The organism is Ruegeria sp. SATB027 (assembly GCF_059613825.1).
The window spans coordinates 172,427-383,188 of the sequence record NZ_JBXWTH010000028.1; the positions used below are offsets into that span (position 1 = coordinate 172,427).

Consider the following 210,762-nt stretch of genomic DNA (forward strand, 5'->3'; position numbering starts at 1 on the left):
TGATACTTGCCAAGGGGATCATCCTATTTCTGGTGGGCAAGGCCTTCAAACTGCGGGGGCGCGATCACTGGTTGTTCACCCTAGGGTTGGCGCAGGCTGGTGAGTTCGGATTTGTCCTGCTGGCATTTTCGACGAAACAGAATGTCATCCCGCCCGACCTGTCGCAAAAGCTGCTGATGATCGTTGCTCTGACGATGTTGATCACACCTCTTCTTTTCATCGTCTACGATGCGTTGTCGCGGAAGATTGGCGATTCCGCGGCCAGCCCCGAACCGGACGTGATCGACGAAAAGGGCCCCGTTATCATCGCCGGCATTGGTCGATTTGGTCAGATCGTCAACCGGCTGGTACGGGCCAGCGGTTTCAAGACAGTCGTTCTGGACCACAATATTGAAACGATTCAGCTGATGCGCCGATTTGGTGTCAAAGGCTTTCTGGGCGATCCCACTCGACCGGAACTGTTGCGCGCGGCGGGATTGGACAAAGCATCCGTTCTTGTCGCCGTTATGGATGATCACAAGCAAGTCACGCGGCTTGTCAGCTATGCCAGACGGCAGCGTCCTGACCTGCACATCATCGCCCGCGCCCGCGACCGGACCCATGTGTACGAGTTGTATCAGGCGGGTGCCAATGACATCGTCCGGGAAATGTTCGACAGTTCGCTGCGCGCAGGTCGCTATGTTCTGGAGAATATCGGACTGAGTGAATACGAAGCAGCCCAGGCCGAGCAGACGTTTTACCACCATGACAGGAAGGCGGTGCGCGATCTGGCCGAGCTTTGGGTCCCAGGATTGCCAATCGCCGAAAACAGGAAATATATCGAACGTTCTCAGGCACTGGAAAAGGATCTGGAAACCGCGCTGCTGGAACTGGCTGAAGAGCACGCCAAGAAATCGGCCTGACCCAAGCCTTTGCCCGGGTCAGGTGCGAGTTCAGCCGTCAGAAACCCCAGCTTCGGCAAAGGTTGCCATACCGGAATGACAGGCGACCGCGCTTTTCAGAATGTTGATCGCCAACGCCCCGCCAGACCCTTCGCCCAACCGCAGGCCAAGGCTCAGCAACGGCTCTTTACCCAATTTTGCCAGCACGGCACCATGGGCTGCTTCGGCGCTTTGGTGGCCTGCCACAGCATGATCCAGCGCACCATCCGACAGCTTCCACAAGCAGGCTGCGGCAGCCGAACAGATGAACCCGTCCAGGATCACCGGGATGCGCAACACCCGCGCGGCAGCAATCGCGCCCGCCATTGCAGCAATCTCGCGCCCGCCAAGACAGCGCAGGATGTCCAGACCATCATCTGACGCGTGTTTGGCGACTCCCTCGGCCACGACACGGGTTTTGTTGGCCAGACCGGCGTCATCCACACCGGTTCCGCGCCCTGTCCAATCGGACGCGTCGCCACCAAACAGCGCGCAGGCAATAGCCGCAGCCGGGGTGGTGTTGCCAATCCCCATTTCGCCGACCACCAAAAGATCGGATTGCGGATCAACGGCCTGCCAGCCAGTGCGCAACGCGGCCAGCAATTCATCCTCTGTCATGGCGGGGGTTTGGGTGAAATCCGCGGTCGGCTTGTCCAGATCCAGCGCGTGAACATCCATCTTCGCGCCTGCCGCCCTTGCCAACTGATTTATCGCCGCCCCGCCATGTTCGAAATTCATCACCATCTGCACGGTTACTTCCGGTGGAAAGGCCGAAACACCCTGCGCGGTAACACCGTGATTTCCGGCAAACACAATGACCTGAGGCGCGCTGATCTGTGGACGGGCGTCCCCTCGCCATCCTGCATACCAGACCGCAAGATCCTCAAGCCGACCAAGCGCGCCGGGGGGTTTGGTCAATTGTCCGTTTCGCTCGGCCGCGCCCTGCACCGCAGCAGCATCCGGGCCCGGCGCCCCCGCCAGGACAGCACGGAACGTGTTCAAATCATTCAGTTCAGGCAGCATGAAAGCCTCATTGCATCAGAGTGGTCCTGCGTGTTTAACCGAAGGATCGAAACCAACAAGACCCCGAAAGGCACGGGCGTGCATAAAAACGACACCAAACCGTTTTCCCTGTGGGATGTTCCGCTGGCCCTGGTGCTGTTGACCCGCCTGCCCCTGCCCCGTTTGCCCAAAGCCGTGTTTGCCCGGCAGGCACAATCGGTATGGGCATTTCCACTGGTTGGGCTGGTCGTTGGCGGGCTGGCATGCCTGACCGGTTGGCTGTCGATGAGGCTTCAACTGCCCCCGTTTGTGGCAGCCTCGTTGCTGGTCGCGGTACTGGTCCTGTTGACGGGCGCTATGCACGAGGATGGTTTGGCCGACACGTTCGACGGGCTTTGGGGCGGTTTCACCCCTGAACGGCGGCTGGAGATCATGAAGGACAGCCAGATTGGAACGTACGGCGTGCTTGCCTTGATGATCTCGCAGATTTTACGAATCTCGGCGATTTCCACCATGCTGGCTGTTGGTCCGATCTGGATGGTTGTTGCAGCTTGCGTATTTTCCCGCGCCCTGATGCCAGCACTAATGGTTCTTCTTCCAAACGCCAGAAAGTCGGGCCTGAGCCATTCAGTTGGCACCCCCGGCGCAGGATCAGCCTTTATCGCAGTGGGCATCGCGATTCTGGTCGCTTACAGCTTGTGCGGAAGTCTGGCGCTTAACGCGATAGTCTGCGCGGCTTTGATCGTTGCTGTTTTGGGGCTCGTCGCGAAGACCAAGATCGGCGGTCAAACCGGAGATATTCTGGGCGCGTCGCAGCAATTGGCAGAGATCACGTTTCTGCTTGCCCTCAGCGCCCAGATCTAAGACGCGCCCCCAGTTTCAATTCGCAATGTATCGCCGCAATGTTTGCAATGCACGGCGTCGGGGTCGTGCCGGTACAGCCCGCAACTGGGGCATTTGTGACGGACCCTTCTGTGGCGCGAAAATTGCCTGCGCCAGCCGGACGAACAGGGCCACACCAACGACCATAATAAAGACGGAAAACATTTTGCCGCCCGGTGTGACCAAAGTGATGTCGCCAAACCCGGTCGTGGTGAGCGTCGCCATGGTAAAATACAGCGCATCTATGTAAGGCGTTTGCGCGTCTTCGGGGATAAAAAACACCAAAACGGCCGTCGAGGTGGCAAAGACAAAGACCAGCAGGTTGATCGCCGCGATAACAGCGTCCTCATGCGTGCGGAAAAAACGGCTGTCGCGCCGCAGATCCCAGAGCAGATGATAGGAATGAATCAGACGCAGGGCACGTAAAATCCGCAGGAAAGCGAGGTTGCCTGTCAAAAACGGATCAAGCACCAGCGAGAGGACGACCACGATATCCGCCACTGTGTAGATCTGGCGCAAAAATCTCCAACGGTCTTTTGAAATCCAGAGACGCGCAGAGAAATCCAGAAAAATCAGCACACCGACCAGTTGGCTTGCAACGGTCAAGCCCGGCCCGTGCGGGATGTGGGCCGTCCCGACAAAGAAAATGATTGTCGCCACGTCAAACAGGATCAGTGCATACCTAAACCAGACCGAAACAGGGTCGTGTCCGATATACAGGTATTTCACAGTCTGCTTCATGTCTGTCCGGTAATCCGCTGCATATACAGTGAAATTAGCGCCACTTAAACAAATCACCAAGCCACGAAAAAGGCCGCCCCAAATTTGGAACGGCCCGTTTTGTCAAAGTACCTTCAATCAGGCAGCGCGTGAGGTCAGAACTTCGTCCACCTGCTTGGCAGCTGACACCTCACCAGCGCCTGAAACAGCCGCGACCTCACGGGTCAGACGTTCCAAGGCGGCTTCATATAGCTGACGCTCGGAATAGCTCTGCTCGCGCTGGTCATCGGTGCGGTGCAGGTCACGGACCACTTCGGCGATCGAGATCAGGTCACCCGAGTTGATCTTCTGTTCATATTCCTGCGCACGGCGGGACCACATGGCGCGTTTCACCTTGGCCTTGCCTTTCAGCGTTTTCATCGCCTGGCTGATCACATCGGGCGAGCTAAGCGACCGCAAACCGGATTCGGTTACCTTGTTGGTCGGCACGCGCAGCGTCATCTTGTCTTTCTCAAATGAGATGACGAACAGCTCAAGCGAGAATCCCGCGACATCCTGTTCCTCGATCGAGATAATCTGGCCCACGCCATGGGCGGGGTAGACAACATAGTCGTTCGGGCGGAACTCGAGCTTTTTCGACTTTGTCATTCAGTTTCTTCCTTGCTTGCGGACGGGACACGGACAACAAAAGCACCACATGCGGGGACTGTCTCAGCCCCGTCAGGCGGCGATATTGTCACAAATTCAGAACTCCAAAGTGAGCATACTTACGGAGCGCATCCCAATCTCGGTCATCATGTAGGTATAGTATATCACAAATTTACGACGCCCGAAAGTTTACCTTACGGGAATTTATCATATTCAACCTGCATTCAACAGGTTGTGCCGCGGTCTTTATGCCAAAACAGGCCGCTTGGAACGAATCACTCAGCCGCCTTCGCCGGGCGCTTCCGAGAAATACTTCTCCATCTTGCCCTCTTCACCGTCACGCTCCTCCGCATCTGGCAGCGGGTCTTTCTTGGTGACGATCACCGGCCATTGTTCGGAATACTTGCGATTGAACTCAACCCACTCCTCCATACCCGGCTCGGTATCGGGGCGGATCGCGTCGGCGGGGCACTCGGGCTCGCACACGCCGCAGTCAATGCATTCGTCAGGATGGATGACCAGCGTATTTTCACCTTCGTAGAAACAGTCCACCGGACACACTTCGACACAGTCGGTGTATTTGCAGGCGATACAGTTTTCGGTGACTACATAGGTCATGGTCGGATTCCTGTTTGCGGTTTGAGCGACTAGCTAATTCAGTCTGGCCCGCTCTTCAAGACAGGATCAGTGATCTTCCGGGCGAGAAAGACCAATAGCGCGTCGATCTTTCTTGGTTGGTCGACCTTTTCCCTCGAAACCCGGATTTACAGGAGGCGCTTCCTGCTTTTCGGTCATATCAAAGTACAGCGTTTGCGCCTCGGGCGCCGGACCGCGGCGTTCCCCCAGTTTTTCCACACGTATAACGCGGACAATGCGGCCCTGCGAGAAGGTCAGAACGTCACCGGGGGCCACGGTCTGCGCCGGTTTCAGCACCCGGTTTCCATTCAGCCGGACATGGCCACCACTGACCTGTTTGGCGGCAAGGCTGCGGGTCTTGAAGAACCGCGCCTGCCACAACCATTTGTCAATTCGCAGTTTGGCCTCGGCCATCTTGCGTCAATTGCCGTCCTTCAGACCCATAAGCGCTGCGGCGAACGGGTTGTCGGGATCAATGGCCTTTTCCTTTTTCGGTGGCCGTGACGAGAAGGTCTTGGCCCCCTGCGGCTTGCCGCCCTTCTTGCCGTGCGGTTTGCCACGGCCGTCCTGCGGTTTGCCCCGTGGTTTCCCCTTGCCCTGCCCCGGCTCGCGGCGCGGGCCACGGTTCGGCTGGCGCTGACGACCCCAGGTGAAGGTGTAAAACACTTCAACCTCGGGTTCATCCGACGCAGGTTCCGCAACCTGACCCTCTGCGACGACCTCTGCCGCCGCCTCGGTGCTTTCGGTGGCCTCGGCTGTCGCCTCGGCGGGCGCGGCGACCTCTTCTGAGGCCGCGTCAGGTGCTGGCGTCTCATCGATAACGGCTTGTTCAGCCGCCTCGGTCACAGGCTGCTCTGCCGGTGCCGGTTTGACCTTGCCACGCTCGCCGCGCTCGGCTTTGTAGCCGAGCCCCTGCATCAGGTCTGCAAACTGTTCAAGCGTCATGCCAGTGATCGACAGCATATCCGGCTTGGCTTCGAACCCGCCGCGGCTGTCTTCCGCACGAAGCATGTCCGCCAGACGTTCCAGCATATCGATACGGATCGATCGGTCGCCCGCATCGCGGTAGCCGCACATGGTATCGTAACCTTGCGGTGCATCTTTGGCGACCGGTACTGTTACCAACCCCGGAGGGGGTGCTTCGGGGAATTCCTGCAAACCGCCATACAGCGCCCATAGCACCAGGCGCAGACGCGTCGGTGCGGGCTTCAGCAAGAGCGGCATGAAGATGGTGAACTGGCCAAACCGGATACCATGCTTGCGCAAGGCGCCGCGGGCGTCCTGATCCAGATCCTTGACCTCTTGCGCGACACCGGCGCGCGGAAGAACACCCAGCGCCTCGACCATGCGGAAAGCAAACCCTTTCGCCAGACCATTGAGTTCCTCGTCGCGCGACAGATTCAGCAACGGCTCGAACAGCGCAGCGATCTTGCGGTCGATGAAATGCTGCAACCGGCGCCGCACCTTCTGTTCAACATCCGGACCGGCGGCCTCATCCACAAAAACCTCGACCAAGGGCTTGAGAGGTTCGGCCCCGGCAACCAATTTGCCAACGGCATATTCGCCCCACATCAGGCCACCCTGATCGGTGAAATCAATTTCGGTATCGGGCGCATTGTAGAAGCGATCGGCACGCAGATGGAATTGCGGCGCGAGTGCTTGCAGGGATGCCGATTTGAGCGCTTTCGCCTCGGTTCCTTGCGCGCTTTTGTCCGGGCTGAACCGGAACCCTTCCAGACGACCGACGAATTCGCCTTCGACGGTCACTTCACCCTTGTCATTTACTTCGGCCAAAAGGGCCTCCTTCTGTTTGAGCCGCCGCAACAAAACCGATGTACGCCGGTCCACAAATCTTTGAGTCAGTCGCTCATGTAGTGCGTCAGACAGTCTGTCTTCTACAGTGCGCGTTTCGTCACGCCAATGTGATTCGTCACGCACCCAACCGTTTCGTTGCGCAACATATGTCCAGGTGCGAATATATGCCAACCTTTTGGATAACGCATCGATATCCCCATGGGTTTGGTCAATCCGCCGTATCTGCCGGGCCATGAAATCATCAGGAATACTGCCGCGTTCGTGCAGGTGGCCATAGATCACTTCCAGAAGGCTGGCGTGCTCTGCATGGCTGATGCCGCGAAAATCAGGGATTCTGCACACATCCCACAGCAATCGGATGGATGGACCGTCACTTGCGCGGGCGGCAATCTCGGCCTGTTGTGACAGCGATTTCAACACATTCAGGTCATCAGCAGGGCGGGCTTTGATCAGGTGTTCGTCACTCGGGCTGACCTCAAGCGAGCTGATCAGCGCATCAATCGAACCAAACCGGAGAGCGGCATTCCGCCAGTTCAACTTTTTCATCGGCGTAAACCGGCTGTCCATGATTGCCTGGGCGACACCTTCGTCCAACGGCGGCGCCTCTCCGGTCACGCCAAAGGTGCCGTCCGACATGCCACGCCCGGCCCGGCCTGCGATCTGGGCCAGCTCATTCGGGGCCAGCGGGCGCATCCGCCGCCCGTCGAATTTGGTCAGGGATGAAAATGCAACGTGGTTTACATCCAGGTTCAGGCCCATGCCGATGGCATCTGTGGCAACCAGATAATCAACCTCGCCATTTTGATAAAGTTCCACCTGGGCATTCCGCGTCCGTGGGCTCAGGGCCCCCATGACCACCGCCGCGCCACCTTTCAGGCGGCGCAGAAGCTCCGCGATGGCATACACATTCTCAACCGAAAACCCGACAATAGCGCTGCGGGCCGGCATCCGGCTGAGTTTCTTCGAACCGGAATAGACCAGCTGCGACATCCGCTCGCGTCGGACAAACTGCGCCTCGGGCACCAGCGCTGCAATCGGGCCGCGCATCGTGTCAGAGCCAAGAAAAAGCGTCTCGTTTGTTCCGCGCGACCGAAGCAGGCGATCCGTAAAGACATGGCCGCGCTCGGGATCGGCACACAGCTGGATTTCATCAATCGCCACGAAATCCGCACCCATACCTTCGGGCATCGCCTCGACAGTGCAGACCCAATACTGGGTCCGGGGGGGTACGATCCGCTCTTCACCGGTGACAAGCGCAACAACCGACGGCCCGCGGATGGCGACGATCTTGTCATAGACCTCACGCGCAAGCAGACGCAGCGGCAGACCGATGACACCTGTGCGGTATCCCAGCATCCGTTCGATTGCGTAATGGGTTTTACCTGTGTTCGTAGGGCCCAATACGGCCACTATTCGGGATGACCCGCTCACCTTTGCCCCCTGCCCGGACCTTACAGCGCTGCGCCGTCGATCTGCGGCTTCAGTCGATTCACCGCATTGGTTACTTCTTCGTGGTGGGGATGTATAGCCAATGCCCGTGAATAGGCGTCGTAGGCTTTGTCGGGTTGTCCGATAATCTCAAAGATCAGGCCCAGACCATAGATTGCCTCGTAATTGTTGGGGTTCAGGGTCAGGGCATGTTCCAGATCGGCAGCGGCCATGCCAAACCGTTCGATCCCGAAAAAGGCCGAAGCGCGCAAATGCCAGCCTTCAGCAAAATCGGGCGCATGGTCCGTCAGGGCGGTCAGATGTTCCAGTGCCGCACCTACGTCGCCGTCATCCAACGCTTCACGGCCACGTTCCAACAACAGATCAGCCGATGCTGAACCGGACTGCGCCCACAGAGCTTGCAACTGCCGATCCAGAGCAATGGCCTGATCGGGCGTCGATTGGGCAAGTTTTTGCAGCAATTCGCCCTCGTCCCGTGAATCCGCCTGTTGCGCAAGGCAAGTGGAGGAAATCGTGACTAGGACAAAAAGTGCCGCGACGATACCTTTGAGATTGTGGATTGCAATGCTCATAACAATAGTCAGTGTAGCGTTGCGACCGGGGATGTCCATTCACGGCGCACTAACAATATGAGGAAAAACATGAGCGAGACACTTGAAAAGGCAGCCGCCGCTTTGAATGAAAAACTGGAAGGCGGCGCGTTTGATGCCTCGGCCAAGTTTGATATCGCCGACCTGGGGGCTATTGTCCTGGATTCCAACGGCGCGCGGGTCAGCGACGATGATGCTGATGTCACCCTAAGCGCGGATGCCGACACGTTCGAACAGATCCTCAGCGGTGAATTGAACCCGACAGGTGCGTTCATGTCCGGCAAGCTGAGCATTGATGGCGACATGGGTGTTGCCATGAAGCTGGCATCGGTACTGGCCTGATGGAGTTCTCGCCGGCCCCCTTGTTTGAAGACGTGGCCGGCAGCCCCGCCGGTGGAAAGGCCCACTGGTTGACGACGTCGGATCAAAAACGCATCCGCGTTGCTCACTGGCTTCCGGACGGAAAGGCACATGGCACTGTCATGATGTTTCCGGGACGCACGGAATACATTGAAAAATACGGCAATACTGCCAGCGAATTCGTAGAGCGTGGGTTCGCCATGCTGGCCGTCGACTGGCGCGGTCAGGGTCTTGCAGATCGGTTGCTGGACGATGCTCGGGTCGGACATGTCGATCAGTTCACCGATTACCAGCAGGACGTTCAGGTCACCCTGAAACTTGCAAGCGCGCTGGACCTGCCGAAACCATGGTACGTGGTCGGGCATTCGATGGGCGGTGCAATCGGGTTGCGTGCCGTCATCGAGAATGGCTGCTTTGCCGCGTGTGCCTTCACGGGCCCTATGTGGGGAATTTTCTTTACTCCGGTCATGAAACCCCTAAGCCGCGTGACAGCCTATTGGGGCACAGCACTTGGCCTGGGCGAGCGCACACCCCCCACCACGACGCTCAAAAGCTATGTTCTGTCGCAACCTTTCGAGGGAAACATGCTGACCCGCGACCCGGACATGTACCGGATGATGCAGGATCAGTTGAACGCACATCCTGAACTCGCGCTGGGTGCCCCTTCAAACCTGTGGCTGCGCGAGTCGCTGGACGAATGTGCATGGTTGATGGAACAGCCCGCCCCGAAAACTCCTTGCCTGACATTTTTGGGCAGCCATGAGCAAATTGTGGACCGCAAGGCAATTCGTGCGCGCATGGCCAATTGGCCCAACGGAGCGCTGATAGAAATTCCGGATGGTGAACACGAGGTGCTGATGGAAGCACCCGAGGTTCGAGGGCCTGTTCTGGACCAGATCGCGGCGCATTTTCTGGCCAACCAGGCCAATGGCGCTTCCAAGCTGGTTTCCTCGTAAACCTTTTCACCTTTGGGATTGGCCGCTTGTGATCCGGGCGCGCCAGCCCTAGATGTTTGCAAAAGCAGTCTACTAAAGGTGACCCATGCGCAACCTTCCCTTCCCTGTCCGTGACGCGAACGCAACCGGTGGTTCCGGCAATCTGGGCGATCTTCCGGAATGGGATCTGAGCGATCTCTATACCTCGGAAGACGCACCCGAATTAGCGCGCGATCTGGATTGGCTGGAAGGTGAATGTGCCGCGTTTGCTGCTGATTACGAAGGCAAGCTGGCCGGTCTGGAGGCCGCAGACCTGCTGACCTGTGTGCATCGCAACGAAAAGATCAACGCCATCGCCGGGCGTATCATGTCCTTTGCCGGTCTGCGCTATTATCAACTGACCACAGATGCAGAGCGCGCCAAATTCCTGTCGGATATGCAGGAAAAGATCACGATCTTCACCACTCCGCTGGTGTTCTTCACGCTCGAGATCAACCGGATCGAAGACGTTGTTCTGAAAGCGCAATTTGCGGCGAACACGGATCTCACCCGCTACGAACCTGTGTTCCGCCGCATCCGCGCAATGAAGCCCTATCAGCTGTCTGATGAACTGGAAAAGTTCCTTCATGATCTGGGGGTTGTCGGTGACGCCTGGGAGCGTCTGTTCGACGAAACGATTGCCGGACTGGCCTTTCATGTCGACGGTGAAGAACTGAACATCGAAGGCACCCTGAATCTGCTGACGGAACAGGACCGCGCGAAACGTGAGGCCGCGGCGCGTGAACTGGCTTCGGTCTTTCAGGACAATATCAAAACCTTTGCCCGCGTTCACAACACGCAGGCCAAAGAGAAAGAAATCGTCGACCGCTGGCGCAAGATGCCGACCGCTCAGACCGGGCGTCACCTGTCGAATGATGTCGAGCCCGAGGTGGTCGAGGCCCTGCGCGAGGCGGTCGTGGCCGCCTACCCCAAGCTGAGCCACCGCTACTATGAGCTGAAGCGCAAGTGGCTTGGACTGGACGTCATGCAGGTCTGGGACCGCAACGCGCCTCTGCCCATGGAAGACACGCGTATCGTGAATTGGGAAGAGGCCCAAAAGACGGTGATGAACGCGTATAATGCCTTTGACCCCCGGATGGGTGAAATCGCGGCGCCTTTCTTCTCAAAAGGATGGATCGACGCGGCGGTGAAACCGGGCAAAGCGCCGGGGGCCTTCGCACATCCGACAGTTACAGATGTCCACCCCTATGTGATGCTCAACTATCTGGGCAAACCGCGCGATGTGATGACGCTTGCCCATGAACTGGGTCACGGCGTCCATCAGGTGCTGGCCGCCGGTCAGGGCGAGATGCTGTCATCCACCCCGCTGACATTGGCGGAAACCGCCTCGGTCTTTGGTGAGATGCTGACATTCCGCAAGATGCTGGACCAGGCCGAAACCCCGGAACAGCGCAAGGTACTGCTGGCCGGCAAGGTCGAAGATATGATCAACACGGTGGTCCGCCAGATCGCCTTCTACGACTTTGAATGCAAGCTGCACGCCGCCCGACGTGAAGGCGAGCTGACCCCGGATGACATCAACGCCCTGTGGATGAGCGTTCAGGCCGAAAGCCTTGGCCCCGCATTTGAATTCATGGACGGGTACGAGACCTTCTGGGCTTACATCCCGCACTTCGTCCACTCGCCCTTCTACGTCTATGCCTACGCCTTCGGCGACGGCCTCGTGAACGCGCTTTATTCTGTTTACGAAAACGGCGCCGACGGGTTTGAGGACAATTATTTCGACATGCTGCGCGCTGGTGGATCAATGCACCACAAGGAATTGCTGGCCCCGTTCGGCCTGGACGCCAGCGATCCCAAGTTCTGGGACAAGGGCCTGTCGATGATCTCAGGCTTCATTGACGAACTGGAGGCGATGGAGGGCTGAGACGCCCTCGACAGAGGGTGGCGACATCTGCCTTGCTGAAATAACCTGCCATGCCTGGCAATGTCACGCCCAAGGGGCTCCTGAATGCCCGCTAAGCGGGACAAAGCCTCGTTTCTCTGCGATCGCACCAATGGCGGCTCAGGGTTGGCAGGGCAGAAACGTATGTTTTTTGACCAAGCTTCTCGGTGATTTAAGGCTGCTCGGCCCAAACCTTGTAGTCGAACAGGGCGCCGTCTTCTTTGGCAAACTGAACAGTTTCGCGAACATATGCGGCGGAACGTTGGGGATCGAAATGATTGAGCCAGTGTTCGGGGTCGTCGCCGATTGGGGCAGGCAAGATGCCGTAGCCGAAATTTCGCTTGACGGTCCCACCGGCTGCCTGTGCGACCTCCATTCTTGAAATGCCAAAGCCGCGCGTGGCAAGATATTCGTTGAAGTCCAGAAGCTCGGCTTCGGAAATCCATTCAGTGCCTGCCCCTGTTTGTGCCTGCTCTATCAGGTCTTCAAACCGTGTATTCATTGCTCCTCCAGAGGACGGATGATGTCGTCCGGTTGGTTCTTTTTGTGCCCAAGCGGCAGATTACGATTGCTTACAGCGAAGACGTTACCATCGGGGTCAAGAAGAACCCAATGGCCATCCTGGCCCGTCAACAGGGTCATATCCTGCCCCTTGTATCTGCCGCGCCCTTCAACGATACCACTCAGATCTGGACGAGGATTGGCGATGATCTCGTCAATTTGCTCAACATCGTGGCCTTTGAGGCCAATATATTCTCGCCTGCCCCCTTTGCCACCGTGGGGCAGAATTCTGTTGCCGCCAGGTGTCGTTGTGGCCCCAGGTCGGGCTTCGACAATATTCGGCCCCGCCTCTTCCGGGATCGGCGTTGAGACAATGTTGTCGGTCGGATCATCAGGAATTGGCGATCCGGTGTGGTTCGGCAGGCCAAGCTCTTCAATCGGATAGGTTTCAAGCCATTGCTCGACCCGTTCCGGAGTGAAGCCCGGCATTTGCCCCAAGCGGCGTTCATCCTCCGCAAGCTCAAGAAAGACTTCGACCCAGCCTTGCGCCAGTTCCCCATCCTGAAGCCGCAGTTCACCGCGCGCGAACGCTGCCCCGGCGGCTGCGATGAAATCCTGCAAAGCGCGCTGTTTCGCGGGATCACCGCCAACGCCCGTATCAAGAATGGTGCCGGGATTTGGCAACTCGTAAAGCGCTGCCGCTTCGGCCCCTATTCGTGCGAATTCGGGGGTCTTGGGCAGGACCGGATACTCGCCGGTGCTAATCCCTTCCTGCACGAGGGCATAGGCTGTCGCCGCCAGGCGACCTTCGACAGTTGTTACATCGACCCCCAGTCGCGCGCCAGCATCGTCCACGCGCCTATCACGCATGGCTTGCGTCCAGTTTTGCAGCGCATCAGACGCAAGAAGCGCCGCGCCGACGCCCGTCAGAGCGCGCAAGCCACGCATCGCCTCCGTCAGATCGAGAGTGGGGACACCATTTGCCGTGGGTGCAAAGTCAGCGAGTACCACATTGCTCTGAACGCCCGGCAACACTGGCTCGGCATAGCACCTGCAATTGTGTGCCTCGCCGGGATGCCCGCCCTCCGGTGGATTGTTCCAGCGGAAAACGCGGTCGTCATAGGCCGCATGGCTATCGCGCACCTTGGCATCATATCGCGAGCGCCAGATGTATTACTGAATCCCCAAGCTTTCCTGCCGAAGCCGATTTATTACTCCCGCAAAAGCCCGAACGAGACGTTCTTCCATGTCTGTGCGCAGTGGCCGCAACCGTTGCGGATGGTTTTGGTATTCGCCGAATATTCTCTCAAGGCGCGTGTCCCAGGCGTCGAGCGCTTCTGACTTTGCATCTGACACATCCTGCAATGCAGCTTCGGAGACAATTGGCACTGTGTCAGGCGGGGTCAGCGCGTTCAGAAGCATCCGAGTGTTTTCGGAGATCACCTGGTCGAGGCGTTCGCTGAAATCGGCCCGTAGAGCTGTGTAGTTAGGAAATGTCGACTTGAGCGATAATCCTACGCGGCGGCCAATCAGATGACCGTGTCGCTGCGCGATCTCGTACTTGCCGTCACCGCCGTGCCTTAAGAAGTGGCTGAAACTGTGTTGCATGGAATCTCTGAAAGCGTGCCGGAAATGTTCTATTCACAATTGGTAAAGAAAGCCCAAGACTACCGTTCGCAACTTTTTTGCGGAGAGCAACGCATCCTGCTTGCATTGGAGCCAGACATTCATGCACGACGCAGCATCCGACAAAATAGGCTCGAAGCAGCCGCACCTGAGATCACTTCAACTGGCTGTCTTTTGACCCACGCCGATTGACGCCGCCACGTGCCTTGAACGCACTATCGCGTTCCTGCTGGCAATCAAGGCACAGCTTCACGCCCGGCAAAGCAACGCGGCGTTTTTCAGGGATCGGCTCTTCGCATTCGGCGCAATGGGTCAGGCTTTCACCAACAGGCCGCTTTTGCGCCTGCATCCGCGCCAGTTCATCCGAAATCGACGCTTCGATCTGTTCGCTCACTGCGCCGTCGCGCGCCCAGCCTCCGGCCATGGGTCATCTCCTGCTAAACGTAAGCAAAAGGATAGCCGAGCCCGCGCGCAAAGGGCAAGTTACAGCGAAACTGCGCCCTCGAACACGCGGTCAATCACCTCTTGCGTCCCCTGAGAGAATTCCAGCGGACAGGGATATTCTGCCCCTTCCCTGACCGAGCGGCAAAAGGCCTCGACCTGAAGCTTGTAATGGTCTGCGCCGGGGAACCGGGTGACCAGCACCTCAAGCCCCGGACGATGCAACTCGACCCGGGCTTCACCAAACACTCGCGCATTAAACGGTGTAGTCAGGCGGATCAGGCCATTTTCCCCGTGAAACACCATTTCCTGATGGGGATGCATCCGAATGGACACGTAGCTTGAGTAGGTAAAACCGGGGAACTGCGCGCGAATTTCGGTGAAGATGTCGATATCATCCTGCCAACGGATGGCTGACTGTATCGCCACCGGTTCCTGCCCCGTTGCAAACCGGGCTCCGCCAATTACGTAAACACCGATGTCTCGCAATCCGCCGCCGCCCGTTTCAGCGCGGTTACGAATATTCTGGGTATCTGCCCGATTGTCGAAACTGAACGCTCCGGTTACGTGCACCAGATTGCCGATTGCACCATCCGCAATCAGTTTACGTGCCAGTTGCCACTGGGGGTGATGCACGATCATATACGCCTCGGCGGCAAGCAAGCCGCTTTCGTCGCGCTTTTGGATCAATGCGTCAAACTCGTCCGCCTTCATAGTCATCGGCTTTTCGCACAGCACATGCTTGCCGGCATCCAACGCTTTCAGGCTCCATTCCACATGAAGATGGTTGGGCAGTGGTATGTAGACCGCATCAATACCAGGGTCCGCCAACAGCGCATCATAGCTTTTGAACACGTTCAGATCGGGACAGAAAGACGAAAAAGGTTCAGCCTTTGCCGCATCTGACGTCGCCAGTGCAGCCAGTCGCGCCCCGTTGGCGGCATGTATCGCCGGTGCCATGTATTCACGCGCGAATTTCGCGGCACCTAACACGCCAAACTGAACCGGTTTTTGCATAACGCTCTCCATAGATGTTTGAACCCCAAAGGGTTCGTGACCCTGCGAGATCCGCAGGATCGACCTGTCACACCGTCATCGAAATGAAACGCGTCCTTGCAGTACCATAGCTTTGGCCCTGCGGCCATTCTTTTGGCTTCACAGTCTGGATAGCGGCCGTACGCGTTCAGCAGGAAATGATCTGTCAGGATGCGCCGGGCATGTGCGCGAAGAGGAGGTTTCTTCGCACAGATGAAAAACCAGCCCGCAGCTATTGCAGGCTGGTATTGTGGTCAGCTGACACCCAGCATCCCTTTTTCACGTGCCAGATCCCGCATTTTCTTTTGCAGCTTCTCGAACGCGCGAACTTCGATCTGACGGATCCGCTCGCGGCTGACATTGTATTGGGCGCTGAGGTCCTCCAGCGTAACCGGTTGATCCAGCAACCGGCGCTGGGTCAGGATGTCCTTTTCACGGTCGTTCAACACGTCCAGCGCCGCAGCAAGCAACTCGCGACGCGCTTCCAGTTCATCGCGCGCCTCATAATCTCCGGCCTGGTCGGCGTCTTCATCCTCAAGCCAGTCCTGCCATTGCATCGTGCCTTCGCCTTCGGACCCGACCGTGGCGTTCAGAGATGCGTCCCCGCCGGACATACGGCGGTTCATGCTGATGACTTCTTCTTCGGTCACGCCAAGATCATTGGCAATTTGCGCGACGTTTTCGGGGCGCAAGTCGCCCTCTTCCAGTGCACCGATGCGCGCCTTGGCTTTGCGCAGGTTGAAGAACAGTTTTTTCTGCGCCGAAGTTGTGCCCAGTTTCACCAGCGACCATGACCGCAGAATATATTCCTGAATCGAGGCGCGAATCCACCACATGGCATAGGTGGCCAGACGGAAACCCTTTTCAGGATCAAAACGTTTGACCGCCTGCATCAGGCCCACATTGGCTTCGGAAATCACTTCGGCTTGCGGCAGACCGTAGCCGCGATACCCCATGGCAATCTTGGCCGCCAGCCGCAGGTGCGATGTCACCATCTTATGCGCGGCTTCTGTGTCCTGCTCTTCAACCCAGCGCTTGGCCAGCATGTATTCTTCTTCCGGCTCAAGCAGGGGAAACTTGCGAATCTCCTGCATATAGCGGTTCAGGCCGCCCTCGGGCGTCGGCGCGGGGAGATTTGCGTAATTTGCCATTATGATGTCCCTCCGACAAATGTTTAAGTCTTTAACATAGGATATGGGTAAAGAACCCATCCTGTTCAAGAGGTGCTGCTAACAGTCTGAAATTAATCTTTCATGAAGGAAAGATAAGAAACTCTTACTCACAGGACTTTGCTTATTATGTCAGCGGTGCGCGAAGTGCGGCAATCAGGTTCTCCATGTCTTGCGGCAGTTCGGCTTCAAACCGCAGGTTTTCGCCGGTCACCGGGTGCTCGAACCCCAATACGGCGGCGTGAAGCGCCTGCCGGGGAAAGCCGTACACGCATTCGGCGGCGGCAGGCGTAAACGCCTTGGTCGCCAGTTTCCGCTTTCCACCATAGACCGGGTCACCGACAAGCCCATGCCCGGCATGGGCCATATGAACGCGGATCTGGTGCGTTCGCCCGGTCTCGAGCCAGCATTCGATCAAAGCCAGGCCAGCAGGCGTGCCAAATGTTTCAACAACCCGCGCGCGTGTCACCGCGTGGCGCCCGCCATGAAACAACACCGCCTGCCTTTGACGGTCGGTCTTGTGCCGCGCAAGCTGGGTGGTCACACGCATGATGTTTCCCGGTTCAAAGCTGACACCTTTGACGCCGCGCAAACGGGGATCACTTGCATCCGGAACCCCGTAACACACAGCGCGGTAATAGCGTTCGACACTATGTGCTGCGAATTGCTCGGCCAGCCCGTGATGTGCGGTGTCTGATTTGGCGACCACCAGAAGACCGCTGGTTTCCTTATCGATCCGGTGAACGATACCTGGGCGTTTCACCCCCCCAACACCTGACAAAGCGTCACCGCAATGGTGTAACAAGGCGTTGACCAGCGTACCCCCGGGCGAGCCCGGCGCGGGATGCACCACCATACCTGCTGGCTTGTTGACGACGATCACGTCTGCGTCTTCGAAAACAACCTCAAGCGGGATGTCTTCAGCACCGATATGGCTGTCTTCCGCTTCGGCTACAGTTATGGCGACCTGAGCCCCTTCGGACACCTTGGCCTTTGGGTCCTGCGTCCGGGTTCCGTCAATCCAAACCGCGCCATCCTCGATCAGGCGCGCCAGCCGCGTGCGCGACAGGTTTTCACCGTCTGGCACATCGCGGGAAAGCGCCTTATCAAGGCGAGGCGGCGGATCAGCCGCGATCTGAAACTCAATCTGGCGGGTGCCCATGACTGTCCCTTCCGAACCCCAAGAACCGCAGGAAACCCCGCAGCTGCGATTGCTGCGGCGAATGGTCATGCTGCTGACCGCGGTGATGATTGGCGGGGTTCTAGTGACATTCGCCCTGATTGTCATCCGCCTATCGGACCGCACACCTGCCTTGCCAGATCAGATCAACCTGCCCGACGGTGCCCGGGCACAGGCCCTGACCATCGGGTCCAACTGGTATGCGGTCGTGACCGACGACAACCGCGTCCTGATCTTTGACAAGACAACAGGAAAGCTGCGTCAGGAAATCGCCGTCGAGTAACCTGATCAGTTCGGGAACAGACGGGTGCCGACCCAGGCCTCACCCAACTGCACATCCAGTTCAGGCGTACGAATCTTGCGTTTTCCGCCAAACGGGCAGAGCGTAATTTCGCCAAGATATATCTTGTCGCCAATTACATAAAGGTCCACCCGCGCAAACTCGACACGTTGCCCAACCGCTTCGGCTATTGCGACCATATCGTCAAAGACCTCTGGCTTGGGCTCGGTGTCATCGCTTGTCTGGAAGTACAGCTCTTTCGGGATAAAGTTGAAATCCCGGTCGTGGATCATCTGCACATGCCCCCGAGAGCGGTCCCGGTCGACCTGAACAATCTGGACCTTTCCGGCGACAACCCAGAATTTCCAATCGATGATGTCCTGACCTTCAGCCACCAAATCTTCCTCGAGGAAATAGCGCGTGTCGATCGTGGAATACCACCATTCTGCCGTCCAAAACCCGTGGGGAATGGATCCATTGCTCCAGTTGGCAAGCTTTTCCTGGGCCAGGTTTCGGTCTTCTGCGTTCATTGGCCAGGTGATCCTGTGGTTTTGCCCCTGCCCGTTATTGCATTTGAGCCAATAGCTGCCCGGCTCGAGATCGAGGTCTTCCGGTAACTCTGGCGACGATGAATCCCAATAGCGCTTCACCGGTGTAACAAGGTTTCTGGCCGGTTCCGGGATGTAATTCTGCGCTGTGAAACTGTCTGCCATCGACACTTCAGGCATCTCGCCAAACATCTTCATGACCAGGAGTTTTTCTGTAAACGTCTTCGGCGCCGTCAAGTCTGGCAAACAGCGGTGCGTTTCAGAAAACCCAAAGATTGATAGCATCAGCGCATTCAGACGCGCCGGGTTGTTGGCAAAGTGATCCCACCCTTGCAGAAAGCCGTCGCGCGACTGACCCTGCACTCCGTAAAGACCACGATCTTGAATTCTGTCCAACTCGAGTTGCGCGAATTTGAGATACTCTTCCCGCCCGGATAACAACGCAATGGACATTAATCCGCCAGACGCCGCACTGATCTCTTCTTTCGTCGTCGGTAATTCAGGAAGCGCATCTGGGAAACTAACAGGTTTCGGCGCCCTTCTGCCGCCACGTGGCAGTGGTGCGTCGGTGGGTCGGATCCCCAAGCTGCGCAGCCTGCGGTCCAGGAATGAATAACGTTTTACACCCTTTGCAATCCACCAACGCATCCGCCGCCCCCATAGATGGACGGCCAGCGTTTCATCCTTGAGGTACTTATCGCGAAATTCCCGTGCATGAATGTCGTTTGCCTGACCCGTTTGCCGAAACGGCAAAGGGTAAAAGACCGGAGGTGGGCTGGCATGCTCTATCTCGCCATGATGCTGTAAAAACCATGTCATGACCTCGGGTCCATAAACACTGTGCGCCTGATCCGAGGCATGAGGCAACTCACCAGCCTTTTTCAGGCTTTCCAGCTTTTCGCGTTCCTCACCTTCTACCCACGGACGGATCGGGAATGGATCAAGGCTGTATTCCGTATATGCTTTCAAAGCAGGGCTATCGGATGGCAACCGCATGATCGCGTTGCAGATTGTGCTGCGATTGAAGAAACCAAACACGTGATCCGCTTTCGGGATAGGCTTCAAAGAAATCACATCCGTGTCGCACCAGAGGAAATCGGTTTTTTGCATCAGTTGCAGCCTGAAAATGTCAGATTGCGGAACCGGTGTTTTGAACTGGTTGTTCATGATGAACTGCTGCGGTTCGTGAATCTCATTCGCCGAAACCAGTTCGATACCTTCGGGTACATTTTCGACTTCGCCGTAGTGGAACAGCACGACCTTGTGCCCGTTGGACACAAAGGACAAAAGGCACATCTGTTCCAGAAAACTGAGAGGACCTTCCAACCAGAGCATTCCGATTGTGGGAAGAGTGCTTTCCGCAGCCATATGCTGTTTCTCCGAGGGCAAGTCTTTCAGGACTCGGGCAGATTTTCGCTGGAGGACGGTTGAGTGTCCGCCGAAAGGCGCGGGTGCAATCTGCGGTCTTTTGCAACAAATTCTACAGCCGGTTTATTAACAAGCGTCTGGTAAAGCGCGTTGTACTCCGGCTGTTTGAGAAGTTCTTCGATCAACGCCTTATGCCACAGGAATGCTTTTCGGTGCAGCCGCGCAAGCCGTCCGTCGGACTGAAACTCTGCTATCAGCGCGTCAACTTCGTCCTTGTACCTGAGGATCGTCTCATCCTTCGCGCCACCCCGGTTCCAGCGGTCCCAGTATTCCGTTCCCAGCGTCTGGGAAGAGTGGTTGGCCCGCCCTCGGCTGCGCTTGACCAGATAGGCCTGCGTCGACCGAACCGCGTAGTGGTTGATCTGGGCAATCTCAAATCCAAAAGGCGGTGCAACATGGTTCCCAAAGGGCGCGGGTTCTTTTGCGTGCCCGCCGGAAACGGACCGGAACACACCCGCCTGAAATTCTGACCTGGGATGCGGGTTATGCAAACCATAGCGGAGATAAATGTCATCCTGCCGGAACAGAGATTTGACAAACCGGCGCCCCGCCCCGCCCTGCTCATAATCCAACTCACCATCGAAAAACCGATGCGACACAGGCGCGTCGCGCAACACATGGCGACCGCTGTTCGAGAATATCTTCCAGGGAATCGAAATGACGTCCACGCCGGGTGTCGCCTCGATCAGGTCGTCCACCTTGTGGTTTCCGACGTGAATATTCAGAAACTCGTCTGCATCGCAGACATAGACCCATTTGGCCTCTTTCACAACGGGCAGACGGCGGGCTTGCCGCAGCGCAGATCTGTGAATACCGCCCGTGCCCACGCGGTTCCTGTGAAATTCAACATGCCCCAGGGCCTCAAGGCGGCGTAAAATTCCGTTCGTACCGTCCGTGCAATCGTTGGTGTAAACAATGATCCTGTCGAAGCCCAGCACCTTATGATGAGCGACCCATTCCAGAATATACGGGCCCTCATTTTTCATCGCAGAGATGAGGATTTTTTCAGGCTTGTTCATCGCTGCCATTCACCCCAGACGCTCAGTCGCCCTGTTTCTTGCTGTCATCTTGCGGGGTGATTTTTTCAATAGCGATCTGCGCACCAGCAATTGCCCGGATACGCAATTCACGGGGGTGTTTGCCCAGAAACTCGTTGACGGCCCGGATCACGCCATCACCCCACCAGCCGCGACGGTGGTAATCATCGAACGCCATGATCCCACCCGATTTGATCTTGGGAAACAACGCCTCCAGGTCCGCAGTAACGCCCTCGTAAGAATGATCCCCATCGACATAGGCAAATGAAATGCTTTCATCGTCAAAGAGCTTTAATGCCGGCACCGAGAAATCGCGAATGATGCCAACCTTGCCTTCCTCGATCTCTTTTTCGAAGGACGTGACGACCTTCTGGAAGATTGCTTCCATCTTTTCGTCTTCAGTCCGGCCGACAAACGCCGTTGTGTGCGATTCCTCGCCGATATGTTTCCAAGGATCGATCAGAAACAACTGACTGGGTTCAAGCAATTTCAGGATTGTCGGAGAAAACTCGCCCTGCCAGACACCGATCTCAACAGCCACCCCGCCCTTGGGAAGGCGCGTCAGGAACGTACGACGGATCGCGTCTTTTGTATTCTTGCGCTTGGTTGCCTTGTCTGCGTTCGGTTTATTCTGGCTGCCGGGAACAGCACCGATCACTCTGGGTTCGTTTGACATCTCGACCTCACTTGCAGACGGGTATTGATTTCTCGCGAAACCCGTTTTGTTAATTGGGCAATGGCTAACATGTCGTTGCTTCAAGAACCAGAAGCTATGTGTCGTTTTTGGAAAGTGGTGGCAACTTGTCGATACCAAGCCACGGAGGCTCGAGGCTTGTAATCCGATAGTCACTCGCTTTGCTCGCGAGAAAACGGTTAATCGCCGAAGACATGCCGGAATAAGACCCTTTGCCCCGCCTGTAGGATGTAAAGGCGATACTTCCGCCCGGAGCCAGAACCCTGTCGATCCGGTTCAACAGCTGCAACATGACACGCTCGGCCCGAACCCCGCGTATGATCACGACGCCAACGCTTTGATCTTCAAACAGCTTCAGCATCAAAGGCGGCAGCGCCCGGTAGACCCTCAGACGCCCCGCGATGATCGGTTCTCGGAAGTACTCCAGCAATGCATAGAAGGTGCGATCCAGGGCCTGAAGTTTAGGATCTTGCGTCGCATCCTCACAGGTAAAGCTGTCCCAGGACAGCCCCCACGGCCCTATGATCGTCAATCGCGCGACTGCATCCAATGCGAGTATTTCTTCAACGATTTCGGTTTCAACATGCCCGATCAAAACCCAGTTCTTCTTGCCACTGATCGAGCTCAGAAAACTTTGGCGCTGGACTTTTGTTCTTTCAATTTCCGGAGACACCGCGGGCAGGAAAGCAGGATCTTTGGGGTCAAACGGCAATTCAACCTGCTTTGCATTGGTGATACTCGCGTGCTGCGCTGCTGCTGTCTCGTGATCCATGGATGTTCCCAAAGAATCGAGCCGCACGAACCAAGGAAAGCTATTAGGTTTTGAGTTTGTCGCCTTGGACATTTTACCAAGGCGCGTCCATTTCGCGACCTGCGCGAACGTAACTTCGGGGTCTTCGTATGTAGATGCATCAAAAGACAGATCGGCCTCTTCCATCACGCCTAGATCCAGCGCCTTTACATACCGCCCCCCACCAAAGTTCCTATAGCGTTTTATGAACTTCTGAGCAGCCTCAGTTTCTCGGATATCCGCAATGCGTGTTTTATGATAAGTTACTGCTTTTTCGTGCAAATCTAGCAAAATAGGATCTGCACACAATCTTACATACATCTGGGAAAGGCGTTCAATCTTGGACAGAATCGAGGTTTCCTCAACCACGTTGAAGCAGTGCATGTGCCAATACGCCTGCCCCGTCCCCTCCATTTTCGGGTGAAACTTTGTCGTCCTCACATCTCCACGCAAACGCTTCATCAGATAGCTCTCGATAGACCTGACCGCGTAGTGGTTCATCCTGAAAAACTGTCGCCCAAAAGCGGCGCCGGTAGTCCAATGCGCCCATCCATGCCGTCGCACGGCTGGAGGCAAGGGATCACCATCCCCATCCAGCCAGACAAAACGATCGGCTTTACCCTTTACAGGCCAGCGCGGTCGGTGCGTGTCGATCATTCGATAGGTGCCGTTGTTTTTGTAAAGTGATTTAAACGCTCGCAAATTATGCGGGGTTACGACGCCAAGCTCGGCAGCTCGCGTGAATTGTTCGGTCACAAAGCGATCTTCGAAATCAACGATACCATTATGTCCGAACAACTGCCAAAGAGCGACAAACCCATGGGCATAAGGAAAAGCACGAAACAGATCGTCCAACGTCCCGTCCCCAACACGGATGTCTAAGAACTCATCTACATCACAAACCAGAATCCACTCGGCCTCAGCGCACCAGGGATGTTCCATAGCGTTCGCATAGGCCGACGCCTGCGGCCCATGCTTCCAGGGACCGGGGTTATCGATATGCGCCAGAAAACCCAGCTCCTCGCATCTTTTCAGGATCGCGTCGGTGCCGTCGGAACAGTCATTCGAATTGACAATGAAATGTGTGAACCCGATCGAAAGGTAATAGGCGATCCATTCAAGGATGAACGGCCCCTCGTCTTTCATCGTTGATATGACAAGTCTCATCGCACCTACCCGCAATTACGGCCCGCAAATTCAGGACGAAGGGAAAAATCGCATCATTGCAGAGGTATGGCGCGCTTCCCGACACCTGGCTTAGTTACGGGCCACAGATTTGCAATGCAAGAGAACAGACCAGAACGGCAAAGTCAGCTTCGCGAAAGCTGATCCGCGCTTCACAGGATGCGAAAAGATTTGGTGCGGTCGAGAAGACTCGAACTTCCACGGGAGTTACCCCACAGCGACCTCAACGCTGCGCGTCTACCAATTCCGCCACGACCGCACTGCCAGTGACTTGGTAGAGCGGCGTATAGACGTTGGCGCGCGCGATGTGAAGAGGCAAAAACACGCTGGTTTAAAAACCTTCGCGGCAGCCTTATCTAAGCCGGTAAACAACACAGTTTCGATCTGACAGGAGCCGCAGATGACCTCGCCCGACACCCGCCCCATCATCCAAATCGATATCGTGTCAGACGTCGTGTGCCCGTGGTGCATAGTCGGGTTTCGCCAGCTTGATGCGGCATTGAAACAGCAGGGCATCCAAGCCCAACTTCGCTGGCACCCGTTCGAATTGAACCCGAACATGCCGCCTGAAGGGCAGAACCTGCGGGAACACATCACTGAGAAATATGGCTCGACCCCTGAACAGAGCCAGCAGGCACGCGACAGGCTAACGGCGATCGGGGCGGAACTGGGGTTCACCTTCAACTTTGATGAAGACAGCCGGATCGTGAATACATTCAAGGCGCATCAGTTGCTGGATTGGGCCGAAGGTCAGGGCCTGCAACATCAATTGAAACTTGCGCTTTTCGACGCGTATTTCACCCGGCAACAGGATGTTTCCGACATTGAGGTTCTGTTGCAGGCTGTTACTTCTGCCGGGCTGAACCCTGATTCCGCACGGCAGGTGCTTGAGACCGGGGAGCATATCGCTTTGGTGCGAGAGAAACAGCAGTTCTGGACCAGCCGGGGGATCTCTGGTGTGCCGTCCATGGTATTTGGCGGAAAATACCTGCTGACGGGCGCACAAGGGGTCGATACCTATTCTCGGGTGCTGCAACAGTGTTTGGCCGAAGCGGCCTGACTCCTCTTCCCCTGCCCGCTTTGGGCGGATATGAGGCCGCCATGGAATGGAAAATCACCGATGGTCTGACCAGTTATGACGACGCCACCACCTTTATGGAGGCGCGCGTCGCCGGGATTGCGCGCGGTGACGCGGCGGAGTGCATCTGGTTGCTGGAACACCCGCCACTTTATACGGCAGGCACGTCGGCAAAGATCGAAGACCTGACCGATCCTGACCGCTTTCCGGTTTATGCAAGCAAACGCGGCGGCGAGTACACCTATCACGGGCCAGGTCAGCGTGTGGCCTATGTCATGCTGGACCTGAACAAGCGCGGGCGCGATGTGCGCCAACTTGTGAAGCAGCTGGAAAACTGGGTGATATCAGCACTGGCCGAATTCAACGTGCACGGCGAAATACGCGACGGGCGCGTTGGTGTCTGGGTGCGGCGCGACGACAAACCGCTGACGGTGACCGGCAAACCGGCAGAGGACAAGATCGCGGCAATTGGCTTGCGTTTGCGAAAATGGGTCAGTTTTCATGGCATTTCGGTCAATGTCGAACCGGACCTGGAGCATTTTTCAGGCATTGTTCCCTGCGGGATCAGCGAATACGGCGTGACCTCGTTGGTGGATCTGGGGCTTCCGGTCACAATGGATGATCTTGATGCGGCCTTGAAGAAAACCTTTGAAGAGGTTTTTGGCGCTTCGGAAACCTGATTCTGTCTGGGGTTCAGCAGTCGTCGAATCAGATTCTGTCGCTCCCTGATACAACAATATGGATGGGCGGAAGGCTCTGTTTCCGAAACACGTCGCAATTTACCAAGAACGATCCAGTTTTACGGTATTCTTTAGGCAAATTTTAATTCTCTGGGATACACCGGAGTTGTTAACGAGTAATATGAAACTGCCAATCAAGAGTGAGTGGTATGTTAAACCGGTGATCAAGGGCTCGCCCTCGAAATCCGAGAAGTGTTTGGTTACGAGTCTGCCGTTCCGACCCCAAATCGGAACGGCAATTCATTTCCCCCTTCCCGCTTAATCTTATGGCCAATTCGCGTTGCAAGGGAGCAGGCGATTTCTGCGTTATCCTGCTATTGAGTCACTTGGTCGGTCCCAAGGAGGGGTTTCGGGTTTTCTTGTCTCCGGTCACGACGATATGCGCGGGCGGGTGTGGGTAATTGTCAGGATTATCACCTCACAAACAGACCGTAAGATATTGACTACAAAGCTATTTGTATCTTCTCCGCATGTTCGGCAATCAGGTCGAAATCACCCATTTTACCAGGTGGGCGCATCGACACGCCGTCATGACGCGGCAGGATGTGAAAATGGAGGTGGAAAACCTCCTGCCCGCCTGCGGTTTCGTTGAATTGCTGAATGGTTACACCGTCCGCCTCGAAGGCTTTCATCACTGCACGAGCCATCTTTTGAACGGTGTTCATAACCGCCGCCAGTTGGTCGGGCGTGGCATCCAGCACATTGCGGCAGGGCGTTTTGGGGATCACCAGCAAATGCCCATCAGCGCGCGGCATGATGTCCATGAAGGCCAATGTTTCGGCGTCTTCGTAAACTTTTGACGAAGGTATCTCGCCGCGCAGAATTTTGGCGAAGATGTTGTCGGGATCATAATCCATGGTTGCCATCCGTTCCTTGAGGGGCTTTCGACCGAGTTGTGGTCCACCCGCCCTGCGGGGTCAAGTCGGGGGGTTGAGCCCTGAAATGTACAAATTGTACCGGGTTTTCAGAGGGGGTTGTACGTTTTGTACAAACCGCTTGGCATGAGATCACTTCGTCAGAGACAGATGGGGGACGTTCCCGACATGAGTTATCTGTCTGCGCCGCAGAGCACAGGTTTCGCATCTCTTAAATTGGCTAAAACTGGTTAAGTTTTTGAATACTTCATACAACATAAGTCAAAGGTCCGCTGCGCGGGACGAAGTCAGCTTTCGCCACATCTACTCCAATGGCTGCTTTCAGAACGGCGACGTTATGCGGATTTTCTGGCGCTAACCACGAACTGCGTTATGGAAAAGAAAAAACGTCCATCCCGGGAAAGCTCGATCTGCTCATCAAACCAAGCGTTAGCGATGTCGGGATCAACGTGATTGTTAGCAGTCGCGTACTGCCTCATGAGTTGCATCATCATGATCGCAAGACCGTCAGGTTTCAGAACATGATCGACGAGCGTGACCGGTGCAACATTTTCCACATGATGACCTTGCTCTTTCAGGATGCCCGGCAAGCGTTCAGGGACGTCGCCAGCCACGAAGTGCCTATCCCACGAAGCCTTGATTTTTGCCATTCGTTCGGGGTCCTCGCTGAACCAGATGAAACTCCCGAAGTGCAAATCACTGACAACCAGACGCCCACCGGGTTTCAGGCAACGCATCGCTTCGGAAATCGCACCCTCGATACCATCGACATATTCGAACACCTGAACCGAGACGGCTTTGTCGGCTATCGCGTCGACCAGAGGTAGCGAATTGGCGAGACCCTCCACAAACTCGACGTTAGGATAGTCTTGGCATCGCTTTTCTCCGACGGACCGCATATCTCTACTTGGGTCGATGCCGATGACACGACCTTCAGGCCCGACCGCACGGGCCAATTCTGCAGTCAGCAAGCCGTTGCCGCACCCGATGTCAACAATGGTTTCTCCGGGATTTGGTCGAAGCGCGTCGAACGAGGCTTGGCGCCGGCGCGTAATGTCTGCGCCTTGATAGGCAATATCAAGCAATCTTGTCGTCTCTGAATCGAAAGCAAGCACTTCTCTCCCCCGGGGCACTCCCTTGACAATCTCTTTATCCTATCGATTCACAGCCAATCCACCAACCGCTACAATTATAGCGGGATCGCGGACGCCGACATTCGCGCGCTTCGCAGCATCCAACGATATGGCCTCAATACCCCCTTCCCTGCCCTCGATCCTGCGGAGTGGGCCGACGGCAGGCGGCATGATGACAGGTACCAGATCCGCAGTGTCACCAGCCCCCCCGAACGCTCAGATCCCGGCTTCTCGAACACCCGTTTTCAAGGGGGGTGCGGCCATTTATCTTGATCCAGATCAAACTCGGCCATTGAAGGTCGCCCCTACGCATTCTAAAACCAGCAGGAATCCCGCGCGTTGGAGAGGTCCGGCTGCGCGGTGTAGTTGCAACAGGAGGCACCTATAATGGCAGACGCAGCCATTCATGGTCACGACCATGAAGACCAGCGCAGCTTTTTCCAGCGCTGGTTCATGTCGACCAACCACAAGGACATCGGGATTCTGTACCTGATCGTTTCGGCTCTGGCCGGTCTGATCTCGGTTCTGATGACCGTTTACATGCGGCTTGAACTGATGCACCCCGGTGTTCAGTACATGTGCCTGGAAGGCTTCATGGCCGACCCGTGTACGCCCAACGGGCATCTGTGGAACGTGATGATCACCTATCACGGTGTTCTGATGATGTTCTTTGTTGTCATCCCTGCCCTGTTCGGCGGATTTGGCAACTATTTCATGCCGTTGCAGATCGGCGCGCCGGATATGGCGTTCCCGCGGATGAACAACCTGTCCTTCTGGCTTTATGTTGCTGGTACCTCGCTGGGTGTGGCCTCGCTGCTGAGCCCGGGTGGTAACGATCAGATGGGTTCGGGCGTGGGCTGGGTTCTGTACCCGCCGCTGTCCACGACCGAGGGCGGCATGTCCATGGACCTTGCGATCTTTGCCGTGCACGTATCGGGCGCCTCCTCGATCCTCGGCGCGATCAACATGATCACCACCTTCCTGAACATGCGTGCCCCCGGCATGACCCTGTTCAAGGTGCCGCTGTTCAGCTGGTCGATCTTCGTCACCTCGTGGCTGATTCTACTGTCGCTGCCGGTTCTGGCGGGCGCGATCACCATGTTGCTGATGGACCGCAACTTTGGCTTTACCTTCTTTGATCCGGCCGGTGGCGGTGACCCGATCCTGTATCAGCACATCCTGTGGTTCTTTGGCCACCCGGAAGTGTATATCGTGATCCTGCCCGGTTTCGGCATCATCAGCCATGTCATCGCGACCTTCTCGCGCAAGCCGATCTTTGGCTACCTGCCGATGGTCTGGGCGATTATCGCAATCGGTGTGCTGGGCTTTGTCGTGTGGGCGCACCACATGTACACCGTTGGCATGTCGCTGCGTCAGCAGGCCTATTTCATGCTGGCCACGATGGTCATCGCGGTTCCGACGGGCGTTAAGGTCTTCTCTTGGATCGCGACCATGTGGGGCGGTTCCATCGAGTTCAAGACACCGATGCTGTTTGCCTTCGGCTTCCTGTTCCTGTTCACCGTTGGCGGTGTGACCGGTGTGGTGCTGTCGCAGGCTGGCGTGGACCGCGCCTATCACGACACCTACTATGTGGTTGCGCATTTCCACTATGTGATGAGCTTGGGTGCTGTCTTTGCGATCTTTGCGGGGATGTATTTCTACTTCGCAAAAATGACCGGTCGCCAGTATTCCGAGTTCTGGGGCAAGGTTCACTTCTGGATGTTCTTCATCGGCGCCAACCTGACCTTCTTCCCGCAGCACTTCCTGGGTCGTCAGGGCATGCCGCGCCGCTACATCGACTATCCCGAAGCGTTCGCGCAGTGGAACTATGTTTCGTCGATCGGTGCGTTTATCTCGTTCGCCTCGTTCCTGCTGTTCTTCGGCATCGTGATCTACGCCCTGCTGCGTGGCGCACGCGAGACACGGCCCAACTACTGGAACGAGTATGCGGATACGCTGGAATGGACCCTGCCCACCCCACCGCCCGAGCACACGTTCGAGCAGCTGCCCAAGCAGGAAGACTGGGACAAGGGCCACGCGCACTGATCCCGATCTGAACCAAGAAAACCCCGCCCAGGTGGCGGGGTTTTTCTTTGCCCTCACCCCGCGTTCGCCAACTGCCCCGAAATCGGCTATGATGTGCGGACGGAACAGTCGGAGGGTCGGCAATGCCCGAGATCGACTTTTGGTATTCCATTGGCAGCACGTACAGCTTCCTGACCGTGATGCGTCTGGACGAATGGTGTGCCCAGCATGACGCCACGGTGAACTGGCGCCCGTTCAATGTGCGCACGGTGATGTCGGCCCAGCAGAACATCCCTTTTGCCGGAAAGCCTGTGAAATCGGCTTACATGTGGCGCGACATCGAACGCCGCTGTGCCAAGTACCACATCCACGCCAACCTGCCCGCGCCTTATCCGATTTCCAATCTGGCATTGGCCAATCAGGTTGCGGTGCTTGGGATGAAGGATGGCTGGGGCGTGACGTTCACCCAAACGCTCTATCGCATCTGGTTCGAGGAAGGGGTGGAGGCCGGTCGCGAAAGTGCGCTGTCCGAGGCGCTTTTGCGGTGTCAGCAGGACCCCCGACTGACCCTGGCGCGCGCGCAAGGCGACGACATCGTCGCAGCCCTTGAGGCGGAAACCGAAACCGCCGTCAAACTGGGTGTTTTCGGCGCCCCCAGCTTTGTCGTCCGGCAGGAGGTGTTCTGGGGTGACGATCGTCTGGATGACGCCCTGTCCTGGTCTCGGGTCGGCCACGTCGTCTGATCAAAACCCGTCGACACGAGGCCGCGCTGCGCTATGTTCGCCGTATGCCCTACACGTGGAATCAGACCTCGGAAACCGAACAGGAACTGCGGCTTTGGCCGCATAACTCGCTGCCGCCGCGAGGGGCGATGATCACGATATTGTCGGTGTTCCTGTTTGGCCTGATCCCATTGCTGGCCACGCTTGGTTCCGTGATCCTGTGGGGATTGCTGCCGTTCCTGCTGATCACTGTGCTGGGGCTTTGGCTGGCCATCAAGACCAACTACCGCGCCCGCAGTGTTTTCGAGGTTCTGACCCTGTCGGGCACACATGCGCGGCTGGTGCACCACACCCCCGGCAAAGAGCAGCACGAATGGTCTTGCAACCGCTATTGGGCGCGACCGGCGATGCACGAGAAAGGCGGCCCGGTTCCGCATTATGTCACCCTTGTCGGAGACGGGCGCGAGGTCGAAATCGGGGCGTTTCTGTCCGAAGATGAGCGGATCACGCTTTATGACGAGCTGGTCCTAAGACTGCGCGAGCCGATCGCGCAGTAGCAATTCACGGGGCCCAGTGCCTCAGCAATCGCCGTTTGAGGCTGCGCACAGGTGATCCTTGACCATCGGACCGACCTTGCCGAAATCCATCCGGCCGGTATAGCGCGTCTTCAACTCGCCCATCACCTTGCCCATATCGCGGATCGAACCCGCGCCGGTTGCCGTAATGGCGGTTTGAATGGCCTTGCTGACCTCATCGTCGTCCAGCTGTTTGGGCAGAAATTCCTCGATCACCTCAACTTCGCGAATCTCGCGTTCGGCCAGATCCAGGCGACCGCCCTCTTCGTAGGCGCGGGCGCTTTCCTTGCGCTGTTTGGTCATTTTGCCAAGGATTTCAAGAACCTCTGCGTCGCTGCATCCCTTTGCTTCTTCATTGTCGGACGCACGTGCCGCGATATCGCGGTCTTTGATGGCGGCGTTGATCAACCGCAGCGTCGACAGACGCTCGGCTGCTTTGTCTTTCATTGCTTGCTTCAGGGCGGCATTCACCCGTGATCGCATGTCCATTTGGTTTGTCCATCCCCATGACAACGGAACCCCGACCATATAGAAACAAAAAGCCTGATACAACCGGGGGTCGATCCATCTAACCCATTGAAAAACAACAACAGCCTAAAAATTGAACAGACTTGACCCAGACGCCCAACCCCCTTAGGTATGCGCCGATTTACCCTACAGGAGAGTCGCGCCATGGCCCCAAATGCCCCGTCCAAGCCCACCGCATGTCTGGCTTTGGCCGATGGAACCCTGTTTTACGGCGCAGGCTTCGGCGCGACCGGGCAAACCGTGGCCGAGCTGTGCTTTAACACGGCGATGACCGGATATCAGGAGATCATGACCGACCCGTCTTATGCCGGGCAGATCGTGACCTTCACCTTCCCTCATATCGGCAATGTCGGCGTGAACCCCGAGGATGACGAAACCGGTGATCCGGTCGCCGCTGGCATGGTTGTGAAATGGGATCCGACCGAGCCATCGAACTGGCGCTCGGCCGAGGAGCTCAAGGGCTGGCTGGCGCGTCGGGGGCGCATCGCCATCGGTGGCGTTGATACCCGCCGCCTGACCCGGGCCATCCGCCAGCAAGGTGCGCCGCATGTGGCGCTGGCCCATGATCCCGAGGGAAATTTCGACATCGAGGCGCTGGTCGCCGCCGCGCGCGGTTTTGCCGGGCTGGAGGGCATGGACCTGGCCAAGGAAGTCACCTGCGCCCAAAGCTATCGCTGGGATGAGATGAGGTGGGCCTGGCCGGATGGGTACCAGCGTCAGAAGGCTCCTGCCCACAAGGTTGTTGCCGTTGACTATGGCGCCAAGCGCAACATCCTGCGCTGCCTCGCATCCGCCGGATGTGATGTTACCGTTCTGCCCGCGACTGCCACCGCAGCCGACGTGCTGGCACATCAGCCCGACGGTGTGTTCCTGTCGAACGGCCCCGGCGATCCGGCAGCAACAGGCGAATACGCCGTGCCGATGATCAAAGAGATTCTGGAGACGACAGACCTGCCTGTGTTCGGCATCTGCCTTGGACACCAGATGCTGGCGCTGGCGCTGGGTGGTCAGACGGTCAAAATGAACCACGGCCACCATGGCGCAAACCACCCGGTCAAGGATCTGGACACCGGCAAAGTCGAGATCACGTCGATGAACCACGGTTTCGCTGTCGATGCGCAATCCCTGCCCGATGGCGTCGTGGAAACCCACCGGTCGCTGTTTGACGGCTCGAACTGCGGTATCCGCATGGCGGACCGGCCGGTTTATTCGGTGCAACACCACCCCGAGGCATCGCCCGGACCGCAGGACAGTTTCTATCTGTTCGAGCGCTTTGCCGAGGCCATGGAAAAGAAGAAAGAGCAAGCATAACTGCTTGTCTGTGCAGTGTTAACCGGGCGTTAACCCTGATCGAACAACCCTGAGTGCAGGTAACTGCGCCAGGGTTTTGTTATGGCTGAGCTTAATCTTCTGGATTTCACGTCCGCCGCACCGATCCCCGCGCCCGGGTATCGGAAGCCGCTGGGTACCTGCCTGCTGGAAACCGGGGCCATCACCCGATCCCAGCTGGACCATGCGCTGAGCCAGCAAACCAGACAGAACGCTCCGCTGGGAGAGATACTGGTCGGCGAAGGCTATGCCACCCGGCAGGACGTGTTGCGCGCGCTGTCCGCACAATCCGGCTGGCAGATTGCGGATCTTGAACACATCCCGCCGATGCCGGAACTGAGCGGGTTGATGCCGGTCGACTTCTGGCTGAAACACAATGTCATCCCCTGGATGCGGATTGGCCCCCTTGTTTTGGTGGCCACGGCCCGGCCGGACCGGTTCGCAACCGTGACCGCCGAAATGCGCGAATGCGAATATGCCGTGATCCCGGTGCTGGCGGCATCCGATCAGATCGACCGCACAATTGCGCGGCAATTCTCGGGATCTTTGGCCAGATCGGCGGAAACGCGGGTTGATCCCGCGCAAAGCTGCCGCAACTGGACCCTCAGGTCGCGCGTGGGGCCTTCGGTGGCCCTGTTGTGTGTGCTGGGGCTGTTTGCCGTGTTCCCGTCCTTTGGCCTGCTGGCGATGCTGGGCATGGCTGTGGGAACTCTGGTGCTTTTTGCCGTCTTTCGGACGGCTGGCACGCTGGCTTATCTTTGGCATCGCCTGAGAACACAGCCGGATAACACCGAAGCTGCCATCACATTGCGGCGGCCCTGCGTGTCGATAATGGTGCCATTGTACAAGGAGCGCGAGATTGCAAATGCTCTGGTGCACAGGCTGCAGCGGCTGACCTATCCCAAGGCGTTGCTGGATGTCATCCTTGTGCTTGAGGAAAAGGATGACGTGACGCGCAATGCCCTTGCACAGGTGAGCCTGCCCAGATGGATGCGCATCGTCGAGGTGCCTGAGCTGAACGGACTGACCACCAAGCCGCGCGCCATGAATTACGCGCTGGATTTCTGCCGGGGCGACTTCGTTGGCGTCTGGGACGCAGAGGACGCCCCGCAACCGGATCAGATCGAGCGCGTGGTGGCGCATTTCACCCAGGCCGCGCCGGATGTTGTGTGCCTGCAGGGGGTTCTGGATTACTACAACCCGCGCACCAACTGGCGGTCACGCTGCTTTACCATTGAATACAACAGCTGGTTCCGCGTGATCCTGCCGGGGATCGCCCGCATGGGGCTGGTGGTGCCACTTGGGGGAACCACGTTCTTTTTCCGTCGCGACAAGCTGTTGGAACTTGGCGGCTGGGATGCCCATAACGTCACCGAGGATGCTGATCTGGGCGTAAGGCTGTGCCGGGCCGGCTACCGGACCGAAATGGTGGATACCACAACATATGAAGAGGCGAATTTCCGGGCCTGGCCCTGGGTCAAACAGCGCTCGCGCTGGCTCAAGGGGTTCATGGTCACGTATCTGGTGCATATGCGCAGCCCGCAAAAGCTGTGGCGTGACCTTGGAGGTGCCAGATTTCTGGGCCTTCAGGCGTTCTTTCTGGGCACGTTGGGGCAATTTCTGCTGGCACCCGTTCTCTGGGTATTCTGGCTGTCGAGTCTGGGGCTGGCCAATCCGATGGGACCTATTCTGCCGCAATCCATCTCAACCGCGCTGATCGGGCTGTTTCTGGTGGCAGAGGGGCTGAGTATCGGCGTTGGCCTGATCGCCGTATCTGCGCGTGAACGGCGGTTTCTTTTGCCTTGGGTTCCGACGATGTTTCTGTATTTCCCGCTGGGCGTGATTGCCGGTTACAAGGCGCTGTGGGAATTGGCGACCAACCCGTTTTTCTGGGACAAAACCCAGCACGGGCAGGCCAGCGAAGACCAGCCGCTGACCTGATAATCACTTGTCGCGGCGGCTTGCGTCCTGTTTCAGGCGCGTCATGAACGCGATCGAGATATGGTCCTTGAGCGCCCGCCCCGCCGCCTCTTCATCGCGCGCGGCAATGGCTTCGACAATGCCTTTATGTTCACTCTGGGCAATCTCTCCGCGCCCCTGCACGGCCAGCGACGTGGTCGCCATCAAGGCCATTGTCCGGTGCACCAGATCAAGCTGTTGGACAAGGTAGCGGTTGTGAGAGGCCAGATGGATCTGTTCGTGAAAGCGCCGGTTGGCACGTGACAGCGCCATCGGATCGCCCACCAGCTTGTCATCTTCGAGAACCATGTCCTGAAGAACCCTGATCTCTTCTTCGGTGGCGTGTTTGGCAGCCAGCCGCGCGGCGAGCCCTTCCAGTTCGCGCCGCACGATATAAAGCTCGGCCATCTGGTTGTGGTCCAGCGACGCCACGATCAGTGACCGACCGTCCCGTTCCAGCAGAGACTGGGTTTCCAGGCGTTGCAACGCTTCGCGGATCGGGGTGCGCGACACCCCGAACCGTTCTGCCAGCTCGCTTTCCACCAGACGATCGCCGGGCTTGTAGACGCCGACATCAATGGCTTCGAGTATCAGGCTATAGGCATCCTTGGTGGGGGATCGGGTCTGGCTCATGGGGTATTCTGTCTCCTCGTTCGGACATGTCTATCCGTCTCTGGGGGCAGCAATCAAGTACGGCATTGAAAACACCCCGCCCGCGCCCTAAACCCAAGCCATGGTCAAACCGTCCTTCAGTCATGTCACGCAATGGGTGTTCGATCTGGATAACACCCTCTATCCGCCGCATATGCAGCTGTTCGATCAGATCGAAGTTCTGATGACGGATTACGTGGTGCAGGCCATCGGCGTGGACCGGGCCGAGGCCGACAGGCTGCGCGGGCAGTACTGGCGCCAATACGGCACTACGCTGGCCGGGTTGATGGCCGAACATGATCTGGACCCCGAGCCCTATCTGCACGCGGTGCATCAGGTGGACATGAGCCATATGGACCCGGATGCAGAGCTGGCCGATCACATTCGCGCCCTGCCCGGACGGCGCATCGTCTACACCAATGGCAGCGCGCCCTACGCCGAGCGGGTTTTGCAGGCGCGCGGGCTTTCGGGGCTGTTTGACGCAATCTATGGCGTCGAACATGCCGGGTATCGGCCAAAGCCCGAGAAAGCCGCCTTTGAAGCCATCTTTGCACAGGATGGCATTCAGGCTGACAAGGCCGCGATGTTCGAGGATGACCCGCGTAATCTGGCCGCCCCGCATGAGATGGGCATGCGCACGGTTCATGTCGCCCCGGACCCGCATGAGGCCGATCACATCCACCATCACACGGATGATCTGACCGCATTTCTGGCCCGCCTGCGGTAGCCTGTCACACTGCGACGATCCGTACGTTCTGCACCCGCATGCGCAGCCCTATATGCGCTGGAGCGACGAACAGAACGGAGAGCCCCATGAGTGCGATCGAGATGCCCGGACGCCTGCCGGTTTGGCAGCGCCTATTCTTTGCAATTCCGGTTTTCGGGTGGCTGGCCCGCGACGCCGCCAACGCCAAGGCGGAGGACCTGTATTACACCGTCGGCGCGGTTCTCAGCATGTGGGGCTGTTCTGCCATGGTGTTTGGTCTTCCCGGCCTTTACATCCCTGCCCTGATGATGGTGCCGGTGATGTTCCTGGTCCTGATCCTGATCTCACGCGGCTGAGATACGGGACAGGATGTCACTTGGCGCAGGGGGTGGAACCGAACTAGGGTCTGCCCGAACTGATGAGAGGCGCCATGACTGACAGTTGTGACATCCTGGTTTCCGGCGGTGGAATCGCCGGTCTGACCGCAGCGGCGGCGTTTGGAACCGCCGGGTTTGACGTGGTGTGCGTAGATCCCGCGCCACCAATCACCGAACGGGATGTGGACGGGTCCGACCTGCGCACCACCGCCTTTCTGCAACCTGCGCGCGGCCTGCTGGAGCAATGCGGCCTCTGGGCACGGCTGGATACCCATGCGGCCCCCTTGCAGATCATGCGTATTGTCGATGCCGGCGGGGACGTGCCCGAACCCCGCGTCATACGCGATTTCAACGCCGCTGACATTTCCGAGCAACCGTTTGGCTGGAACCTGCCCAACTGGCTGTTGCGCCGGGAGATGGTCGCGCGGCTGGCAGAACTGCCGAATGTCGATTTCCGCCCTGGCACCGGGACCGTCAGCCTGTTCACCCGCACTGCCGAAGCCCGCGTTGGCCTGAGCGACGGCAGCCGCATCCACTGCAAGCTGGTGCTGGCCGCAGATGGGCGGAACTCTCCCATGCGCGAGGCCGCCGGTATCAATGTGCATACAACACGGTATGGGCAGAAAGCGCTGGCGTTTGCGGTGACGCATCCTGTTCCTCACGAGAATGTCTCGACCGAGATACACAGGTCTGGCGGGCCGTTCACGCTGGTTCCGCTGCCCGATTGGCAGGGGCAGCCTTCGTCCGCCATTGTCTGGATGGAACGCGGGCCGAATGCCGTTGACCTGTTGACCCTTGATGCCGAAGCGTTTGAGGCTGCGATGACGGAACGGTCCTGTGGCCTGTTGGGCCCCCTGAAGCTGGCATCGCGCCGGACCATCTGGCCGATCATCAGCCAGTCCGCGGAACGGCTGGCGGGTGAGCGCATTGCCCTGATGGCCGAGGCCGCGCATGTGGTGCCACCGATCGGCGCGCAGGGGCTGAACATGTCATTGGGCGATTTGCGCTGTCTTCTGGATCTGGCGCAGTCCCGGCCCGAAGGTCTGGGCGACGCGCAGATGCTGGACGCCTATCACAAGGCGCGCCACACCGAGATCGAGATGCGGGTCAAGGGGATTGACCTGCTGAACCGCGCCTCGATGATCGAGGCGCGCCCGCTGCGGGATGCGCGCGCAATGGGGCTGAGCGCGCTGTATTCCCTGCCGCCTGTGCGCAAGACGCTGATGCAGATGGGCCTTGGCGTTCGCTAAGGCCCGGCCCGTTTACAGAACCTGATCCAGCACGCGTTTCAGGCGCGCGATGGTGGCGTCCACATCATAAAGCTTGTCCAATCCGAACAGGCCCAGACGGAAGGTGCTGAAGCCTTCGGGTTCGTCACATTGCAGCGGCACCCCGGCCGCGATCTGCATCCCCAGAGCGGCAAATTTCTTGCCGTTCTGGATTTCGGGGTCCGATGTGTAGCTGACCACAACGCCGGGCGCGCCGAAACCGTCAGCCGCCACCGAGACAATGCCATACTCCTTCAACATCGCCCGCACGCCGTCGCCCAATGCCCATTGCGCCTTGCGCAGCTTTTCGAACCCGTATCCCCTGGTTTCTGCCATGGTATCGCGGAAAGCCAGCAGCGCATCGGTGGGCATCGTGGCGTGATAGGCGTGACCGCCATTTTCATAGGCCTGCATGATCTGGCGCCACTTCTTCAGGTCGATGGCGAAACTGTCCGAGCTTGTCTGTTCCAGACGCGCCTCGCCCCGTTCGGACAGCATGACCAGACCGGCACAAGGCGATGCGCTCCAGCCCTTTTGCGGGGCCGAGATCAGCACGTCGACGCCGGTGGCTTTCATATCCACCCAGGCACACCCGGATGCGATGCAATCCAGCACCATCAATGCACCCACCTCATGCGCCGCGCTGGCCAGGGCGGTCACATAATCATCCGGCAGGATGACACCCGCCGCCGTTTCAACATGCGGTGCGAACACAACGCCGGGTTTCTGTTCGCGAATCGTTGCGACGACCTCGTCAATCGGTGCGGGCGCAAAGGGGGACGGGCTGGCATTGCCGGTCTCGCGCGCCTTCATCACGGTGGTCGAACTGGTCAGGGCGCCGCTTTCGATGATCTGGCTCCAGCGGTACGAAAACCACCCGTTCCGGACCACAAGAACATCCGCCCCGCGCGCGAATTGCCGGGCAACCGCCTCCATCGCATAGGTACCGCCGCCCGGAATGACGGCCACCCCGTCTGCCTTGTACACCTCTTTCAGCATGGCCGAGATGTCGCGCATTACCCCCTGAAACTTTTGGGACATGTGGTTCAGCGAGCGATCGGTGAATACGACCGAGAATTCTTCGAGCCCGTTCGGGTCAACGTTCTTCAGCAAGGCAGGCATATGGCGTCCTTTCAATATCGTCAGTGCAGTCTTGGTCTCTTTACCTTGGCCAGTAAAGCCATTTCGCGACAAAAAGTGACGCGACGGAATGCGGGTAAAATCGACCCATTCGGTGCTGTATAACACTGGGAACACAAGAAAATGACGCCAACCAGTGTCACTTCCCCTTTACACTTCTGCTTGCTTCTGAACAGATGCGCACACTTTTTACTTGAAGGGATATTTTTCCTGTGACGATACAAAAGCGTATTAACTTCCAGTCCGTTCGAGATGAAGTAAAACGACGTATTGAAAGCCGCGTGTGGCCTCAGGGATCATTGCTGCCGACCGAAACGCAACTGGCCGAAGAATTCAATTGCGCCCGCGCGACGGTGAACCGTGCTCTCAGGGAGCTGGCCGATCAGGGTTTCATCGAACGCAAGCGCAAAAGCGGGACGCGGGTCAAGAAAGAGCCCAGCAAACACGCCAAGCTGGAATTCTCACTGGCGCGGCAGATGGTCGAAAGCCAGAATGCCGCCTATCGCTATGCGCTGGTGGAACGGACTGTCGAGGCCTGCCCCCGCTGGCTGTCCTCTCAGCTTGATGTCCCCGCCGAGACGCGGGTTCTGCATGTCATCTGTATGCATTACGCGGACAACCGCCCGTTCCAGCTTGAAGAGCGCTGGATCAATATCGGAACCGTCCCTGATGTGGAAACCGCCGACCTGACCCAGCAAGGACCGCATGAGTGGCTGCTGAATGCCGCGCCGTTCAACGATGCCGAGGTTGCGTTCTGCGCGATTTCCGCTGACGCAAGGCTGGCGGAATTCATGGGCACCACGGCGGGCGCGTCGATGATCCAGATGGAGCGTACCACCTGGAAAGAAGACAAACCGATCACGTTTGCCCGCCTGACCCATCATCCCGGATATTACATCCGCACCAGATACTAAGGCAGGTCATCCAATCGGTCCGGGCAGCCGTTCCTCGCTCAGCAGGACGTTCGCTTCGACATCGCCAGCGCCGGGCAGCGTCATGATCCGGCGCCGCAACACGCGTTCGAAATCGGACAGGTCCCGCGCCACAACACGCAAGCGGTAGTCGTACAATCCCAGAACATGCTCGACGGTCTGCACTTCGGGGATGGCACTTACGGCGCGTTCGAAATCCTCAAGGCTGATCTGTCCCTTGCGCGCCAGCTTGACCCCCAGAAACACGGTCACACCGAATCCCAGCGCCTCGGCATTCAGACGCAGCCGTCGGCCCTTGATGATCCCGGCGTCCTCCAACCTGCGGATACGCCGCCAGGTGGCGGGCTGAGACAGGTTGAACCTCCGACCCAGGGCACCTGCGCTTTGGGTGGCGTCCTGTTGCAACGCACGCAGCAGACGGCGGTCAATCTCGTCCAGCTCGATCATACCGGTAACACCTCGTCCCGCTTGACCCGCGCGATATGCATCAGCGCTTCGATATCGGCGATATGCGGCAGGGTCAGGATCCGGTCCCGATAAAGCTGCTGATAGTGCTTCATATCCCGCGCTATAACGGACAGCCGGACATCCACCCGTCCCAGAAATGTCTGGATTTCGATCACCTCGGCCACGTTGCGGGCCTCTTCCATAAACTCGTCAAAGGCGCGGGCCTGTGTCTTGTCCAGGGTGATCCGAAGCGAGACTTCGACAGCATAGCCCATCGCGGTCCAGTCGATCACCGCCTCCTGCCCTTCGATGATCCCGGCTGCCTGCATCTTTTCCAGCCTGCGCCAACAGACACCTGCGCTGATCCGGCACAGATCGGCAAGTTCCGCGGTGGTCAGGCTGGGGTTCGCCTGAAAGTGACGCAAAATGCGCCGGTCGATATCGTCAAGCATGATTTTTTCAGTATTTTCCATTTTCAAGAATTATTCTTCATCTTTTTTACAAATACTCAAGCCCAACCCTATCGCCAATCCGACGCACGGCAGGTAGAACCGCCCCAACCAAACCAGAAAGGACCGGCAAAATGCGCGTCTATTACGATCGCGATTGCGACATCAACCTGATCAAAGACAAGAAAGTGGCTATCCTGGGCTATGGCAGCCAGGGTCACGCCCACGCGCTGAACCTGCGCGACTCGGGTGCCAAGAACCTGGTCATCGCCCTGCGCGAAGGCTCGCCCTCGGCCAAGAAAGCCGAAGCGGAAGGTCTGGCAGTGATGGGCATCGCCGAGGCGGCTGCCTGGTGCGACGTCATCATGTTCACCATGCCCGACGAATTGCAGGCCGAGACCTACAAGAAATACGTCCATGACAACATCAAGCCCGGTGCCGCCATCGCGTTTGCCCACGGCCTGAACGTCCATTTCGGCCTGATCGAGCCAAAAGACGGCGTTGACGTCATCATGATGGCCCCCAAAGGCCCTGGCCACACCGTGCGCGGCGAATACACCAAAGGCGGCGGCGTGCCCTGCCTGGTCGCGGTTCACAACGATGCAACCGGCAAGGCGCTGGAAATCGGCCTGTCCTACTGCTCGGCCATCGGTGGCGGCCGCTCGGGCATCATCGAGACCAACTTCCGCGAAGAATGCGAAACCGACCTGTTCGGCGAACAGGCCGTTCTGTGCGGTGGTCTGGTCGAACTGATCCGCTGCGGCTTTGAAACTCTGGTCGAGGCCGGTTACGCACCCGAGATGGCCTATTTCGAGTGTCTGCACGAAGTGAAGCTGATCGTTGACCTGATCTATGAAGGCGGCATCGCCAACATGGATTACTCGATCTCGAACACGGCTGAGTATGGCCAGTATGTCACCGGTCCGCGCATCCTTAAATACGACGAGACCAAGGCCCGCATGAAAGCGGTTCTGGACGACATCCAGCAGGGCAAATTCGTCCGTGACTTCATGCTGGAAAACGCCGTTGGCCAGCCGACCATCAAAGCGTCGCGCCGCGCCAATGACGAGCATATGATCGAAGAGACCGGCGCCAAGCTGCGCGGCATGATGCCGTGGATCTCGGCCGGCAAGATGGTCGACAAAGAAAAGAACTAAACCTGACCGATGTCAAGCAAAGGGCGGCCCAGGCGGTCGCCCTTTTTCATTTTAAGACCGCTTTGGCAAAGCATTCACCCAGAACGATATCCCATCCCATATCGTAGCCGCCGCGCTTTTGGGGCGCTTCATCTGCCCAGACGTCCCAGCCGGAATGCGTCAAGGTGACTTTGGCCTGCCCCGAACCGCAATCCTCAAAACGCACATCGACGCGCGTAGGAGACCCGCTGTTGGTGCCCGGATGCCAGGTGAATGCCACGGATCGGCCGGGATCGATCGCCAGCACTTCGCCCCAGTCAGCACGGGTTCCGTCGAACATGACCTCATAGACCGCGCCACCGATCCGGGGTTCAATAACCACGTCCCTTGCCGGTTGTCCTTGCGATGCGGACACCGCGTGGCTGTCCAGCGGCCACCATGTACCGATGCGGTTGACGAAGATGTCGAAAGCACGCGCAGCTGAGGCACTTACGACAATCGTTTTGACAATCGGGTCTGTCATGGCCTCTCTCCCGCTCTGTTCACCTCATCTGCAAAGCTGTTCATCACGTCGGTCCAGTACCGGTCGAGCCATGCGCGCAGCTCTGCCAGACCTTCGGGGCGCACCGCGTAGATCCGGCGCGTCCCTTTCGCGTGGCATGTCACCAGTCTGGCATCCGACAGCACCTTGAGATGTTGAGAGACGGCCGGTCGGCTTACCGGCAGCTTTGACGCAAGTTCGCCCACTGCCTGAGGCTGGCTGGCGACGGCTTCGAACACCTGCCTGCGGGTTGCATCGCCCAAAGCTGAAAATGTCGAATCGTAAGTCATTGCTTACGGTAAGTACAAACTAACGTTAAGTCAAGATCAGCCCGTGACACCGGCGCGCACGCAGGATAAGGGGATGGAATGGTTGAACAACCCACGAAACAGGACTGGAGCGGCGTTTTCACGCTGGGGCTTATTTGGGGCGGCACATTCATGGTCGTCGCGATGGCTTTGGAAGGCTATGGCCCGATTACCGTGGCGACATCGCGCACCACATTAGGGGTGGTGACGTTGCTTGTCCTGATGCGGATCACCGGTCGCCGCATGCCGGTTCTGACACCCGCGCTGACTACATCAATCCTGCTGATTGGCGTGCTGTCGACTGCGGTGCCTTTCATGCTGCTCAGCTGGGGGCAGCAATATGTGCCCTCGGCCTTTGCAGGGCTGTCCATGGCTGCAATTCCGCTGATGGTGCTGCCGCTGGCGCATTTCTTTTCCGATGAGCCGCTGAACCTGCGTCGGTTTCTGGGCGTGTGCCTTGGGTTTTCCGGCGCATTGGTCCTGATCGGACCCGGTCTGGCAAAGCTGGGTCAAGGGACCGAGCCGCTGGCGCAGCTGGCCTGTGTCTCGGCCGCCCTCTGCTATGCCTCGACATCGATCCTGACGCGGCGCTGTCCGCCGGTTGAGCCACTGGCGCTGGCCGCGCTGACCCTGCTGGTCGGCGCTGTTCTGCTGGTGCCCATCATGCTGCTGGTCGAAGGTGTTCCCACATGGCAGGGCAACCGCCCGTCGTTGGCCCTGATCGTGCTTGGGCTGATCCCCACAGCATTCGCCAATTTGCTGCGGGTTTCGATCACCCGCAGCGCCGGGTCGGTGTTCCTGACACTGGTGAATTATCAGGTGCCGATCTGGTCGATGGTGTTCGGGGCCTGGATCCTGTCGGAGGCCCTGCCCCTGCGATTCTACATCGCCCTGGCCCTGATCCTGACGGGCATGGCCATCAGCCAGTGGTTCAGCCTGCGCAGGGTTCTGTTCGGACGCTAGCCTGCGGCGGCTTCGACCTCGGCCACGATGCTGTCGACGACCTGTACCAGCAGCGCGTCATCCTCGCATTCGGCCATAACGCGGATCAGCGGCTCGGTGCCGGATTTACGGATCAGCAACCGTCCCTGCCCGTTCAGCCGCGCCTCGGCATCGGCAATGGCAGCTTTAACGCTTTGAACTTCAAGCGGAGTTTGACCGTTGGCATAGCGGACGTTCTTCAACAGCTGCGGCACGGTTTCGAACTGCTTGGACAGATCCGAGGCTTTGCGACCGGACAGAACCATCTCGGCCAGGAAATGCAGACCGGCCATCAGGCCATCGCCGGTGGTGGCATAATCGCTCATCACGATATGACCGGATTGTTCACCGCCCAGGTTGAAGCCACCTTCGCGCATACGCTCGACCACATAGCGGTCGCCGACCGCCGTGCGTTCCAGTCGCATTCCGTGTGACGACAGGTGCCGTTCAAGCCCCAGATTGGACATCACGGTGGCCACAAGCGCATCGCCTTTCAACTGCCCGGATTTTTTCCAGGCCGTCGCCAGCAATGCCATAAGCTGATCGCCATCGGCGACCTGACCGGTTTCGTCGACGATAACGACCCGATCCGCGTCGCCGTCCAGACAGACACCGACGTCAGCGCCATGTGCCACGACGGTTTCGGCAGCCAGTTGCGGCTTGGTCGATCCGCAGTTGAGGTTGATGTTCTTTCCGTTGGGCGCAATGCCAACCGGGATCACGTCTGCGCCCAGTTCCCAAAGAACCTCGGGCGCGGTGCGGTGGGCGGCGCCATTGGCACAGTCAATCACCACCTTCAGGCCATCCAGACGCACATCGCGCGGCAGCGAGGATTTCACACGCTCGCCGTATCTGAAACGGGCGTCATCAACACGACGCGCCCGTCCGATATTCTGGGCCTGAGCAGGCCGGACACCTTCGTCGATCAGCTTTTCGATGTCTATCTCGGCCTGATCGGACAGTTTATAGCCGTCGGGGCCAAAGAACTTGATACCGTTGTCCTCTGCCGGGTTGTGGCTGGCCGAGATCATGACACCCAGATCGGCCCGCATCGAGCGCGTCATCAGACCCACCGCAGGCGTGGGGACCGGCCCCAGCAACAGCACATTCATTCCCGTTGAGGTCAAACCGGCGGTCAGCGCGTTTTCCAGCATATAGCCGGACAGGCGCGTGTCCTTGCCGATGACGACCCGGTGCACACCGGTCGCATCGCGCCGGAAATAGCGCCCCACCGCAGCCCCGATGCGCAACGCCATTTCCGCCGTCATCGGATGCGTGTTGGCCGTGCCCCGCACCCCGTCGGTTCCGAACAGCTTGCGCATTGGTGTCACTCCGTGATTTTCCGTGAGACCGGATTACCGGACAGCGGCCCATAGGCGCAAGGCCTGAGCAGTCTCGGCGACGTCGTGAACGCGAATGATCTGCACGCCCTGGGACAATCCGGCCAAAGCCACGGCAATTGAACCCGGAGCGCGGGCAGTCTTGTCCGGTTCCCGTCCAATCGTTCCGATAAAGCCCTTGCGGGACACGCCCAGCAGGATCGGGCAGCCAAGCCCGTGAAACAGGCTGAGATTGCGCAGCAAGGTCAGGTTATGGTCTTTGGTCTTGCCGAAACCGATGCCCGGATCGACGATGATCAGGTCGCGCCGAAGTCCCAGGTTCTCCAGCAGAGCGATCTGGGTTTCGAGGAAGTCGTAAACATCCAGCAACACGTTGTCGTAGCTGGGGTTTTCCTGCATCGTGGCCGGATCGCCTTGCATATGCATGACGCAGACCGGTGTGCCCTTGGCGGCGCAAAACGGTGCCAGTTCGGGATCGAACGTGAACCCCGAGACGTCGTTGACCAGCCCTGCGCCCGCCGCACACGCCGCTTTGGCGACGCTGGCCTTGCGGGTGTCGATTGAAATCAAGGCATCCGTTTGCGCGCGAATCGCCTCGATCACCGGGCGGGTGCGGGCAATTTCCTGATCTGCCGGAATGAAATCCGCACCCGGGCGCGTTGATTCCCCGCCGACATCCAGAATGGTGGCCCCATGCGCCACCATCCGGGCGGCGGCATCGCGGGCGGCCTCGACCGAGCTGTGAACGCCCCCGTCCGAGAAACTGTCAGGCGTGGTGTTGAGAATGCCCATGATATGCGGCACCTGCATATCCTGCCCGGCGATAGGTGCGCGCGGGCCGGTCAAACGCGCCAGCGCCCAACCGGGAATATCCGATGCCGCCATGATCTGCGGTGCGGTATCGCGCCCAAGCGCTTCGACATGGGTAAACCACAGGGATTGACCGGCCAGAGAATACGCACCAGCGGGCCGGGTCTGGCCGTGCTGAACCAGCGGTCTGAAATAGATGCTCACAATTGGGCCTGATCCACGGCCACAGCCCGCAGCGGGGTTTTGGGCGCTTTCGGCAATTCGCCGCCGATGACCATCATCTCACTGGCTTCAAAGGTCGCGGCAAACCACGCGGCCAAAGCCACGGCGTCGGATGGCGCGGCAGAAGGACCATCCACCGCGTCCAGAACGATCTTGGACGGGGCCCAGACACAGATCTGGCCGTTCTTCATGGCCCAGTCCAGTTCCGTCCGGGTTGAAACCACCTTGCAGCGGTGATCGCGTGCGGCCAGAACCCACGCGTTTTGCTCGATCGCAAGCAGGTCAATCCGGCGCTGTGTCATTGCGTGGCCGGTTTGCGGCGCAGCCAGGTATGACGCCCCCACACACAGGATCAGCGGGCGTTGGCGGTTCTGCAACTGATCGATCCACCCGGTCAGATTGTCCGAGGCAATAGCGTCATTCGACAGGTAGACCAGACGGGGATGCGGGCGGTCTTCCTCGGTCACATCGTGATGAACCGAGTCTTTCCCGCGTACGATCTCGACCCCCAGAGCGCCCGGACCGCGATCCAGTTTTTCGATGCGAACAAAGACCCTTACAGCCTGAGGTTCATGCAAGATACGTTCAGCCACACGCTCGGCCAGGGTTTCAAGCAGGTTCAGACGCTCGGCCGCGAGCTCATAGGCAATGGATTCCGTTACCCGGTCATAAGACAGGATGCGATCCACATCGTCGTCAATCGGGTCGGTCAGAGGCCGGACTTCAACCACGATATTGAAACAGATCCGCTGGGTTGTTCCCCGCTCGGCCTGAAACGCACCGATTTCAACCTCGACAATATGGTCGCGCAGGGAAATGCGGTCCAGCGGCCCGCGGGGCGAGGTCGCCTCGGACCGTTCGGACGGGTGCGCAAATGCCAGTCGGATTTCAGAACTCATGGGTCCGGCCTTTTCGGCTTGTTGCAGGGCTTGCCCACTATAGGCGTTGCAAGGGCCTATAACATTCAAACAAACGCCATTCCAACCGCCGAATGCGGCGTCAGGTGACGCGAAACCAGCTCATCATACCCGAAGCGGCATGTCCCAGCATATGGCAATGCAACAGCCAGTCCCCCGGATTATCCGTGACCAGCGCGATCTGGCGGGTTTGTCCGCGATCAACCAAAACAGTGTCGCGCCACGGGCCAAGCGATCCGTCCGGCTGGATCAGTCGGAAGTGGTGGCCGTGCAAATGCATGGCATGTGGAAAGACTGTTTCATTGACAAACTCAATCCTGTGAAGGCCTCCGGTCCGGGCGTCCAGAAACGGGTCGGACGGGCGTTCCGCATAACCGTTCAGGGCCCAGAACCGGCCCAACTGCGCCAGTTCCTGGCCTGACAATTCAGTGTCCCCGATCCGGGCGTTGTCCAGCCAACGCATCGCCCCGCCTTGCAGGGACATCCGGTGCAATGGTGCGGATGAGACATCCTCGATGACTGGCAAAGGGTTGGGCGGCAACGCTGCCACGCCTTGTCGTGGCGCGGGTGAGAGAGGTTCGTCGACATCGAACCGAACGATACCAAAGGCACCGTCGCGTTCAACACTTACCAGACTTGCCGTATCGCCCGCAGCCACGACATCCACAACCAGATCGATGCGTTGTGCAGGGGCGATTGGGAAAGCCCCCGACATTGGGATCGGCGTTTCCAGTGGCATTCCGTCAAGGGCGACGATCCAACCAGACAACCCGTCGAGATCCAGGTCAAAAATCCGCGCGTTGGAGGCGTTGATCAGGCGCAGCCGGAGACGGTCGTTCCGTCGCGCCTGAACACGCGGGTCAAGGGATCCGTTGACAGTGATGATATTCCCCAGCCGACCAGCGTGGCTGAGGTCATGGCCATTGTCGAAATCATCCGTGATCTGGGCGGTTTCCGGATCAAGCCGCCAGTCGTCCAGCATCAGCACCAGATCCTGATCGACATCGGGGGCCGCGGTTTCTTCGACGATCAGCGGCCCGTAAAGCCCGCGCGCAACCTGTTCCATCGACTGGTTATGCGCATGGTACCAATAGGTCCCTGCATCGGGAACGGAGAAAGAGTAATCAAAGCTTGCGCCCGGCTCGACCGCGTCCTGTGTCAGGCCGGGTACGCCATCCATGGCGTTTTCGATGCGAATGCCGTGCCAATGGACCGACGTGGCCTGCGGAAGCTGGTTCATCAGGGTGCGCTGGATGCGGTCGCCCTGCCTGACGCGCAGTTCAACGCCGGGGACAGACCCGTCATATGTCCAGACTGCCGTTTCAGGATAACTTGCCGGCGCGATCGGGTGTTTGGCTACACGCGCATTAAGCGGTGCAAAACCCGCGCTGGCCACACGCGGCATCAGCAATGCTGCTGCAGCCGTTTGCAAAAGGTGTCTGCGGTTCAAAATCATCACGGGCCTCCTGGCCCGCAATATAGGATGCAACCTGCCCCACGCCAGCAAGCTTCCAGCGCGGGTGCGTCAATCAGTTGCTCGCTGTCCGGTAGTTGTGGCGGTAAAAAACATGCACGCCGATTTTCGCCGTCTGTTTGTAGACCCGCGACCAGGATGGGCGAACCGACGTCGTGTGATAATGTGTTGCCCCTTCGGTCAACTCATCCGCCACGCCATCAATGGCAGCCCGCGCGACTTTCGCCACACGCTCATACGCCTTTTTCTCGTGGATGACTTCCTTGCGGCCATCGCAGGTGTATGTGAACTGGCACTGGTATTTCTTGCCGGTCCCCTGATGGATCACCCCGCACAGGGAATCCGGGAAACGGCTGCTTTTGACCCGGTTCAGGATCACCTCGGCAACCGCGAACTGGCCGCGCACGCTTTCGCCGCGCGCCTCGAAGTACAGGGCTTCGGACAGGCATTCCCAGTTTTCACCGCCCGTGGCCTTTGGTTGCTGGTCAAGCCAGTCTTTGGAGAAGGACACTTCGACAGGTTCAGCCGCCTTGCGGGGCTGGAACAGCTTGAAATAGTCCCGAAAACTTTGCGCTGGCAGCTCGCTGCGGGCGACAAGTTCTTGTTTTGCAGTATCAGTCGCTTCCTTCTCGGCGAAGGACGCACTCGGCAGCACGGTTGCCGCCACTGCGGCAACAGCCAATATGTAACGTAGCATCAGATAACCTCGCACAGGCACATCACGCGCCATACCCTCCCCCGGCGGGCGCGACGAGGCTGATACCCCAGACTGAGGCAAAGGTCCAGTATCTTGAAAAAAGCAAGTGGAAAATCGCCCGTAGCGAAAATATTTTTCGCCTACGAGTGACCGGATAACCCACTATTCCTAGGGGTTCCGCGCAGTGTCAACCCCCAAGTCTGGAGGAAATCGCCAGTTGAGCGGCAGCCAGCCGAGCGACCGGAACCCGGAACGGTGAGCATGACACATAGTCGAATCCAAGATCGCGACAGATTGCGATTGATTCGGGGTTTCCACCGTGTTCGCCACAGACCGAAAGGGTCACATCCGGCTTCGCGGCGCGACCGCGTTCCGCCCCGAGTTTCAGCAGCTCGCCCACCCCGTCCGGATCAAGGACGTGGAACGGATCTTCGGTAAAGACCCCCTGCCGCACGTAAGCGGACATGAAACGACCAGCATCGTCGCGGGACAGGCCGTAGGTCATCTGTGTCAGGTCGTTTGTACCAAAACTCATGAAGGCGGTCTGCGGCGCGATCTCTTCCGCGCGCAGACAGGCGCGTGGTGTTTCGACCATGACGCCCAGGCGATATTCGAACTTCTGCCCCCGTTCCGATTCAACGGCGGCGGCGACCGAGTCGATGCGGGATTTGACCAGTTCAACCTCGCGCTTGGCGGATACCAGCGGGATCATCACTTCGGGCACCACCGGGGCACCGTTTTTTCGGGCCTCAAGTGTGGCTTCGAAGATCGCGCGCGCCTGCATGTCGTAGATCTCGGGCACGGTGACACCCAGACGAACGCCGCGCAGACCCAGCATGGGGTTGTATTCGGTCATCGCCTCGACCCGGCGTTCGACGTCGGACACGGGCAGGTCCAGCGCCTCAGCTAGTTCCCGTTGCCCGGTGCGCGTTGTCGGCAGGAATTCATGCAAGGGTGGATCGAACAGGCGGATGCAGACAGGCTGGCCTTCCATGATCCTGAACAGCTGAACAAAATCCTCGCGCTGCATCGGAAGTAGGCGTTCCAGCACTGCCGCCCTGCCCGCCGAGGTTTGCGCAAAGATCATTTCGCGCATCACGATCAGACGGCCGGGATCAAAGAACATATGTTCGGTCCGGCACAGACCGATCCCCTGAGCCTGAAAGTTCCGGGCCGTCTGCGCATCAGCCGGCGTGTCGGCATTGGCGCGGATGTCGATGTCACGCTCGGCATCGGCCCAACCCATCAGCGTCTGGAAGCAGTCATCCAACGCGGCCTCGAGCATGGCGGGCTGACCGGCCAGCACCTGACCCGAGCTGCCGTCAATGGTGACAATATCGCCGGTTTTAAATACCCGCCCATCCGGTGCGGTCAGCATCTTGTCTTTCGTCTGAAACCGCATTTCCGAGGCCCCGACGATACAGGGCAGACCCAATCCGCGCCCGATCACGGCCGCGTGGCTGGTCATGCCGCCCTTTTCCGTCAGAACCGCAACGGCGGCGTGCATCCCGCGCACATCCTCGGGCGAGGTTTCCCGGCGCACCAGAACACACGCCTCGCCACGGGCGGCACTGGCCTGTGCTTCGGCCGAGGTGAACACGATCTTGCCGGTCGAGGCACCGGGGCTGGCACCAATGGCGGTGGTCAGCACGTCACGGCGCGCATCAGGGTGGACCTGACGGTGCAGAAGTTCGTTCAGCGCGTGCGGATCGACACGCATCACCGCCTCTTGCGGCGGTATGATACCGTCTTCGGCAAGACGTACGGCAATGCGCATGGCCGCGCGGGCCGATCGCTGCACCCGGACGCCATCAAGAATATGCACAGTGCCGTCCTGAATGACGAATTCGACCTGCATCTCTTCGCGCAGTTTCTCGCGCATCAGGGCGGCATGCGTTTTGACATCGGCGAAAGCATTGGGCGCGACCTCTTCCAGCGAGGGGCCGCGCGGGTCTTTTTCCAGAAACAGGGCGGCCACATCTTTGCCCAGTGCATCGCGCCCCTGGCTCTGGCTGAGGTAGCGACCGGTGATCTGTGGCATTCCGGTTGTGGAATCAACCAGTTGCAGAACGCCCGATCCGCACTCCCCTTTCCCTACTCCGGGGATCATCTCTTGAATGACCAACCCAAGCCCGGCATCAGCGGGTGCCCCCTTGGCTTGCCGCAGCAAGCGCGCGGACGTCCCGTCCCATGCACGTGCCATTGAGCGCAAAACGCCGATCAGCTGTTCGCCCCTGTCCTGCGGAAAGACCTCGTCGGTTTCATCCTCGTAGGCGCGCAGCGAATGGCGCAGCCCCTCGCGGCCATCAGCGTCGATGTCATCAAACACATCCGCATCCAGCCGCGCCACGTGGATCGCATAGCTTTGAACGAACCTCAGATACAGGGCTGCGGCGGCCTCGGCCCCCATGGTGTCGGACAGGTCGACATAACGGGCATCGTTCATTCCGATATTGAGAACCGCGCCGGGACCACCCCAATCGGGGTCTTCGGAACTGGGCCGGACGCATAGCAACGAGGTCGGATCGAACTGTTCGAGGATCGCCGCAATATCCGGGGTTGTCCCTTCTGCGATCTGGTGAACGGCATCAAATGACAACGCAACGGTTCGGGGCACCGGCAGGTCCAGCCGGACCAGACGTTGCAGACATTTGGCCCGCCCGCCATGCCTATGGGCGGTGACAGGCGCGTCGGATGTAATGAGCGTTGTATTCGGATTATTCTGCACTGCAGCACCTTTTGGTTTGCGTGCAGCATAAGCGCTTGCGCCCTTCACGCAAGTGCGTTGTGGGCGCGCCTGCCAGCGCGCCCGGTCGTTTACCCTTCGATCCGGGTCAGATCGGCCACGCTGGAGCAGATCTGCCGGATCTGGCTGAGCAGGTTAAGCCGGTTGCGGCGAACAATATCATTGTCGGTGTTGACCTGCACATCCTCAAAGAACGCATCCACCGGCCCGCGCAGCCCCGCCATGGCGGCCATGGCCGTGGGGAAATCTTCGGATGTCAGCGCGGGTTCGATTTGCGCCTGTGCTGCATCCAAGGCCGCAAACAATGCCTTTTCGCTGTCTGTTTCGGCGAATTTCACATCCGCACCGTAGGAATACTCCACCCCGTCCTTTTCCTCGGCCTGGGTCAGGATGTTGTTGGCGCGCTTGAAGCCCTGCACGAGGTTTTCGCCATCTTCAGTCGCGATCACCGCGTTCAGCGCGCGGGCGCGTTTGACAAGCAGATTGAGGTCATCATTGCCGTCCATCGCGATACAGGCGTCAATGACGTCGTGACGGATGCCTTCGTCGCGGAGGAAGACCTTGAGGCGGTCGTGGAAGAAGGAAAGGAGATCGTCGGATGCGTCGGGGATCTTCTTTTCAAGGCTCAGGAAATCGGCGCCCGACACTTCGCCCAGCCTTTCCTTGACAGTCTGGAAGGCTGCGCCAAACACGCCGTGATCTGCGATTTCATCCAAAAGTTCGTCAACGTTTTCCGCCGCCAGCGCCTCGTTTGCAGCGCTTTCAGCACGCAGCAGCTGTCCGTCGAAAAACCGATCCAGATGCAGGCGCAGGTCATTGTCGAGCACCAACCGGATAACCCCAAGTGCCGCACGGCGCAGGGCAAACGGGTCTTTCGAGCCGGTAGGCTTTTCATCAATCGCCCAGAACCCCGCCAGCGTGTCCAGCTTGTCGGCCAATGCAACGGTCACCGACAGCGGAGCCGTGGGCACATCATCCGACGGCCCCAAAGGCGAGTAGTGCTCTTGCGCGACAGCAGCCACGGCGGCATCTTCGCCTGCCGCTTCGATGTAATACCGCCCCATAAGGCCCTGAAGCTCGGGGAATTCGTAGACCATTTCCGAGCTGAGGTCGGCCTTGGCCAGGCGCGCGGATTTTTCAGCCTGATCGGCATCAGCTCCGGTCACTGGGGCCAGTTCGCGGGCCAGCGCGGCGATGCGCCCGATCCGGTCGGCCTGCGTTCCCAGTTTGTTGTGGAAGGTGACGTTTTCCAGCGCGCGGGTCCATTGTGCAATGTCCGATTTGGCAATGCGCAGGTCATTTTCCCAAAAGAACTTGGCATCGGCCAGACGGGCCGACAGCACTTTCTGATTGCCCGCCAGAATGGTCGCGCCATTGTCAGCGGTTTCGCGGTTCGCAACAGTGACGAACCGTTCAATCCGGCCCGTTTTGGGATTGCGGACCGAGAAGAACTTCTGGTGTTCTTTCATCGAGGTTTGCAGCACCTCGGGCGGCAGGTCGAGGAATTCGTCGTCGATCCGCCCCATCAGGACAACCGGCCATTCGACCAGACCGGCGACCTCGGCCAGCAGGCCCTGATCTTCGACCAGTTCAAGACCGGCGGCAAAGGCCATGTTCTGGGCGTCGTTCCAGATGTGCCGGGCGCGTTCCTCGGGGGACAGGACGACAAAAGCCCGCTTCAGCTTGGCCGCGTAATCGTCGAAGGACGTGACCGAAAACCGGTTGGGCGCCATGAAGCGGTGGCCTGCTGTGGTGTCGCCGGACGAAATGCCATCGACATCCATTGGCACGACCTGCGTCCCGGCCTCATCCGTCAGAATGCACAGGATCGAATGCAGCGGGCGCACCCAGCGCAAGCTGCCACTGCCCCAGCGCATGGATTTTGGCCAAGGGAAATTGCGGATGGTGGTTTCGAGCACTTCGGCAATGATCTCAGCCGCGGGGCGACCGGCCTTTTCGATGGTGGCGAAATAGATGGCCCCCTTGGGCGTTTCGCGTTCTTCCAGCTGATCACGGGTCAGGCCCGCGCCGCGCAGGAACCCTTCGATTGCCTTGTCGGGCGCGCCGACCTTTGGGCCCTTGCGTTCTTCCCGGATGGTGGGGCTTTTCGCCAGCAGCCCCTCGACCGCCAGCGTCAGGCGGCGGGGCGTGGTCAGGGCGGCGGCGTTTGCATAGGTCAGACCGGCCTCGACCAGACCATCGGTAATCCGCTTTTTCAGATCCTCGCCGGCACGGGCTTGCATACGTGCGGGGATCTCTTCGGAGAACAGTTCGATCAGCAGGTCGGGCATTGTCGGTCCTTAGAAATTGACGATCGTCTGAATGACGATGGCATTGGCGATATCCACAAAGAAGGCGGATACAAGGGGCAGCACGATAAAGGCAATAGGCGATGGGCCATATCGCTTGGTCACGGCTGTCATATTTGCGATAGCGGTGGGTGTGGCCCCCAACGCAAAGCCGCCAAACCCGGCGGCCAGTACAGCCGCGCGATAGTTGGACCCCATGACCGGGAACAGCACCCAGAGGACGAACAGCACCGCAAAGAGCGTCTGCGCCGTCATGATCACGGCAATGGCCATGCCCAGCTGCGCGATGGTCCAGAGTTGCAGGCTCATCAGCGACATTGCCAGAAACGCGCCCAGCGCAAATTCCGAAATCAGCGCCAGCGACGGTGTGCGCGACACTTTCGGAGCATCGGGAAACAGCGCGTCCCGCAGATTGGCGATCACGATGCCCATGATCAGGCAGGGCACGAACAGCGGCAGTTTCAGCCCGGCGGCGGCAATTGATTCATTCAGCGCATATCCCGAGATGATCGCCAGGTTCAGGTGCAGCAAGACGCGCATGACGGTCAGATGATCGATGTTTGCGGTGTGCCCGTCATGCTCATCCGGCAATCCGATGCTGTGTTCTTCGTCGGGGCGGTCAGGCTTCAGGCCGCGCCGCTCGACCAGCAGGCGCGCAATCGGGCCGCCAACCAGCGCGGCAAGGACCAATCCAAGGGTGGCGACGGCCACACCCAGTTCGGTCGCGCCGTCAAGCCCCGTTGCCTGCGCCACGTCCGGCGCCCATGCGATTGCCGTACCGTGCCCACCGATCAGAGCGGCCGATCCGAACAACACACCGGCCTGTGCGGGATAGCCGAAGATCACCGCCCCAGCCGCGCCAATCACATTCTGAAAGATAATCGTCGCCAGAGTGAGAATCAAAAGCAAGATTAACGGCTTACCGCCCGCAATGAGGTCAGACAGACGGGCGTTCAGGCCGATCCCGGCAAAAAACAGGACCAGCAGGAAATCGCGGGCTGTCAAGCCAAAGGACAGTTCGATCCCGAAGACCAGATAGAGCGTCAGAACCACCAGCGAGGCCAGCAGGCCCCCTGTTACGGGTTCGGGGATGTTGAAATTGCGCAGGGTTGTCACACGTGCGTTGATCTCGGCCCCGATCAGATAGACCGCAAACCCCAGAGTGGCCGTCAGGAAATCGGGGATTTCTATGACATGGCCCACGGTCTGCTCCTTCAGTTTTCCGGGCGCGGCGGACATTCCTCGCCCACGACGGTACCGTCATAGGCTTTTTCACCGCAATTGTTCAACGCATGCCAGACATAGCCCTTGCCATCCGCGGTGATCGCCACAATCCGGTCGACACCGAAATGGATGTTCTTCACCCCCATGAACGCCCGCGCCTGCCCGGATTCAAGCGCTTCCGCCAAAGACACCGCATCGTAGCATTCAAACCATCCCGGTGCGGTCAGGGGTTCGGAGTTTTCGACAGGCACGTATCCAGCCATCTGGTCCGGCGACAATTCGGTCTCGAAACAGGCGCGATACCGGATAGGCGAACTGTCGGCGTCGATTGCCTGAAACCCGGAATAGGCGATGGGTTCCGGCACACCGCCTGTTTCCGTCATCAGGGCAACGTCCTGCCCCGGTTGCGGTTCGACCTCATAATAATAGCCGTAAACCTGTAGATAATACATGCCGAGGCCTGCCACGATGGCCGACAGCAGCAGAAGAATTGCCAGCAGTTTTCCCGTCATCTTTCAGGCCGCCTCTTTCAAGTTCTTGTAAAATAGGACAGGTTTCATCCGGGGACACGCAGAAACGAGGTCTACACGATGGAATCCACCCTTGCCGTCGGATTTTTCGGCGCATTGTTTGCGATCATGAACCCGGTCACCAACCTGCCGGTGTTTCTGAGCGTCACTCAGGACCTGTCCGCCGCCGAACAGCGCAAGATAGCGGTCAAAACCGTGATCTACTGCCTGATCCTTGGCGGTGCCTTTGCCCTGGTCGGCAGTCAGGCGCTTGGCCTTTTTGGCATCAGCGTCAATCATCTGCGCGTCGCCGGTGGTCTGGTTGTCATGATGATCGGTCTGAACATGCTGAACGGCCACGAAAGCACCTCTCACCACGGGACGAAGGGGGAGAAGGACGCTTACCCCGAACCCGACACCGTCGCCTTTTATCCGCTGGCCTTTCCCATTCTGGTAGGCCCCGGCACCATCACCACGCTGATCCTGTATGCACACCAGATCAAGAAGCCCACAGAAGCCCTTGTTTATGCAAGTGTATTCCTTGTCGTTGTTGGCCTGCTTCTGATCACGTTCTGGAATGCGGCCTGGCTGGCCCAACGCCTGTCCGACACCGCGCGTGTGATCATGAGCCGCTTTATGGGGATGATTCTGGCGGCTATCGCCGTCAGCATGATCGCGGACGGTCTGAAAGCCCTGTTGCCGGGGCTGGCCTGATCGCCTCATCCGGCGCTGAACCCGGCGGCCTCGGTCTGCACAAAGGCATCCGCGCATTGCTTGGCCAGCGCCCGCACGCGTCCGATATAGGCCTGTCGTTCGGTGACCGAGATCACGCCCCGCGCATCCAGCAGGTTGAAGATGTGTGACGCCTTGATGCATTGGTCATAAGCCGGGTGCGCCATGATGATGCGCTTGCCGGTTTTCGGATCGTCATGCGCCTGCGCCAGGATAGTGGCGCATTCAGCCTCGGCCTCTTCGAAATGGCGCAACAGAACCTCGGTATTGGCCACGTCAAAGTTCCAGCGGGCGTATTCCTCTTCCGTCTGCTTGAAGATATCGCCGTATTTCAGCGGGCTGGGCGATTGCGGATCGTTGAACGGCATGTCCATCACGTGGTCGATGCCCAGCACATACATGGCCAGACGCTCGAGACCATAGGTCAGCTCGCCCGAGACAGGCGTGCAGTCATGGCCGCCGACCTGCTGGAAATAGGTGAACTGACTGACTTCCATTCCGTCACACCAAACCTCCCAGCCAAGCCCCCATGCGCCCAGTGTGGGGCTTTCCCAGTCGTCTTCGACAAAGCGGATGTCGTGCAGATCCATGTCGATGCCAATGGCCTGAAGGCTGCCCAGATACAGTTCCTGCAAATCCGGAGGGCTGGGTTTGATCAGCACCTGATACTGGTAGTAATGCTGAAGCCGGTTCGGGTTTTCGCCATAACGCCCATCCGTGGGACGGCGCGACGGCTGAACATAGGCTGCGGCCCATGCCTTGGACCCCAGCGCCCGCAAGGTGGTTGCGGGATGGAACGTCCCTGCCCCGACCTCCATGTCATAGGGTTGCAGAATCGCACAGCCTTTCGAGGCCCAGTAGGACTGAAGCCTGAGGATGATTTCCTGAAATGAACGCGGTGCGCTGGTCGGTTCGGTCATGACATTCCCTCTGGGCGCCCCGTGCGCCCGGTTCCGGTCGGTTTGGCCCTTCCTATGCAAGGGGCCGAGGGGCGTCAACGGGGCTTTGGGCTGTGGCTGTATCTGCGCGGCCACACCACAAATTCCCCGCATTCTCAGCATGGTATTTGGCAAATGAAATCGCGTATTCTGCACCTCAGTACAAACACCGCATAACACGGGCAGACAATGACACGCGTATTTTCAGCAATTCTTTTGTTTCTTCTGGTCGGCCTGCGCGCCGCGACCGCACAACAAGACCCCGGCGTCTGGGTTCAGGTCGAGGCGCAGCCGTCGCTGCGCGAAGCGCAGGACCGGGCGCAAGCCTATGCCAGCACCCTGCCCGATGTGAACGGGTTTCGGCTGAACAGTGGCTGGTATGCCATCGTCATTGGCCCCTATTCGCGCGGCGATGCCGAGCAGGTTTTGCGCGTATACCGGGCCGAGGGGCAGATCCCGCGTGACAGCTTTGTCGCGTTTTCAAGCGCGTTGGGGCAACAGTTCTGGCCTGTCGGCGAAAACGCGGTAAACCGCGACGTCGTAAGCGCGCCGACGGAACCGGCAGCACAGGCGGAAGAACCCGTGGCGGTTACGACCCCACAGGTTTCGGATGAAACCCGCGCACAGGCGCTGCAATCCGAGCGTCTTTTGACCGCGCAGGAACGGAAAGACCTGCAAACGGCCCTTCAGGCGGCGGGTTTCTATAATTCGACCATTGATGGTGCTTTCGGTCAGGGAACCCGCCGGTCGATGGGCGATTGGCAGCGGTTCAACGGGTATGAAGCGACGGGCGTTCTAACCACGGTGCAGCGCAAGGCCCTGATGGATGAATACAACGCGCCGCTGATCTCGGCCGGGATGGACCGGTATTCCGACGACGCGGCCGGAATTGCGCTGGATATGCCGTTGGGTACAGTCAGCTTTGACCGCTATGAAGCTCCGTTCGTACATTTCAAAAGCGCCTCGGATATGAACACCCAGGCCCTTTTGATCAGTCAGGAGGGTGACAAGAACACGCTGCGCGCCCTTTACGAGGTGATGCAGTCGCTTGAGATTGTACCGCTGAACGGCCCGCGCGAGCTGGGCCGCGACCAGTTCACCCTTGAAGGGCGCGGCAATGGGATCGTGTCATTCACGCAGGCGCGGCTGGCCGATGGGAAAATCAAGGGCTTTACGCTGGTCTGGCCCGAAGGGGACGAGGCGCGCCGCCTGCGTGTTCTGGCTGCGATGGCGACCAGCCTGAGCACAACGGACGCGGTTCTGGATGCCGCCGCCGGTGCGGATGCGGAACAGCGCATCGATCTGGTCTCGGGTCTTCAGATCCGCAAGCCCCGGTTGTCGCGGTCGGGCTTTTTCGCTGGCGCGGACGGTACGGTTCTGACGGTATCTGAAGCCGCCGAAAGCTGCACCCGGATCACCCTGGAGGGGGATCAGGAGGTTCAGCTGGCGCTGACCGACCCGGAGCTTGGTGTTTCGGTCCTGCGCCCTGCAAAAGCCCTTGCACCGATGAGTGTTGCTGCTTTCAGCACCACCCAGCCGCGCATCCAGTCCGAAGTGGCCGTATCCGGCTTTTCCTATCAGGGGGCTTTGGGCGCACCGACGCTGACCTACGGCCAAATCGCGGATATCCGCGGCCTGAACGGCGAGACAGGTGTCAAACGGCTGGCGCTGAACGCTCAGCCCGGCGATGCGGGCGGGCCGGTCTTCAACGACAGCGGCAACGTGGTTGGTATGCTGCTGCCCACACCGTCCGAGGGGCGCACCCTGCCCGCATCGGTCAGCCTTGCGGCAACGGTCGAGCGGTTGACAGAAATCCTGACGAAAGCCGGCGTTTCCGGTCAATCAAGTGAGGAAACCACCCGGATTTCCCCTAACGAGCTGAACCGGCGCGCGACCGGAATGACGGTTCTGGTGCACTGCTGGGACTAAGCCCGCGCAGACATTGAAACCAGACGTTGAAACACCAAAGCGCCGCATGAAGATGCGGCGCTTTTTGTTACAGAATGTCCGGGGTCACGTGGATCAAGGTCGGGACAGGTGCATCAAACGCCGCGCGAACCGCGCTCTGCATCTCAGCCAGAGATGAAGGCGCTGAGGCGCGCGCGCCAAAAGCCTCGGCCAGTTTGCAGAAATCCGGGTTATGCGCCACCACCGCATTGGGCGCGATCTGGCTGCGGACCATGCTGTCTTCGATTTCTTTCAGCTTGCCATTGTCCCACAGGATGATCGGCAGCGACAAACCCAGTTCGACCGCAACACCCAGTTCCTGCATCGTATAGTGGAACCCGTAATCCCCGGCGATAACCGCCGTTGGTTTGCCGCGCCGCGCCACCGCGCCGCCAATTCCGGCCGGCAGACCATAGCCCAGCGTTCCGAACCCGGTCGGATGATGCCAGTGATGCGGATAGGCCATGTCCCACACCTCTTTCGCGACATAGGCGAATTGGGTCATGTCGGAATAGATCATGGTATCTGCGGGCATCGCCGCGCGCAGCGCATCGGCCACTGCTGCAATTCCGGGCCGTTCGGCATCCACCTCGGCCCGCCACCGGGCACGGGTTTCGGATATTTCGTCGGGCGACCAGCCGGTTGCCGGTTTCAGGTTTTCGGTCGCCTGCCACAAGGCGCGGGCAAAGCTTTCGCTGTCGGTTTGCAGTTTGATCGCGGCGCGATGGTGGTCGGACAGGACTTCGGGATCAAGGTCAACCCGGATCAATGTTGCCGAATGCCCAAGGTCGCTGCGCCACAGATCGACCTCGCCCAGTTCTGCGCCGACCGCGATGACCAGATCCGCTGAGGCGATAACCTCGGCGCTGCCGGGGCGCGGCAGCGACGCGCCGAAATTCAGCGGATAGTTTGCGCCCGGCAGTCCGCGCCCTGCGTATGTGGTAAAGCATGCAGCCCCAAGCTGTGTCAGAATCTGCCGCCAGTCGCTGGATTTGCAACCGCCCCCCAGAATGAACAGCGGCCTGCGCGAAAGGTTCAGCATCGAGACAACAGGCGATACGTCAGGCGGCAACGCCTTGGTGCGCAACGCGGGCTGGTTGGGGAAAGGTGCCGGATCAGCCTCGGCCTGCAACTGCGCGATTGGCACCTGAATGTGCTTGGGGCGCGGGCGCGACAGCTCGAATTCTTCAAAGGCGCGTTCGACCAGCGCATAGGCGGCCTCGGCCGTGTTGGCCTGTGCCGACCAGTCGGCAACGGTTCCGGCCGCAAGGTGCTGGTCCTTCATCTGGTGCAACTGGCCGCGCAGGGCCTGTGTTTCATCAAGGCAGGACGATACCACCAGCATCGGCACCGAGTCGCTGTAGGCTTGCCCGATCGGCGTCATGATGTTGCACAGGCCGGGCCCGGTGATCACATAGGCAACCCCCGGCTTGCCGGTTGCGCGGGCATACCCATCGGCCATGAACCCCGCCCCCTGTTCGTGACGGGCCAGAACATGTTGGATGCCAGCCTCTTCGATGCCGCGGTACATTTCCTGATTGTGAACGCCGGGTATGCCGAAAATCACGTCTACGCCACGATCCTTGAGCATAAGCGAAATCTGCGCGCCAAGGGGTCTTTTCATCAGCCTCTCCAGAATTGAACGGTGAAGATCGCGTAAACGGCCAACAGCTCGAGCCGCCCGACCAGCATCCCGATTGTCAGCAACCATTTGGCCGTGTCGTTGAGATTTGCGAAATTGCCCGCTGGTCCGATCTGATCGCCCAGACCGGGACCGACATTGGCCAGCGCGGTCGCCGCCCCGGAAACGGCTGTGATGAAGTCCAGACCGGTCAGCGCCAGCGCCCAGGACAGCACGCCCATCGACAGGACGAAGAACATGAAAAAGCTCATTACCGAGGTCAGAACGCCCTGCCCCACGGGCCGCCCATCATAGAGCGGCACGAACACGCCATGCGGAGACCTGATCCGTTTGATCTGACTTTTGATCGAGGCAAACAGCAGCTGGTAGCGGAATATCTTGATCGAGCATGCGGTCGAACCCGCGCAGCCGCCAATCAGGCCGATCAGGAAGAACATCATGATCGGAAAGCTGCCCCAGCCCATGTAATCGACACTGGCATAGCCGGTGCCCGAGATGATCGAGGTGATGTTGAACAGAGATTCCCGAAACGCCTGTTCCCAGTGATGCGGAAAGACCGATGTCAGGAAAATCGACATGATGATGACCAGAACCAGAATGGTCGCCAGAAACGCGCGAATTTGACTGTCTTTCCACAGGGACGCTGTATGGCCGTTTGCCAGCTGGACATAGCGCACAAAAGGAAGCGCCGCCAAAATCATGAACACCGACGCCGCATATTCAGCGGGGCCTGAGAAGGTTCCGAACGAGGCGTCATAGTTCGAGAACCCACCGGTCGAAAGCGTTGTCAACGCATGTACCAGCGCATCGAAAAAGTTCATTCCCAGACCGGCGTAAACCAGCGCGCAAACCAGTGTCAGGAAAACATAGATGAGCGAAATCTGACCCGCGATCTCTTGCGCGCGAGGCAGGATTTTACCCATTGTTTCAAAGCCTTCCGAGCGGAAGATCTGCATGCCGCCGACACGCAGTTCGGGCAGGAACACCATGGCGACAACGATGATCCCGATACCCCCCAGCCATTGCAGGATACCACGCCACAGCAATAGCCCCTGCGGCAGGGTGTCCAACCCGGAAATCACCGTTGAACCTGTTGTTGTCAGGCCGGACATCGCCTCGAAATACGCATCGACAAAGCGCAGCTCGGTTTCACCGAACAGAAACGGAATTGCCCCAAACAGAGGCAGCGCCGCCCAAACACCGGTTGTCAATAGGAAGGTCTGGCGGATGGTCAGCCCTTCGCCCACACCGTTCGAGCAGCTCATCGCCAGAACGGTCCCGGTCAGCGTCGTGATAATGGCGCTTTCCAGAAATACCGGCCATTCGCCGCGCCCCTCGATCAGGTCCGCGAGCATAGGCAGCAGCATGGTCGCCCCAAGAATGGCGACCAGCAAGCCAATCACATATCCGACCGGGCGAAGATCCATCATGACGCGCAGGGTTGGCGTGCCAACCCGACCGTGTCAAGCAGGTGATCCCGGTTTACCCGTCAGTTTTTGACATCTGTTCCGGGCATCACAGGCGGTTTGGACGGGGCGCGTGATTTTCGCGCCTGCGGTTTGCGCGGTTCCGTCGCCGGGGCTGGTTTCGCCTGCACCTTGGCCGGGGCAGGATCGGCCTGTGTCGGCTTGACCTGCGCTGCCTGATCAGGCGCCGGCGCCGCAGGGGCGGGCTTGGGCGTTACGGGCGACACGGTTTCGGTCGCAGGTGTCGCCGAGGCTTCAACAGGCTTCACTGCTTTTTCATCATTAACCGCTGGTGTCGGTTTGGCTGCCGCCGGGGGTGCCGCCGCGGGCCGCGGGCTGGCTGAAAACTCAACCGGTTTGGCCGCCGGCTTGGCCGGCGCAGGTTTGCGGGCCAGCTTTTTCTTGGGCGTTGATGATTTCACCGGTACGCGTTTCGTGCGCGCCACGGCAGGTTTGGGTTTGGCCGCCGGTTTTTCCGCCGGAGCTTCCACCACTGGACCCGGTGCTGATGCTGCCAGATGCAGGGCGTGGACCGGCACCATCGGCAGTTCAAGCGCCGAACGGGTCATGATCTGTGCAATCTTGATCTGGTTGACGATCGCATAGCCAGCCATGCGTATAGCCGCGGCCTGAAGCTCCAGCGGTTGGGTAATCGGATTCATTCCATAGATCTCCTGTGAAAACGATGCAGCCAGAAAAGTAAGGGTAAAGCGCCCTGCCCGCTCGGGGGGTCCGGGCGGAGGTTGGGGTCTTGCAGTCCAAGGCGTCTCACGTCTCGGCTTCCTTTCGGGTGACACACCATTGAGCGCGCCGGTGTGCCGAAGCTGCATTCCCCGTCAGGATACAGGAGTTTTTCACGCAATTGCAGCATTTTTGCTGCGCTGCGGCGAATGAGCGCCGATCAGGTAAATCTCTGATTAAATTCTAGCCACTTACCCGAGACGTTCAGCCAACGTGAAACAGGGTCGTGAACAGTTTCGGGTCAAGGCTGGACGCGGCGAAGGTTGGGCCTTCGGTCAGAATCGACACGGCGTCATGGCTGTGCAGGCTTTCCTGATGGCTTGCGACAACGCGAAAATCACCGACGTGATGATCTGCCAGCAACTCGGCACAAAACAGGCGCGCGGCATCTTCGACGAAGATCGGATTGGCTGCGTTCAATTCGGCGAAAGCCTGTTCATCTTCGCGTTTCACCATGACCTGCGTTTCCGTCGGAACCGCACGGCGGCACAGCGCAATCAGGTCTTCAAACCACAGGCAATCCGCATCGCAATCCACGACAACCGAGATCCGCGCGACGGAGCGCTGCGAATGCGGCGTCGCCAGCTGACCACGCATCGACCGGGCATGTTCGCTGAGTTCCAGCGAACAGGGGCAGGTCGAGGAATAGACATAGTCAAGGTGCATGATCTTCTGACGCACACCGTTCTGTTCGACCAGTTCCAGGGCGATGTCGTAATACTGGTACCCCTCAAGGCCCGAGCGCAGGCTTTTGATCCTGTCCGGGTAGGAAAAGCGCATCTGGATACGGGCGTCGAAGCTGTCCAGATCGGACATGTAATCGTCCAGAGCGGATTCCATGACCTCAAAGCTGAACGTCCGTTCCGCATGTTTGTAGAAAGACCGCATGATCCGGGACATGTTGATGCCCTTTTTCTCGGCCTCGAGGCTGACCGTGCCGGTGATCGAGGTTTCCAGCGTCAGGTCTTCGCCCTCTTTCCGGTGGAACCGTATCGGCAGGCGGAAGTTCGAAATACCCACATGTTGGATCTGCTGTTTGGCCCCACGGATCAGGCTGGACGGGCCGTTCTGCAAATCCGGCAAGGATGCGCGGTACGCCGCATCGACGGTAAAGTCATCGGGGTAAGCGCGCGAAAAAGGCGGATAGTTGCCCGCTGCCAAACCGGGCAGCAGCCGGGCCACAGCCGGGTCAAGCTGGTTTATCTCGGCTTCCGAGGCAGATTTGGCCCATTGCCGCAGAACGTTCAAAGCCTCGGCAGCCTTGTCCCGATCCGGTTTTTCATCAATGTCGCGCGGGTGAACATTCATCAGCGGCGGTTCCTTGGTTGGTCGTCGGACTATATATGACTGATGGTCTAATACCAGTCTAACCCGATACGTCGGCAATAGCAGCCCGGATTGAAAAATCCGGCGCAAAACCGTCATCTCGCAACAGTTAGCGCCTTTTGATGGTGGGAACAGCGGGCGGCGCGCCTGGCTGCCGCCCGAAACAAAGTGGCCGCTTAGGCACGCAGCCTGCCCCCCAGTACAAAAAGGACGCGGGGGCTTTGGTTTATTTCTGCGAGGCTTCCAGCGCTTGCCGAAGGTCGGCCAGCAAGTCACCGGCATCCTCAAGCCCGACGGAAAAGCGGATCAGACCCGGTGTAATGCCCAGCTGGTCCTTCTGCACGTCGCTGAGACGCTGGTGCGTTGTTGTCGCCGGGTGCGTCGCGATGGATTTGGCATCGCCCAGATTGTTCGAAATCACCGGGATGGTCATCGCATTCAGAAAGGCAAACGCTGCATCCTTGCCGCCCTTGATGTCCAGTGATAGCACAGTCCCGCCCTTGCCGCCCAACTGGGTCTGAACCAGCGCGTTCTGGGCATGGGTTTTCAAACCGGGATAAAGCGTCCGTTCCAATGCCGGGTGCCCTTCCAGCGCCTCGGCGATCTTTTGCGCGCTTTCGGCCTGTGCATTGACCCGCAGCGCCATCGTCTCAAGGCCCTTGAGCATGATCCACGCATTGAACGGGCTCAGCGCGCCACCGGTATGCTTGAGATAGGGTTCAACGGTTCCGCGAATGAAGTCCTTGGTTCCGATGATGACACCGCCCAGCGCACGGCCCTGCCCGTCGATATGCTTGGTCGCTGAATAGACGACCACATCCGCACCCTGCTGGATCGCGCGTGAGAACACCGGGGTCGAAAACACGTTGTCCACCACCACAACAGCACCGACCGCATGGGCCAGATCGGCCACAGAAGCGATATCGATCACCTCAAGCGTGGGGTTCGACATGGATTCAAAGAAAACGGCCTTGGTGTCCGGGCGGATTGCAGCCTTCCACTGCTCCAGATCGGTGCCGTCCACAAAGGTCACCTCCACGCCATAGCGGCTCAGGATGTTTTCAAGGATATAGAGGCACGAGCCGAACAGCGCCTTGGCCGAAACGACATGGTCCCCGGCTTTCAGCATCGAGGTCAGAGCGCCGTTAACGGCGGCCATGCCCGAGGCCGTCGCAAAGGCATCTTCGCCACCTTCCAGCGCCGCGATGCGTTGTTCGAACATGGACACGGTCGGGTTGCCGTAACGGGCATAGATGAACTCGTCGGGGCCACATTCCAGAAACCGGGCCTCGGCCTGTTCCGCGCTTTCGTAGACGAAACCCTGCGTCAGGAAAATCGCCTCGCTCACCTCGTTATACTGGCTGCGACGGATGCCGCCATGGACGGCTTGGGTGCGTTTGTTCCAGTTCTCGCTCATCTCATTCCTTTCAGCCTCGGGGGGAGGCAAACAAAAAACCCCAGACGCGGCCAAGCGAAAGGGGTCTTTCATCCTGACCTTTTAGCGGTGTTGTTTAGCGTGGCCCGCAATCCGGTAACAAATCGCCACGTAGCTTCAGGATCGCAATACGCCTCGGGCGGTTCGCGGTCAAGCCCGGCCAGCGCGTCGGTCACGCTTTCGTAAGCGGTACTTGCCGAACCGGCAGAAACCCGCATGATCCCCGTCAACATCAGGAGAACACATGGCTGACCCGATTGATCTGTATTTCTGGCCCACACCGAATGGCTGGAAAGTTTCCATCGCCCTGGAGGAAATGGAGCTGCCCTACACCACCCATCTGATCAATATCGGCAAGGGTGACCAGTTCGACCCCGCGTTCCTGAAAATCGCGCCCAACAACCGGATGCCCGCCATCGTCGATCCCGACGGGCCGGACGGCGCACCTGTTTCGGTTTTTGAAAGCGGCGCGATCCTGATGTATCTGGCCCGCAAGACCGGGCGGTTCTATGGCACGACCGAACGCGACCGGATCGCGGTCGAGGAATGGCTGATGTGGCAGATGGGCGGCGTTGGCCCGATGGCCGGTCAGGCGCATCACTTCCTGAAATACGCCCCGCAACTGGACCCGCCGCAGGACCTGCCCTATGCCAAGGACCGCTACCGCGCCGAGGTCGCGCGGCTTTACGGCGTACTGGACCGGCGGCTGGCCGAAAACGAGTATGTCGCGGGCGATTTCTATTCCATCGCCGACATGTTGATCTGGGGCTGGGCCAGCCTGTGGGAAGGCCAGCAGCAGGTGCTGGAGGACAAACCGCACTTTGCCCGCTGGCTGGAGACCGTCAGCGCCCGCCCAGCCGTTCAGGCCGGACGCGCGCTGTATGCCGAGTTGCGAGGGGATCATCGGGACAAACAGGCACAGAGCGTTTTGTTCAAGCGGTAGGTTTGTTCCATGGCCGGTTTGCGGCCAATCTTACGTGTGCTGCGTGATGCGCGAATATCCGCCTTTGCTATTGTATAGGTTTGGCAAATCATTACATGAGCGACGGAAATCCTTCAGAAAGACCCACTCAAAATGTACGCGGCGTTATTTGTCGTATTTGGCCTTATTGGCTTAGTGGTTGGTGGCGAATTGGTGGTGCGCGGATCGGTTTCTGCTGCCAAGTCGTTCGGTATATCACCGATGGTCATCGGATTGACACTGGTTGGTTTCGGAACGTCAACACCGGAACTGGTTACAAGCTTGCAAGCCGCGCTTTCCGGTTCTTCAGGCATTTCAATTGGGAATGTTGTCGGCAGCAACATTGGAAACGTTCTTCTGATACTCGGCATCGCAGCACTCATCGCGCCTATCGCTGTGAATCCGAGAGCACTCCGCCGGGATGGTACGGCGGTCGTGATAGTAACTCTCGTTTGTTTAAGCGTAGTTCTATACGGCGAAATCAGCCGGCTGATCGGCGCAGGGCTTGTCGTCACCTTGGCGGCCTATTTGGGCTTCACGCTGTGGTCTGAGTATAGGTCCGAAGGAACACCAGCCGCAGCTGTCTACGAGAACGAAGCAGAAGCCATAGTCGGCCCAGAAACATCGCTTGCCGTGTCGTTGCTGATCACCGTTGCAGGGCTGGTGATCACGATATTTGGGGCAAAGCTCTTGGTGACAGGTGCCGTGTCTCTTGCTGAGGCCGCGGGGCTTTCGGAGACGGTAATTGGGCTGACGATTGTTGCAATCGGAACCTCAATGCCGGAGCTCGTCACTTCAATCATCGCAGTTCGGAAAGGTGAGGGAGATGTCGCACTCGGGAACGTCTTGGGCAGTAACATCTTCAACATCTTGGGTATCCTTGGCGTGACTGTGCTGGTGCAACCGATGGTCATCCCTGGCGAGATTATTCGTCTCGATATCTGGGTTCTGTGTGCCTCAACGCTTGTCCTTATCGGGTTTGCCCGAAGCGGCTGGTCAATCAGTCGGCGCGAGGGCGGGCTCTTTGTGCTTGCTTACATTGTCTATCTTGGTGTGCTTCTGGTTCGGTAACCGTTCACTCGGATAGCCTGGCCGTTTAGTGAAACCGACCGTTACAGCGGTGCAGTTATGGCCCGCTTTGTCCCCGTACCAGGTTACTCCGCCCCGCACCAACACGACCAGCACCCCCGGCGGCGGCTCCTTGGCGGCGGCGCGACCTGTCAGCGAAACTGGAATTCAGGTTCCGCGGGGAAAGACATGGAAATTTCTGTCCAGTGCCCATTGCGCAGCCTTGCAACGTTCCGCCCGTCAACACGCATCCGGGTCGTCAGGACAAATGCGGCCTGCCCTTTGCGCGCCCCGGCTTTCTGGGCTGCGTCGTCAGAACGCTCGGCCCTGTCGAACAGCATCCCATCGGGTTTTGCCGACCGCCGGGATCGAAAGTTCGGAACCAAATGCGGCTTTCGATCCGTTTCGTCAGACGAGCGCGACGCTTCAATCCGCTTGAGTTGCTGCAACTCTGACCGAAGCCTTTTTGCAGTCTCAGCCTGTCTGCGCTCAAAGGAATAAGCGCTTAACGCCTCATCGATCATTCGGGCAGTATGAACATATCCCGCTGAACGTGTGAGTTCCGAGAGCTCGGCCAGACGGTCGGAAATCCGGCTTTCGTCCCGAGAGACGGTATTTTCGAGCGATCCTTGGTGCGTTGCGTTGGGCATCCGAACTGACTCTGAAAAGACGTTGAGAGATGCGCAATCCGGCCCGAGCTTTGACACAAGCCGATGCGCAAAGATGCGTGTCACTACGCGCCCGGCGCCGGAGAGTCGACCATCCCGCGTTCAAGTGGCGGAAAAGCGCCTTAATCGCGCATTTGAGGCAAAGAAAACATATCGCCCGTTCTTCAGGCGCGGGTTTACGGCACTGCGACGGACAATGTTGGCTTGATCCGCACAGCTGACCTAACCCTGCCCCTGCACCAGCAGGTCCAGCATGTCCGAGATATCCTCGATCTCTTCCGCGATTACATGGGTCACCGAATGCGCCCGCTGCATCCGGCCTGTCACCTTCAGCAACCGCCCCGAGATCACCGCACGGCGGAAGCGTTCGTAGATTTTGCGCCAGACCACCACATTGACGACCCCGGTCTCATCCTCAAGCGTCAGAAAGATCACGCCTTTGGCCGTCCCCGGCCGCTGCCGCAGGATCACCAGCCCGGCCACGGCCACACGCGCCCCTTCGGGCGGGGCCTCCAGCTGGGCGGAGGGCAGACAGGACGGCGGTCGCGGCCAGTCCCGGTTTGAAACCGCGCGGTGAAAAGGGGCAATAAGCATGAGAACAAAGATAGAACAAAATACAGGAAAGTCCAGACACGGCGTAAGGAGTCGCAAATGAGGCTGGAAACACCTAACTCCCTTCACTAAGGAAGGTTTCGAACATCGCAAAAGGAAGACGCACGCAATGGCAAAGATCACCTATGTCGAGCATGGCGGTACCGAGCACACTGTCGAGGTCGCCAACGGACTGACCGTCATGGAAGGGGCCCGTGACAACAATATTCCCGGCATCGAGGCCGATTGCGGCGGTGCCTGCGCCTGCTCGACCTGCCATGTCTATGTCCACCCCGACTGGGTCGAGAAGATCCCGGCCAAGGACGACATGGAAGAAGACATGCTGGATTTCGCCTATGAGCCCGACCCGGCCCGCTCGCGCCTGACCTGCCAGATCAAGGTGACCGACGCGCTGGACGGCCTGATTGTCCAGATGCCCGAAAAGCAGATCTGATGCCCAACAAAGCGCCGCGTCAGCCCGCCCGCCTGTGGCAATGTCGGGTGCGCAGCGCTTTGCTCCCTTTTGGCCTGTGGTGCGCGCTGCCAATCGCTGTCGCGGCGGATACCATCACCGACGCCCGCTTCACGGAACCAACCACGCGATACGCGCATGGTGTTTTGGGCGACAATATCGAATACGGCGCTTTGGAGCTTGTGGTCGATGACACAGTCGTAACGGTTCGTCTGCCACAAGACCGTGTATTCGAAGACCTTGCGCCGCGTCTGGCAGACATCGACAGGGACGGCGCGGTTGAAGCAGTTGTCGTTGAAACGCAGGACACTACAGGCGCTCAGCTTGCGATCTACAACGCCGCTGGCGAAAAGATAGCGGCCACTCCTCATATCGGCGCACGTTTCCGCTGGCTCGCCCCGGTCGGTGCTGCTGATCTGGATGGTGATGGCAATATCGAAATCGCCTATATCGACCGCCCCCACCTGGCCAAAACCCTGCGCATCTGGCGCTTCAAAGATGGTGGACTGACCGAAATCGCCGCTCTGCCCGGCCTGACCAACCACAAGATCGGTGAGGATTTCATTTCCGGCGGCCTGCGGAGCTGCGGCGACCATCCCGAAATGATCCTCGCCAGCGCCGACTGGTCGCGGATCATCCGTGTTTCCTATCAGGATGGCTGGCATCTGACGGACTTGGGCCCGCTCAAACAGCGCGACAATCTCACATCAGCCCTGAATTGCTGATCCGCCTCTTCAACTGGCCAAAAAGATCCTGGAGGGTGAGTGGTTGAAAAGAAATCGTCCAGCGGACGATTTCGACCGCAAACGCGCGCAGCGCCGGGAGGCCGCAAGGCCGAGGGGGCAAAGCCCCCTGCCCGATCATCCTTCCAAAGCGCGCCAGCCGATATCGCTGCGATAGAACCCTTCGGGCCAATCCACGGCATCAACCATCTGGTACGCCCGGTCGCGCGCCTCTTGCAGCGTTTTCCCGCGCGCGGTCACGTTCAGAACGCGCCCGCCGGCGGCCTGCACCTGCCCCGCAGCCTCGCTTGTGCCCGCATGAAACACCATGTTGCTGCTGTCCTCGGGCAAGCTGTCCAACCCTTTGATGACCGTGCCCTTCTCGTAGGTTCCCGGATAACCTTTGGCCGCCATCACGACCGTCATCGCGTGATCATCGGCCCAGTTGACCCGCATTTCGCCCAGCCGCCCTTCGGCGGTGGCATGCAACAGGTCCATCGCCTGCGCGCCCAGACGCATCATCAGGACCTGACATTCCGGGTCCCCGAAACGGACGTTATATTCCACAAGGCGCGGCTGGCCGTCCTTGATCATCAGCCCCGCATAGAGGATTCCCTGAAACGGCGTGCCCCGGCGCTTCATCTCGGCAATGGTGGGGCGCACGATCTCTTCCATCGCGCGCGCTTCAACTTCCGCGCTCAGAACCGGCGCCGGAGAATAGGCACCCATCCCCCCGGTATTCAGGCCGGTATCCCCTTCGCCCACCCGCTTGTGGTCTTGGGCCGTGCCGATGGACAGGATGTCTTGGCCGTCGCACAGAACAAACAAAGACGCCTCTTCGCCGTCCATAAACTCTTCGATCACGACCTCGGCCCCGGCCCCGCCAAAGGCACCGCCGAACATGTCGTCAATGGCGTCAAGCGCCGTGTCTTCGTCCATGGCCACGATCACGCCCTTGCCGGCGGCCAGACCATCGGCCTTGACCACGATGGGCGCGCCCTGTTCGCGGATATAGGCCTTGGCGGGCTCGGGCGCGGTGAACCGCGCATAAGCGGCGGTGGGCGCATGTGCCGCGTCGCAGATTTCCTTGGTAAAGCTTTTCGAGGCTTCCAGCCGGGCCGCTTCGGCAGACGGTCCGAAAACCAGCACCCCGGCCTCGCGCAAGCGATCCGCCACTCCGGCGGCCAAGGGGGCCTCGGGACCGACAATCACGAAATCAATCGCGTTTTCCTCGGCAAAGCTGACAACGGCCCCGCCGTTTTCGATATCCAGAGCGGCACACTCCGCGATCTGAGCGATCCCGGCATTGCCCGGCGCCACGATCAGACGGTCGCATTTTGGGTTTTGCATCACCGCCCAGGCCAGGCTGTGTTCCCGCCCGCCGCTGCCGAGAATAAGGATGTTCATGGGGTCGTCTCCGATCTGCTTGGCCTCGCCTGCGCGGCGTTCTAAGCTGGGTGAGCAATTGAAACAAGGCGCTGAAATGTCCGACCTGCTTGATGACCCGATTCCGGGCCAAAACACCCCTGAATACACGGTTTCCGAGGTATCGGGCGAGGTGAAGCGCACGCTGGAAGGCGCGTTCGGGCGAATCCGCGTGCGCGGCGAAGTCGGGCGCGTGTTCAAGGCCCGATCCGGGCACATGTACTACGACATCAAGGACGACCGGAACGTTTTGGCCTGCACGACATGGAAAGGTCAGGTTTCCAGCCTCTCGGTCGTGCCAGAGGAAGGACTGGAGGTTGTCGTCACCGGTCGCCTGACCGCTTTTGGCGCACAGTCCAAATACAACCTGAATGTCGATGAAGTTGCCGTTGCCGGTCAGGGCGCGCTCATGGCCTTGCTGGAAAAGCGCAAGAAACAGCTTGAGGCCGAAGGTCTGTTTGCGCCCGAACGCAAGAAGCCCCTGCCGTATCTGCCGCAGATCATCGGCGTCGTGACATCGCCTTCGGGCGCGGTGATCCGTGACATTCTGCACCGGCTTCGGGACAGGTTCCCGCGCAAGGTGCTGATCTGGCCCGTGGCCGTGCAGGGCGCAAACTGCGCCCCCGAGGTTTCCCGCGCCATCGAAGGGTTCAACCAGTTGACGCCCGGCGGCGCACTGCCCCGTCCTGACCTGATCATCGTGGCCCGTGGCGGTGGGTCGATCGAAGATCTTTGGGGCTTCAACGAAGAGAGTGTCGCGCGCGCCGCCGCCGCATCGGACATACCGCTGATTTCGGCCGTTGGGCATGAAACCGACACGACCCTGATCGATTTCGTTTCGGACCGCCGCGCGCCTACACCCACAGCTGCGGCAGAGCTGGCCGTGCCGGTCCGCATCGAACTGCTGGCCTGGACCGGCGAGCAAGGCGCCCGCTTGTCGCGCGCGGTAACGGACGCGGTGCAGCGCCGTTCGCAAAGGCTGCGCGATTTGTCCCGCGCCCTGCCGCGCCCGGACAGCCTGTTGAACTCCCCCCGGCAACGCCTTGATTTGATTGCAGATCGCCTGACCCCGGCTTTGACGCGAGGAGTGCAAAACCGTCGCCTGCAAGTGGTGGAACTGTCAGCCCATCTGCGCCCGTCAACTCTGCGCGGTCTGGTCTCGGCCCGGCAGGAATCACTGCGCAACCTGTCGTCGCGCCTGTCCCTGCGCCCGATTCAACGCGAGATCGGCCAGCACGCGCAAAACCTTGCCCGGCTTGGTGACCGGATGAACGCGGCGCAGACCACGCGGCTGGATCGTCTGAAACATCAGCTTGAGGCCACAGACCGCCTGCGCGAAACGCTCAGCTACAAGGCGACGCTGGAACGCGGATATGCCGTGGTTCGCGCAGATGGGAATGTCATCACGACCAAGGCCGAGGCCGCAAAACACACGGTGCTGGACATCGAATTCGCCGATGGCATTCTTGGCACCGGGACAGCCGCAAAGCAGACCAACCGGAAATCCAAACCGGATGCACCAGATCAGGGATCGTTGTTCTAAGCCATGCTGACAATCTGGGGTCGCAAAACGTCATCGAATGTTCAGGCCCTGATGTGGTGCGTCGGAGAGCTGGAACTGCGCTTTCACCGCCACGATGCAGGGCACAGGTTCGGCGGGCTGGACACCGATGCTTTTCGCAAGCTGAACCCGAACGGCACCATCCCAGTGCTACAGGATGGCGATCACCCACTGCTGTGGGAAACCGGCGCAATCCTGCGCTACCTGGCGAATGCCTATGGCGGGAATGCGTTCTGGCCACGCGACCCGGTTCAACGGGCCGAAGTCGACAAATGGGCGGAATGGGCCAAGATCAACGTTGCGATGGATTTCACGGTGCCCGTGTTCTGGCAGGTTGTCCGGACCGCCCCGGCAGAGCAGGACCAAAACGCGATTGAGCAGACCGTTGCCGCGCTGGATAGCAAACTGGTACTTGCCGATACCCGGCTGTCAGAAAACACCTACCTGTGCGGGCCCGATCTGACGCTGGCCGATATTCAGCTGGGACATATCCTTTATCGCTATTACGACATCGCGATATCCCGCGCGGTCCTGCCCAACCTGCGGCGCTATTACGATAGGCTGACAGAAAGACCTGCATATCAGGAGCATGTCATGCTCAGCTATGATGAGCTTCGGGTAACCTAGTCAGACACCGACGTCGGGGCCATAACACACCATTTCTTCCCCGATATCTTCCGCCTCGTACAGCTCGGTCGCCTGCGGGTCGCCTTCAAACTGCGCGACAAGGCCACCGCCGGATCGCGTAAAGACCCAGCATTGCGGATCAAACCGGTCTTCATAGATGAAACAAATCTGCTCTTCCTGCTGATACCAGACACCTTCCTTGCAATCGCCATCCAGAAAAGACCAGATCACGCGGCGGTTGGGCAAATAGCGTTCGACCCCGTAAACCTGCCCTTCGAACCCGTAAAACAGGGTCTTGCCTTGCGTATAGGTGTCGAATTCGGGGCCGGACAAAGGGGTCTGGGCCGCAACGGGCGGTGCGGCAAAGCAGGCGAGAATCATCAGCGCTCGGAACATATGCCCATTGTGTCAGATGCGATCCCGCTATGCCATTCACCCTTTGGCCAGGGCTTGGGGAAACACGCTTAACTCAACGTAAGCGCTTGATTATATGCCGCGCTCGGGATGAAGGTATTCGAAAACCGCGGTGAGGTGACATGACAACCCTTCTCTTCTGGATCGCCCTTGGCTGCGCATTGGGATACCTGCCCCTGACGGCCCGACCAGCCAGTTCCTTGCGCACTGTGCTGAAAACCACCTCGGTCGCCGCGCTGGCAGTCATTGCGGTTCTGCAGGGCAGCCCATGGATGCTTGCCGCTGCGCTTGCCCTGTGCGCAACCGGGGACGCGCTGTTGTCGCGTGAAACGGATGCCACGTTCATGGCCGGCATTGCCGCTTTTGCCGCCGGGCATCTGGCCTATATCGCCCTGTTCCTGTCGCATCCTGCCAGTTCCGCCAGCCTGATCTGGGATGCCCCCGCGATCGTGTGGTCTCTGGTCATTCTGGGCATTGTCATGGCCACACTGCTTGCCCCCCGCGCCGGAGACCTGAAAGGCCCTGTTCTGGCCTATATCCCGATCATCCTTGGCATGGGGATCACCGTGCTGGCGCTGCCCCAGACAGGTGCCCTGCGATGGGCGTTCCCGGCTGCAATCACCTTCATCGCGTCTGATCTGATCCTTGCTACGGAAAAGTTCCTGCTGCCTGCGAACCACCCCGCCCACAGGCTGACGCCCTATCTGATCTGGCCGCTCTACTGGGGCGCGCAATTTGGTTTCGTCTTCGCTTTTGCGTGACCCTTTGCAACTGCCGCAAATCCGCATTAGGTGAAAGGAACACCTGCGGAGACCAAATATGGCGTTTTTCTCAAAGCTAAAGGACAAGCTGTTCAAATCCTCATCCCGCCTCGAACAGGGGCTGGACGCCATCGTCGAGGATGGTGGCGAGGAAACCGCCGCACCCGACCCTGTCCTCCCCGAACCTGAGCCCGAGCCGCAACCGGTTCCCGAAATCCCGACCCCTGAACCGGCGCAGGAACCGGCTGAACAACCTGCCCCCGCCCCGGCGGATCCCACACCAGCTGCCCCGCCACCAGAAATCCCTGAATCCAAGGGCATCCTGAACCGCTTGTTCAGCCGTGGCAGCGCTGCCACAGAAATGCGACGCACGCTGGATGACGACATGCTCGAGCAACTCGAAGAGCTGCTGATCGCTTCTGACATGGGCGTCGACACCGCCCTGCGTGTCACCTCGAACATGGCCGAGGGGCGCTTTGGGCGCAAACTCTCGACCCGGGAAATCAAACAGTTGCTGGCGCAGGAAGTGGCCCGCGTGATGGAGCCCGTGGCCAGGCCCCTGCCGATCTATCCCAAACGCCCGCAAGTGGTGCTGGTCGTCGGTGTCAACGGCTCGGGCAAGACCACGACCATCGGCAAACTGGCCAGCCAGTTCAAGCAGGCTGGCAAAAAAGTCGTCATCGCCGCCGGTGACACCTTTCGCGCTGCGGCCGTCGAACAGCTGCAAGTCTGGGGCGACCGCGCCGGGGTTCCGGTTCTGACCGCGCCCGAGGGCTCGGACCCCGCCAGCCTCGCCTTTGACGCGCTGACCCGGGCTCAGGCCGAAGGCGCGGATCTGCTGATGATCGATACCGCCGGGCGCCTGCAAAACCGCACCGACCTGATGGAGGAACTGGCCAAGATCGTCCGCGTCATCCGCAAGGTCGACGAGACCGCACCGCACAACACCTTGCTGGTCCTTGACGCCACTACAGGTCAGAACGCGCTGAGCCAGGTGGAAACCTTTCGCAAGCTGGCCGATGTCTCGGGCCTGATCATGACCAAGCTGGACGGAACCGCCAAGGGCGGTGTGCTGGTCGCGCTGGCCGACAAGTTCGGCCTGCCGATCCACGCTATCGGGGTGGGAGAACAGATCGATGACCTTGCCCCCTTCGATCCCGAAGAATTCGCCGCCGCCCTGACCGGGCTCGACAAGGGCTGATCCGCCACTTCATCTGGCCCCAAATATCCTCGGGGGTGTGGGGGCAGACAGCCCCCACCCCTCTCCGCCCTACAAAAGGTCTGCGTATTTGAGCGACTGGCTGATCTCACTTGAAGGCACCGAAGCCGGTCACCAACTGGCGCTGGCACTGGCGTTGATGGCCGCTTTCCTGCACGCCGCGTTCGGAGCGCTGCAGAAAGGCCGTCATGATCCATGGCTGTCCCGCGGCGCTATTGACGCCAGCTATGGTCTGATGGCCGCCCCGTTTGCCTTTTTCGTGGTGCCCTGGCCTGAACCTCATATGTGGCCGATCTTCGCCCTCGCCTGGCTGATCCACATTGCCTACAAGACGCTGCAGGCCGCGGCGTACACCAAAGGGTCCTACACGGTCGTCTATCCCGTCGTGCGCGGGACAGGCCCGCTGTTTACGGTCATTGGTGCCTATCTTCTGTTCGGCGAAACATTCTCGACCGTGCAGTGGCTGGGCGTCGCAACCCTGCTGGCCGGGATATTCGGCCTGGCCGCCTATAATTTCCGGTTTCTCGAAACCAACCGGGACACGCTGGGAATTGCGCTGGTCCTAGCGATCATCACGGGGCTGTTTGTCGCCCTTTACACCACCTATGACGCCTATGGCATACGTGCCACTGCCGACCCGTTCACATTTCTGGCCTGGTTCTTCATGATCGACGGCGCGGCGATGCCGGTCTACGCCTTCCTCAGATGGCGCGCGATGACACATCGCCCTGCGCCCGGCCCGCTGATGCTGCGGGGTCTGGCTGGCGGCATCATCGCGCCTTTGTCCTTCGGGTCGATCATGCTTGCCACACGACTGGACAAAGTCGGCGAAGCCGCCGTGCTGCGCGAAACCTCAACCGTCTTTGCGGCGCTGATCGGCTGGCTTGTCCTGAAGGAGACCGTTGGCCCAAGACGCATTGCATTGATGGCATTGATTGCACTCGGCGCAGTAATAGTTGAAATGGGCGGGTAAGCAGCAGGACATACCGATGACAGGCAAAAAAGACATCAACCCATTTCTGAAACAGGTGCTGGAGCTTGGCCCGCCGCTGGCCTTCTTCTTCATCTACCTGCGCTTGCGTGACGACAGCTTTCTGATCGGTGGTACTGAATATTCCGGCTTCATCATCGCCACGATTATCTTCGTCCCCCTGATGCTGGGGGCAATGGGTATCCTGTGGTACCTCACCGGCCAACTCAGCCGGATGCAGATTTTCACGGCCTTCATGGTCATTTTCTTTGGCGGCCTGACCGCATGGTTCAATGACGAGCGGTTTTTCAAGATGAAAACCACGCTTGTCTATGGCCTGTTCGCCCTGATCCTTGGCATCGGGTTGCTGCAAAAGAAATCTTATCTGGCCTACGTATTGGATGAAATGCTGCCGATGAAGCACGAGGGCTGGATGATTCTGACGCGCCGCCTATGCGCCTGTTTCGCTGTTCTGGCCGCCGCAAACGAGTTTGTCTGGCGCACCATGTCGACCGACCTTTGGGTCAAGATCGAAACCTTCGGATTTCCCATCGCGCTGATGGCCTTCCTGATGCTGCAATTCAGCATCCTGCAACGCTACATGGACGACCCGGAACAGAAATAACTGCCCTGACGTCGCCATTCCTGCAAAAACAAACAAAATTCTTGGCTTAGCCGCCGAGCTATGGGAAGTTGTATCACCACCCACACTCACACCTTGCCCAAGATCGGTGTATACATGACGGCCTTTCCCACCAGCGGCTTCCTTTCCGAAGCCTCCGACGGGCTTAGAGAGATGCTTTCGGCGCAAGCGACCGACATCTCGCTGGCTCAAGGAGAAACCCTTTTCGAACAAGGCGATGAAGGGGATTCGCTCTATGCCATTCTGGAAGGCACGCTTGAAGTGTCCTTTCTGGCGATGAGCGGCCGGAAACTGACATTGACGCTGATGCGCCCAGGTGAAGTTTTTGGCGAGATCGCTCTGTTTGACAACGGCCCGCGTACGGCGACTATTGCCGCGGCCGAGCCATCGCGCGTCCTGCGTGTGCGTCGCAATGACGTCATGAACCAGATCAGAAAACAGCCTGACCTTGCCGTGGATCTGATCCGGTTGGCCGGGCTGCGGATGCGATGGATGGGGTTGCAGCTGAACGAGCAGGTCTTTTTGCCCATGCCCATTCGACTGGCCCGAAAGCTGCTGCATCTGTCGGAATTGCAGGACGACCCGACGCAGCGCATCACCCTGTCGCAGAGCGAACTTGCCGAATTTGTCGGGGCCACGCGCGAGGCCGTTTCCAAGACAATCTCGATCTGGAAACGCGACAATATTGTCGAATCCTCGCGCGGCGGATTGCTGATTCAGGATTTCGACGCATTGCGGGAACTGGCCGATTCCGAACTTATCTGAACCAGTGTGATCTGGTTCACATACGAGAGGGTTCGTGTTGACCTAAGGTGAAGTTGTTACCGTAGGAGGTCAGAGAATCATCCCCGATATCTGTCCACTGATCTCTCCCTGTATCTGAGCCATACGCAATTACTGCGTATGGCTCATTTTCTTTTTGCATGCCTCTTCAGGTGTTCAGGCAATGAAAAAGGCCGGGCGCTTGTCCCGGCCTTTTCAAATCACTCTTCCAGGCTTAGCGCCACAAATCGCGGCTCGCCCCCCCTGCGGACCAAAAGCAACAGGGATTTCCGCCCAGCCTCTCGCGATTGGTCCATTCTGGCTTCCAGGTCCGCGATGGTTTCCACCTTTTGCTGACCCGCTTCCGTAATCAGGTCACCCGCGCGCAACCCTTTCGCGTAAGCCTCAGACGCTTCGTCAACATTCGAAATCACCAGACCTTCGGCATCTGCATCCAATCCCATATCCGCGCGCAGCGTATCTGTGAGCGGGGAAATGGTCAGCCCGAGAATATCGGCGTTTTCTTCGACCGGAGCATCCTGCGTTTCTTCTTCGTCATCTTCTTTGCTTTCTGCGTCTTCGCGGCGTCCCAGCGTGACCAGAATTGTCTGTGTGCCGCCATCGCGGTGCACAATGACCCGGACGGCTTTGCCGACTTCTGTTTCGCCGACCTGACGGACCAGACCACGGGTGTCTTCGACCTCGACACCGTCAAAGCTGATGATCACGTCGCCTGCTTTCAGACCGGCCTCTTGGGCGGGGCCTTCCGGGACATCGCTGATCAGCGCGCCGCCGGGTTTTTCCAGCCCCATCGCCTCGGCCATATCCTCGGTCACGTCCTGAATGCGGACGCCCAGCCAGCCGCGCCGGGTTTCGCCAAATTCGCGCAGCTGATCGACGACCTTTACCACCACGTTCGACGCCATCGAAAAGCCGATACCGATCGAGCCACCGTTTGGCGACAGGATCGCGGTGTTCACGCCGATCACTTCGCCGTCCATGTTGAACAATGGACCGCCCGAGTTGCCCCGGTTGATCGCCGCATCTGTCTGGATGTAATCGTCATAAGATCCGCTGAGCGCCCGGTTGCGGGCCGATACGATACCAGCGGATACAGAAAAGCCCTGGCCCAGCGGGTTGCCCATGGCAATAACCCAGTCACCCACACGCGCCACGTCGCTGTCGCCAAATTGCACGTATTTCAAGGGGCCGGATGCCTCGACCTTGAGCAGTGCAATGTCGGTTTTCTCATCGGTTCCGATGACCTTGGCCACCAGTTCTTTTTTGGGTTGCCCGTCACCGGGGAAGAATTCCACAAGGATTTCATCAGCTTCCGCAATGACGTGATTGTTGGTGACAATGTAGCCATCTTCAGAGATCACAAAACCCGACCCAAGGGCGTTGCTGCGTCGAGGCGGGCTGTTGTCATTGCCGCCGTTGCGATCCTGAAACTCGCGAAAGAAATCCTCGAACGGAGACCCCTCGGGCACGATACCCTGCGGGCCTGCCTGACCTTCGATCAGGGTGCTTGTGGTGATGTTCACCACGGCCGGGCTGATCTTTTCGGCCAAGGGCGCCAGGCTTTCGCCTCTGGCCTGAGCGGAAACCGACTGCGCCAGCACAAGCAGCGTACCGGCAAAGGCCAGCCACAACAGCCGCATCCAAACACTCACGTCGTCCCACCGGACGGATAAACTGCGCGCTTTCGCCTGCACTTGAGCTCTCCTTGTCGACAATCTTGCCAAGGCCTGTTTCGGCCTTTCTTAGTTTCCAATGTAGTCAGTTTAACCCGGTGAGCAACTCGGGATCGCAGGGAAATCACCCGCACGTGAAACCGCCCCGTCAAAAGCCCAGTTGATATGCCCCCCAGAGCAGGATCAAACCGCTGACAACACAAAGCAACCCGGCCAGACGCCGGGCCTGTTCGGGCATGGCGCGCAACGCCTCCAGCATCCGCTCGATAAGCGAAGGGGCCAGCGCATAGGCCAGCCCCTCGACAATCAGTACCAGCCCGAAGGCCAGAAGGATCATGCCCATCATTCGGACGGCGCCGCCACCGGTGCCCGCCGACCTGATGGCGAACTGAGGTAGTTGAAGAAGTCCGAATCCGGGCTTAGCACCAACGAGCTGTTTCCGCCCTGAAGCGCATTTTCATAGGCTGACAGAGAGCGGTAGAACTCAAAGAACTCGGGGTCTGCTCCGTAGGCATCCGCAAAGATCGCGTTGCGTTCGGCGTCGGCCTCACCGCGAACAATTTCAGATTCGCGGCGGGCATCCGACACCAGTTCCACCACTGTACGATCGGCTTGCGCGCGGATACGCTGTGCAGCTTCCTCACCACGGGCCACTTCATCTGCCGCTTCACGCTCGCGTTCGGCACGCATACGCGCAAAGGTGGCTTCGAGGTTGGCTTGCGGCAGGTCAGTGCGTTTGAGCCGGACGTCGATCACTTCAAGACCCAGGTCGCGCGCTTCGGTAATGGCCCCATTGCGGATGCGCAGCATCAGCGCCGCCCGGTCCGAGCTGAGGATATCGTTCGAGCTGACAGAACCCAGAACTTCGCGCGTTTTCGCCCGCAAAATGGAATCCAGCCGCTGTTCTGCGGTATCGATACCGCCCGCACCCACCGCTTCGCGGAACTGGCGCACATCGGTAATCCGATAGCGTGCAAATGCGTCAACCACCAGACGGCGGTCATCCAGAGGTGTCACCTCCAGTGGTCCGACCTCGCGGCTCAGAATACGGTCGTCATAGCGGACGACTTCCTGAATGACCGGAATCTTGAACGCAAGACCCGGATCTTCCTTGACATCAATGACGCGACCGAATTGCAGAACCAGTGCTTTTTCACGTTCATCGACGATGAAGATCGAGGACAGCGCAGCCACCACAAGAACAAAAATGATGGGCAGAACAAAAGTTGATTTACGCATCTTTTAGTTCCCCTCGCCCGAGTTGCGGCGCAATTCGTTCAGCGGCAGATACGGGACCACGCCCTGCCCCTGCCCACCGGCATTCTCATCCAGAATGATCTTGTTTACGTCGCCAAGGACCTGCTCCATCCGCTCAAGATACAGACGCTTGCGCGTCACGTCCGGCGCTTTGGCGTATTCGGCCAAAACCGCGCTGAAGCGGCTGGCCTCACCCTGCGCCTCGTTCACGACCTGGGCGCGATAGGCTTCGGCTTCTTCCAGAACCTGCGCCGCTTCACCACGGGCACCGGCGAGAACCCGGTTGGCATAGGCATCAGCCTGCTTTTCAAGCCGGTCACGTTCCTGACCCGCTGACTGTACCTCACGGAATGCGTCCTTGACCGGTTCTGGCGGGTCGGCACCATCAAAGTTCACACGAACAATATTGATGCCTGAACTATAGCTGTCGAGCGTGGATTGGATCAGTTCCTCAAGCCGTTCAGCGATAACCGCACGGTCGCGGTTCAGGATCGGCGCAAGCGAAGATTGCGCGATAATTTCGCGCATCGCGGATTCCGAAACCGCCTGAATCGTTTGTCTGGGATCACGCAGGTTGAAGAGGAAATCTGCCGGATTCGAGATGTTCCAGACCACCTGAAAATCGATATCGACGATGTTTTCATCGCCCGTCAGCATCAGACCCGCATCGCTCCCACGACCACCCGAGCCGATGGTTTCCGTCTGTTCGACCTTCACCGGAATAACTTCGGCCGTCACAACCGGCCATGGGGCAAAGTTGAGACCTTCTGTACCGATCCCCGAGAAGCGACCAAACAGCAGTTCAACTGATTGCTCTTCGGGTTTGACCGTATAGGCGCTGGCCACGCCCCACATCACCAGAGCGGCGACGCCACCCAGCAGCAGGGTGCCTTTGGTAAAGGCCGGGCCACCACCGCCACCCGAGCCATTGGTACCACGGCCACCGCCACCACGACCGCCCATGAGGACGCGCAGCTGTTCCTGGCCTTTTTTCATCAGTTCGTCGATCTCGGGGATATGCGGGCCATCGCTTTCGGGGGGCTTGCGCCCATCCCCGTTGTTACCCCGATTTCCTCCGCCACCGGATGAGCCTCCGCCCCCCCAGGGGCCGCCGCTGTTGCCCGCCATAAGTATCTTTTCCTTCGTTTTGGACCGTGTGATCACGGGTTCCCTTGTAACGTGTGTGCGCGCGCTTGCAAATCAAGCCGTGCGCACAGGTTGCCGCATTGTCACCAGTTCTTCGGCCATGACCGGGTGAACTGCAACCGTGCGGTCAAAATCTTCCTTGGTCGCGCCCATCTTTACGGCGATTCCCGCCAGCTGGATCATCTCGCCGGCACCGGGGGCGACAATATGGCAACCCAACACCTTGCGCGTCGCCTGAGAGACGATGAGTTTCATCAGCACACGCTGCGTGCCGCCAGCAAAGGATTTCTGCATCGGCTTGAAAGATGTGGCATAGACCTCGATTGGTTCCTGCGCTGCCGCCTCTTCTTCGCTGAGACCTACGGTACCCATCTCAGGCTGAGTGAAGATCGCAGTCGGGATCAAGTCGTGATCCACCGGTGTCGGATTGCCTTTGAATACGGTTTCCACAAAAGCCATCCCCTCGCGGATCGCAACCGGTGTCAGGTTCACCCGGTCTGTCACATCGCCAATGGCAAAGATCGAGGGCACGGCGGTCTGGCTGTATTCATCCACGATGATCTCGCCCTTACGGCCGCGTTCAACGCCCAAAGCTTCCAGCCCAAGGTTATCGGCATTCGGCGCACGGCCCGTGGCATACATTACCACATCAAAACTCTGCTCGGAGCCGTTGGTGGCCTTGACCCAGATCTTGTCGCCCTGCTTTTTCATCTCGATCACATTGGTGCCCAGATGCAGGTCGATGCCGTTCTGGCACATTTCTTCGCTGATCAGTCCACGCGCCTCGTCATCAAACCCCCGAAGGATCTGTGCGCCGCGATAGAACTGAGTCGTCCTGACCCCCAGCCCGTTCATAATCCCGGCAAATTCACAGGCGATATAACCGCCCCCTACGATCAGGATGCTTTCAGGCAGCTTGTCCAGATGGAATATCTCGTTCGACGTAATCGCCAGTTCCGAGCCCGGAAAATCCGGAACAACCGGGCGACCGCCGGTGGCGACCAGAATGTGTTTGGCCGTTTTGCGGGTTCCGTCGGCCAGCTCGACCGTGTGGGCATCCACAAGGCGCGCACGCTTGTCAAAGCTTTCGACGCCGTTGTTCTTCAGGATATTGCGATATATCCCTTCCAACCGATCAAGCTCGGTCACCAGCTTGCCGTGGAAAGTGTTCCAGTTGAACGCGCCGGGCTGAATGTCCCAGCCATAGGCCTGCGCATCCCCGACCATGCCCGAGTATTCGCTGGCAAAGACCATCAGCTTCTTTGGTACGCAGCCCCGGATCACACAGGTGCCGCCATACCGGTCTTCTTCGGCCAGCGCGACCTTGGCACCGGTTTCGCCCGCCGCAACACGCGCCGCGCGGACCCCGCCCGAACCTCCGCCGATGACAAAAAGATCATAGTCAAAGCTCATGCCGGGTTCCTTCATTCAACTTTCAAAATTCTCTGGATATCTGGGCGTAAAAAACCCTGTGCCAACCCCCGGCGCGGAAAATTCGAACTTTCATAGCCACTTGCCGAAGGGACCTGCACGATACTCAGTCCGAAAAATCGGAAAACAGGTTATCGCGCGACCCGCTGAGCAGCTGATCCAGTTCGACCGTGCCCGCGTTGATATCACGCAGCTCGACCCGGCCATCGCCATGGCCGATCACGACCTTATCGCAGATGTCGATGAACAGGCCATTTTCGACAACACCGGGCACCTGGTTCAGGATCAGCGCCATCTGGCGCGGGTTGCCGATGCGCTTGAGGTGCAGGTCAAGGATGTGGTTGCCCTCATCCGTCACAAACGGCGCCTCGCCATTCATGCGCAGCGCCGAGGATGTCCCAAGCACATCCATCGTATCCAGGGCTTCCTCGATCAATGTGCGCGTTGTCTGCCAGCCAAAGGGAATGACCTCGACAGGCAGCGGAAAGGCCCCCAGAGTTTCAACTTCTTTGCCTGCATCGGCGATGACGATCATCTGGTCGCTGGCCGTGGCCACAATCTTTTCCTGCAGATGCGCACCGCCACCGCCCTTGATCAGGTTCAGGTCCTGATCGAACTCATCCGCGCCGTCGATGGTCATGTCCAGCCAACCGGCCTGATCCAGTGAGATGACGTCGATACCAACCTCGCGGGCAAGCTGCGCCGTGCGGGTCGAGGTTGGAACACCCTTGATCCGCAGTCCGTCTTCGCGCACCCGTTCACCCAGACGGCGCACCAGCCAGGCGGCTGTCGATCCTGTGCCAAGGCCCACGCGCATCCCGTCTTCGACCATGTCGGCGGCACGGTACGCGGCAACATATTTCGCGGTGTCGATTGGCGACAGATCTCTGGTCATGGCAGCTTTCCCAGTTTATTCTGACGGAGTTATAGGGAATGCGTCAGACGACTGCGACCCCATTTTGCGATCCGACAGGTGTTAAGATGTCTCAGGACTACGCGTTTCCTGTCGGAAAAGTCGCAATCATGTCTTACACCCACATCTTTGCGCTGTAAGTTGCGCGCATGTTGACCCCGTACCGCCTGCACTATGCCCCTGACAACGCCTCGCTGGTGATCCGGCTGGCGCTGGACGAGATGGGCATGGCTTATGAAACCGTGCTGGTGGACCGCCGCCAGAACGAGCAGGACAGCGACGCGTATCGGTCGCTTAATCCCAACGGGCTGATCCCGGTTCTGGAAACGCCAGAGGGCCCGATCTTTGAAACTGCGGCGATCCTGCTTTGGCTGACGGAGCGCCATGGTCAACTGGCCCCGACGGCGGATGATCCTGAACGCGCCGGATTTCTGAAATGGCTGTTCTTCGCGTCCAACACGTTGCATGCGGATCTGCGCATCCTGTTCTACGCTGAAAAATACATAGACGCCTCACAGGCCGACACGCTGCGCGCGGGCATCCGACCCCGGTTGCTGCAGCACCTGCGGTTGCTGGATGCGCTGGCGCAACGCGGGCCTGAGTGGTTTCGCGCAGGTGTCCCATCGGTTCTGACCTATTATGTCGCCTGCATGATGCGCTGGATGGCCCTGTACCCTGTAAGTGCTGACCGCAGCTGGTATCAACTGGCCGACACGCCGCATCTGCTGAAAATGCTTCTGCACCTTGAGACATGCCCCGCCACCCGTTCGGCAATCGCTGCGGAAGGTTTGGGCGTTACACCCTTCACATCCCCTACTTACGCTAATCCCCCGGAAGGCTCGGCTATCTGATATGTTCCTATCTGTCTTCGATATGTTCAAAGTGGGCATTGGCCCGTCTTCATCGCACACAATGGGCCCGATGGTGGCCGCGGCGCGCTTTCTGGACATGATGCGCGCGTCCCCCTTTGAATTTACGGGTCTGAAAGGTTCACTGCACGGCTCGCTGGCCTTCACCGGCGTCGGCCACGCGACCGATCGGGCGACCATTCTGGGTCTGGCGGGCTTTGTTCCCGACACCTATGACAACGAAAAGGCCGAGGCAGCGCTGGCCGATATCGCACGCACGCACACCGTCACGCCCGAAGGCCTGCCGACGCTTCATTTCGATCCCAAGGCGGATCTGATCTTTGACTACGACAACAATTTGCCCGGGCACGCTAACGGGATGATCCTGATGGCCACCGACGCACAGGGCGATGTGATCCTGCGGCAGGTGTTCTATTCGATCGGCGGCGGCTTTGTCCTGACCGAGGAAGAACTGGCCGAGGGGAAAGACACCGATGAAGGCGACCCGGTTCCTTTCCCATTCAAATCCGCCGCAGAAATGCTTGAGATGGCCAAGTCCAGTGGCAAGACCATAGCCGGGATGAAGCGCGCAAACGAGATCGCGCGGGGCTGCGCCGACAGTTTCGCGAAAGGATCGGCCCGTTTGTGGGACGTCATGAATGCCTGTATCGAACGCGGCTTGACCACTGACGGCATCCTTCCGGGCGGTTTGAAAGTGCGCCGCCGCGCGAAAGGCATCTATGATGCGCTGATGGCCGAGCGCGGCATGAACCTGACCGCGCCGCACACGATCAACGACTGGATGAGCGTCTATGCCATGGCGGTCAACGAGGAAAACGCGGCGGGCGGGCAAGTTGTCACTGCGCCAACCAACGGGGCCGCAGGTGTTCTGCCCGCTGTTCTGCGCTATTATCTGGATCACGTACCGGGCGCGTCCGAAAGCCATATCGAGGATTTCCTGCTGACCGCAGCGGCCATTGGCGGGTTGGTGAAGTACAACGCCTCAATCTCGGGTGCCGAAGCGGGATGCCAGGCCGAAGTTGGCAGCGCCGCCGCCATGGCGGCAGCCGGGCTTTGCGCGGTGATGGGCGGAACCCCCGAACAGGTGGAAAATGCCGCCGAGATTGCGCTGGAGCATCATCTGGGCATGACCTGCGACCCCGTTGCCGGGCTGGTTCAGGTTCCTTGTATCGAACGAAACGGGTTAGGCGCTATCAAAGCAGTTTCAGCCGCCTCACTGGCCTTGCGCGGGGACGGTCAGCATTTCGTGCCGCTGGACGCGGTGATCGAGACGATGCGCCAAACCGGCCATGACATGCATGAGAAATACAAGGAAACCTCGCTGGGTGGTCTGGCTGTGAACGTACCGAACTGCTGAAACAGAAAGCGAGGGGCGACATGCGTGGGCATTGTCTGTGCGGCAAGATCCGGTTCGAGGTCGACCCTCCGGTACTTTCATGCGTAACCTGCCATTGCGACAGTTGCCGCCGCCAATGCGCAGCGCCGATGACAACGTATTTCGGAGTTCGCGATGGTCATTGGCGGTGGATCGGTGAAGAGCCCAAGCGCTTTAACTCCTCTCCCGGTGTCGAGCGCAGCTTCTGCCCGCACTGCGGCACGCCGATGTCCTTCCGGTCAACCGCCATGTCGGATGTGGTGCACCTTAATGTCGCGACGCTGGACTCTCCTGAAGCGCTGGAACCAACGTTGCATGTCGCGCATGAAGAAAAGCTGAAATGGCTGAAATTGGAGGATGGTCTGCCCACCTGCAACGGGCCGGATTACACCAAGGTTCAGCCCCTGCCCGACCGCTGACAACAGCGCTTCCCTCTGCGTCGCGAAACAGTTAGCGTCGCGCTCATGACTCAGGACAGACCCGTCTTTGGCATCTTTTTGATGCTTGGTTTTTGCGTGCTCGCGCCCTTGGGGGATGCGATGGCGAAGCTGTTGGGCGAGACCACACCGCTGGGTCTGCTGGTCATGGTCCGTTTCGCGGTGCAAGCGGTGATCCTGATCCCGCTGGTTGCGGTGACCGGGCGACCCTGGCGGATGCGCGGACGCATCCTACGGCTGACCCTGCTACGGACGCTGCTGCATATCATCGGCATTTCGGCCATGTTCAGCGCGCTGCAATTCCTGCCATTGGCGGATGCCGTTGCAATTGCCTTTGTCATGCCATTCATCATGCTGCTGCTGGGCAAATATGTTCTGGAGGAAGAGGTCGGTTCCCGCCGTCTTGCTGCCTGCATCGTCGGGTTCATTGGCACGTTGCTGGTCATTCAACCCAGCTTTGCCGAGGTGGGCGCACCTGCGTTGCTGCCACTGATCGTTGCCGTAGTCTTTGCCTTGTTCATGCTGGTCACCCGGCAAGTCGCGAAAGAGACCGACCCGGTGTCGTTGCAGGCTGTGTCCGGCGTATTTGCGACAGTCCTTCTGGCTCCGGTCCTTCTGATTGGAACGCAAATGAACATTCAGGAGCTCTCGATGACCCTGCCGTCCAGCGATTTGAACTGGCTGCTGATTGCGATCGGGGTGTTGGGTACGGTCGCGCATCTGCTGATGACGTGGTCGCTGCGCTATGCACCCTCTGCCACACTGGCCCCGATGCAGTATCTGGAAATCCCGGTTGCAACCCTGATCGGATGGGTGATTTTCAGCGATCTGCCCGATGGATTGGCTGCGGTTGGCATTGTCATAACCATTGCCGCAGGCCTGTATGTCATTCTGCGCGAGCGGGCCAGCGCCCGGTCCGCCCCGACAGAAACACCTGCATAAGCGGATCGAGTGCCGCGCGCGGGATCATCACCAACAGGCCCGGCCCGTCCATCTTCAGCTCGACAGGCGCCAATGCGCGGTTGGATGTCCCCACCTGCCCGTCCGGTCGAAAGGCCAGATCGTCAATCGGCCATTCCAGCCCGGTACTGCGCCCCGTCACGGGCTGCATCGGAAACAGCGAGACCACATCGCCGGGTGCAACCGGCAGCTTGATCTCTGGCGGCGCGTGAAAAACCAGTTCACGTTCGCCCAGCAATATGCAGGCCTGATCCTGCCGCCGGACCAGAACGTTCAGAACGGCCAGTTGATGATCAAGTCGCCCGCCAAGAAACCCGGCCCCCAGAACCAGCGGAGCGTGCAGATTGCGCAGGGCCTTGTCGAAATCGGTGCTGTCCTGTTCGCGGATGGCAAACAGGCGATCCGCGGGAATTTTCGCTTGCGTCGCTTTGCTCAGCGAATCGAAGTCACCAATCACCGCATCGGGAATCCGGCCTGATTCTGTCAAAACGTCCGCTCCGCCATCGGCGGCAACGACCGAATTGACGCGATTCAGCACCAGACTCAGGTCTCCAGATCCGATAAATCCCCCTCCGAACAGCCCAATTGGATCGGCAGAGCGTACAATTGGCTCGATTTCCCTAAGATTGGCCATTTTTCCCGGATTTGGACACATTAAGACCACAAAATGATAGGTTCATGCATAAAGTTCAGAGCCTTCGTGTGCTCCCGATTCCGGGTAAGTGGGCTCTCGTAGTTTGTAAAGGACGTGCGTCTGATGGTACAGAATAACAAGGTATTAACCGTTTCATATGGAACCTTCTCCTGCACTTTGGAAGGATTTGATGATTCCTTTGAAACGATGAAAGCCATCGCCGAATATTTCCGCGATCTCGCAGCGGATGATCGTTACTTCGGCTCGGAACCCCCGCAACCTGATGCCGAAATGCTGACCCGCATCGCCCGGCGCGATGCGTCGCAGCGCGTCGAAGCCCGTCAGAACGAATCCGGCCTGTTGCTGCGCGCCACTCAGACAACCGAAACCCCTGTCGCTGCTGAAGAGCCGGCCCCGCACACGGCCGCGATTAATGTTGCCGAAACTCCCGCTCACGTTCAGCCACAACCAGCCCCTGCGCAGACCGGGTTCGCCAAAGCGGAACCTGTCGCGGACACCCCACCCCCGGCCGCTGACAGCATCGCGGCGAAACTGCAACGCATTCGCGCAGTCGTCTCTCATTCCGATGTGCCCGCGGCCGAGTATTCCGAAGACGAAGACTCACCGCTGTTGGCCAATACCGCCCCCCCGGTAGATGCAGTGGCCGCCGCGTTTGAGGCCGGTGCGCTCAGCGCGGAAGACTTTGCCGAGCCCACAGAGCCTGAAGCCCAGGAAACTGAAGAGCCTGCGGCACCTGTAATTGACGAGATGCAGGATCAGGAAGCTGAAGAACCGCAAGCGGCTGAGACAGCTGATGCGCTGATCCCCGAAGTTGCTGAAACTCAGATCGAAGAAACCGTTGACCTGCAGGCGCCTCTGACCCCCCAGCCCCTGCAAATCGACGAAATCGAAGACGCGCCGGTGGCGGTTCAGTCCGCCGCCGAGCCTCTGTTCGTTGATCTTGAAGACGATGCCGAAGACGATTTCGACGAAGAAGATGCCCCTAACATCCTCAACGTAGAAGACGTAGCAATTGAATCCGACGATGGACCGGTCGAAGACGATCTGGCGCAGGGTGTTTTGACGGCAGAAGACGAAATGCACCTGTTGACCGAGATTTCCGAGATCGAACAGCACCTGTCCGGTCGTTCGAGCCAAAAACTGGCGGACGATGCTGATCCCGATCAGGATATATCGCGCCTGATGGCAAAGACCGGTGAGCATATGGATGACCCCAGCAGCAGCGATGCGCGCGAAACCTATTCGCACTTGCGCACCGCCGTCGCAGCCACCGAAGCCGACCGCGACGGTCAGACACGCTCGGAAGAGACGGCCGACCGGGATTACCGCGGCGATCTGGCATCCGTGGTCAGCCCACGGCGACCCGAGATCAAGGTAACCAGCATGCGTCCGGCACCGGAAGCTCCGGCGCCGCTCAAGCTGGTGGCCGAGCAGCGGGTGGATGAACACGGAACATCCGCAAGCCCGGTCTCGCCACGTCGTGTCACCGCAGACCAGGACGCAACCGGATCGGAGGAAGGCGGTTTCGCACAGTTTGCACAGGAACAGGGTGCGCAATCGCTGCCTGATCTTCTGGAAGCGGCTGCCGCATATCTGTCCTTCATCGAAGGTCAGGAGCAGTTTTCGCGCCCGCAGCTGATGAACAAGGTGCGTTCACTGAAACAGGACGAGTTCAATCGCGAAGAAAGCCTGCGTTCTTTTGGACAGTTGCTGCGCGATGGCAAGATCGAGAAAGCCGGAGGCGGGCGTTTCGCGGCGTCCAACCTGATCGGTTTTCGCCCCGATGATGAGCGTGCCGTAGGCTGATCACACTGGAAGGTTTCCAAGCAAGGCCGGGTTTACCCCCGGCCTTTTTGCTTTTTGCCATTGGACCATACGCCTGCCCTGAATGACAAAGCCCGAGCGTTTCGACTGAAACCAGACAGCCAGCACCTTACTGCCGAGGACCACGCGTTTCCTGCGCGGTGCTCAGCAGGCCCGGTCATTTACACGTACCTGACGAGCGCTAGGACTGATCGGGGTCTTCTTTACCGACGCCGCGAAACACAAACTTGAACGGCAGGGCCCAAAGGATGCCCAGCACGATATAAACCAGCAACTCAATCCAGATCGGAGGACGCCCCAGCAAGTTCACGATCGTCACAACAGCGATGATGTACAGCGGAAGGCCAAGCACAAGGATCACCAGCGACCAGCGCCGGCGTGCCTTGTAACTCAACCCTGTCTTCTGTTTCTCGCGCATCAGTCGGCAAAGGGGTCTGTCACCAGAATGGTGTCATCCCGCTCCGGGCTGGTGGACAAAAGTGCCACCGGGCATTCGATCAGTTCTTCGACCCGACGTACATATTTGATCGCATTTGCAGGTAAATCCGCCCAGCTGCGCGCGCCTTCGGTCGATTCGCTCCACCCCGGCATTTCTTCGTAAATCGGGGTACAGCGGGCTTGCTGATCAGCTGCGGTCGGAAGGTAATCCAAACGCTCGCCATCCAGCTCATACCCGGTGCAGATCTTAAGGGTCTCAAACCCGTCCAGAACATCCAGCTTGGTCAGCGAAATACCGTTCACGCCGCTGGTGGCGCAGGTCTGGCGCACCAGACAGGCGTCGAACCAGCCGCAGCGGCGCTTGCGGCCGGTTGTCGTGCCGAATTCGTGCCCGCGTTCACCCAGACGCTGACCGTCTGCGTCTTCCAACTCGGTCGGGAACGGCCCTTCTCCAACGCGGGTGGTATAGGCCTTAACAATGCCAAGCACGAAATTGATCGAGCCCGGTCCGATTCCAACACCGGTTGCCGCCTGCCCCGCAATCACGTTCGACGACGTCACAAAGGGATAGGTGCCAAAATCGATATCCAGCAGCGCGCCCTGCGCCCCTTCAAACAGGATGCGTTTCCCGGCCTTGCGCTTTTCGTTCAGCACTTTCCAGACAGGTGCCGCAAACGGCAGAATTTGTTGCGCGATCTCTTTGAGCTGAGCAATCAGCGCGTCGCGGTCAACCGGTTCGATACCCAGCCCCTTGCGCAACGGATCGTGATGTTGCAATGCGCGGTCCACGCGGGCCTCCAGCGTGGCTTCGTCCGCCAGATCGGCAACGCGAACGGAACGCCGCCCAACCTTGTCTTCATAGGCCGGGCCAATTCCACGACCGGTTGTTCCGATCTTGGTGCCTTTGCTCGCAGCTTCCTCGCGCGCACGATCCAACTCGCCGTGAATCGGCAGAATCAACGGTGTGTTTTCGGCAATCATCAGCGTGTCGGGCGTAATCTCAACACCCTGCGCCCGGATGGTTGCGATCTCATTGACCAGATGCCAGGGGTCCAGAACCACCCCATTGCCAATAACGCTCAACTTGCCGCCGCGTACCACACCCGAAGGAAGCGCGTGCAGCTTATAGACCTCGCCGTCGATCACCAGCGTATGACCGGCATTGTGACCGCCCTGAAAACGCGCGATTACGTCCGCCCTTTCGCTGAGCCAGTCGACAATCTTGCCTTTTCCTTCGTCGCCCCATTGGGCGCCGACAACAACCACGTTGGCCATATCCGGTCCTTTTCGTGCTGAGTGATCAAACCCGGCTCATATAGCGGGGCAAAAACGGCAGGGAAACCGATATTTCGCCGCAGAGGAAAATCGCGCAGGCGCGCGATGCCTCCGGCGGGGATATTTGTAGCCAGATGAAGAGCGGATCCCCTGCCTCACCTGGCTTTAAATATCCCGGGGGAGGCGCCCGGAACGGGCGGCGGGGCAGAGCCCCCTACCCTGTCATCGCAAGTGGACAGGTTGTCCGTGCGGAGTGGTCAGGTAAGCCTCTTCCCAGGCCTTATGCAGATCAAGCACATCCTTCGGCATGGCAGCGCCCTGTTCGACCAGCAATGCCTCAAGCGTTTCCAGCCATGCGTGGAAGTAATCGTCACCGCCATCCAGTTCCCGGGCAAGCCCGTTGCGTTTCAATGTCGCTGAAAAACGCGCCGCCCAATCCGCCCATTCGAACCGCCCGGCCTCGTTCAGCGCGACTGTGACGGCAAAGACCTGAGCGTGCCAGGGCTCAGCAAAAACCGGCTCGGGGGCTCCGTATGTGATACAGTCGTTCATGCCGGTTGCAGGTAGCTTTGCCAGAGGTCCAGAACCACCTGGTCGGCGGGATGTTCGGGGGCGGCCCAGAGTTCTGATGCCGCAAAGGCCACTGCATAAATCGGCTCTGGCGCCTCACCCAACCCATGCGCATTGGAATCGGGCAGAACATGGGTTCCGTGCAGGCGCAGGATTCGGCCCCTGGCACCGGATGCATAGACAGGCAGGCGCGTGTGACCTCCATCCACGAGGCGATTTGCTGCCGGTCGGACCGTGACAACCTCTTGCCCCACAGAATACAGCGCCGCGACATTGGAAGGCCTGTCCGCAGGCCCGCCTTTGGCCAGCGCAGCGGACACCGCTTCCGCCTTGAGTGCTCTGTCCGCCAAGGGGTGCGGTTCGTCGCCGCTCACGCCACGCAGATCATCCAATGTCAGAACACCCTTTTCGACCAGCAGATCGGCCAGACCGGATATCCATTTCTCATAATAGGAAAACCGGGTGTAATCCTTCGGGGACAGGCGTTCGCGCGCGTGGCGCGAAACGTCGATGTTCCACTGCCCCAGAAAACCAGATGCAAGTGTCACCGCAAGAGCGCGGGCGTGCCAGTCTTCGGCAAAGACCGGCGCATCCTCTGTCTCGGGGTTTATCGGACCGTCACCGAAACGTCCTCCCATATCGTGAACGCGGGTCATGCGGGCACCCTTGGAAGGCCCGTGCCAATCATGCTGTCGCGCGTCACAAGCGCGGCAAGCCCCTCTTCGCTCATCCCGTCTGTGCCTACAGGGCGCATGGGCAAGACGAGATAGCGAACCTCGGCTGTCGAATCCCAAACCCGTACAGATGTGTCTTGGGGCAAGGTGACGCCGAATTCGGCCAGCACCTTGCGCGGTTCTCGCACTGCGCGGGCGCGGTAGGCGTCGGATTTGTACCATCCGGGCGGTATGCCCAGCAGCGGCCAAGGGTAACAGCTGCACAGCGTGCAGACGACCATATTGTGCCGGTCCGGTGTGTTCTCAACCACTACCATATGTTCACCCTGGCGGCCATAATAGCCAAGGTCGGCCACGACCGGAGTGGCGTCTTCAAGCAGGGCAGCTTTGAAGGCAGGGTCGCTCCAGGCTTTGGCAACAACGCGCGCGCCGTTTTGCGGCCCGATCCTGTTCTGATAAGTGTCAATAATCTCATCCAGAGCCGCCGGATCGATCAGCCCTTTGCGGGTCAAAATCGTCTCGAGCGCTTTGACGCGCAATGCGGGTTCAGGTGGTAACAGGGCATGCGGGTGGTCGTGATCGTCATGTGGCATGGCCGCAGCCTGCGTCACAAATCGACACACTGTCCAGTCCCTTTGACGTGATGGGATACATCAAAGAAGTTGATGCCAACTCCTGACTTGCCCCCGCTGGCAAACTTGCATAAGTACCACGCGATACACGCCACGCTGTACAGGACCACCATGGAAAACGTCGTTCTCATCATCCATCTTCTTCTGGCTCTGGGCCTGATCGCCGTTGTCCTGATGCAGCGGTCCGAAGGCGGCGGCCTGGGTATGGGTGGTGGCGGTGCCATGGCTGGTCGCGCAGCAGCGACGGCATTGGGCAAGGTGACCTGGATTCTGGCGGCCTGTTTTATCGTCACCTCGATCACGCTGACCATTCTTGCGGCTCAGAAATCTTCGGGCAGCTCGGTAATCGATCGTCTGGGCGTTCCGGCACCGGCTTCGACAGAAGAAAGCACACCGGCGATTCCGTCGGTTGATGATCTTCTGCCGCCGGCGCAGGACGACAACGCGCCACTGATCCCGCAGGCGGATTGATCCACAAAACCTAGAAACCTGAAAGAGGACTGCAACAGCATCTTGCGGTTCTCTTGCGCTTTTGGCGCGAATCCTTTATATGTGAAGTCCCGTGATGCAGCGGTTTTTCAGAACCGTCGGGCAGCTGATTTTGACGTCTCACGGGAGCAGCCGAAAAACTATGGCACGTTTTATTTTCATCACCGGTGGTGTGGTTTCGTCCTTGGGCAAAGGGCTGGCTTCGGCAGCATTGGGCGCATTGTTGCAAGCCCGCGGTTATTCGGTGCGTCTGCGCAAGCTGGACCCCTATCTGAACGTCGATCCCGGTACGATGTCGCCCTTTGAGCATGGCGAAGTGTTTGTCACCGATGATGGCGCCGAGACCGATCTGGACCTTGGCCATTACGAACGGTTCACCGGAGTCGCCGCGCGCAAGACCGACTCGGTCAGTTCCGGGCGGATCTATTCGAACGTGCTCGAGAAAGAACGCCGCGGCGATTACCTTGGCAAGACCATTCAGGTGATCCCGCACGTCACAAACGAGATCAAGGATTTCATCGCCATCGGCGAGGATGAGGTTGATTTCATGCTGTGTGAGATTGGCGGCACTGTGGGCGATATCGAAGGCCTGCCCTTCTTTGAAGCCATCCGTCAGTTCAGTCAGGACAAACCGCGCGGCCAGTGTATCTTTATGCATCTGACGTTGCTGCCCTACATCAAAGCGTCGGGTGAGTTGAAAACCAAGCCGACCCAGCACTCGGTGAAAGAACTGCGTTCGATCGGTCTGGCCCCCGATATTCTGGTCTGCCGGTCCGAAGGGCCGATCCCGACCAAGGAACGGGAAAAACTGGCCCTGTTCTGTAACGTGCGTCCGGACAGCGTGATCGCAGCGCAGGACCTGTCCACCATCTACGACGCCCCGCTGGCCTATCACCGCGAAGGTCTGGATCAGGCGGTTCTGGACGCGTTCCAAATCAGCCCCGCCCCCAAGCCCGATCTGGCCAAATGGGAAGATGTGAGCGACCGCATCCACAACGCCGAAGGCGAAGTGAAAGTGGCCATTGTCGGCAAATATACGCAGCTTGAAGACGCCTATAAGTCGATTGCCGAGGCGCTGACCCATGGCGGTATGGCCAACCGCGTGAAGGTCAAGATCGAGTGGGTGGATGCCGAGGTTTTCGATACCGAAGACGCGGCCCCGTATCTGGAAGGCTTCCACGCCATCCTCGTCCCCGGTGGGTTTGGCGAGCGTGGCACCGAAGGCAAGATCAAGGCGGCGCAATATGCGCGCGAGCACAAGGTTCCCTATCTGGGCATTTGTCTCGGCATGCAGATGGCGGTGATCGAGGCTGCGCGGAACGCTGCGGGAATCGCCGAAGCCGGGTCCGAGGAATTCGACCATGAGGCCGGGAAGAAACGGTTTGAACCGGTGGTCTATCACCTCAAGGAGTGGGTACAGGGCAACCACAAGGTCGAGCGCAAGGTCGGCGACGACAAAGGCGGCACAATGCGCCTTGGGGCTTACAACGCAGTATTGGCGGATGGATCCAAAGTGGCCGAGGTTTATGGCGGCACGCAGATCGAGGAACGACACCGCCACCGCTATGAGGTGGACATCAAGTATCGCGACAAGCTTGAAAAAGCGGGCCTGAAGTTTTCGGGCATGTCGCCGGACGGACGTCTGCCCGAAATCGTGGAATGGGCGGATCATCCGTGGTTCATCGGCGTTCAGTACCACCCGGAACTGAAGTCCAAGCCGTTTGACCCGCATCCGCTGTTTCGCGAATTTGTGCGGGCCGCGAAAGACACTTCGCGCCTGGTCTAATCCCTGACTGTGTCGGACTGTCACCCCACGTTGTTTCGTGGGGGCTGACCTCTTAACTGTGTGGAGAGGCAGGTTTTCTGCTTTTGCATTTCACGGTTTCAGGAGATTTCCGATGAGCAACGCAACAACGATCACCAACCTTCAGCAAGCGCTTCATATGGAGCTTACTGCCGCGCACCAATACCAGTTGCACGCGCATGTTCTGGACGACTGGGGCCTTGATATTCTGGCCGAGAAAATGCGGGGCGAGATGCAGGAAGAGCTGGTGCATTCTGACGCCTTTATCGAACGTATCCTGTTTCTGGGTGGAACCCCCGAGCTTGCGTTTCAGAAAAGCCCGGCCGCAGCAGGCACACTGGAAGAGATGTTCGCCTCTGACCTCAAAGACGAGAGTGAGGCCGTCGACTTCTACACCAATGCAGCGCAACAGGCGGCCGAAGTTGGTGATGTTGGTTCGCGTACACTGTTCGAACGCATCCTGATGGAAGAAGAAGGTCATAAAGCCTGGCTGGAGACACAGCTGAGCCTTCTGCAACGTCTGGGCGAATCTGCGTTTAGCGCGAAATTCGTCTCTGGCGCTGCGGGCGACGCCTGAGACCTTGGTTTCAAACCGGTGGATGTCACAGGTGCTTTGCGAAGCTGACGCAATCTGTGCCTGTGCCGTCACCTTAAATTGACCTGGCTGGGTGCAAAAACTCTGGCCGGGTCATTTTCGCAGCGTTAGCTGTAGGATACGCGACAACAGGAGAGTTCCGATGACCAGCCAGTCCCAGAAAGCCGTGACCTTTACCAGCCTTCACAAGAAGGGCGATCCTGTCATTCTGTTCAATATCTGGGACGCAGGCAGCGCTGGCGCCGTTCGGGACGCCGGTGCCCAGGCCATCGCGACCGGCAGTGCCCCTGTTGCGATGGCGCAGGGCTATGGCGACGGGCAGAACATTCCACTTGAGGCCGCGTTGGACAATGCACGCCGCATCGTTGCGGCGGTTGATCTGCCGGTAACACTGGATTTCGAGGGGGCTTATGCCGAAGACCCGCAAGGGATCGCGCAAAACGTTCGGCGCGCACTTGACTGCGGTGTTGTCGGGTTCAACTTTGAAGACCAGATCATCGGTGGCGACGGTCTCTACGATATCGCCACTCAGGCCAAACGCGTTGAAGCGATGTGCGACGCTTGCGCGCGCGCAAGCATTCCCGCCTATGTCAATGCGCGCACAGATATCTTCCTGAAGGCCGCAGCGGACACCCATGACGACACGATGCTGGATGAGGCCATTGCCCGTGCCAATGCCTATGCTGACGCAGGCGCCAGCGGATTCTTTGCACCCGGGCTAAAGAACGAAGCCCTGATCGCCCGGCTTTGCGAATCCACCACGTTGCCGGTCAATATCATCGCTCTGCCCGGCACGCCGGATACGGCCACTCTGGCAAAGCTCGGGGTCGCGCGGATCAGCTACGGCCCGGTCCCCTATCGCCAAATGCTGGCCTGGTTGCAGAACGCAGCCAAAGAGGCCCTGACCTGGTAATCTCAGGCCTTTGTTTCTTAAGGACAAATTGAAACTCATGGATATTGGGCAATGATTGATTGTTGGCCGGTGTGTACCCGGTGCCGCGCAGCTCTGGTTCAGCGCGGGACACACGCAATACTATAGCAAGACCGGCATTTCGTGCTTGGCCGATCACGACCTGTCGTCTAGGTGTTTGTTATGTTGAAAAGGTTCTTTAAGGCGCTCAGACCGCCTCATCATGAACAATTGCCGGACCCGGATGCAGAACTTGCTCTGGGTGCTCTGATGGTGCGCGTCGCGCAGGCAGATCGCGATTATAAGCTGGAAGAGATCAGTCTGATCGACAAGATACTGGCCCGTCTTTACCAGCATAACGCGATTGAGGCGGCCAAGGTTCGGGCCACCTGCGAAAAGCTCCACGCTGCGGCACCGGAAACTGATACGTTCGGCAAACTGATCCGGGAAACCACGGACCTGAAAGAGCGGCTGGCAGCCCTTGACGCGTTGTGGGAAATCGTTCTGGCAGATGGCAGTTCGGACGAGGGCGAGATAAAGATCGTCGAAGAAGCCCGCATTGCCATGGGCCTGAGCTATAATGACAGTCAGGCAGCGCGCGAGCGCGTCCAAAGCCGCTTGGATGTGAGTTAAGCGCCCGCTATATCTTACCCATGTTCAGCGACTTTCTTTCCAGGCTCACACAGCCCAAGCCCGACCCGCTTGTCGAAGATGATGCCCGCCTGGCCCTGACGGCCCTGCTGGTGCGTCTGGCACGATCTGACAACGATTATTCTGATTCCGAGATGGCGCGCATCGACCGCATCTCGGCTGAACGATACGGTTTGTCCCCGTTCGAAAGCGCGGCTTTGCGCGCCCGTGCCGAAGATCTTGAGGCCGAGGCCCCCGACACGGTCCGTTTTACCCGTGCCATCAAGGAAGCTGTCGCTTATGAAAACCGGCTGGCGGTGGTTCAGGCGCTGTGGTCGGTGGCCCTGGCTGATGGCCACCGTACAGGTGAGGAGGACTCGCTGCTGCGTCTGGTTGTCAGCCTGCTAGGGGTCAGCGACGTGGATTCGGCTTTGGCCCGGCAAAAGGCCGCTAAATCTTGATAGCCATGCTTGGCATGTATGACATGCCCGAGGTTCAGGCCGCCAATGATCGGTTCTGGGGGTTGATTCGTGCGCATTTGGGATACGGGCCGGAACAGCTGACCCGAGACGCCGATGTTTGGCAGGTCTGGCTTGATCCCGAACTGGTGCTGGCGCAGACCTGCGGAATGCCCTATCGCACACGCTTGCATGGTCGGGTTCAACTGGTGGGCACCCCGGATTACGGCCTGCCCGGTTGTCCTGCCGGGCACTATTGCTCGGTCTTTGTGGCGCGGCGCGACGACAACCGCACGCTGGCGGGCATGACTGACGGTATCTTCGCGTATAACGAAGCGCTGTCTCAATCCGGCTGGGCAGCACCGATCACGCATCTATCCCGGGAGAACCTGAATCCTGCGTCGTTGTTGGAAACAGGCGGTCACGCGCTGTCGGCACAGGCGGTCTCGGACGGGAAGGCAGATTTCGCCGCGCTGGATGCATTGACCTGGACGATGTTGCAGGAACATACCGATCTGGGCAAAAGCCTGCGCGAATTGGCAAAAACCTCTCCTACACCAACCCTGCCCTATATTACCGGACCCGACCAAAACGCGGATCTGGTCGCAGACGCAGTTCGAACCGCAATAGACAACCTTGCCGAACACGACCGCAAAACGCTGCATATTCAGGGGCTGATCGACATCCCGGCGGAGGAGTACCTGTCCGTACCGACCCCGCCACCGCCATGCGCACAGCGGATAATCTGATGACCAAATTGTCCGGTGCATTTGGTCAATTTGGCTGTTTCCGACCCTGAATTTGCGAATTGCGCATTGCATTGAGCAAATTTTTCGGCCCTATTACCGCACCAACACCACAAACTACTGGACTGCCCGTGACAGAAATCGCTCCCGTCATCGAAATCAAAAACCTTCACAAAAGCTTCGGCAATCTGGAAGTGTTGAAGGGGGTGGATATCACAGCGCATGGCGGCGACGTGGTCTCGCTGATCGGGTCGTCGGGGTCAGGAAAATCAACTTTGCTGCGCTGCTGCAATCTGTTGGAAGACAGCCAGCAGGGTGAAATCCTGTTCAAAGGCGAACCTGTCAAATGGTCGGGCGATAGCCATGGGCGCCGCCCCGCGGACCCCAAGCAGGTTCTGCGCATCCGCACCAACCTGTCGATGGTGTTTCAGCAGTTCAATCTGTGGGCGCATATGACCATCCTGCAAAATGTGATGGAAGCCCCCGTGACCGTTCTGGGCCACGACAAGGCCGAAGTGGAAGACAGCGCGCGCAAATACCTTGAGAAAGTTGGGATTGGCGACAAATGCGACGCCTATCCGGCGCAATTGTCCGGCGGTCAGCAACAGCGTGCCGCGATCGCGCGGGGTCTGTGCATGGAACCGCAGGCGCTGTTGTTCGACGAACCGACCTCGGCGCTGGATCCCGAACTTGAACAGGAAGTGATCAAGGTGATCAAGGATCTGGCCGCAGAAGGGCGCACCATGATCATCGTGACCCATGACATGAAAATGGCGGCAGATATCTCGAGCCACGTGGTATTTCTTCATCAGGGCCTGATCGAGGAAGAAGGTTTGCCCGAAGATATCTTTACGTCACCCGAATCCGAACGGCTTCGGGGCTTTCTCTCCGCTACTCAAGCGGCTTAACTTCAAGAACAGAACCAAAACTGGGGAGTAACCAATGAAAAACCTGATTCTGTCCACTGCAGCCCTGGCGCTGACTGCTGGTATCGCGATGGCCGACACGGTCCGCATGGGCACCGAGGGCGCCTACCCTCCGTACAACTTCATCAACGATGCAGGTGAAATCGACGGGTTCGAGCGTGAAGTCGGCGACGAGCTGTGCAAACGCGCTAACCTGGAGTGTGAATGGGTCAAGAACGACTGGGATTCGATCATTCCGAATCTGGTCTCGGGCAACTACGACACCATCATCGCCGGTATGTCGATCACAGCCGAACGTGATGAGGTCATCGACTTTACCCAAGACTATTACCCGCCGACCGCGTCGGCCTATGTCGCGACCTCTGACTCGGCAGACGTAACCGGCGGTGTCGTTGCGGCGCAAACCGCCACGATCCAGGCAGGCCACGTCGCTGAATCCGGTGCAACCCTGGTCGAATTCGCGACCCCGGAAGAAACCATTGCAGCCGTCCGTAACGGCGAAGCCGATGCCGTTCTGGCCGACCGCGACTATCTGGTGCCGTTGGTCGAGGAATCGGGCGGTGAGCTGGTCTTTATCGGCGATCCGGTTCCGCTGGGCGGCGGCGTCGGCATGGGCCTGCGTGAAAGCGACGGTGAACTGCGCGGCAAGTTCGACGAAGCCATCACTTCGATGAAAGCTGACGGCACGCTGAACGAGATGCTGATCAAGTGGTTCGGTGAAGGCACCGCCACATACGGTACTGACGGTTCGGTCGTCACCAACTAAGACCTGACCAATCCCGGTCCGGTGCTTCGGCGCCGGGCCGCTTCCGGCCTAGCCGGAACAGACGTTGGAAAGACGCCATATGTTCTCGTACTGCGCTGATCCTGACACGCTGGGCACGTTCCGCTGGTTTTCATGCTACCTGACCAATGGCGTCCACTGGTCGTTCTACCTGTCTTTCATCAAGGTTTTGGCCTTGCTGGCTGTGACCGCGCCCGTCGCTCTTGGCTTCGGGTTTGCTGGAGCCATGGCGGCGCGCTCGCATTTCCCGCCCCTCAGCTGGTTGGGCAAAGGATATATCGCGATTGTGCGCGGCGTGCCCGACATTGCGTTTTTCCTGTTCTTCGTCATCGCGTTGGATCAGGCGTTTGAGTGGACGCGGCATAAGATATTGTGCCCGGACTGGACCGACCCAATCCGCCAGGGCAATGACTTCCTCGTTTGTCAGGCCGCCAAGCTGCCACTTGGAACCGCGCCTGAATGGGTGCATGAAACCTATGGGTTTTTCCTTGCGGTCATCACCTTCTCTATCGTTTTTGGTGCTTTCGCGGCCAATGTCCTGTTCGGCGGAATGCGCGCCGTACCACATGCGCAACTGGAAACGGCCGAAGCTTATGGCATGAATCGCCGCCAGACCTTCTGGAAAATCCTCGTACCTCAGATGTGGGTTTACGCGCTGCCCGGCCTGTCCAATCTGTGGATGGTGCTGATCAAGGCGACACCCCTGCTCTTCCTGCTGGGCGTCGAAGATATCGTGTATTGGGCGCGCGAACTGGGCGGCACCAAAACCTCGAAATTCACGCAATACCCGCATGGCGACTGGCGCATGTGGTATTTCCTGTTCCTGCTGATCTTCTACCTTGGCATGACCCGTTTCTCGGAACTTGGGCTTGAAAAACTGATGCGGCGATTGTCCCACGGACAGGCCACTTCCGGCGGAGAGCTTCTGCGCAAGGAGACCACGGCATGATGATCCGCGTTCAAGACCGCAACCGGGTGCCGCACGCGATTGCACAGCAATCTCTTTCGCGCCCGCAATCTCCTTTCCAAGGAGCCCGATCATGAGCTGCATCCAGACCATTCAGGATTATGGCCTGCGGTCGCTTGGCTTTGGCGAACGTCTGCTGCCCAAGACCGATTTCACCCTGTGCGAACAGTTCACCCTGATCGGCTCGGGCATGATCTGGAACATCTATTTCGGCGTCATGGCGCTGGCGACCGGGTTCTTTCTGGCCACCGCGCTGGCCGTCGGCAAAGCCTCGACCAACAAATGGCTGCGCAAACCTGCCGAATGGTTCATCTTTCTGTTCCGGGGCTCGCCTCTCTTTATCCAGTTCTTCTTTGCTTATTTCTTCTTCCTGTCGCTGAAGAAAACATATCCGATGTTCGACGCCTTCACCTCGGCCTGGCTGGGGGCGCTGATCGTGCTGTTCCTGAACACCGCAGCCTATTCGGGTGAGATTTTTTACGGTGCCCTGCGCTCGATCCCCAAGGGAGATATCGAAGCGGCAGATGCCTATGGCATGTCCGGCTGGTCGCGGTTTCGGCGGATCGTCTGGCCCACCATGCTGCGTCTGGCCTGGCCGGCCTATACGAACGAAGCCATCTTTCTGTTCCATGCCACCACGCTGGTCTTCTTCTCGGCCTTTCCGGCCTGGCAACAACGTGGCGACGCGCTCTATTACGCAAGTTATTTCGCGGACAAAACGTTCAACCCCTTCATCCCCTATCCAATTCTGGCGTTCTATTTCATCCTGCTGACATTGGTGATTGTCGGGGGATTTGGCCTGATCAACAAACGCCTGAACCGCCACCTGCCCACCGCCAAACGGGCAAAAATGCGGTTCAAACTGAACCTGGCGCGCTAAAGGACAGCGCGCCGTAAATTCCGGCGTTCAAGCCTACACTACGCTTGTAATACGCTTGGTGATGCGAACACGGACAGAGTCGATTTGGGGGGAATGGTACCGCCTCCCTGGCTTGAACAGGGGACCTCTGGATCCACAATCCAGCGCTCTAACCAACTGAGCTAAGGCGGCACTTTGTGAGGGGCGATGTACCGAACGCGCCGGGGGAATGCAAGAGGATTAAAGCCGAATTCTCCAGCTTTGTTCGACAAGATCGACGCCAAAGGAATGCACCGGTTTGCTGTCGATCAGTTCCCAGCCAAACGCCCTGTAAAGCGCGCAGGCAGCCGTATGACTTTCATGGGTCCACAAAACCATTTCCCGATATCCAGCCTCGCGTGCGAAGTCTGTACAGGTCTGTAACAGCCGTTTCCCCAACCCAAGTCCGCGCGCTTCGGGGACAAGCAGGAAGAGGCGCAGTTTGGCGGTTGTCTGGTCAACACGCACGCAGAAAATGCTACCCAGTCTTTGTCCAGCCCGTTCAGCAATCCAGCCTTTTTCAAAGGACGGGTCATTGTCGGCAATGAACTCCTCAAGGATGCGCGCAACCAATGGGGCAAAGCTGTCATCAAATCCTTCGTCGTGCGCATAGAGCAACCCGTGCTGTTCAACCAGCCACGCGGCATCATCGGGGCGAAACGTTCTGAGAATCACTTCTTCCATGTCTTATCTGACCGCAAAGGTGACTTGATTCTCAACCCCGTGCACGCTAGCACAAACGCTCAGTCTCGGAGGCACAGATGGGCATCAATACCGAACGCGATATTCAGGCCAACCTGCAAATCGGCCCGACCGATCAGGGGATGGTACGCTTGTTCATCGAAGCCGACGGCATCGAAATTCCGATGGATTTCGACCCCGAGGAAGCCGAAGAAATCGCCGACGAGATCCGCGCCGCGATACAGGCCGCCCTCGCCGTCAAGGGCTGAGCTTTTACAAGCGCGGATCGCGCAGCGCATGCAGTCGGCGTGCTGCATCTGTCGCAAATTTCTGGATCATCTTCTTGCGCCGCGCCGGGGCAAGCTTGTCCTCGGGCGCCATGCGCACGATCTCGGCATCATAGGCGTCGGCAATAATCAATCCTGTTTCATCAGGTAACAGATCGGTCGGAAACTCGGTATCCACGGCCCAGAAGAATCGGTCACACCATTCCAGATAGCCCTGCCATTTGGCATCCGATTGATAATCGGCACGGCTGGATTTGCATTCGATCACCCAAATCTCACCTTTGGGACCCAGCCCCATCACATCGACACGCAGACCACGTGCCGGGACGAATTCTTCAACAGAAACAAAACCATGCGCGGCAAGGTGGCGTGCGACGCCACGCGCGAGCTTCTGTCCGGGCTGCAAATCTAACAACATACCCCAAATGTGAACAATTGGTGAACAAAAGTAAAGTACTGCATCGCGCTTGACATGATACCATTGGGTATCGTATTAATGCGATACCAAATGGTATCCCATCTGGAGTTGCTTATGGATAACCGAACTCAAAACGCGTTCCGTGCGCTGGCCGATCCCACACGTAGGGACATTGTACAATTGCTCTCGTCTCAGGACATGACCATCGGGCAGTTGACTGACCGGTTCGACATGACCCGGGCAGCAGTCAAAAAGCATCTGACCGTGCTATCCGACGGCGGCTTGATCACCGTTGAAACCCGTGGCCGCGAACGCATTAACCGTCTTGAACCACAAGGCATGGCCCCCGTTCTGGACTGGCTCAGGTATTTTGACCAGTTCTGGGACGATCGCCTCAACTCTCTCAAGGAAGCTGTTGAAAGGAAATCGAAATGACCGATGCAGTTCTGAAGAAATCGATCTTTCTGAGGGCCGAGCCGGAAACGGTTTGGGCTTATCTTACAGACCCGGACCGCCTGGCGGAATGGTTCCACAAACCGAAACATCCTCTGTCCGCGGGTCAAAAGCTGGAGATGTTTGGCACAACAAGCGGCGACCTGTTGATCTGGGGTGAGGTTCGCGTTGCCAAACCTCCCAAGTATCTGGAATACACGTTCACCGTAAAGCCGATGGGCGACGCGGTGAGCGTCGTCAAGTGGACCCTGGAACCCGTCGCAGGCGGGACGCGCCTTGACCTGCGGCATGAAGGCCTGCCGCAGGGGGCCGATGCCTTTGGCCTGATCCTGGCGCTGGACAAGGGTTGGGACGAGCACTTTGGCAAGATGCGCACGGCATTGCACGAAACTGTTGATGCCTGACCCCTTGTGCGAACCCGTCAGACGCCCTACTTAAGCGCGTGGCGGGTTCTGCCCTTCTTGTGACAGGTAGCATTCTGGTGGCCTTAAGCAATTCCGAGGGGGCTGGCTCTGTTCAGGTCCTGGCCTGATTACCTGGCGCCCACCTGTATATACAGGTCCTCGGGAATCAAACCACACGGTTGTTTGGTGGTCCCGCCACATTTTCCCCGAAGATTCAGCGCCCTGCAGGGGCTTCCTGCTTTGCAACCGCCGGTTCAAAGCTGTGTACAACAGGGGTACCCCGGCGCGGGCCTTGCGGCTTTTCTGCCATGCTCATGATCTTGTAGGCGAACTGGACACCGGCAAAGACAATGCCGTTCATGAACCAGATCATCACCAAAGCGATAAGACCGATTTCCGAACTGGTTATCAGATGGCGCAGGTTTGCGACATTCAGCGCCAACAGGACGCCGACAAACACAGCCGAAATGACAAAGCCCCAGGCAACTTGCGTGATATAAAGGCGGATCAGTTTGGGCATGGTGAACCTCTTTGCGCTATGACATTCAAGTTAGCGCATATCTGGTTCTCGTAAAGGCGTCAGAATGCCTCGGGCTGTGCCTCGCGGGCCATGTGATCCAGCACAGCATTGACAAATTTCGGCTCTTTGCCTTCCGGGAAAAACGCACGCGCAACGTCAACAAATTCAGTGATGACAACCTTTGGCGGCGTGTCGCTTTGGGTCAGCTCTGCCCCAGCCGCACGGAACAGCGCCCGCAAGGTCGGGTCAATCCGAGCGATCGGCCATTTGGCGACCAGCGCACGGTCCGTCATCTGGTCGATGGCCGCCTGATAGTTCACCGCATTATCGACCAACGAGCGGAAGACGCTGATATCACCGTCCAACATTTCCTCACCCTCATAGACAGCGCCAAAACGGTGATCCAGAAACTCATTCACGACAGCTTCGGTCGTTTGCCCGGACTGTTCCATCTGGAACAGCGCCTGCACGGCATAAAGCCGGGCGGCGGATTTCATCAGGCGTTTCTGGTTGGCCGGTTTCGGCGCGTCTGTCTTGGTCATGCTGTCGAGGGTCCGTTGCTGTCGCCCGCCACGAGGATGGACTCGGACGGCGGTTTGAAACCAACGCCCTTTTTGGAAGAGCCCCACTTACGGCTGAGCGCGATCAGATGCAAGGCCGCAGCAGCAGCCCCACCCCCTTTATTCATCTTTTTCGGGTTCGCGCGGACTTCGGCCTGCGCGTCGTTTTCCACAGTCAGAATGCCATTGCCGATGCACAGGCCCTGTAGACCCATCAACTGGATCGCCCGGCTGGAGTCGTTGCAAACGGTTTCGTAATGCGTAGTCTCGCCGCGAATGACGCAGCCCAGCGCGACGTAACCGTCAAAGTTGCATTGACGGTCGGCCATTGCGATGGCGGTCGGGATTTCCAGCGCGCCGGGCACCTCGACCACTTCGCAGGTTCCACCCGCGGCTTCGATTTCGGCCTTCGCGCCCGTGATCAGGTTATCGGCAATCGCACGATAAAACGGCGCCGCCACGATCAGCAGCTTGACCGGCTTGTCAAATTTCGGCGTCGGCAGAACGCCATGTTCGTCTTGAGCAGCCATGATCAGTCTTCCTTCAAAATCGAACGGGTACCGACGATGGACAGGCCAAACGCGTCAAGCCCCAGATATACGGTTTCTGGCGAGTCGGTCAGCAGAACCAGTTCCTGAATTCCCATCTTGGACAAGATCTGGGCCCCCAGACCGGTTTGTTTAATGGTGCGCGGCCCCTCGTCACCCGTCGCATATAGCGAGTTGCGCGGTTGACGGAACAGGCAGACCACGCCCCGTCCTTCTTCAGCAATCTTTTCCATGGCGCGCGGAAGTTCGCGCGATGATTTCGGACCAAGACCCAGAATATCGGGGGCCTCGTGCAGAGCATGAGTGCGGGTCAACACCGGTTCGGGTGTGGTGATGTCACCCTTGATCATGACCACATGTTCGATGCCATGGGTCTGATCGGTGAACAGCCGCATTTCCCACTCGCCGCCATATTCTGACGTCACCATCTGACGCGAGGTTTCAACCACCAGATTGTCGTTGCGCGACCGGTAGGCGATCAGGTCACTGATCGTGCCGATCTTCATGTTGTGCTCTTGCGCAAACTCAACCAGATCGGGCAGACGCGCCATGGTGCCGTCGGGTTTCATGATCTCACAGATCACGCCCGAGGGGTTCAGACCGGCCAGACGCGAGATATCAACGGCAGCCTCGGTATGACCGGCACGCACCAGCACCCCACCCCGCTTGGCACGCAAGGGGAAGACGTGGCCGGGCGTCGCGATATGGGCCATTGTGTTCTGCTCGTTGATCGCAGTCGCCACGGTCAGCGCACGGTCGGCGGCAGAGATCCCGGTGCTGACCCCTTCGCGTGCCTCGATAGACACGGTGAATGCGGTTTCGTGCCGGGACGAGTTGTTCACCGCCATCATCGGCAGCCCAAGCGCTTCGACCCGTTCTGCTGTTATCGGCAGACAGATCAGGCCACGGCCATGAGTGGCCATAAAGTTAATGGCCTCGGCATCTGCGAACTCGGCAGCAATCACCAGATCGCCCTCGTTTTCGCGATCCTCGTGATCGACCAGAATATACATCCGGCCGGCACGCGCCTCTTCAATAATGTCTTCGATCGGGCTGATCGCGTCGCGCAGCCGGGCCTCGACCGGGCCGGGTGTCTCAAAGCTCATTGGGCAGCCTTTCGCATGGCATGTTTGAACGGCGGAATAGACCACTGAGGGCACAAAGACCAGTCCACAAACGGCGCAGGTCTGCTCCGACGCGACGTATGGTATCAGGACATCTCGGCCAGACGCGCCACATAACGGGCCAGTGTATCGATCTCAAGATTGACCCGGTCCCCGACCTGGACGTTGCCCCAGGTGGTGACCTCTTTGGTGTGTGGAATGAAGTTGATGCCAAAATCGCAATCTGTCACGTCATTGACCGTCAGGGATGTGCCATTCAATGCCACCGATCCTTTGGGCGCGATGAACCGTGCAAGATCCTTTGGCGCGCGCAGGGTGACGCGGGTGCTGTCGCCGTCTTCCCTGATCGCGATCACCTCGGCTACGCCATCCACATGGCCCGAGACGATGTGACCGCCCAATTCGTCACCAACCTTCAGCGCGCGTTCCAGATTGACACGCTTGCCGACAGTCCAGGTGTCGAGATTGGTTTTCGAGACGGTCTCCGCGCTGATCTGGACGTCATACCAATCGTCGCCCAGCGCGATCACGGTCAGACAAACACCGTCACTGGCAATCGAGGCCCCGATATCGATGCCCGCAGTGTCATAGGCAGTCCTGATCCGCGCACGCAGGTCTCCCTGCTGCTCCAGCTCGGCGACGGTGCCCATGTCGGTGACGATCCCTGTAAACATTCCGTTAACCCTCAGTTCCTAACCTGTGCCTGACTATCACCGTCGAGGTAAGGCCAACGGGCCGCGCGGGCAAGCCCTGCCTTGCCGTACACCGACCAAACAGGCATAGTTTTGGCAACAACAACAATACGAGCAGTTCGGATGCCGCACCCGCCTTCAAGGTCTCATGATCGGGTCTTCCTGTTCCTTCAGGGCCCGCACGGACCTTTTTTCCCGGCCTTGGGGCGTATGTTGCGCGCCACGGGGGCTCGGGTCTGGCGGGTTGGGTTCAATGCAGGTGATCAGGCGTTCTGGTTTGACAAGGCAAGCTACATCCCGTTTCAGGACAAACCGGAAAACTGGCCCGCAACACTGTCCTCTTTGATCGATGAAAAAGCTGTTACGGATATTGTTCTATATGGCGACACCAGACCCATACATGCGCGTGCGGTCGAAATCGCGCGGTCTTGCGGAGTTACCGTTCATGTATTCGAGGAGGGGTATCTGCGCCCATGGTGGGTGACTTATGAGCGGGACGGATCAAACGGAAATTCCCGGCTGATGTCGCTGGACGTTCAGCAGATGCGCCAGGCCTTGGCCCTGTCCGACCGAAAGGCGCCGCCGCCACCGTCGCATTGGGGAGACATGCGGCACCATATCTTCTATGGCGCCCTTTATCATTGGTTCGTGATGGCCCTGAACAGTCGCTACCGCAACTTTCAACCACACAGGGAATTACCTGTCTCGCAAGAATTCAGATTGTACCTCAAGCGCCTGTTTTTGATGCCTTTTCATCGCCTTCAACGAAGTGTGGCAACGGCGCGGGTCAGATGGGGCGGATACCCCTATCATCTGGTACTGTTGCAGCTTGGGCATGACAGCTCGGTGCAGGCTCATTCCAGCTTTTCGGGCATGTGTGAATTTCTTGAGCTGGTAATCGAAGGATTTGCGCAGGGCGCGCCTGCCCATCACAGGCTGGCGGTAAAGGAACACCCGTTGGAAAACCATCGCGAACCGTTGCGACGCCGGGCCCGCGAGATAGCCGGAAAACATGGCATCGGCGACCGGGTTCATTATGTGCCGGGCGGCAAACTGGCCAGATTGCTGGATGAGGCGAATTCGGCCGTCACCGTGAATTCCACCGCCGGACAGCAGGTCTTGTGGCGGGGCATTCCATTGCGCATTTTCGGGCGTTCGGTTTATGACAAGCCCGATTTCGTCTCGCAGCAACCAATCGCGGCGTTTTTCGCCGATCCCCACCACCCGGATGCCGAAGCCTATCGCTGTTATCGGCAATTTCTTCTGGAAACCAGTCAGGTACCCGGCGGGTTCTATTCAAGGCGTGGCCGCCGTCAGCTGCTGCGCCGCGCCGTGGATATGCTTTTGGACAGCAACGACCCCTACCAATCGGTTCTGAACACGAACGAGGCGCGAACGACACAGTTGAAAGTCGTCGAATGAAACGGGTGGTGTCTGACTGGAAGTTAAGCAACTTACCAGCTAGTCTGCACGTAACTACAAAAGACTGAGGATATCGGGCGGTGAAAGTCTCTCCTAGGCGATGGGTGCGGGGTGTGTCCCTTGTGGCTGCAATTGGCCTGCTGGCCGCGTGCCAGCTGCCAAAATCCGGACCGAACAAATCCGAAATTCTGGCCGGTTCAGTTCAAAACGGGGGCAACGCATATGTCGTTGAAGTTGACGACAACGTCACACGCGCGACGTCCGCCATTCCTCAGTATGGCTTTTCTTCCTCCTTCAGCAGTGCCCAGACATTGACCGCAGATACCGTTCGCCCTGGAGACGTGCTGGGGTTGACCATCTGGGAAAACGTCGACGATGGACTGCTGTCCGGCGAAACTGGTCTTGCGACCGCGTTGAACGAGGTTCAGGTCGACAGCGACGGATTTATCTTTGTTCCCTACGCAGGCCGGATTCGGGCGGCAGGAAACACGCCGGAACAGCTGCGCGTTCTGATCACAGACAAGCTTCAGGAACAAACGCCGGACCCGCAGGTCGAAGTGCGGCGCGTCGCTGGTGACGGGTCCACCGTCTCGCTGACTGGCACGGTCGCCGCACCGGGCATTTATCCGATTGAACGGCCAACCCGGTCGCTGCTTGGTATGTTGTCCCAAGCGGGCGGAGTCTCGGTCGCGTCTGACATTGCGCTGGTGACCCTGATCCGGGGCGATCAGAAGGGTACCGTCTGGTACGAGGACCTGTTCCGCAACCCCAAGCTGGACGTCGCCCTGCGCGGTGGCGACCGCATTCTGGTGGAAGAGGACAGCAGATCGTATATCGCCCTTGGCGCAACCGGGGGCCAGTCGCGCGTGGCGTTTGAAAGTCAGGATCTGTCGGCACTGGAAGCCTTGGCGCAGGTCGGCGGTCTGCTGACGCTGTCCTCGGATCCAACGGGTATCTTCATTCTGCGCAAGGAACGTCAAGATGTCGCCCGCAGTGTCACCGGACGGGCCGACCTCAAAGGGGATCAGCGCATGATCTACCTGCTGAACTTGACAGCCCCCAACGGCCTGTTCATTGCACGCGATTTCGTGATCCGGGACGATGATACGATCTACGTGACCGAAGCGCCCTATGCGCAGTGGAGCAAGTCGATCTCACTTATCGCAGGCGGTTTGACTCCCGTTGCAAACGTTGCCACGCTAACCGGCAATTGATGCATGCGGCCCGATCCCGACACGTCAGCCGGGAGCGGGCAAAATCGGCTGTTTGTTTATAACGGCGGCTTTCTGACCCAGAAACGTCTGAGACGAATTCTGTCGCTTTCGGGTTACGACATTCGACTGGGGTTTCCGAAAGAAGGCGATTGCGTAGGCGTCTGGGGCAACAGCCCGACAGCACATCGCGGTCTTAAGATTGCTGAAAAACACGCTGCCCCGATTCTGCGGGTCGAGGACGCCTTTCTCAGATCTCTGCACCCGGGCCGGAATGGCGAGCCCCCTTTGGGGCTATTGCTAGATCGTTCCGGCCTGCATTTCGATGCCGCCACGCCGTCTGAGCTTGAAACAATGCTGGCCACGCACCCTCTGGATGACACGGCCCTGCTGAATCGTGCCCGCGCCGCGATCACGCGGATCAGAGAGCTTAACCTCAGCAAGTATTCCGCCGTCGATCTCGATCTTGAACCACCCGATCCGGGTTATGTTCTGGTGATCGATCAGACGGTCGGCGATGCGTCGGTAACAGCAAGCGGAGCGGACCGCGCCCGGTTTCTTGAAATGCTTGTCTTGGCGCAGGAGGAAAACCCCGGCGCGCGCATCCTGATCAAGACGCATCCTGAAACACTGGCGGGTCACCGTCAGGGGCATTTTACCGATCAGGACCTGTCAGACCGGATAACGCAGTTCAGCGACCCGATCAGCCCATGGCCGTTGCTTGAAGGGGCTGTTGCTGTCTACACCGTGTCCTCGCAACTGGGGTTCGAGGCAATTCTGGCAGGCCACAAACCGCGTGTGTTCGGCCAACCTTTCTATGCCGGATGGGGCCTGACGCAGGATGACAGACCCGTTCCGCACCGCCAGCGCAGCCTGACACGGGCGCAATTGTTCGCGGCCGCCATGCTGCTGTACCCGACTTGGTATGACCCCTATCGCGATCAGCTGTGCGAACTGGAAACGGTACTGGACACGTTAGAGGCAAAGACCCGCGCCTGGCGACAGGACAAGAACGGCTGGACGGCATCCGGGATGCGCTTGTGGAAACGCAGGCATCTGCAACAGTTTTTCGGGCAACATGGAAAGCTGCGCTTTACGGCATCTCAACCCGGCACACCGGACCGCCCCCACATGGTCTGGGCCAGCCAGGCAAGGAACACCGAAGGGGCGGTTCGGGTCGAAGACGGGTTCATGCGTTCACGCGGGCTTGGGGCGGCACTGGTCCCGCCATTGTCGCTGGTGACGGACGAGAGCGGAATTTATTACGACCCGACAAAACCCAGCCAGTTGGAAGAGCTGATCACTTTGCGTGAAACGTTGAGGCCGGATCAGGACCTGCGCGCGGAACGTCTTGTCGAAAACCTTTTGGCCGCCGGCCTGAGCAAATACAATACCGGCAATCCGACCAGCACCCTGCCCGAAGGCCATCGTATTCTTGTGCCCGGACAGGTCGAGGACGACGCCTCGATCCTGTTGGGTACCAGCGCGGTCCGCAACAATCTGGACCTGCTGAAAACTGTGCGCGATGCCAATCCCGACGCGATCCTGATTTACAAACCCCACCCCGATGTCGAAGCGGGTCTGCGCGAAGGCAGGATCGATGCCGAGGCAATTGCCGACATTGTTTTAACCCAAACAGACCCCGCATCATTGTTGCCGCACGTGCAGGAAGTATGGACCATGACATCGCTTCTGGGGTTCGAGGCTTTGCTGCGCGGCGTGAAGGTTACAACTCTGGGCGCGCCCTTTTATGCGGGTTGGGGGCTGACCACGGATCTGGGGGCTGTTCCCGCCCGGCGTGGCGCAAGACCGACGTTGATGGGCCTCGTCCATGCTACCCTGATTGATTACCCTCGTTATTTCGACCCGGTCACGGGGCAACCCTGCCCGGTCGAGGTTGCAGTTGAACGTCTGGCGCAGGGCACTTGCGCCCCGACCGGTCCGTTCAATCGAGTTCTGTCAAAACTTCAGGGCGTGTTTGCGACACATGCGCACTTGTGGCGCTAAACCTAGTCAGACGCCCTGCGCCAACGGTGCAGGATATCCCCACCCACCACTTTCGCTTCAACCAGTTCGAACCGTGGCGCGGCGTCCAGTGTCGTTAAAGCCAATGTTCCCACAGCAGCCAGACCTTCGGCCCCAATGGTCAATCCAGCGGTAAATCCGACCAATTCATCCACCAGATCCTCGGCCAGCAGCGATGCAGCCAGCGCCGCCCCGCCTTCGCAGAAGACGCTGGTCAGACCGGCTTGCCCCAACTGTTGGAGCAGATCGACCGCGTCAATCTGATGATCCTTCAACGCGCAGGGGATCAGCCTTGCGCCCAATCCTTCCCAGGCTTTCGCGCGCTCGGCATCCGGGTGATGCGCATGGCAGAGCCACACAGGTGTCTTTGATGCCGTGCGGGCCAAATGCCCCATCAGGGAAATATCCATATGGCGCGAAACCACAACGCGCACGGGCTGATGATCAATGCCAAGATCCCGAACTGTCAGTGAGGGATCGTCAGCCCGCGCTGTACCCGCTCCGACCATCACCGCGTCGTGTCGCGCACGCATGGCATGGACAACGCGGCGCGCCTGTGGCCCGGTAATCCATTGGCTGTGCCCGGTCGAGGTTGCGATCCGCCCGTCAAAACTGCTGGCCAGCTTGAGGGTCACGAAAGGTCGTCCCTGTTCGGTCTTCAGAAAAAAGCCCGCCAGATCACGTTCCGCCTGCTCTGCGAGGACACCGGTTACGACCTTAATTCCGGCCTCGCGCAACTTGGCAAAGCCCTGCCCCGCGACACGTGGGTCGCTGTCTTCCACGGCTGCCACGACACGGGCGACACCCGCAGCAATCAAAGCCTCGGCACAGGGGGGTGTTTTGCCGTGATGGGCGCAGGGTTCCAAAGTCACATAGGCGGTCGCGCCATGTGCGGCCTGCCCGGCTTGCGCCAATGCCTCGGTCTCGGCATGGGGGCGGCCGCCCTGCTGGGTCCAACCGCGCCCGACAATCCGGCCTTTGCGCACGATTACGCACCCCACCGCAGGGTTTGGCCAGCACGTCCCCTGACCGCGCCGCCCCAGTGACAGGGCCAGCGCCATGAAACGCTTATCTTTTTCGCTCACTCGTCCGTCGGTGGCTGCGGCGGGCGCAGTTCGTGGACAAACTCCTCAAAATCATCGGCCGCCTGGAAATTCTTGTACACACTCGCAAAGCGAACATACGCGACGGTATCGATCCGCGCCAGAGCTTCCATAACGATCTCGCCGATCTTGTGGGACGGGATATCCGTGTCGCCCATGCTTTCCAGCCGACGCACGATACCCGAAATCATCTGATCGATCCGCTCGGGATCAACTGGCCGTTTCTGCATCGAGATGCGGATCGAACGTTCCAGTTTATCGCGGTCGAAATCCTCGCGCTTACCATTGGTCTTTATGACAACCAAATCACGCAGCTGCACACGCTCATAGGTCGTGAACCGCCCGCCACAGGCCGGGCAGAACCGGCGTCGGCGGATTGCCACGTGGTCCTCTGCCGGACGTGAATCTTTTACCTGAGTATCAATATTTCCGCAAAACGGGCAGCGCATCCGCCGTCTCCTCGTCCCTTGTTCCGCCTCTTTTTGTAAGCGCTGCGACTTACTTATCCACAACTATAGGGCAGCAACTAGAGTTTGGGTAGTCGGAAATTTCAACCGCTAGATAAAGGGTCAGGCAAGGTGCGCTGCAATCCGTCTCTGGTGTGGTGCCGTGCGGTGTTCAAACAGATATATCCCCTGCCATGTTCCAAGGCACGGGCGACCCTGCACCACAGGTATCGACAAGGATACCGGCAACAGCGCAGCCTTTATATGCGCTGGCATGTCGTCGGGGCCTTCATAAGTATGCCGAAGATACGACATTGCCGGGTGATTGGACGGCGGCACCAGCCTTTCGAAAAACGCCCGAAGATCAGTTTGAACTTCGGGGTCTGCGTTTTCCTGAACAAGCAATGAACAGGAGGTGTGGCGAACAAAAAGCGTCAGTAAGCCATCCGTCGCCACCTGCCCCAGCCACTGCGTCACCTCGGACGTGAATTCGTAAAGACCTGATCCTTGGGTCCGGATTACAAATTCAGTCTGCATTCGCGGTGTCTCGCCGTTTTGTCAGTCGTTATAGAACGGTCGATAGTTACACCTGGCATTCGCGCCTTGTACAGACATGCTGGTGCCAGGTTGAAAACCGATTGTAACAAAGCTGCTTGGCTGTGCACCCACATTCTGGGGCGGCTTGGTCGAGAACTGAACCGCCGTTTTACGACCGGTGGTGACGCTTGGCCCATACCCGCGCAACACGTAGATCGGATCGCGCCAACCCGCGCCCAATGTACGCCGTGCATAATCCGCTGCCGCGCACCAGTATCCTTCGGTACGCTGGTCGCCGCGCGGAATAACTTCGAAATCGGTGGCGTTTATCGGCTCGGTCCGGTACCCGTGCGGTGCCGCGTCAGCCGTCATTGGAATGCTGAACGCCAGGGCGGCAATCGCGGCAAATGTCCGTGTATGTTTCATTGTCATTTCTTCCCTGATTGTGTGTCTCAAAAAGGTTAGGCCATAAGCTTCGTCGGCACAGGGTCGCTCACGTTCTGTTTAATCCGTCTCATGCGTTGCGTGAACCGGCGTGAGCCATCCCTGGTATCTGATCAACAACCCCAGTCCCGGCGCGTCCGCAGACACATCAAACCGAAAGCGCCCCGCTTTGTCCTGCCATTCGTGCGTTCTTGAACGCGGCAAGGTAAAAGATGGCATCGGAATGCCAAACACGGTCAGGCGGAGAATTTTGATATGCATCCCGTTTTCCTGCCAAATGGGCTGCAACCAAATCGAGACCGCGCCGAAAGATTCCCGAACACACTCTCTTTTCGTATCATATTTCAGAGTTGATCGGGTTTTGTGGCCCGCGAAATTCCGATCCCAAGACCAGAATTCGCCATTTGTATCAATGTGCAGGGAAACGGGGACGTCTTTGCCGCTTTGCGGAAACCCAGCCAGACGTGTTACAAGGGCAACCCATATCCCTTTGCCACGTTCGATGTCGCAGCATCCTGCAAAGCAGCCCTCGCTCATGTGCAGATCTCGAACCGCCTTTGGCAACCTTTCGGTCGATCCTATCGCCATAAGAAAGGGATCGCCCATCGCTAGTACCCGTTTTCGGCAAAACGAACCCTGATATCGGGACCGGGAACCAGACATATCTCGGAACGCCCGAAGAACGCGTATCTGTTTCGTGCGATCAGGCGATAGGCGGGATCCTTGATAAGCCGAGGCAGAAACCGGCACATTGAGAACAGCGACCACGGGCCGCGCAACTGTTGCATCGCCGCTGCAAACGCATCCAGATGCTGAAAAACAGCGCCATCCACAACGACCAGATTTGTTTGAAAATCCTGTGTGGGAAGGCCGAGATCACGATATAGTTTTTGCCCAAGCGGGGATTGCGCCGTTGCAAACTGGAAAACTTGGCGCCGGTCACGTTTCAGCATAAACTGGAAAAACCCCGAACACAGCACGCATTCGCCGTCAAACACAATCAGGTTTTGATCATAAACCCCTGTATTCTTTAAAATATCTTGCAAGGTTTTACACCGGAATTATTGACTTAAAGTCAGCCTGACAAAACCACCTGAGCGAAGCAATGCGACATGTACGAAAGGTGTGGGGGCGTGCCGGGGAGCCTTGACCAGAGGCTGGTGATTTCCCCGAGGCTCTGACCTCATCCCCATAAAGGTCTGGACCCGGCAACACTGCTGAAGTGGTTCGTTACACGTGGCGACGCTTGTCCATATTGGTCAAAAATTTTCGAGATACCGCCAGAGATGGCTTGTTTTAGCGAAGAACCCACTTGTCAGCACCGTCGATCATGAAAGAAAATTCTCTGATAGTCTGCCTATGTATTTGAAAATTTGAGGTACTGTTTCGCGATGGATGTCGATATCGGCCGTCTTCATTTGTTTATTCAGGCACTGGACCGCCATTCCGGTAATGGCGACATGTCCCGCGATGTCCTGAAAATGGCGGGGCTACGCCCTCAGGATATCGCACCGCCGGTCACTACCTACAGCGTACAAAGCGAGGCTTTGTTTATCCGTTATGCATGTGACGCCACCCACGACGTCACATTTGCTGCCCGCACGGGGCTTGAGGTTACGTCAGCCTCGACCGTGACCGCCTATATCAGCAAGTATTCCCGCGACCTGAAACAGGTGATGGAGAACCTCACGCGCTTTCACGGCATCATCGACCCTGCCATCGCGCTTAACCTGCGCGTCGCGGGTAATTTTGCGACCTTGGAAGCCGACTGGAAAGATCCCGGGTATGCGCGGTACCACAGACGCACCGAATTCCTGATTTTTGCTGCCCTGGCCAGAATGCGGAACCTGACGCAAGTCAATCTCTATCCGATAGAAATTCGGTTTCAGCACAGGGTCGGCGACCACGCCCGAAGATTTGAGAAACTTGCCGGATTTCCGGTGACTTTTGGGGCCGAGAACCTCGAGATTATCCTGCCACTTGCCGCGCTGGACCTGCCTGTGCCGACGTATGACCCCCAACTCAGAGAGCATTTGCTGGAATATGCAGATCGCCTGCTTTCTGAGAGAGGCGCGCCCAAACATCTGACCCGTGCCAAGGTCGAAGGGCTGGTTACCCGTTCCCTGCCCGGCGCAATCCCGCAGGCCGAAAGCCTCGCGGCTGATCTGGGGATGAGCCTTAGAACCTTCAGTCGGCGCCTCAGGGACGAAGGCACCAGCTATCGCGATGTTGTCGACGATCTGCGGTGCGACCTGGCGCAGACCTTTATCAAGAATGAAATGCCCTTGTCCGAAATCGCCTATTCGCTGGGCTATGCGGATCAGGCTGCATTTTCGACCGCATTCAAACGTTGGACAGGCCAGCCGCCCAGCGCGTTCAAGACGCGAATGGAACACCCGATACGGACGTGAGACCGGGGGTCATCAGCTTGAAAAACCTCGCCCCGGCCCGTCCCATGAGTGGACAGAACGGATATAGAAAGACAGAAGGTCCGGGCCTTGTGCGTTCCCGCCAATGTGATGGGAGAACAGGCCATCGTGAAGAACGCCTGGAATGAAAAAAGGCGCCTCGTTTGAGGCGCCTTGATACTTATTGATCCAGGAAGGACCGAAGTTTTCGGGATCGGCTGGGGTGCTTCAGCTTCCGCAGCGCCTTCGCTTCGATCTGGCGGATACGTTCGCGGGTCACGCTGAACTGCTGACCCACCTCTTCCAGCGTGTGGTCGGTGTTCATACCGATGCCGAAACGCATCCGCAGCACACGTTCTTCACGTGGGGTGAGTGAGGCCAAGACCCGTGTCGTGGTTTCCTTGAGGTTCTCCTGAATGGCGCTGTCCAAAGGCAGTACGGCATTCTTATCCTCGATGAAATCACCCAGCTGGCTGTCTTCTTCGTCACCAATCGGAGTTTCCAGCGAAATCGGCTCTTTGGCGATCTTCATCACCTTGCGAACCTTCTCAAGCGGCATTTGCAGCTTTTCGGCCAGTTCTTCTGGCGTCGGCTCCCGGCCGATCTCGTGCAGCATCTGGCGGCCGGTCCGGACCAGCTTGTTGATCGTTTCGATCATATGAACCGGAATACGGATCGTGCGTGCCTGATCCGCGATTGAACGCGTAATAGCCTGACGAATCCACCACGTTGCATAGGTCGAGAACTTATAGCCGCGACGGTATTCGAACTTGTCTACCGCCTTCATTAGGCCGATGTTACCTTCCTGAATAAGATCAAGGAATTGCAGGCCGCGGTTCGTGTATTTCTTGGCGATCGAGATCACCAGACGCAGGTTGGCTTCGACCATTTCCTTCTTGGCCTGCCGCGCCTCTTTTTCGCCCTTCTGGACCTGCTGAACGATGCGGCGGAATTCGCTGATGTCCAGACCTACATATTGGCCGACCTGAGCCATGTCGTTGCGCAGCTCTTCGACCTTCGCGGTCGAGCGTTCGATGAACATCTGCCAGCCCCGGCCCGGCTTTTCCGCCATTTCGGCCAGCCAGTTGGGGTCCAGTTCACGCCCGCGGTATTCGTCGATGAACTCGCGACGGTTTATCCGTGCCTGATCGGCCAGCTTCACCATCGAACTGTCCAGCGACATGACGCGACGGTTGATACCGTAAAGTTGGTCGATCAGCGCTTCGATCCGGTTGTTGTGCAGGTGAAGACCATTCACCAGTTGCACAATCTCGGCCCGCAACTTCTGATAGGTCTCTTCGTCTTTTTCGCTGAACGTGCCATCCTCGTTCAAGGTGGCCGAAATGCGGCTGTCCTGCATTTCGGACAGCATCGCGAAATCGGTTGAGATCCGCTCCAGCGTGGTCAGAACCTGATCCTTCAATGCCGCTTCCATCGCGGCCAGCGACATGTTGGCCTGATCGTCTTCGTCATCGTCGTCGTCGCTGGTGATCGGGTTGCCATCGGCATCCAGTTCCGGCCCGGCCTCTTTCGCGGGTTTCGCAGCCTGCACGGCAGACGCGTCAACAACTGGCGCGTCGCCATCTTCGTCCAGCTGGTTGCCGAATGTGGTTTCCAGATCGATGACATCCCGCAGCAGAATATCCTCGGACAGCAATTCGTCGTGCCAGATGGTGATTGCCTGAAAGGTCAGCGGGCTTTCGCACAGGCCGGCAATCATGGTATTGCGCCCTGCCTCGATCCGCTTGGCGATGGCAATCTCGCCCTCACGGCTCAGCAGTTCAACCGAACCCATCTCGCGCAGATACATGCGAACGGGATCGTCGGTGCGGTCCAGCTTTTCGGTGGCAGCCCCGGCCAACGCAACCTCGCGGTTGCTTTCGGTGGTCGTCAGTTCGGTCGAGCCCTTGTTCTCTTCCTCTTCGGCCTCTTCATCTTCGATGATGTTGATGCCCATCTCGGACAGCATAGACATAACGTCTTCGATCTGTTCCGAGCTGACCTGATCGGGCGGAAGAACCTGATTGAGCTGATCGTAGGTGATGTAACCTTTCTCGCGGGCCTCGGCGATCATCTTCTTGACGTTGGCCTGGCTCATGTCCAGCGAGATTTCCTGGTCCTGCTCGTCGGATTTGCGATCTTCGGTCGTGTCTTTGGCGGCCATTCAATGCTCCTGCAGGGATGGGTGATTCGTTTGAACCGAATCATTAGCGCGTAGAAGTGATTCGGCCACCCGTTTACCCGTTTTTCTTTTCCAGTGCCTTACGAAAACACCATTTTACCGGCGTTTCCGCTCGAATTTGATGCCGGACATGATTGCCTCGAACGCGTCTTTCTCGTCGCGGTTGATTCGCGCCCCGTTGTCGGCGATGTCGAATATGGCCCTGTCTTCATTCTGGCTTCGGTTTGTCCGGTTGCGTTCTTCTGCCGCTTGCGCCAGCCGATATGTCAGCGCCTCATCGGCCAGATCGGACAACTCCTCTGCGGCTTCGGCAATCTCAGCATCCAACCCCCGGAGCGCTTTGATTTTCGCGAGTTCTTCGGCCAGAGTCATCTCGGCCTTTTCAACGTCGCCCGGTTTGAACACACAGGGGATTACGGCGACATGGCGAAGGGCCAGCAGGTTTTCAAGGGCCTCAGGCCCTAAAGTTTCGGCAATGTGGTCCTTCAGATTGTCCGGATCATCAATTGCATGGCGCAGGATTGCGGTTCGCATTGCGGCGTGATCAACATCGCGGCATTCCATCTCTTCCAGTTGGTGTTCGAACTGCACGACGACTTGGGGGTTAAGCGCGGCAATAGCCAGAATGGCCGCTTCGCGCAGTTGAATCTCGGCATTCTCGGACGAGGCCAGAAACGAGGACCGCGCGCCGGGCGTGGCGGGTTGTTTTGGCGGCACCCATTTGCCGCGTGGTTGCCATTGCCGGGATTGCGGCTGCCGTTGCGGACGGAACAACTGCCAGCGCAGGTCCTTGATCTCTTGCCCATAATGCGCCCGGATCGACGGATCGCGGATCAGCTTGATTTTCTCGCGCAGGGACTTGTCCAAGGCCGCCTTACGTTCGGGGCTGTCGAACACCTTGCCGTCGGTCTCGCGCTGCCACAGCAGCTTGACCATCGGAATGGCACCATCCAGCACGGCCTTCACAGCGCCTGCCCCTTCGGCGCGTAGCAGGTCGTCGGGGTCTTTGCCCTCGGGCATCAGGGCAAACCGCAGCGACTTTCCAGCTTCGAGCATCGGCAAAGCCAGATCAACCACCCGCATCGCAGCGCGCAGACCTGCTGTGTCGCCGTCCAGCGCAATGATCGGCTCGTCCGATATCCGCCAGAGCAGTTGCAGCTGATGTTCGGTTATGGCGGTACCCAATGGGGCAACCGACGCGCCAAAGCCTGCTTCGGCCAGCGCGATCACATCCATATAACCTTCGGCCACGATCAGCGGCTGCCCCTTACCTGCCGCCTGTCGAGCCGGGCCTTGATTGTAAAGGCTGCGCCCTTTGTCGAACAGCTCGGTCTCGGGCGAGTTCAGGTATTTCGCGTTGTCATTGGGGTCCATCGCCCGCCCGCCAAACGCGATACAACGCCCACGCGGATCGCGGATCGGGTACATGATGCGGTTGCGGAAGGTGTCATAAGGCTTTTTGCCCTTGTTCGAGGGCTTGGCCAGCCCGGCCCCAAGGATCAGGTCCTCGGCCACGTTCTTGCCGCGCAGATGGTCCCACAGCGCCTGCCAATCGTCCGGGGCATATCCAATCTCCCACCGGTCCAGCGCTTGCGCGTTCAACCCGCGGCGCGCGAGGTAGTCTCGTGCGGCGGCTCCCGCTCCGGTCTTGAGCTGAAGGCGGAAGAACTGCGCTGCCTGCTCCATCACTTCAGCCAGCTGTGTGCGGTGGTCCTGTTTTTCCTGCGCCTTCGGATCGCGCGCAGGCATCGGCATCCCGGCTTCGCGGGCCAGAATCTCGACTGCTTCGATGAACGAGACATTCTCGGTCTCTTTCACAAAACTGATCGCGTCGCCTTTGGCGTGACAGCCAAAGCAGTAATAAAACCCCTTTTGGTCATCCACGTGGAACGAGGCCGTCTTCTCATGATGGAACGGGCAAGGCGCCCACATGTCCCCTTTGCCCTGATTGGACTTGCGCTGGTCCCACATGACTTTGCGCCCGACAACCTGAGACAGGCTGAGCCGCGTGCGCAATTCGTCCAGAAATCCGGGGGGCAATGACATCTGCTAAACCTGCCAGAAATGAAAACGCGCGCCAAGAGGAAGGCGCGCGGTTGTCCACAAGGAAATGTCCGAGTTGTGGATTATTGTTGCAGGCACAGTTCAAGCCACGCCGCGCCCAGGTCTTTCTTGCGCACGTCCCGCATCTTTTGCTCATAAACCCAAGGTGTGATCAGCGGGATTGCAGCATTGTAGTTTTCGGGCCATGTCGGGCCGCTATCCGCCACCGCTTGTACAACGTCACGTTCTTTTACACGGTCCAGTCGCGCCTTTTGAACCGCAGCCACCACATCAGCTTGGTACTTGCAGCTTTGTTCCTTGGTTTCCTGAGCGGCCAAAGGGGTGGCCAACAGAGCCGCGACAAAAGCGATACGCAACATGGAATTCTCCGGAGATTCGTTTCTTTGAAGTAGATTGCCCGTCAACCTAACGGGCTGTCATGGACATTCAAGCCGCAGCGCGTACTGGCGGGATGAAATGATCACCCCGCCCACCTAATTCACAGCCCCTTGGCGCGGTAGCTTTTCGCAACGCGGTCAATCGCCACGATATAAGCCGCCGTACGCAGGTCCTCGACATCATCACGGCTGTGCCAAACCTCACGCATCGACTGATAAGCAATACGCATTGTGTCATCGAGACCCGAGCGCACCAACTCAAGCTCATCCGCGCCTTTGAGGTACTTGGCCTTGAAGTCCGGCGACATCGACCAGGCATCCCCCAGGTACCGGTCCAGCCGTTCCAACTCGCTGACGATCAGTTCGTGGCGCGATTCTTCCTGGCGGCGCTGCATCCGGCCAAAGCGGATATGGCTAAGGTTCTTGACCCATTCGAAATAGGATACTGTCACACCGCCTGCGTTGGCATACATGTCGGGGATGATCACTGTGCCCTTCTTACGCAGGACTTCATCCGCGCCAGCGGTTACCGGACCATTGGCAGCTTCGATAATCAGCGGTGCCTTGATCCGATCGGCGTTCGACAGGTTGATGACACCTTCCAAAGCCGCCGGGATCAGAATGTCGCATTCAGCTTCCAGCACTGCCGCGCCTTCAGCGGAATGGGTCGCATCGGGATAGTCCTTTACGCCACCGTGTTTGACAATCCACTGACGCACGGCTTCGACGTCAATGCCGTCAGGGTTATAAAGCGCACCATCCCATTCGATGATTCCGGTGATGAGCGCGCCATCTTCCTCGCTGAGGAACTTTGCAGCGTGATAACCTACATTACCAAGCCCCTGCACGATAATGCGCTTACCATCCAGTTTACCTGACAAGCCTGCTTTCTGGATGTCTTCAGGGTGGCGGAAAAACTCGCGCAACGCGTATTGAACACCGCGCCCAGTCGCTTCGACCCGCCCCGCGATACCACCGGCATTCAGCGGCTTTCCTGTCACACAGGCGCGCGCATTGATGTCCGTTGTGTTCATCCGCGCGTATTGGTCAGCCATCCAAGCCATTTCACGCTCCCCAGTGCCCATATCGGGCGCAGGCACGTTTTGCGATGGGTTTATCAGGTCTCGCTTTGCAAGCTCATACGCAAAGCGCCGCGTGATCTGTTCCAGCTCATGCTCTTCATATTCTCGTGGATCAATGCAAAGCCCACCCTTGGAGCCACCAAACGGTGTTTCGACAAGTGCGCACTTATACGTCATCAGCGCAGCCAGAGCTTCGACTTCGTCCTGGTTAACCGCAGTGGCATATCGAATACCGCCCTTGACCGGTTCCATATGCTCCGAGTGGACAGACCTGTAACCAGTGAAGGTATGGATTTCACCACGCAGCCGCACGCCAAATCGAACTGTGTAGGTTGCGTTGCAGACACGGATCTTTTGCTCCAACCCCGGCGGCAGCTCCATAAGGGCGGCTGCCCTGTTGAACATAAGGTCAACACTTTCACGAAAGCTGGGTTCTTTGATGCCGGTCATAAAATCCTCCGTAGCGGTACATGACGATGCGTCACGACGTTTTGTCGCACCACTGGCGGCCTGCTGCAATCAAACAATGCACTTTTTTTAATCATTTTATGAACGCACGCTTAGTTGCCCTAGGGTGAGTCGCTCAGATCGGCCAACTTCTTAACGAATTGTTTTCATTTCATCGACAGATCACCTGAAACGGTCCAAATTATACCCCTTCGGCGCGTAAAAAGGCCAAAACCAAGCCTTTTTCGCCCAATTCACGCCACGTTTGAAAATTAACTTTGTCCCAAATCTCTTTTTCTTTGACGCACGAATTCGACGTGTGAGGCGGAGTAACCAGAATGCTAAATTCCTTGCTTTGTAACGACGGCTCGAAACCGAAGCGCAAAACGTTCAAGTTAGAGCAGTTCGCTCGGAACGAAGATGGCGTCTTCACTATTTTCGTATTGTTCATGGTGGTCCTGATGCTGGCAATTACCGGCATGGCCATGGATGTCATGAAGTATGAGCGTGACCGCGCCAGCCTGCAATCCACCCTGGACCGCGCTGTGCTTGCTGCCGCTGACCTTGACCAGGATCTTCCTGCCAAGGCGGTTGTCGATTCTTACATGGACAAGGCCGGGCTGGGCAATCTGAACGCCATTACGACGGTTGTTGAAGGGTTCGGCTCCAAAAAAGTAAGTGCTACAGCCGAAGCGGTTGTTCCGACCCGCTATCTGAGGTTCGGCAAAGTCACTGAACTGGGCCTTGTTGCCAGCAGTGCGGCTGAAGAATCCATTGGCGCTGTAGAAATCTCGTTGGTTCTCGACATTTCCGGCTCTATGTCGCGCTCGTCGGCCACACCATCGAAGACAAAAATCGCAGTGTTGAGAGAAGCTGCGTCGGAATTTGTAAGGCTCATGTTGGACAAACCTGACGAAACACAGATTTCAATCTCGATTGTTCCTTATGCAACGCAGGTCAACGCGGGTGCGCCAATCCTGGACAAGTTCACAAATGTCACTCAGGAGCACAGCTATTCGCACTGCGTAAACTTCATTCCGGAACAGTACAGCGATTCTGATCTGGAACGCGATGACACGTTGGAGCGCACCGCCCATTTCGATCCTTTCACCTATTCTGAAGGGTCAATCGACCTGCCCGTTTGTCCGGTCCGCGCAGGAAGCGCAATCACCCCTGTCACCGACAATATGAACAAACTGCTTGCTCAGATTGCGTCCCTCACCCCCGGTGGGAACACATCGATCGATATTGGGATGAAGTGGGGTACTGCCCTGCTGGACCCGAGCATGCGCGGAATTGTTCGCGACCTGTCGCTGGAACAGGATCCATCCTATGCAGGTACAACAATTGTGCCATCAAAATTCTCGGTCCGTCCCTCGGATTATGGCACCGACGTTCTCAAGATCGCCATTGTTATGACCGATGGTCAGAACACCGATCAATACATGCTTAACCCATCACTGCGTGAAGGTATGTCAGACGTCTGGTACAACCCGGAAGCTGATGAATACACCGTGTACCATTCTCAGGGTCGTCCGAATTTTTTCTGGCCTCAGCAAGACGTTTGGGCGGATCATCCCTACGGAAACCCGGAACCTGAGACGCAGCTGAACGAAGAACCTGGAACAGCTGTTCGGTTGTCATATCCTGAACTGTTTAACCGAGTATCTTTGGCATGGAACGCACGGTACAACTATTACTGGCAGTCCAGCGGTTGGGCGGAATGGTATTCCAAGGCATACGCGAAAGTTGAAACGTCGGCCAAGAACCAGCGCACCAAGCACATTTGTGATGCGGCCAAGGATCAGGGCATCATCGTTTACGGTATCGCGTTCGAGGCGCCCAGAAGCGGGTACAGGACCCTCAAAGACTGTGCCAGCTCTGACAGCCACGTCTATGACGTAAGTGGCCTGAACCTTGAGAAAGCCTTTGAATCCATCGCATCGTCGATCCGCAAGCTGAGGCTAACCCAATGATCAGCAGAAAGCTGTCGATGCTCCGCCTGTTTCGACAATCCGAAGCAGGCAATGCGACAATCGAGTTCATCATGCTCGTACCCTTCTTCCTGGCGCTTCTCGTGGCAGGAGCCGAACTGTCCATCATCACAATGCGGCATGCTGCTTTGGAGCGTGGGGTGGACCTGATCGTAAGGGATATTCGGCTGGGTACGGGTACGGACTGGAATCACGACGTGATCAGGGATCGGATTTGCGAAGTTTCCGGAATCAAGGATTGTACAGGGAATTTGCGACTGCAAATGGTCAAGCAGGACGCGTTCGCTGGTATCGTGCTTTCAGACAGCATCCCCTGCACGGACAGTTCCGAAGATCCCAAACCGGTTCTGGATTTCAAAAGCGGCCAATCCAACGAGTTGATGATCTTGCGGGCCTGTTTGCGCATAGATCCGGTTCTTGAGACCTCAGCCATTGCCAAGCTTGTCCCGGACGCTACCGGTCACTACGCGGTGACCGCAACGACGGCATTCGTACAGGAGCCACTGTAAGATCATGTCTGTATTCCGAAACCTGAAGAAGCGCTTCAAAGTCTTCAAGAAAGACGAAAGTGGCATTCTGACCGTAGAAGCCCTCATGATTTTTCCGCTGATGTTATGGACGATCACGTTCACGTTCACAGCATTCGAGGGGTTTCGTCAAAGCGCATCCAATCTGAAGGCAGCTTATACGATCAGCGACCTGATTTCGCGTGAAACGCAGGCCGTGACCGATGTGTATATCGACTCGCTGCACGATTTAGCGGGCAAGATGATCAATAACCGGTCAGACGTGAAAATGCGGGTTTCTCTTATCGTTTACGATGAGGACGATAAACGCCATTATGTGCGCTGGTCGACCGTACGCGGCTTTGATCAGGAATGGGATGACAACAGGATCGATGAAATCGAAGACCGCCTGCCGCCAATGCCCAATCAGGACACCGTTATTCTGGTTGAAACGTCCAATGAATACATCCCCACGTTCAGACCGGGCTGGGATTTTGCGACAGGTATCACCTTTGAGAACTTCATCTTTACCCGTCCCCGCTTTACAAACGAAGTTGCTTGTAACTTAACCCAGACCCCGTTCGTCTGCACAAATAGCGGATAGAATTTCGGACATGAACTTGGCTTCGGCGGCAGATGTCATGCCGCCCACGCCAACCCGGTGACCAACCCGCCACCACAATCCCGGAGCCCAGCGGTTCGCTGCTTTGTTTCGCGTACGGACCAGAAAGCCGTTTGACGGTTTGAACGCGAACACACCCCGATCTACCGTTTCAATATCGGCCACTTCTGCGATGATCTGACCCGACCCCGTTCGCAACTCGGTCCGCGTCAGTTCGATCCAGTCTTCTGTGGCGCGCCAGACACGAAGCGCCAGCCAAAGCGATGCACCGCCAACGACAAACAGAAACACCTGCCAAACCGGTTCGGGTGGCGATGCCAGCGCGACATAGGTAACCAGCATTCCAACCGTTGTCAGCATCCCTACCCCGGTCCATCGTCTGGGGGATGAGGCCTGAATCGTTGCCAACACGTCGTCCTGCATGGAAGTCTCCTGTCTGATCCGCTTCGATCTAGCCATTTTGCGCCGGAAACAACAGAGGCTTGGCCGCAAAACAATTTCGCACAGGTCCGGTTATTTCATGCAAATTGACTGCCGTGGCGCAGAGATTACATGCTGCCCGGATGAAACGGAGGTGAACATGTCCCTTAGACCGACGTTGGAAACACGCAAAGCCATCCCCACAATGGAAGGGGCTGGTGTCAAACTTCACCGTGCATTCGGGTTTCAGGATCCGTCCGAACTGGATCCTTTTCTGCTGTTCGATGATTTCAGAAATGAACGCCCGCAGGATTACCAGGCCGGGTTTCCGTGGCACCCGCACCGGGGAATTGAAACGATCACTTACGTTCTGACCGGCACAGTCGAGCATTCGGATTCGCTGGGTAACACCGGCACGCTTGGCGCCGGTGATGTGCAATGGATGACCGCAGGATCCGGTATCCTGCATCAGGAAATGCCAAGCGGCAACATCTCGGGCCAGATGCACGGCTTCCAGTTGTGGGGCAACCTGCCCTCGGATCAGAAGATGACCGCCCCGCGCTATCAGGACGTTCAAAGCAAGGACATCCCCGAAATCACCGATGACGATGGCACCACAGTGCGGGTGATCGTAGGTGAGTTCTGGGGTAAGACCGGACCCGTAGACGGGATAGCTGCTGACCCGCAGTATCTGGATATCTCTGTCCCGGCAGGTGTGAAGAAAACCCTCCGGATCGATACGTACCGCCGTGCTTTCGCCTATGTGTTTCAGGGTCAGGCCGCCTTTGCCGATGCCTCGCAGCCGACAGGTGTGCTGTTGGAAAAGGAAATCGCCGGGCAAGAGGTCAATATCCGCGACATGTCAGGGGATCGCACGCTTGTCCGTTTTGGCACGGGCGATGAAATCACCGTTCAGGCTGGCCCCCAAGGTGTGCGGTTCCTGCTGATCTCTGGGGCTCCGATCAATGAACCCGTCGCGTGGCATGGCCCCATCGTGATGAACACGCGGGCCGAACTGGAACAGGCCTTTCGCGAGCTGCGCAATGGCACGTTCATTCGCCCCGCGCACTAACAGCGTGACGGTTTGACCCTGTCAGGCCGTCACGGCCTTGTGCACCATGTTCCAATAGATCTCTTCGACCTCGTCCAGTGACAGGCGACCACCCGAACGGTACCAGGTCATCACGCCGTTCAGCATGGCAATCACGGCCAGCGTTGCAATCTTCGTGTCCGAAATTGCGAATTGTCCGGCCTGCTGCCCTGAGTCAAGGATGCTTTCCAGCACGTTTTCGTATTGGCGCCGCAAGTCTTCGATTTCAGCAAAGTTTTCGGGCGAAAGATTGCGCAACTCCATATAGGCGATGAAAACTTCGTCGGGGCGTTGCAAATGGAAGCGGATGTGAAAGCCGATAAACTGGCGCAAAGCGTCTTCGGCATCGTCGCAACGGCCCATTGCATCAAGCGCCTCAAGCAGGTCCTGCATGTGTTCGCGCATCAACCGGTGCAAAAGGCTCTGTTTGTCGGGCATATAGTTATAAAGCGCGCCTGCCTGTACGCCGACCTCTTTTGCGATCTGCCGCATCGAGACAGCGGCATACCCATAGCGGGCAAACAGGTGCAGCGCGGCCTTGCGGATTCGCGGGCCGGTTATGTCGGAATGTGAGCCTTGAGTGCGTGCCATGGGTCTACAGTATATGAACAGATGTTCATATAGAACCCCGCTTGAACGATGTCGTCAAAACGTGCATCACGATGGGGCAACAAAGACCGAAAAGCCTGCGACATGAAACTGCTGCCTGTTTTGCCCCTTATTCTATTTTGCGCCGCCTGTGCGGACATTCCCGAGTTGGAAGGCAGCGAACCGGCTGCAGTCAGATCCGCCCCCTACCCGCGCCTTATTCCGTTGCAGGAAACCTTAGGGCCACCGGTGGACCCGATCCATCAGGCAGCAGCAGTCGAAGACGATCTGACCCAACGCAGCAATGCCTTGGCCCAAAAGGCGCAGGCGCTACAAAACGCGCAAACCAACTGACGCGTCATAAATCACCCCCACTATCCCCCGGTGACGGATTGCACCCTTGGCCTGAACCCGCTAAGGCAGCGCTGATTGGACAAGCATCCGACACCAGAAGAATTCGAGCGGAAAAGGACCCACGACATGACACAGGCACTGCGGCTGGGAATTGCGGGCTTGGGAACGGTCGGCGTGGGTGTCGTCAAGATCGTCCGCCGCCATGCAGAGTTGTTGCAGGCCCGCACAGGCCGTTCGATTGAAATCGTGGCTGTATCCGCGCGAGACCCGAACAAGGACCGTGGCGTAAACCTGTCGGATTATGCCTGGGAAACCGATCCGGTTGCACTGGCAAAACGCGACGACATAGACGTTTACGTCGAATTGATGGGTGGCGAGAACGGTCCTGCCAAAGCCTCGGTCGAAGCAGCATTGGCCAGTGGCAAGGATGTGGTCACCGCCAACAAGGCATTGCTGGCCATCCATGGGCAGGAACTGGCTGAAAAGGCCGAGGCCGCCGGTCGTGTGATCCGGTTTGAGGCCGCTGTCGCTGGTGGTATCCCGGTGATCAAGTCCCTGACCGAAGGTCTGGCGGGGAACGAGATCACCCGCGTAATGGGTGTCATGAACGGGACGTGCAACTACATCCTGACCCGGATGCAATCGCAGCGTCAGGGCTACAATGCCCTTTTCGATGAATGCGCCGAATTGGGATACCTTGAGGCCGACCCCAATCTGGATGTCGGAGGTATCGACGCTGCGCACAAGCTGGCTCTGCTATCCTCGATTGCGTTTGGGACCAAGCCGAATTTCGACGGGATCGAGATTGAGGGTATTCAGCAGATCAGCCTGGACGACATTGATCAGGCCGAAGACATGGGCTTTCGCATTAAATTGCTTGGCGTGGCGCAGCGCACCGCGCGCGGGCTGGAGCAACGCATGCAGCCTTGCCTGGTACCCAGCGACTCGCCACTGGGCCAGCTGGAAGGCGGCACCAATATGGTCGTGATCGAAGGCGACGCGGTTGAGCAGGTTGTTCTGCGCGGCCCCGGCGCAGGCGAAGGTCCGACAGCCAGCGCTGTGATGGGCGATGTCTGCGATCTGGCGCGCGGATTGCAAATCCCGACCTTTGGCCGCCCAGCCACCACGCTTGAAGCCGCAGTTCCCGCCGTCACCGGTCGACCTGCGCCGTATTATCTGCGGCTGGGCCTGCTGGATAAACCTGGTGCATTGGCCAAGGTTGCGGCCATTCTGGGCAATGCCGGGGTGTCAATCGACCGGATGCGCCAATACGCACATGCCGAAAGCACAGCGCCTGTGCTGATCGTCACCCATAAGACCACCCGAACGGCGCTGGACGTCGCGTTGGAGGGTTTCCGCGAAACCGATGTGGTTGCAGGCGACCCAGTTGCATTGCGGATTGAAGCGGTTTGACCTTGCGGCCTGCATGAAACGCAAGCTATGCCGGAAGACACGGCTATACTGACCAGAGGATACAGAAACATGAGTGCTGCCAAGACCGATTTCAATGACCGCCTGCTGTCTCTGGGGCTGGCCAGGGTGGCGGAACAGGCTGCACTGGCCTCGGCTTCGCTGGTAGGCCGGGGCGATGAGAAAGCCGCGGATCAGGCCGCTGTGAACGCAATGCGCGAACAGCTGAACCTGCTGGATATCGCAGGTGTCGTTGTCATCGGTGAAGGCGAGCGCGATGAGGCGCCGATGCTGTATATCGGCGAAGAGGTTGGCACCGGCAATGGCCCCGGTGTGGATATTGCACTGGATCCGCTGGAAGGCACCACGCTGACTGCCAAGGACATGCCGAACGCACTGACCGTCATCGCCATGGGCCCGCGCGGCTCGATGCTGCACGCGCCGGATGTGTATATGGACAAACTGGCGGTTGGCCCGGGGCTGCCTGAAGGTGTCGTCAACCTGGACATGTCGCCACGCGAGCGTGTCGAAGCGCTGGCCAAGGCCAAGGGATGTAAAGCCGCTGACATCACCGTCTGCATTCTGGAACGCCCGCGCCACGAAGCGATGATTGCCGAAGTGCGCGAAACCGGCGCCGCGATCCGTCTGATCACTGATGGTGACGTGGCGGGTGTCATGCATTGCGCTGAAAGCGAAGTAACCGGCATCGACATGTATATGGGCCAGGGTGGCGCGCCCGAGGGTGTGCTGGCCGCCGCTGCGCTGAAATGTATGGGTGGGCAGATCTTTGGTCGCCTGTTGTTCCGTAACGATGACGAACGTGGCCGGGCCGCAAAGGCAGGCATCACCGATCTGGACCGTGTTTATGCACGCGATGAGATGGTGACGGCGGATGTGATCTTTGCCGCCACCGGCGTGACCGGTGGCTCTTTGCTGCCCCGGATCAAGCGCGAGCCCGGCTGGGTGGAAACCACGACGCTGCTGATGCGGTCCAAGACCGGGTCGGTGCGCCGCATGTCCTACCGCACGCCGACATGGCCGCATGACAACACATAACGGCTTGCGCCGTTGCCTTCGGCGAGAGTATTTCTGAAAAGGTGAAGAGGCCGGGTCCGCAAGGGTCCGGCCTTGGCGCATGAGAGGTGAGCAATGAGTTTTCTTGGAGTCGAGCAATCACTGACGGGACGGCTTTGGGTTGGACCCAGCCCGGAGATTGAGCGGGCGGCCGAGATGATGGCGCAACAAACCGACCTGCCCCGTGCCGTTTGCCAGGTTCTGGCCCGGCGCGGCGTGCCCGTATCGGAGGCGCCCGGCTTTCTTGACCCTAAGCTGAGGGAATTGCTGCCTGATCCGCGGGCCATCAAGGATATGGAAGTTGCCGCCACGCGCTTTCTGGAAGCCGTCCGCAATCGTCAGAAAATTGCTGTGTTTGCGGATTACGATGTCGATGGCGGCAGCTCTGCCGCGTTGCTGCTGGTCTGGCTGCGGCAGATGGGCGTGCAGGCGACGCTTTATGTGCCGGACCGGATCGACGAAGGGTATGGCCCCAACGTTCCAGCGATGCAGGAGCTTGCGGCTACGCATGATCTGATCATCTGTGTTGATTGCGGCACGCTCAGCCATGATCCGATTGCGGCGGCGACGGGGGCGGATGTGATCGTTCTGGACCACCATCTGGGGGGCGAGACGCTGCCCGATTGCGTCGCAGTGGTGAACCCAAACCGACAGGATGAAAGCGGCGATCTTGGTTATCTTTGCGCGGCGGGCGTTGTGTTTCTGATGCTGGTCGAGGCCGGTCGGCAGCTGCGTGACGCGGGCGCAAGGGGACCGGACCTGATGGCCCTTCTGGATCTGGTGGCCCTGGCGACCGTTGCCGATGTGGCACCACTGATCGAGGCCAACCGCGCCCTGGTGCGACAGGGGCTGAAAGTGATGGCACAGCGGCAGCGCCCCGGCCTTGTCGCGCTGTCCGATATCTCGCGCATGGATACCGCGCCGAACAGTTATCATCTGGGATTTCTGCTTGGGCCCCGCGTGAATGCCGGTGGACGGATCGGTCAGGCCGATCTGGGTGCGCGCTTGCTGAGCACCGATTCTCTGCACGAGGCGCAGGCGTTGTCCGAACGTCTGGATGCCTTGAACACCGAGCGCCGTGACATTGAAAACACGGTACGTGCCGCCGCGCTGGAGCAAGCCGAGGCGCGTGGCTTGGACGCCCCTTTGGTCTGGGCGGCAGGCGAAGGCTGGCACCCCGGTGTCGTTGGTATCGTGGCCTCTCGGCTGAAGGAGACAGCCGATCGACCGGCGATTGTGATTGGCTTTGACGGGGATGAGGGCAAGGGTTCGGGCCGCTCGGTTTCCGGCGTCGATCTTGGGGCTTCGATCCAGCGTCTGGCGGCCGAAGGGTTGCTGGTCAAAGGAGGTGGCCACAAGATGGCCGCAGGTTTGACCGTCATGCGCAATCAGTTGGAACCCGCAATGGAACGCCTGAGCGAGTTGCTGGCCAGACAAGGGGCGGGCCAGGGTGGACCTGCGGATCTGAAATTGGATGGCGCGTTGATGCCCGGCGCGGCAACCGTGGAACTGATCGAGCAGATCGAACAGGCCGGACCGTTTGGCGCCGGTGCCCCGGCCCCGCGCTATGCGTTGCCTGACCTGCAGGTTCGCTTTGCCAAGCGGGTCGGTGAATCGCATCTGAAACTGTCGCTGACCGATGGAATGGGCGGCGGGCTGGATGCGATTGCCTTTGGTGCTTTTGACGGGCCGATGGGCGAAAAACTGTCAAATCACGGCGGTGCGCGCTTTCATTTTGCGGGTCGGCTAGAGGTCAACACCTGGGGCGGGCGCCAATCTGTGCAGCTCAGGCTGGAGGACGCGGCAGAAGCCCGTTAACACGCGGCTTTGGTGTGCTAAAAAACTTTCCCGTCCCTGCGTTTTTACGCTTGCGGGGGTCACGGCGAAACCGTAAAAGGCCCTCCACAAGCCAGCGTGGCCCGTTCGTCTATCGGTTAGGACGCCAGGTTTTCAACCTGGAAAGAGGGGTTCGATTCCCCTACGGGCTGCCATTTGCGCTTGTGACCTGATACCAAGTGGCCCGTTCGTCTATCGGTTAGGACGCCAGGTTTTCAACCTGGAAAGAGGGGTTCGATTCCCCTACGGGCTGCCACTCTTCCTTAGCTTCTTCCATCCCAAAGCAGTACGACCATCCGGGCCGCGTCTGGAAACTGCAATCTAACTGTCATCAGCGATCTGAATTTCGATGCCCCAACGGTCAAGGAATCTGGCCACCCCACCCTTTGGCACGGCATCCGTGACCAGCGAATGCACCAGCCGAGGGTCCGGCCCCACATAAGGTGCCCTTTCACCAAACTTGGAATGCGCTGCAGCCATGACAACCTGGTCCGCACACCTGACCACCACCGATGCAAGATCCGCTTCGACCGCGCTGTGATACAGAAACCCTTTGCTGTCTGAAATCGCGTCCGTGCTCAGGATCACGATGTCAAAGGCATAGCGTTGCAGCTGCTTGTGGGTGACGTGACCAAACGTCCCCCTTTCATCGATCTGCAACTCACCCCCCAAAAGGTGCACACGGTTTCCGTTGACCCCGGCCAAGGTCTGCACGACACCGATGGAGTTGCTGACAACCGTGAGGTTGCTGACCTGTCGCAGCTCTTCCGCGACGAAAGCGGTTGTCGATCCCACATCCAGGAAAACGGTCATCTGATCGCGAACCAGTTTCGCGGTATGCCCGGCGATCAAACGCTTTTCATCAGCGTCTTGTGATATCCGGTGAAAGAAGTTGGGGGCGCCCTGCACTCCGGCAAGGTAAGCTCCGCCATGAACGCGTTCGACCGTACCCGCCTTTGACAAGGCTTTGATCGTTCGGCGCACCGTCTCTTCGGATACGCCGAGCATATTCGCCAGATCCGAATTCCGGGCCGTTCCACCCAAACGTCTGAGGGCATCAAGCAATTCCAGCTCACGATGGGTGTTAAGGGTATTCTTCTTCACGAACCGGCTCCGGAATTTTTCTTCATATGGACACGGAATACCGTGAACGGCAAGGCAGTGCTACATCCGCATTGCCACAACTGGCCTTTTGTCGGAACGGATTGGTGCCATGTGAGCACTGAGTTTCAGCAGTAGTGATCCGGGAAGCTGGTTTGCCTGACTTCTCACGAGTGCCGGATCAGTGTCCATGCCTCTCGCAACGCGAATGCAATTCAACGCACCCTCTGTCATCTCTTGCTTGCAACGGGTCTCAGTGGAGTTCCCTATCTCCCTCGCGGAGAAATTTTGAAATTTCGATAACATAATTATATAGTTACAATCATTTACAACGGTGGAAACAAATTCAATTCATGCGGCCCCGAAGTGCCTGAACGTCAATTACTAAAAATTTAGTTTGACACATACGCAAAAAATCGCTGATGCTGTTCTGCATCCGGTTCCCGCCGGAGAACCATAATTTTTGGGAGGAGACAGATGCGGAGACATCTACTTTCCGCAGTGGCGGCGGCTGCCGTCATTGCGGGGCACGGGTCCGCTTGGGCCGACGAAGCCGCAGCACAACGTTGGATCGACGACGAATTCCAGCCATCGACCTTGTCGAAAGACGAACAGATGGCCGAGATGCAATGGTTTATCCAAGCTGCACAGCCCTACGCTGGCATGGAAATCAACGTCCTGTCCGAAGGTATTCCGACGCATTCCTACGAGTCGGAGGTTCTGACCAAGGCGTTTGAAGAAATCACCGGCATCAAGGTCAATCACCAGATCCTTGGCGAAGGCGAAGTGGTCCAGGCTGTTCAGACCCAGATGCAGACAGGTCGGAACCTGTATGACGGCTATGTCAACGACAGTGACCTGATTGGTACCCACTCGCGTCTGCAACTGGCCTATCCGCTGACCGACATGATGGGCGGCGACTGGGCGGCGACAACCTCGCCGACAATCGATCTGGATGACTTCATGGGCATTCAGTTCACCACCGGGCCGGACGGCAAGCTGTATCAGCTGCCCGACCAGCAGTTTGCGAACCTTTACTGGTTCCGCAAGGACTGGTTCGATGACGAGGCCAACAAGGCCGCGTTCAAAGAGAAATACGGCTATGATCTGGGCGTTCCGGTCAACTGGTCGGCCTATGAAGACATCGCCGAGTTCTTCACCAATGACGTGAAAGAAGTCGACGGCGTTGCGATCTACGGCCACATGGACTACGGCAAGCGCGCGCCCGACCTTGGCTGGCGCATGACCGACGCCTGGCTTTCGATGGCCGGTGCTGGTGACAAGGGCGAGCCGAATGGTATTCCGGTTGACGAATGGGGCATCCGCATGGAAGCGGGCACCTGTAACCCGGTCGGTGCCTCGGTGTCGCGCGGTGGTGCTGCAAATGGTCCGGCTGCGGTCTATGCGATCCGCAAATGGGACGAATGGCTGCGGGCCTATGCGCCTCCGGGTGCCGCGTCTTATGACTTCTACCAGTCGCTGCCGGCACTGAGCCAAGGCAACGTGGCCCAGCAGATCTTCTGGTACACCGCCTTCACCGCCGACATGGTCAAGCCGAAATCCGAAGGCAACAACACTGTGGATGACGAAGGCACGCCGCTGTGGCGGATGGCGCCCAGCCCGCACGGCCCCTATTGGGAAGAAGGCCAGAAGGTTGGTTACCAAGACGTGGGCTCCTGGACATTCCTCAAATCGACCCCCTCGGATCGTGCCCAGGCAGCCTGGCTTTATGCCCAGTTCGTGACCTCCAAAACTGTCGATGTGAAGAAGTCCCATGTGGGTCTGACCTTCATCCGCGACAGCTCGGTCAACCACGAGTCGTTCACCGAACGCGCCCCCAAGCTGGGTGGTCTGGTCGAGTTCTACCGCTCGCCTGACCGCGTGGCATGGTCGCCGACCGGCATCAACGTGCCGGACTATCCGAAGCTGGCCCAGATCTGGTGGCAGCAGATCGGTGACGTGAATTCGGGCGCCTTCACCCCGCAAGAGGCGATGGATCGTCTGGCCGAAGAGATGGACATCACCATGGCACGTATGCAGGCCGCGGATGAAAGCGCCGGTGTTTATGGCGGCTGTGGTCCACGCCTGAACGAGCCGCAGGACCCATCTTTCTGGCTGGAAAAAGCGGGCTCGCCCAAGGCCAAGCTTGAGAACGAAAAGCCGCAAGGCCAGACCGTCAACTATGACGAACTGGTTAAGCGCTGGCAGTCTCAATAAGCTGTTGAAACCCGGGGGTGCCGCGTCAGGCACCCCCACCTCAAGACCAGTGCACCGCACTGAAGGACCGGAACCCACGGACATGATCGAACTTCAAGACGCGACCAAAAGGGTCGGCAACGTCATCCATATCAAGCCCACAAACCTGACCCTTCAAATAGGCCACTTCAACGTGCTGCTGGGCGCGACGGGCTCGGGCAAGACCTCTCTGATCAAGATGATGGCCGGGCTGGACCCGATCGCCTCGGGCAAGGTCCTGATGGATGGGCAGGACGTCACACGGCTGAATACGCAAAAGCGGAAAATCAGCCTCGTGCACCAGTTCTTCGTGAACTACCCGCATATGACCGTATTCGACAATATCGCCTCGCCCCTGCGTGTGGCAGGCATGGCGCAGTCCGAGATCGAAGGCCGCGTGGAAGAGGCCGCCGACCTGCTGCAACTGCGCCCGATGCTGCACCGCCGCCCGCACGAGCTGTCGGGTGGGCAACAACAACGGACCGCGCTGGCGCGTGCCATTGCCAAAGAAAGCCGCGCCGTCTTCCTTGATGAGCCGCTGGCGAACCTTGATTATAAACTGCGCGAAGAGCTGCGCGAACAACTGCCCGATCTGTTCGCTGGTCGCGGGGCCGTCGTTGTCTACGCCACCTCGGAGCCTGAAGAGGCATTGCTGTTGGGAGGCTACACCGCACTGATGGAAGACGGCCGTGTGACCCAGTTCGGCCCAACCACCGACATCTACCGTAATCCGGAAAACATTGCTGCGGCGCGTGTATTCTCGGATCCGCCTATCAATGTGGCTCGTATCACCGTTGCCAGCGCCCGTGCGCAGTTGGCAGGTAATGTCGGCTGGGCAGTCTCGGACATGTCCGACGGGGAATATATGGTCGCCGTGCGCCCTCATCGCGTGACGCCATTTCGTACGTCTGACGCCGATGTCGAACTGACCGGACGTGTGATCGTGACCGAACTGTCAGGTTCTGATTCCAGCGCGCATTTCCAGCATGGTGATGAAGCCTGGGTTTCACTCGCCGCTGGTGTGCATCCCTATCAGGTCGGTGAAGATCACAGTTTCTACATGAACCCGGCGCATTGCCGGTACTTCAGCCAAGACGGCAAAAGGGTGGCCTGACATGGCACAGATCAAGCTTTCAAACCTTCGACACAGCTATATGCCGTCACCAAAAGGCCCCGAGGATTATGCGCTGAAGGAAATCGACGTGACATGGCGCGATGGCGGGGCCTATGCGCTTTTGGGGCCATCAGGTTGTGGCAAGTCCACGCTGCTGAACATCATATCCGGTCTTCTTACCCCCTCGGAAGGTCGGATACTGTTCGATGATAAGGACGTCACCGCCCTGCCCCCGGACCAACGCAACATCGCGCAGGTCTTTCAGTTCCCGGTGATCTACGACACGATGACCGTGGGCGAAAACCTGGCCTTCCCGTTGAAGAACCGGGGTGTCGACGCCGAAACCATCAAGCGTCGCGTTCTGGAAATCGCCGAGATGTTGGACGTCACGGACATGCTGAACACCCGCGCGTCAGGTCTGAGCCCGGACAACAAACAGAAGATCTCGATGGGTCGCGGCCTTGTTCGCGACGACGTGAATGCGGTGATGTTTGATGAACCGCTGACCGTGATCGACCCGCACCTGAAATGGAAACTGCGGTCCAAGCTGAAAGAGCTGCATCAGCGCGTGCGGGCAACCATGATCTACGTGACGCACGACCAGACCGAGGCGCTGACCTTCGCCGACGAGGTGGTGGTAATGCAGGACGGTGAAGTGGTTCAGATCGGAACGCCGGTCGAACTTTTCGAACGGCCACAGCACACATTTGTCGGCCATTTCATCGGCTCGCCGGGTATGAATGTCCTTCCATGTGAAGCCAAAGGCGACCGCGCCGTTTTTGAAGGGCACGAGGTCATGCTGGAAGGTCCCACACATGGTGACGGCGGCCGTACCGATCTGGGTATCCGCCCGGAATATGTAGGTTTCGGCGACACCGGCATTCCGGCACATGTGACCAAGGTCGCCGATATCGGCCGCCACTATGTGGTCAGCGCCGTGGTCGGCAACACCGCCCTCAAGGTTGTGACCGAACACAGTGTACCGGAACCGGGATCACAGGTCTTCTTGCAATTCAAACCCGAACAATCCCGCGTCTACCGCGACGGCTGGATCGCAACTCAGGAGCGGGCGCAATGAGAACGGAAAACCAAAAAGCATGGTTCTTTGTCCTGCCCGTTCTTGCGCTGGTGGCGTTCAACGCGCTGGTGCCCATGATGACGGTGGTCAACTACTCGGTGCAGGAAACATTCGGCAACAACCAGTTCTTCTGGGAAGGTTTGGGCTGGTTCGAACAGATCCTGCGATCCGACCGGTTTCAGGCAGCACTTGGTCGGCAATTCCTATTCACCTTCCTAATCCTGCTGATCGAGGTGCCCTTGGGCATCATCGTTGCCCTGTCTATGCCGCGCAAGGGCTTTTGGGTGCCGGTCTGTCTGGTGCTGATGGCTTTGCCGATGCTGATTCCATGGAACGTTGTGGGTTCGATGTGGAACATCTTCACCCTGCCCAAGATCGGATTGCTGGGATATTTCCTGAATGACGTGCTGGGTGTCAACTATGACATGACGCAACAGCCGCTTTCGGCCTGGATCACCGTCATCGTCATGGATGTGTGGCACTGGACCTCGCTGGTCGTGCTGCTGTGCTATGCCGGCCTCGTGTCGATCCCCGACGCCTATTATCAGGCCGCCAAGATCGACGGCGCCAGCCCGTGGTCGGTGTTCCGCTATATCCAGTTGCCCAAGATGAAGACGGTTCTGACCATCGCTGTTTTGCTGCGGTTCATGGACAGCTTCAACATCTATACTGAGCCATTCGTGCTGACCGGCGGCGGTCCCGGCAACTCGACCACCCTGCTGTCGATTGACCTTGTGAAGATCGCACTGGGGCAGTTCGACCTTGGCCCGGCGGCAGCGATGAGCCTGATCTACTTCGCCATCACGCTGCTGGTGTCGTGGCTCTTCTACACTCTGATGACAAAGGACGACGCAGAATGAAAAAGCGGTCCATCATCCCGATCCTCTATATCGCGTTCCTGATGCTGCCGATCTATTGGCTGGTGGCGATGTCCTTCAAGACAACGAACGAGATTCTGTCGGGCTTTTCCCTGTTTCCCCAGACTTTTACGCTGGAAAACTATTTTACCATCTTCACAGACCCAACCTGGTACTGGGGTTACATCAACTCGATCACCTATGTGACTCTGAACACAGTGCTTTCCGTCTGCGTTGCCTTGCCTGCGGCTTATGCGTTCTCGCGCTATCGGTTCCTCGGTGACAAGCAACTGTTCTTCTGGCTATTGACCAACCGCATGGCCCCAGCGGCGGTGTTCGCCCTGCCGTTCTTCCAGCTCTATTCGTCGATCCACCTTTTCGACACCTATCTGGCCGTGGCTTTGGCCCATACGCTGTTCAACGTGCCGCTGGCGGTGTGGATTCTGGAAGGGTTCATGCGTGGTATCCCAAAGGAGCTGGATGAAACCGCCTATGTGGATGGATATTCGTTCCCGCGCTTCTTCGTGACAATCTTCCTGCCCAACATCAAGGCAGGTGTCGGTGTCGCGGCGTTCTTCTGCTTTATGTTCTCATGGGTGGAAATGCTGCTGGCCAAGACCCTGACCGCGGTCGAGGCCAAACCCATCGCTGCTGTGATGACCCGTACAGCATCCAGTGCCGGGTACGAATTGGGTCTGCTGGCCGCCGCGGGCACCCTGACCATCATCCCCGGTGCCATCGTCATCTGGTTTGTTCGCAACTACATCGCGCGTGGCTTCGCGATGGGACGTGTGTGAGGTTCGACATGCGAAAACTGCTTCTCACCCTCCCCTTCCTGCCCTCAACAGCCTTTGCCCAGGCCAAGGCCGGATGGGGCAATGTCGGACAGGAGGCCGAAAAAGGGTTCTCGTGGACGGACCCCCTTTGGCCTGATTTCTGGATGGCATGGACACCTGCCACGCTGGCCGTGTTTGTCGGTATCTTCTCGGCCATAGCATGCATTGGCTTGCTGGAGGGCTTTAAATTCCGCGACGGAATTGAACGGCGCGGGGTTCTGGGGCTGACAACCACGCTGGGGGATCGCCTGTTCATCACCCTTCTGGGGGCCGCATATATTTTCCTGGCGTGGCTTGGATTGGTCGGGCAACCCGTCTGGACACCGCTGTTCCTCTCCATTGGCTGGGGCGTTTTTGTTTTCTGGAAAGTTTAGACTTTGAGAAATCGCGAAAGGATGCTTGTCTGTCAGGCATACTAACCATGACGACACCGAGACCAATGCGAAAGAAAAAGACAACAAATCTGCTGACCGAGGTCGAACTGGAGTTCATGAACGAGCTCTGGGCCCTCGGGCAAGGCTCGGTGCGTGATGTCCTGGACCGCCTGCCATCAGAACGCAACCTGGCCTATACATCCGGGGCCACGATCCTGCGCATTCTGGACGAGAAGGGTTTTGTGGAAAGCCACAAGTCTGGAAAGACCCTGATCTATACGCCGCTTCTGGAAAAGGACAGATATCAGGCCCGTTCGCTTCAAAATCTGTCGCGCACGCTTTTCGACGACACCCCCGCCACACTGGTGGCGCGGCTGGTCGACGACGCGGGGCTGAGCGAAGCCGACCTGGAGGAGATTCGAGCACTGGTAGAGAGGAGACTGCAAAATGACAGCGGTTAGACCGGTTCTCGACGCATTCATCGAACTCAACATCGTGCTGGCCTTTTCGGCAGTCATCTGGCTGGTGACCCGCACGGCCCTAAGCCGCACCGCCCTGCGCAATGGCTATGTCGCACAGTTGCGGGCGCTCAAGACCTTGTGCATCTGTGTCCTTGCCAGCCCGTTTCTGGCGGTTTGCGTGTCGTCGCTGGCGACTTACGCTTGGCCGGGCAGTGCCGTGGCCCTTGGCGATATCGCCGTTGCAGCCTATCTGCGCGGTGACATCGCAATGCCTGCCACGCAGTTCGAAGCACTACTGAACACCCGCGAAAGGTGGGTTGATCTGGCATTGTCCGGACAGCAGCCTGTGATCACCATCGTTGCCGCCATACTTGCCTGTATCGCAGCCGTGTACGCCGCGCGTGCCTTGCGGGACGCAATGACGATCCGTCAGACTGTCAATTCCAGTTTTCTTTGGCGGCGGTCCGCCAAGGTGGATATTCGACTTTCCGATCGCATCACTGTGCCCTTTGCCGTGCGAGGACTTCGCCGCCGCCACGTCGTTCTGCCCAGCCATCTGCTGGACACCCCGCGCGAGTTGCGTTTTGCACTTGCCCACGAGTTTCAGCATATCCGTACGGGTGACGTCGAATGGGAACTGGGGTTTGAGCTGCTGCGTCCGCTGTTGTTCTGGAACCCGGCCTATCTGATGCTCAAGTATCAGTTCGGCCGGCTGCGCGAGTTGGCCTGCGACCAGTCGGTTGTTGCGCGCAAACGGATTGATGCGCGGGAATACACGGCGTGCCTGCTGGACTATTGCGCCCGGACAATCTCAACCAACAGCCCACGCGTTCTGAATGTTGCTTTTGTGACTGGCGGCAAGGCAAAACGCGTGTTGCGGCAACGTGTAATCGCGCTGACCGATGTTCAGCCATCGGTACCTGCCCTACCGGCAGTGTTCCTTGGAATGACACTGGTCTTTGGTGCGCTTTTGGCTCTGGGGTCGGCCTCAATCCAGCAGACACGGGATTGGAGCCATGACCGCCTGATGCTGTCGACAGTGGTCAACCTGGAACGGCTGGAAGCGCGCAATCAGGGGAACTGACCTGATCGCTTACCAGCCGCGACGCCCGAACAGCGAGTGAAGCCGCCCCTGATCGGCAAAAGGCTCGGGCGTTTGCACGCGTTCCAGCCGTGCCACTACGCGCGCGACAAGAACCCATCCTATGACAGCAAAGATTACGCCCCCAAAAGCCTGACCCAATAGAACGCCCGACGCCCCGGCGATTTGTGAGCCAATCGTGGCAAACACCCATGTGCCAATGGTGTGACGACCCCAGTTTATCCATGTGGAATAGACCGGATGGCCCAGATTGTTGAAACTGGCATTTGTCACAAAAATCACACCATTGAAGAACGACGCCAATGCCAGCGGGCCGCAGAACAGATAAATCAGTACGCGCGTTTCCCCCTGGGCTGCGAACAAATTCGCAATTGGCGAACGCAGCAAGAACAGAATGGCCGACATGCAAAGAACGTAGATTGCGGTGAACTTGATCCCGGCCATAAACGCAGCGCGCACGCGATCAAATTTTTCTGCCCCGAAATTCTGCCCGATGATTGGCCCTATCGCGCCGGACAGCGCAAAGATGACCGAAAACGCCACCGGCAACAGCCGCCCAATCACCGCCATGCCCGCAACCGCATCCGTTCCAAACTGTGCAATTTCCCGCACTACGATGGCATTCCCGATCGGCGTGGCGACATTCGTCAGAACGGCAGGGATTGCGATGGCCCGCACGGGCCGAAAATCCTGTGCCACCTGTTTCAGCGATGGGCGTGCAAATCCCTGATGCACCCGCAGCGCGGGCCACAATGCTGCGCCTAACATACATAGCCGCGCCAGAACCGAGGCTATCGCGGCCCCATCCAACCCCAGTCCAACGGCAAATATCAAAATCGGGTCAAGAACTGCATTCACAACGCCGCCGTAAATCGTTGCCATCATCGATCGTCGCGCATCGCCGTGGGCGCGCAGCACAGCCATCGCTGCCATCGCAATCGACATCACCCACATGGTCGGCAGAATGATCGACACATAGCGCGTCGCCAGCCGCAAAACCTCGCCCTTTGCGCCAAGCAGCGACAGCAGAAAACTGACGTTCAGCAACACCAGAACAGAGGTTACCAACCCGACGATCAGCCCCAGAACGGCGACACTGGATGCGTATTGCCTTGCCTGTTCAGCCCGCCCGCCGCCCAACTCACGCGCGACCAGCGCCCCGGCAGAAATCGACAGACCGATATTGATTGCGTTGGTGAAAAACAGCAGCGTCCCGGCATAACCTACCGCTGCGGCCAGCGCGTCGTTGCCCAGCATCGAGATAAAGACCATATCGACAAAATCGACAGCAAATATCGCCATCAATCCAATGCTCGTGGTCAGCGACATGCGCGTCACATGTAGCATCAGGTTGCCACTTAGAAAGATTGCCTTACCTGCCGATTTTTCCACCAAGTCTTTGGTCGTCCCACCTGCGCGACCCGGACGGGCCCATGATGCCACTGCGTTCGACAAGGGAAAGCCCCGGACAACGCCTAAGTAAACTCACGCGTTTCCGGGGCTTTGTACACCGAATATTTCAGTTCAGGCTCAGCCGACCGGAATTACACAAAGCGGTTCACGTAGTTCTCAAGCACTTCCTGACGCCCCGAGCGTGGCTGAGGATTGAGGTCTTCGGCAAGCACCCGCGCTGCAATCTCGTCGAGGCCAGAGGTTAGCATCGCCTGAGCCTTGGGTGTTTTCCAGCCTGCATACCGGTCGGCCAGCGCCTGTTCCAGACCACCATCTTCAAGCATCGCAGCTGCCGCTTTCAGGCCCCGGGCGCAGATATCCATCCCGCCCACATGCGCCGCGATCAGGTCTTCGGCATCAATGGATTGCCTGCGAAGCTTGGCGTCGAAATTGGTACCACCCGTGGTAAACCCGCCCGCTTTCAGGATGTGGTAATAAGCCAGCGCGACTTCAGGCGTGTTGTTGGGGAACTGATCCGTATCCCACCCGGACTGGTAATCGTTCCGGTTCATGTCGATGGATCCAAGCATACCTTCGGCCGAGGCAACAGCGATCTCATGTTCAAAGCTGTGTCCTGCCAGGATTGCGTGCCCTTGTTCCAGGTTCAGCTTGATTTCATCCTCAAGGCCGTACTTGCGCAGGAAACCGATGCAGGTTGCCGCATCGAAATCATATTGATGCTTGGACGGCTCCTGCGGTTTGGGTTCTACAAGGATCGTGCCGTTGAAGCCGATCTTGTGCTTGTACTCGACCACCATGTTCAGGAACCGGCCCATATGATCCAGTTCGGCCTTCATGTCGGTATTGAGCAGCGTCTCGTAGCCCTCGCGCCCGCCCCAAAGCACATAATTCTCGCCGCCAAGCTTGTGGGTCGCGTCCAAACAGGATTTCACCGTGGCGGCGGCAAATGCAAAGACATCAGGGTCGGGGTTGGTGCTGGCACCCCCCATCCAGCGACGGTGGCTGAACATATTGGCTGTGCCCCACAACAGCTTGGTTCCGGACACCTGCATCTTTTCACCGATATAGTCAGTGATCTCATTCAGCGTTCGCAGGTTTTCTGCAAAACTGCCCTGTTCGGGACGGACATCCGCGTCATGCCAGCAGAAATAGGGCTGGCCAATGATCTCGAACATCTCAAAGGCAACATCGGCCTTCATTTTGGCGCGGCCCATGTCATCTTGCGGATGCCATGGACGTTCAAAAGTCGAGCCGCCAAACGGATCCCCGCCTTCCCAGGCAAACGAGTGCCACCACGCCACGGCAAAACGCAGGTGATCCTCCATACGCTTACCCATCACGATCTCGTCCGGGTTGTAGTGACGGAATGCGAGCGGGTTCTTACTGTTCTCGCCCTCGAATTGGACCTGCTCGATCCCCTGAAAGAAACCGCTCGTCATCTCGTTTACCTCATTCCGTTTTTTCGCCGGGCTTCTTGCCCAGAATGATCATCGACAACAGATCGTCATCCGTGACATCAGCGATGTCGACAGTGCCAACCAGTTGCCCGTTTTTCATGACCGAAGCCCGGTCGCACAACTCCATCACTGCATGCACGTCGTGGTCGATCAGGAAAATCCCGATCCCCTGCGCCTTGAGCTGCTGGATCAGGTCCGCCACCATCTGTGTTTCGTGTGGGCCAAGCGCGGCTGTGGGCTCGTCCATGATCAGGATACGCGCGTTGAAGTACACCGCACGCGCGATGGCCACCGACTGCCGCTGACCGCCGGATAACGCCGAGACCGGGTCATTGAACTTCTGAAAGTTCGGGTTCAACTGTGCCATGATCTTGCGGCATTCGGCCTCCATCGCGGCATCGTTGACCAACCCGAAGGGCGTGACCATCTCCCGCCCCAGGAAAAGGTTCGAACTTGCATCCAGATTGTCCGCCAAGGCCAGCGTCTGATAGATCGTCTCGATATTGTTGGCACGCGCATCGCGGGGGTTGTTGATCTCAACCTTCTTGCCGTCGATCAGAATCTCTCCGTGGTCCATCTGATAGGCACCCGAAAGCACCTTGATCAGCGTAGATTTACCGGCCCCGTTGTGGCCCAGAAGACCCACAACCTCGCCCGGGTACAAGTCGACCGAGACACGGTCCACCGCCTTGATGCCGCCGAACGAAATTGAGATATCGCGCATTTCGACAAGCGGAGGCTGGCCGGACCCACGGCCCGAAGTTTGGTTCTGTGTTTCTTGTGCTTGCATCATTTCGCTCCCAGACGTTTGCGATAGACGATGTCGATATAGACGGCCAAAACCAGAACGGTGCCCACGACGATGTTCTGAAACGGTGCGTCCACGCCAACCATCGCCATGCCCGATTGCAGCGCCTGCATGATCAGCGCGCCAAGGATCGCGCCGTAAATCGTACCGATACCGCCGGACAGGGCGGTGCCGCCGATCACGGCCGCAGCAATCACGCGAAGCTCATCCAATGTGCCGATATCGTTCGAGTGGTTGGCCAGACGGGCCGAGGCCACGACCGCCGACAGCGCACACAGGAACCCCATCAGCGCAAAGATCTTGACGGTCATCATGCGGGTATTGATGCCCGACAGTTCCGCCGCATCCGGGTTGCCCCCCGTGGCAAAGATATAGCGGCCAAATCGGGTTTTGCGGGCCACAACAGTCAAGGTTACTGCAACAAGGATCAGGATCAGAACCGAGATCGGGATACCGTAACCCACAACAAGCCCTTCAGGCATGGTCTCGCCCCGCGCTTCGAACATACGTTCCAGCCTGCGTGTGGGGATCGAGTAACTGTTGACGATCAAGACATAGCCTATAATGGCGATGCCAATGATCCCCGCCAAAGTTGTTTCGGCCCAAACCGGTTTCACAGGGAACCCATGGGCAGCCTTGGAGCGGCGTCCGCTCCACAACGCCCAGACCGCAATAGCGGTGGCGGCAAGGCCGAACAGAAGGCTAGCCGTTGTTCCCAACGTCCCGTTGGTTCCGCCAAATATCAGGAACGTGCTGTCCAGCGGGCCGATTGTCTGGCCGTCTGTCATGTACCAGGCGACGTTGCGCCAGACCAGAAAACCGCCAAGCGTCACGATAAAGGCCGGTATGGTCAGATAGCCTACCATCCAACCGTGGAATGCGCCGATCAAGGTTCCGACTGCGAGGCCGACAACAAGGGTGATTGCCCAAGTCGCCGGGTGATTTAAACCTAACCCCAGCACGTTCGGCAGAAGTTCGGTCTGTGTCATCGCCATGACGGCGGATGTGGTCGCCAGCAGCGCGCCGACCGAAAGATCAATGTGGCGCATCACGATAATGAACACCATGCCGCAGGCCATTATCGCGACCGAGACGGTCTGGATCGACAGGTTGAACAGGTTTCTGGGCGTCAGAAAACGGCCATCCGTTACGATGTTGAAGCCGATGCACAGGATGATGAAGGCGCCGATCATGCCCAATAGCCGCATGTCCAGTTCCAGTTGCTGGAACAGGTTGGCCTTTGCTTTTTGGGGTACCGGCTGAGACGAAGTTTCGGTCATATCCGATCTTTCATGTTCAGCTATGGTCTCTGGCCCGGCCTTGCGGGCCAGAGACGTTATGGTTTGGAGACTTGATTTAGTTGCAGGGTGCAGGGCCGTTTTCGACGCCCTGGCACAGGTCTTCCAGCGGAATCCAGCCAGCATCGACCACAACGGACAGGTTGTCTTTTGTGATCGGCACAGGCGCCAGGAAGACTGACGTCATCTCAGTCCCACCGGGCGAAGTCCAGCTGACCGCGCCTTCGACGTCTGCCGCAGCCGTTCCACCGCTCAGCGCGACCGCGATTTCACCTGCGGCCTTGCCCAGCTCACGTGCATCTTTCCAGACCGAAACGGTTTGCGTGCCTTTGGCCACCCGGTTCAGCGCCGCATGGTCGCCATCCTGACCCGACACCGGAATGCCGTCCATACCTTGTGCGGTCAGTGCAGCAACTACACCGCCTGCGGTTCCGTCATTTGACGCGACCACAGCATCAACTTTGTTTTCGTTGGCGGTCAGGATCTGTTCCATGTTGCGCTGCGCGTTCGCAGGCAGCCAGCCGTCGGTATAGGCTTCGCCAACGATCACAATGTCACCACTGTCAACAGCACCCTGAATGATCTCCTGTTGACCACCGCGCAGGAAATCCGCGTTCGGGTCGGTGGGCGAGCCCTTGATCATCACATAGTTGCCTTTGGGCATGGCGTCGAACACCGCACGCGCCTGCATACGACCGACTTCGACATTGTCAAAGGTCAGGTAGAAGGCCCGATCATCTTCGATCAGACGGTCATATGCGATGACTGGGATACCTTCGTCGGCCGCGGCCTGAACAGCCGGTCCAATGGCCTGAGAATCCTGCGCCAGAATGATCAGTGCATCAACGCCCTGGGCGATCAGGCTTTCAATATCCGACAATTGTTTGGCCGACGACGATTGCGCATCTGCCGAAATATACTCGGCACCGCCTGCCTCAAGCGCGGCTTTGATTGCCGCTTCGTCGGTTTTCCAGCGCTCTTCCTGGAAGTTCGACCAGCTGACACCGACCGTGGTTTCTGCAAACGCAACCGTCCCCATCAGGACGGCCACAGCAGAAGCGCTGAGAATTCGTTTCATGATTTCCTCCCGGTTTATCGAGCCATCGCTTCATGATTCGTGGCTCTCACAATTCTGAGTAGCATATTTATTTCAGTCAGTAAAATATTTATGCTACCCGAAAGAAGAAAAACCGCTTACGCTTGGGAAATCACCAGATTCGCGAGGGCAGGATGCTGAAAAGCAAGGTTTCTTCAAACGCTACGGATCAACGAAACATCACCCGCTTGCGCGTGCTGGAACAAATCCGGTCGACCGGAGCGATATCGCGGATCGACATTGCAAGCGCGCTTGAGACCAGCCCAGCGACAGTGACAGCGGCAACGTCAGATCTGCTTTCAGCTGGTCTGATTCAGGAAATCGAAAGCGAAACACCGTCAAAATCCGCGCGCCGCGGCAGACCACGTGTGCTGCTGAAACTGCACGGCGGATGTCACTTGATTGCAGGTGTAAAAGTGGGCCGGCACCAGATTTCAGTCATCCTGGTCGATTTTGAAGGCACTGAGATCATCTCCTACACACATCCGTTGGAAGAGGCCCGGATGGCCCCGGAGGCGTTTGCAATAAAGATATGCACGGCGCTGGAACAGGCCTGCGCCTCTGCAAGCAGGTCCCTGACAGAGGTCTCCGGCGTCTGCATCGGGATTGCCGGACTGGTCGACGCAGAGCGGAATTTTGTACATTGGTCATCTTCGCTGACAGAGCGCAACGTGGATCTGAGCCCGCTTCTGTCCCAAGCGCTCCCCTGCCCCGCATTTATCGAGAATGACGCCAATCTGGTTGCAAAGGCCGAACAGCTTTTCGGTCTTGGCAAAGGGCTGAAGAACTTTCTGGTTGTCACGATAGAACACGGCATTGGTCTGGGCATTGTGTTGGATGGCAAGCTTTATCGCGGCGAGCGCGGTTGCGGCGCGGAATTCGGGCATGTCAAAGTTCAGCTGGATGGCGCATTGTGCCAGTGCGGGCAACGCGGATGCCTTGAAGCTTATGTTGGGGAACATGCCCTGATCCGCGAGGCAACCATTGCCAGCCAGGCAACTGACCCGCACACTCTTGCTGATATTCACGCAGCCGCCCAATCCGGTGATGCCCGGTCCGTTTCAGTTCTGTCCCGCGCTGGCCAGATGTTTGGAATGGGGCTTTCCAACTTGATCAATCTGTTCGATCCGGAATGTATCATCCTGTCCGGCACCCGAGGCAGCTTTGAATACCTGCATTCTGAGGCAGTGATGACTCGTATCAAAAACGGTGTCGTTAGCGTTGACGCGCCACTGCCTGAAATCAACGTAAACCATTGGGGGGATTCAATGTGGGCAAAAGGGGCAGCAGCCTATGGGATCGAACAAGTCTCGATCCTGAAAGTCAGGGAACTGGCGGAAAATGCGAGTTGAACTGACGATCCTGCTAGCGACAGCGTCCGCCGCCACGGCCGACATCAACCTTCCGCAGTTTCACAGCATCGACGTCCCCAGCCATGTTTACGACGGCGGATGGGAGCACTTTGTGGGCGGAGGCGTTGCCGTTTTCGACTGCAATGGCGATGATCGGCCCGAACTGTTTGCCGCAGGGGGAACCAACCCGGCGCAATTGTTTGTCAACACATCAGGACCCGATGTCAGTTTTCGGTCAGAAACGTCAAGCGCACTGTCCCTGACCGGCGTGACTGGCGCCTACCCAGTGGATATCGATGGGGACGGGTTTCTGGATCTGGCGGTTTTGCGCGTTGGCGAAGACGTTTTGTTGCGTGGCAAAGCGAATTGCGCATTTGAACCGTTCACCTCGTTGAATTTCCAGTCTCAGGATCACTGGACCACCGGTTTTTCTGCCACCTGGGAAAGTGGTAAAACCCTGCCGACACTGGCTTTTGGAACATATGTCGACCGAACCAATCCCGATGGCCCGTTTGAAGCCTGCGGGCCGACGCTTTTGTATCGCCCCGAAGGGACGGCCTATGGCCCACCTCTCCACCTGGTGCCGGGCCATTGTTCCTTGTCCATTCTGTTTTCCGACTGGGCGCGCACCGGGCGCGCGGACCTGCGTGTCAGTAACGACCGCCATTACTATGTGCGCGGCGGGCAAGAGCAGCTTTGGGCTATGGAAGATACGCCACGCCTTTACGCGCCGGAAGATGGGTGGCTGCCCTATTCGATCTGGGGCATGGGGATTGCATCAAGGGATATATCAGGGGACGGCTTCCCGGATGTTTACCTGACCTCGATGGGAGATCAGAAGTTTCAGATCTTTGATCCCACTGCCGGGGGGCCGACATGGCGCGACGCGACTTACGACCGGGGGACAACGGCGCACAGGCCACATGTCGGTGGCGATGGTCGCCCGTCAACCGGCTGGCATGCGCAGTTCGGCGACGTCAATAACGACGGGCGCGACGACATATTTGTCGCCAAGGGCAATGTCGAACAGATGCCTGATGCGGCGCAAACCGACCCCAACAACCTGTTGCTGCAATCTGCAAATGGTCAGTTTTTCGAAGCTGCCTCAGCGGCGGGTGTCGCCTCAATGGGAAAGTCCCGCGGTGGGGCCCTGGCGGACCTGAACGGGGATGGATCGCTTGATCTGGTCGTGGTCAATCGCGGGTCAGCGCTTGAGGTATTTCAGAACGAACAACAACTTGGAAACTGGATTCAGGTTGATCTTGGCCAGGATCGTCCCAACCGCGCAGCTGTCGGCAGCTTCATCGAGGTCAAAACCACCGACGGAATTCAAACGCGGGAAGTGACCATTGGCGGCGGTCATGCAAGCGGCATCTCCGGGCTTCATCACTTCGGCCTGGGCAACGCGGACGAACTGGCGCTGCGGGTTATCTGGCCAGACGGTACAGTTGGAGATTGGCAGACTTTCAGAAGCAATCAGGTGCTTCGCATCGACCGCTGATCATTGATCAACAGGCAAACCGCTGGGAACATGCGCTGGCACACCCAGCCGGACTGCCGGGTCTTCCAATGTGCTAAGAAAACTCAGAATGGCGTTTATTTCATCATCACTCAGGCTGATTGGGGCCAGATCATTCGACACTGCAATCGCCTCGGTCAGCGTGGGGTCGAGCAAGGCTTTTTGATCTTCCGCGCCCGGAAACTCTGGCAACGCTGCTTTTTCAACCGAGTAGCTGCGCAAAGCTGCAACCGGATCCAGATGATGGCGGACAACATCTTCAAGCCGCGCGTAGGCTCCGTTGTGACCATAGGGTGCCGTAAGGGTCACATTGCGCAAGGATGGCGTGCGAAATGTGAAGGCGTCATCCGCATTGCCCGTCACACGCAATCGCCCGTCGTCGCGAACATGGTTCTCGAACCGGGCGGCTTTTCCCGGCCCGATTTGCGGCATGGCGATAGAATGAAATCCATGATCCGTCTGGAACCAGCCGGAATGGCAGGTGCTGCACCCGGCTTTGCCGTAATAAAGGTCGAGCCCCATTTGTGCCTGCTCGGGCAGCGCTTCTTTCCCCTGCATCGCGCGATCAAACAGGCTGTTGTCAGCGCGCCATTCAAAGGCGATGAAATCGGCAATGATATTGGCGATTGCGGTAAAAGTAATCTCTTCTCCGGGCGCGAGCTGGTCAAAGCGCGCCCTGTATTCCGGGATTGCGGCAACACGCGCCGCGATAAGGTCCCATGCGCCGTCCTTTTGGGTCAGCAAACCAAGACGTACGGCTTTGCTCACTTCGTTTTCCGAATAGTGGCCGGCCATTTCGTCAGCCGACAAGACCGGGAACATCGCTTGCGCGGCCAGTGCAGATTGGAAGCCCGGCCTCATATCTGTGCCCAAGGGCGTTCGGAACCCGTCAGGCTGTGACGGGTCTGCCTCAAGACGCCCGTCATGAAAGAAGGTGGTGAATTCCAGCGCCCCAAGGTTCCACAGCCCCGGTGCATTTCGGGGAATGCGCTGCTCGGGCATGTTTTCCTGATCAAGCCTGCGCGCTGCCCCCAGCCCCACACCGCCTTCGCCGATACCCAGAGACAGCGCGTCTGACGTTCCCAGTTTCGGATGATGACAAGTGGCGCAGCTGATGTTTTTGTTCCCCGACAGGATCGGGTCGTAAAACAGCAACTGTCCCAGTTCGACCTTGACAAGGTCCGGTTCTACAAATTGAGGAAGCGGCCCGAGGTCCTGCGCCTGCGCCGCCGACAGTGTCACGCAAAAGGCCAGAGCATACATCGATATCGCAACTTTCATGCCTGATCCTCTGCGATTTCCAACGTCAGAACTTGTTTATACGGATTGGCCGGAGAATAGATGACGGACGGAAACAAGGGGTGGTTCACAGCGTCCGTGTAACCGGAAGGCTCAATGCAAAGCCCTGCGCATGGCGTGAAAGGATCTGACAGGTGCGCGGCGGAATAGACCTGCGCGCCGGGCTGATCAGAGTAGATATTCATGCGCAAACCTGACGGTGTTTCGACTGTGGCAACCGGTCGACTGAAATTGCCCGCCTCTTCAAACACGAAGTAGTGGTCAATGCCGCGCCCCTCATCACCGATAATGCGCGGGGATGAGAAATCCAGCGCTTGGTTTACGATCTCATCCACGATGCCTGTCGGAGTGGAGCTGTCGTCCAGTTCCAGTACCCGCTTGGAATTCAGGGTCAATCGGCTGTCAAGAATACCGCTTTGGCACCCAAGAGTATAGTAATTGTGCTGCGCAATGCTGATCGGCGTAGGCCGGTCCGGCAATGCGGTGATCGTGTAAGTCAGCCGTGGAAAAGCCAGCTCGACATGAATCTCGAACCTGATTTCTCCGGGAAAACCGTCAGCGCCGTCAGGTGACGTCAAGGACAGAACCGCACGGTTCGGCTTGGTCTTCCTGATAATCCAGTGGCTGCGTGACAGCCCGACCACACCGCCATGCAGCGTGTTTTCCCCCTCATTCGCCGTCAAGCGATAAGCGGCATCCTGCATATTAAACTTTGCGCCACCGATCCGATTGGCGACGCGACCCACGATTGCACCCAGATAATATGGGTCCGTCAGATATTCCTGCGGGTTTTGATAGCCCAGGATCAAAGGCGTTTCACCGATCCACCACCCTTGTGTGATGGCCCCATAGCTCAGCAGGGAAACCGACATCGCACCATCTTCCAGAACAACCTGTTCGATGGGTAGGGAAGTGACGCCCTTCATCATGGCGCAGACAAGGGGGATAGTGCCGCATAAAACTGGCGGTATCTTTGATATTCAGCCTCATAGGCGTCGAATAACCCCGCGCGCGGCTGAACAATTTCAGAGATTTCTGGCGATGTCATGAGCTCCACCGGGTCTGCGCCGTTTACTGCACAGGCAGCAAGGCGTGCCGCGCCTATGGCGGCTCCGAATTCACTGCCTTTAGGCAAGGCAAGCGGGACGCTCAGAACAGTTGCCAGCGTCTCGACCCAGAACCGGGATCGTACGCCCCCGCCGACAACCATCAGGCTTTCAGGTTTTGTTCCCGTGCTCCTGAGGGCTTCAAGGCAATCGCGCAGCGCGAATGAGACACCTTCCATCACGGACTGTGCAAGGTCCGCTGGACCCGACGCAATATCCAACCCAAGAAACGCCCCCCGGATGGCGCTGTCATTATGAGGGGTACGTTCCCCCGACAGGTATGGCAGGAACTTGGTCTTCGACGGCCCGGTGACGGTATCCGGCAAAGCCGATGCGAGTGCACCAACGGATTGGCCGAGATTCCGGGACAGCCAGTTCAGGCTGTTGGTCGCCGACAGGATGACGCCCATTTGGATCCAGCGCTCCGGCACCGCGTGGCAGAAGCAGTGAACCGCCGTTTCCGGTGCGGGCGCGTAACTGTCCTTGGCAACCAGCAGCACACCGGACGTTCCCAGCGATAGAAAACCGCTGCCTTCGGCGATACTTCCAATACCACAGGCCGCCGCCGCGTTGTCGCCTGCCCCGCCCGCAACGACTACGGGTCCGGTCAGGCCCCAGTGCTGCAAAATCTCCGCCCTCAGCTCGCCCCCGGCGGCGCTGCCTTCGACCAGTTCGGGCATCTGATCCCGACGCATGTGGCTGAGCTCAAGCGCTTTTTCCGACCATTCCCGACGTCCGACGTCCAACCACGCTGTACCCGCGCTGTCAGACATGTCGCTGATGTATTCTCCGGTCAACCAGAAGCGCAAATAATCTTTGGGGAGCAACACTTTGGCAGTCTTTTCAAAAACGTCAGGTTCATGCCTGCGCACCCATTCCAGTTTAGGCGCAGTGAAGCCGGGAAAAACGATGTTTCCGGTGATCGATCGCATCGCGGAAAGCGCATCCAGTTCAGCAGCTTCGCGGGCAGACCTTGTGTCGTTCCAAAGGATACAGGGCCTCAAGACGCTACCATTTCGGTCCAGAAGCGTCGCGCCATGCATATGACCGCTAAGACCAATGCCACGCACTGCCGAAACCGCAGCGTTGTTTTGCCCGCGCAACTGGGCAACGACCTTTTGACACGCTTCAACCCAATCCGCAGGTTCTTGCTCTGACCAGCCCGGATGCGGTGTCGATGTATTCACGCTTGCTTCGGCCTCGGCAACGACGTCGCCGTCTTCACTGACCACAATTCCCCGAAGACCTGACGTCCCCAAATCAAGACCGAGATACACCTGTTCCTCCCACTTGTAAGCCGCAATACGTAGGCAACAGAAACCCAGTTTTGCAAAGGTATCAGGCTTCACTGGCACAGTTTGCGCTAACATAACAAGGTGAAACAACACAAGGCACATAAAAATTGATGCCGTGCTGGACAGCACCGAATGACCGGGACCCAGACAGCGACCAATGCGAAGGCACCCGGTGAGAGGTGACCTGAACTAAGCCGCAGGAGAGATTTTTTGCGATTGTCTGGCGCCATGTTTCCGTAAAAACTTCGGAACGTTCTCATCTTACTGATTTCGGGCAGGCAGAGCGTCTGACACCATGATCAGTCGCAAGAAGGAAATCGGCAAATGAAGTCACATGCCAAAGTTGTTGTCGTTGGCGGCGGATGTGTGGGCGCGTCCATTCTGTATGGGCTGACACAGCACGGCTGTAGCGATGCGGTGATGCTGGAACGGACCACGCTGACCTCAGGCTCGACCTGGCATGCGGCCGGTCTGCTGGTCACCTTCGTGCGGTCCCGAAACGTGTCGAAGATGACGATGGAAACCATCCGCATCTATTCCGAAGTCGAACAGAAGATGGGTGCGTCGGTAGGCTTGCGCAAAGTGGGTCAGCTGCGCGTTGCCAACACCCAGGAACGTTGGGATGAATTCCAGTCATATATCTCGATTGCCGAGGCCGCCGGTGTGCCCTGCAAACTGTTGACGCCGGCGGAAATTGCCGATGTTCACCCCCTTTTGAGCCAGTCCGAGCATATTCGCGGCGGTATCCTGCATACCGAGGACGGCTATGTGAACCCGGCGGACATCACCATGGCAATGGCAAAACTGGCGCGGGATGCGGGCGCCACAATCTGTCAGAACACCGAAGCACAGACGTATGAAAGGCTGGAAAGCGGTCATTGGAAAGTGACCACCAATCAGGGTGAGATCACGTGCGAGCATCTGGTTTTTGCCACCGGCAACTATGCCCGTGAAAATGCCCGGCGCGTTGGGCTGGACCTGCCCTGCATTCCCATCGTTCACCAGTACTGGACCACGGAAACCGTTCCACTGCTCAAGGAACGTCGCGCGCAGGGTTTGCCCGAGTTCCCGATCCTGCGGGATGAGGATTACGGCGCATATCTGCGCGAAGATGTCGGTGGCATTCAGTTCGGGCCCTATGAATTCACCAAGGACCTAAAACTGTTTGCCGAAGACCGCGTGCCGCCTGACTTTGGCGCAGACCTCTTGCCCGAGGATTTCGATGCCGTGGAAACCCAGTGGGCACGGGCAATCGAACGGGTTCCAGTTCTTGGCGAGGTGGGCATCAAGGCCAACACGCGCGGCCCCTTCCAAATGACGCCGGACGAATTGCCACTTGCCGGGCCAGCGCCGGGGCACAAAAACCTGTGGCTGGCCGAAGGGATGCCCGGTGGCATTCTGTGGGGCGGCACCGTGGGCGAACGGCTGGCCCGCTGGATCGTCGACGGTGATCCGGGCATGGACATGTCGGAACTGGACCCGCGCCGTTTCTCTGACTACGCCTCCAAACGCTGGACCATGGATAAGGTTCGCGAAACCTGGGGCACGCATATGAACGCGCATATCCCCGGCGAAGATTTCCCGAACGCGCGTCCGATGAAAACCGTGGGGTCTTACGATCTGCTGACGGCGCATGGCGCAGTCTGGACCAGCTTCAACGGCTATGAATTCCCGCGCTGGTTCGCCAAATCGCCGCAAGAGGCGATCCCTGAACATTCTTTCCGCCGAACCAACCACATGGAACGCGTTCAGGAGGAAGTACGTACCACCCGCGAAGAGGCCGGGTTCATCGAGATGTCACCGATGACCAAGTTTACTGTACGCGGTCCCGGCGCCGCGCGGTGGCTGGATGGTCTGATGGCAAACAAATTGCCCAAAGTGGGCCGGATGAACCTGTCGCTCTTGTTGAATCCAAAAGGTGGCATGGATGCGGAATACACAGTTGTCCGCTATGCCGAGAATGATTTTTACCTGGTCTCTACCCCGAATTGGCGCGCCTATAACTGGGATCAGCTGCAACGCCTGCTACCACAAGATCAATCGGTTATCCTTGAAGACGTTTCGGAACAGTTGGGTGTGATCGCGCTGGCTGGTCCCAAGGCGCGCGAGATTTTGCAACCCCTCACCGACAACCATTTGTCGAATGCTGCTTTTCCCTGGCTCTCTGCACAAAAAGGTGAAGTGGGCTATGCCAAAGACGTTCACCTGCTTCGGGTATCTTACACAGGCGAGCTGGGTTGGGAACTGCACCATCCGGTCGGGTATAACCGCCACCTTGTCGACCTGCTTTTGAAAGCCGGTGTAAAACCCTTCGGTCTTGAGGCTTTGGAATCCATGCGCCTTGAAAAATCCTATCGCGCCATCAACCGCGAGATTTGCAAGGACATGACACCGTATGAGGCCAGCCTTGATCGGTTTGTTGTCACCGAGGGGCGAGAGTTCATCGGAAAAACGGCGCTGGAGAAGCAGAGAAGCGAGGGCAATCACAAACGGCTGGTCACGTTGAAACTTCCCTTTGGCGAAACTTCGGTGATGTTCGATGAAGGCGTTTATGCAAACGGTGAACTGATCGGGCACGTTACGTCGGGCGGGTTCTCTTATTATTGCAACCACGACATAGCGATGGCACTTGTACCAAACGATATGACCGCGCCGGGTACACGGATGCAGGTGTTGGTCCATAACGAAATGCGTGATGCCGAGGTGATCGATACTTGCGCCGTTGATCCCACCAGCGCGCGTGCGCGTGCCTGACCCCTGAAGTAAAAAGACTGGAATTGAAAAGATGACCGAACAATCGACCAAAACGCTTTCTCTTGCCGAGGTTCGGGCGCTCGCGAAATCCGTACTTGTTTCTGCCGGTGTAAACGCGCAGGGCAGCGATATTCTGGCCGACATTGTTACCCGGTCCGAACGGGACGGACCGCGCAGCCACGGATTGCGTATGCTGCCGGTCTATGTCCAAAGCTTCACCTCGGGCTATGCAAACGGCAATGCGAAACCCAAGATAGAAAAGGCTGCCCCGGGCGTTCTGCGCTGTGACGCAGATAACGGGTACTATCAGGTCGCCGCAGCAGAAGCCCGCGACGCGTTGATCGAAATGGCGCGGGAAAACGGCATTGCCGCTTTCACCTGCGCAAATTGCCACCATCTGGGCGCGTTGCGGTTTGACACCGAACCGCTGGCCGAGGCTGGTCTGGTGGCGTTTGCCGTGATCAACTCATTGTCCATGGTGGTGCCGCAAGGCGGGGTGCGCCCGGTATTTGGCACCAACCCGATGTCTTTTGCCTGCCCGCGCGAGGACGGCGCGCCGATAGTCTGGGATCAGGCGTCTTCAATGGTTGCTTTGATGGATATCCGCATGGCCGCAGCCGAAGGGCACGACCTGCCCCGCCCTGCCGGGCTGGACCCTGACGGCGCACCCAGCACGGACCCGAACGCCATTCTGGAAACCCGCAGCCTGTTACCTTTTGGCGAGCACAAGGGCGCCGCAATCGCTTTCATGGTTGAGGTGTTGGGTGCCGCTCTGGCTGGTGGAACCCTTTCCGCAGACAATCAGGAACGCGAGGCGTTCGGGGCCCTGAACATCAAAGGCGGCGCAACACTGATTGCGATTGATCCGACGCGGTTCGGCAACGCGGCCTTCAATCAATTTATCACGCGCATTTGCGCAGAAATTGTCGGCAATGGGGAAGCCCGTGTTCCGGGAGACGGGCGTCTGGCCAAACGGGCGGCAGCCGAGGCTGGCGGTGTTGTGGTCAGCACCGAGGTTCTAGCCGCGTTAAACGCGTCCTGAAATACCCGCGCTTAGCTTCCTGGCTAGAGAGCCTTCCTGCGACACGGGCGGCTTCAAGCGCCAATCCAGATTTGCCCAGGCGGCAATCCTGCAGAACCAAGTACGGATGCGACAAACCATTCTCCCCTCGGAACGGCGGTCCGTTGTGACCAGAGACGTCGTACTTATCGACCGCCGCCCGAAACAAATAGTCTGGAGAAGAAGTCAAACAGGTCAGCGTGACATTCCAGAGGCAAAACATGCGCCACATATTGGTCCGGTCTGACGACGACCATACAGCCCTTTGTCCGGTCAATTCCGCGCATTTCGTAGATGTCTTCGCGCCTCTTGTGATCAACGCAAAAAACCTTCTCGAAGTCGCGCAGACCATACCTGCCTTTCTCGGGTTTCAAAAGAGACGGCATATCCTCATAGGCCAGCGATTTGAAATCCTGTGGGAAGATGGCCCGTAGATCTATCAAACCGTCGATGTCTTCGTCAGGGCGCGTAAACCGTCGCAGAGGAGAGTTCGGATCGCTTTGCAAAGCCTCGCAAAGGTGATGGATCGATCCGTCTTGCCTACCTGCGTCTCCCTGTTCTGCGAAGGCATAGAGCCTCCAGCGCGCATCCGCTTCGGCCACATGTCCCAATTGCATAGGCATGGCATCCGCAAGCCGGACAACTGGTGCGGAATGAAATCGCTTGCCTATGACCAGCCCACGCGCCAGATGCTGGTGAACCGGTTCGGCGACCAAGTCCGAAGGCCCATAATGAACCGAAAGCCCGCCGGTAAATTCCAGATTTTCGATAAACTGTTTTTGAAATCGGGGCATGTCGGTGCCGTCAAGCTCTGACTCGCCCGGTGGCGCACTCATGATCCGGGCCCATTTATGGTCGGTTTCGACCAGTCTTTTGGCCTCTTGCAAACGCTCGGCCGAGTAGCTGTGAAGAAGATCAGGCTTTGATCTTCCTGTCAGCACATGCACCAGTTTCCAGCCCAGGTTGAATGTATCGCCCATCGACACGTTCATCCCCTGACCCGCCTTGGGGCTATGGGTGTGGCAGGCGTCGCCCGCCGTGAACACGCGCGGGGTGCGTGTTGCAATTTCACGCTGCAGGACATCGTCGAACTTGTCGGTCAACCTGTGGCCGATCTCGTAGACCGACCACCAAACGACTTCTTTTACGTCGATGGAATAAGGACGCATGATCCGGTTCGCGGCAGCGATGATATGGTCAGCCGTCAGATTGCGGTTGGCGACCCGCTCATCCGGGTTCAGCTTGTCAAGCTCGACATACATTCGGAACAGGTATCCGCCTTCGCGCGGAAGGATCAGAACGTTTCCTTCCGAAGCCGATTGAACAAGGCATTTCCGCCGCAAATCGGGGAAATCGGAATTCGCCAGAATGTCCATAACGCCCCACGCCTGGTGTGCGGCGTCGCCTTGCAGCTTACCCCCGATAGCCCTGCGCACATTGCTGCGTGCACCGTCACAGCCTACGACATAGTTCGCACGTACTGTAAGCCGTTCAATCACGTCGCCATCATCGCCCAGGCGTTCAAGCTGGGCCGTGACGGGGTGATCTGTGGAACCGGCATCAATCGTCAAATCGCTGACACGAAGCCCGTAATGGGGTTGCAGCCGCGTTGGAGCGTTTCTCATCACCTCCAGAAACAGCTCATGAATCCGGGCCTGATTCATCAAGGTATGTGGCATCTCGGATTGATCGTCGGCCACGTCCTGCACCGTGCCCGCCCGGCGGATGTGGTCCGGGTTTGCGGGATTGGGCGTCCAGAATGCCGTTTGGTTGACCCAATACGCTTCGCGCTTCACTTTCTCAGCGAAACCAAACGCCTGAAACATCTCCATCGAACGGACGTTGACACCGTCCGCCTGGCCTTTCTCCATCGGACCCGGTTTTTGATCCACGATCATTGTCGAAATTTCGGCGAACCCGGCCAGTTGCGCCGCAAGGCAAAGCCCGGCCGGTCCACAACCCGCGATCAGAACATCAACCTTTTCGGGGAGGGTTGTGGGGTGGATGTGGTGACCGAACGCAGCCGGTTTGATATCCGGATCACCCGGACGAAATCCATCAACGTAATATTGCATTGTCCCCTCCTCCGCAGGTTCCTGCAATTTTAATAACTATACTTACTATTTCTTGTCAACAAAGATATGTACACTCACTAATTGCCGCGGTAGTTCTGAAAAAGTGACGGTGTAAAGTGATTTCGGAGGTTTTGAATGAGTATTTACGGAATGGCGGGTCATCTCATCCGCAGGCTCAATCAGATTTCAACCCACGTGTTCTCGGTCCGGATGCAGGAGGCCGGGATCGACCTTACATCCGTTCAGTACGCAGCACTTGAAACAATTCGCGCCGAACCCGGCATTGATCAGGCCACAATCGCGGCGAAAATCGCCTATGACCGCGCGACAATCGGCGGGGTTATCGACCGGCTGGAGCAGAAAAACTACGTCAAGCGCGCGGTCAGTCAACGTGACAGACGCGCGCGAGAGGTCACCTTATCCGAAAAAGGAAAAGACATCCTAGCGGCAGCTGCGCCAGTCGTAATTGACCTGCAAAACGAGATACTCGAAGGGCTAACTCCGAATGAACGCGAAACTTTCCTGAAGCTCGCAGGCAAGGCAGTTGAAGCTGTCACCGACGATAACACACGGTCTTGAATTCCACCGCGGGCGCTGGTCCAATTGAAACAGGGAAAGCAAATCCACCGTTTTCGCGCTTTAGTTACCGAAAACAGAAACTAAAATCTAAGAAATCTCAATTTACCTTTGAGCCAACCGAGGGCAATGTAATCCTGAGAGGATAACTTGGCGTCCGCGCATAACCTGTCTGTTGCGTAGCGTTTCGACGAAAAGGTTCACATGTGTGAGCATTCTGTTTTCCGAAAAGGACCTGAAACCAAACACTAAGAAAGTGGATCAAAATCGTTATAAAACATAACTAATATGAGCAATCATGAACAGGGATGATACTCATAGGTCATCTAGGGAGGAGACCATGACCAACTTGCGCAGAACCATACTCAAATCTGCAGTGGCGGCGATTGCTTTTAGCGCCATGTCAACCACTGCCATTGCGGCCGAAGTGACACTGCGGATGCACCAATTCCTGCCAGCACAAGCCAACGTACCCAAGAACGTTCTGGATGTCTGGGCCGACAAGGTCGAAGCGGATTCGGATGGCCGGATCGAAATTCAAAGGTTTCCGTCCATGCAGCTTGGGGGTAAACCCCCCGAACTGATCGACCAGGCCATTGATGGTGTGGCCGACATTGTCTGGACGGTGTCCGGATATACACCGGGCCGCTTTCCCCGGACCGAAGTGTTCGAACTGCCGTTCACCATGACGAATGCAGAAGCCGTCTCACGCGCCTATTGGGATCTGGCCGAAGAAACCATGATGGACGATGACTTCAAGCAGTTCAAAGTTCTCGGGCTCTGGGTGCACGGGCCCGGTCTAATCCATTCAAAGGAGCCGATCGAAAGCATCGAAGATCTGAACGGTGTAAAGCTGCGCGCACCGACACGCGTAACGAACGGCCTTTTCAGCTCGCTTGGGGCAACCCCCGTTGGCATGCCTGTTCCCGCGGTACCTGAAGCGCTGTCTAAAGGCGTGATCGACGCAACTGTGATTCCCTGGGAAGTGACAGGCGCCCTGAAGGTCAACGAGCTGGTCGGGAACCACACGACCTTTGGCGACGACACGCTATATACCACCACCTTCATCTTCGCGATGAACAAGGACCGCTGGGATGCATTGCCGGATGATCTGAAGGCCGTCATCGACGCCAACTCGGGCGCTGAATTCTCGGCCTTCGCAGGCAAGCAGATGCAGGCCGATGATGACGGGCCACACAAGCAGGCGATGGAACGCGGCAACAACATCATCACGCTGAGCCCGGAACAAGTTGCTGAATGGAAGGCAGCATCACAGCCGACCACTGACGCCTGGATCGCCGAGATGGATGAAAAAGGTCTGGACGGAACCGGCTTGCGCGCCCGCGCGCTCGAACTGATTTCGCAATACTCCGGCAACTGATCCGGTCGCTCTTCCGGCGCTATTTCCCGCTGGGAGAGCAATCCCTTTGGAGTTGATCATGCAGAAACTGGTTGAGCGCATCGCGCGCTTCATGGCCGTTCTTGGCGGTGTGGTTCTGACTGCGCTGGTCCTGCTGACCTGTGTCAGCGTGCTGGGGCGCGGCTTGAACACGCTGGGTCACTCGGACATTCTGACGTCACTGTCGGAAGCAGCGGCAAATGCGCTGATTGCATCGGGCGTCGGGCCGGTGAATGGCGATTTTGAACTGGTCGAAGCCGGCGTTGCGTTCGCCATATTCTCGTTCCTGCCGATCTGCCAGCTCTACGGCTCTCACGCCACGGTCGATGTCTTCACAAACGCCCTTCCGGCTAAGGTGAACAAGGTGATCATCACGTTCTGGGAAATCGTCCTGTCGCTTGTCATCCTTTTGATTACATGGCGCCTGTTTGTCGGCATGCAAAACAAGCTGGACTATGGTGAAACGACCTTTCTGCTGCAATTTCCTGTTTGGTGGGCCTATGGGCTAAGCTTTGTTGCCGCCCTTGTCGCATCACTTGTTGCTGTTTATTGCGCCGTCGCGCAGGTCATCGAGCTTGTCACCGGGCGTCATATCCTGCCCTATCGCGGGGAGGCCGCACATTGACCATGCTCGAACTGGGCTACGTGTCCTTTCCCGTACTTCTTATCATGATTTTCCTGCGCGCACCGATTGGCCTTGCCATGTTGCTGTGCGGGATTGGCGGGCTGTATTTTGCCATGGGTGGCACCAGCATGTTCATGGCCAAGCTCAAAACCGAAACCTACTCTACCTTCTCCAGCTATTCGCTGACGATCATTCCGATGTTCCTGCTGATGGGGCAGTTCGCGACATTATCGGGCATGTCTTCGGCCTTGTTCAAAGCGGCCGAAAGCTGGTTGGGCCACCGTAAAGGGGGCGTCGCCATGGCGGCAGTTGGCGCTTGTGCCGGATTTGGCGCAATCTGCGGGTCCTCCCTGGCCACCGCCGCGACGATGAGCCGTGTCGCGCTGCCCGAACTGCGCCGCTACGGCTATTCCGGCGGGTTTTCGACCGCAACGCTTGCTGCTGGCGGCACATTGGGCATTCTGATCCCGCCTTCGGTGATCCTTGTGATCTATGCAATCCTGACGGAACAGAATATCGCCAAGCTGTTTCTCGCGGCCTTTGTCCCCGGCATTCTGGCAGCGCTCGGCTATATCATCACGATTTCGATCTATGTGCGCATGTATCCTGACGCCGCGGGCACCCGCGAAGCGATCCCTTATCCTGAACGCGTACGGGCACTGCTGGATGTCTGGCCTGTCCTGCTGGTTTTTGGCCTTGTTGTTGGTGGCATCTATCTTGGCTGGTTCACCCCAACCGAAGGCGCAGCCGTGGGGGCGGCGGGAACCGGGTTGATCGCTCTGATCTCGGGCAATCTGAACTGGCAGGTCTTCGTCGAAAGCATCATTGCCACGGCCTCAAGCACGGCGATGATCTTCTTCATCGTGTTGGGCGCAGGGCTGTATAACAGTTTCCTAGCGCTCACTCAGGTACCGCAGGAACTGTCTGGCTGGGTCGTTGGACTTGGGCTCAGCCCGTGGATGGTGTTGTGCCTGATCCTGGTGTTCTATCTGATCTTCGGATGTCTTATGGACAGCCTGTCAATGATCCTGCTGACAATCCCGATCTTCTTTCCGGTCATCAGCGCACTGGATTTCGGCATGAGCCCCGAACATGTAGCCATCTGGTTCGGTATTCTGGTTCTGATCGTTGTCGAGGTCGGGCTGATCACCCCTCCGGTCGGAATGAATCTGTTCATTATCAACGCCATGGATCGTTCAACCCCGATGACCCAAACTTACAAGGCAGTCATGTGGTTCGTCACCTCTGACATCATTCGGGTCATGATCCTGGTGCTGTTTCCAGCCATTACCCTGTTCCTGATCCCCTAGCTTAGACACCAACAGCGGTCCGGAGCAGGCCCATCCGAAAATAGGTATGAGATACAACAATGATTGAGCATACTAAATTGGAGAGAGCACCATGCAGTTAAGTGGATGTATCGCCCTGGTCACCGGCGGTGGAAGCGGACTGGGCGCTGCAACGGCAAGGCATTTCGCCGCCAGCGGAGCAAAGGTTGCCGTTTTGGATTTCAATGCTGCAGGTGCGAAGGCAGTCGCTGACGAAATTGGTGGTCTTGCCCTGCAAGCCGATGTCAGTGACGAGGCCGCCGTCAGTGCCGCGTTTGAGACGGCAGTATCCCATTTCGGGTTGGCGCCCAGAATCGCCGTCAGTTGTGCAGGCGTCGGCATGGCGGCCAGGATCGTTGGGCGCGAAGGCAAGCTGTCATTCGACGTGTTCGAGAAAACTCTGCGCGTGAACCTTTTTGGCACCTACAACGTGATGAGCCACGCGGCGAGACACATGGCCGGTCTCGACCCGTTGGCTGACGGTGAACGCGGTGTGATCATCAACACGGCGTCGGTTGCGTGGCAGGACGGTCAATTGGGTCAAGCGGCATATGCCGCGTCCAAAGGGGCAATCGCGTCGATGTGCCTGCCTGCCGCGCGGGAATTCGCACAGTCGGGTATTCGGGTGATGGCCATCGCACCCGGCCTGTTCCACACGCCAATGATGGAAGGCTTGCCGGAAGAGGTCACTGCCAAGATCACTGCGAACATTCCTTTCCCTGCCCGCCTTGGCGAAGCGCGCGAGTTCGCAATGCTCGCCGAACAGATCGTTGAAAACCCGATTTTGAATGGCACCACTATTCGACTTGACGGCGCCGTTCGTCTGCCGCCCCGGTAAGGAGTTCCCCATGGACAGCCAAATCCTGAACATTGAGGTCAACGGATCCATCGCGACCCTGACCATGAACCGCCCCGACAAGCGAAACGCGATGTGCGAGGAACTGTTGGGAGCGCTGGATGATTTCTTTTCTGCACCACCCAAAAACGTGCGTGTGGTGATCCTGACCGGAACTGAAGGGCACTATTGTTCCGGATTGGACCTGTCCGAGCATGTTCATCGTACAGCCGAGGAAAACCTGCATCATTCCCGCCACTGGCACAGTGTCATGGACAAGATCCAGTTTGGTGGGCTTGCGGTTGTCTCGGCCATGTTTGGTGCCGTGATCGGCGGCGGGCTGGAGCTTGCAGCGGCAACACATGTTCGCATCGCTGAACCTTCGACGATCTTTCAGCTTCCCGAAGGCCGCCGCGGAATATTTGTCGGCGGCGGTGCGACCGCGCGGGTCGGTCGCCTGCTGGGGGCCGATCGGATGACCGAGATGATGCTGACCGGCCGCAAATATGGTGCCGATGAAGGGGTATCGCTGGGGCTCGCACATTATAGCGTTGGTGAGGGCGAGGCTTTGGCGCTGGCCCAAACGCTGGCAGGTAAGATTTCCCGAAACGCGCCACTGTCGAACTATCTGATGATTCAGGCGGTCGCGCGGATCAATGAAATGTCGCAAAACGACGGGCTGTTTACTGAATCTCTGGCTGCGGCCCTGTCGCAAACAACACCCGATGCGCAGGAGGGGCTGCGGGCCTTTCTTGAAAAGCGCGCCCCGAACTTCAGGTGAACACATGAAAAGGAAACATGAACACACGCCAGAAGACCGCGCGCCAAACACGATTAGCGATGCTACGCTGCGGGGGTTTGTCGGGTATCGCATGAAACGGGCCTTCAATGTGGTGCAGGAAGATCTGACAACAACTCTGCGCCCCTTTGATCTGCGAATGCTGACGTATACGGCACTGGTTCTCATCGTCGACAACCCCGGTTTGCGGCAGTCCCAACTGGCTGACGCAATGGATATCGAGCGCCCGAATCTTGTTGTTATCATTGATGAACTGGAACGCAGGGAACTGATCGTCCGCGACCGGGTACCCACCGACCGGCGCGCCTATGCCCTCAGGACGACATTGGCGGGAAGGCAATTATATGAAAAGGCCGTCGCCGCGGTTACCGCCCACGAAGGCAAGCTGCTGGCCGGTTTGGATGACGCAACCATCACCACCGTTTTCGATGCCCTCAGGACGATCGAAAAAGCGAGGAAAAGGGGCTGATCATGCAACGCACATCGGAATACCTGGTGCATTCTGTTTCGCGCGAAGATCGGGCCGACGGCTCCATCCTGCTAAAATCGAACCACACTCTTGGTCCTGTCGTCGACAAAACCGGTGTCTGGCTGCACGCCTGGGCCTCGGACGCGCCTGACCGCACGTTCATTGCTGAACGCAGCGGCGCGGGATGGCGCAAGGAAAGCTATGCGACCACGCTTGAAAAGGTGCGAGCCATCGCAAGCTCGCTATTGGGGCGTGGGATGGGGTCAGACACACCGATCCTGATCATGAGCGGTAACGGCTTGGATCATGGCCTTCTGAGTCTGGCTGCTCAGTATATCGGCATACCAACAGCCCCCGTGGCTGAGCAGTACGCGTTGATCCATGGCGCGCACGGCCGCCTGCGCCATGCCATCGAACTGGTGCGCCCGAAGATGGCCTATGTCGTCGATGCGGATAAATACCGAGAGGCGCTGGAACTGGATGCGCTTCAAAGGGTCGAAATCGTAGCCAGCCGAAAGGGCGGGAACAGCCAGGTCACAGCGTTCGACGAACTTCTCAAAGGGGATGTCAGTGTCGATCTTGGGGCCGCTTATGAACTGGTTGGCCCCGATTCCGTCGCCAAGATCCTGATGACCAGCGGTTCAACCTCGGCCCCGAAGGGGGTCATCACGACCCAACGCATGATGTGTGTGAACCAGACCATGCTGGCCGACGCGTTGCCATTTCTGCGCACGCGTCCGCCCCGTGTGGTCGATTGGCTGCCATGGAACCACGTCTTTGGCGGATCACATAACTTCAACATGATGCTCGCCAACGGCGGAAGCTTCTACATCGACGACGGCAAACCGGTAGCTGGTCTGTTTGAGCGGACGCTGGAAAACCTGTCCATGGTCACCGGCACGCTCAGCTTCAATGTTCCCGTAGGTTACGGCATGCTGCTGGGCGCATTGCAGCGGGATGGCGATTTGCGTCGGCGGTTCTTCGAAGAACTTGATCTGATCTTTTATGCAGGCGCTTCACTGCCTCAGGACATCTGGTCTGGATTTGAACAGATGGCGCTGGATGTCAAAGGTGAGATACCGCTGATGACCTCGTCCTGGGGACTGACCGAGACAGCGCCCGCCACAATGATGCAGTCCGAGCCCATTGATCGTTCCGGGGTTGTTGGCGTTCCGATGAACGGCGTGACACTCAAGCTGATACCGGATGAAGACATGCGGTGCGAAATGCGCATCAAAGGGCCAAACGTGATGCCCGGGTATTTCAACGAACCCGAAAAGACGGCCAGTGTTTTCGATGAAGAAGGGTTTTTCATTACCGGCGACGCCATGCGGTTCATCGACCCGCAGGACGTAAACAAAGGTATGAAATTCGATGGCCGGATTTCTGAAGATTTCAAGTTGCTGACCGGTACATGGGTGCGTGCCGCGCAATTGCGGATGGACTTGTTGACCTGTCTTGCGCCTCTTGCCTCAGATCTGGTCATTACAGGTGCCGACCGAAATGAGATCGGCGTCATGGTCTTTCCCGATGTTGCCGAGCTGAAGCGGGAAGGATTTGACCTGAACGACGACAGTGGCGCCTACTGCTGCAAATTGCTGCAAGGCGAAATTCACCGCCGCCTGGCAGAGCGCGCCCGCGAGTTATCGGGCAGTTCCACACGGGTCGGGCGCGCTATTGTCCTTAGCGAGCCCGCCTCGATGCCCGAGGGCGAAATGACCGCCAAGGGGAACCTCAATTTTCGCAAGATACTGACACGCCGGCAAAATTTACTTGTGCGTCTTTATGACGACGCCGACCCGGCAATCGTAAAGATCTGAGAAAGGAACGAACAGATGGTCGATATCTCCAAGGTTCGCGCAATCGACATTCACACCCACGCTGAAGAACCCTGCGGGTGCCACTCGGATGACGGCTATGACGACCTGCAGGCAACCATGGCCAACTACTTTGGCGCTCCGTGGAGCCACCCGCCTACGGTTCCCGAAACTGCACAGCACTATCGCGAGCAAAACATAGCCGCGGTGATCTTCCCGGTCGATGCCGAGCGGGAGACCGGCTATCGGCGCTACAAGAACGAAGAAGTTGCCGCATTGGCGGCGGAAAATGACGATGTGCTCATCCCGTTTGCGTCAATCGATCCGCACAAGGGCAAGATGGGCGCACGCGAGGCGCGCCGCCTGATCCGCGAATTTGGTATCAAAGGGTTCAAGTTTCATCCGACGATGCAGGGGTTCTACCCCAATGACCGTATGGCTTATGAACTATACGAGGCAATCGCCGAGGAAGGCTGCATCGCCCTGTTTCACACAGGCCAGACCGGTGTCGGTTCGGGCATGCGCGGCGGTAACGGAATGCGGCTTAAATACTCGAACCCGATGTTCATGGATGACGTCTCCGTCGATTTTCCGGATATGAAGATCATCCTCGCCCATCCGTCGTTTCCCTGGCAGGAAGAGGCTCTGTCCGTGGCACAGCACAAGCCCAACGTCTATATCGACCTGTCCGGTTGGTCACCAAAGTATTTCCCCGAAATTCTGGTGAAATACTGCAACTCGATCCTCAGGAAAAAGGTCCTGTTTGGGTCCGACTGGCCAATGATCACTCCTGAACGCTGGCTGTCGGATTTCGAGAAGATCAATATCAAGGACGAACTGCGCCCGGACATCATCAAAGGCAATGCCGCGCGCCTGCTGGGACTGACCCCGTGATGCTGCCCCCCGCCCCATCGCGCCCCTACCCAATCACTTTGAGCTTCGACAGTGCCAAACCGCCAGAACCGGGCCGCGTCGTGGCCGTCGGAATCGCAAACTGTCGGTTGATATGATCATGAAGCCATTCGAAGCCCCACTTGCGGACATCTTATTCACGTTGAACCACGTAGCCCGGGCTACCGAGCTTTCAGATTGGGACGCTGACCTGGCTGGTGAGATCGGCGAACATTTTGCGACCTTCGCGCAAGGTGAAATTGCCCCGCTGGACGAGCCGGGAGACAGGCAGGGATGCACGCTGGAAAACGGTCGCGTATCCATGCCGGCTGGCTTTGCCCAAGTTTATGCCATGTATTCGGAACAGGGCTGGCCCTCTCTCACCGTGCCTGAAGAATATGGCGGTCAAGGGCTTGGAGCCCTGATGCTGGCCATCACGTCCGAGGTTTTTTCGGGCGCAAACCACTGCCTTCAGATGGTTACGGGGTTGGTTCCGGGCGCGGTGCGTACCTTGATGCGCTTTGGCACAGAGGATCAGCAATACCGGTACATTCCGTCTCTGGCCTCGGGTGAAACTCTGGCCACCATGTGCCTGACCGAACCTGGGGCCGGATCTGACCTTTCACGCGTGCGCTGCCGGGCGGAACCTGCCGAGGATGGCTGGAGGATCACGGGCGAAAAAATCTTTATCTCTGGCGGTGACCAGGACATGAGCGATCACATCCTGCATCTTGTGCTTGCGCGCACGTCCGATGACGGCGTCAGAGGTTTATCGCTGTTTCTATGCCCCAGCTCCTGCACTGACGGCAGCCGCAACCACGCTACCGTAACGCGCATCGAGGAAAAGATGGGCCTGCATGCCTCACCCACGTGCCAGCTGGCATTTGATGGGGCCAAAGCCGAATTGATCGGGGCCGAGGGTGAAGGTCTGATGGCCATGTTCACCATGATGAACCACGCCCGGCTTGATGTCGCCCTACAGGGTGTCGCGCACGCCGCGCGGGCTTATGACATTGCCAGTACTTATGCCAGTGAAAGGGTGCAGGGACGCAATGCCGACGGTCAACCGGCAACACTGGATCAACATGCCGACATCCGCCGCATGCTGGATCAAATCGATTGGCTGGCGGTCAGTAGCCGCAGTCTTGCACATCTTGCATTTGTCACCATGGAACGGGGCACATCGCCTGACCTGGTCGATTTTCTGACCCCGGTTGCCAAGGTCTGTTGCACCGACGCCGGTATCAAGGCCGCCGAATTGGGTATGCAGGTTCTGGGCGGCTATGGTTATTTGCGCGAATACCGGCTGGAGCAGACCTATCGTGATGCCCGTATTACCTCGATTTACGAAGGGGCCAACGGCATACACGCGCGTATGCTGGCAACACGTCTGGCCGCAGGGCCTGCGGGCGACGCCTTTGCCGAATTTGTTTCACAAGAAGCCGAGCATTGGACATGCAATGCGATTTCGGACGCACTGGACACTTGGCAATCCGCTCGCAGAAAGCTGAAACATGGTGACAGCGCGGCGATGGCGCATGGGTTCATGCAAACGACGATTGATACCGCTCTGATCTGCTTGCGGGCGCGGCTGCGCAACGCCGCGAGCCTCCACCCATCCCCGGAACGGATCAAACGCATTTGCGGTTGAGGCTTGATCCACACGCACCGATTATCGACAACCAATACCCATCGCCAGTCGGACAGAAAGGCAGGCAACATGACAGATCCAAAAGTGCTGATCGCGGGCGGTGGTATTGCCGGGTTGTCGCTGGCGCTGACACTGCATCAGATTGGCATCGACTGCACCGTCTTTGAAAGCGTTCGGCACCCGCGCCCGCTGGGTGTCGGGATAAACGTGCAACCCAACGCCGTGCGTGAGTTGTACGATCTGGGTTTCAAGGCTCAGGACCTGGATGGGTTTGGCGTCCCTGCGCAGGAATGGGCGCTTGTCGGGCTGAACGGGCACGAGATTTACTCGGAACCGCGCGGAACTTTTGCCGGTTACAACTGGCCGCAATACGCGGTGCATCGCGGCGCGTTTCACATGGCGCTTTACAAGCGGTTTGTCGAACGCGCAGGCCCGGATGCCGTACGCCTTGGCGCTCGGGCCACCGGGTACCAGATCAATGCGGATGGGACGGTTACAGTGCGGCTGCAAACTGACGAGGGGGCTATCCGCGAAACCGGTGCCATTCTGATCGGCGCTGACGGTATCCATTCAGCCATCCGCGCCCAAATGCATCCAAGCCAACCTCCGATCCATTGGGGAGGTGCCGTCATGTGGCGCGGCACAACACTGGCAAAGCCTGTGCGCACGGGTTCCTCATTCGTCGGACTGGGTACGCATAAGAAACGAATGGTGATCTACCCGATCTCGCACCCCGACCCCGAAACCGGCTTGGCGCTGATAAACTGGATTGCCGAAGTCACCCACGATGACCCGGCCGCGCATGCGGCAACCGGATGGTTCCGGCAAGTTGAGGCCAAGGATTTTGCGCACCATTTTGACGGATGGACCTATGACTGGCTGGATGTTCCAGCTCTGATCCGCGGTGCGGGTGTGACATACGAAAACCCGATGATCGACCGCGATCCGGTTGAAACGTGGGTTGACGGGCCGGTTGCCTTGATCGGAGACGCCGCCCATCCGATGTACCCCACCGGTTCGAATGGGGCCAGCCAGGCGATCATGGACGCCCGCATATTGGGGGCCAGCTTGCTCAAGCATGGCGTGGGTCCAACCGCGCTGGCGGCTTATGATGACACGCTGTGCGGGCCGGTGTCAGACCTTGTCCTTCGCAATCGGGGTGCCGGGCCTTTTGGCCTGTTGAATTTGGTCAACGACCGCTGTGCCGGTGTGTTCGACGATATTGAAACGGTCATTCCCTTGGCTGAAAGGGCCAGTTTCATGGCCAAATACAAAGCTGCCGCCGGTTTCGCGCGTGATGCCCTGAACAGCGCACCGCCAACGATTGCGCCCGGCTCGCAACTTGTGCGGCAGGTGTAATGTATGAGCCGTCGGAAATAGAACACCTGCGCCCATGACAACAGCGTTTCGCCGGGCCTGTGTATCGCCCGCAAAATCACTCGCTGCCGTGAACGATTTTGCGGTACCGCAGCTTGCCCCTCTGAATTTTCGTTTGCGGCGAAAGGACCAACAGCTAAACGGAAAGAATGCACCGGATCAAACCTGTCTGAACGCTAGACATGGTTTGATCGAAGGAAATTAATTTCATTGCACCGCCTTCTCATGTTCAATTGCACGCAAGGCGACAGGGCCATTGAAAGGATTGAATATGCAGGATCATGGAAATGCGTCAGGACGACTGAACCTACCTTTCGTTGGAATATCGACCTTTGGAAAATCTCCGTATGTCGAGGATTGGGACAAAATTGATGCGGATGTTTGTGTCCTTGGTGCCCCCTTTGATTTCGGCACGCAATGGCGCGCCGGGGCAAGGTTCGGACCTAGGGCCGTGCGCGAGGCTTCGACCCTGTTCAGTTTTGGACATGCCGGTGCCTATGACCACGAAGACGACGCAACCTATCTGGACAGTTCCGTGCGCATCGTGGATTTGGGGGATGCGGATATCGTCCACACAAAGACCGAGGTCAGCCATGAAAACATCGCCTATGGTGTCCGCAAAATCCTGACCGCCGGGGCGCTGCCGCTTGTGATCGGCGGCGATCACTCTGTCAACATTCCCTGCATTTCCGCGTTTGAAGATGATTGTGCACAAAATGGCCCGATCCACGTGGTTCAAATCGATGCGCATCTGGATTTCGTAGACGAGCGTCACGGTGTCACCAATGGCCACGGCAACCCCATGCGGCGGGCAATCGAGAAAGACTATGTCTCGGGGATGACCCAGTTGGGCATTCGGAACGTCTCGTCAACCGCCAAGGAAGGATACGAGGACGCACGCGCACGTGGATCAGACATCCTGTCCGTGCGTCAGGTGAGAAAGCTGGGAACCGGGGGCGTTCTTGAACGCATCCCCGAAGGTGCTCGGTATTATGTGACAATAGATATCGACGCCTTTTGCCCCTCTATCGCGGCGGGGACCGGGACACCCAGCCATGGCGGATTTCTGTATTATGACGTACTGGAAATCCTTCAGGGCCTCGCTAAACGCGGCAATGTCGTCGGCATCGATCTTGTCGAAGTGGCACCAGCCTATGACCCCAGCGAAAGCACGCAGATATTGGCCGCGCAGCTATTGTTGAATTTCCTGGGTTTTATCTTTCACGAACGCGCCGGTCGCAAAAAATGAAGGGGGAGCGTTTGCTCCCCCTTCTTTGTATCAGGCACCGATGATGTTGTGGCCGGGCCCATATGGGAAGCCGGTAATGTTTTCGGCCCCATCTTCGCCAACCACCAGAATATCGTGCTCGCGGTAGCCCCCTGCACCGGGTTGCCCTTCGGGGATCCACAGCATGGGCTCGATTGAAACGACCATGCCAGGTTCCAGCACGGTGTCGATATCCTCGCGCAGTTCCAGACCCGCCTCACGCCCGTAATAATGGCTGAGAATGCCGAACGAATGGCCATACCCGAACGAGCGGTATTGCAGCAGCCCCTCGTCGGCAAAGAAACGGTTGATCTCGGCGGTGATGCCTGAACAGGTCGCACCGGGTTTGATCAGGCTCAGACCCAGTTCATGGGCCGCCACATTGGCCTTCCAAAGGCGCAGGCTGTCAGCGTCCGGCTCGCCCAGAAACAGGGTACGTTCCAGCGCGGTGTAATACCCCGAGATCATCGGGAAAGTGTTCAACGACAGGATATCGCCTTTTTGCAGGGCGCGTTTTGTCACCGGGTTATGCGCGCCATCGGTGTTCAGCCCGGACTGGAACCAAACCCAGGTGTCGCGATATTCGGCATCTGGATAGGCGCGCGCGATTTCCTCTTCCATTGCGTCACGGCCCGCCATGGCAATCTCGATCTCAGTTGCGCCTTCACGGATGGCGGCATGGATCGCCGCCCCGCCAACATCCGCGGTGCGAGCCCCACCCTTGATCAATTCAATCTCTTCAGCGGATTTGACCATGCGCGCGGTCATTGTATCCGGCGCGATGTCAACCAGTTCGGGGGTACCCAGCATCCGCAGGGCGGTGTCGCGGGCGGCCAGCGTCATGTGGTCGCCTTCAATGCCGATCCGCTTGGCGTTGCCGATCAGACTTGCAACCGCACGCCAATAGTTGTCGCGCTTCCAGTCAGTATAAATCACGTTGTCTTCGACTGACCGGCGCCACGGTTGCCCGGCGTCGATGTTGGCCGAAACGGTGGTGCATGCCTCTTGGGTGACCACGCAGCCATACGGACGGCCAAAGGAACAATACAGAAAGCCCGAGTAGTAGGCGATATTTTGCATCGATGTCAGCAGAACCGCAGGAATATCACGTGCGGCCATAATGCTGCGAAGCCTGCTGAGACGGCGATCATACTCACCCTTGCTGAACGGCAAAGGCGCTTTGTCACCATTGTGACAGGTAAAGAATTCGGGGCGTTTTGTTGTGTCGGTCATCACTTGGTCTCTCATCTTTGCCGGGCGACAAATCCCGGCCACATGTCCCGGCGTTCAGGACAGGCGGTCTCGGGGTCCGAGAGCCGATCATCCCCTTAAACGCCGCGACGCCATCGCAGCGGAGATGAACACGTGAATCGTTAGATCAGACAGAATGCTCCGTCAAGCGGGTGAAAGCCCCCGCAAACGTTCGGACCGACGACGCAGCAATTCAACCGTAGTCAGCAACGCAATCGACAGAACCACAAGGATCGTCGCAACCGCCAGAATGGTCGGGCTGATCTGTTCCCGCAGGCCGGTGAACATCTGCCACGGCAAAGTCTTCTGACTGGCTGAGCCAACGAATAGAACCACCACAACTTCGTCGAAAGAGGTGATGAAGGCGAACAGACCACCCGAAATCACACCCGGCAGGATCAGCGGCATCTGGATCTTGAAGAAGGTCCGCACCGGCCCTGCCCCCATGTTGGCAGCCGCACGCGTCAGTGAACGATCAAAGCTCACAAGCGTGGCGGTCACAGTGATGATCACGAACGGGATACCCAGAACGGCGTGCGCCAGGATGACTTTCAGATAACCCACAAAGTTCTTGTTCATACCCAGCGTGCCTTCAAGGAACCGACCGATATCGCTGTAGAAAAAGAACATGCCAGTGGCCGAGATGATCAGCGGAACGATCATCGGCGAAATCAGGATTCCCATGATAGCACGGCGGCCAGGGACGTGGCTCTGGCTGAGGCCAATGGCAGCCAAAGTACCAAGCGAAACCGAGATGATTGTGGCAATCGGGGCAATGATCAGCGAGTTCTTGAAGCTGCGTTGCCATTCATTGTTGGTAAAGAAATCACGGTAGTGCTTTAGTGAATACCCTTCAGGGTCAAGCCGCAACATCTCGGGCGTGAAGGTAAAAAAGTCCTGTGCGTTGAACGACAGCGGCAAGACCACAAGGATCGGTGTGATCAGGAAGACGAAGATCGCACCGCAGATCACCCGGAACAGGTAGTGGTAAAACACCTGCTGCGCGGTCAGGTACGGCAACAGCTTGCGCCGGTATCGCCCTTCGTACAACCAATAAGTAAACCAGGCGAAGAACCAGCCCCCCAGCAGGCCAAGTACTCCCCCCATTGGGCCGGACATCAAAAAGCCCGCGATGCCAAAGCCGAGGATATTGATCCAGCGGGCCAACTGCTCATTCTTTAGAATGTTGATGTAAATCCATGCCAGTCCGGCAATCACGATGGCACCGCCAACGATCCCTAGCAGGACCGAGCCGTTTCCGGCGCCGACAAAGATTCCAGCGAACGCTCCGGCCAATGCAACGCTGGGCAGAACCATAGACATAGGTTTACGGGATATCGGAGTAAGTGCGGCCATGTCGATTATCCCAGCTTCACGTTATCAATGCCCACGATCTTGTCGTAGACCCAGTAGAGCAGCAGAACGACCGCCAGAAGTATCGTTCCCAGCGCCGCCGCCAGTCCCCAGTTCAGTGAGGACGAGATGTGATAGGCGATCCGGTTCGAGATGAAGACACCTTTGGTACCGCCCACGATTTCAGGCGTGATGTAGTAGCCAATCGCCAAAATGAACACGAGGATTGAACCCGCGCCGATACCCGGAATGGATTGAGGGAAGTAGATGCGCCAGAACGTCGTCCAGTTGGTCGCACCCATGGATTTCGCGGCACGCGTGTAGGATTCCGGAATGGTCTGCATCACTGAATACATGGGCAGGATCATGAATGGCAGCAGGATATGCGTCATTGCGGTGATCGTACCGATCTGGTTATTGATGATCACCAGTCGCGCATCGTCAGCCACTAACCCCAGCCAGACCAGCGTTTCGTTGATCACGCCTTGCTGTTGCAGCATCACCTTCCACGCCGACGTCCGCACCAACAGTGACGTCCAGAACGGCAGAAGCACAAGGATCATCAGCAGGTTCGACATCCGCATCGGCAGAGTGGCCAGCAGGTAACTGACCGGATAGGCCAGCAGGATGCAGGCCCCGGTGATGACTAGCGACATGAACAATGTCCGACCAAACAACTTGATCAGGATCTGTTTGTCTTCAGGCTGAGATTGCGCGCCCTCCGGGGTCCGGCGCATATCGATCGCGTTCAGGAAATAGCCGTTGGTTACTACCGGGGAATGGGTCGTGATCACCGCCCATGTCTGTGGGTCCCCCCAGCCTTCGTGAATCTCGATCAGTTGTTCTTTGAATGGACCATCCGTTTCTGGATCAAGTTTTTTCAGCTTTCGCCCAGATTTACGGAACAACGAAGACATACCTGTTTCTTCATAGTTCAGGCGCGACCCAAGGCGAGTGTGTTCTTTGTTTTCAACTGCTACGACCATGTCGCGAACGAATGCGTCGTATACCGATTCGTCCGGAAGCTCGCCGCTTTGAGCATCCCAGTTTTGTAAAGCTTCCACAGTGAGAGGGAGAGTTTCCGAAACCATGCTGTTTTCCACTGAGCGGAACAGCATCGACGCAATAGGCACGATGAAAGAAAACATGACGAACAGCAATAGCGGAGCCACGAGCATCAATGCTCGCAATTTCTGCCGCCGCAATGAACGTGCCAACGATTGCTTGAGCGGCGTTCCGTCCGCTGCCAGCATCGGCCCTGCATTTTGGCTTGCGTCAGTCATCTGTGCCCCTTGAGTTTTTTTGGGTCTGGGGGCGGCGCACCGCCCCCGACTGTTTCATGAAATCAGACGCTTATTGCGCCAGCCATGCCTGGAATTTGGCTTCGATGTCGTCGCGATAATCCGCCCAGAACTCGTAGTTATACAGGAACGTGTTCTTGGCGTTTTCCGGATCGGTCGGCATATGCGGGGCCATGTCGATCCCCAGATCGGCGTGCTGACCTACCAGCGGAGCCGACGAGGCGCGGGCCGGACCGTACGAGATGTACTTGGCCTGATCCGCCAGGCGCTGGGTGTCCGTTGCGAACATAATATAGTCCAGAGCGCGCTGCTGACGCTCTTCGCTCAGACCGGCGGGAATGATCCAACCGTCCAGGTCAAAGATCTGGGCGTCCCACAGCATGGCGACGGGCTGCTTCTGCTCTTCGATCACACTGAACAGGCGTCCGTTATAGGTCGATCCCATGACGATCTCGCCATCAGCCAGAAGCTGTGGCGTGTCCGCACCAGCAGACCACCAGACAACGCTGTCTTTGATAGTGTCCAGCTTGGCCAAGGCCTGATCCTGACCTTCCGGAGTAGCCAGAACGTCATACACGTCATCCTTGGCGACTCCATCACAAATCAGAGCCCATTCCATGTTGTTGATCGCACGCTTTTCAAGCGAACGTTTGCCCGGATAGGCTTCCAGATCAAACACAGCGCAGACATCGCTGGGCGGAGTGTCACCCACCAGATCAGTGCGATAGCCGAAGGTGGTCGAATACACGATCTGCGGGATAAAGCAGTCGCTGACCAGCAGGTCGCCGAAATCCTCAGAGGCGGGCGTGCCATCCGGAGCTGCGGCCAACTGGCTGTCGAAATCGATCTCGAGGGCCAGACCTTCGTCGCAAAGACGGATCGCGTCAGCGGCTACAACATCTACCACATCCCATGTGATGTTGCCCGCTTCGTTCATTGCGCGCAGTTTGGCAACGGCTTCGGCGGAGCTGTCATCGTTCAGAATGGTGATGCCGGTCTTTTCCGAATAGGGCTCGTGATACGCCTTCAACTGCGACTTTGAATAGGCACCGCCCCAGGAGACGATAGTCATCTCCTCGGCTGAAACAGTGCCCGCAGCCGTCGCAATCGCAGCCGCAGTGAGCATGATCTTGGTTGGTTTCATGTGTTACTCCCAGTTCATCCCGTTTTATGTGGTGGTCAGCCGATGCACGGGTTTTCACCGGCCGGTCCCTCAGCTTAACCGCGCTTGTCCCGCGCGGTTTGGTCTATGCGTCGAGCGCACGACAATCCTGTGCCAGCCAGCCGATCTCAATCTCTTGACCCGGGGTCAGGCGTACGGCGTCAGGCGCATTTCGAGTTTTGGCGATGAATTCGTTGTTTCCGGCAACGGACATGCGGAACCGGAATACGTCGCCCATGTAAATAAACTCTTCAACCCTTGCTTTCAAAGTATGCGCGTCAGCATGCAGTCGGTCTTTGTTGAACTCCACACGTTCAGGGCGGATCGAAACTTTGGTCCGGTCGCCTGCGCTGTGGACGTTGATCGGAACCGCGTCGATTTCCGAGCCATCATCCAGACGTACGACGCAAGTGTCGCCGTCAATTGATTTAACAACACCTTCCAACGTGTTGTTTTCACCGATGAATTGCGCGACGAAACTGTTTTCTGGCTCTTCGTAAAGCTGATCAGGCGGCGCCAGCTGTTGAATGCGGCCGTCATCAAATACAGCCACCCGATCTGACATGGTCAGCGCTTCGGTCTGGTCGTGGGTCACGTAGACTGTTGTGATCCCAAGCTCATGGGCCAGACGCGTGATTTCGAACTGCATATGTTCACGCAGCTGCTTGTCCAATGCCCCCAATGGCTCGTCCATCAAGACCAGTTCGGGTTCGAATACCAAGGCACGAGCCAGAGCTATCCGCTGTTGTTGCCCGCCCGACAGCTGAGCAGGACGTCGGCCACCAAAGGCGCCCATCTGAACCATATCCAGTGCGCGCTTGACCTTTTCATCCCGCTCCGACTTGCCCAGTTTACGGACTTCCAGTGGAAACGACAGGTTTTCGGCCACCGTCATATGCGGGAACAACGCGTAGTTCTGAAAAACCATGCCAATACCGCGCTTGTGCGGTGGGATATTGTTGATGGGCTTTCCGCCCAGGAGGATTTCACCGTGCGTGGCGGTTTCAAATCCGGCGAGCATCATAAGGCAAGTCGTCTTGCCCGAGCCTGACGGCCCAAGCATTGTCAGAAACTCACCTTTGGGCATTGCAAGGTTTAAGTCTTTTACGACGAGGTTCTCGCCGTCATAAGACTTCTGTACGCGTTGGAATTCGACAAACGCGGCGTCGTTCATTGTATCGGCCACAAGACCCCCTGTTACGTCAAATGATTATCCGTCTTCTGCGGATTTCATTGATCTGTAACCGTTAGTTAAGACCAAGCGATGTTCACATTGCAACAGTGAATCCTGATTTTGTTACACAATATCGGGATTTAACAGCTCACCCGGCTTCGTTCAGAGCACGCATATGCCACGCAAGACTTTGATTACTGGACAGAACCGGCTTGCCGATACGCGCTCGAATCTCGGGAATAGCCTGTTGCGTGCGAAGGTTTGTGCAACTTAGAAAAACCGCATCAACCGACGGGTCCGAGCCCAGTTTCGTGGCAGCGTCGATGACGGATTGCACCGAAATCCGAACAACTTTGGCTTCTTCTGATTCCCCGAATGTCCCAAAAACATCCATCTCCACTCCGCCTTGGGCAAAGGCCCGGCGCAGGGGAAGGTTTACCTCTTCAATATAGGGCGACAGCAGCGCGAATTTCGAAACGCCCAAGTGTCGCGCACAGGCCGTTGCCGCACGCAAAGGGTTTGTAACCTCGGCGGTCTGGCATGTTTGTTTGACAAGTTCTGCTACGCGGTCGGACCCGATAACCGAGCTTGCAGACGTGCACCCGTACCCGACAACGCGATAAGGTCGCGCGCTGGGCAGCAATCCGGCGGCGGCCGGCAGCGCCTTCTCCATTTCCGCAAGGCTTTCCGTCGTCACCTCGATCCCGCTGGGAATTCGCGTCACATAGATTGGATACTTGCGGTCCGAAAAATACGAGCTGAATTCGGGCTCCAACGTTTCATCTGTCTGCAACACGATCAGACCAAGCGGGGTGGCCTTGGGATCGTCTTCATCAAGAGCGTAATGGATCCGGGTCATATCTCGATCACCTCTGACCCTATGCGTGGGCTTAGAAAACGTGGGGTGCCTTCGGTGATGACAATGTTTTCTTCATGGACAAGTATTTTTGTACCAACGGCGATGCCCGGCTCCAACGTCAAAACCATGCCGGGTTCCAGCACGGTCTGGTCTGCCGGGATAAGGGACGGCCACTCTGTCAGTGACATCCCCAACCCATGACCCAACCGCCCCGCATCTGTGCCTTCGGCCTCTTTGGTCAGAACCGTGTTCATGGCATGAAACAAATCCGAGGCAGTGGCACCGGGCCGTGCGATCTCGAGCGCGGCATCCGAGGCTTCTACCAGTCTGGCGTGCGCTGATCTCACCTCGGGCCGGGCTGGGCCGACGGACCAATTGCGATCAAAATCACAGAAGTAGCCATCCCAAACCAGACCTGTATCCAGCATAAGAACGTCGCCAGGTTCCAACGGCGCCGAAGTTGCAGGCGATATTACATCACTGTAGCCGCCCTGCTGTGCCCCGCCTGCAAGATACGGCACCCAATCGGCCTCTTCCTCAAGGCAGAGCATCTGGAACCGGCGAAAAACCGTGTCCAAAGGCACTCCTGCGCGGGCAACCTCGGGCACGCGGGCGAACGCGCGTCCAGCGATATCGCAGGCTGTTTGGATCTTCGCAATTTCAGCCTCGGATTTGATCATGCGCAACCGGCGCAGGATACTCTGATCACCGGTAATGCGACGCGAACCGAGAGCGCCGCGCAAGCGTTCAATGTCCGCCATGGGCATCCGCACGTGTGTCTCATGACCATCCGGCACCCCGATATTGCCCGAAACGGGCGTCAGTTCGGCCAGGACGTCGGCCAGAAGCGAGATACCGTCGTCCTGCAAGTCGGGCGCGCTCCAGGTTCGGATGTCATCGATCCAGGTCTGCCCCATGAGCGCGGCCCCGATCGAAGGGATCACGGCCACCGGTTTGCCCGCGGCAGGCACGACCAGAAACCATGGCCGGGTTGGGCTTTCCCAAAATCGGGTCAGATAGCCGGTAAAGTAGCGCACATCAGTTTCTGTCGTCAGCAGCAGCGCCGATAAATCCGCGGCTCGCATCAGCTCCTGCGCGCGTTTGGTGCGCGCCTCGAATTCTGCCTGATCGAACCCCCTCATTCCGCGATCTCCGACAGAAAGCACAAAACGCGTGAGTGTTCGTCGATCCCTATGGCTTTCCGTGCGGTTTCGTTCATCACCGCCGCAAGGCCTGCCCCGCCGGACGCCGTGGTGGCCAGCCCGGCCTTTGCCATCGCGTCAAGCTTTGCCGCCACATCGTCGTCTGACAGGGTCAGGAACAGGTCTGCGTCGCGAGCCAATCCGTTTAACGCGATCAACGATGGTTCCTTGCAGTCCAGACGCCCCATAATGCTGTCAGGGCCATCCGCAAAAACACATTTTCCGGCGGCTATACTGGCCTGCAACGCGGGTGCCGCTTCGGGTTCAACCACAACGATCTTCGGTGCGTCGCCCCAGATGTTTCGTGCATAGGCAGCAACGGCACCGGCCAGCCCGCCCACGCCTGCCTGCAACAGAATATATGTCGGAACCTCGGGACACTGCCTGACAGCCTCTGCCGCCATTTGCAGATAGCCTTCCATAAGCGTCCATGGCAGGTCATAATATCCTTCCCACGAACTGTCCGATAGCAATATCCAACCGTTTTCGTCGGCAGCCATTCTCGCGGCCTCCATGCTGGCGGCATAGTCAGCACCACTTCGAACAACTTCGGCTTTTTGGCCTTTCAGACGTTCCGCAAAGGTTTCGGGCACAGTTTCAGCAATGTAAACAACAGCTTTCGCACCGAAAATTCTGGCACCCGCCGCTACACTCATGCCGTGGTTCCCGGCGCTGGCGGTCACATAGGTTGCGCCTGCCAGAGTTTGTTCACCCGGCTCACCTGTCCTCTCGGCCGCATGACGCGCAATTACATAGGCCGCCCCTAAAGCTTTGAACGAACCAAGGTTCATCCGCGCCCGCTCATCCTTCACCCAAAGCTGGGCTACAGGGGCCAGTTTCCCAACATCCACCAACGGCGTTTCTTTCGCGACAGGGCACTGAGAAAGCAAATCTGCAACACGGGCAGCATTTGTAGAAGGATACGGCGCAGACGGTGCAAGCTTTTGGCCCGCCCGATGTGGATTGGTGATGACCTGCATACTTCTCCCCTGAGTTTAGGCCCGTTGACGTGATCCCATCGGTGGAACACTGTCAACCAACGTCTGACGTCAATCAGGGACGTTGACGGCATTCGAGGCCTGTTCTGCAACCAACGCCAACAGCCAGTCGTGAAACAACCGGGCAGCCGGATTGGCAGCGTTGGACGAAAGGTAGTACCCTTCGTTGCTGTCCACCGAACATTCATGCACGCGTACGACCAGACCCGCGGCAATCGCATGGGTCGTCAGTAATTCGCTGACCAAGGCGACACCGCTACCATGAACGGCCAGTTGCAGGGCCATCCCAAATGTATCGACAAAAACACCGGGTTGGCGGCGCAGGCCCTGTTTTTCAAACCATGTGCCCCACCCACTTGATGTCCCGACAGCCTCGATCAGCGGCAGGTCAAACACGTCTCCTGCGACTGCCGGGGATTTCACAGCAACCAGCCGGTCAGGTATCAGTCGGACAGCGCCATGCCCTACCTGTTTCTTTGACCCGAACCGAACCTGAACATCAGCGTGAGACGCGTGGAAATCATCGGGCCAGATCGCACTGAGAAGCCGAACGCGAACTTCAGGATGGCGTCTGGTAAAATCTGACAGGTATGGGGCAATAACCCATTGGGCGATGCTAACAGACGTGGCGACAGTCAAGATGTCTCCGGAGGCACTGGCGTCCACGCGCCCGGCAGCCGCGGCAAGTGCTTCAAGCGCGCTGCCAACCTCGGGCAATAGTTTACGCCCCGCATCCGTCAGCGCCAAGCTTCTGGGGTGCCTCACAAAAAGAGCTGTCCCCAAACGCATTTCGAGCGATTTCACCTGCTGACTGACCGCCGATTGCGTCAAGCCAATCTCTTCGGCAGCCGCCGTAAAGCTAAGCGTTCGTGCAGCTGCCTCGAAGGATCGGAACCAGGTCAGTGGTGGAAGAGATTTACCCATTTGGTCAAGCTGTCCATTAGTCTTTTTAATGGCAAAGCACATAATTCAATCATTTGTCAAAAACCCTGTCCGTTTTTAACGTTTGCGAGCGCGACAGGAGAGCTTTGATGCAACCGGAAATACGTAAGATTGTCACCTACGATGAGGAGGTCCTTGTCGAGGGCTTCCGAGCCGCCAAAACCCCATGGCGCATGTTTGCCGTGGCCGCAGTGGTTCACAACCCCTGGGCAGGACGGTTTGTGGAAGACCTTAAACCCGAGATACAAGCCTATGGCCCTGTTCTGGGTGAGATGATGACGAAACGCATGATCAAACTGGCCGGGAGTGGAGAGGCAATCGAAGCCTATGGCAAAGCCGCTGTGGTCGGGCTGAATGGTGAGGTCGAGCACGCTTCGGGCCTTATTCACACCTTGCGATTTGGTAATCACTACCGAGAGGCCGTCGGCGCGAAATCCTATCTGGCGTTCACCAACACACGTAGCCCGGCAAACGCACCTATCATGGTGCCGTTGATGGATAAAAACGACGCTGGGCGGAGGTCGCACTACCTGACAATTCAGTTCTCGATTTCTGACGCACCGCGCGATGACGAAGTTGTGGTCGTATTGGGCGCAGCAACCTCGGGCAGACCGCACCACCGTATCGGTGACCGCTATCAGGATCTTAAGGATTTGGGCCATGACCTGGACAACCCGGCCGCGGTCTGAGATCGGCGGGCTGGCGGCCATCCAGACCGGTTCGGGTCAGAATATCCTTCTGTTGCATGGTGTTGGCTTGCGGGCTGAAGCCTGGGGCGCACAATTGGACGGGCTGGCTTCTGAAGGTTGCATAACCGCTCCGGACATGCCCGGTCACGGAGACAGCCCATCGGCCGACCTGAGCAAGGAGCTTTCGGCCTACACCGAACCGGCACGGGGTGCTCTGGACTGCCTGACTGGTCCGGTCGTTTTAGTGGGCCACTCGATGGGGGCCATGATCGCGCTTGATCTTGCCGCCAAAGCGTCAGACCGGGTTTGTGGGGTCGTCGCATTGAACACGGTTTTTGAGAGAGACGCGAATGCGGCACAGGCCGTGCGCGACCGTGCGGCGCAGCTGGATGGCAAAACGATCGCTGATCCCACCAGCACATTGCATCGATGGTTCGGAGACGTCGCCTCGGCCGAGCGCGATGCCTGCCGTAGATGGCTGACGGCGATGGACCCGGCTGCGTATAAAACGGCCTATTCCGTCTTCGCCCACAGTCAGAGCCCTCAGCGCGACGCGTTGGAGAAACTAAGCTGCCCGGCGCTTTTTCTAACCGGCAGCCTTGAGCCCAATTCGACCCCGGAGATGTCACACGCCATGGCGGACGCCGCGATGAACGGACGCGCGCAAATCATTGAAGGGGCTGCACATATGATGCCAATGACCCACGCACCTCAGGTCAACGCCGCCATTTCCAGCTTTCTGAGTGAGCTGCGCCAATGACCGCGCTTGATCCTCGTGACCTTCGTCGTGCCTTTGGACGGTTCATGACCGGTGTGACGGTTGTGACGACGCGCGATGACGCAGGCAATCCACTCGGCTTTACGGCCAATTCCTTCACTTCGGTTTCTCTCGACCCGCCGCTGCTTTTGGTTTGTCCGGGAAAAAACCTGTCTTCTTATCACGAATTCGCAACCTGCGCCCGTTTCGCGGTGAACATTCTGGCCGAGGGGCAGGAAGATGTATCCAATACGTTTGCCGGGTTCAAAGGTGATCGATTTGCCAAAGTCGATCACTGCTTTGGCACGCACGACGTCCCTTTGATCAGAGGGGCAGTCGCAACGTTTTCCTGCCGCACTCATCAGGTTGTCGAAGCCGGGGACCATTGCGTTTTGATCGGCCAGGTCGAAACGTATTCTCAGGACGATGCCCCCGGGCTTGGCTATGCGAACGGGCAGTATTTCAGCCTCGGGCTGGAGCGTGGCGCGCTGGAGCCATCCGGGCGAAACGTGGTCTGCGGCGCAATCATCGAACAGGACGGGCACGTCTTGTTGGAGAAAACAGAAGCCGGTTTCCGTCCGCCGCAAGTCACGCTGTCAGATCGGCAAGATTTGCGAAACAGCCTTGTGCAAAACCTGACGGCTAAAGGTGTCGATGCGCGCCTTGGGGTTGCGTATTCCGTCTATGACGATGCCAACACGCATCATGTTTACATTCTTGCGTCTGCGCCGTCCCTGCCCCGGCATGGCACGCTTCAGGCGATCGCAATCAAAGAACTGGCGACCCTGCCATACGCGTCAGCACCCATCGCCACAATGATGGCTCGTTTTGCGCTGGAAAGCCGAACCCGCAATTTCTCGCTTTATCTGGGTGACGCCCAGCGGGGCGATGTGCACAGCCTGTCGGAAAGGACCTGAAGAATGGAGTTTTCCCTTTTTGCCCATATGGAACGGCTGGGCCCCGAAGAGCCGCATGAGAAATTGTATGAAGAGTTCATCGAGCTGTGCAAGATGGCTGATCAGGCAGGGATGCGTGCGGTCTGGACTGGCGAACATCACGGGATGGATTTCACCATCGCACCCAACCCGCTGATGTCGCTGGTGGATATCGCGCATCATACCAAAAACGTGCGCCTTGGCACCGGCACTGTGATCGCGCCGTTCTGGCATCCGATCAAACTGGCGGGCGAAGCAGCCGCAGCGGATATCATGACCGGAGGCCGGATCGAGCTGGGCATAGCGCGCGGTGCCTACTCTTATGAATACGAGCGGCTTATGCCCGGTCTGGACGCATGGGCCGCCGGTCAGCGAATGCGAGAGATCGCTCCTCTGCTGCCCAAATTATGGGAAGGCGACTGCGCGCATGACGGAGAGTTCTTTCAGTTTCCCGCCACCAGTTCGGCCCCAAAGCCAATGCAACCCGGCGGGCCGCCCATCTGGATTGCCGCGCGGGATCCGAACAGCCACGAGTTCGGCGTTCAGAACGGGTTCAACATTCAGGTCACCCCGCTGTGGCAAGGTATCGAAGAAATTGAGACACTGATGACTCGGTTTGAGACCGCCTGCGCCAATCACGGCGGAGCGCGCCCCAAGATCATGCTGCTTCACCACACCTATGTCGGGCGCGATGACACTGAACTGGATCAGGCTGCGCGGGATTTGTCCCGGTTTTACAACTATTTCGGCGCGTGGTTCCAAAACAAGCGACCAGTCCGACAGGGATTGATTCAGGCGCTAACCGAAGAAGAAATGGCAGCCAACGCAATGATGGCACCCGAAAACCTTGCACGCGATCTGACAATCGGCACGGCGGACGGGGTAACAGAACGTCTGAAACGCTATGAAGACCTTGGATATGATGAATACTCGTTTTGGATCGACAGCGGCATGAGCTTCGAACGCAAACGCGCATCACTTGCCCGTTTCATCGACGATGTAATGCCAAAGTTTCAGTGAGGGGCCGCAATGCACCAGAAGCCACATTACCAGCTATTTATCGACGGCGCTTGGACCGAAGGCGCACGTGGGCAAGTGATGGCCTCGTTGAACCCGGCAACGGGCGAGGAATGGGCCAGTTTCGCCTGTGCCGCAGCCGAAGACGTAGAGCGCGCCGTTTCCGCAGCGCGCCGGTCACTTGATGATCCGGCGTGGCGGGACATGACGCAAACTGCACGTGGCAAACTGTTGTTCCGGCTTGCAGAACTGATCGAACAGAACGCAGGACGCCTTGGCGAGATCGAGACGAAGGACAGTGGTAAGCTACTGGCGGAAACCGCGACCCAAACGGCATATGTCGGCGACTACTACCGCTACTATGCGGGGTTGGCGGACAAAATCGAAGGCGCGGTCCTGCCGATCGACAAACCGGACATGCATGTCTTTACGCGGCGCGAGCCCATTGGCGTGGTGGTCGCAATTGTCCCCTGGAACGCGCAGATGTTTCTCACGGCTACCAAGCTTGGGCCAGCTCTGGCCGCGGGGTGCTCGGTTGTGCTGAAGGCATCAGAGATTGCGCCCGCCCCAATGCTGGAGTTCGCCCGCTTGATCGACAAAGCGGGATTCCCACCCGGCGTCGTTTCCGTCATTACCGGGGACGCAGAAAACTGTGCGATCCCTCTCACCCGACATCCTGACGTAGACCGGATCGCATTCACTGGCGGCCCGGAAACGGCGCGTCAAGTGGTGCGCAACTCGGCTGAGAACTTTGCCGTAACCACGTTGGAATTGGGTGGAAAATCCCCAATCATAGTATTCGATGATGCCAATCTGGATGGTGCGGCCAACGGACTGATCGCGGGCAATTTCGGCGCTTCGGGTCAAAGCTGCGTCGCAGGATCGCGCGGGTTGATCCATCGTCCCCTTATGGAATCTCTTATCGCCAAGATCGAAGAAAAGATGACGGGCATAGTCATCGGCGATCCATTGGAACCTGAAACCCATATTGGCCCGCTGTGCACCAATGCCCAGATTGTCAGAATTCAGGCGACACTGGCCAAGGCCAGGGAACAGGGTGCCCGTATTCGTTTCGGGGGCGCGCCACTGGATCGGTCAGGTCATTTCATGGCGCCAACGCTGGTGGAATGCGCCAGTGCCGAGACAGAGACCCTGAAAGTGGAAATGTTCGGTCCCGTCATGTCATTGCTGCCCTTCGACACCGAGGAAGAGGCAATCGCACTGGCCAATGACACACCGTTCGGGCTTGGCTCGGGTATCTTCACCGAAAATGTCGCCCGTGCTCACCGTGTTTCATCCCGCCTGAAATCGGGCATCTGCTGGATCAACACCTACCGCGCGGTCTCACCCATCGCGCCCTTTGGCGGCTTCAATCAATCCGGTTATGGCAGGGAAGCGGGAATAGAGGCCATTCACGATTACACGCGGACCAAGACCGTTTGGCTGAATACATCGGACAAACCGATGTCGAACCCCTTTGTCATGCGCTGAGGTGATCTGCACCACGATCAGCATAACTCAAGGGGCGCTTATCTGAATGCGGCGGCTCCTGTTACTCTGCCGCCGTTCTCACCCTCTCCGGCGCGGTCAACCGCTGCCAAGCGTCGTACTGGGCCAGAAAGATTTGCCCGTTGAGGTCGTCGAGGAAATGCGATTGTTTCAAGCGGTCCATGACGGGGCCTTTGACCTCGGACAGGTGCAGACCAACGCCCATGTCACGCAGGCGGTGGTTGATGGCCTCAAGGCTTTCGAGGGCCGAAAAGTCGACCTCGTTCACCGCCGAGAACATCAAAACCACGTTGCGGATTTCGCATCCCTCGGTCACACGCGCCTGGATCAGGTCTTCGAGGAAACGGGCGTTCACGAAATACAGGCTTTCATCCACCCGCAGCGTCACCAGAGACGGCTCGGTGGCGACCTTGTGGCGATTGATGTTGCGGAAGTGTTGCGTACCCGGCACAAGCCCGACCTCTGCCACATGTGGGCGCGAGGTTTTGTAGAGATGCAGAAGGATCGAAATTGCCACGCCGCTGGCCACGCCGGTTTCGACCCCGGCCAGCAAAGTCAGAACGATGGTGGCGGCTACGGCGGTAAAATCGGCGCGCGAAAATCCCCATGTCTTTTTCAGGATCGACAGGTCCACGAGGCTCAGCACCGCAACAATGATCGTCGCGGCCAGCGTGGCCTTGGGCAAAAAGTACACCAGAGGTGTCAGGAACAGTGCAGCAATCGCCAAACCACCAGCGGTGTAAATGCCTGCCGCTGGAGTTTCCGCCCCCGCATCGAAGTTCACCACCGAGCGTGAGAACCCGCCGGTGACCGGAAAGCCGCCGGTAAACGCCGCGCCCAGGTTTGCTGCACCCAGACCGATCAACTCCTGATCGGGGTCCACGCGCTGGCGTTTCTTGGCAGCCAGCGTCTGCGCAACCGAGATGCTTTCGACAAAACCGATGATCGAGATCAGGATCGCTGGCACCAGCAATGCACCGATGAGGTCCGAGGACAGCCCCGGCAAAGTCAGCGGCGGAAGGTTCTGGGGCACGTCGCCAACAATCTTGACGCCCCGCACATCCAGCCCGAACCCCCAGACGACTACTGTGGTCACCACCACGGCAGCCACTGGTCCGGCCTTGGTCAGCACGTCAGCCAGCAGGGGCGGCACCCCCATGCGCCGCAACGCGGGCTTGAGGTTCTTGCGCACCCAGAACAGAAACGCAGTGGCCAGCACGCCGATGATTACCGTCAGCCAACTGATTTGCCCGAGGTTTTCGAAGATTGAGCTCAGCATCCCTGGCAGAGTATGCCCATGGGCGCTGACACCCAGAATGTGCTTTAACTGGCTGGTCGCGATCAGGATGCCCGATGCGGTAATGAAACCTGCGATGACAGGATGGCTAAGGAAATTGGCCAGAAAGCCCAGTCGGAAAACGCCCAACAGCACCAGAAACCCACCCGACAGGAAAGCCAGCGTCAGTGCCGCCACCATGTATCCGGCCGTGCCCTGCTCGGCCACCTGCCCCACAGCGCTGGCTGTCAGCAGTGACACTACCGCGACAGGCCCCACCGCCAACGCCCGACTGGTGCCAAAAACCGCATAAAGGATGATCGGCAATATCGAAGCATAGATCCCGGCCTCGGGCGGCAGCCCTGCCAGCAAGGCATAGGCCAAGGACTGTGGGATCAGCATGATCGTGACGATTACAGCCGCGATCAGATCATTCGACAGCGACGCACGGCTATACTGGCGACCCCAGTCAAGAATAGGAAGGAAACGTAAAAGGCTCTGCATGGGTTCACGTCCTGAGAAAGCGGCGGCCAGAGCGCGGGAGGCTCTGACCGCCATACCTTGGCCGGTCGCACTTTTGGTGAAGGCGGGACAGGCCAGAACTTACGCCGGTTCTTCCGGTGTCAGTTTCGAGAGGAGTTAATCGGTCGCCACCTTCAATGGTTCGGGCTTGGCCAACCACTCTTTGCCCTTCAACATCGCAGACCAGTAGATCGGCGGCAGCAGCTTCTCCTTCAACAGCCACGCCAACCGGCTGGGTTTGGTTCCGTCGATCAGGAATTTCGGGAAACTGGGCGTCATCACCCCACCATAGGCGAACTCGGCCAGAACGATCTTGCCGCGCTCGACCGTCAACGGGCACGAGCCATAGCCGTCATAGGCGGCAACCGGGCCGCGGCCCTGAATGTCTGCCACGATATTATCGGCCACGGTCGGTGCCTGTTTACGCGCCGCCGCTGCGGTTTTGGCGTTGGGCGCGTTCATCACGTCGCCCAGCGACCAGATATTGTCAAAGCTCTTGTGGCGCAGCGTCGCCTGATCAACATCGACCCAGCCCCCCGCATCCGCCAGCGGCGACACGCGAATAAAATCCGGCGCGACCTGTGGTGGGCAGACATGCATCATGTCAAACTCGACTGTGACCAACTCGGGCTCGGCATCCGGCATTGCAACCTTAAAGGTCGCTTTTTTCGCCGCCCCATCTACTGACACCAGATTGTGAAAGAAATTCAGTGAGGCGTCGTATTTTGTGACGTATTCCATCAGCGCCGGGACATAGTCCTTGACCCCGAACAGCACGCCGCCCGCGTTCATGAACTGGATGTCGATATCCTTCAGAACGCCGCGCCGGAACCACGCATCGCCCGACAGATATAGCGCTTTCTGTGGCGCGCCCGCGCATTTGATTGGCATCGGCGGCTGCGTGAACAGCGCCCGGCCTTCCTTAAGCCCTTCGACAAGCTGCCAGGTGTAGGGCGCCAGATCATAGCGGTAGTTCGAGGTCACCCCGTTACGGCCCAAGGTTTCTTCCAGCCCTTCGACCGCGCCCCAATCCAGCTTGAGCCCCGGAGACACGACAAGACGGTCGTATTTCACCACACGACAGCCATCCAGAATGACGGCGTTGTTTTGCGGCTCGAAGGCCGCAACTGCCGCCTTGATCCACTTAACACCGCGCGGAATCAGGGATCCCATCGTCTTGGCGGTCTGTTCTGCCGAGAAGACGCCCCCGCCCACCAACGTCCAGCCGGGCTGATAATAATGCACGTCAGACGGATCAATGATGGCGATCGACAGGTCGGATTTGCGCGCGTGCAGGCTGGCCGCAGTGGCAATACCGCCAGCCCCACCGCCCACGATAACCACATCAAAAGATGCGTCGCCCGTGTCGGTCGGCGTTTTCCCACCATTGGCAATGCGGCGGGCAACGCCGCTCATGTCATAACCGGCGACCTTGGTGGCTGACAGGATCTCGGACACCGGACGCTTGTGCGCCGCCTCGTTCAGCGACCACAGAGTGGCCGAACGCGTGCCGGTCCGGCAATAGGCCAGAACCGGCCCCGGCAACTCGGTCAGCGCGCGGCCAAAGGCATCGGCGTCTTCGTCCCTGACGATCCCGGTTTGCACTGGAACATAGCGCACCTCGAGACCCAGTTTCTCCGCTGCTACTTCGATTTCCTCGAATGTCGGCTGATCGGCACCTTCGCCATCGGGGCGGTTACAAATGATGGCACGAAAGCCCGCGCCTTTTATCGCCTCGATGTCATTCGGCGTAACCTGCGGCGACACCGAAACTGAGCCTGATATCTTTCTGATGTCCATGGGTGCCTCTTGCGTTCAGAGCTTGTTGACTGGAACTTTGAGCATCTGGTTCCCATCCTGGTCCGTTGGAATGCCGCCCGCCCGGATGTTGACCTGAATAGAGGGTACGATCAGCGTTGGCATCGCCAGCGTCGCGTCGCGCTCGGACCGCATCTTGATAAACTCGTCCCTAGTCTTGCCACCACCCACATGAATGTTGTGGGCCTTCTCCTCGATCACCGTGGTTTCCCACTGGATGTCACGCCCGTTGGGACCATAATCGTGACACATGAACAGCCGGGTTTCGTCCGGCAGGCTGAGCACCTTGTGGATCGAGTCAAATAATGTCCCCGCGTCGCCACCGGGGAAATCGGCCCGCGCCGAGCCACCGTCAGGCATGAACAACGTGTCGCCCACAAAGGCTGCATCCCCGACAACATGCACCATGCAGGCGGGTGTGTGGCCCGGTGTATGCATGGTAAAGGCGGTCATGTTGCCGATCTTATAGGTCATGCCATCGACGAACAGGGCATCAAACTGGCTGCCATCCCGCTGAAATTCGGTGCCTTCATTGAAGATTTTGCCAAACACGTCTTGCACGATCTTGATGTTTTCACCGATGCCTATCTTACCGCCCAGCTTTTGCTGGATGTAAGGCGCGGCTGACAGGTGGTCGGCATGGGCGTGGGTCTCAATGATCCATTCCAGCTTGAGCCCCCTCTTTTCAACCTCGGCAATCAGCATGTCGGCATGGCCAAACGTAATGCGGCCAGCGGCATAATCGATGTCCATGACACTGTCGATAATCGCACAGGCATTCGAGGTCGGGTCTGCAACGATATAACTGATTGTCGCGGTCGCCTCGTCGTAAAAACCCTGGACATCGGGCTTCACGCTCAGATCCACCGGGTAGCTGTCAATCGGCGTCGCTATCGCGTCGGCCATCTTTTGGTTGTGTCTCTCGATAGACTTCTGATCATTCATGATCTTGCCTCCTAACTGGCGCGGATCCGTTACCCGTTTCCGCCGCGTGTCATCATCATTTCGTGGACGGCGTCCATGCCGCGATCCGCCATCGCGCTCACTTCGGCCGCATGGATATGCATGGCTTTGGCTATTTCCGGATCGTCGGATGCTTGCATCACTACGATCCCTTCGGATGTCACTTCGATGTCCGAGGTGATCTTGTCGCCATGGTCAAAAAATATGTCGAGGGTCGGACTCTGAATAATGATCATTGGATCATCCTTGCGGCCCACCCGATCGATCATCCCGGCAACATGGGAGACCAGAGCATCCATGACATCCGGGTCGGAAGATCGTGTGACAGTGCGAATACCGTTGGGAAGGTTTTCAACCTCGCGTGTGATCGTATCGAAATTGCGGAACATTACAGCCAGCTCGGCGCTTTCCTCGGGCGTCGCGTTCTCGCCCCGCAGCCCCGGCATGTTGACCTCGTCGTGGCCTTGCCCATCTGCACCGTGACGATGCTCTGCCCGTTCACCGGCCATGCCCTGGCGATGCCCGTGCCCGGACATCATAAAGATGTAACTGCCAGCCGCGCCGACCAAAGCAGCAAAAAGCAACGCAATGGCGATGCCGCCGAACGTCCGGGCGTGTTTGCGCTCATTCATCTTCGTCTCCTCCGTTTCTGCCAGCCCATATCCGGCCTTCGCGTGAGACCTGCAATCACCTTGGCGGCATGAAAAGTTGAGGAGTAAATATAACTTTGAAATCCTGACTTCAGTGACAAAGTCACGAAACCGGAAAATTTCCCGAAATGGTCAAGTGCTTTGCGCCAAGCGTTCCAATGCCGCCTTGTCGGTTATCGTAATGCGCCCCCGCGATTGGGTAATCATCTCGCGCTTTTGAAAGTCCTGCAAAATCCGCGAGACAACTTCACGCGCGGTGCCCAGTTCGCTGGCAAGTTGCTGATGCGTTGCCTGAATGTCTTCCCGTCCCCCGGCCAGAACCAGAAGACGTTCAGCCAGGCGAATATCCAGGTGCCCGAATGCCACGTCATCGACCACCCGCAACAGATCAATCAGCCGGCGCGAGTAGGCCTCGAATACAAACTCGCGAAATGCGTCTTCTTCCGAGACCAGACGATCGAAGGCATGTTTCGGCAAGGTCACCGCCGTTACGTCGGTTTCGGCAATTCCTTCAGCGTTATATGCTTCTTCTGCAAGCATGCAGGCCGTCGTCAGTACACAGCTTTCCCCCGCCTCGACCCGATAGAGCACGATCTCGCGGCCCGAATCCGAACTTTGAGAAACGCGAATTCGTCCGTCGTACAAGAACAATAGGCTGTCGGGAACGTTGTCAGGGCCGAATACCTGAGCGCCTTTTGGGCACCGCACGATACGGGCCGCTGTACGCAACCTTTCACGCACAGCTTTTGGAAGGCGACTTGTTCCGTGAAATCGCTCAGTCCAATCTAGGATTGTCATCTTGCGTTGCGCATAGGTGCCACGATGCCCTCCTCAATCGGCGCGATACGGTTTAACAACTCGTTTCTGTTTGAGGCAATGTCAGCCAGCGTCAGATCATCAAGCACAGCCATGAATGCCCCGGTCGCTTTTTGGATCGCTTGGGACAATTTACATATACCGATCAGAGGGCAGGTGTTTTTTTCAGGGTTAAAGCATTCGACCACATCCAGGGGCCCTTCGGTCAGTCGAATTACATCGCCGATTTTGATCTGTTCCGCGGGTTTAGCCAACCGGAAACCACCGCCTCTGCCGCGTGCTGTTTCCAGATACCCGGCCCGACCCAACTCGTGCACAATTTTTACGATATGCGGCCGGGCAAGGCCATGCACCCGCACGACATCGTCAACGCGAATGCGATCTGGGGCCTTGAGCGCAGCCAGCTGCAAAGATCGCAGTGCATAGTTGGAATAGGATGTCAGTTTCATGCGTGCCTCCGGCAAAAGCTCTAGGCGCAATATAACTTATTTGCGATTTCTGTGTGTTTTCATTGACCATGTGTTTTGCTGAAGGTGAAGCCCGGCCAACTTACCTGACCTGCGCAGCGACTGGGTCGCTGACTGGGACGCAACGAACGTCACGCCATCTTTGATCGGGAAGCTGTCGGCATCCGACCGGAACGGCAGTTCAATTCTCTGCAAAAAACGCTGAACAAAGACGGTATGAGTGGCGGTGCTGTCAGACGAATTCGAACCATTCTCAGTTTGCCGCAGAAACCACGAACCTATCCAGAACAAAGCTGACGCCACTCGGCGAGAGCGGCGGTGCGTGTCAACTTGAAGTTGTCTCGGCTGGCTAGCGATCTTTCCTGGTTGAAGTGGTTGTAGACGGACGCGTGGACGGCGGCGAACTTCTGCAAACTTTGCATGCGCCTGAAACGCTGCATCGCGCGTTCTCTTCGTCGGAAAGGCAGGTGCGAGTTCTCGACGCGGTTGTTGAGCCACCTACCCGTCCTTTGTTTTTCGGGAGAGCCAAGCTTTCTGAGAGCGGCCCGGTACGATGCGAAGCGACCCGTGGCGACGGTTTCCGCCTTACCATGTCGCTTCATCAATTTCTTGAGGAATTTCAGCGCCGCAGCTTTGTTTCTGCGTTTGGCAACAACGGCCTCCTGCACCTCGCCGTCATGATCCACAGCCCGCCAAAGGTAATGCCGCTTGCCATTCACCTTCACGAAAACTTCGTCTACGCGCCACTTCCATTTGCAGTATGCTCTCAATTGCTGAACACGCATTCTTCGAATTTCAGCAGCAAACACTGGGCCAAACCTGTTCCACCAATACCGGACAGTTTCGTGGCTCACGTCGATGCCTCGCTCGTGCAACATGTCTTCGACATTCCGAAGCGAGAGCGGGAAACGGATGTACAGCATCACTGCGAGGCGGATGATCTCGGGACTGGATTTGAAATACTTGAAAGAGGCAGGATTGGTCATGGGCAAAAGCTGCGCAACCGCCCTGCCCCGCTCAAGCAAAGTTCTTCTGATAAGGCCTTTGCCCTACTTTTGCATGGACGCAGACTTAATTCTTAAAAAAAATTCCGTTTCCAGAGAATTGTGCAAAAATTTTGGAGTATAGAAAAAGAGTCACGCAGATTTCTTGAGTATTGTGCTTATAGGCACCAGGGGATCGATGATATGAAGACCATTCTAATTACCGGCGCGTCGTCCGGTATCGGCGCGGCAACGGCCGGGTATTTTCAGGCCAGGGGATGGAACGTCGTTGCCACGATGCGGACCCCTGCCAGCGGCTTGGATCTTGCCAATTTGGAGAACGTCCACCTGGCGCGGCTGGACGTGACGGATGCCAAATCAATCGCGACGGCCGTGGCAGAGGGCATCGATCGCTTTGGACAGATCGACGTTTTGCTGAACAATGCAGGCTATGGGGCCTATGGCGCGCTCGAAGCCTTTACGATGGACCGCATCCGACGCCAGTTCGACACCAACGTTATCGGCTTGATAGAGGTGACCAAAGCGGTGCTTCCGCACTTTCGTCAAAACCGTTCCGGCACGGTGATCAATATCTCGTCCATCGGTGGGCAGATCACCTTCCCACTGGGCGCGCTTTATCACGGCACCAAGTTTGCGGTGGAAGGTCTGTCCGAAGCCCTGCACTACGAGTTGGAACCGTTGGGCATACGGGTGCGTATTGTTCAGCCTGGCATGATCCAGACGAATTTCGGCGGCAGCTCGTTCGATTTTGCGATGGATGAAAATCTGTCAGGCTACACGCCGATGGCCGAAGCCATGGGGCGCCTGTTCGGCAGACTCGCATCGAACCCTTCTGCGCCAGAGACGGTTGCTGAGGTGATTTGGGACGCGGCCAACGATAGCAGCGACCGTTTACGGTATCGCGCAGGACCTGATGCCGAGGCTTTGCTGGATGCCCGCAAACAACAGGACGATGCGGCGTTCATCGGGGGCATTAAACAAAAGATGGCGCCCTGAAACACGACGTGACCCGTCATCATGAGAGGAAAAAACATGTACCAAAAAGCAGTCGAAAAAGGCGGCCTGGCCGTTGTCACCGGGGCGGCAAGCGGCGTGGGTCTCGCTGCGGCCAAACGGTTCCTGCAGGCGGGTCTGGGTGTTGTGATGGTCGATCTTCCGGGAGAGGCGCTGGACAAGGCCGAGGCGGATTTGATCGAACTGGCGGATACGTCCCAGACGGTTCGGGCGATCCCCGCGGACGTGACCAACGCCGCAGCCATGACGGATCTCGCCGATCAGGTCTTTGAACTCGGAGAGGTGGCTGTTTTGATGAACAATGCCGGGATTGCGCTGCCGACCGGCAGTTGGGAAAACAGTGAGAACTGGCGGAAACTGATAGAGGTCAATCTGTTTGGCGTCATGAACGGAGTGCACGCCTTCCTGCCGCGGATGATCGCCGCAGCACGCCCTGCCGTGGTTATCAACACAGGCTCGAAACAGGGGATCACCACGCCACCCGGTAACGCCGCCTATAACACCAGCAAGGCCGCTGTGAAGGTCATGACCGAGATGCTGGCCCACGAGCTGCGCGAGGCGGGTGCCGAAATCAGCGTCCATTTGTTTGTGCCCGGCTTTACCTATACGGGCATGATCCAGAAGTTCATGCCCGAAAAGCCCGCGGCGGCATGGTCAAGCGTCGAGGCCATCGACTATCTGCTGAAGCGCATGTCGAACGGAGATTTCTACATTCTCTGCCCCGACAACGATGTCTCAGAAGCCCGCGACAGGAAACGCGTCGAATGGGCCCTGGGTGATATTGTCCATAACCGGCCCGCGCTGTCGCGCTGGCATCCTGACTATGCGGATGCCTTTGCCACCCACGAGGTCTCGGAATAGCCGCTCCAAAAGTGCGGCCGTAAATGGAGCCAACGAAACTGCTATCCAAATCACAGGGCTTACACCTCGTCGAAATACCTAGCAAACATTCGTACGAAGCACGGCATCTGAGACTTTGGGCTCAATGTCGTCGTTCTCGGCTTCGCAGCCTTAAATTGGCCATAGTCAAATCCGGCCTTCGCTCCGGCTCGAAGGATACCTTGGACAATGCGATCAAATGCTGTGTGTGCAGCCCGCATTTCTGCCATTCGCCGAGACTACAAGTGCTGTTCCACATCCATACTTTGATGCAGTATTCTGATGATCGCGATCAACTCGCCTCGAATTTGATAGTAAATCGCATGCCTGCCGATCGATGTCTTGAGATATCCCTCGCGGACTAAAGATGGTCTGCCCGCCTTCTTCCCCGCCGCGATATCTTCAAACGCGTCGATGATGTCGTTGGTATACATCTCGGCTTGTTCGCGTGACCATTCTTGCGCCGTGTAAATTCAAATCCCTTCGAGATCAGCTTCCGCCATCGGTGAAAGCAAATATTTTTGAGATATCAGGTGCTGTTCTTCTGGCGCATGCGTTCCTGAAACGCCTCGCGGTCAAAGGCACGTGGTTCACCCGAGTTTTCACCAGCGATCAATGCGTCCTTCAGCGCCTGGACTCTGGCTTCATGCTCCTCGAGAAGCCTTAGGTCTGCCCGTACGACATCGCTTGCCGAGCCGTAGCGTCCGTTGCTGACCTGAGTGTCGATGAAACCGGCAAAATGGTCCCCAAGGGACATCGGAGTGTTCTTTGCCATGTTTGCCTCCTAGATATCACATATACCAATATTCGGTATTTTTTTAATATCTCCGGATACGTGGTACAGTGGCACGTCATCGAACTGACGATGGGGAGGCATGCGGCGGATCGGAGGATCGGTCAAGCGCTGCGGCATAGCTTCACCAGACCAGACTTTCGCTGCAGTGGCAAAATTGAGCGTACGGCGAGCTGGTGGTCTGCGGATGTAGCTGGCACTCACCTCGAAGCAAATAAGCTACACGAACGCCTGATCATTGGAAAACCGCGGGAGTTGGAAATGAGAAAGCGCTAGATTTTCGATTTGGTCTCGGTATTTTTTTGGTAAGCGTTAGTCGCGAACGTAACACTCTTACCATTGCATCAGAAGATGATGAATTTTGCCGCAAGATAACGAAACGCAAGCGAGTTCTAACAAGGTTGCAAGACGTCTTGCAGCGATACTGGCTGCCGACGTTGCCGGATATAGTCGTCTTACCAGCACCGATGAAGAAGGCACTGCTAAAATGCTCTTAGAGCATCGATCAGTGACTGATGCGCTTATTGAGAACTTTGGTGGTCGGATTGCCAACACCGCAGGTGACAGCATTATTGCTGAATTTGCGAGCTCTGTCGAAGCGGTGCGATGTGCAATTGAAATTCAGGAAGCAATTCGGACACGCAACCTCTCGGTTCCGTCGTCTTCACAAGTTCAGTTTCGCATCGGGATAAATGTCGGAGACGTGATCCTTCAAGATGGTGACCTTCTAGGTGACAGCGTAAATGTGGCCGCTCGACTAGAAAGCCTCGCTGAACCTGGTGGGATCTGCTTGTCTGGCGAGGTACACGACCAGATACAAGGCAAGCTGTCCCTTGGATTCCGTGCTATGGGAACCAAGCGATTAAAGAACATTGATCGTCCGGTGCGCGCTTACAACGTTGAAGGCGTCCAAGATGTCAGTGTGCGTAAAGAAAACAAGCTGCGCATACTAGCCGCGGGAGGTGCCTTTTTCGCTGCCGCCTGCTTGGGTCTTCTGTATGTTCTTACTGCTCGTGACAGCACTACAACGCTTTCTGGTGGGTCGCCGCCGTGGACGTCTGAAAGCAACCTGGATGCACCTCCACTGCCTCAGATGTCTGACGTTGTTGCATCAGGCGAATGGAATGAACATTCCTATTATGCAATTTTGACATGGGGCAGTTCCTGGCAGTCAGCTGTTGCAGATGCCAAAGAGAGGGGTGGCTATTTAGCCTCCATTACATCCGAAGCTGAGAACAGTTTTGTTTTCGAACTCATTAAGAACGATGAGCGCTTGTGGGATATGCATCAGGATGGGCAAGCTTTTGGACCTTGGATCGGCACATATCAGGAGGAAGGTGCCATTGAGCCAGACGGTGGGTGGGCGCTGGTCAGCGGCGAACCGGTTACGTTTTCGAACTGGTCAGAAGGCCAGCCAAACAATCATGGCGGGAACTCGGACGTCGTTCGGTTCCACAATTACGTTCATCAGCCTTCACCGTATTGGGACGATGCAAACGGCGCCGGATCATCACGAGGGTATATTTTGGAAGTTGAGCGCGTGGATAGTACTAACTGATAAAAGGGGGCCCTTGACGTTGTAACTATCAGTACATTCCAATTCTGTGAATACGGGGAACCTGAAGAAGCAAAATGCAAATATTCTTTAGACATTGGGTCTTATCCGTTTTTGTAGTGTCGTCGATCATTGCGACGTCGGTAAGCGCGCAAAACGTGACGTTCCCAACGGACTTCTTTGCTGAACGCCTGCAAGGCTCTGCATGCTCGAAGTTTTTTTCTTCATCTCGCCTGAACAGTGACCTTAAGATGATTTCAGCACTAAGTTCGGCGAGCATGACGAGCACCAATTCTCTGAATGTCAACCACGATGCCTTCTCCAAAAGGTGGACAAAGCTCTTAGAGGTTTCATATGGCGCGGCGGCAAAAGGTGACGCCGCGGCCGGCAAAAAAATCTTGGGCACTCTGGTCAATCTTGGGCAAGCGAACGCCCTGCTGAATGCCCCATCATATAATAGCGCAAAGAAAGTGGAGTGCTGGAAAGGTGGCCGAAGCGACCAACCATGTCCACTGCATGTTGTGCAACACACTGGCTATACTGGCGTTGCAATGTTGTATTCGGCCATTGTGCTTGAGGAATACGCGACACCAGACCAGAAACGAATACTGGATACGTACTTTGACAAGATCTACAAGAAATTCCTTTCCCCACTGGCGTCAAACGGCGCGCAAAGTGACGGATTGTATGAATTTGGAGACTATGGTTTGGGCGTGCTTGCCTACGCTAGGTGGAAACGTGATGCATGGCTCGCCAAAAGCGAAATACGCAAGCGCCGCTCCTCTTTCATCAAAAAGATAGATGCCCAAGGCATGCTGAAAGAAAACTCATTTCGCGGCTACCGCGGCTATTGGTATCACACTCTGGGAGCAGAAAGCGCCTTTGGTTACGCCCTAGTTGCCAGGAGTTTCGGTACCGACTTTTTCAAGGACGCCAAACTTGGTCCAAGGTTTCAGAATCTTGCTAATCAAACGGTGATTGGTGGGCGGAGTTACTCTGATTTTCGCGAGCGCGCCCTGCAAAAATCTCCGAAAAATGCAATCAAGGACCCAAACGCAGAAATCCCCCACATGCATCAGTTCGCCGTTGGCTTACCGATAATCTTAAAACGGGAATATGGCTACAGTGTAACAACAACGTCAGCTTACAGATCAAAGGGCCGTCTCGAAACGATCAGCAAAATAACAGGTTTCAACGCTGATTGTTACTACTCCAGTTTACGCTGAATTCGGCAGCGTATCTGTTGCAGCGTGGCACACTGAGAAAATCTAACGTTCTGCTTAGGGCTCTCTCGGAACCTTCGCTGCGCCAGGCTTGAATGGCCGCCCTTCGAGATAGGGGCCTTTCACCTGGTCGCGCGTGAATTGGCGGTGAGCGGACAAACCGGACTTGTGCGATTGCGGCAATTGCTGACGCAGCATTGATTTGCTGTCGCAGCACATTCATCGCTGCGTTGCAGCTGTTGTCGCCAGACCGGTCATTCAAAGCTATGATGATGCGATACTATCAAACTCTAGTTTCGCGGCACATAGGATCAGCAGCTTAGACGCCGAACAAAGCCAACGTTTGCGTTGTCGCTGGCAGTGCAGCAGGACAGGCCATGCGGGCCTTCAGCCAGTAAGCAAATTCTCGTTATGGCTCATGCAGGTGGCGAGGAAGAGGGAGTATGTCGCGGTCGTGGAATTTTTCATAAAGTCGAGATATTGCAGAGATTGGAACTTTGGTTCCTGCTTCGTGTTTGAATTGATCAGGAACGAGGCACCAATAGTGCTTCTATTTGTTGTTATGCTTTTTTGACAAGCGTAATCTTGTTTTTCTGACAGGAAATTAACGTTACTGCCGAACGCGATAGCCGGAAGCAATGATCTTGTTTATCAGAACTGCGGCGGCCTGGTGCATGTCCTTTTCATCGTTATTGCCGACTGCTGTTTCGTGGGCAGCAGCTGCGTCATGCAGAACTCCCACAATTTCATGTTCGGGCAGAAGCTCACGATCTTTAATTGCAAGCAAAAGCGCTTCACAAATTGAGAGTGCGGCCATTCCTGAATGGTCTTGCCGGTCAGCCATGGTAGACGTCCTTTTCTAACAGGCGTCCAAGCATGGAAGCGCCACGATGAATTGCACCATACTGGCATAGATTGCTGTATACTTAACTGATCGAAAGCAGTCTTGGCGTCGGATAGTTTCGCGGGCTGCTCATCGATGAAGGAAGAACACTTGCGCACTATCAAAAATAGTCCACTCACCCGAAAGCTTTCAAACTTCGTCGCTCTGACTGAGGTTGAACTTGCGGTATTGGCACGCCTGCACAAGCGTCGCAGAACCTTTGAAGCCGGACGTGACCTTGTGCATCAAGGGCAATCAGAGCAGGCGGCCTACATTCTGGCCTCGGGCTGGGTTTGTTCCTACAAAACCCAGACTGACGGGTCGCGTCAGATCGTCGATTTCCAAATACCGGGTGACTTTCTGGGCTTGCGAAGCGTTCTGTTGCACACCTCGGATCACAGCATAGAACCAATCATGGAAATCCAAGCCATTGAAGTAGTAGTGGATGATCTCCTGGAAGCATTTGCGCAGACGCCCCGGCTGGCGACAGCAATTCTTTGGGCGGTATCTCGAGATGAAGCGATGGTGGTTGAGCACCTGGTCAACATAGGACGGCGAGATGCGGGTGAGCGCATGGCGCATTTTCTTTTGGAACTTGGTGTGAGGCTGACTCAGGTCGGGATGGCAAACAAGACGGGATACACTTGCCCCCTGACACAATACCACCTTGCCGATGCGCTGGGACTGAGTGCCGTGCATGTTAATCGTGTCCTACGGCAACTGCGGGAGAAGGGGTTGGTTACTTTTCAATCCGGGCAAGTGGCATTTGATGATTATGACGGACTGGTGACGTTGGCCGGTTTTGACCCCACTTATCTGGATCAGGCCGGGCCACTGTTGAAGCAATAGGTTCACCCCTTCAGCGATGCCGGGATTTTGATGATAGTTGCCTGGTTAGAGACGCCATTCGCTTCGGCAGATTTTGGATTTCACCGAAAAAGAAGCGCAAGATAAATACAGTCCGATTGCGGTACTGGATTTCCTGCGCTTCTCAAATACTCGTTAAGAACACGCCAGCAAATATCCCGCCAACACACATCACGTTGCCGGAATCCAAACATCGTTGCACTGACGCAGGTTAGTCAATTTTTGGCAGTACCGGATTCTCGGGCACCAAATGCATTTGAGATTCCAATAAAATCTCAGGTCATTGGCCGCAGACTAACATCGATCAGCGCGCGTCTGCCATTTGCACATTATTCTAAATCGCAACGCCTGTACTACCGCGGCGCTTACGAGCGTGTACCGCGGCAGACTGCGCGGGGAAGATCCAACAAACTATATGGAGGACCAAGGTGAGCACGAGATCGTCCAGTTCTTTGGTGACGTTTTCAAATCCGTTCTCTTTGTCCGGCTACCCGGATGAACTTCCTGCAGGCGAGTATGAAGTAGTTGTTGAAGAAGAACTACTACAGGGCCTGAGTTTCGAAGCATATCGCAGAACCGGAACCTACCTGACAGTTCAGGGCAAAGGCAGCAAGCCAGGTCGCACGGAAATGCGCCCAATTGACCCAGAAGATTTTGAACTGGCGCTCAAGCAAGACCAAACCTTGGCCACATCTAACAATGACAGCGATGCGGCGCTTTCCCCGCAGGAGGAATAGATTATGAACACGCCCGAATGGCTTAAACCCGGAATCTACGGTGCTCTGATCGGCGGGGTTTTCGTAGGCGTCGTTGGATTTTCATGGGGTGGATGGATGACCGGCGGTAGCGCGGACAAGATGGCCAACGCCATGTCCCGCGACAATGTAATCGCTGCGTTGGTTCCGGTCTGCGTCGACATGGCGAGAACTGACGCCCAACGCGCCGAAAAAATAACGACAATCAAAGAGGCTTCTTCTTTCAAACGGAAGGATGCCGTCATGGAGGCAGGCTGGGCAACGGTACCGGGATCTGAAACTCCTAACAAAGATCTGGCACAGGCCTGTATCGAGGGGCTGAACCTGGATGGATCGTAACTCAATCACTCAACATTCGGACAACGCCGTTAGCACCAGGGCAAATCGAAAAAAACAGCACTGGTTTTGCGCTCACTTGATGACTGCGTTGTTTGTTGTCGTCTTCAGCAGTTTGGCGGGCTCCTTTATCTCATCAAGTCCCGCATCGGCCGAAACAAATTCGATCCCTGATAACGCGCATCCCAAAAAGTATGGCGACGGTTGGGAATGCGATTTGTCCTATCGGTTGAAAGGCGAAGAATGCGTGGCCATTGTCGTGCCGGGAAATGCCTACCCCACAAATAGAACCTACGGCTCAGGGTGGGCATGTATGCATGGCTTCATTGAAGTTGGTGGCACCTCTTGCACTGAAGTAATTGTGCCTGAGGGTGGATATCTCGATCCATCAGGTGAGAGGTGGCGATGCCTGCGGGGGTACACAAAAGTAGACGATAGCTGCCAGAAAATTGTCGTGCCGGATAATGCTTACCTGACGAACAGCACTTATGGATCTGCATGGCGTTGCAACCGTGGCTACGAGACAGATGGTGAAGCGTGCGTTGCAATAGCAGTGCCGGAAAACGCTTTTCTGAACGCATCAACCAGCGGGCGCCCCTGGACCTGCGAGCGTGGATATTTTGAGCGAGACGGAAGGTGCGATGCCGTCATCGTGCCTGAAAATGCTTTCTACGATGACGCGATCCATGGAGTTGGATGGAAATGCGAACGTGGCTACGAGGCGTCCGGTGATCGCTGCAATGCAATCGAGCTACCGGCAAATGCCCATATCGACCGATCCGGCAATGGGTGGCAATGCCACAAAAACTATCATCGATCAGAAGGGCTGTGTGTTCTGAACCAGTGAGAATTCAGACAGAAAGCCCACTTTCCCAAACTTCACAATTATTGCCCGTCCTTACCAAGGACGCGCGTTTCACACTCTAAAAAGGAACAAATATGAAACCCGTACCCATTGCGTCGGATGCCAAGCAGTTCATTGCCAGCGATGCGCAAAAGCTGGCGCCTAAACAAGCAGTTTTTCCAGAGCTTCACAGCAAGACACTCGTGACAGATACACCGACTGCAATTGTGTATTGCGAAGGAAACTTCGCAAAGATCGATGGCAAGACGGCTAATGGTCTCGTTCGACATTCACAGGCCTATCGCGTTCTTTCGGTGATCGACAGCACGTATGGCGGTTGTGACAGTGGCAAAGTGCTTGATAATATCGCAAATCAGGTTCCCATCTTCGATGATCTTGATGCCGCCGTCGCTAATGAAGCTACGATCCCCGACACTTTTATTTACGGAATGGCGCCGGCCAGCGGCAGAATGTCCCTTGAGGATCGCGAAGTTGTTGTGGATGCGATAACGCTCGGAATGAACATCGTCAGTGGGCTGCATGAATTTCTTAGCGATGACAAGGAGCTCGCCGGATTTGCCAAAATTCACGATGTCACGATACGCGACATTCGCAAGCCGCGGCCCAATCCCGACCTGCGCCTGTTAGATGGCAGTATTGGAGACGTCCAGGCGATCCGCATCGCGGTGTTCGGCACCGATTGTGCAATTGGAAAGCGTACAACCGCGACAATCCTGACAGGCGCACTTAACGCGCATGGGATCAAAACAGTTTTGGTCGGCACCGGCCAGACAGGTTTGATGCAGGGCGCCAAGTATGGTGTCGCGATGGATTCGGTGCCGCCGCAATTTTGTTGTGGCGAACTTGAGCGCGCTGTTGTTGCGGCATCCGAGGGTGAGCACCCCGATGTAATAGTGATCGAGGGCCAGGGCGCGCTAAGCCATCCGGCTTTTTGCACATCAGCCTTCATTCTGCGAGGCAGTCAGCCACATGCAGTTATTCTTCAACACGCGCCTAAACGAAAACGTCGATGTGATTTCCCCAACATGACTATGCCCGACCCTTGCGATGAAATCACCCTGATCGAGGCTTTTGCGAACACAGAGGTAATTGGCATGACGATCAACCATGAAGGAATGAATGATGTTGAGATTTCAAAGGCTATCACAGACTACAACTGCAAATTGTATCTCCCGGTCACTGACGCATTGAACCGTCCTCCAAAAAACTTGGTGAATATGGTTCTATCTGCCTTTCCGCGCTTGCAACCCGTACGTGCTACGACGATTGAATGAGCAAGCTGCGTATCGACGTTGATCTGGACAAAATTCGGTACAACACACGGTTCCTGGTCGACCACCTTAGACCCCGCGGAATTACGGTGACAGGTGTGACAAAAGCCGTTTGCGGTCATCCTGAGATTGCGAATGCTATGCTTGAAGGTGGCGCGACAGGGCTGGCGGACGCGCGGATCAGCAATATCATGCGTATGCGCGATGCTGGAATCTCGTGCTCCATATCCTTGATCCGAACGCCCATGCTGAGCCAGGTCGCGCAAGTCCTTGATAACTGCGATGTCAGCTTCAACACTGAGATGGACATTATCGCCAGCCTGGCCATCGAGGCGCTGGGGAAGAACATTACTCACAATATTATCCTGATGGTGGAAATGGGGGATATGCGGGAGGGCATCTTGCCTGAACACCTTGAGGGCACTGTGTCTCAAATTCTTAGAATGGAAGGGATTTCTCTGAAGGGGATTGGCGCAAATTTTGCCTGTCTGGGTCATGTGGCACCCTCTGCAGGAGCAATGGAATTGCTTTCGTCGCTTGCCGCCGACACCGAACTTGCAAGTGGACCCGCTCTGGAAACAGTGTCAGGCGGCGGTTCTGCCAGTTTGCCATGGGCGCTTGGCAAGGGGGCGACCGGAAAAATCAACAACCTGCGTCTGGGTGAGGCCATCCTGCTGGGTACCGATCCCGTTTCGGGGTACGCGATCGACGGGCTTTACACAGATGTTTTCACGCTTTGGGCGGAAGTGATCGAAACGAAGACCAAATCAAATCCAAATCCCTTGCAATTGAATTATCCCATACCTTCAATGCAGTGTGTGACTTTAGACAGTCCTTCGAACACTCGGTCGATCCTTGCCATTGGACTCCAGGACACCGATGCGGCGGGTCTAATTTTCCCTGCTGGCGTCACGTTCGTCGGAGCCACCAGTGATCATATCGTTGTTGAAAACACCAATTGTCTGCTTCGCCCTGGTGGCGAGGTGAAGCTGAAATTGAACTATAGCGCGCTCTCGCGCGGCATGGCTGCACCCGATGTAGCAAAAGTCTTCCATGGTGATGGCGCATTGGTTGACTGCACCGCAGCGAACACTGATCGCCCATATTCGAAGCGTGTCTAACGTCAGCGCTTGTGGGACAGATTTGAGGTTTTCGTAACGGAGGATTTCTGGTTCATCGCAGCCTATATGG

Annotated in this window: 207 protein-coding genes, 4 tRNA genes, 1 pseudogene and 1 riboswitch (1 of these 213 running past the window's edge); of the genes and pseudogenes, 104 read left to right on the forward strand and 108 right to left on the reverse strand. The window is 57.9% G+C overall.

From position 1 onward, the window contains the following. Positions 1-902, forward strand: partial view of a monovalent cation:proton antiporter-2 (CPA2) family protein gene (locus tag AC2FPW_RS06035; RefSeq protein WP_267364490.1) — the 3' end only. Its footprint begins 979 nt before the window's first position; 902 of the gene's 1,881 nt are visible here — the last part of the coding sequence; its start codon lies beyond the left edge, outside the window; it ends in the stop codon at positions 900-902. A 30-nt stretch (positions 903-932) separates the two neighbouring features. Here the strand turns inward: AC2FPW_RS06035 and cobT are convergent, their stop codons facing one another. Further along, complete coding sequence (gene cobT / locus AC2FPW_RS06040) at positions 933-1,943, reverse strand: nicotinate-nucleotide--dimethylbenzimidazole phosphoribosyltransferase (RefSeq protein ID WP_209504204.1); 1,011 nt, start codon at positions 1,941-1,943, stop codon at positions 933-935. Positions 1,944-2,021: 78 nt separating this feature from the next. On the opposite strand from cobT, the gene cobS reads away from it, so the two are divergent. Then, positions 2,022-2,786: an adenosylcobinamide-GDP ribazoletransferase gene (cobS, locus tag AC2FPW_RS06045; RefSeq protein WP_496812865.1), complete on the forward strand. Its 765-nt coding sequence runs from the start codon at positions 2,022-2,024 to the stop codon at positions 2,784-2,786. On the opposite strand, the pseudogene AC2FPW_RS06050 reads toward cobS, so the two are convergent. The 6 genes and pseudogenes from AC2FPW_RS06050 to AC2FPW_RS06075 all read right to left on the reverse strand — a co-directional run bounded on the left by AC2FPW_RS06050 (position 2,783) and on the right by AC2FPW_RS06075 (position 8,644). After that, positions 2,783-3,545: pseudogene (locus tag AC2FPW_RS06050) on the reverse strand (potassium channel family protein). The gene cobS and the pseudogene AC2FPW_RS06050 sit on opposite strands and share 4 nt — an antisense overlap. A gap of 117 nt (positions 3,546-3,662) precedes the next feature. Further along, positions 3,663-4,172, reverse strand: coding sequence for a CarD family transcriptional regulator (locus AC2FPW_RS06055; protein ID WP_209504207.1), 510 nt, complete (start codon positions 4,170-4,172; stop codon positions 3,663-3,665). A 279-nt stretch (positions 4,173-4,451) separates the two neighbouring features. Continuing rightward, a complete protein-coding gene (gene fdxA, locus AC2FPW_RS06060) occupies positions 4,452-4,790 on the reverse strand; it encodes a ferredoxin FdxA (protein ID WP_170616129.1) in 339 nt (112 codons plus the stop codon). A gap of 66 nt (positions 4,791-4,856) precedes the next feature. Further along, positions 4,857-5,222, reverse strand: coding sequence for an RNA-binding S4 domain-containing protein (locus tag AC2FPW_RS06065; RefSeq protein WP_496812866.1), 366 nt, complete (start codon positions 5,220-5,222; stop codon positions 4,857-4,859). 6 nt (positions 5,223-5,228) lie between these two features. Further along, positions 5,229-8,054, reverse strand: a complete 2,826-nt coding sequence (locus AC2FPW_RS06070) for a helicase-related protein (protein ID WP_496812867.1) — start codon at positions 8,052-8,054, stop codon at positions 5,229-5,231. 20 nt (positions 8,055-8,074) lie between these two features. Next, on the reverse strand, positions 8,075-8,644 hold the full coding sequence (locus AC2FPW_RS06075; protein ID WP_496812868.1) for a tetratricopeptide repeat protein: 570 nt from the start codon (positions 8,642-8,644) through the stop codon (positions 8,075-8,077). A 69-nt stretch (positions 8,645-8,713) separates the two neighbouring features. On the opposite strand from AC2FPW_RS06075, the gene AC2FPW_RS06080 reads away from it, so the two are divergent. The 3 genes from AC2FPW_RS06080 (at position 8,714) to AC2FPW_RS06090 (ending at position 11,884) form a co-directional block, all read left to right on the forward strand. Next, positions 8,714-9,004 carry an SCP2 sterol-binding domain-containing protein gene (locus AC2FPW_RS06080; protein ID WP_209504212.1) on the forward strand — a complete coding sequence of 97 codons (291 nt, stop codon included), beginning with the start codon at positions 8,714-8,716 and terminating at the stop codon, positions 9,002-9,004. Continuing rightward, positions 9,004-9,978, forward strand: coding sequence for an alpha/beta hydrolase (locus AC2FPW_RS06085; protein ID WP_496812869.1), 975 nt, complete (start codon positions 9,004-9,006; stop codon positions 9,976-9,978). Before AC2FPW_RS06080 ends, AC2FPW_RS06085 begins: the two co-directional genes overlap by 1 nt. Positions 9,979-10,063: 85 nt before the next feature. Continuing rightward, entirely contained in the window at positions 10,064-11,884 is a 1,821-nt protein-coding gene (locus tag AC2FPW_RS06090; RefSeq protein ID WP_496812870.1) for a M3 family oligoendopeptidase, read from the forward strand. 190 nt (positions 11,885-12,074) lie between these two features. On the opposite strand, the gene AC2FPW_RS06095 is transcribed toward AC2FPW_RS06090, so the two are convergent. The 7 genes from AC2FPW_RS06095 to AC2FPW_RS06125 all read right to left on the reverse strand — a co-directional run bounded on the left by AC2FPW_RS06095 (position 12,075) and on the right by AC2FPW_RS06125 (position 17,836). Beyond that, the gene (locus AC2FPW_RS06095; protein WP_480508082.1) at positions 12,075-12,404 is read right to left on the reverse strand and encodes a hypothetical protein; all 330 of its coding nucleotides are present in this window, start codon (positions 12,402-12,404) and stop codon (positions 12,075-12,077) included. Continuing rightward, positions 12,401-13,573, reverse strand: a complete 1,173-nt coding sequence (locus AC2FPW_RS06100) for a phage minor head protein (RefSeq protein ID WP_496812984.1) — start codon at positions 13,571-13,573, stop codon at positions 12,401-12,403. The genes AC2FPW_RS06095 and AC2FPW_RS06100 overlap by 4 nt, the downstream gene beginning before the upstream one ends. Positions 13,574-13,576: 3 nt before the next feature. Beyond that, entirely contained in the window at positions 13,577-14,011 is a 435-nt protein-coding gene (locus tag AC2FPW_RS06105; protein WP_496812871.1) for a hypothetical protein, read from the reverse strand. A gap of 172 nt (positions 14,012-14,183) precedes the next feature. Then, complete coding sequence (locus tag AC2FPW_RS06110; protein ID WP_209504216.1) at positions 14,184-14,453, reverse strand: DksA/TraR family C4-type zinc finger protein; 270 nt, start codon at positions 14,451-14,453, stop codon at positions 14,184-14,186. 59 nt (positions 14,454-14,512) lie between these two features. Continuing rightward, positions 14,513-15,487: a Gfo/Idh/MocA family protein gene (locus AC2FPW_RS06115; RefSeq protein ID WP_496812872.1), complete on the reverse strand. Its 975-nt coding sequence runs from the start codon at positions 15,485-15,487 to the stop codon at positions 14,513-14,515. 272 nt (positions 15,488-15,759) lie between these two features. Continuing rightward, on the reverse strand, positions 15,760-16,656 hold the full coding sequence (rpoH, locus tag AC2FPW_RS06120; protein ID WP_267366971.1) for an RNA polymerase sigma factor RpoH: 897 nt from the start codon (positions 16,654-16,656) through the stop codon (positions 15,760-15,762). 145 nt (positions 16,657-16,801) lie between these two features. After that, positions 16,802-17,836: an RluA family pseudouridine synthase gene (locus AC2FPW_RS06125; protein WP_496812873.1), complete on the reverse strand. Its 1,035-nt coding sequence runs from the start codon at positions 17,834-17,836 to the stop codon at positions 16,802-16,804. Here AC2FPW_RS06125 and AC2FPW_RS06130 point away from each other — a divergent pair. After that, complete coding sequence (locus AC2FPW_RS06130) at positions 17,835-18,137, forward strand: DUF6476 family protein (RefSeq protein ID WP_480565221.1); 303 nt, start codon at positions 17,835-17,837, stop codon at positions 18,135-18,137. The genes AC2FPW_RS06125 and AC2FPW_RS06130 overlap by 2 nt on opposite strands. Before the next feature lie 5 nt (positions 18,138-18,142). Here the strand turns inward: AC2FPW_RS06130 and AC2FPW_RS06135 are convergent, their stop codons facing one another. The 5 genes from AC2FPW_RS06135 to AC2FPW_RS06155 all read right to left on the reverse strand — a co-directional run bounded on the left by AC2FPW_RS06135 (position 18,143) and on the right by AC2FPW_RS06155 (position 24,075). Further along, positions 18,143-20,050, reverse strand: a complete 1,908-nt coding sequence (locus tag AC2FPW_RS06135) for an ATP-grasp fold amidoligase family protein (RefSeq protein ID WP_496812874.1) — start codon at positions 20,048-20,050, stop codon at positions 18,143-18,145. Positions 20,051-20,076: 26 nt separating this feature from the next. Then, a complete protein-coding gene (locus AC2FPW_RS06140) occupies positions 20,077-21,129 on the reverse strand; it encodes a glycosyltransferase family 2 protein (RefSeq protein ID WP_496812875.1) in 1,053 nt (350 codons plus the stop codon). A gap of 22 nt (positions 21,130-21,151) precedes the next feature. Further along, complete coding sequence (locus AC2FPW_RS06145) at positions 21,152-21,823, reverse strand: class I SAM-dependent methyltransferase (protein ID WP_480476586.1); 672 nt, start codon at positions 21,821-21,823, stop codon at positions 21,152-21,154. Between the two features lie 94 nt (positions 21,824-21,917). Next, on the reverse strand, positions 21,918-23,798 hold the full coding sequence (locus AC2FPW_RS06150) for a glycosyltransferase family 2 protein (RefSeq protein WP_496812876.1): 1,881 nt from the start codon (positions 23,796-23,798) through the stop codon (positions 21,918-21,920). A 190-nt stretch (positions 23,799-23,988) separates the two neighbouring features. Further along, positions 23,989-24,075 (reverse strand) — tRNA-Leu (locus tag AC2FPW_RS06155). A gap of 141 nt (positions 24,076-24,216) precedes the next feature. Between AC2FPW_RS06155 and AC2FPW_RS06160 the strand changes: the two genes are divergently transcribed. Further along, complete coding sequence (locus AC2FPW_RS06160; RefSeq protein ID WP_480481390.1) at positions 24,217-24,876, forward strand: DsbA family oxidoreductase; 660 nt, start codon at positions 24,217-24,219, stop codon at positions 24,874-24,876. Positions 24,877-24,917: 41 nt separating this feature from the next. Further along, complete coding sequence (gene lipB, locus AC2FPW_RS06165) at positions 24,918-25,574, forward strand: lipoyl(octanoyl) transferase LipB (RefSeq protein WP_496812877.1); 657 nt, start codon at positions 24,918-24,920, stop codon at positions 25,572-25,574. Between the two features lie 503 nt (positions 25,575-26,077). Here the strand turns inward: lipB and AC2FPW_RS06170 are convergent. Next, a complete protein-coding gene (locus tag AC2FPW_RS06170; RefSeq protein WP_496812878.1) occupies positions 26,078-26,500 on the reverse strand; it encodes an HIT family protein in 423 nt (140 codons plus the stop codon). A 344-nt stretch (positions 26,501-26,844) separates the two neighbouring features. After that, positions 26,845-27,624 carry a methyltransferase domain-containing protein gene (locus tag AC2FPW_RS06175; protein ID WP_496812879.1) on the reverse strand — a complete coding sequence of 260 codons (780 nt, stop codon included), beginning with the start codon at positions 27,622-27,624 and terminating at the stop codon, positions 26,845-26,847. A 405-nt stretch (positions 27,625-28,029) separates the two neighbouring features. Between AC2FPW_RS06175 and ctaD the strand changes: the two genes are divergently transcribed. The 3 genes from ctaD (at position 28,030) to AC2FPW_RS06190 (ending at position 30,946) form a co-directional block, all read left to right on the forward strand. Continuing rightward, positions 28,030-29,688: a cytochrome c oxidase subunit I gene (gene ctaD, locus AC2FPW_RS06180; protein ID WP_267366169.1), complete on the forward strand. Its 1,659-nt coding sequence runs from the start codon at positions 28,030-28,032 to the stop codon at positions 29,686-29,688. Positions 29,689-29,810: 122 nt separating this feature from the next. After that, the gene (locus AC2FPW_RS06185) at positions 29,811-30,410 is read left to right on the forward strand and encodes a 2-hydroxychromene-2-carboxylate isomerase (protein ID WP_480493417.1); all 600 of its coding nucleotides are present in this window, start codon (positions 29,811-29,813) and stop codon (positions 30,408-30,410) included. 44 nt (positions 30,411-30,454) lie between these two features. After that, on the forward strand, positions 30,455-30,946 hold the full coding sequence (locus AC2FPW_RS06190) for a DUF2244 domain-containing protein (RefSeq protein WP_267366167.1): 492 nt from the start codon (positions 30,455-30,457) through the stop codon (positions 30,944-30,946). Positions 30,947-30,967: 21 nt separating this feature from the next. Here the strand turns inward: AC2FPW_RS06190 and AC2FPW_RS06195 are convergent, their stop codons facing one another. Further along, positions 30,968-31,453, reverse strand: a complete 486-nt coding sequence (locus tag AC2FPW_RS06195; RefSeq protein WP_267366166.1) for a GatB/YqeY domain-containing protein — start codon at positions 31,451-31,453, stop codon at positions 30,968-30,970. 183 nt (positions 31,454-31,636) lie between these two features. Here AC2FPW_RS06195 and carA point away from each other — a divergent pair, with 183 nt between their 5' ends. Together carA and AC2FPW_RS06205 are read left to right on the forward strand one after the other, a co-directional pair. Continuing rightward, positions 31,637-32,803, forward strand: coding sequence for a glutamine-hydrolyzing carbamoyl-phosphate synthase small subunit (carA, locus tag AC2FPW_RS06200; protein ID WP_496812880.1), 1,167 nt, complete (start codon positions 31,637-31,639; stop codon positions 32,801-32,803). An 81-nt stretch (positions 32,804-32,884) separates the two neighbouring features. Continuing rightward, positions 32,885-34,762, forward strand: a complete 1,878-nt coding sequence (locus tag AC2FPW_RS06205) for a glycosyltransferase (protein ID WP_496812881.1) — start codon at positions 32,885-32,887, stop codon at positions 34,760-34,762. A 3-nt stretch (positions 34,763-34,765) separates the two neighbouring features. Here the strand turns inward: AC2FPW_RS06205 and AC2FPW_RS06210 are convergent, their stop codons facing one another. Beyond that, the gene (locus tag AC2FPW_RS06210; protein ID WP_267363400.1) at positions 34,766-35,413 is read right to left on the reverse strand and encodes a GntR family transcriptional regulator; all 648 of its coding nucleotides are present in this window, start codon (positions 35,411-35,413) and stop codon (positions 34,766-34,768) included. A 100-nt stretch (positions 35,414-35,513) separates the two neighbouring features. Between AC2FPW_RS06210 and AC2FPW_RS06215 the strand changes: the two genes are divergently transcribed. The 3 genes from AC2FPW_RS06215 to AC2FPW_RS06225 all read left to right on the forward strand — a co-directional run bounded on the left by AC2FPW_RS06215 (position 35,514) and on the right by AC2FPW_RS06225 (position 37,764). Continuing rightward, the gene (locus AC2FPW_RS06215; protein ID WP_480476564.1) at positions 35,514-36,158 is read left to right on the forward strand and encodes a pyrimidine 5'-nucleotidase; all 645 of its coding nucleotides are present in this window, start codon (positions 35,514-35,516) and stop codon (positions 36,156-36,158) included. An 86-nt stretch (positions 36,159-36,244) separates the two neighbouring features. After that, positions 36,245-36,493: a hypothetical protein gene (locus AC2FPW_RS06220; protein ID WP_209504235.1), complete on the forward strand. Its 249-nt coding sequence runs from the start codon at positions 36,245-36,247 to the stop codon at positions 36,491-36,493. Positions 36,494-36,567: 74 nt separating this feature from the next. Continuing rightward, entirely contained in the window at positions 36,568-37,764 is a 1,197-nt protein-coding gene (locus AC2FPW_RS06225; RefSeq protein ID WP_496812882.1) for a UbiH/UbiF family hydroxylase, read from the forward strand. 12 nt (positions 37,765-37,776) lie between these two features. Here the strand turns inward: AC2FPW_RS06225 and AC2FPW_RS06230 are convergent, their stop codons facing one another. Continuing rightward, positions 37,777-38,904 (reverse strand): aminotransferase class V-fold PLP-dependent enzyme, encoded by a 1,128-nt coding sequence (locus tag AC2FPW_RS06230; RefSeq protein WP_496768534.1) that lies wholly within the window; start codon positions 38,902-38,904, stop codon positions 37,777-37,779. A gap of 230 nt (positions 38,905-39,134) precedes the next feature. Between AC2FPW_RS06230 and hutC the strand changes: the two genes are divergently transcribed. Beyond that, on the forward strand, positions 39,135-39,836 hold the full coding sequence (gene hutC, locus AC2FPW_RS06235; protein ID WP_480898434.1) for a histidine utilization transcriptional repressor HutC: 702 nt from the start codon (positions 39,135-39,137) through the stop codon (positions 39,834-39,836). A gap of 6 nt (positions 39,837-39,842) precedes the next feature. Here the strand turns inward: hutC and AC2FPW_RS06240 are convergent, their stop codons facing one another. Beyond that, positions 39,843-40,301, reverse strand: a complete 459-nt coding sequence (locus AC2FPW_RS06240; RefSeq protein WP_209504239.1) for an Lrp/AsnC family transcriptional regulator — start codon at positions 40,299-40,301, stop codon at positions 39,843-39,845. Continuing rightward, entirely contained in the window at positions 40,298-40,753 is a 456-nt protein-coding gene (locus AC2FPW_RS06245; protein WP_267363387.1) for an Lrp/AsnC family transcriptional regulator, read from the reverse strand. The genes AC2FPW_RS06240 and AC2FPW_RS06245 overlap by 4 nt, the downstream gene beginning before the upstream one ends. Before the next feature lie 131 nt (positions 40,754-40,884). Between AC2FPW_RS06245 and ilvC the strand changes: the two genes are divergently transcribed. After that, positions 40,885-41,907, forward strand: a complete 1,023-nt coding sequence (gene ilvC / locus AC2FPW_RS06250; RefSeq protein WP_267363386.1) for a ketol-acid reductoisomerase — start codon at positions 40,885-40,887, stop codon at positions 41,905-41,907. A 46-nt stretch (positions 41,908-41,953) separates the two neighbouring features. Here ilvC and AC2FPW_RS06255 read toward each other — a convergent pair whose 3' ends face one another. Next, complete coding sequence (locus AC2FPW_RS06255; RefSeq protein ID WP_496812883.1) at positions 41,954-42,409, reverse strand: SRPBCC domain-containing protein; 456 nt, start codon at positions 42,407-42,409, stop codon at positions 41,954-41,956. Next, on the reverse strand, positions 42,406-42,717 hold the full coding sequence (locus AC2FPW_RS06260; protein WP_496812884.1) for an ArsR/SmtB family transcription factor: 312 nt from the start codon (positions 42,715-42,717) through the stop codon (positions 42,406-42,408). Before AC2FPW_RS06260 ends, AC2FPW_RS06255 begins: the two co-directional genes overlap by 4 nt. A 78-nt stretch (positions 42,718-42,795) precedes the next feature. On the opposite strand from AC2FPW_RS06260, the gene AC2FPW_RS06265 reads away from it, so the two are divergent. Beyond that, positions 42,796-43,698, forward strand: a complete 903-nt coding sequence (locus AC2FPW_RS06265; RefSeq protein ID WP_496812885.1) for a DMT family transporter — start codon at positions 42,796-42,798, stop codon at positions 43,696-43,698. Here the strand turns inward: AC2FPW_RS06265 and glmM are convergent. From glmM to AC2FPW_RS06310, 9 genes are all read right to left on the reverse strand, one after another. Then, the gene (gene glmM, locus AC2FPW_RS06270) at positions 43,695-45,038 is read right to left on the reverse strand and encodes a phosphoglucosamine mutase (RefSeq protein ID WP_480481419.1); all 1,344 of its coding nucleotides are present in this window, start codon (positions 45,036-45,038) and stop codon (positions 43,695-43,697) included. The two genes, AC2FPW_RS06265 and glmM, sit on opposite strands and share 4 nt — an antisense overlap. Positions 45,039-45,071: 33 nt before the next feature. After that, positions 45,072-46,070 (reverse strand): dihydropteroate synthase, encoded by a 999-nt coding sequence (gene folP, locus AC2FPW_RS06275; protein WP_496812886.1) that lies wholly within the window; start codon positions 46,068-46,070, stop codon positions 45,072-45,074. Further along, a complete protein-coding gene (locus tag AC2FPW_RS06280) occupies positions 46,067-46,987 on the reverse strand; it encodes a dihydroneopterin aldolase (protein WP_496812887.1) in 921 nt (306 codons plus the stop codon). Before AC2FPW_RS06280 ends, folP begins: the two co-directional genes overlap by 4 nt. Positions 46,988-47,087: 100 nt before the next feature. Then, a complete protein-coding gene (locus tag AC2FPW_RS06285) occupies positions 47,088-48,461 on the reverse strand; it encodes a multicopper oxidase family protein (RefSeq protein ID WP_496812888.1) in 1,374 nt (457 codons plus the stop codon). A gap of 73 nt (positions 48,462-48,534) precedes the next feature. Next, positions 48,535-49,176 carry a cell wall hydrolase gene (locus AC2FPW_RS06290; RefSeq protein ID WP_267363369.1) on the reverse strand — a complete coding sequence of 214 codons (642 nt, stop codon included), beginning with the start codon at positions 49,174-49,176 and terminating at the stop codon, positions 48,535-48,537. Positions 49,177-49,363: 187 nt separating this feature from the next. Beyond that, a complete protein-coding gene (locus AC2FPW_RS06295; RefSeq protein ID WP_480773612.1) occupies positions 49,364-51,904 on the reverse strand; it encodes a putative PEP-binding protein in 2,541 nt (846 codons plus the stop codon). Between the two features lie 89 nt (positions 51,905-51,993). Beyond that, positions 51,994-54,213 (reverse strand): glycine--tRNA ligase subunit beta, encoded by a 2,220-nt coding sequence (gene glyS / locus AC2FPW_RS06300; protein WP_496812889.1) that lies wholly within the window; start codon positions 54,211-54,213, stop codon positions 51,994-51,996. 9 nt (positions 54,214-54,222) lie between these two features. Then, a complete protein-coding gene (gene gltS / locus AC2FPW_RS06305; RefSeq protein ID WP_496812890.1) occupies positions 54,223-55,470 on the reverse strand; it encodes a sodium/glutamate symporter in 1,248 nt (415 codons plus the stop codon). Continuing rightward, complete coding sequence (locus AC2FPW_RS06310) at positions 55,446-55,967, reverse strand: DUF6446 family protein (RefSeq protein ID WP_496812891.1); 522 nt, start codon at positions 55,965-55,967, stop codon at positions 55,446-55,448. The genes gltS and AC2FPW_RS06310 overlap by 25 nt, the downstream gene beginning before the upstream one ends. A gap of 78 nt (positions 55,968-56,045) precedes the next feature. Here AC2FPW_RS06310 and AC2FPW_RS06315 point away from each other — a divergent pair, with 78 nt between their 5' ends. Then, positions 56,046-56,678 (forward strand): MarC family protein, encoded by a 633-nt coding sequence (locus AC2FPW_RS06315; RefSeq protein WP_496812892.1) that lies wholly within the window; start codon positions 56,046-56,048, stop codon positions 56,676-56,678. Positions 56,679-56,683: 5 nt separating this feature from the next. On the opposite strand, the gene AC2FPW_RS06320 is transcribed toward AC2FPW_RS06315, so the two are convergent. After that, positions 56,684-57,616: a glycine--tRNA ligase subunit alpha gene (locus tag AC2FPW_RS06320; protein ID WP_267363360.1), complete on the reverse strand. Its 933-nt coding sequence runs from the start codon at positions 57,614-57,616 to the stop codon at positions 56,684-56,686. Between the two features lie 207 nt (positions 57,617-57,823). On the opposite strand from AC2FPW_RS06320, the gene AC2FPW_RS06325 reads away from it, so the two are divergent. Then, positions 57,824-59,563 carry a serine protease gene (locus AC2FPW_RS06325; RefSeq protein WP_496812893.1) on the forward strand — a complete coding sequence of 580 codons (1,740 nt, stop codon included), beginning with the start codon at positions 57,824-57,826 and terminating at the stop codon, positions 59,561-59,563. 67 nt (positions 59,564-59,630) lie between these two features. Here AC2FPW_RS06325 and AC2FPW_RS06330 read toward each other — a convergent pair whose 3' ends face one another. The 5 genes from AC2FPW_RS06330 to metZ all read right to left on the reverse strand — a co-directional run bounded on the left by AC2FPW_RS06330 (position 59,631) and on the right by metZ (position 66,173). Then, positions 59,631-61,205: a thiamine pyrophosphate-binding protein gene (locus AC2FPW_RS06330; protein ID WP_496812894.1), complete on the reverse strand. Its 1,575-nt coding sequence runs from the start codon at positions 61,203-61,205 to the stop codon at positions 59,631-59,633. Next, the gene (locus tag AC2FPW_RS06335; RefSeq protein WP_480486008.1) at positions 61,205-62,653 is read right to left on the reverse strand and encodes a TrkH family potassium uptake protein; all 1,449 of its coding nucleotides are present in this window, start codon (positions 62,651-62,653) and stop codon (positions 61,205-61,207) included. Before AC2FPW_RS06335 ends, AC2FPW_RS06330 begins: the two co-directional genes overlap by 1 nt. Positions 62,654-62,712: 59 nt before the next feature. Continuing rightward, the gene (locus tag AC2FPW_RS06340; protein ID WP_496812895.1) at positions 62,713-63,351 is read right to left on the reverse strand and encodes a hypothetical protein; all 639 of its coding nucleotides are present in this window, start codon (positions 63,349-63,351) and stop codon (positions 62,713-62,715) included. Positions 63,352-63,634: 283 nt separating this feature from the next. Next, positions 63,635-64,738: a GTP cyclohydrolase FolE2 gene (folE2, locus tag AC2FPW_RS06345; protein WP_480481445.1), complete on the reverse strand. Its 1,104-nt coding sequence runs from the start codon at positions 64,736-64,738 to the stop codon at positions 63,635-63,637. Positions 64,739-64,982: 244 nt separating this feature from the next. Then, on the reverse strand, positions 64,983-66,173 hold the full coding sequence (gene metZ, locus AC2FPW_RS06350) for an O-succinylhomoserine sulfhydrylase (RefSeq protein WP_496812896.1): 1,191 nt from the start codon (positions 66,171-66,173) through the stop codon (positions 64,983-64,985). A 61-nt stretch (positions 66,174-66,234) separates the two neighbouring features. Further along, positions 66,235-66,312, reverse strand: a riboswitch (SAM riboswitch). Positions 66,313-66,435: 123 nt separating this feature from the next. Between metZ and AC2FPW_RS06355 the strand changes: the two genes are divergently transcribed. Next, the gene (locus tag AC2FPW_RS06355) at positions 66,436-67,134 is read left to right on the forward strand and encodes a glutathione S-transferase N-terminal domain-containing protein (RefSeq protein ID WP_496812897.1); all 699 of its coding nucleotides are present in this window, start codon (positions 66,436-66,438) and stop codon (positions 67,132-67,134) included. A gap of 132 nt (positions 67,135-67,266) precedes the next feature. Beyond that, on the forward strand, positions 67,267-68,223 hold the full coding sequence (locus AC2FPW_RS06360; RefSeq protein WP_496812898.1) for a calcium/sodium antiporter: 957 nt from the start codon (positions 67,267-67,269) through the stop codon (positions 68,221-68,223). Positions 68,224-68,372: 149 nt separating this feature from the next. Here AC2FPW_RS06360 and AC2FPW_RS06365 read toward each other — a convergent pair whose 3' ends face one another. Together AC2FPW_RS06365 and AC2FPW_RS06370 are read right to left on the reverse strand one after the other, a co-directional pair. After that, the gene (locus AC2FPW_RS06365; protein WP_496812899.1) at positions 68,373-68,870 is read right to left on the reverse strand and encodes a hypothetical protein; all 498 of its coding nucleotides are present in this window, start codon (positions 68,868-68,870) and stop codon (positions 68,373-68,375) included. Between the two features lie 240 nt (positions 68,871-69,110). Further along, positions 69,111-69,482 carry an OB-fold nucleic acid binding domain-containing protein gene (locus AC2FPW_RS06370; protein ID WP_480919422.1) on the reverse strand — a complete coding sequence of 124 codons (372 nt, stop codon included), beginning with the start codon at positions 69,480-69,482 and terminating at the stop codon, positions 69,111-69,113. 127 nt (positions 69,483-69,609) lie between these two features. On the opposite strand from AC2FPW_RS06370, the gene AC2FPW_RS06375 reads away from it, so the two are divergent. Together AC2FPW_RS06375 and AC2FPW_RS06380 are read left to right on the forward strand one after the other, a co-directional pair. Further along, entirely contained in the window at positions 69,610-69,933 is a 324-nt protein-coding gene (locus tag AC2FPW_RS06375) for a 2Fe-2S iron-sulfur cluster-binding protein (protein WP_209504265.1), read from the forward strand. Next, positions 69,933-70,676, forward strand: a complete 744-nt coding sequence (locus AC2FPW_RS06380; RefSeq protein WP_267363995.1) for an FG-GAP repeat domain-containing protein — start codon at positions 69,933-69,935, stop codon at positions 70,674-70,676. The genes AC2FPW_RS06375 and AC2FPW_RS06380 overlap by 1 nt, the downstream gene beginning before the upstream one ends. 135 nt (positions 70,677-70,811) lie before the next feature. On the opposite strand, the gene purD is transcribed toward AC2FPW_RS06380, so the two are convergent. Continuing rightward, on the reverse strand, positions 70,812-72,080 hold the full coding sequence (purD, locus tag AC2FPW_RS06385; protein WP_496812900.1) for a phosphoribosylamine--glycine ligase: 1,269 nt from the start codon (positions 72,078-72,080) through the stop codon (positions 70,812-70,814). 76 nt (positions 72,081-72,156) lie between these two features. Between purD and xseA the strand changes: the two genes are divergently transcribed. Together xseA and AC2FPW_RS06395 are read left to right on the forward strand one after the other, a co-directional pair. Then, a complete protein-coding gene (gene xseA / locus AC2FPW_RS06390) occupies positions 72,157-73,641 on the forward strand; it encodes an exodeoxyribonuclease VII large subunit (RefSeq protein WP_496812901.1) in 1,485 nt (494 codons plus the stop codon). Between the two features lie 3 nt (positions 73,642-73,644). Further along, positions 73,645-74,286: a glutathione S-transferase family protein gene (locus AC2FPW_RS06395; protein WP_496812902.1), complete on the forward strand. Its 642-nt coding sequence runs from the start codon at positions 73,645-73,647 to the stop codon at positions 74,284-74,286. On the opposite strand, the gene AC2FPW_RS06400 is transcribed toward AC2FPW_RS06395, so the two are convergent. Continuing rightward, complete coding sequence (locus AC2FPW_RS06400) at positions 74,287-74,682, reverse strand: hypothetical protein (RefSeq protein ID WP_496812903.1); 396 nt, start codon at positions 74,680-74,682, stop codon at positions 74,287-74,289. Between the two features lie 140 nt (positions 74,683-74,822). Here AC2FPW_RS06400 and AC2FPW_RS06405 point away from each other — a divergent pair, with 140 nt between their 5' ends. From AC2FPW_RS06405 to AC2FPW_RS06425, 5 genes are all read left to right on the forward strand, one after another. Next, the gene (locus tag AC2FPW_RS06405) at positions 74,823-75,461 is read left to right on the forward strand and encodes a lysoplasmalogenase family protein (protein ID WP_496812904.1); all 639 of its coding nucleotides are present in this window, start codon (positions 74,823-74,825) and stop codon (positions 75,459-75,461) included. Between the two features lie 58 nt (positions 75,462-75,519). Beyond that, positions 75,520-76,662 (forward strand): signal recognition particle-docking protein FtsY, encoded by a 1,143-nt coding sequence (gene ftsY, locus AC2FPW_RS06410; RefSeq protein WP_267363988.1) that lies wholly within the window; start codon positions 75,520-75,522, stop codon positions 76,660-76,662. 88 nt (positions 76,663-76,750) lie between these two features. Beyond that, a complete protein-coding gene (locus AC2FPW_RS06415; RefSeq protein WP_267363986.1) occupies positions 76,751-77,653 on the forward strand; it encodes an EamA family transporter in 903 nt (300 codons plus the stop codon). A gap of 16 nt (positions 77,654-77,669) precedes the next feature. Next, positions 77,670-78,275 (forward strand): inner membrane-spanning protein YciB, encoded by a 606-nt coding sequence (locus AC2FPW_RS06420; protein ID WP_267363984.1) that lies wholly within the window; start codon positions 77,670-77,672, stop codon positions 78,273-78,275. A gap of 114 nt (positions 78,276-78,389) precedes the next feature. After that, entirely contained in the window at positions 78,390-79,058 is a 669-nt protein-coding gene (locus AC2FPW_RS06425) for a Crp/Fnr family transcriptional regulator (RefSeq protein WP_480481510.1), read from the forward strand. A gap of 218 nt (positions 79,059-79,276) precedes the next feature. Here the strand turns inward: AC2FPW_RS06425 and AC2FPW_RS06430 are convergent, their stop codons facing one another. From AC2FPW_RS06430 to rpiA, 6 genes are all read right to left on the reverse strand, one after another. Beyond that, positions 79,277-80,770, reverse strand: coding sequence for a DegQ family serine endoprotease (locus AC2FPW_RS06430; RefSeq protein WP_496812905.1), 1,494 nt, complete (start codon positions 80,768-80,770; stop codon positions 79,277-79,279). A 127-nt stretch (positions 80,771-80,897) separates the two neighbouring features. After that, positions 80,898-81,092, reverse strand: coding sequence for a DUF2065 domain-containing protein (locus tag AC2FPW_RS06435; RefSeq protein WP_267363999.1), 195 nt, complete (start codon positions 81,090-81,092; stop codon positions 80,898-80,900). Continuing rightward, on the reverse strand, positions 81,092-81,988 hold the full coding sequence (gene hflC / locus AC2FPW_RS06440; RefSeq protein WP_267363981.1) for a protease modulator HflC: 897 nt from the start codon (positions 81,986-81,988) through the stop codon (positions 81,092-81,094). The genes AC2FPW_RS06435 and hflC overlap by 1 nt, the downstream gene beginning before the upstream one ends. A 3-nt stretch (positions 81,989-81,991) precedes the next feature. Then, on the reverse strand, positions 81,992-83,134 hold the full coding sequence (gene hflK / locus AC2FPW_RS06445) for an FtsH protease activity modulator HflK (protein ID WP_267363979.1): 1,143 nt from the start codon (positions 83,132-83,134) through the stop codon (positions 81,992-81,994). Positions 83,135-83,206: 72 nt separating this feature from the next. Next, the gene (gene gor / locus AC2FPW_RS06450; protein ID WP_496812906.1) at positions 83,207-84,565 is read right to left on the reverse strand and encodes a glutathione-disulfide reductase; all 1,359 of its coding nucleotides are present in this window, start codon (positions 84,563-84,565) and stop codon (positions 83,207-83,209) included. A gap of 124 nt (positions 84,566-84,689) precedes the next feature. Next, on the reverse strand, positions 84,690-85,478 hold the full coding sequence (gene rpiA, locus AC2FPW_RS06455; protein WP_209504279.1) for a ribose-5-phosphate isomerase RpiA: 789 nt from the start codon (positions 85,476-85,478) through the stop codon (positions 84,690-84,692). A gap of 167 nt (positions 85,479-85,645) precedes the next feature. Between rpiA and AC2FPW_RS06460 the strand changes: the two genes are divergently transcribed. Genes AC2FPW_RS06460 through AC2FPW_RS06475 form a run of 4 tightly spaced genes read left to right on the forward strand, consistent with a single transcriptional unit; the run spans position 85,646 to position 89,119 of the window. Then, on the forward strand, positions 85,646-86,347 hold the full coding sequence (locus AC2FPW_RS06460) for a glutathione S-transferase family protein (protein WP_496812907.1): 702 nt from the start codon (positions 85,646-85,648) through the stop codon (positions 86,345-86,347). A 1-nt stretch (position 86,348) separates the two neighbouring features. Next, positions 86,349-87,722: an L-serine ammonia-lyase gene (locus AC2FPW_RS06465; RefSeq protein WP_480481524.1), complete on the forward strand. Its 1,374-nt coding sequence runs from the start codon at positions 86,349-86,351 to the stop codon at positions 87,720-87,722. Positions 87,723-87,742: 20 nt separating this feature from the next. After that, on the forward strand, positions 87,743-88,159 hold the full coding sequence (locus AC2FPW_RS06470; protein WP_496812908.1) for a GFA family protein: 417 nt from the start codon (positions 87,743-87,745) through the stop codon (positions 88,157-88,159). Between the two features lie 45 nt (positions 88,160-88,204). Next, positions 88,205-89,119: a DMT family transporter gene (locus AC2FPW_RS06475; protein WP_496752941.1), complete on the forward strand. Its 915-nt coding sequence runs from the start codon at positions 88,205-88,207 to the stop codon at positions 89,117-89,119. Here AC2FPW_RS06475 and AC2FPW_RS06480 read toward each other — a convergent pair. Then, positions 89,064-89,771: a thiamine diphosphokinase gene (locus AC2FPW_RS06480; protein WP_496812909.1), complete on the reverse strand. Its 708-nt coding sequence runs from the start codon at positions 89,769-89,771 to the stop codon at positions 89,064-89,066. The genes AC2FPW_RS06475 and AC2FPW_RS06480 overlap by 56 nt on opposite strands. Before the next feature lie 123 nt (positions 89,772-89,894). Here AC2FPW_RS06480 and AC2FPW_RS06485 point away from each other — a divergent pair, with 123 nt between their 5' ends. After that, positions 89,895-91,598: a hypothetical protein gene (locus AC2FPW_RS06485; protein WP_496812910.1), complete on the forward strand. Its 1,704-nt coding sequence runs from the start codon at positions 89,895-89,897 to the stop codon at positions 91,596-91,598. Between the two features lie 199 nt (positions 91,599-91,797). Here AC2FPW_RS06485 and AC2FPW_RS06490 read toward each other — a convergent pair whose 3' ends face one another. The 5 genes from AC2FPW_RS06490 to nthA all read right to left on the reverse strand — a co-directional run bounded on the left by AC2FPW_RS06490 (position 91,798) and on the right by nthA (position 95,166). After that, positions 91,798-92,034 carry a DUF2842 domain-containing protein gene (locus AC2FPW_RS06490; protein ID WP_480476464.1) on the reverse strand — a complete coding sequence of 79 codons (237 nt, stop codon included), beginning with the start codon at positions 92,032-92,034 and terminating at the stop codon, positions 91,798-91,800. Continuing rightward, a complete protein-coding gene (locus AC2FPW_RS06495; RefSeq protein WP_209504287.1) occupies positions 92,034-93,329 on the reverse strand; it encodes an adenylosuccinate synthase in 1,296 nt (431 codons plus the stop codon). The genes AC2FPW_RS06490 and AC2FPW_RS06495 overlap by 1 nt, the downstream gene beginning before the upstream one ends. A 222-nt stretch (positions 93,330-93,551) precedes the next feature. Beyond that, on the reverse strand, positions 93,552-93,881 hold the full coding sequence (locus AC2FPW_RS06500; protein ID WP_496752944.1) for a nitrile hydratase accessory protein: 330 nt from the start codon (positions 93,879-93,881) through the stop codon (positions 93,552-93,554). Then, positions 93,878-94,555, reverse strand: a complete 678-nt coding sequence (gene nthB / locus AC2FPW_RS06505; protein WP_496812911.1) for a nitrile hydratase subunit beta — start codon at positions 94,553-94,555, stop codon at positions 93,878-93,880. The genes AC2FPW_RS06500 and nthB overlap by 4 nt, the downstream gene beginning before the upstream one ends. Further along, entirely contained in the window at positions 94,552-95,166 is a 615-nt protein-coding gene (nthA, locus tag AC2FPW_RS06510; protein WP_480481542.1) for a nitrile hydratase subunit alpha, read from the reverse strand. The genes nthB and nthA overlap by 4 nt, the downstream gene beginning before the upstream one ends. 150 nt (positions 95,167-95,316) lie before the next feature. Between nthA and secG the strand changes: the two genes are divergently transcribed. From secG to AC2FPW_RS06565, 11 genes are all read left to right on the forward strand, one after another. Beyond that, positions 95,317-95,676, forward strand: coding sequence for a preprotein translocase subunit SecG (secG, locus tag AC2FPW_RS06515; protein ID WP_267365950.1), 360 nt, complete (start codon positions 95,317-95,319; stop codon positions 95,674-95,676). A 160-nt stretch (positions 95,677-95,836) separates the two neighbouring features. After that, positions 95,837-97,480, forward strand: a complete 1,644-nt coding sequence (gene pyrG, locus AC2FPW_RS06520; RefSeq protein WP_480481546.1) for a CTP synthase — start codon at positions 95,837-95,839, stop codon at positions 97,478-97,480. 112 nt (positions 97,481-97,592) lie between these two features. After that, positions 97,593-98,075, forward strand: coding sequence for a bacterioferritin (locus tag AC2FPW_RS06525; protein WP_267365948.1), 483 nt, complete (start codon positions 97,593-97,595; stop codon positions 98,073-98,075). 160 nt (positions 98,076-98,235) lie between these two features. Then, positions 98,236-99,006 (forward strand): isocitrate lyase/PEP mutase family protein, encoded by a 771-nt coding sequence (locus AC2FPW_RS06530; RefSeq protein WP_496812912.1) that lies wholly within the window; start codon positions 98,236-98,238, stop codon positions 99,004-99,006. A gap of 180 nt (positions 99,007-99,186) precedes the next feature. Beyond that, positions 99,187-99,636, forward strand: coding sequence for a tellurite resistance TerB family protein (locus AC2FPW_RS06535; RefSeq protein WP_209504295.1), 450 nt, complete (start codon positions 99,187-99,189; stop codon positions 99,634-99,636). Between the two features lie 20 nt (positions 99,637-99,656). Further along, positions 99,657-100,094 (forward strand): tellurite resistance TerB family protein, encoded by a 438-nt coding sequence (locus AC2FPW_RS06540; protein ID WP_209504296.1) that lies wholly within the window; start codon positions 99,657-99,659, stop codon positions 100,092-100,094. Beyond that, positions 100,091-100,840: a phosphate/phosphite/phosphonate ABC transporter substrate-binding protein gene (locus AC2FPW_RS06545; RefSeq protein WP_496812913.1), complete on the forward strand. Its 750-nt coding sequence runs from the start codon at positions 100,091-100,093 to the stop codon at positions 100,838-100,840. Before AC2FPW_RS06540 ends, AC2FPW_RS06545 begins: the two co-directional genes overlap by 4 nt. A gap of 128 nt (positions 100,841-100,968) precedes the next feature. Next, the gene (locus tag AC2FPW_RS06550; RefSeq protein WP_496812914.1) at positions 100,969-101,745 is read left to right on the forward strand and encodes an ABC transporter ATP-binding protein; all 777 of its coding nucleotides are present in this window, start codon (positions 100,969-100,971) and stop codon (positions 101,743-101,745) included. Positions 101,746-101,779: 34 nt separating this feature from the next. Further along, positions 101,780-102,529 carry a transporter substrate-binding domain-containing protein gene (locus AC2FPW_RS06555; RefSeq protein ID WP_267365285.1) on the forward strand — a complete coding sequence of 250 codons (750 nt, stop codon included), beginning with the start codon at positions 101,780-101,782 and terminating at the stop codon, positions 102,527-102,529. Positions 102,530-102,608: 79 nt separating this feature from the next. After that, positions 102,609-103,496: an ABC transporter permease gene (locus tag AC2FPW_RS06560; protein ID WP_480481688.1), complete on the forward strand. Its 888-nt coding sequence runs from the start codon at positions 102,609-102,611 to the stop codon at positions 103,494-103,496. Positions 103,497-103,587: 91 nt separating this feature from the next. Continuing rightward, entirely contained in the window at positions 103,588-104,394 is an 807-nt protein-coding gene (locus tag AC2FPW_RS06565) for an ABC transporter permease (RefSeq protein ID WP_209595834.1), read from the forward strand. 94 nt (positions 104,395-104,488) lie between these two features. Here the strand turns inward: AC2FPW_RS06565 and AC2FPW_RS06570 are convergent. Together AC2FPW_RS06570 and AC2FPW_RS06575 are read right to left on the reverse strand one after the other, a co-directional pair. Further along, positions 104,489-104,565, reverse strand: a tRNA-His gene (locus tag AC2FPW_RS06570). 48 nt (positions 104,566-104,613) lie between these two features. Further along, on the reverse strand, positions 104,614-105,096 hold the full coding sequence (locus AC2FPW_RS06575) for a GNAT family N-acetyltransferase (RefSeq protein ID WP_480583521.1): 483 nt from the start codon (positions 105,094-105,096) through the stop codon (positions 104,614-104,616). Between the two features lie 77 nt (positions 105,097-105,173). Between AC2FPW_RS06575 and AC2FPW_RS06580 the strand changes: the two genes are divergently transcribed. Further along, the gene (locus AC2FPW_RS06580; protein ID WP_117869403.1) at positions 105,174-105,362 is read left to right on the forward strand and encodes a DUF6324 family protein; all 189 of its coding nucleotides are present in this window, start codon (positions 105,174-105,176) and stop codon (positions 105,360-105,362) included. 4 nt (positions 105,363-105,366) lie between these two features. Here AC2FPW_RS06580 and AC2FPW_RS06585 read toward each other — a convergent pair whose 3' ends face one another. Further along, on the reverse strand, positions 105,367-105,798 hold the full coding sequence (locus AC2FPW_RS06585; protein ID WP_209504302.1) for an MmcB family DNA repair protein: 432 nt from the start codon (positions 105,796-105,798) through the stop codon (positions 105,367-105,369). A gap of 114 nt (positions 105,799-105,912) precedes the next feature. On the opposite strand from AC2FPW_RS06585, the gene AC2FPW_RS06590 reads away from it, so the two are divergent. Together AC2FPW_RS06590 and AC2FPW_RS06595 are read left to right on the forward strand one after the other, a co-directional pair. Continuing rightward, positions 105,913-106,233, forward strand: coding sequence for an ArsR/SmtB family transcription factor (locus AC2FPW_RS06590; RefSeq protein WP_480476940.1), 321 nt, complete (start codon positions 105,913-105,915; stop codon positions 106,231-106,233). Then, on the forward strand, positions 106,230-106,655 hold the full coding sequence (locus AC2FPW_RS06595) for an SRPBCC family protein (RefSeq protein ID WP_496812915.1): 426 nt from the start codon (positions 106,230-106,232) through the stop codon (positions 106,653-106,655). The genes AC2FPW_RS06590 and AC2FPW_RS06595 overlap by 4 nt, the downstream gene beginning before the upstream one ends. Before the next feature lie 214 nt (positions 106,656-106,869). Here the strand turns inward: AC2FPW_RS06595 and AC2FPW_RS06600 are convergent, their stop codons facing one another. The 5 genes from AC2FPW_RS06600 to AC2FPW_RS06620 form a co-directional block, all read right to left on the reverse strand. After that, positions 106,870-107,175, reverse strand: a complete 306-nt coding sequence (locus tag AC2FPW_RS06600; RefSeq protein WP_267365294.1) for a hypothetical protein — start codon at positions 107,173-107,175, stop codon at positions 106,870-106,872. Between the two features lie 59 nt (positions 107,176-107,234). Then, positions 107,235-107,717 (reverse strand): transcription antitermination factor NusB, encoded by a 483-nt coding sequence (nusB, locus tag AC2FPW_RS06605; RefSeq protein ID WP_480481565.1) that lies wholly within the window; start codon positions 107,715-107,717, stop codon positions 107,235-107,237. After that, positions 107,714-108,265, reverse strand: coding sequence for a 6,7-dimethyl-8-ribityllumazine synthase (locus AC2FPW_RS06610; protein ID WP_480583515.1), 552 nt, complete (start codon positions 108,263-108,265; stop codon positions 107,714-107,716). The genes nusB and AC2FPW_RS06610 overlap by 4 nt, the downstream gene beginning before the upstream one ends. A 2-nt stretch (positions 108,266-108,267) precedes the next feature. Then, positions 108,268-109,389, reverse strand: coding sequence for a 3,4-dihydroxy-2-butanone-4-phosphate synthase (gene ribB, locus AC2FPW_RS06615; protein ID WP_496812916.1), 1,122 nt, complete (start codon positions 109,387-109,389; stop codon positions 108,268-108,270). Positions 109,390-109,493: 104 nt separating this feature from the next. Beyond that, positions 109,494-110,081 (reverse strand): riboflavin synthase, encoded by a 588-nt coding sequence (locus AC2FPW_RS06620; protein ID WP_496812917.1) that lies wholly within the window; start codon positions 110,079-110,081, stop codon positions 109,494-109,496. Positions 110,082-110,222: 141 nt separating this feature from the next. On the opposite strand from AC2FPW_RS06620, the gene AC2FPW_RS06625 reads away from it, so the two are divergent. From AC2FPW_RS06625 to AC2FPW_RS06635, 3 genes are all read left to right on the forward strand, one after another. Beyond that, the gene (locus AC2FPW_RS06625) at positions 110,223-111,521 is read left to right on the forward strand and encodes a capsule polysaccharide biogenesis protein (protein ID WP_496812918.1); all 1,299 of its coding nucleotides are present in this window, start codon (positions 110,223-110,225) and stop codon (positions 111,519-111,521) included. Positions 111,522-111,601: 80 nt separating this feature from the next. Next, entirely contained in the window at positions 111,602-112,735 is a 1,134-nt protein-coding gene (locus tag AC2FPW_RS06630; RefSeq protein WP_480899581.1) for a polysaccharide biosynthesis/export family protein, read from the forward strand. A gap of 3 nt (positions 112,736-112,738) precedes the next feature. Next, a complete protein-coding gene (locus tag AC2FPW_RS06635) occupies positions 112,739-114,739 on the forward strand; it encodes a capsule polysaccharide biogenesis protein (protein WP_496812919.1) in 2,001 nt (666 codons plus the stop codon). A 2-nt stretch (positions 114,740-114,741) separates the two neighbouring features. Here AC2FPW_RS06635 and ribD read toward each other — a convergent pair whose 3' ends face one another. The 6 genes from ribD to AC2FPW_RS06665 form a co-directional block, all read right to left on the reverse strand. Beyond that, positions 114,742-115,842 (reverse strand): bifunctional diaminohydroxyphosphoribosylaminopyrimidine deaminase/5-amino-6-(5-phosphoribosylamino)uracil reductase RibD, encoded by a 1,101-nt coding sequence (gene ribD / locus AC2FPW_RS06640; protein ID WP_496812920.1) that lies wholly within the window; start codon positions 115,840-115,842, stop codon positions 114,742-114,744. Continuing rightward, positions 115,839-116,309, reverse strand: a complete 471-nt coding sequence (gene nrdR / locus AC2FPW_RS06645) for a transcriptional regulator NrdR (RefSeq protein WP_267367325.1) — start codon at positions 116,307-116,309, stop codon at positions 115,839-115,841. Before nrdR ends, ribD begins: the two co-directional genes overlap by 4 nt. Before the next feature lie 120 nt (positions 116,310-116,429). Next, entirely contained in the window at positions 116,430-116,843 is a 414-nt protein-coding gene (locus AC2FPW_RS06650; protein WP_267367328.1) for a secondary thiamine-phosphate synthase enzyme YjbQ, read from the reverse strand. 21 nt (positions 116,844-116,864) lie between these two features. Continuing rightward, entirely contained in the window at positions 116,865-117,269 is a 405-nt protein-coding gene (locus AC2FPW_RS06655; protein WP_496812921.1) for a hypothetical protein, read from the reverse strand. Between the two features lie 78 nt (positions 117,270-117,347). Further along, positions 117,348-117,893, reverse strand: coding sequence for a DUF4166 domain-containing protein (locus AC2FPW_RS06660; protein ID WP_496812922.1), 546 nt, complete (start codon positions 117,891-117,893; stop codon positions 117,348-117,350). Between the two features lie 2 nt (positions 117,894-117,895). Continuing rightward, positions 117,896-118,333 (reverse strand): thiol-disulfide oxidoreductase DCC family protein, encoded by a 438-nt coding sequence (locus AC2FPW_RS06665; protein ID WP_496812923.1) that lies wholly within the window; start codon positions 118,331-118,333, stop codon positions 117,896-117,898. Between the two features lie 345 nt (positions 118,334-118,678). On the opposite strand from AC2FPW_RS06665, the gene AC2FPW_RS06670 reads away from it, so the two are divergent. Further along, positions 118,679-119,698 carry a helix-turn-helix domain-containing protein gene (locus AC2FPW_RS06670; RefSeq protein ID WP_480537529.1) on the forward strand — a complete coding sequence of 340 codons (1,020 nt, stop codon included), beginning with the start codon at positions 118,679-118,681 and terminating at the stop codon, positions 119,696-119,698. 178 nt (positions 119,699-119,876) lie between these two features. Here AC2FPW_RS06670 and rpoD read toward each other — a convergent pair whose 3' ends face one another. The 4 genes from rpoD to AC2FPW_RS06690 all read right to left on the reverse strand — a co-directional run bounded on the left by rpoD (position 119,877) and on the right by AC2FPW_RS06690 (position 125,850). After that, entirely contained in the window at positions 119,877-121,859 is a 1,983-nt protein-coding gene (gene rpoD / locus AC2FPW_RS06675; protein WP_209504318.1) for an RNA polymerase sigma factor RpoD, read from the reverse strand. A 114-nt stretch (positions 121,860-121,973) separates the two neighbouring features. After that, positions 121,974-123,923: a DNA primase gene (gene dnaG / locus AC2FPW_RS06680; RefSeq protein WP_496812924.1), complete on the reverse strand. Its 1,950-nt coding sequence runs from the start codon at positions 123,921-123,923 to the stop codon at positions 121,974-121,976. Between the two features lie 80 nt (positions 123,924-124,003). Beyond that, positions 124,004-124,300 (reverse strand): hypothetical protein, encoded by a 297-nt coding sequence (locus AC2FPW_RS06685; RefSeq protein WP_267366003.1) that lies wholly within the window; start codon positions 124,298-124,300, stop codon positions 124,004-124,006. Positions 124,301-124,419: 119 nt separating this feature from the next. Then, a complete protein-coding gene (locus AC2FPW_RS06690) occupies positions 124,420-125,850 on the reverse strand; it encodes a Glu/Leu/Phe/Val family dehydrogenase (RefSeq protein ID WP_496812925.1) in 1,431 nt (476 codons plus the stop codon). 335 nt (positions 125,851-126,185) lie between these two features. On the opposite strand from AC2FPW_RS06690, the gene AC2FPW_RS06695 reads away from it, so the two are divergent. Genes AC2FPW_RS06695 through AC2FPW_RS06705 form a run of 3 tightly spaced genes read left to right on the forward strand, consistent with a single transcriptional unit; the run spans position 126,186 to position 128,951 of the window. Then, the gene (locus AC2FPW_RS06695) at positions 126,186-127,823 is read left to right on the forward strand and encodes a pilus assembly protein TadG-related protein (RefSeq protein ID WP_480481587.1); all 1,638 of its coding nucleotides are present in this window, start codon (positions 126,186-126,188) and stop codon (positions 127,821-127,823) included. Continuing rightward, positions 127,820-128,350, forward strand: a complete 531-nt coding sequence (locus AC2FPW_RS06700) for a TadE/TadG family type IV pilus assembly protein (RefSeq protein ID WP_480583474.1) — start codon at positions 127,820-127,822, stop codon at positions 128,348-128,350. The genes AC2FPW_RS06695 and AC2FPW_RS06700 overlap by 4 nt, the downstream gene beginning before the upstream one ends. Positions 128,351-128,354: 4 nt before the next feature. Then, positions 128,355-128,951, forward strand: a complete 597-nt coding sequence (locus AC2FPW_RS06705) for a TadE/TadG family type IV pilus assembly protein (protein ID WP_480481591.1) — start codon at positions 128,355-128,357, stop codon at positions 128,949-128,951. Here the strand turns inward: AC2FPW_RS06705 and AC2FPW_RS06710 are convergent. Next, positions 128,913-129,392, reverse strand: coding sequence for a hypothetical protein (locus tag AC2FPW_RS06710; RefSeq protein WP_480481593.1), 480 nt, complete (start codon positions 129,390-129,392; stop codon positions 128,913-128,915). The two genes, AC2FPW_RS06705 and AC2FPW_RS06710, sit on opposite strands and share 39 nt — an antisense overlap. 157 nt (positions 129,393-129,549) lie before the next feature. Between AC2FPW_RS06710 and AC2FPW_RS06715 the strand changes: the two genes are divergently transcribed. Beyond that, complete coding sequence (locus AC2FPW_RS06715; protein WP_267366136.1) at positions 129,550-130,461, forward strand: pirin family protein; 912 nt, start codon at positions 129,550-129,552, stop codon at positions 130,459-130,461. Between the two features lie 21 nt (positions 130,462-130,482). Here AC2FPW_RS06715 and AC2FPW_RS06720 read toward each other — a convergent pair whose 3' ends face one another. Next, positions 130,483-131,070 carry a TetR/AcrR family transcriptional regulator gene (locus AC2FPW_RS06720; RefSeq protein ID WP_496812926.1) on the reverse strand — a complete coding sequence of 196 codons (588 nt, stop codon included), beginning with the start codon at positions 131,068-131,070 and terminating at the stop codon, positions 130,483-130,485. A 102-nt stretch (positions 131,071-131,172) separates the two neighbouring features. Here AC2FPW_RS06720 and AC2FPW_RS06725 point away from each other — a divergent pair, with 102 nt between their 5' ends. The 6 genes from AC2FPW_RS06725 (at position 131,173) to AC2FPW_RS06750 (ending at position 135,997) form a co-directional block, all read left to right on the forward strand. Then, positions 131,173-131,421, forward strand: coding sequence for a hypothetical protein (locus AC2FPW_RS06725; RefSeq protein ID WP_480481597.1), 249 nt, complete (start codon positions 131,173-131,175; stop codon positions 131,419-131,421). A gap of 126 nt (positions 131,422-131,547) precedes the next feature. Continuing rightward, positions 131,548-132,834: a homoserine dehydrogenase gene (locus AC2FPW_RS06730; RefSeq protein ID WP_496812927.1), complete on the forward strand. Its 1,287-nt coding sequence runs from the start codon at positions 131,548-131,550 to the stop codon at positions 132,832-132,834. A gap of 69 nt (positions 132,835-132,903) precedes the next feature. Next, on the forward strand, positions 132,904-133,887 hold the full coding sequence (glpX, locus tag AC2FPW_RS06735; protein WP_267366140.1) for a class II fructose-bisphosphatase: 984 nt from the start codon (positions 132,904-132,906) through the stop codon (positions 133,885-133,887). A 93-nt stretch (positions 133,888-133,980) separates the two neighbouring features. After that, positions 133,981-135,723, forward strand: a complete 1,743-nt coding sequence (gene recJ, locus AC2FPW_RS06740; RefSeq protein ID WP_496812928.1) for a single-stranded-DNA-specific exonuclease RecJ — start codon at positions 133,981-133,983, stop codon at positions 135,721-135,723. Between the two features lie 98 nt (positions 135,724-135,821). Continuing rightward, a tRNA-Glu gene (locus tag AC2FPW_RS06745) sits at positions 135,822-135,896 on the forward strand. Positions 135,897-135,922: 26 nt separating this feature from the next. After that, positions 135,923-135,997, forward strand: a tRNA-Glu gene (locus tag AC2FPW_RS06750). Positions 135,998-136,062: 65 nt separating this feature from the next. On the opposite strand, the gene AC2FPW_RS06755 is transcribed toward AC2FPW_RS06750, so the two are convergent. Further along, complete coding sequence (locus tag AC2FPW_RS06755) at positions 136,063-136,845, reverse strand: DeoR/GlpR family DNA-binding transcription regulator (RefSeq protein ID WP_480476380.1); 783 nt, start codon at positions 136,843-136,845, stop codon at positions 136,063-136,065. A gap of 474 nt (positions 136,846-137,319) precedes the next feature. On the opposite strand from AC2FPW_RS06755, the gene AC2FPW_RS06760 reads away from it, so the two are divergent. From AC2FPW_RS06760 to AC2FPW_RS06795, 8 genes are all read left to right on the forward strand, one after another. Continuing rightward, positions 137,320-139,059 carry an ABC transporter substrate-binding protein gene (locus AC2FPW_RS06760; protein WP_209504332.1) on the forward strand — a complete coding sequence of 580 codons (1,740 nt, stop codon included), beginning with the start codon at positions 137,320-137,322 and terminating at the stop codon, positions 139,057-139,059. 82 nt (positions 139,060-139,141) lie between these two features. Next, positions 139,142-140,191 carry an ABC transporter ATP-binding protein gene (locus AC2FPW_RS06765; RefSeq protein WP_496812930.1) on the forward strand — a complete coding sequence of 350 codons (1,050 nt, stop codon included), beginning with the start codon at positions 139,142-139,144 and terminating at the stop codon, positions 140,189-140,191. A 1-nt stretch (position 140,192) separates the two neighbouring features. Beyond that, a complete protein-coding gene (locus AC2FPW_RS06770) occupies positions 140,193-141,269 on the forward strand; it encodes an ABC transporter ATP-binding protein (RefSeq protein WP_496812931.1) in 1,077 nt (358 codons plus the stop codon). Next, the gene (locus AC2FPW_RS06775; protein WP_496812932.1) at positions 141,266-142,129 is read left to right on the forward strand and encodes a carbohydrate ABC transporter permease; all 864 of its coding nucleotides are present in this window, start codon (positions 141,266-141,268) and stop codon (positions 142,127-142,129) included. Before AC2FPW_RS06770 ends, AC2FPW_RS06775 begins: the two co-directional genes overlap by 4 nt. Next, on the forward strand, positions 142,126-142,923 hold the full coding sequence (locus AC2FPW_RS06780; protein WP_496812933.1) for a carbohydrate ABC transporter permease: 798 nt from the start codon (positions 142,126-142,128) through the stop codon (positions 142,921-142,923). Before AC2FPW_RS06775 ends, AC2FPW_RS06780 begins: the two co-directional genes overlap by 4 nt. Positions 142,924-142,931: 8 nt before the next feature. Next, the gene (locus AC2FPW_RS06785; protein ID WP_480583453.1) at positions 142,932-143,336 is read left to right on the forward strand and encodes a DUF2160 domain-containing protein; all 405 of its coding nucleotides are present in this window, start codon (positions 142,932-142,934) and stop codon (positions 143,334-143,336) included. Between the two features lie 65 nt (positions 143,337-143,401). Beyond that, positions 143,402-143,797, forward strand: a complete 396-nt coding sequence (locus tag AC2FPW_RS06790; RefSeq protein ID WP_209504337.1) for a BlaI/MecI/CopY family transcriptional regulator — start codon at positions 143,402-143,404, stop codon at positions 143,795-143,797. Then, entirely contained in the window at positions 143,784-144,881 is a 1,098-nt protein-coding gene (locus tag AC2FPW_RS06795; protein WP_496812935.1) for a M56 family metallopeptidase, read from the forward strand. The genes AC2FPW_RS06790 and AC2FPW_RS06795 overlap by 14 nt, the downstream gene beginning before the upstream one ends. Positions 144,882-144,890: 9 nt before the next feature. On the opposite strand, the gene AC2FPW_RS06800 is transcribed toward AC2FPW_RS06795, so the two are convergent. The 5 genes from AC2FPW_RS06800 to xylF all read right to left on the reverse strand — a co-directional run bounded on the left by AC2FPW_RS06800 (position 144,891) and on the right by xylF (position 150,953). Next, complete coding sequence (locus AC2FPW_RS06800) at positions 144,891-146,246, reverse strand: MATE family efflux transporter (protein ID WP_496812987.1); 1,356 nt, start codon at positions 146,244-146,246, stop codon at positions 144,891-144,893. A gap of 197 nt (positions 146,247-146,443) precedes the next feature. Then, positions 146,444-147,751, reverse strand: a complete 1,308-nt coding sequence (xylA, locus tag AC2FPW_RS06805; RefSeq protein WP_496812936.1) for a xylose isomerase — start codon at positions 147,749-147,751, stop codon at positions 146,444-146,446. A gap of 10 nt (positions 147,752-147,761) precedes the next feature. Then, positions 147,762-148,559, reverse strand: coding sequence for an ATP-binding cassette domain-containing protein (locus AC2FPW_RS06810; RefSeq protein ID WP_267364642.1), 798 nt, complete (start codon positions 148,557-148,559; stop codon positions 147,762-147,764). After that, positions 148,559-149,857 carry a sugar ABC transporter permease gene (locus AC2FPW_RS06815; RefSeq protein ID WP_496812938.1) on the reverse strand — a complete coding sequence of 433 codons (1,299 nt, stop codon included), beginning with the start codon at positions 149,855-149,857 and terminating at the stop codon, positions 148,559-148,561. Before AC2FPW_RS06815 ends, AC2FPW_RS06810 begins: the two co-directional genes overlap by 1 nt. A 76-nt stretch (positions 149,858-149,933) precedes the next feature. Continuing rightward, on the reverse strand, positions 149,934-150,953 hold the full coding sequence (gene xylF / locus AC2FPW_RS06820; RefSeq protein WP_267364640.1) for a D-xylose ABC transporter substrate-binding protein: 1,020 nt from the start codon (positions 150,951-150,953) through the stop codon (positions 149,934-149,936). Positions 150,954-151,105: 152 nt separating this feature from the next. On the opposite strand from xylF, the gene AC2FPW_RS06825 reads away from it, so the two are divergent. After that, entirely contained in the window at positions 151,106-152,323 is a 1,218-nt protein-coding gene (locus tag AC2FPW_RS06825; protein ID WP_496812939.1) for an ROK family transcriptional regulator, read from the forward strand. Further along, positions 152,313-153,824: a CRTAC1 family protein gene (locus AC2FPW_RS06830; RefSeq protein WP_496812940.1), complete on the forward strand. Its 1,512-nt coding sequence runs from the start codon at positions 152,313-152,315 to the stop codon at positions 153,822-153,824. Before AC2FPW_RS06825 ends, AC2FPW_RS06830 begins: the two co-directional genes overlap by 11 nt. Here AC2FPW_RS06830 and AC2FPW_RS06835 read toward each other — a convergent pair whose 3' ends face one another. From AC2FPW_RS06835 to xylB, 3 genes are read right to left on the reverse strand one after another with little or no spacing between them, the layout of a single operon-like run. Then, positions 153,825-155,123, reverse strand: a complete 1,299-nt coding sequence (locus AC2FPW_RS06835; protein ID WP_496812942.1) for a cytochrome-c peroxidase — start codon at positions 155,121-155,123, stop codon at positions 153,825-153,827. Further along, the gene (locus AC2FPW_RS06840) at positions 155,120-156,070 is read right to left on the reverse strand and encodes an aldose epimerase family protein (protein ID WP_496812943.1); all 951 of its coding nucleotides are present in this window, start codon (positions 156,068-156,070) and stop codon (positions 155,120-155,122) included. Before AC2FPW_RS06840 ends, AC2FPW_RS06835 begins: the two co-directional genes overlap by 4 nt. Then, positions 156,067-157,524: a xylulokinase gene (gene xylB / locus AC2FPW_RS06845; RefSeq protein WP_496812944.1), complete on the reverse strand. Its 1,458-nt coding sequence runs from the start codon at positions 157,522-157,524 to the stop codon at positions 156,067-156,069. The genes AC2FPW_RS06840 and xylB overlap by 4 nt, the downstream gene beginning before the upstream one ends. A 342-nt stretch (positions 157,525-157,866) precedes the next feature. Between xylB and AC2FPW_RS06850 the strand changes: the two genes are divergently transcribed. Then, a complete protein-coding gene (locus AC2FPW_RS06850) occupies positions 157,867-160,296 on the forward strand; it encodes a GcvT family protein (protein WP_496812945.1) in 2,430 nt (809 codons plus the stop codon). Positions 160,297-160,327: 31 nt separating this feature from the next. Beyond that, positions 160,328-161,338 (forward strand): Ldh family oxidoreductase, encoded by a 1,011-nt coding sequence (locus AC2FPW_RS06855; RefSeq protein WP_496812946.1) that lies wholly within the window; start codon positions 160,328-160,330, stop codon positions 161,336-161,338. Positions 161,339-161,502: 164 nt separating this feature from the next. Here the strand turns inward: AC2FPW_RS06855 and AC2FPW_RS06860 are convergent, their stop codons facing one another. Then, the gene (locus AC2FPW_RS06860; protein ID WP_496812947.1) at positions 161,503-163,431 is read right to left on the reverse strand and encodes an FAD-dependent monooxygenase; all 1,929 of its coding nucleotides are present in this window, start codon (positions 163,429-163,431) and stop codon (positions 161,503-161,505) included. A 135-nt stretch (positions 163,432-163,566) separates the two neighbouring features. On the opposite strand from AC2FPW_RS06860, the gene AC2FPW_RS06865 reads away from it, so the two are divergent. The 12 genes from AC2FPW_RS06865 to speB all read left to right on the forward strand — a co-directional run bounded on the left by AC2FPW_RS06865 (position 163,567) and on the right by speB (position 176,447). After that, entirely contained in the window at positions 163,567-164,010 is a 444-nt protein-coding gene (locus tag AC2FPW_RS06865) for a MarR family winged helix-turn-helix transcriptional regulator (protein ID WP_480583420.1), read from the forward strand. A 337-nt stretch (positions 164,011-164,347) separates the two neighbouring features. Next, positions 164,348-165,388 (forward strand): TRAP transporter substrate-binding protein, encoded by a 1,041-nt coding sequence (locus AC2FPW_RS06870; protein WP_209595769.1) that lies wholly within the window; start codon positions 164,348-164,350, stop codon positions 165,386-165,388. A gap of 58 nt (positions 165,389-165,446) precedes the next feature. Beyond that, entirely contained in the window at positions 165,447-166,031 is a 585-nt protein-coding gene (locus tag AC2FPW_RS06875) for a TRAP transporter small permease (protein ID WP_480486114.1), read from the forward strand. Beyond that, a complete protein-coding gene (locus AC2FPW_RS06880; RefSeq protein WP_209504353.1) occupies positions 166,028-167,341 on the forward strand; it encodes a TRAP transporter large permease in 1,314 nt (437 codons plus the stop codon). The genes AC2FPW_RS06875 and AC2FPW_RS06880 overlap by 4 nt, the downstream gene beginning before the upstream one ends. 91 nt (positions 167,342-167,432) lie before the next feature. Beyond that, the gene (locus AC2FPW_RS06885; protein WP_496812948.1) at positions 167,433-168,197 is read left to right on the forward strand and encodes an SDR family NAD(P)-dependent oxidoreductase; all 765 of its coding nucleotides are present in this window, start codon (positions 167,433-167,435) and stop codon (positions 168,195-168,197) included. Positions 168,198-168,207: 10 nt separating this feature from the next. Beyond that, positions 168,208-168,975 carry a crotonase/enoyl-CoA hydratase family protein gene (locus AC2FPW_RS06890; RefSeq protein WP_480773534.1) on the forward strand — a complete coding sequence of 256 codons (768 nt, stop codon included), beginning with the start codon at positions 168,208-168,210 and terminating at the stop codon, positions 168,973-168,975. Between the two features lie 4 nt (positions 168,976-168,979). Further along, entirely contained in the window at positions 168,980-169,462 is a 483-nt protein-coding gene (locus AC2FPW_RS06895; protein WP_496767727.1) for a MarR family winged helix-turn-helix transcriptional regulator, read from the forward strand. Positions 169,463-169,464: 2 nt separating this feature from the next. Further along, positions 169,465-171,282 (forward strand): feruloyl-CoA synthase, encoded by a 1,818-nt coding sequence (locus AC2FPW_RS06900; RefSeq protein ID WP_496812950.1) that lies wholly within the window; start codon positions 169,465-169,467, stop codon positions 171,280-171,282. Between the two features lie 15 nt (positions 171,283-171,297). Beyond that, on the forward strand, positions 171,298-172,173 hold the full coding sequence (locus AC2FPW_RS06905; RefSeq protein WP_496812951.1) for an amidohydrolase family protein: 876 nt from the start codon (positions 171,298-171,300) through the stop codon (positions 172,171-172,173). A gap of 118 nt (positions 172,174-172,291) precedes the next feature. Beyond that, positions 172,292-173,821: an acyl-CoA dehydrogenase family protein gene (locus AC2FPW_RS06910; protein WP_496812953.1), complete on the forward strand. Its 1,530-nt coding sequence runs from the start codon at positions 172,292-172,294 to the stop codon at positions 173,819-173,821. 69 nt (positions 173,822-173,890) lie between these two features. Continuing rightward, the gene (locus tag AC2FPW_RS06915) at positions 173,891-175,180 is read left to right on the forward strand and encodes a flavin-dependent oxidoreductase (RefSeq protein ID WP_496812954.1); all 1,290 of its coding nucleotides are present in this window, start codon (positions 173,891-173,893) and stop codon (positions 175,178-175,180) included. Between the two features lie 289 nt (positions 175,181-175,469). Next, on the forward strand, positions 175,470-176,447 hold the full coding sequence (gene speB / locus AC2FPW_RS06920) for an agmatinase (RefSeq protein WP_496812955.1): 978 nt from the start codon (positions 175,470-175,472) through the stop codon (positions 176,445-176,447). A gap of 30 nt (positions 176,448-176,477) precedes the next feature. Here speB and AC2FPW_RS06925 read toward each other — a convergent pair whose 3' ends face one another. From AC2FPW_RS06925 to AC2FPW_RS06965, 9 genes are all read right to left on the reverse strand, one after another. Continuing rightward, complete coding sequence (locus tag AC2FPW_RS06925) at positions 176,478-177,698, reverse strand: aminopeptidase P family protein (protein ID WP_267365893.1); 1,221 nt, start codon at positions 177,696-177,698, stop codon at positions 176,478-176,480. A gap of 162 nt (positions 177,699-177,860) precedes the next feature. Beyond that, a complete protein-coding gene (locus tag AC2FPW_RS06930; protein ID WP_267365892.1) occupies positions 177,861-179,072 on the reverse strand; it encodes an ABC transporter permease in 1,212 nt (403 codons plus the stop codon). A gap of 5 nt (positions 179,073-179,077) precedes the next feature. Next, entirely contained in the window at positions 179,078-180,352 is a 1,275-nt protein-coding gene (locus AC2FPW_RS06935; RefSeq protein WP_496812956.1) for an ABC transporter permease, read from the reverse strand. 70 nt (positions 180,353-180,422) lie between these two features. After that, entirely contained in the window at positions 180,423-181,514 is a 1,092-nt protein-coding gene (locus AC2FPW_RS06940) for an extracellular solute-binding protein (protein WP_267365890.1), read from the reverse strand. 103 nt (positions 181,515-181,617) lie between these two features. Further along, entirely contained in the window at positions 181,618-182,718 is a 1,101-nt protein-coding gene (locus tag AC2FPW_RS06945; RefSeq protein ID WP_480486135.1) for an ABC transporter ATP-binding protein, read from the reverse strand. A gap of 136 nt (positions 182,719-182,854) precedes the next feature. After that, a complete protein-coding gene (locus AC2FPW_RS06950) occupies positions 182,855-183,565 on the reverse strand; it encodes a maleate cis-trans isomerase family protein (RefSeq protein WP_480545704.1) in 711 nt (236 codons plus the stop codon). Next, positions 183,562-184,707: a M24 family metallopeptidase gene (locus AC2FPW_RS06955; protein WP_496812958.1), complete on the reverse strand. Its 1,146-nt coding sequence runs from the start codon at positions 184,705-184,707 to the stop codon at positions 183,562-183,564. The genes AC2FPW_RS06950 and AC2FPW_RS06955 overlap by 4 nt, the downstream gene beginning before the upstream one ends. Next, complete coding sequence (locus AC2FPW_RS06960) at positions 184,704-185,747, reverse strand: pyridoxal-phosphate dependent enzyme (protein ID WP_496812959.1); 1,044 nt, start codon at positions 185,745-185,747, stop codon at positions 184,704-184,706. Before AC2FPW_RS06960 ends, AC2FPW_RS06955 begins: the two co-directional genes overlap by 4 nt. Positions 185,748-185,816: 69 nt before the next feature. After that, complete coding sequence (locus tag AC2FPW_RS06965) at positions 185,817-186,689, reverse strand: LysR family transcriptional regulator (protein WP_496812960.1); 873 nt, start codon at positions 186,687-186,689, stop codon at positions 185,817-185,819. Positions 186,690-186,796: 107 nt separating this feature from the next. Between AC2FPW_RS06965 and AC2FPW_RS06970 the strand changes: the two genes are divergently transcribed. From AC2FPW_RS06970 to AC2FPW_RS06990, 5 genes are read left to right on the forward strand one after another with little or no spacing between them, the layout of a single operon-like run. After that, positions 186,797-187,396, forward strand: coding sequence for an amino acid synthesis family protein (locus AC2FPW_RS06970; RefSeq protein WP_496812961.1), 600 nt, complete (start codon positions 186,797-186,799; stop codon positions 187,394-187,396). After that, on the forward strand, positions 187,368-188,156 hold the full coding sequence (locus tag AC2FPW_RS06975) for an alpha/beta fold hydrolase (RefSeq protein ID WP_496812963.1): 789 nt from the start codon (positions 187,368-187,370) through the stop codon (positions 188,154-188,156). Before AC2FPW_RS06970 ends, AC2FPW_RS06975 begins: the two co-directional genes overlap by 29 nt. Further along, on the forward strand, positions 188,153-189,070 hold the full coding sequence (locus tag AC2FPW_RS06980) for a flavin reductase family protein (protein WP_496812964.1): 918 nt from the start codon (positions 188,153-188,155) through the stop codon (positions 189,068-189,070). Before AC2FPW_RS06975 ends, AC2FPW_RS06980 begins: the two co-directional genes overlap by 4 nt. Positions 189,071-189,073: 3 nt before the next feature. Continuing rightward, complete coding sequence (locus AC2FPW_RS06985; RefSeq protein WP_496812966.1) at positions 189,074-190,108, forward strand: LLM class flavin-dependent oxidoreductase; 1,035 nt, start codon at positions 189,074-189,076, stop codon at positions 190,106-190,108. Positions 190,109-190,117: 9 nt separating this feature from the next. Next, positions 190,118-191,596: an aldehyde dehydrogenase gene (locus AC2FPW_RS06990; RefSeq protein ID WP_496812968.1), complete on the forward strand. Its 1,479-nt coding sequence runs from the start codon at positions 190,118-190,120 to the stop codon at positions 191,594-191,596. A 61-nt stretch (positions 191,597-191,657) separates the two neighbouring features. Here AC2FPW_RS06990 and AC2FPW_RS06995 read toward each other — a convergent pair whose 3' ends face one another. From AC2FPW_RS06995 to AC2FPW_RS07025, 7 genes are all read right to left on the reverse strand, one after another. After that, complete coding sequence (locus AC2FPW_RS06995; RefSeq protein WP_496812970.1) at positions 191,658-193,394, reverse strand: SulP family inorganic anion transporter; 1,737 nt, start codon at positions 193,392-193,394, stop codon at positions 191,658-191,660. 135 nt (positions 193,395-193,529) lie between these two features. Then, the gene (locus AC2FPW_RS07000; protein WP_480481728.1) at positions 193,530-195,212 is read right to left on the reverse strand and encodes a bifunctional protein tyrosine phosphatase family protein/NAD(P)/FAD-dependent oxidoreductase; all 1,683 of its coding nucleotides are present in this window, start codon (positions 195,210-195,212) and stop codon (positions 193,530-193,532) included. 15 nt (positions 195,213-195,227) lie between these two features. Then, positions 195,228-196,112: an MBL fold metallo-hydrolase gene (locus tag AC2FPW_RS07005; protein WP_480517726.1), complete on the reverse strand. Its 885-nt coding sequence runs from the start codon at positions 196,110-196,112 to the stop codon at positions 195,228-195,230. A gap of 92 nt (positions 196,113-196,204) precedes the next feature. Next, the gene (locus AC2FPW_RS07010; protein WP_496812971.1) at positions 196,205-196,825 is read right to left on the reverse strand and encodes a hypothetical protein; all 621 of its coding nucleotides are present in this window, start codon (positions 196,823-196,825) and stop codon (positions 196,205-196,207) included. A 150-nt stretch (positions 196,826-196,975) separates the two neighbouring features. Continuing rightward, a complete protein-coding gene (locus AC2FPW_RS07015) occupies positions 196,976-197,641 on the reverse strand; it encodes a Crp/Fnr family transcriptional regulator (protein WP_480557426.1) in 666 nt (221 codons plus the stop codon). Further along, complete coding sequence (locus AC2FPW_RS07020; RefSeq protein ID WP_480476276.1) at positions 197,638-198,108, reverse strand: Rrf2 family transcriptional regulator; 471 nt, start codon at positions 198,106-198,108, stop codon at positions 197,638-197,640. The genes AC2FPW_RS07015 and AC2FPW_RS07020 overlap by 4 nt, the downstream gene beginning before the upstream one ends. Before the next feature lie 296 nt (positions 198,109-198,404). Next, positions 198,405-199,112, reverse strand: coding sequence for an IS6 family transposase (locus AC2FPW_RS07025; protein ID WP_496812973.1), 708 nt, complete (start codon positions 199,110-199,112; stop codon positions 198,405-198,407). A gap of 201 nt (positions 199,113-199,313) precedes the next feature. Between AC2FPW_RS07025 and AC2FPW_RS07030 the strand changes: the two genes are divergently transcribed. Continuing rightward, positions 199,314-200,126: an SDR family oxidoreductase gene (locus AC2FPW_RS07030; protein ID WP_480505776.1), complete on the forward strand. Its 813-nt coding sequence runs from the start codon at positions 199,314-199,316 to the stop codon at positions 200,124-200,126. Positions 200,127-200,162: 36 nt separating this feature from the next. After that, positions 200,163-201,005, forward strand: a complete 843-nt coding sequence (locus AC2FPW_RS07035) for an SDR family NAD(P)-dependent oxidoreductase (RefSeq protein ID WP_496812974.1) — start codon at positions 200,163-200,165, stop codon at positions 201,003-201,005. 257 nt (positions 201,006-201,262) lie between these two features. On the opposite strand, the gene AC2FPW_RS07040 is transcribed toward AC2FPW_RS07035, so the two are convergent. Both AC2FPW_RS07040 and AC2FPW_RS07045 read right to left on the reverse strand, forming a co-directional pair. After that, entirely contained in the window at positions 201,263-201,496 is a 234-nt protein-coding gene (locus tag AC2FPW_RS07040) for a type II toxin-antitoxin system RelE/ParE family toxin (RefSeq protein ID WP_348540373.1), read from the reverse strand. Between the two features lie 56 nt (positions 201,497-201,552). After that, entirely contained in the window at positions 201,553-201,798 is a 246-nt protein-coding gene (locus AC2FPW_RS07045; RefSeq protein WP_496812975.1) for a type II toxin-antitoxin system ParD family antitoxin, read from the reverse strand. A gap of 379 nt (positions 201,799-202,177) precedes the next feature. Between AC2FPW_RS07045 and AC2FPW_RS07050 the strand changes: the two genes are divergently transcribed. After that, positions 202,178-203,374 carry an adenylate/guanylate cyclase domain-containing protein gene (locus tag AC2FPW_RS07050; protein WP_496812977.1) on the forward strand — a complete coding sequence of 399 codons (1,197 nt, stop codon included), beginning with the start codon at positions 202,178-202,180 and terminating at the stop codon, positions 203,372-203,374. A gap of 74 nt (positions 203,375-203,448) precedes the next feature. Beyond that, a complete protein-coding gene (locus tag AC2FPW_RS07055; RefSeq protein ID WP_496812978.1) occupies positions 203,449-204,597 on the forward strand; it encodes a hypothetical protein in 1,149 nt (382 codons plus the stop codon). A gap of 607 nt (positions 204,598-205,204) precedes the next feature. On the opposite strand, the gene AC2FPW_RS07060 is transcribed toward AC2FPW_RS07055, so the two are convergent. After that, positions 205,205-205,438: a hypothetical protein gene (locus AC2FPW_RS07060; protein ID WP_170743324.1), complete on the reverse strand. Its 234-nt coding sequence runs from the start codon at positions 205,436-205,438 to the stop codon at positions 205,205-205,207. A 135-nt stretch (positions 205,439-205,573) separates the two neighbouring features. Here AC2FPW_RS07060 and AC2FPW_RS07065 point away from each other — a divergent pair, with 135 nt between their 5' ends. From AC2FPW_RS07065 to AC2FPW_RS07090, 6 genes are all read left to right on the forward strand, one after another. Continuing rightward, positions 205,574-206,326, forward strand: a complete 753-nt coding sequence (locus AC2FPW_RS07065; protein ID WP_170499212.1) for a Crp/Fnr family transcriptional regulator — start codon at positions 205,574-205,576, stop codon at positions 206,324-206,326. A 446-nt stretch (positions 206,327-206,772) separates the two neighbouring features. Then, complete coding sequence (locus AC2FPW_RS07070; protein ID WP_170452327.1) at positions 206,773-207,081, forward strand: hypothetical protein; 309 nt, start codon at positions 206,773-206,775, stop codon at positions 207,079-207,081. 3 nt (positions 207,082-207,084) lie between these two features. Then, entirely contained in the window at positions 207,085-207,438 is a 354-nt protein-coding gene (locus tag AC2FPW_RS07075; RefSeq protein WP_480774558.1) for a hypothetical protein, read from the forward strand. Then, positions 207,428-208,282, forward strand: a complete 855-nt coding sequence (locus AC2FPW_RS07080) for a hypothetical protein (RefSeq protein ID WP_480774557.1) — start codon at positions 207,428-207,430, stop codon at positions 208,280-208,282. The genes AC2FPW_RS07075 and AC2FPW_RS07080 overlap by 11 nt, the downstream gene beginning before the upstream one ends. Positions 208,283-208,374: 92 nt before the next feature. Then, positions 208,375-209,574, forward strand: a complete 1,200-nt coding sequence (locus AC2FPW_RS07085; protein WP_496812980.1) for an N-acetyltransferase DgcN family protein — start codon at positions 208,375-208,377, stop codon at positions 209,572-209,574. After that, positions 209,571-210,692 carry an alanine/ornithine racemase family PLP-dependent enzyme gene (locus tag AC2FPW_RS07090; RefSeq protein WP_496812981.1) on the forward strand — a complete coding sequence of 374 codons (1,122 nt, stop codon included), beginning with the start codon at positions 209,571-209,573 and terminating at the stop codon, positions 210,690-210,692. The genes AC2FPW_RS07085 and AC2FPW_RS07090 overlap by 4 nt, the downstream gene beginning before the upstream one ends. Positions 210,693-210,762 lie beyond the last annotated feature (70 nt).

Bases quoted from the DNA above. Each gene is read 5' to 3' on its own strand.
- cobT (WP_209504204.1), bottom strand. From the start codon at position 1,943: ATGCTGCCTGAACTGAATGATTTGAACACGTTCCGTGCTGTCCTGGCG.
- AC2FPW_RS06055 (WP_209504207.1), bottom strand. From the start codon at position 4,172: ATGACAAAGTCGAAAAAGCTCGAGTTCCGCCCGAACGACTATGTTGTC.
- fdxA (WP_170616129.1), bottom strand. From the start codon at position 4,790: ATGACCTATGTAGTCACCGAAAACTGTATCGCCTGCAAATACACCGAC.
- AC2FPW_RS06065 (WP_496812866.1), bottom strand. From the start codon at position 5,222: ATGGCCGAGGCCAAACTGCGAATTGACAAATGGTTGTGGCAGGCGCGG.
- AC2FPW_RS06075 (WP_496812868.1), bottom strand. From the start codon at position 8,644: ATGAGCATTGCAATCCACAATCTCAAAGGTATCGTCGCGGCACTTTTT.
- AC2FPW_RS06080 (WP_209504212.1), top strand. From the start codon at position 8,714: ATGAGCGAGACACTTGAAAAGGCAGCCGCCGCTTTGAATGAAAAACTG.
- AC2FPW_RS06085 (WP_496812869.1), top strand. From the start codon at position 9,004: ATGGAGTTCTCGCCGGCCCCCTTGTTTGAAGACGTGGCCGGCAGCCCC.
- AC2FPW_RS06090 (WP_496812870.1), top strand. From the start codon at position 10,064: ATGCGCAACCTTCCCTTCCCTGTCCGTGACGCGAACGCAACCGGTGGT.
- AC2FPW_RS06095 (WP_480508082.1), bottom strand. From the start codon at position 12,404: ATGAATACACGGTTTGAAGACCTGATAGAGCAGGCACAAACAGGGGCA.
- AC2FPW_RS06105 (WP_496812871.1), bottom strand. From the start codon at position 14,011: ATGCAACACAGTTTCAGCCACTTCTTAAGGCACGGCGGTGACGGCAAG.
- AC2FPW_RS06110 (WP_209504216.1), bottom strand. From the start codon at position 14,453: ATGGCCGGAGGCTGGGCGCGCGACGGCGCAGTGAGCGAACAGATCGAA.
- AC2FPW_RS06115 (WP_496812872.1), bottom strand. From the start codon at position 15,487: ATGCAAAAACCGGTTCAGTTTGGCGTGTTAGGTGCCGCGAAATTCGCG.
- rpoH (WP_267366971.1), bottom strand. From the start codon at position 16,656: ATGGCAAATTACGCAAATCTCCCCGCGCCGACGCCCGAGGGCGGCCTG.
- AC2FPW_RS06130 (WP_480565221.1), top strand. From the start codon at position 17,835: ATGACTGTCCCTTCCGAACCCCAAGAACCGCAGGAAACCCCGCAGCTG.
- AC2FPW_RS06125 (WP_496812873.1), bottom strand. From the start codon at position 17,836: ATGGGCACCCGCCAGATTGAGTTTCAGATCGCGGCTGATCCGCCGCCT.
- AC2FPW_RS06135 (WP_496812874.1), bottom strand. From the start codon at position 20,050: ATGGCTGCGGAAAGCACTCTTCCCACAATCGGAATGCTCTGGTTGGAA.
- AC2FPW_RS06140 (WP_496812875.1), bottom strand. From the start codon at position 21,129: ATGAACAAGCCTGAAAAAATCCTCATCTCTGCGATGAAAAATGAGGGC.
- AC2FPW_RS06145 (WP_480476586.1), bottom strand. From the start codon at position 21,823: ATGTCAAACGAACCCAGAGTGATCGGTGCTGTTCCCGGCAGCCAGAAT.
- AC2FPW_RS06150 (WP_496812876.1), bottom strand. From the start codon at position 23,798: ATGAGACTTGTCATATCAACGATGAAAGACGAGGGGCCGTTCATCCTT.
- AC2FPW_RS06160 (WP_480481390.1), top strand. From the start codon at position 24,217: ATGACCTCGCCCGACACCCGCCCCATCATCCAAATCGATATCGTGTCA.
- lipB (WP_496812877.1), top strand. From the start codon at position 24,918: ATGGAATGGAAAATCACCGATGGTCTGACCAGTTATGACGACGCCACC.
- AC2FPW_RS06170 (WP_496812878.1), bottom strand. From the start codon at position 26,500: ATGGCAACCATGGATTATGATCCCGACAACATCTTCGCCAAAATTCTG.
- ctaD (WP_267366169.1), top strand. From the start codon at position 28,030: ATGGCAGACGCAGCCATTCATGGTCACGACCATGAAGACCAGCGCAGC.
- AC2FPW_RS06185 (WP_480493417.1), top strand. From the start codon at position 29,811: ATGCCCGAGATCGACTTTTGGTATTCCATTGGCAGCACGTACAGCTTC.
- AC2FPW_RS06190 (WP_267366167.1), top strand. From the start codon at position 30,455: ATGCCCTACACGTGGAATCAGACCTCGGAAACCGAACAGGAACTGCGG.
- AC2FPW_RS06195 (WP_267366166.1), bottom strand. From the start codon at position 31,453: ATGGACATGCGATCACGGGTGAATGCCGCCCTGAAGCAAGCAATGAAA.
- carA (WP_496812880.1), top strand. From the start codon at position 31,637: ATGGCCCCAAATGCCCCGTCCAAGCCCACCGCATGTCTGGCTTTGGCC.
- AC2FPW_RS06205 (WP_496812881.1), top strand. From the start codon at position 32,885: ATGGCTGAGCTTAATCTTCTGGATTTCACGTCCGCCGCACCGATCCCC.
- AC2FPW_RS06210 (WP_267363400.1), bottom strand. From the start codon at position 35,413: ATGAGCCAGACCCGATCCCCCACCAAGGATGCCTATAGCCTGATACTC.
- AC2FPW_RS06215 (WP_480476564.1), top strand. From the start codon at position 35,514: ATGGTCAAACCGTCCTTCAGTCATGTCACGCAATGGGTGTTCGATCTG.
- AC2FPW_RS06220 (WP_209504235.1), top strand. From the start codon at position 36,245: ATGAGTGCGATCGAGATGCCCGGACGCCTGCCGGTTTGGCAGCGCCTA.
- AC2FPW_RS06225 (WP_496812882.1), top strand. From the start codon at position 36,568: ATGACTGACAGTTGTGACATCCTGGTTTCCGGCGGTGGAATCGCCGGT.
- AC2FPW_RS06230 (WP_496768534.1), bottom strand. From the start codon at position 38,904: ATGCCTGCCTTGCTGAAGAACGTTGACCCGAACGGGCTCGAAGAATTC.
- AC2FPW_RS06240 (WP_209504239.1), bottom strand. From the start codon at position 40,301: ATGATCGAGCTGGACGAGATTGACCGCCGTCTGCTGCGTGCGTTGCAA.
- AC2FPW_RS06245 (WP_267363387.1), bottom strand. From the start codon at position 40,753: ATGCTTGACGATATCGACCGGCGCATTTTGCGTCACTTTCAGGCGAAC.
- ilvC (WP_267363386.1), top strand. From the start codon at position 40,885: ATGCGCGTCTATTACGATCGCGATTGCGACATCAACCTGATCAAAGAC.
- AC2FPW_RS06255 (WP_496812883.1), bottom strand. From the start codon at position 42,409: ATGACAGACCCGATTGTCAAAACGATTGTCGTAAGTGCCTCAGCTGCG.
- AC2FPW_RS06260 (WP_496812884.1), bottom strand. From the start codon at position 42,717: ATGACTTACGATTCGACATTTTCAGCTTTGGGCGATGCAACCCGCAGG.
- AC2FPW_RS06265 (WP_496812885.1), top strand. From the start codon at position 42,796: ATGGTTGAACAACCCACGAAACAGGACTGGAGCGGCGTTTTCACGCTG.
- glmM (WP_480481419.1), bottom strand. From the start codon at position 45,038: ATGCGCAAGCTGTTCGGAACCGACGGGGTGCGGGGCACGGCCAACACG.
- AC2FPW_RS06280 (WP_496812887.1), bottom strand. From the start codon at position 46,987: ATGAGTTCTGAAATCCGACTGGCATTTGCGCACCCGTCCGAACGGTCC.
- AC2FPW_RS06285 (WP_496812888.1), bottom strand. From the start codon at position 48,461: ATGATTTTGAACCGCAGACACCTTTTGCAAACGGCTGCAGCAGCATTG.
- AC2FPW_RS06290 (WP_267363369.1), bottom strand. From the start codon at position 49,176: ATGCTACGTTACATATTGGCTGTTGCCGCAGTGGCGGCAACCGTGCTG.
- glyS (WP_496812889.1), bottom strand. From the start codon at position 54,213: ATGCCCGACCTGCTGATCGAACTGTTCTCCGAAGAGATCCCCGCACGT.
- gltS (WP_496812890.1), bottom strand. From the start codon at position 55,470: ATGTCCGCCGCGCCCGGAAAACTGAAGGAGCAGACCGTGGGCCATGTC.
- AC2FPW_RS06310 (WP_496812891.1), bottom strand. From the start codon at position 55,967: ATGACGGGAAAACTGCTGGCAATTCTTCTGCTGCTGTCGGCCATCGTG.
- AC2FPW_RS06315 (WP_496812892.1), top strand. From the start codon at position 56,046: ATGGAATCCACCCTTGCCGTCGGATTTTTCGGCGCATTGTTTGCGATC.
- AC2FPW_RS06320 (WP_267363360.1), bottom strand. From the start codon at position 57,616: ATGACCGAACCGACCAGCGCACCGCGTTCATTTCAGGAAATCATCCTC.
- AC2FPW_RS06325 (WP_496812893.1), top strand. From the start codon at position 57,824: ATGACACGCGTATTTTCAGCAATTCTTTTGTTTCTTCTGGTCGGCCTG.
- AC2FPW_RS06330 (WP_496812894.1), bottom strand. From the start codon at position 61,205: ATGAAAAGACCCCTTGGCGCGCAGATTTCGCTTATGCTCAAGGATCGT.
- AC2FPW_RS06335 (WP_480486008.1), bottom strand. From the start codon at position 62,653: ATGATGGATCTTCGCCCGGTCGGATATGTGATTGGCTTGCTGGTCGCC.
- AC2FPW_RS06340 (WP_496812895.1), bottom strand. From the start codon at position 63,351: ATGAATCCGATTACCCAACCGCTGGAGCTTCAGGCCGCGGCTATACGC.
- folE2 (WP_480481445.1), bottom strand. From the start codon at position 64,738: ATGAATGTTCACCCGCGCGACATTGATGAAAAACCGGATCGGGACAAG.
- metZ (WP_496812896.1), bottom strand. From the start codon at position 66,173: ATGAGCGAGAACTGGAACAAACGCACCCAAGCCGTCCATGGCGGCATC.
- AC2FPW_RS06355 (WP_496812897.1), top strand. From the start codon at position 66,436: ATGGCTGACCCGATTGATCTGTATTTCTGGCCCACACCGAATGGCTGG.
- AC2FPW_RS06360 (WP_496812898.1), top strand. From the start codon at position 67,267: ATGTACGCGGCGTTATTTGTCGTATTTGGCCTTATTGGCTTAGTGGTT.
- AC2FPW_RS06365 (WP_496812899.1), bottom strand. From the start codon at position 68,870: ATGCCCAACGCAACGCACCAAGGATCGCTCGAAAATACCGTCTCTCGG.
- AC2FPW_RS06370 (WP_480919422.1), bottom strand. From the start codon at position 69,482: ATGCTTATTGCCCCTTTTCACCGCGCGGTTTCAAACCGGGACTGGCCG.
- AC2FPW_RS06375 (WP_209504265.1), top strand. From the start codon at position 69,610: ATGGCAAAGATCACCTATGTCGAGCATGGCGGTACCGAGCACACTGTC.
- AC2FPW_RS06380 (WP_267363995.1), top strand. From the start codon at position 69,933: ATGCCCAACAAAGCGCCGCGTCAGCCCGCCCGCCTGTGGCAATGTCGG.
- purD (WP_496812900.1), bottom strand. From the start codon at position 72,080: ATGAACATCCTTATTCTCGGCAGCGGCGGGCGGGAACACAGCCTGGCC.
- xseA (WP_496812901.1), top strand. From the start codon at position 72,157: ATGTCCGACCTGCTTGATGACCCGATTCCGGGCCAAAACACCCCTGAA.
- AC2FPW_RS06395 (WP_496812902.1), top strand. From the start codon at position 73,645: ATGCTGACAATCTGGGGTCGCAAAACGTCATCGAATGTTCAGGCCCTG.
- AC2FPW_RS06400 (WP_496812903.1), bottom strand. From the start codon at position 74,682: ATGTTCCGAGCGCTGATGATTCTCGCCTGCTTTGCCGCACCGCCCGTT.
- AC2FPW_RS06405 (WP_496812904.1), top strand. From the start codon at position 74,823: ATGACAACCCTTCTCTTCTGGATCGCCCTTGGCTGCGCATTGGGATAC.
- ftsY (WP_267363988.1), top strand. From the start codon at position 75,520: ATGGCGTTTTTCTCAAAGCTAAAGGACAAGCTGTTCAAATCCTCATCC.
- AC2FPW_RS06420 (WP_267363984.1), top strand. From the start codon at position 77,670: ATGACAGGCAAAAAAGACATCAACCCATTTCTGAAACAGGTGCTGGAG.
- AC2FPW_RS06425 (WP_480481510.1), top strand. From the start codon at position 78,390: ATGACGGCCTTTCCCACCAGCGGCTTCCTTTCCGAAGCCTCCGACGGG.
- AC2FPW_RS06435 (WP_267363999.1), bottom strand. From the start codon at position 81,092: ATGGGCATGATCCTTCTGGCCTTCGGGCTGGTACTGATTGTCGAGGGG.
- hflC (WP_267363981.1), bottom strand. From the start codon at position 81,988: ATGCGTAAATCAACTTTTGTTCTGCCCATCATTTTTGTTCTTGTGGTG.
- hflK (WP_267363979.1), bottom strand. From the start codon at position 83,134: ATGGCGGGCAACAGCGGCGGCCCCTGGGGGGGCGGAGGCTCATCCGGT.
- gor (WP_496812906.1), bottom strand. From the start codon at position 84,565: ATGAGCTTTGACTATGATCTTTTTGTCATCGGCGGAGGTTCGGGCGGG.
- rpiA (WP_209504279.1), bottom strand. From the start codon at position 85,478: ATGACCAGAGATCTGTCGCCAATCGACACCGCGAAATATGTTGCCGCG.
- AC2FPW_RS06460 (WP_496812907.1), top strand. From the start codon at position 85,646: ATGTTGACCCCGTACCGCCTGCACTATGCCCCTGACAACGCCTCGCTG.
- AC2FPW_RS06465 (WP_480481524.1), top strand. From the start codon at position 86,349: ATGTTCCTATCTGTCTTCGATATGTTCAAAGTGGGCATTGGCCCGTCT.
- AC2FPW_RS06470 (WP_496812908.1), top strand. From the start codon at position 87,743: ATGCGTGGGCATTGTCTGTGCGGCAAGATCCGGTTCGAGGTCGACCCT.
- AC2FPW_RS06475 (WP_496752941.1), top strand. From the start codon at position 88,205: ATGACTCAGGACAGACCCGTCTTTGGCATCTTTTTGATGCTTGGTTTT.
- AC2FPW_RS06480 (WP_496812909.1), bottom strand. From the start codon at position 89,771: ATGGCCAATCTTAGGGAAATCGAGCCAATTGTACGCTCTGCCGATCCA.
- AC2FPW_RS06485 (WP_496812910.1), top strand. From the start codon at position 89,895: ATGGTACAGAATAACAAGGTATTAACCGTTTCATATGGAACCTTCTCC.
- AC2FPW_RS06490 (WP_480476464.1), bottom strand. From the start codon at position 92,034: ATGCGCGAGAAACAGAAGACAGGGTTGAGTTACAAGGCACGCCGGCGC.
- AC2FPW_RS06495 (WP_209504287.1), bottom strand. From the start codon at position 93,329: ATGGCCAACGTGGTTGTTGTCGGCGCCCAATGGGGCGACGAAGGAAAA.
- AC2FPW_RS06500 (WP_496752944.1), bottom strand. From the start codon at position 93,881: ATGAACGACTGTATCACATACGGAGCCCCCGAGCCGGTTTTTGCTGAG.
- nthB (WP_496812911.1), bottom strand. From the start codon at position 94,555: ATGACCCGCGTTCACGATATGGGAGGACGTTTCGGTGACGGTCCGATA.
- nthA (WP_480481542.1), bottom strand. From the start codon at position 95,166: ATGCCACATGACGATCACGACCACCCGCATGCCCTGTTACCACCTGAA.
- secG (WP_267365950.1), top strand. From the start codon at position 95,317: ATGGAAAACGTCGTTCTCATCATCCATCTTCTTCTGGCTCTGGGCCTG.
- pyrG (WP_480481546.1), top strand. From the start codon at position 95,837: ATGGCACGTTTTATTTTCATCACCGGTGGTGTGGTTTCGTCCTTGGGC.
- AC2FPW_RS06525 (WP_267365948.1), top strand. From the start codon at position 97,593: ATGAGCAACGCAACAACGATCACCAACCTTCAGCAAGCGCTTCATATG.
- AC2FPW_RS06530 (WP_496812912.1), top strand. From the start codon at position 98,236: ATGACCAGCCAGTCCCAGAAAGCCGTGACCTTTACCAGCCTTCACAAG.
- AC2FPW_RS06535 (WP_209504295.1), top strand. From the start codon at position 99,187: ATGTTGAAAAGGTTCTTTAAGGCGCTCAGACCGCCTCATCATGAACAA.
- AC2FPW_RS06540 (WP_209504296.1), top strand. From the start codon at position 99,657: ATGTTCAGCGACTTTCTTTCCAGGCTCACACAGCCCAAGCCCGACCCG.
- AC2FPW_RS06555 (WP_267365285.1), top strand. From the start codon at position 101,780: ATGAAAAACCTGATTCTGTCCACTGCAGCCCTGGCGCTGACTGCTGGT.
- AC2FPW_RS06560 (WP_480481688.1), top strand. From the start codon at position 102,609: ATGTTCTCGTACTGCGCTGATCCTGACACGCTGGGCACGTTCCGCTGG.
- AC2FPW_RS06565 (WP_209595834.1), top strand. From the start codon at position 103,588: ATGAGCTGCATCCAGACCATTCAGGATTATGGCCTGCGGTCGCTTGGC.
- AC2FPW_RS06575 (WP_480583521.1), bottom strand. From the start codon at position 105,096: ATGGAAGAAGTGATTCTCAGAACGTTTCGCCCCGATGATGCCGCGTGG.
- AC2FPW_RS06580 (WP_117869403.1), top strand. From the start codon at position 105,174: ATGGGCATCAATACCGAACGCGATATTCAGGCCAACCTGCAAATCGGC.
- AC2FPW_RS06585 (WP_209504302.1), bottom strand. From the start codon at position 105,798: ATGTTGTTAGATTTGCAGCCCGGACAGAAGCTCGCGCGTGGCGTCGCA.
- AC2FPW_RS06590 (WP_480476940.1), top strand. From the start codon at position 105,913: ATGGATAACCGAACTCAAAACGCGTTCCGTGCGCTGGCCGATCCCACA.
- AC2FPW_RS06595 (WP_496812915.1), top strand. From the start codon at position 106,230: ATGACCGATGCAGTTCTGAAGAAATCGATCTTTCTGAGGGCCGAGCCG.
- AC2FPW_RS06600 (WP_267365294.1), bottom strand. From the start codon at position 107,175: ATGCCCAAACTGATCCGCCTTTATATCACGCAAGTTGCCTGGGGCTTT.
- nusB (WP_480481565.1), bottom strand. From the start codon at position 107,717: ATGACCAAGACAGACGCGCCGAAACCGGCCAACCAGAAACGCCTGATG.
- AC2FPW_RS06610 (WP_480583515.1), bottom strand. From the start codon at position 108,265: ATGGCTGCTCAAGACGAACATGGCGTTCTGCCGACGCCGAAATTTGAC.
- ribB (WP_496812916.1), bottom strand. From the start codon at position 109,389: ATGAGCTTTGAGACACCCGGCCCGGTCGAGGCCCGGCTGCGCGACGCG.
- AC2FPW_RS06620 (WP_496812917.1), bottom strand. From the start codon at position 110,081: ATGTTTACAGGGATCGTCACCGACATGGGCACCGTCGCCGAGCTGGAG.
- AC2FPW_RS06625 (WP_496812918.1), top strand. From the start codon at position 110,223: ATGCCGCACCCGCCTTCAAGGTCTCATGATCGGGTCTTCCTGTTCCTT.
- AC2FPW_RS06635 (WP_496812919.1), top strand. From the start codon at position 112,739: ATGCGGCCCGATCCCGACACGTCAGCCGGGAGCGGGCAAAATCGGCTG.
- nrdR (WP_267367325.1), bottom strand. From the start codon at position 116,309: ATGCGCTGCCCGTTTTGCGGAAATATTGATACTCAGGTAAAAGATTCA.
- AC2FPW_RS06650 (WP_267367328.1), bottom strand. From the start codon at position 116,843: ATGCAGACTGAATTTGTAATCCGGACCCAAGGATCAGGTCTTTACGAA.
- AC2FPW_RS06655 (WP_496812921.1), bottom strand. From the start codon at position 117,269: ATGAAACATACACGGACATTTGCCGCGATTGCCGCCCTGGCGTTCAGC.
- AC2FPW_RS06660 (WP_496812922.1), bottom strand. From the start codon at position 117,893: ATGGGCGATCCCTTTCTTATGGCGATAGGATCGACCGAAAGGTTGCCA.
- AC2FPW_RS06670 (WP_480537529.1), top strand. From the start codon at position 118,679: ATGGATGTCGATATCGGCCGTCTTCATTTGTTTATTCAGGCACTGGAC.
- rpoD (WP_209504318.1), bottom strand. From the start codon at position 121,859: ATGGCCGCCAAAGACACGACCGAAGATCGCAAATCCGACGAGCAGGAC.
- dnaG (WP_496812924.1), bottom strand. From the start codon at position 123,923: ATGTCATTGCCCCCCGGATTTCTGGACGAATTGCGCACGCGGCTCAGC.
- AC2FPW_RS06685 (WP_267366003.1), bottom strand. From the start codon at position 124,300: ATGTTGCGTATCGCTTTTGTCGCGGCTCTGTTGGCCACCCCTTTGGCC.
- AC2FPW_RS06690 (WP_496812925.1), bottom strand. From the start codon at position 125,850: ATGACCGGCATCAAAGAACCCAGCTTTCGTGAAAGTGTTGACCTTATG.
- AC2FPW_RS06695 (WP_480481587.1), top strand. From the start codon at position 126,186: ATGCTAAATTCCTTGCTTTGTAACGACGGCTCGAAACCGAAGCGCAAA.
- AC2FPW_RS06700 (WP_480583474.1), top strand. From the start codon at position 127,820: ATGATCAGCAGAAAGCTGTCGATGCTCCGCCTGTTTCGACAATCCGAA.
- AC2FPW_RS06705 (WP_480481591.1), top strand. From the start codon at position 128,355: ATGTCTGTATTCCGAAACCTGAAGAAGCGCTTCAAAGTCTTCAAGAAA.
- AC2FPW_RS06710 (WP_480481593.1), bottom strand. From the start codon at position 129,392: ATGCAGGACGACGTGTTGGCAACGATTCAGGCCTCATCCCCCAGACGA.
- AC2FPW_RS06715 (WP_267366136.1), top strand. From the start codon at position 129,550: ATGTCCCTTAGACCGACGTTGGAAACACGCAAAGCCATCCCCACAATG.
- AC2FPW_RS06720 (WP_496812926.1), bottom strand. From the start codon at position 131,070: ATGGCACGCACTCAAGGCTCACATTCCGACATAACCGGCCCGCGAATC.
- AC2FPW_RS06725 (WP_480481597.1), top strand. From the start codon at position 131,173: ATGAAACTGCTGCCTGTTTTGCCCCTTATTCTATTTTGCGCCGCCTGT.
- AC2FPW_RS06730 (WP_496812927.1), top strand. From the start codon at position 131,548: ATGACACAGGCACTGCGGCTGGGAATTGCGGGCTTGGGAACGGTCGGC.
- glpX (WP_267366140.1), top strand. From the start codon at position 132,904: ATGAGTGCTGCCAAGACCGATTTCAATGACCGCCTGCTGTCTCTGGGG.
- recJ (WP_496812928.1), top strand. From the start codon at position 133,981: ATGAGTTTTCTTGGAGTCGAGCAATCACTGACGGGACGGCTTTGGGTT.
- AC2FPW_RS06760 (WP_209504332.1), top strand. From the start codon at position 137,320: ATGCGGAGACATCTACTTTCCGCAGTGGCGGCGGCTGCCGTCATTGCG.
- AC2FPW_RS06765 (WP_496812930.1), top strand. From the start codon at position 139,142: ATGATCGAACTTCAAGACGCGACCAAAAGGGTCGGCAACGTCATCCAT.
- AC2FPW_RS06770 (WP_496812931.1), top strand. From the start codon at position 140,193: ATGGCACAGATCAAGCTTTCAAACCTTCGACACAGCTATATGCCGTCA.
- AC2FPW_RS06775 (WP_496812932.1), top strand. From the start codon at position 141,266: ATGAGAACGGAAAACCAAAAAGCATGGTTCTTTGTCCTGCCCGTTCTT.
- AC2FPW_RS06780 (WP_496812933.1), top strand. From the start codon at position 142,126: ATGAAAAAGCGGTCCATCATCCCGATCCTCTATATCGCGTTCCTGATG.
- AC2FPW_RS06785 (WP_480583453.1), top strand. From the start codon at position 142,932: ATGCGAAAACTGCTTCTCACCCTCCCCTTCCTGCCCTCAACAGCCTTT.
- AC2FPW_RS06790 (WP_209504337.1), top strand. From the start codon at position 143,402: ATGCGAAAGAAAAAGACAACAAATCTGCTGACCGAGGTCGAACTGGAG.
- AC2FPW_RS06795 (WP_496812935.1), top strand. From the start codon at position 143,784: ATGACAGCGGTTAGACCGGTTCTCGACGCATTCATCGAACTCAACATC.
- AC2FPW_RS06800 (WP_496812987.1), bottom strand. From the start codon at position 146,246: ATGCTACATGTGACGCGCATGTCGCTGACCACGAGCATTGGATTGATG.
- xylA (WP_496812936.1), bottom strand. From the start codon at position 147,751: ATGACGAGCGGTTTCTTTCAGGGGATCGAGCAGGTCCAATTCGAGGGC.
- AC2FPW_RS06810 (WP_267364642.1), bottom strand. From the start codon at position 148,559: ATGCAAGCACAAGAAACACAGAACCAAACTTCGGGCCGTGGGTCCGGC.
- AC2FPW_RS06815 (WP_496812938.1), bottom strand. From the start codon at position 149,857: ATGACCGAAACTTCGTCTCAGCCGGTACCCCAAAAAGCAAAGGCCAAC.
- xylF (WP_267364640.1), bottom strand. From the start codon at position 150,953: ATGAAACGAATTCTCAGCGCTTCTGCTGTGGCCGTCCTGATGGGGACG.
- AC2FPW_RS06825 (WP_496812939.1), top strand. From the start codon at position 151,106: ATGCTGAAAAGCAAGGTTTCTTCAAACGCTACGGATCAACGAAACATC.
- AC2FPW_RS06830 (WP_496812940.1), top strand. From the start codon at position 152,313: ATGCGAGTTGAACTGACGATCCTGCTAGCGACAGCGTCCGCCGCCACG.
- AC2FPW_RS06835 (WP_496812942.1), bottom strand. From the start codon at position 155,123: ATGAAAGTTGCGATATCGATGTATGCTCTGGCCTTTTGCGTGACACTG.
- AC2FPW_RS06840 (WP_496812943.1), bottom strand. From the start codon at position 156,070: ATGATGAAGGGCGTCACTTCCCTACCCATCGAACAGGTTGTTCTGGAA.
- AC2FPW_RS06850 (WP_496812945.1), top strand. From the start codon at position 157,867: ATGAAGTCACATGCCAAAGTTGTTGTCGTTGGCGGCGGATGTGTGGGC.
- AC2FPW_RS06855 (WP_496812946.1), top strand. From the start codon at position 160,328: ATGACCGAACAATCGACCAAAACGCTTTCTCTTGCCGAGGTTCGGGCG.
- AC2FPW_RS06860 (WP_496812947.1), bottom strand. From the start codon at position 163,431: ATGCAATATTACGTTGATGGATTTCGTCCGGGTGATCCGGATATCAAA.
- AC2FPW_RS06865 (WP_480583420.1), top strand. From the start codon at position 163,567: ATGAGTATTTACGGAATGGCGGGTCATCTCATCCGCAGGCTCAATCAG.
- AC2FPW_RS06870 (WP_209595769.1), top strand. From the start codon at position 164,348: ATGACCAACTTGCGCAGAACCATACTCAAATCTGCAGTGGCGGCGATT.
- AC2FPW_RS06875 (WP_480486114.1), top strand. From the start codon at position 165,447: ATGCAGAAACTGGTTGAGCGCATCGCGCGCTTCATGGCCGTTCTTGGC.
- AC2FPW_RS06885 (WP_496812948.1), top strand. From the start codon at position 167,433: ATGCAGTTAAGTGGATGTATCGCCCTGGTCACCGGCGGTGGAAGCGGA.
- AC2FPW_RS06890 (WP_480773534.1), top strand. From the start codon at position 168,208: ATGGACAGCCAAATCCTGAACATTGAGGTCAACGGATCCATCGCGACC.
- AC2FPW_RS06895 (WP_496767727.1), top strand. From the start codon at position 168,980: ATGAAAAGGAAACATGAACACACGCCAGAAGACCGCGCGCCAAACACG.
- AC2FPW_RS06900 (WP_496812950.1), top strand. From the start codon at position 169,465: ATGCAACGCACATCGGAATACCTGGTGCATTCTGTTTCGCGCGAAGAT.
- AC2FPW_RS06905 (WP_496812951.1), top strand. From the start codon at position 171,298: ATGGTCGATATCTCCAAGGTTCGCGCAATCGACATTCACACCCACGCT.
- AC2FPW_RS06910 (WP_496812953.1), top strand. From the start codon at position 172,292: ATGAAGCCATTCGAAGCCCCACTTGCGGACATCTTATTCACGTTGAAC.
- AC2FPW_RS06915 (WP_496812954.1), top strand. From the start codon at position 173,891: ATGACAGATCCAAAAGTGCTGATCGCGGGCGGTGGTATTGCCGGGTTG.
- speB (WP_496812955.1), top strand. From the start codon at position 175,470: ATGCAGGATCATGGAAATGCGTCAGGACGACTGAACCTACCTTTCGTT.
- AC2FPW_RS06925 (WP_267365893.1), bottom strand. From the start codon at position 177,698: ATGACCGACACAACAAAACGCCCCGAATTCTTTACCTGTCACAATGGT.
- AC2FPW_RS06930 (WP_267365892.1), bottom strand. From the start codon at position 179,072: ATGGCCGCACTTACTCCGATATCCCGTAAACCTATGTCTATGGTTCTG.
- AC2FPW_RS06935 (WP_496812956.1), bottom strand. From the start codon at position 180,352: ATGACTGACGCAAGCCAAAATGCAGGGCCGATGCTGGCAGCGGACGGA.
- AC2FPW_RS06940 (WP_267365890.1), bottom strand. From the start codon at position 181,514: ATGAAACCAACCAAGATCATGCTCACTGCGGCTGCGATTGCGACGGCT.
- AC2FPW_RS06950 (WP_480545704.1), bottom strand. From the start codon at position 183,565: ATGACCCGGATCCATTACGCTCTTGATGAAGACGATCCCAAGGCCACC.
- AC2FPW_RS06955 (WP_496812958.1), bottom strand. From the start codon at position 184,707: ATGAGGGGGTTCGATCAGGCAGAATTCGAGGCGCGCACCAAACGCGCG.
- AC2FPW_RS06960 (WP_496812959.1), bottom strand. From the start codon at position 185,747: ATGCAGGTCATCACCAATCCACATCGGGCGGGCCAAAAGCTTGCACCG.
- AC2FPW_RS06965 (WP_496812960.1), bottom strand. From the start codon at position 186,689: ATGGGTAAATCTCTTCCACCACTGACCTGGTTCCGATCCTTCGAGGCA.
- AC2FPW_RS06970 (WP_496812961.1), top strand. From the start codon at position 186,797: ATGCAACCGGAAATACGTAAGATTGTCACCTACGATGAGGAGGTCCTT.
- AC2FPW_RS06975 (WP_496812963.1), top strand. From the start codon at position 187,368: ATGACCTGGACAACCCGGCCGCGGTCTGAGATCGGCGGGCTGGCGGCC.
- AC2FPW_RS06980 (WP_496812964.1), top strand. From the start codon at position 188,153: ATGACCGCGCTTGATCCTCGTGACCTTCGTCGTGCCTTTGGACGGTTC.
- AC2FPW_RS06985 (WP_496812966.1), top strand. From the start codon at position 189,074: ATGGAGTTTTCCCTTTTTGCCCATATGGAACGGCTGGGCCCCGAAGAG.
- AC2FPW_RS06990 (WP_496812968.1), top strand. From the start codon at position 190,118: ATGCACCAGAAGCCACATTACCAGCTATTTATCGACGGCGCTTGGACC.
- AC2FPW_RS06995 (WP_496812970.1), bottom strand. From the start codon at position 193,394: ATGCAGAGCCTTTTACGTTTCCTTCCTATTCTTGACTGGGGTCGCCAG.
- AC2FPW_RS07000 (WP_480481728.1), bottom strand. From the start codon at position 195,212: ATGGACATCAGAAAGATATCAGGCTCAGTTTCGGTGTCGCCGCAGGTT.
- AC2FPW_RS07010 (WP_496812971.1), bottom strand. From the start codon at position 196,825: ATGAATGAGCGCAAACACGCCCGGACGTTCGGCGGCATCGCCATTGCG.
- AC2FPW_RS07015 (WP_480557426.1), bottom strand. From the start codon at position 197,641: ATGACAATCCTAGATTGGACTGAGCGATTTCACGGAACAAGTCGCCTT.
- AC2FPW_RS07020 (WP_480476276.1), bottom strand. From the start codon at position 198,108: ATGAAACTGACATCCTATTCCAACTATGCACTGCGATCTTTGCAGCTG.
- AC2FPW_RS07025 (WP_496812973.1), bottom strand. From the start codon at position 199,112: ATGACCAATCCTGCCTCTTTCAAGTATTTCAAATCCAGTCCCGAGATC.
- AC2FPW_RS07030 (WP_480505776.1), top strand. From the start codon at position 199,314: ATGAAGACCATTCTAATTACCGGCGCGTCGTCCGGTATCGGCGCGGCA.
- AC2FPW_RS07035 (WP_496812974.1), top strand. From the start codon at position 200,163: ATGTACCAAAAAGCAGTCGAAAAAGGCGGCCTGGCCGTTGTCACCGGG.
- AC2FPW_RS07045 (WP_496812975.1), bottom strand. From the start codon at position 201,798: ATGGCAAAGAACACTCCGATGTCCCTTGGGGACCATTTTGCCGGTTTC.
- AC2FPW_RS07055 (WP_496812978.1), top strand. From the start codon at position 203,449: ATGCAAATATTCTTTAGACATTGGGTCTTATCCGTTTTTGTAGTGTCG.
- AC2FPW_RS07060 (WP_170743324.1), bottom strand. From the start codon at position 205,438: ATGGCTGACCGGCAAGACCATTCAGGAATGGCCGCACTCTCAATTTGT.
- AC2FPW_RS07065 (WP_170499212.1), top strand. From the start codon at position 205,574: ATGAAGGAAGAACACTTGCGCACTATCAAAAATAGTCCACTCACCCGA.
- AC2FPW_RS07075 (WP_480774558.1), top strand. From the start codon at position 207,085: ATGAACACGCCCGAATGGCTTAAACCCGGAATCTACGGTGCTCTGATC.
- AC2FPW_RS07080 (WP_480774557.1), top strand. From the start codon at position 207,428: ATGGATCGTAACTCAATCACTCAACATTCGGACAACGCCGTTAGCACC.
- AC2FPW_RS07085 (WP_496812980.1), top strand. From the start codon at position 208,375: ATGAAACCCGTACCCATTGCGTCGGATGCCAAGCAGTTCATTGCCAGC.
- AC2FPW_RS07090 (WP_496812981.1), top strand. From the start codon at position 209,571: ATGAGCAAGCTGCGTATCGACGTTGATCTGGACAAAATTCGGTACAAC.